Raw genomic sequence first — 230,686 nt, 5'->3', positions numbered from 1 at the left:
ATTTATGCCAAAAATAGTTAAAAGAAGCCACATTGTAAAAGTGTCAAAAAAACCTGAAACAAGACGAAATCCAACAAAATGGCTAGCTTCATAAATTGTTTCTTTTAATTGCTTCGGGGGAGTTTTAAAAACAAAACGCCGATTTGTATAGTAACCAAATAATACGGTTACGACCCAGACGATTCCATTTATAACCAAATAATGAATAGGCACTGTTAGGATGAGTAATTCATAGAGGCCTAAATTTATTCCTGTTGCAATCAGACCCCAAAAAAAATAACGAAGAAACTCTTGATACGTGCTAATTAATTTTTTTCCTTTTAGTTTCACGTAAATTCAGCTCCTTTCGTCTCATTGTAGATATGCAATATCCTTTATTATACGCTTTTTTTCAAATTTAACAATTATTTTCTCTGAATTTGCTAAAAAGTATTGTAATTATTTGAAAATACCATAAAATAGAATGGGTGTATTTTATTAAAATAAGACTGTTTTATAACTATTAAATGAGATTGAATAAAAATTAGGAGCGATATGATGGGGAAAGTTTGGCAACAGTATAAAGCGTCAGTTTTATTATTAGGTGGATTGATTATTGGCGGAATTGCTGGAGTTGTGTTTGGAGAGAAAGCGACTGTAGTTCAACCATTAGGTGATTTATTTTTAAATTTAATGTTTGTTATGTTAGTGCCGTTAGTTTTCTTTAGTATTTCATCGGCTATAGCGAATATGAATGGCATGAAACGATTAGGAAAAATTATGGGAAGTACTTTTTTTATTTTTTTTGCGACAGCTTTAGTAGCTGCAGTTGTAGGGTATATCGGGGTTGTATTATACAATCCAATTAAAGGGATTGATGTAGATAGTGTCAAAGCTTTAATGGGGACACCAGAGGCGAGTAGTACAGCAGACATGGGTTTGTTAGAGAGAATAGTGAATACGTTAACGGTTCCAGATTTTCATTTGTTACTGTCTAAATCAAATATGCTTCAACTAATTGTTTTTTCAATTTTAGTCGGTGTATCTACATCAATGGCTGATGAAGCAGGAAAACCAGTTGCTAAATTATTAGCATCAGGAAATGCTGTGATGATGAAGATGGTTTCAGTGATTATGTATTATGCACCAATTGGATTAGGCTGTTATTTTGCTAGTGTAATTGGGACATTAGGATCAAAAATTTTAGGTGGGTATGCTCGGAGTATGATTTTATATGTAGTCATTGCAGTTATCTACTATCTTCTATTCTTTTCTATGTATGCCTTTATTGCAGGTGGAAAGGCAGGTTTAAAGATTTATTGGCGCAATATCGCTCCGCCATCAATAACTGCAATTGCTACATGTTCTAGTGCAGCCTCTATCCCAGTAAATCTGGAGTATGCGAAGAAGATGGGAATTACACCTGATATTGCTGAAACAGTCATACCTTTAGGTGCGAATACACATAAAGATGGATCAGTTATTGGCGGTGTCATAAAAATTGCCTTTTTATTTGGTATTTTTGGTAAGGAAATGACAACACCTTCAGCTATGGTTACAGTTATTCTTGGGGCCTTTTTAGTTGGAGCCGTAATGGGTGCAATACCTGGTGGCGGCATGATTGCAGAAATGCTAATTGTAAATATTTTTGGTTTTCCGTTAGAAGCAGTTCCTGTTATTGTCATTATTAGTACGATTATTGATATGCCTGCAACATTGATAAATTCTTCCGGGAATTTGGCATCAGGAATGTTGGTTACTCGGATTGTTGAAGGCAAAAATTGGCTAAAAGATTTTTTAACAGATACACCGGCTTGAAGATAATTAAAAACCGATTTCTTCTTCTTATCTGCTAATTGCATAGGAAGAAATCGGTTTTTTAATGGTTAAATCATTTTAGTAGCATCTACCCATAAATCAAATTCAGCTTCTGTGACAAAATTTAAAGCAAGAGCAGATTCTCGTAAGGATAAATTTTCAGCTAACGCTTTTTTCGCAATCGTTGCACTTTTTTCATAACCAATATGTGGGCTTAAGGCAGTAACTAACATTAGTGAACGTTCAACTAATGTTCCCATAGCCGCTTCGTTTGCTTCTAAACCAACTAAACAATTCAGTCTAAAAGAGCGCATAGCATCACTTAATAAGTTCACAGACTGTAAAAAATTAAGAATAATAACCGGTTTATAAACATTTAATTCAAAATTCCCTTGGCTAGCAGCTACATTAATGGTCACATCATTTCCCATAACTTGAGCAACTACCATTGTGAGAGCCTCAGACTGAGTTGGATTGATTTTACCAGGCATAATCGAACTGCCAGGTTCGTTTGCTGGAATAGTGATTTCACCAATACCGCTACGGGGGCCACTGGCTAACCAGCGTACATCATTAGCGATTTTCATTAAATCACTAGCCAAACTACGAATGGCACCATGAGTATAGCTTAAATCAGAATGACTTGTTAAGGCGTAAAATTTATTTGGAGCACTTTTAAAGGGATGTCCCATAGCTAAGCTGAGTTCATTGGCAACAGCTTCACCGAAGCCAGCAGGAGCATTTAACCCAGTCCCAACAGCAGTTCCACCTATCGCTAACTCTAATATACTTTGACTACTCGTTTCAATAAAATGCAGACCACGTTCAATCATTGTTTTCCAACCACTAATTTCTTGGCCAAAGGTTAAAGGTGTTGCATCTTGCAGATGAGTGCGTCCAATTTTAACTAGGTTCTGATAAGCTTCTATTTTTTCTTCTAAAACCTCAATCATTTTTTTACATTCTGGAATTAATTCAGAAATAACCGCATCATAAGCCGCAATATTCATTGCTGTTGGAAACGTATCATTAGAACTTTGCGACATATTTACATGGTCATTAGGATGGATGGTCAATTTTGTGCCTTCAGATTGTTGATTTGCTAAATGAGCAATGACTTCATTCATATTCATATTACTTTGTGTACCACTGCCAGTTTGCCATGTGACAAGTGGGAAATGCTCCATATATTCCCCAGTCAAAATTGCGTCTGTTGCCGCAACAATCGCCTCTTTAATCTGTGGATCAAGAGTCTTATTTTGTTCGTTGACAATAGCAGTAGCGCGTTTTAATTGAGCAAAAGCTAAAATAACGGAAGCTGGTATCTTTTCAGTTCCAATTTTAAAATTAGCCAGACTGCGTTCGGTTTGAGCACCCCAGAATTTATCATTTGCGACTTTGATTTCTCCTAAAGAATCTTTTTCAATGCGGTATTGTTGGTGAGTATCGGGCATTTTATCTGTCACTCCATTTCTAATTTTGGATGTCACTCTATTTTAGCATGATAGAGACCTAGATGGGAGTTAGAAAATTAAAATACTTAGATAAATGATTCAGCTATCTTGCAACTGATGCAGATATTTGTTAGAATATAGACAATATCATGAAAAGACAGTGAAAAGGAATAGTAGTAAGGCATCTTTGATAGAGAGTACATGGTTGGTGGAAATGTACAAAGATAAATTATGAACTCGCCTTGTGAGTCGCTTTTTTGAACGTAATCATTGGTTGATTAGCAAATAGAAAAAGTCGTAGCGCCTGCGTTAAAGGTATGAGGAGTCTATAAGTCTAGTTTATTTACTTATAGAAAATATAGGTGGTACCACGAAATTGTCCAGTCAATTCGTCCTATGAACACTAAAAAAGAGTTATTTTTATTTGGTGTTCATAGGGCGAATTTTTTATGTTGTTAAATAGATTAAATTCGACCGTGACTGAGTAGTAATGTATCAAACTAAATAACGATGGAGAGAGGAACAAAGACAATGAGTTATAATCACAAAACGATTGAAAAAAAATGGCAAAAATATTGGGCAGCCCATAATAGCTTCAATACAACTGAAGATCCAAAAAAAGAGAATTTTTATGCACTAGATATGTTCCCTTACCCATCTGGCCAAGGCTTGCATGTCGGACATCCAGAAGGCTATACAGCGACGGATATTTTAGCAAGAATGAAACGTTCACAAGGCTATAATGTCTTACATCCAATGGGATGGGATGCTTTTGGCTTGCCAGCTGAGCAATATGCTTTAGATACAGGTAATGATCCAGCTGAATTTACAGAGCACAATATTGGAACGTTTCGTCGTCAAATTAATTCACTAGGATTTAGTTATGATTGGAATCGCGAAATCAATACAACAGATCCTCATTATTATAAATGGACTCAATGGATTTTTACTAAACTTTATGAAAAAGGTTTGGCTTATGAAGCTGAAGTTGCCGTTAACTGGTGTCCAGCATTGGGAACCGTTTTAGCAAATGAAGAAGTCATTGATGGCAAAAGTGAACGTGGAGGATTCCCAGTTTACCGTAAACCAATGAAACAATGGATGCTTAAAATTACGGCATACGCAGAACGCTTACTAGACGATTTAGAGACTGTAGATTGGCCTGAAAGCATTAAAGATATGCAACGAAATTGGATTGGTAAGTCAGTTGGTGCAAATGTAACCTTTAAAATTAAAGATAGATCTGAAGATTTTACTGTTTTTACAACACGCCCAGATACTTTGTTCGGAGCGACTTATGCTGTGCTAGCTCCAGAGTTAGATTTGGTTAAAGAAATCACAACTCCTGAACAAAAAGAAGCTGTTGAAGCGTATATTACTGAAGTTAGTTTAAAAACAGATTTGGATCGAACTGATTTAGCAAAATCGAAAACGGGTGTCTTTACAGGTGCTTATGCTGTAAATCCAGTTAATGGTCAAGAGATTCCAATTTGGATTGCAGACTATGTATTGGCGACCTATGGTACTGGTGCGATTATGGCCGTTCCAGCTCATGATGAACGCGATTATGAATTTGCAAAAACCTTCAATTTAACTATTATCCCTGTTTTAGAAGGTGGAAATGTTGCTGAAGAACCTTATACTGGTGATGGAGTCCATGTTAATTCTGGATTTTTAGATGGGTTAGATAAAGAAACAGCGATTGAAGTCATGAATAAATGGTTAGAAGAAAACGGTCATGGCAAGAAAGAAATCACGTATCGTCTACGCGATTGGCTGTTTTCTCGTCAACGTTATTGGGGTGAACCAATTCCAGTTATTCATTGGGAAGATGGTACAACAACGGCACTTCCAGAATCAGAATTGCCATTGTTATTGCCTAAAACAGATGAAATTAAACCTAGTGGTACAGGTGAGTCTCCGTTAGCGAACATTTCAGAATGGGTGAATGTAGTAGATCCTGAAACGGGAATGAAAGGGCGTCGTGAAACGAATACAATGCCACAATGGGCGGGTAGCTCATGGTATTTCTTACGCTTTATCGATCCTCACAATAAGAATGAAATTGCCAGTAAAGAAAAATTAGAAAAATGGTTGCCTGTTGATATTTATATTGGTGGAGCAGAACATGCGGTTCTTCATTTACTTTATGCACGTTTCTGGCATAAATTTTTGTATGATATCGGTGTAGTTCCAACCAAAGAACCATTCCAAAAATTATACAATCAAGGAATGATTCTTGGTGAAAATAATGAGAAGATGTCTAAATCAAAAGGCAATGTTGTGAACCCTGATGATGTTGTTGAAAAATTTGGTGCTGATACATTACGTATGTACGAAATGTTCATGGGACCTTTAGATTCAGCTATTGCTTGGAGCGAAAATGGGCTTGAAGGAAGTCGTAAATTCTTGGACCGTGTTTGGCGCTTGGTTGTTGATGAAGAAGGCAAACTACGTGATCGCATTACAACCATTAATAATGGTAAACTTGATCGAGTGTATCACCAAACTGTGAAAAAAGTGACGGAAGATTATCAAAGCTTACATTTTAATACGGCTATCTCTCAAATGATGGTATTTGTCAATGAAGCCTATAAAACAGATGCTTTGCCAATTGAGTATGTAGCTGGATTAGTTCAATTATTAGCTCCAATTGCGCCACATGTTTCTGAAGAACTATGGGAAAAATTAGGAAATGAAAGTAGCTTAACATATGTTAGCTGGCCAACTTATGATGAAAGTTTCCTAGTTGAATCTGAAGTTGAAGTTATTTTCCAAGTCAACGGCAAAGTAAAAGCCAAAGCAATGGTTCCAAAAGACATTGCAAAAGACGATATGGAAACATTAGCGACAGAAAATGAAGCGATAAAAGAAGCGCTTGTTGGTAAAACTGTTCGCAAAGTAATTGTAGTACCTGGAAAATTAGTTAATATTGTTGCAAATTAATTAAAAAAAGATGAAGTCAAAAATGACTTCATCTTTTTTGTTGCCTTTATTTGCGATCTGACCAACTTTTTTTCGCATGGTCTTCAACATTTTCTTGTGTTTCTTTAGCTAGTTCAATTTCTTTTTCAACATCTTCAACAGCCAAACGTGTAATTCGACCTTCTAATTTTTGGAAAACTAACTCATTAATAAAACGATTATCATCTTCTTCAGCGATTAAAATTAGCCCTGTGTCACCCTCATGAATGATATCTATTGTTTCTTCAAAGACGGACATAGCACCTTTAATTTCTTTTGCATCTTGAACAGATCCAATTAGACTACCTGTAAACCAACCTAATAAAACACCTAGTGGACCGGCTAAAACGCCAACTAGCATTCCAATTAAGCCACCTTTCATATTCTTATCAGGACCATTAAAATCGATAAATTCTTTTGGCTCTAGTTGATGATTTGGCTTATGCTCTAAAATAGCCATTTGTTCACCTTTAATTTGTTTTTCAACATGCATTTTTTTGATCTCAGAAAAGGCTTGATACGATTTACTTTCTGAATCAAAGTTCATAATAATAACATTATTACTCATTGATAGTCACGCTCCATTCGATTAATTTCAGTACATGTTAAGTATACTAGATTAAGAAAGCATCTGTCTAATTTAAAGAATAATTGATTGGAAAGTTTTGCTTAACATTAAAAACGTATGGAGTCATTCTTATAAAAGCTTGTGACTAATGTATAACCTAATACAATTTGCCAAAAAATCAAAAATGTTTGATTAGTAGACAAGAAATTTAAGCCAGGATTTAGATTCGCAATTTGCACGTTGAAAAAAGTAAATAAAATACTTGGAATGCCTAAAAAAGTTAATTTGGCTAAATTGATGCGCCATTTCCCTGATTTATTTATTTGTGAGACTAAAAATTCAATCCCAATTAAAACACCTAAGAAAATAGTGGTAATATATTTTGCAAAGAACATCCATAAAGACTCTTTATTTTGGACACTAAAAATCCCAATTCTGAAATTAACGTAGCAAATGAGAAAAACACCCAGTCCCATAATCAGGAAAAATAATAAATAATGTAGCCACTTGTTTTTATCTTTCATTGTAAATCCTCCTTAGAATAGTAGTTTATTGTCAGAAAAGTCTTTGATTTTAAGTCCTTTAAATCTGTTTGAAATAAAGGCTAATTAGTTTTGAATAGAAAATTTTTTATAAATTTGAAACACTTCTATTTTAACATATAGAAGATTAAATACTAGTGATATTTTTAAGTAGCTGAAATGGTAAATATATGTTATAAATTAAGAAGTGAAATTCATGCTTAGGACCGATAGCTTTTATTAAAATAAAATTTTAAAATAGAGTTAGATTCTTACTCTATTATAAAGTTTAATAAAAAAATAAGAAATTTTAAAGGATATAAAAAAATTAAATAGGTATTCTAATAAAGAGCTATAAAAGGAGGCGCTAAAGTGGAGGCAAAAGTACAACAAGTTGGATTAACAACAGAAGAAGTTGCCAGCCGATTAGCAAGAGGCGAAAATAATAAACCTTTAGAGCCTATGACCAAGAGTTTTAAGAGCATATTTTATGACAATATATGTACACTTTTTAACTTTATAAATATTGTCATTGCAGGTTTTATTATATATACAGGAAGTTACAAAAACTTAATTTTTTTGGGAGTTATTGTAGCGAATACTTGTATTGGTATTTTTCAAGAAATCCGAGCTAAGCGAAATGTGGATCAGTTGAGCTTGTTAAATCAAGCTAAGATAACGGTTATTAGAAATGGTAGTCACGTTCAGATTCAACAGCATGAGCTTGTGCAAGATGATCTGATGATAGTTCGTCGTGGAGAGCAATTGTGTGTCGATGGAATCGTGATTGAAACAGAAGGACTTGAATTAGATGAGTCGCAATTAACTGGTGAAGCAGATCCAGTCAATAAATGGACAGATTCAGAAGTTTTATCTGGTAGTTACGTGATTAGTGGAAATGCATTGGTTAAAGCGACCAAAGTAGGAGAGGAAAGTTATTCTTCTAAAATTGCTTTGGAAGCTAAAAAAGGAAAAGAAATATATAGCGAATTAGTTAAAACCTTAAAAAGAATTATTAAAATGCTGACATTTGCGATTATTCCTATTGGGGGTCTGTTATTCTTTTCAAATTACATGGGAAATATGATTACAATTGAACAGGCTATCTTAGGGACTGCTGCAGCGATTATTGGGATGATTCCAGAAGGGCTGATCTTGATTACGTCAATTGCATTAGCTGTGGGTGTGATCAATTTAACGAAACGTAAAGTCTTAGTTAAGACGATGGGTTCTATTGAAACACTAGCTCGAGTTGATTTATTATGTTTAGATAAGACTGGAACTATTACCGATGGGAACTTAAAAGTAATTAATCTTTTACCTTATCAAAAGACAACTAAAGAAGAGCTAGAGAAAATAATTAGTAACCTTGTTGAGGGATTACAAGATGACAATTCAACCAGTTTAGCTTTGCAAAAAGCAGTAGAAAAAAATTTTTCGTGGAATTTGACACGAGCAGTACCCTTTTCATCTATTCGTAAATGGAGTGGTGCCACATTTGAGGGGGAAGGAACCTATATTATGGGAGCTCCTGAGTACTTATTTGCGGAATTACCTGTAGAGATTCAACTTAAAATAAATGAAGCAATTGAAAGTGGGAACCGTGTATTAGCTTTTGCGGCTAGTCAAGAACCGTTAGCAAGTAATCATTTACCAGATGATTTAAACTTGATTGGTTTGGTCTTTATGGAAGATACTATTCGACCTGAGGCTCCGGCTACATTAGCTTATTTTGAGCAACAAGGAGTAGAAGTTAGAATGATTTCTGGGGATAATCCCAAAACAGTTTCGCAGATTGCGAAAAGAGCTGGCGTAGCAAATGGGGATCGATTTATTGACATGAGTAAAATAGAAGAGGACAGTGATTTAACCGAAATCGCTGAAGCCCACACTGTTTTTGGGCGTGTTAGCCCAACTCAAAAACGTGAATTGGTTAAAGCAATGAAAAAAGCTGGACACACCGTGGGTATGACAGGTGACGGCGTAAATGATATTTTAGCGTTAAAAGAAGCTGATTGTAGTATTGCGATGGCTGAAGGAAGTGACGCTGCAAAAGGTGTTTCTGATTTTGTTTTATTGGACTCTAATTTTGATTCGATGGTGGGAGTGGTTATGGAAGGTCGGCGAGTTGTGAATAATATCCAACGAGTTGCGTCTTTATACCTAACAAAAACAGTTTATTCGGCTGTTTTAGCTGTTATTTTCATTTTTTTACGGACAGCATATCCGTTTGAACCCATTCAATTAAGTCCAATTAACGCGTTAACCGTTGGTATTCCATCCTTCTTTTTGGCATTACGTCCTAATTATAGCCAAATCAAAGGTGGATTTCTGAAAAATGTATTAAAACCAGCGTTTTCTGCAGGCTTAACTGTTGTAATTTATATTTTAACGATTCTAGTAGTAGGAAAAATGTTAAATTTAAGTTTTTCTACAACGTCAACTTTAAGTGTTTTATTAACTGGGGCAGTTTGTTTTACCGCGTTAATTCATATTTCAAGACCGCTTGATCGAAAAATAATGGCTATGATTGCCAGCTTAATTGCGTTATTTTTAATTATTTTTATTTTCTTTGGTTCTGTTTTTTCACTTGTAAGTTTGTTCAATATACAATTGTTACTTTTTGCTGTTCCATTATTGGCAACAGTCGTTCCATTGTATCATTTAATGCGTCGTATAGTGACAAGAATAGCAGATGGAAAACCAGAAGCAATATAATCTGATGGAGTAAATAGTCAGGATTCTTTCTTTTAAGAATCGTGGCTATTTATTTTTTGTCGATGGATAATCTTGTTATTTAAAAAAAAGGCACCATGAAAAATTTCTGAAAGGTGGTATAATGTAAAAGGAAATTGAAAGGGGTAAGAAAGATGGGAAATGTGATTCAAAGTTATCAAATGGACCCAAAAGTCCAAAAAAATAGATGGTTAATCTTAGTTGCAGTCGGTTTATTTACATTTATGTCGACATTAGATGGAAGCATTGTTAACATAGCAATTCCAGTGATTTCAGAGCGATTAGGAGTACCTATGAATCAATCAGAATGGATTGTTTCAGTATACTTAATGACCGTTTGTATTCTCATTTTACTATTTGGTAAGATTGGGGATTTGATTGGCAAGATTAAAGTTTTTCGGTGGGGAACGTTTATTTTTGTTTTAGGTTCTTTACTGTGTGGGATTGAGATTAATTTAGGCTTTTTATTAGTGGCAAGAATCATTCAAGCGATTGGAGCGAGTATGACAATGTCAGCTAATTATGGGATTATTACAGAGATTTTCCCTATCAAGGAACGTGGCAAAGCGTTAGGATTAATGGGTTCATTTGTTTCGCTAGGTAGTATTGCTGGCCCTGGAATCGGTGGAATCTTATTAGCGCATTTTGACTGGTCATCCATTTTTTTAATTAATGTACCAGTAGGATTAATTACTATTTTTATGGGTATGAAAATATTGCCAAAAGATTTATTTTTAAAAGAGGAAAAAATTGATTATGCAGGATTTTTAGCATTTGCTTTATTTATTGGAACATTATTTATCGGTATTTTTATTGGTCAAGAAATCGGTTTTCTTCATGGTATAGTAATAGGGATGTTTAGTATCGCTGTGATTAGTTTTATTGCCTTTATCCGAATTGAAAATAAGGTAGAAAAGCCACTTGTTCATTTTGGTTTGTTTAAGAATAGTTTATTTTCAATTAGTCTACTGTGTGCTTTTTTAATTTTTGTCACCAATTTTTTCTTTAATGTTATGATGCCTTTTTATTTACAAGGAACCTTGAGTTTACCACCTAGCCAAGCTGGTTTATTATTGATGGTTTTCCCAATGGTTATGGTCATTGCAGCTCCAATTAGTGGGAGCTTATCAGATAAAATTGGAGCAGAAATTTTAACATTTATTGGTTTGGCAGTATTAACGCTCGTTCAATTAGCCTATATATTTATTGGAGTAGATACCAATCTCATTTGGTTTGCTGTCTTAACTGGCTTGATGGGCTTAGGAAGTGCCTTATTCCAATCACCAAACAATGCAATTGTGATGTCATCAGTCCCTAAAGATCAATTAGGGATTGCAGGGAGTATGAATTCATTAGCTCGTAATTTAGGGATGGTTTTTGGAATTTCCTTTGCTACAACAATTTTATATTGGGCAATGAGTTCAAAAGCTGGATTCAAGGTAACGACATACCTAGCAGATCAACCTCAGTTGTTCGTTTATGGTATGCACGTTACATTTACCGTATCGTTTGCTATTTGTTTATTTGCTACTTGTTTGACAGGTTATCGCTTATTAAAAAAATAAAGCCGATTTTTTGAGGGAGGATGAGTCTGTGAAGAAAATTAAAGTGGGACATTACCAAGCTTTTAGTCAGGTACCTAATGAGGGAAATCCGGCGGGAGTTGTTTTTGGAGCAGAGGAATTATCTGTTAAAGAGATGCAAAAAATTGCTCAGACTGTTGGATTTAATGAGACAGTATTTGTGTTGCCATCTGAAAAAGCAGATTATCGTTTGCGTTATTTTACTCCGGGTCATGAAATCGACTTATGTGGACACGGAACGATGGCAGCTACGTATGGAATTTGTCAAAACTACGGAGTACAAGAAGAATTCCATTTTGAAACAAACGTAGGTCAAATAAAAGTTGAGTATCATATAGCAACAGGAAAAATAAAAATGGAACAAGCAGATGCAAAATTTAAACCATTTACTGGAAATGTAAAAGCACTGTGTGGTGCTATAGGAATAGAGGTTACAGAGCTAGATGACCGGTATCCAATAGAATATGGGAATACCGGAATTTGGACATTGTTGCTACCCATAAAAAAATTAGATAGCTTTAAGAGGATGCAACCACAGAACCAACTATTTTCTAAAATATTAACAGAAATTCCGACAGCTTCCATTCATCCATTTTCATTGGAAGCATACGGTGAGCGGGTTAATTTACATGGTCGTCACTTTTCCAGCAGTTTTTCAGGTACTGTAGAAGATCCAGTGACAGGAACAGCCTCGGGAGTCATGGGAGCATACTATTTAAAGGAAATTGCAAAAGTACCTATAGTTGAGTTGGCGATTGAACAGGGCCATGAAATGAGCAGGCCAGGTGAGGTTTCTGTAATGGCAAAGCAGCTAGGGAATAAGATTGAAGTTGCAATTTCAGGAGTTGCTTGTTTTGTTGAAGAGTTGGAAGTCGAATATTAGAAGATACGGAAAAACAGAGTTGGACTAGAGTGCCTAGTCCAACTCTGTTTTTATCTATATTTGTATTCTTGGATATCATATTCCTTCATGTCTTTTTTTATTCCTTCAATAGCTTGTTGATTGTCATTAAGGTCAGCTATGACAAGTGCGTATAAATAATATTTTTCAGATTCTTTTAATTTATTGAGTTTCATTAAATTAAAGGCTTTTTCATATAAAAGATATTCTAAATAATAGGTAAGATTTTCATTCTTTAATAGTTGTATACCTAAACTACAAAGGTTAACGGCTTTGTTATGTTTCCCAATTTTAGAATAAAATAATGCAGTATTATAATAAATTTTGGAAATCTCTAAACTATCTTTCATTGTATCAATAAGTGATGAAAGTTCATCTAACTGTTCTATTGATTGCTCAAAGTAAGTGCTAGCTTTATCATTTTCATTATCTCTAAAATAAGCAATTCCAATACCATTAAGTGACAGAACATCTAAAAAATCAATACTATTTTGAGATTCAGCAGCTAGGGCTTGATTGAAATAATAAATTCCATCTGATATACGATTGAACCCAACAAGACTTGTAATACCCATATAATAATAGTATTGTTTGATGTCATAAATAGTTTCTAACATATCAAATTTAATCTCTTTTTCTATAAGGTTATAAGCTTCTTCATGTTTTCGTTTTCCACATAATTCCCGAACTTGCCTAAAAATTCTATTATAATCATTGGTATTCTCTAAAGTGTACTCATAAATATCATCAAATTCAATATTTAATTTGTCTGAAATCTGTAGTAAAATTGAAATAGTAGGTAAACTACTTTTACTTTCCAGATTACTAATAGTAGCTTGAGTGCAAATTCCTTCGGCTAAGTTAGATTGAGTTAACCCTTTGGCTGTTCTATTGAACTTAATTAGTTCCCCTAATGATGTAGTCATTTTTTTCCTCTTTTCATTTTAATTTTTATTCTATTGATTAATCATACAATATTTTGTATTATTATTATAGTATTAAATTAGCATTTCATTAAAAAATTGTAAAATCAACTCTGTGTATAGATGGAAGGAGGATTAGGTAAAAATGAATATAGATGAAAATGTAATAATAATTATAAATCAAGTACCGCAAATTACACCATTTGGAAATCTGGGATTTGGATAGTTAGTAATTAAATTGCTAAATTAAAAGATAGATGGATTGTATCATCAATCTATCTATCTTTTAATCATGAGTTAATCTAGCAACCCAAGTATTTATTATTTTATTAAAAATAAGCAAAATAAAAACTATTCCAATCTTTTCGTTATGTCAACATTTTGTATACCATATAATTTAATATCACTTATAATTACGCTCACTAGATACTTGTTTCTATGAATGTCAGCTAGTATGAAAGCATACAAATAGTATTTTTCTGCCTCATCTATTTTTTTTATTTTTAATAAATTGAAGCCCTTCTCATAAAATAAATAGTCTAAATAATAAGTGAGATTTTCATTTTGTAATAATTTGATTCCTGATGTACATAACTCTATTGCTTTAGAATAGTCCTCTATTTTAGAATAGAATTTAGCTGTATTGTAGTAAACTTTTGCAATTTCTATTTTATCTTTGATACTTTCGATTAATAAAGGCAAAGCCTCTAATTTTGTGAGAGATTGCTGATAATAATTTAAGGCTTTATCATCCTCATTCTTTATATCATAAGCAATTGCAAGTCCATTTAGTGCTGATATATCTAAGTAATCAATCTGTTCATTTTCTTTTTTAGATAAAGCTTGGTTAAAATAATAAATGCCATCTGAAATTTTTCCATAGCCAATAACCCCTGTGATACCTAAATAGTAATAATACCTTTTAATATCAGAATTAGTTTCCAATTGATCTAATTGAATAGTGGTTGTAATCAAATCATAGGCTTCTTGATGTTTTTGTATTCGACAAAGGTCACGAATCTTTTGGTAAATCTGAGTGTGGTTTGCTGATTTTCCTGAAGTATAGGCGTAGACTTCACTAAACTCCATATCTAGCCGATTGGTGATTTTTAATAGAACCGAAATGGTTGGCAACCGATCTTTATTTTCTAAGTTACTGATAGTAGCTTGCGTACAGATATCCGCAGCTAACTCTGCTTGTGTCAATTTCTTCGCTAAGCGCTTACTTTTTATCTTTGCCCCTATTTGTCCAGTCATACTATCCCTTCCTTTAGTTTATTTTAATCCTTATACTAAGGATACAACATTTGTCTCTATTAATATAGTAGTTATTTTTATACGATCAAATTATTTGAATAGATATGCGTTAAATAATTTTAAAGGAAATTGAATCAAGCAAATTAGTATGTAACAGATTTAGTCTTAAAAAATGTAAAAAAAGAAAAAATAACGATTATATTATGTGAAATGCGAAATTTAACGAATTAAAATATAACTTTACCAGAATATTAACCATTAATAATAACGCAATAATCTTGATATACTGTTAAATTTTTGTTAAATGTCTCACGAAATCTTTGAGAAGTGATTGCAACCCCATCAATTAACAAGTAAAATAGATAAAGACAATATAAGATGAGGGTAGGTTTAATATGATGCCAAATTCTCCAATTAATCTGGAAGAAGCAGCAGTAGAAGAGCAAAGTGCTCAAGAGAAAATGATTCGTGGATCAGCTTGGATGACAGGTGGTAGTATTTTTTCACGTGTCTTAGGTGCTATTTATATTATTCCTTGGATGGCATGGATGGGAAGTGCAGCAACAGGGAAGGCTGCTAATGGATTATACGCGTTAGGTTACACACCTTACGCTTTATTTTTAACAATCGCAACAGCCGGAGTTCCTTCAGCAATTGCTAAACAAGTCTCCTATTATAACGCGTTAGGGGAATACAATACAGGTAGGAAATTATTTAAAAAAGGCATGGGCTTAATGGTCGTTACCGGGGTCGTTTGCTTTTTGATTATGTATTTATTAGCGCCAGTCATTGGCGTGGGGGAGCCGGATCAGATTCAAGTTATCCGTTCTCTAAGTTGGGCGTTATTAATTATTCCTGGAATGAGTTTGATTCGTGGCTTCTTTCAAGGATATCAAGAAATGGCTCCATCAGCGATTTCTCAATTAATTGAACAAATTGCGCGTATTATTTTTATGCTAGCTTCTGTTTACTTAATTATGCAAGTGTTTAATGGTCAAATGGTGACGGCTGTCACGGCTTCAACTTTTGCCGCTTTTATTGGAGCACTCTTTAGTTTACTGGCTTTAGGCTATTATTGGTTAAAGCAAAAGCCCAGAATGGATGCCTTAGCTGCAACAAGTTTAGATAAAATTGATGTTTCAACAAATGAAATTTTAGTTGAAATGATTAAAGAAGCCATTCCATTTGTAATTATTGGTTCTGGAATTACCTTCTTTCAGTTGATTGATCAATATACTTTTGAACGAATTGTTATTGCTACAACGAACACAACGGCAGTTCTAGCCAGAGAGATGTTTGCGGTGTTTGCTTTTAACGCCAATAAATTGATTATGATTACTATTTCGATTGCTGTTTCAATGGCAGTGACGGCGATTCCTTTAATTACAGAAGCATTTACCAAAAACTTAATTAAAGAAGTTCGGAAACAAGTTTCAACAAATATTCAACTGTTCTGCTTTGTGATGTTTCCAGCAGCAATTGGGATGGCAGCAGTTGCAGAACCTTTATATACGGTATTTTACCAACATAGTGATTTAGGAACAACGATTCTACAAATTTCTTGTTATATGAGTATTATTTTAGGTTTGTATACAGTTTTATCGGCGATTCTTCAATCGATGAATCAAAATAAGTATGCTATTTTTTGTTTGGTAGTTGGAGTGCTTGTTAAGGCCGCTGTTCAATATCCATTAGTAAAAATGTTCCAAGCAGAAGGTGCTTTATATGCTACAATTTTTGGTTTTAGTGTTTCTTCCTTGATGCTGTTATGGACATTGCGTAGATTAACTCGCTTTAATGTTCGCTTTATTTTTAAGCGAATTTTATTGATTACTTTGATGACACTTTTGATGGCTGTTGTGACTATTTTAGTTCGAGAACTTTGCTATCTATTTGTTAGCCCAATGAGTCGTGAATGGGCTTTAGTGGTGACTATCGTTTCAGCAATTGCTGGTGGGTTTTCATATCTTTATCTTTCTTTGAAAACTCGTTTAGCCGATCGTTTATTAGGTGCTAAAGTTGCTGGCATACGTCGCCGTTTACGAATTAAATAAAAAACTACATTCTATAATCAAAACCCACTTATGAAACTCCAATTCGGATTTCAGTAAGTGGGTTTTTTATTAATATTTATTTCAAATAAACATAATGTCTAGCGTAGTGATAGGAATAATTGATTTAAAATGAATTCGTTAATCTTAAAAAATAAAAATTAAAGTTGACAAGATTAGAAAACTCTGTTAAATTTAATTCAAATCTAATTGAATTCTAATTTTAAAACAACTTTGAAGAGAAGAGTATGTTTGCGCAGAAGTTTTACAGAGAGTCCCGTTAGCTGAAAAAGGACAATGGATGCAGAACAGAAGATGGTCTCTGAGTGGATTGGGTGAGCTGATTGTTTACTATCAGTAAGGTCAAAACGGGAGCGCCCGTTATAGCGCCAGAGTATGCAAAATCTGTAGTGATTTTAAGTACTTGGTAAGGCGAAAATAGTGATATTTTCGTAAAACAAGGTGGTACCACGTTGGTTTATACAGATAAACTCCCGTCCTTGAATCATGCATAGTGCATGTATTCAAGGACGTTTTTTTGTTTATAAGAAAAATGTTTGTTCATTAAAATAAAAGGAGGGTCAAAATAATGAAAATAGAATCGTTAATTGTTCAAGGAATTCCAGCTAAAAATAATGAAAATGGAGCCATTGTTCCACCTATTTATTTAGCCTCTACTTATGTACAACCATCGATTGAAGAGCATCAAACTTATGCGTATGGACGTGGTGGGAATCCTACTAGAAATGCATTGGAGGAATTAATCAGCAAAATTGAAGGTGTCGATTATGGTTTTGCTTTTGCTTCTGGGATGGCAGCAACGACGACTGCGTTTAATTTATTCAAATCAGGAGATAAAATTTTAGTGAACAGCAATGTGTATGGGGGAACCTATCGCTACTTAGACACTGTTTTTCAGCAACAAGAATTAAGCTATGAATTAGTTGATGACTTTAATTTACTGTCAGAAGAGGATATAGATACAACGGTTAAAGCGTTATTTATTGAAACGCCGTCTAATCCTTTGTTGCAAGTGACAGATATTCAAAGGCTGGCAGCTATTGCCCATCAAAAAGGAATTTTAATTATTGTAGACAACACCTTTGCAACACCTTATTTACAGAAACCTTTTGAATTAGGAGCTGATATTGTTTTATACTCAGCAACGAAATATTTAAGTGGGCATGCTGATATTATTGCAGGTTTACTTACTGTCGCTGATAGTGGATTGGCAGCTAGAATCAAACATCTACAAAATACATTGGGAAATGTTTTAAGTCCTTTTGACTCTTATAGCCTAATTCGTGGAATTAAAACGTTAAGTGTGCGAATGGATCGTCAAGAAGCGAATACAGTTAAAATTCTAGCTTTTCTAAAAGAACATGAAGCTATTGCTAGATTAAATTATCCGGGATCAGCTTCTCCAGAAGAAGCTGCTATTCAGAAAAAACAAACACGTGGAAACGGTTCGGTCTTTTCAATTGAATTGACCGAGGAGTATAACCCGTTAAAATTTGTGGAGGAACTGGATGTGTTTGATTTAGCCGTTAGTTTAGGCGGAGTAGAAAGTTTAGTATGCCATCCTAGCACAATGACTCATGAATCCTACGCAATTGAATTACAAGAAAAAATTGGGATTAGCGTTGGATTGTTGCGTTTTGCAATTGGAATTGAGCATGTAGATGATTTAATTAATGACTTAGCACAAGCATTGGATCTGGCTAAGAAGTAGTTTGCAGAATGAATAAAATTGGGGGAAATGAAATGAAAAAAAATAAAATTGTGTGGTTAATCAGTTTTTTACTAGTGGGTATTTTTGTTTTAATTGGATGTGGCCAGTCAGAAAAAGCAGCAGATAATCAAGAAAATGTTGATAGTTTAGCCGCTATAAAAAAGGCGGGCACGTTAAAGGTAGGTATTGAAGGAACCTTTCCACCATTTAATTTTCATGATGAAAAAGATCAGTTAAAAGGGTTTGAAGTGGAATTAGCAGAAGCCGTTGCTAAAAAAATTGGGGTTAAGGCTGAGTTTGTTGAAACAAAATGGGACTCTTTGATTGCTGGGTTAGATGTAAATAAATATGATGTTGTCTTTAATAATGTTTCGGTTACAGAAGAACGACAGAAAAAATATGATTTTACGAATCCCTATGCACATTCACATGCTACTTTGGCTGTTAAGGAAGATTCAGAAATTAAGACATTAGCTGATTTGAAAGGGAAAAAAAGCGCTCAAACAGTTTCAAGTAACTATGCTCAAGATGCTGAAAAATTAGGTGCCGAAGTCGTACCAACTGATGGATTTGCTCAGTCAATTGAACTAGTTCTAGGGAATAGGGCGGATGGGACAGTGAATGATGATGTGACGTTCTTCTATTATCAGAAGGAAAAGCCAGAGAACAAGATTCGCTTGATTGATGAAGCTATTGCCACGAGTGAAATTGCTGCAATTACAAATAAAAATAATCCTGAATTAACCAAAGCTATCGATGGTGCTTTAGCTGAATTGAAAAAAGAAGGAATCACAAGTAAACTCTCAATTACCTACTTTGGGAAAGATATTACAGAAAAATAAGTAACTGAAAATAGAGGTTAGAATTCGAAGAACAGGAGGAACTTTTTGTGAGTGAGACGATTGAATTACTAGTAACTTCTTTTTGGCCAATTTTAAAAGCTGGATTACTGATTACAATTCCGCTGACTTTGATTGCATTTACATTAGGTCTACTTATTGCAGTTGTAACAGCATTAGTGCGATTATCAAAGTTACGTATATTAAAATTTTTCTTTGCAGGCTATGTTTGGATTTTTCGAGGCACACCACTTTTAGTTCAATTATTTATTGTCTTTTTCGGGTTACCAAAAGCGGGTATTGAATTTAGTGCATGGGCTGCGGCCATTATCACATTCTCTTTAAACGTGGGTGCATATAGCTCAGAATCTATTCGCTCGGCTATTTTAGCAATTCCGAGAGGCCAATGGGAAGCAGCGTATTCGATTGGCATGTCAAAAGGGATGGTACTTTGGCGAATTATTGCCCCGCAAGCTTTACGAATTAGTGTTCCACCTTTATCCAATACGTTTATTGGCTTAGTGAAAGATACCTCCTTAGCTTCTAGTATTACAATTGTTGAAATGTTTATGGTGGGGCAACAAATTGCCTCAAGAACGTACGAACCGTTATTGTTGTATTCTTTAGTTGCTGCTATCTATTTAGTTTTTTGTACATTTTTAACTGTTTTACAAGGGAAATTAGAGATTGCTACGTCAAAGCATATTCGGAAATAGGTGATAAAACATGTTGCAAGTAAAGCAAATCAGCAAAAAATTTAATGAACAGTTAGCGCTGAAGGAGATTAATTTAAGTTTTGAAACAGGAAGTACAACAGTAATTGTAGGTCCATCAGGTTCAGGAAAGTCGACTTTATTACGATGCCTTAATTTGCTAGAAATTCCTGAAAAGGGAACGTTATCTTTAGGTGCTAGTTATTTTGATTTTACAAAGGAATTAAAGCAAAAGGATATCTTAGCTTTGCGACGAAAAACTGGAATGGTCTTTCAAGGTTTCCATTTATTCCCGCATTTAACGATTTTAAAAAATGTAATGGAAGGGCCTGTCTATGTTCGAAAGGAGTCTAAAGTCACAGCTGAAAACAAAGCCAGAGCGTTATTAAAGAAAGTTGGTTTGGCAGAAAAAGTTGATCGTTATCCAGATGAATTGTCGGGAGGACAACAACAAAGAGCCGCGATTGCGAGAGCACTTGCAATGAATCCCGAATTTTTATTGTTTGATGAGCCGACTAGCGCGCTTGATCCAGAATTAGAAGCAGAAGTATTAAGTGTCTTACGTGGCTTAGTTGAGGAAGGAAATTCTTTGATTATTGTCACTCATAACTTAGCCTTTGCAAGGGAAGTTGCCGATCGAATTTTATTTTTAGAAAATGGAGAAATTCTTTTTGAAGGAACACCAGAACTATTTTTCCAAGGATCGGGATCGAAACGAATTGAGGGATTTATTTCAGCTATGCTACCTAATAAATAAAAATAGAAAAGGAATGGTGAAACAATGACTAAAGTAAAAAGTTCAAATTTAGGGTATCCACGTCTGGGAGAAAAGCGCGAGTGGAAACGTGCACTAGAAAAATTTTGGAATGGTCAATTAACTGAAGCGGAATTAGTAGCGACAACTAAAAAAATTCGTTTAGCGGCTTTAGAGAAGCAAAAAAAACAAGGGATTGATTTGATTCCTGTGGCTGATTTTTCTTTGTATGATCATATTTTAGATACAAGTATTGCTTTTAATGTGATTCCCCAACGTTTTCAAAAAGAAGCCGTAAATGAGAGCAAATTAACGACTTATTTTAAATTAGCTCGTGGGAGCAAAGCAGGTGTAGCATCAGAAATGACTAAATGGTTTAATACCAATTATCACTATATTGTTCCTGAATTGGAGCATGCACAGCCAGAATTAAAAGAGAACTTAGCTTTAACTTATTATTTAGAAGCTAAAGAGGAGTTAGGTATTGAAGGGAAACCTGTTATTGTAGGACCTATTACGTACTTGAAACTAGGTAAAGGCTATCGAGCAAAAGAATTTCCACTTTTATTAAAAAAATTCATTCCACTTTATCAGCAATTATTAAAAGAACTTGAAGCTGCCGGAGTAGAATGGGTGCAGATTGATGAGCCCTATTTAGCAACGGGAGAGGCTAAAGCTGATATTGAACTTTATCGAAAGACCTACCAAGATTTAAAAAAAGCCGCACCAAATTTGAAAATCGAGTTGCAAACTTATTTTGAAAGTGTAGATGCTTATGAAGCGGTTGTCACTCTTCCAGTAGAGGCTATTGGTTTAGATTTTATTCATGATCATGGCGAAACGTTAGCAGCGATTGAAAAAAATGGCTTCCCGGAAGATAAAATCTTAGCTGCCGGAATTATTGATGGACGTAATGTATGGGCAAGTAATTTAGCCGAGAAATTAGAGTTAATTAAGCAGCTGTTAAAACAAGTTGCACCAGAACGATTATGGCTCCAACCATCTAATAGTTTATTGCATGTCCCGATTACGAAAAAAAGTGAAAAAGAGTTAGATCCAGTTTTACTAGGTGGATTAGCTTTTGCAGATGAAAAATTAATCGAACTAACTTTATTAACCAAAGCTGTTAACAATGGTAGAGAAAGTATCTCAAAAGAATTAGCTGAAAATCAAAGGAATAACGAGGCTTTAAATCATTCTTCTCAGCGAAATAATCCAGCGGTTAAGGAGGCTATTCTTAATTTAGAAAAATTAAAGGTTGAGCGAAAAGCGCCATTTTCTGAACGAATTAAGGTACAAAAGGACTGGTTAAATTTACCGATTTTGCCAACGACGACAATTGGAAGTTTCCCTCAGTCACCTGAAGTTCGTAAAAAACGAGCAGAATGGTTGAGAGGGGATTTATCAAAAACTGATTATGAAGGCTATATTAATCAAGAGATAGCTCGTTGGATTAAAATTCAAGAGGAGCTAGACTTAGACGTTTTGGTTCATGGGGAATTTGAGCGCACTGATATGGTTGAATACTTTGGTCAAAAACTAGCTGGTTTTCAAGCGACAAAATTTGGATGGGTTCAATCTTATGGATCAAGAGCGGTTCGTCCACCATTAATTTATGGAGATGTTGCTTTTATTGAACCGATTACTGTTAAAGAAAGTGTTTATGCTCAATCTCTGACTAAACGTCCAGTTAAAGGGATGTTGACAGCTCCAGTAACGATTATTAATTGGTCTTTTGTACGAGATGATGTTCCAAAAGCCACAGTTGGAAATCAAATCGGGTTAGCTTTGCGAAAAGAAGTTGAAGCCCTTGAAGCAGCAGGAATTAAAATTATTCAAGTGGATGAACCGGCTTTAAGAGAAGGATTGCCATTGAAGCGTGAAAGATGGAAAGCTTATCTAGATGCAGCCGTATATTCTTTTAAATTAACGACTACTTCGGTAGCCAATGATACGCAAATTCATACACATATGTGTTATGCAGAATTTGATGATGTAATTGAAACGATTGATGCGCTAGATGCAGATGTGATTTCAATTGAAGCTTCGAGAAGTCATGGTGAAATTATTTCGACTTTTGAAAAAAATACCTATGACAAGGAAATCGGATTAGGTGTATATGATATTCATAGTCCGCGAGTTCCAAGTGTTGAAGAAATTCTAGTAAATATTAGACGTCCGTTAAAGGTAATTCCAATTGAACAATTTTGGATTAATCCTGATTGCGGTTTAAAAACGAGAAAAGAGCCAGAAACAATTGAAGCCTTGAAAAAAATGGTTGAGGCAACAAAAATTATTCGAGCAAGCTATTAGAAGGAATAGGTAGCTGAAAGGAGAAAGTAGGCGATTGGATTGGGATTAAAAGAAGTTTTAGGGACTAAATTATTGATTGCTGATGGAGCAATGGGCACATTACTTTATCAATATGGTATTGATCGCTCTCACGAAGAATTAAATTGTTCTCATCCAGAAGCTATTTTGAAAATTCATCAAGATTACCTTGCAGCTGGTGCAGATATTATTCAAACGAATACCTATGGAGCCAATTATATTAAATTGGCTCGGTATGGTTTAGAAGACCAAGTTCAGAAAATTAATCGAGCTGGAATCACCCTAGCCAAAGAAGCGCGAGGGGATAAAGAAGCGTTTATTTTAGGGACGATTGGTGGTATCTATGGAGCAGTTGATACAAAAATACATGATCCTGGTATGGAAGAAATTAGTCGTAGTTTTAAGGAGCAATTGTATTGTTTATTATTAGGTGGTGTTGATGGTATTTTATTAGAAACATATTATGATTTAAATGAGCTGAAAACTGTTCTAGCAATTGCAAGGGAAGCTACGGATATTCCCATTATTGCAAATGTATCCATTCACGAAGTTGGCATATTAGCAAATGGACAGTCATTAGCAACAGCTTTAGAGGAACTAGCTGATTTGGGTGCAAATGTTGTCGGGACGAATTGCTTATTAGGTCCACATTTTATGGCTCAATCTTTTGAATCAGTGCCTTTAATTCCTGGGAAAGTTTTAGCGGCTTATCCTAATGCTAGCTTTCCTACAATGGAGAATGGACGGATTGTTTATCAAAAAGAAACAGACTATTTTAAATTATTTGGTGAATTATTTCGAAAAGAGGGAGTGGGTTTAATTGGTGGCTGTTGCGGTACAACTCCAGAACACATTGCAGCTTATCGCAAAGGTTTAACTACGTTAGATTTAGTTACTCAAAAAAAGGTGAAAGCTTTAACCACATACAGGTTTCAAGCTAAACAAGAAACGGGAAAAGAGCGATTACTAGATAAAGTTCAAAGAGAGTTTACAGTATTGGTTGAATTAGATCCGCCGCGTACTTTTAATACAACTGCTTTTTTTAAAGGTGCTGCTCGTTTGAAAGAAGTTGGGGTTGATGCGATTACATTATCCGATAATTCTTTAGCTAGCGCACGTATTAGCAATATGGCTTTAAGTGCAATGTTAAAATATGAGTATGATATCCAGCCTTTGGTTCATTTGACAACTAGGGACCATAATTTAATCGGATTGAATTCGCAGATTATGGGTTTTCATAAGTTAGGTATTCATGACGTTCTGGCGGTAACGGGTGACCCAGCTAAAGTTGGTGATTTTCCTGGCGCATCTTCAGTATTTGATGTAAGTTCTTTTGAATTAATCAAGTTAATAAAAAATTTCAATCAAGGAATTGCTTATACAGGGAAGAATTTACGAGAGAAAACTAATTTTCAAGTAGCAGCCGCATTTAATCCAAATATTCCTCGGTTAGAAAGAGCTGGATGCCTTTTGAAAAAGAAACAAGAAGCTGGTGCAGATTATTTCATCACACAACCGATTTTTGATAGTGAAAAAGTCAAGATATTAAAAGAAGTGATGAAAACTGCAGGAGTTACTATTCCAATATTTATTGGGGTCATTCCCTTGGTTTCAAGTCGGAATGCTGAATTTCTACACAATGAAGTTCCAGGAATCCTATTGACTGATGAAACAAGAGAACGAATGAGGATGGCTGAAGAAGAAGGACGAGGTTTAGAGGTTGGTATGACAATTGCTAAAGAATTAATTGATGAAATTTGTCAGGAATTTAATGGAATTTATTTAATGACTCCATTTATGAATTATGAAATTTCAGCAGAATTATGTGAGTATATTCAAGCTAAAAAACAGCAAGAAAAAAGTATTTGTTCATGTGGTCAAGTTCATAGTCAGTGATTTATCTAACTTTTTGAACCAACTCTTCGAGAAAAAGATAAAAATTCGAGGTGGAAAAAAGCGCCACATCAATTTTCCCTATTTTCTTGCCAAGTCCAGCTTTTTTGAGTTAGCCTCTCGGAAGAAAGATGAAATTTCGAGGTGACAAAAAACGTCACATCGAATTTCCCTATTCTTCATTCGAGCCTGAGCGAACTCAACAAACTTTTGATAGAGTTACCCGGTTCAACAAGCTTTTTATTTAGGCTAGCTTTTTTGAACCAACTCTTCGAGAAAAAGATAAAAATTCGAGGTGGCAAAAAACGCCACATCAATTTTTCCTATTTTCTTGTCAGAGCTGAACGGTTCAACAAGCTTTTTATTGAATATTGAAATCTAGCTATTTTTTCTCTATACTAGTAGAGAAGAAAGAGTTGGAGGGGAAAACGTGCGTTTAGATAAGTTTTTAGCTCATACAGGTTTTGGTACGAGAAAGTCAGTTAAAAGTATCATTAAAGCGAAGCAAGTCAGGATAAATGATAAAATCGCTAAGGATGGAAAAGAGCAAGTTAAACCAGAAGTAGATCAGGTTTTTGTTTTAGATGAAAAGGTCCACTATCAAGAGTTTATTTATTTAATGCTCCATAAACCTCAGGGAGTTGTAAGTGCGACTATTGATAATGTTCATCCTACAGTGATTAGTTTACTGGGTCCTAATGAACAACTTTTCGACCCGTTTCCAGTCGGTCGTTTAGATAAAGATACTGAGGGTTTATTGTTGGTAACGAACGATGGTACTTTAGCCCACAACTTATTATCGCCTAAAAAGCATGTGGCAAAATGCTATCAGGCTACAATTCAGGGGATTGTGACAAAAGAAGACCAAGTTGAATTTGAAAAAGGACTAACATTAAATGATGGATTTCTCTGCCAGCCAGCGGAGTTGGACATTTTAGAAGTAGATGAAAGCCAGCAAATTTCTCAAATTCAAGTGACGATTCATGAAGGCAAATTCCATCAAGTCAAGCGTATGTTTGAGGCAGTGGATAAAAAAGTTACTTATTTAAAACGTCTGTCAATGGGCCCAATTCGATTAGATGAAAGGTTGGACTTAGGAGAATATCGAGCTTTGACAGAAGCTGAAATGGATTTGTTACAAGGGATACAAAAGGATAATTAAAAGAAGAGGAAAGAAATCAGATGTCTAATTTCTTTCCTCTTCTTTTTAAAAGTCAAATTTTGTAGCAAAATCTTTCATGGTTTTTGGAATTAGTTGAATAATTTGAGTAGGCAAGGTTACGTAGTGAGTTTTAGCCAATTGATCGGCAATATAGCTATGCAGAAAAACAGAAGCCAAGACTGCTGTTTTGTGATTTGGAAATTGTGCTAAAAATCCTGCTAACATTCCTGTTAAAGCGTCTCCCATTCCCCCCGTAGCCATTGCTGGATTTCCAGCAGTATTTTGCCAAACTTCATCTTCAAAATAAATTTCTGAATGGTGTTTTTTCAGAACCACTGTTGCATTCAATTGTTTTCTAAAGTGAGCATTTAAGTCTTTTGTTTGTTCTTCGGGTTTTAGTTTACTTAGTCTTTGCCATTCGCCCAAATGAGGAGTGTAGACAGTTTTAGCTTTTGGCGTTTTTAAGTTTTCTTGCGCCATTAAGGTAATAGCAGATCCATCAATCACAATTTGTTGGTGGCTAGAGACAGTTGCTAAGACTGTTTTCAAGATATCTAATGCTTCTTTTTCTAAGCCCAGTCCAGGTCCAATTACAATTACATCTGATTTTTTTATTTGATTGATCAATTTTTCAGAGTGATATGCATTTAGAACCATTGCTTCAGGCAATCGTCCATGAAGTGCTGCATGATTATTGGGATGAGTAGCTACAGTAACTAAACCTGCTCCGCTATAGACTGCCCCGCTGGCTGCAATCATAATTGCTCCGCCCATTTCTTCATTTCCACCAATCAAAAGGACACGACCATAATTTGTTTTGTAACTTTCATTTTTTCGTTTAGGTAAAATACCTTGTACAATGTTTTGATCTAATTTTTGCATAACTAACGCCTCCGATTGTAATAAAAAGCTCATTGAGCCGGGTAGCTCTATCAAAAGTTTGTTGAGTTGGCTTAAAAGAGCTAGCCTAATAGAGTGTTGAGAGTGTTTATTTCTCTTTTAAGTAGATTGAGAGAATTCTCTATACTGTATCTATTATAGAATGAAATAAACCAATTTGCACGAGGAGTTCGTTAAAATTGAAAATAAATTTATTTCTCAGACTAAAAATACAGATAAGCATGGTAAAATAGCCCGAAAATTGATATGATTAGGATGTTGAAATTCAGAAATAGAGGAGTGTTTGTAAATGGGAATCGATTGGAAAAAAGAAGTAGAAGCCCGCAAAGACGATATGTTTGCTGACTTATTTACACTGCTAAAAATTGATAGCGTCAGAGATGATAGCAAAGCGACAGAGGATGCTCCTGTAGGGCCAGGTCCTAAAGAAGCTTTATTGAAGTTCTTAGAAATTGGTGAACGTGATGGTTTTATTACTAAAAACGTTGGCAATTTAGCTGGACATATTGAATATGGAAGTGGTTCTGAGACGTTAGGTGTTTTTGCCCACGTTGACGTTGTTCCGGTTGGGACAGGTTGGACACATGACCCATTTGATCCAATTGTTAAAGATGGTCGAATTTATGCTCGCGGTTCAAGTGATGATAAAGGACCTGGCATGGCTGGGTATTATGCGCTTAAAATAATTAAAGAGTTGGGTTTACCTGTTTCTAAAAGAGTTCGCTTTATTATTGGAACAGATGAAGAGAGTGGCTGGAAGTGTATGGACCACTATTTAGCGGTTGAAGAAAAACCTGATTTTGGTTTCTCACCAGACGCTGAGTTTCCAATTATTAACGGTGAAAAAGGAATTCTATCTGTCTATTTAAATTTTAAAGGCGATAATAAAGGAGCAGCGAATGAACTAGTTCGTTTTGATGCTGGTTTACGTGAAAATATGGTTCCTCAAGATGCATCTGCTGTAGTAATCAGCGATGAAGCTGAAAAAATGAAGTCAGATTTCTTTGATTTTGTTGAACAACATCCTATTTCTGGAACGTGTGAAGTAGCTGATAATCAAGTGACGTTTACTGTTGTAGGTAAAGGCGCTCATGGAATGGAGCCGCGTGGTGGAATTAATGCAGCAACATTCTTAGCGACTTTCTTGACTCGTTATGCATTTGGTGGCGATGCTAAAAATTATTTAGCAGTGACTGCTAAGTATTTACATGATGATTCTCGTGCGCATAAATTAGCTTTAAACTACGTAGATGATGTGATGGGTGATTTGACAATGAATCCAGGAGTGTTTACATTTACTCCAGAAAAAGGAGGACAAATTGTCTTAAACTTCCGCTTCCCTCAAGGCGTAACTGTTGAAGGGATTGAGAGTTCACTAACCAACCAATTAGCAGACTATGGGATTACATTAAGCCGTGGAAAAGCCCAACTGCCTCACTATGTACCTGCGGATGATCCAATGGTAAAAGTTTTATTAGATGTTTATGAAAAACATACAGGCGAAAAAGGTGTAGAGAAAACAATTGGTGGAGGCACATATGGACGTTTATTAGAACGTGGTGTTGCCTATGGAGCAATGTTCCCTAACAGCATTGATACCATGCATCAAACAGACGAGTTTATGGCGATTGATGACTTAGTGAATGCAACAATTATTTACGCAGATGCTATGTACGAATTGATTAAATAGAGTAATAAATATTAAAAAGGAAGATGGAAGGATAATTATCCTTTCTCATCTTCCTTTTTTCTATTTTATAGAGCGTTTTGGTAAATTTTACGACTGATTTCTAATGTTTGGTCTTGTCTTTCTGAAAGTTTACTTAAACCGTGTTTATCTAATTGGTCAACTAAAATATCCACTACCTCAGCATCTAAATCATAGTCACTAAAATGAGTCGGAGCTCCTAAACTTTCGAAAAATTCACGTGTTTTATTGATAGCTAAAGTTGCTTTTTCCTCAGCTGTACCATCAGTAATCAACCAAACGCGTTCTGCATATTGAACAAGCTTATCTAGTTTTTCAGTTTTACGTATTTCTAATAAAGAAGGCAAGACAATTGCTAACGTCCGGGCATGATCAATATGGTAAAGTGCTGTAATCTCGTGGCCGAGACTGTGTGAAGCCCAGTCTTGTGGCACGCCAGGCGAAAGAATACCATTTAAAGCATTGGTTGCAGTCCACATAAAGTTTGCTCTTAGGTTGTAATCGTGATTGGTTTCATCAATTACTTTTGGTCCAATCTCAATTAAAGTTTGCAATAAGCCTTCCGCAAAACGGTCTTGAACCATTGCACCAACTGGATATGTCATATATTGCTCCATTATATGGACAAAAGAATCAATTACACCATTAGCAAGTTGACGTTTTGGAAGAGTGTAGGTTAACTCAGGATCTAAAATAGAGAATTGTGGGAATGTCACTGGACTTCCAAAGCCAAGCTTGGCTTTTTTTTCAACAAAAGTGACAACACCACCACTATTCATTTCTGAACCAGTTGCCGGTAAGGTTAAAATAGATCCAAAAGGTAGAGCTTTTGTGATTGGCAACTTGTCGCCAATACCTGCTCCAAAAATATGAATTGGATCACGATCAAATAAAGCACCAGCTGCGATAAACTTTGTGCCATCAATAACAGAACCGCCACCAACAGCTAAAAGATAATCATAACCATCACGTTTAACTAGTTCAACAGCTTTCATCAAAGTTTCATAGGTAGGGTTCGCTTCAATTCCACCAAATTCACCAATTTGATAGCCAGCTAAAGCTGCTTTGACTTTATCAAGAGTTCCAAAACGCACTACGCTTCCGCCGCCGTATAAAAGTAAAACTTTTTTATCTTTAGGTACCAAAGTGGCTAATTCTTCGATTCGATTTTTACCAAAGATTATTTTTGTGGGGTTGTAGTAATTAAAATTTGCAATTTCTGTATTCATTTGACACCATCCTTTTTATAAAAATAGTATACCATAAGAATCCTTAAAAGCTCATCGATAGAGCTTGACCATTCCCTACTAGTTTATTTTTTCTACAGTAATATGGGGAATTTCTTGCAGTGCTTCGACTAGCTCCATTTCTTCAGTAGAATTTTTAGTGCGAATGCTAAAATAAATATGATATACTTTGGTTTCTTCGAAAATTTCACGTTTTGATTCAAAATTTTGATAGACTTTTTGTTTTTCTTTTAATAATCCAGTAACTAAAGGAATAGATTCAGCTTTTGTTGTAGAAAGTGTTAGAGTTGTTGTATGATAGTCAATTTTTCGGAAAAAAATGGCAGAAAACTCAAAGCCAATAATAGTTAAAATAGTAGCACCAATGCTGACAATATACATCCCACCACCGACAGCCAAACCAATGCCAGATGTTGCCCAAATTCCAGCAGCACTTGTCAACCCAACGACGTTTTGTTTTTGAATAATAATCATACCGGCACCGATAAACCCGATTCCACTAACAACTTGTGCTGCGACGCGACTTACGTCTAAAGAAAAACCAGGTGTCCCAACAACGTCACTAAAACCATGTTGAGAGATAATCATTAAAAGAGCACTGCCTAAACAAACTAGAGAGTGCGTTCGGATGCCAGCTTCTTTCGCTCTAAACTCTCGATCAAAGCCAATAATACCACCTAATAGACCAGCTAAGGCTAAACGTGATAAAAATAAAATATTCATGTTATCCATAATTAATCATCCTTTATTTTTTTGTATAACTATAGTGTAACATAGATAGAGCTGTTTTTTCGACTAGTTTAATGGTGCATAGGGGAAGGATTAGTGCTAAAATATAGGATGAAAGTACTGGAGAAAGCTGATAAAATTAAAAAGCTAAAAAGGGTGTGAATGACGATGAAAAAGATTTTAGTTTTTGGTGGAAATCGCTTTTTTGGACAAAAGACTGTACAAGCTTTAATTCAAAAAGGCTATTTGGTAACGATAGCGAATCGTGGATTACGATCCGATGATTTTGGTGATAACGTTAATCGCATAAAGGTAGATCGCACAGATCCAATGAGTAGTGGCTGGCAAGAAATTAGTCAGAGCTATTGGGATGTGGTAATTGATAATATTTGCTATACAAAAGAAGAAGCGCAAATTGCGATTGATTATTTAACTGGGAAAGTTGGACAATATATTTTCACTTCCTCATTATCAGTATATGAAGGGGAACAAATTGGCTTTAGTGAGACTGATTTTAGACCAGACACCTTCATAATTGATCCTGCTAGTGAACTGAATTATTCTGAAGGGAAGCGTCAAGCTGAAGCTACCTTTGTAGCAGCAAGTGATTTTCCAGTGGCTATTTTACGAATTCCTATTGTGTTAGATGATGACGATTATACTGAACGACTGCATTATTATATTCGGAAAATAAGAAATGAAGAGACGATTTTAGTTCGTGATTTATCGGCACAAATGAGTTTTATCAAAGGAAGCGAAGTGGCTAAAGTGATGCTTTGGTTAATCGACATAAATTTCAAAGGGATTATTAATGCAAGTTCAAAAGAAATCATCTCTATGAATAATTTAATGAATTGGATTGAAGAAGTGGTTAAGGTTGAGCCATTAGTGATTGAATCAGACCAAGATGAAAATCAGTCGCCATTTAGTGTTGAAAAAGATTGGTATCTTGATTGCCAAAAAATGAGTGAATTAGGGTATCCATTACCAGATTTGAGTTCATGGCTAGTTCCTTTAATAAGAAGATTAAATGAAAAAATGGCAATGAATGCATAGAAAGAAGGCAGAATTTTGAAAAAAATTGATCAAGGAATTGATTTTTTAACAAATTGGAAACAGCTGTTTCAATGTCCAGTTTGTCAAAGTAGGTTTGATGAAATCAAAGGGACTAGTTTTAATTGTGAGAATGGTCATAGTTTTGATGTGTCAAAAAAGGGGACTCTTTATTTTTTAACAGGGAGTGCTAAAAATGAATATGATAAAGAGATGCTTAGTCCACGTTTTTCAATTGCGCAAGCAGGTTTATTTAATCCTCTATTGGAACAAATTTATCCGTTAATTAATACAGATTCAAAAGAAATTAAAACATTGTTAGATGTAGGATGTGGAGAAGGCTCACAATTAGATTATTTAACTCAATTGGGTCTAGAGGGGCCGAAAATAGGTTTTGATATTTCTAAAGATGCCATCCAATTGGCAAGTACACATTTTTCTAGTGCTTTTTGGTGTGTCGCAGATTTGGCTAAATCGCCTTTTGCATCTAAGCAATATGATACAATTCTAAATATTTTTTCTCCATCTAATTATCAAGAATTTAAACGCTTGTTAAAAAATGATGGAAAGGTTATTAAGGTTGTGCCAAATACAGACTATTTAATTGAGCTGAGAAAACTTTTTTATCAAGATCAAGAAGCAAAACAGAGCTACCAAAATGACGCAGTTGTGAACAAATTTAGCCAACATTTCTCAAAGGTTACTGTAGAACAGTGTCGTTATAGCTTTGATTTAACGCCAGAATTATTCTCGGATTTAATGAAAATGACTCCTTTAGCATGGGGAGCAAGTCAAGCAGCAAAGGATTTTGCCTTAAAAAATCCCTTGAAAAAAGTGACAGTTGATGTAAGTATTTTAATTGGTATGAGTGAGTAGTCAAATGTGAATGAAATGTGAACAAGAAATAGATGGATAACGCTTACAATAGGTTGATTGACCCTAATGGGTTGCAACAGTTCCATAGTGGTGTTATATTATCAGTAAGCTATTTAGTTCATTCGTTTTTATCAGAGATCCATCAGATTCTGATAAAAGTTAGTGAGTGAGAATGTGCTTCACTAACGTATCATTTCGCAGTGCTAGACACCGAAGTGATGCGTTTTTTTCTGCTTTTTTTTGGAAAGTCTAGATCGTGCATATAAATAAGCAAGACAAATTCTAATAATAAATTCGTCTTTGTTTGAATAAAGGAGTTGAGTGATCATGAGTGGAACGAGTCTTTCGTTAAAAGAGCGGATTATTCAAGAAAGCCAACGAATTGGTATTGATAAAATTGGTTTTGCTTCAGCAGAACCTTTTAGCAACTTAGAGAAAAAGCTTGAAGAACAACAAGAAAAAGGCCATCATTCGGGTTTTGAGCATCCGGTCATAAAGGAACGAATTTATCCAGAATTAATTTTTGATGAACCCCGTTCTATTATTTCGATTGCATTGGCCTATCCAACTAAGATGAACGAACCACCTGAGCGAGTCAAAGGCCAACGTCGAGGGCAATTTGCGAGGGCTTCGTGGGGGACTGATTATCATGATATTTTAAGAGAAAAACTTGCTAGGCTAATTGAATTTATTAAGCAAGAAGCCAAGGAAGAAGTCTTATTTAAGCCGATGGTAGATACTGGAGAATTAATTGATGTAGCAGTCGCACAACGAGCTGGCTTAGGCTTTATTGGAAAGAATGGCTTATTGATTACCGAGGAATTTGGCTCGTATGTCTATTTAGGTGAAATTATCACGAATTTAGAATTTGAATTTGATGAAGTGGTAGCAAATGGTTGTGGTGATTGTACACGGTGTATTACCGGGTGCCCGACGACGGCTTTGCTTGGTGATGGGCGAATGAATGCGAAGAAATGTCTATCTTTCCAAACCCAAACTAAAGGAATGATGCCTGTTGAGTATCGAAAAAAAATGGGTCATGTGATTTATGGCTGCGATATTTGTCAGATGGTTTGTCCTTATAATAAAGGGAAAAATTTTCATTTTCATGAAGAAATGGAACCTGTACCGGAGGATGTTGCGCCATTACTACAGCCTTTATTATCCATTAGCAACAAAGAGTTTAAACAACGTTTTGGTGTAATGGCTGGTTCTTGGCGGGGGAAAAAACCGATTCAACGTAATGCTATTATTGCATTAGCTAATTATCGGGATAAAACCGCATTGCCAGCATTGTTACGCTGTATTGAAGAAGATCCTAGACCAGTGATTCGAGGGACAGCTGCCTGGGCAATTGGTCAAATAGTTGCAAAACAAGATGTCACTGTGATTGAATTTTTAAGAACAGCGTACCAAAAAGAAGAAGATGAAGAAGCGCGTGTTGAGTTTAAACAAGCTCTTCAAACGTTAGAAGAAAAAAGTAGTTAATTTACGGGAAGTATTGTGTTTAAAGTCTAAATGCACCCTATTTTATTGGAGGAAAAATTATGCCAAATCATATTGTTTTATTCGAACCACAAATTCCAGCAAATACGGGAAATATTGCCCGTACTTGTGCTGCGACAAATAGTACGTTACATTTAATTGAACCACTAGGTTTTTCAACTGATGACAAACAACTAAAACGAGCGGGATTAGATTATTGGAATGATGTGGCGATTCGTTATCATTCAGATTTAGCCGCATTTTTGAAAGTTGCTGAATCTGGTCAACTTCACTTAATCACAAAATTCGGTCATGAAGTCTATAGCGATGTTGATTTAACAGATTCTAAATTAGATCATTATTTTATTTTCGGAAAAGAAACGACAGGATTACCAGAAGAATTTATGCGTCAATATGAGCAAGAGTGCTTACGGATTCCTATGAATGATGAGCATGTCCGATCGCTAAATTTATCAAATACAGCGGCTATTTTAGTTTATGAAGCATTGCGTCAACAGAATTTTGAGAATATGGAATTAACGCATAATTACGGTGAAATCGATAAATTAAGCTGATTTTGAATCGTTAATTCTAAATATAAATGAGAACCTGCTAGTTTAACTAGCAGGTTTTTTTTATTAAGCCTAGCTCTTATGAGCCAACTCCTAGAGAAAAAAATAAAAATTCGAGAGGACAAAAAGCGTCCTATCAATTTTTCCTATTTTCTTACCTGAGCTAACCGGCTCAATGAGCTTTTTATTTTTAAATGACAATAATGTAAGTTGATTTTCTTGATTTGTAAGATTTTTCATAGGACTTTTATTTGCTTATTTTTGTATACTAAAATAAGCAAATAAAGGAGTGTGTCAAAATGGAGATGGTAAAAAAAGGGTTAACAGGTTTTCAACTTAAAGTATTAGGACTTGTTCTAATGGTGTTTGATCATATAGCAGAGTTTTTCTTAGAGATGGGTGTACCATTTTGGTTTCATTGGTTAGGGCGTTTAGTCGCACCTATTTTTTTATTCACTAGTTCAGAAGGATATATTCATACGCGTAACAAGAAAAAATATCTGTTTCGCTTGTTAGTAGGTTTTTGGATTATGAGTATCGGAAATTATGTGGTCAATCGTTACGTGGCTGAAGGGATAGGCATTTTTAATAATATTTTTGGAACGATATTTTTAGGTGTTTTATATATGTATTTAATTGATTTATTTAAAGCAGCGTGGCAGAAGAAACAAGTTTTAAGTGTTTTAGGAGCAATTATTTTAATGGTTTTACCGATTGCAGCAGGTTTTCTTATTATGTGGTTACCAGAAGTTAATTTTTTAGCTTTTAATATTCTATTTTTATTTGTACCGACTGTTTTAACAACAGAAGGTGGCTTTTTACTAGTTGTTTTAGCTGTATTATTTTATTTGTTCCATGGGAAAAAAAGTTTACAAGTTGCAGCCTTATTGATTATTTCAGCACTGAGTTATTTTAGTGCAGGTGGGAATCCTTTTACAGAAAACTATCAATGGATGATGGGGTTAGCAAGTATTCCAATTATTTTATACAACGGGGAAAAAGGTCGTGGTATGCGTAATTTCTTTTATTACTTTTATCCAGCCCATATTTACGTGCTCTTTTTTATTGCCCACTGGTTGCAAAAATAGACGATTAAAAAAACTCCGACTAAACTAATTTAGTCGGAGTTTTTTTAATTTAGTATTTCAATTGATTAATGGCCGCCTAAGAAAAACATTTGGATAAAGAATAGAACTGCAAAAACATAAACGAGTGGATGAACATCTTTAAATTTGCCTGTTACAGCTTTAGTTATTGGGTAGGTAATAAACCCTAATGCTAAACCAGTTGCAATACTGTTTGTTAAAGGCATTGTGACAATGACGATAAAGGCTGGAAAAGCTTCGGATAAATCATCCCAATGAATTTCAGCAGCACTTGCCATCATCATTGAACCAACGATAACTAATGCTGGAGCGGTAATGGCACTGACACTTGAAATAGCACTGACAACTGGAAAGAAGAAGCTTGAAATTGCAAACATAACTGCAATTGTTAAAGCTGTTAAACCCGTTCTACCACCTGCAGCAACGCCAGTTCCAGATTCAATATAGGCACTAGTTGGACTTGTTCCAAAAACCGCACCAACTGTTGTTCCAACAGCGTCAGCTAGAAGTGCTTGTTTTGCATTTTCTAAATTACCATCTTTCATCAAACCAGCTTTTTTAGTAACAGCAATCATTGTGCCAGTTGTATCAAAAATAGTGATTAATAAGAATGAAAGAACAGCACCGTATAATCCATTTTCAATCACATCTTTAAAAGGAGTGATTGGGTTGGTAATCATTAAATCATGTCCAAAATTTGGTAAGGCCATAAAGCCATCAAATTTGATTTGACCCGTAAAGTAACTAATAACGGCAATAACGACCATACTAATGAATAACGCACCACGAACATTTAAAAGCATTAAAATGACACTTAATATAATTCCGATTAATGTTAAAATGACACCTAAACTGTGTAGATCACCTAATTTAACTAAGTTGGCTTCATCGGCTACAATCACACCAGATAAACGTAAACCAACAAAAGCAATAAATAGGCCAATACCGGCAGTAATAGCCGATTTCAACGTTTCTGGTATCGCGATAATTAATTTTTCACGTAAACTTGTAAAAGATAATAGTAAGAAGATTAATCCGGCAATAAAAACAGAAGCAAAAGCTGTTTTGTAATCAACACCACTCGCAACCACTGTTACAAAGTAGGCATTCATTCCTAAACCTGGTGCAATCCCAATCGGATAATTAGCAGCTAAGGCCATCCAACCGGTTCCGACTACAGCAGCTAGGATAGTTGCCATAAAAACTTGATTAAAAGGCACTCCAGCAGCACTTAAAATGACAGGGTTCACAACAATGATATAAGCCATTGTTAAAAAGGTCGTTAGTCCTGCGATAATTTCTGTTTGAATCGTGGTATTATTTTCTTTCAAGCGAAAGAAGTTTGACATGGTAAATCCTCCTAAAAACGAATATTTAATAAGAACAGATTTAATGATATTCGTTTTTAGGTGAAAAAGCAAGCCTTTTTTAGAAAAATATAAAGAAAAAACACGAATATTCGGGAAATAACCGTTTACACTTAATTGAGGTTAAAGTCTGTTAAGAAAGGAATCTTTGTTATGCAAGAAAAGACTAGGAAAATTTCCCTAGTCTTTTCTGACTTACTATTTTGTTTAATTATTTCCAGGAGGGCGTCCACCGCCGCCTCCCATACCGCCAGTAGTGATACTAGCACCTGTTTCTGAAATACTTGTGCTGACATCAGTAAGTGTTGCAGTTGTCAGCTGTGTTCCAATTGTGTAAGAACCATTTTGATATAATCCATCGGTAGTTGTTCCGGAATGGCTACCACCAGAGTATAATGTGTATTTACTACCTTGTAGCATATCAGGAGTACTGATAACAATGGATTGGAAATTCTTAGTTGGAGCAAAGGTTAGGACTTCATCCCCATTTTCATCTTCGATGTGAACTAATGTTCCGGCTTGTTGTGTGTTAGAAAAAATTAAATTTAAAGAGGCTTGAGTGGAAGATGTACTCGGTGTTTCAGCCATACCTGAGCTACCAGATGCAACTAGGGTCCCGCCATTTAAATTAAAGGTTCCATCAAAATCTATCGCACCATTTCCATTATCTGTTGGACCATTGACTAAAACAACTCCGCCACTCATATCAATGTCCCCATTTGAGTCTAAACCGTCTCCGCCTGCATCAACTACGATTCGGCCACCTGTAATAGTTAAACCGTAATCACCACCAGAACTGAAATTGTCTTTTTGTCCTCCTGGTCCAATCTCATCAGTTGTTCCATCACTACCACCAGCTGCATTAATTCCATCATCTGAACTAGTAACATGAATCGTTCCATCTTTAATTACAATGAAGGCTGCTTCAAGACCTTCATAAGATTTTTTTATATCAATCGTTCCAGCATTTATTGTTAAAGTATCATCTGCATGCATGCCATCATCACCAGTCGAAATAGAAAATTCACCACCATTGATTGTAATAATGCCATTAGTATGAAGAGCATCATCTTCGGCATTAAGTGTAAATGAGCCATCTTGAATGGTTAATTGTTCAGTTGCTTTGAGCGCTTTAAAGCTGTTAGAATTTTCTGCAGTTGTGCTTGTATTCGTAGTTACGGAAGTTTGACTATCACTTCCAGCACCTGTTTTAATAGTAAAATTCCCATTAGAAATTAAAAGGGAACTTTCGGCTTGAATGCCATCATGAGCTGCTGTGATTGTATAGGTCCCACCATCAATTCCGATCCAACCTTTCGTTGTATCCTCTGAATTATTGGTTTGAATTCCATCATTGCCAGCTTTAAGCACAAATGTTCCAGCTAAAATAGAAACGGAGTCTTTTCCGCGCAGAGCATGATTTTTAGCATCAACTGTAATCGTCCCATCCGTAATAACTAGGTCATCTTTACTTGCAATGCCATTATTATAATTTCCGGAAATGTTTAAAGCTCCAGAACCGTTAATTGTTAAATCATCTTTACTAAAAATTGCAGCATCAGGTTCGTCTGTCGTTGCATCTGGGTAACTATATTCAGTTGCATCACTAACTTTATTTTCAGTTTTATCAGCTAAGGTCAGAATCATTTTATCAGCTTGTTGAACATAAATAGGAGATGTTGTTGAACTAGTGATATCAACTCCATTTAGAATAATTCTCACAGTATCTTCTTTACTGGCATTAACCTTAATTTGCCCGTCTGTTAATGTACCAGAAACGATATAAGTTCCAGCTGCTGTAATTGTAACAATGCTATCTGTAGCAGAAGCTCCAGAACCGTCTACTTTAATAGAAGTTTTGTTTAATTGGATAGTCGTTCCACTCGTTTCATCCCAGTTACTGTCCTGATCTTCTGCTGTGTAGGTTCCAAATAGGCCATTATCATCTGTTGTTGTCGTGGCTATATTTGTAGAAGTAGAAGTAGTTTCCGTTGAACTAGATGATTTTGAGGTAGAGGTAGACGAATTCGTCGCTGTACCACAACTTGCTAAAGTCACTAGTAACGAGAGTACTAGCATTAATTTAATTGTCTTTTTTTTCATAGTTATACACCTCTTTGAATTAAATTTTAAAGTTCATCTTTATTCGTTGCTACTTTTCCGCAAATAATGGTTAGATTGCCATTGCGACGTCTAATTTCATCAATCATTGCTTTTTCTTCTCGGTTATCTTTTAACATAATTTGATACATTAGTTCATACAAACTGCCCATATTGGTTGTTTTTACACGATCTAAATGAGCTTCATACGTATACTTATCAAACAAGTCATCAAATAAACCTGTATAGTCTAAGTTTTCAGGAATCGTTATTTTTAAAGATTTTTCAGTCCGTTTACTTTGTCCAAAGTGGATGGTATTTAAAAAGAGGAGCATACATCCAATAATTAGCGAAAATAAGAAAACATAGACTAAGTAACCCATACCTGTAGCTAATCCAATTCCCATAGCCCAGAAAATACTACTTATTTCTCTTGCACCACCTGCAACAGAACGAAAACGAATCAGACTAAAGGCCCCTAAAACGGCAACCCCTGTGCCTAAGTTTCCATTAACTAACATAATAACGGTTTGAACTAAAACTGGTAGAATTGCTAATGTAACAACAAAACTTTTTGAGTAAACATTACGATACATATGGACACTTGCCGCTAAAACCCCCAAAAGTAAAGAGGAAATGGTACAAAATAAGATTTGTAAAATCGTAATATCTCCAGTTGTAGATGGTAAAATACTTGCTAACATAATTGATCGACCCTTTCTTGATATAAATAATTTTTATAACAGGTTCCGTATTTTGAAAATGAGACAGGATAAAGTTCATGATTGGCCAAAATTTGTGTCAGCCAAAATGGAATGGCTCCTAACGCTTTGATTTCCATTAAACATTCATCTTTTGGAATTAAATAGGCTCCATGATCTCCAGCACTTAAATCTAAGTTTGTAGCTCGCCAACGCACTTTGAAATCAAAGGTAATTCGAAAATCGAGATCTTCTTTGCCAAAAAGGGCAATTCGATCATAGGCAATTAAAACTTTTGGAGTTAGTTGATGACGTGAATAGAACCAATCAATTTCTTGCATAATCTGATTGTTTTCTAATGGAATATTAGTGGAAGATAAGTAAGTAGTTGCTTCCGCCAAACTTAATGATACGCGTCTTTTATAAACGACGCCTTCAAATTTTTTCTTCAGTTCTAAAAAAATCATATCTGTAGCTGTAGGAATTCCATAGCTGCGAATTCTAAATTTTTCACGGTAGATTGGTTTTTCAATTGATTTTTGAATCAACTGAAAATCATCAGTGTCGTAATAAAGAGACGAGATTGTCTGCATCCCACATTTATCTTGTTCCATATAGAAGAGTAACTCTTTAAACAAGTCTTCGAATTGATCTAAGGACAGCCTATATTTTTTTTCTTTACGTTGAAAAATGTTTTTATTTTTACTCATGTCTAAAACTCCTTTTTAATAAGTCTTGGTAGTTATGAACTTAGTTTACGTTGGGGAACTTAAAATAACCTTAAAAACTTAATCCTGTTATTTTATAATGAGAGTTAAATGTGAATACCATGTGAACAGAAAGTGTGACAGAATAGCGACTAATTTTTCCCAGGGATAAAAAAAGGAATTACAAATGCTATATTTAATGGAGTAACGTATACGATAACTCATTAGTGTAGTGGAGTCACAGTTTTCTAAATCTTTTTTTTACTGTATAAAAAAATGAAAATTTTTTGTGGAATTCTGTTATAGATTAAGAATAAAAAATAAATTAATTAAGTTTATGGAGGAATGTTTATGCAACTTAAAAAAATTATTTCAATCGGTCTAATTGCTAGTTTAGTATCACCAGTTTTGACTACGGGGAAGGTTATCGCTGAGGAAGCTCAAAAATAACTGATTTTACAGGCTTAGAGTATGCGATAAATGTCACAAATATACGTATAAATGGTCAAGCGCTGGATTCTTCTTTATTTCCTGATTTATCTAGCTTAAGTTTATTAACACATATTGATTTGGATCGGACAGAGAGTGATAATGTAATCATTGAGAAATTAGCAAATATAACTAGTTTACAGTCAATTAATATTCAAAGAAATCCCCAAATTACCGATGTCTCAGTTTTGGCAAATTTACCTAACTTACAAGCTCTGAATATTCAATTTAATGGGGTTTCTGATTTTAGATGGGTCAATGATGCTCCAAAATTAACGAGATTATCAGCGACAGGGCAAAACACAGGCAGAGATAATGCTGCTGTGAATTTGATGCGCTCTAAATTGATTTATGATAGTGAAAGAAAAACAATTACACTTCCTTTTGCTGAATTTCCTAAACAATTAACTAATTTTGACGGATATACCCCTTCATTTAGTACCGCTTTATCAGATACTTATTTCGTATTTGATGGAGTAGAAATGGGAGCAGATCGCCTAACAATTGATACAAATGGATTAACAATCAATCAAATTGAACCTGATGCATATGAAAATGCTACATCTTTTATTTATAATGCACGCTATAATAATCCATTTGGAACCTATGAAATTCCAGTAGGGTTCACTTTTTATGCTATTTCTGCGGGAACCTATTATCAAAGCTTTGCTATTGAGAATGATCCAATTGCAGGTGCTCCAGTAAATGTCCATTATGTAGACGAAGAAAATAATGAATTAGCACCTGTTGAGAAATTAAATGGAAATGTGAATGAAAGTTATCAGGCGCAAGAAAAAGATATACCTGATTGGGTTCTAAAAGAAGTTCCTGATAATGTCAGTGGACTATTTACAACAGATGTACAAACCGTTACCTATGTATATGAGAAAAAAGATGGGGAGCCAGTGACTGTTTATTATCAAGATGAAGCTGGAAACGAATTAGCTCCGGCTGAACAGTTAAGCGGAAAATTAGATTTTCCATATTCAACAAGTGAAAAAGAACTAGCAGGTTGGGTAGTAAAAGAAGTCCCAGCTAATGCAGAGGGTTTATTTACGGATAAAAATCAAACAGTTGTCTATATTTATGAAAAGGCAACGGCAGCGCCAATTACTGTTTACTTTCAAGACGAAGAAGGACATGATTTAATTCCTTCAGAACAATTGGATGGAAAACTAGATGCTCCTTACGAGGCAAGCATAAAAGAGATAGCTGGTTGGGTGTTGAAAACAAGTCCTGAAAATACCAAAGGCCTATTTACAGATAAAGCTCAGACTATTGTGTATATCTACGAGAAAGCCAATGGTGCTCCAGTTACAGTTGATTACCAAGATACCGAAGGCAGTAAACTTAGTCCATCTGAGCAATTAACTGGGCAACTAGATGCTACTTATGAAACGATGGCGAAATCCTTTATTGGTTGGGAATTAAAACAAGTACCAACCAACGCCAAAGGACTATTTACATCTGAAAATCAATCGGTTGTATATATTTATCAAAAGCAACAACCGGGTACTAGTATAAGCCAGATTCAACCACCTTTTAAGACAGCAAATCCATTACCAGCAACAGCTAAAGTAAGTAAAAATAGCTTGCCAGAAACTGGTGAAAAACAATCATTAAATTACAGTCTGGCTGGAGTTGGAATTATGGGGCTAGCTGTGTTAGCCATTTTAAGAAAAAGAACCAAAAATAAATAGAAAAAACCCTGAGAATCAATTGATTTCTCAGGGTTTTTGTTAATTTGAATTACATTTCGTCTGGTGCACCAACACCAAGCAAGCGTAAATCTTCTTTTAATATAATCGTTACAGCTTTAACTAAAGCTAAACGAGCAGGTTTTTGCGCATCATCATTCAAAACTTTAACTTGTGCATAATAACGGTTAAAGGCTTGAGCTAAATGAATCGCATGCTTCGCAATAACAGATGGTTCTAGTTTATCATAGGCACGTAAAACAGTTGTTGGATATTCTTGAATTAGTTTGATGACTTCCCAGCTGTATTCGTCATCCAATGCCAACGATGCTGAATCAAAAGAGACATCAGCAGCTTTGCGTAAAATACTCATAGCTCTGGCACGTGTATATTGAACATAAGGTCCAGTTTCACCTTCAAAACGAACAACTTCCTCTAAAACGAAGTCAAAATTATTTAAACGATCATTTTTCAAATCATGGAAAATAACAGCACCAATTCCAACTTGGCTAGCAGTAGTATCTTTATCTGCTAAATCAGGATTTTTCTCAGTAATTTGTTGATTCGCTAAATTAACAGCTTCATTTAAAACTTCCTCTAATAAGACAATCTTGCCTTTTCTAGTAGACAGTTTTTTACCACCTTGCGTAATTAAACCAAAAGGCACATGATGCATTTGATCAGCCCAATCAAAGCCTAATTCTTTTAAGACCGCTTTTAACTGTTTGAAATGGTTGCTTTGTTCATTTCCAACTACATATAAAGACTGAGCGAAATTATACGTACGATGACGGTAAAGTGCAGCTGCTAAATCACGAGTAATATATAAGGTTGCGCCATCTGATTTCCGGATCAACGCTGGATTTAAATTGTATTTCTCTAAATCAACAATAGTTGCACCATTATCGACAGTTAGAATGTGTTTTTCTTCTAATAAATCTAAAACTTCATCCATTTTGTCATTATAAAAAGCTTCACCATTATAAGAATCAAATTCAATCCCTAATAATTTGTAAATATGGTTGAATTCAGTTAAAGATTCTTCTCTGAACCATTTCCATAAAGCTACGGCTTCTTCGTCTCCATCTTCTAAACGTTTGAACCAAGCGCGTGCTTCGTCATCTAATTCAGGTTTTTCCTCTGCTTCAGCATGGAATTTCACGTAAAGTCGTAATAATTCATTAATTGGTTCAGCTTTAACACTTTCTTCATTGCCCCACAGTTTATAGGCTACGATTAATTTCCCAAATTGAGTTCCCCAATCGCCTAGGTGGTTGATCCGAATAGGTTTAAAGCCAAGTTTTTCAGCAATATTCGCAATAGAATTTCCAATAACAGTCGAACGCAAATGTCCCATTGAAATAGGTTTTGCTATATTTGGTGAAGATAAATCAATTGGAATAGTTTGACCTAAGCCAATTGATTGGTTGCCGTATGTTGTTCCAGCATCTAAAACTTCTTTAAGAACTGTAGAACTAACGCTTTCTTTATTTAAAAAGAAGTTTAAATAAGGACCTACAACATCAATTTTAGCGATAAGCGGATCTGTAATTTTAGTTCCTAAGTCAGTCGCAATTTGTTGTGGAGCTTTCCGAAAAGCCTTAGCTAAAGCAAAAGTTGGGAAAGCAATATCCCCGTGATCAGCTGATTTTGGTTTTTCTAATAAGTTGAAAATTTGTTCAGTTGTTAATGTTTCGCCAATTTCTTTTTGTAATAATTCAGCGACAAGTAATTTATAATCCATTAAAAATTCCTCCTATTTTGGTTTCTTCAGTCTCGTTTTGTTGACAAAAAGGCATAAAAAAAACGCCCAAATTTGAATGAATTCAAATAAGAGACGAGAATAGGCCCGCGGTACCACTCTTGTTGCTAAGGGTTATTCTCTTAGCCACTTGTTGATTGATAACGGATAACAAATCCGAATAATTCTACTATAATGTTCAAATTATTTTTTCCAAAGTGCGCTTCTTTTTTCAACTGTTATTGGCTTACACCGTCCCAATTCGCTTTAAACTTAGTTGGAAAAATACTCTCTTTGTCGACAAAATTTTGATATGAAATTAGATTTAGTATAACAAATCATGCTGCGAAATACCATCTTTATTTTTGATTTCTAATTTTTAGTAAAAAAGCAGAGGAAATAAAAGCAGAAATGGGTTTGATTTGGTATAATGTGAAGTAGGAACCAAAAACAAAGGGGGTTTTCTTAAATGAAGAAAACAAACAGGCAAATGGTGATTAAACAAATTATTAATAACCACGATGTGGCAACACAAGAAGAGCTGTTACAATTCCTTAAAGCAGAAGGTGTTGAGGCAACTCAAGCCACAATTTCACGAGATATTAAAGAAATGAACTTAGTAAAAACAACATCCTCAAAGGGCACTGTTAAATATATTTTATTCCAGCACAATAAAATGTCGGACAAAGAAAAATTGGAACAAACGATTGGCGAAGTGGTAATAAAACTTACGCGTGTTCAATTTATGACAATTATCATGACAATTCCAGGCAATGCCCATGTGGTCGCAGCTTTACTTGACTCAATCGATTTTCCAGAGATGGTTGGAACTGTCGGCGGAAATGATACGATTTTGGTTATTTCTCCAAGTGAGGAAGAAGCTATTCGCATGTACGATTATTTTAATAAGTGGACCAGTTTTTAAAAGCTAATTCTTTCTGAACTTATATGAATCAACGAGTTATTATTTATCCTAACAAAGGGGAGTAGAATAAATGAATGAATCAAGTATTCCAGTCTTAAATGCTTTACAAAATGGCTCAGATGTTAGAGGAATTGCACTTACAACTGAGGACAAAGTCATGAATTTAACAGATGACCGAGTTGAAAGGATAGCATATGGGTTTGCCTCATGGCTAAAAGAAATCAAGAAGTTAGCGGTTGACGATCCACATTATCCAATACGTGTGGCTGTAGGACATGATAGCCGCCTTTCTGCTGACAGAATTAAAAGCGCTTTAATTGAAGGATTGGTAAATGCTAACTTTGAAGTGTTTGATGTCGGACTAGCGACCACACCAGCTATGTTTATGGCTACTCAATATGTTGACTATGATTGTGATGCCGCTATTATGATTACTGCTAGCCACTTGCCATATGAATATAACGGTTTGAAATTTTTTACAAAAGATGGCGGAGCTGAAAAAGAGGACATTACCTATATCTTAGAACATGCTGATTGGGAATATGTTTTTTGGGGAAATATGAAAGGCTTTGTAACGCCACGTTTCTTACTAAAAGATTATGCAAATGATTTGGTTGATAAAATCCGAGTAGGCATTCAAGATGAAGAAAATTATCAGCAACCTTTATTGGGGCGCCACATTATTGTTGATGCAGGAAACGGCGCAGGAGGCTTCTTTGCGACTCAAGTTTTAGAAGTTTTGGGAGCAAACATTACAGGGAGTCGATTTTTAGAGCCAGATGGACATTTTCCTAACCATATTCCAAATCCAGATAATAAAGCTGCAATGGCAAGTATTCAATCTGCAGTTTTAGCACATAATGCTGATTTAGGAGTTATTTTTGACACTGATGTTGATCGCTCAGCATTAGTGGATAAGCAAGGAAAAACGTTAAATCGTAATAATTTAATTGGGATTATTTCAGCAATCGTTATTAAAGAAAATCCTGGAACAACAATCGTTACAAATTCAACAACCTCAGAACATTTAAAAAACTTTATTGAAAGTCTGGGTGGGAAACAAAATCGGTACATTACTGGATATCGGAATGTGATTAATCGTGCAATTCAGCTTAATAAAGATGGTATTCCAACTTCATTAGCGATTGAAACTAGTGGTCATGCAGCTTTAAAAGAAAATTATTTTTTAGATGATGGTGCTTATTTAGTTGCAAAAATTTTAATGACGGATGCAGTTTTAACAAAAGAAGGCAAAGAATTAAGTTCTTTAATTGCAAATTTAAAACAACCGGTTGAAACAGATGAAGTCCGTTTCAAGATTTTATCGGAAGATATTAGTCTTGTTGGAGCAGATGCAATGGAAGATTTCAGAGGATTTATTTATAAAACAGCTGATTTAGAAGTTGAACCACGCAACTTGGAGGGTGTTCGAGTAAATACTTCTGGGAAGTATGGAACTGGTTGGATGTTATTGCGTTTAAGCTTACATGAACCGTTGCTTGTATTAAATTTTGAAAGCGATCAAAAAGGTGCTATTGCTTTATTGAGAAAAGATTTGAAAAACTTCTTTGAAGAGAATGATGAATTGGATGCGTCTCTTTTGTAAGTTTTAAGAAAGTACATTACAATAAAAAGACGGACAAAAATAAAATATACAGTCTGAAATATAAAATTAGGAGTTGACTAGTGAATGGAATTAGCAATTACAAACAGTTTGAAAATGGCAAATGGTGTTGAGATTCCACAATTAGGATTAGGCGTCTTTTTAGTAAAAGAAGAAGATGAGCTAAACATGGCTGTGAAATCGGCTATTTATGATGGCTACCGTCACATTGATACGGCAATGATTTATAATAATGAAAAATTTGTTGGAAAAGCAATCAAAGAAACAGAAATTCCACGTGAAGAATTATTTATAACTTCAAAAGTTTGGAATTATGATCATGGATATGAAGAAACGAAAGCAGCTTTTGAAGCAACTTTAAAACGACTAGATACAGATTATTTAGACCTGTATTTAATTCATTGGGCTTCACCGAATTATATTGAAACTTGGCAAGCGATGGAAGAATTATATGAGGCGGGTAAAATTAAGGCAATCGGTGTCTCTAATTTCCAAATTCATCATTTAGAAGATTTAATGGCTCATACTAAAATTAAACCAATGATTAATCAAATTGAAACACACCCAGAGTTCCCACAAAATGAACTTCATGAATTTATGGAAAAACATGGTATCCTTCATGAAGCTTGGGGTCCATTAGGTCAAGGGAAACATGATTTATTAAGTCATCCAGTTTTAGTTAAAATTGGTGAAAAATACAATAAAACAGCTGCACAAATCGTATTACGGTGGCATGTAGAACGCGGAATTGTGGTTATTCCAAAATCAGTTACTCCGCATCGAATTAAAGAAAATAGCAAAATTTTTGATTTTAGTTTATCAAAAGAAGATATGGCAGAGATTGCTACCTTAAATACAGGTACTCGTTATGCCAAAGATCCTGACGATGAAGAATTTTTAAAAACGAGTGCTATTAGACCTGAATAAGAGTAAAGCCAACAGCTTGAGTTTTTTCCTCAAGCTGTTTTCATATTCTTAGATGGAAAATTTAGTAGAAGAGTAGTTAGTAAAAATAACTATTTAGAATGATTGAAAACTGAGGGATTTCCTTCAGTTTTTTTATTTTAACAAGATGGGGAAAAAAGCTGATTTGCTTTGTAGTCAAATTAAAAAGTAATAGTTTGCTTAAAATTTAGGGAATTTTAGAGTTAATTTATTTTCATTTTAATAAGATTGTGTAATAATATATTTTGGAAAGAGGTGAGAGCGATTAGAAAAAAAAGGAATACCCCTGGATTTAAAAATTTTTTAACCAATACTGTTTTTGGAAACATTGAAGGCAATCAAGCGGAAAAACAAAAAGATGAAAAAAAGAATAGTTCTTCACCAATTTATATTCCTAAAAATAGTAATACGGATAAACATAAAAAAAAATAAGCTTTGTAAAAAACAGATTAACTAGACGTTTCGAAGAATAAAAAAATAAGGCTAGGAAAAAAATCCCGGCCTTATCTTTCTATTCTTCGTCTTTATTTTTTTCATTTACTTCGTGTGTTTCAGCTTTATTGTCTGAAAGAGTAATCTCTATCCATTCAATTGTACTTTTTCCTGCTTTTTTAACCGTAAATGTATAATTCTTGAAAACAATATGATCCCCTTCAACAAGATCATACTTTTCATTCATCATCCATCCACCAATTGTATCAACATTTTCTTCATCAATGTCTAGTCCGAATAGCTCGTTGATATCGTCAATTAACATGCGTGCGCTAACTAGATAATGATGATCGTCTATTTTTGTCATTTCCGGCGCTTCAGTTGTGGCATAATCATCATTAATATCCCCAACGATTTCTTCAACGATATCTTCGATTGAAATCATACCGCTTGTACCACCATATTCATCAACTAAAATCGCCACTTGATTGCGTTCTTTTTGCATGCGAACTAAAATCTCTTTAATGGGTATCGTTTCAATAACAGAAATGACTGGTCGAACATACTTGGTGATCATAAATTCATCAGATAAGCCAGACTCGACATATGTTACATAAGCTGCAAAAATTTCTTTTGTATTAATGACTCCAACGATAGAATCTTTATCGCCATCTTGAATAACTGGGTAACGAGTATATCGTTCCGTTTGAACCAACTGGCTAATTTCTTTCAGGCTCATATCAGTTGAGACAGTCACCATTTCAGTACGAGGAACCATGATTTCGCGGCTCATACGATTATCAAAAGCGAAAACATTCTCGACAAATTGATACTCATCATGGTTAATTTCCCCACTTTTTAAACTTTCACTCATAATGATCCGCAGTTCTTCTTCTGAAACACTCTCATCAGATTCACCAACACTTTTCAATCCAAAAGAGCGGGAAATTCCATTTGCAATGCCATTGAGTAAATAGACGATTGGGAACATTAAAAGATACCAAATTTGTAAAGGTCGAGCAATTAATAAGCCGATTTTTTCTGTCTTATTAATGGCAAAGTTTTTAGGCACCAACTCCCCCACAATGACTTGGATAAAGGTAAGGACTGAAAATGAGATTACGATAGATAAAAGACTTGAAACTGAGCTTGGTAGGTTGAAATTTTCAAATAAATTATCAAACAAACGTTTAAAAGTCGGGTCACCTAACCAACCTAAAGCAAGAGAAGTAATAGTGACTCCTAGTTGTGTCGCAGATAGATAGGTATCTAAATGCTGTGTCATTTTTTTTAACAAAATAGCTTTCTTATTGCCATTTTCAATAAGAAAATCTAATCTTGAAGGGCGAATACGGACTAAGACAAATTCTGACATAACAAATAAGGCCGCAATACCTAAAATAATAAAAAATATAATCATACCGGTTCCGATTGACAAATGCACGCCTACGCCATAAGCGTAAGCCTCACCTCCATTTTAGTGAAACTTAGTTTAAATTTAAAAAACTCTTTACCTTTATTTTACTCTGTTCTTGTAGAATTATAAAGGAAAATGGATAAGACTACCAGTACCCTGAGTGGATTTAATCATATTTTAGAAGAAACATGGGGAATAAGGGGCGGAATCACTAATGTGACGGAGTCAAAAGACTTTTATTTCAACATCCACCTTGAGATGTATTTCATATCGAGGAATTGTTTGGTAGAATTAAAGAAGCACTTATTTTATAAGAGAGTAAAATATATATATTGAAGGATTGAGCTATCAATGGAAGAAAAAACTTTTTTTGCAAAATTTAAAGCCCAAATGATTATTTTTTGGCAATGGCTACGTCCTTATCTAGGTAAAGTTCATCGTTGGCGCAAACGTATTTGGAAAAAATATCATATAAATAAAATTATTTTATTGGCTACTTTGCTAGTTGTATTAGTAACGAGTATTTATTTGCTTTATCTAGCTAAAACAGCAGATGTCGCTTCGCTAAAAGCTGGCCTCGAGCAGACGACAACAATTTATGATGAAAATGGGGCAGAAGCGGGAACGCTATATGATCAAAAAGGGACTTTTGTTAGTATTGATCAAATCGCTCCAGCATTACAGGATGCAGTTGTTTCAACTGAAGATAAACGTTTTTATGAACATGGAGGATTTGATGTTAAAGGCATCTTACGAGCAGCAGTTGGGTATGTAGTTAATCGCGGAAACATTGTTGGCGGCGGAAGTACCTTGACGCAACAATTAGCTAAAAATGCCTTTTTATCACAAAATCAAACACTTTCGAGAAAAGCTGAAGAATTATTTTTAGCTATTGAAATTGAAAAAAAATATAGTAAAGCTGACATATTGGAAATGTATTTAAATAATGCCTACTTCGGAAATGGAGTGTGGGGTGTTGAAGATGCAACACAAAAATACTACGGAAAACATGCTTCAGAACTAACCGTGACAGAGGCAGCTTCAATTGCTGCAATTTTAAAATCACCAAGTTATTATAATCCAATTGACCATATGGACAATTCGATTGAACGTCGTAATTTAATCTTGGATTTAATGGTAGACAATCAAAAATTAACTCCAGAAGAGGCCAATGTAGCCAAGTCAGAACCCTTATTATTAGAAGATACCTATCACGCAACTAGTGGTTATCAATACCCTTATTATTTTGATGCACTAATTGATGAAGCCATTAATGATTACGGTTTGAAAGAGGAAGATATCTTAAACAAAGGCTATAAGATTTATACAGCTTTAAATCAGGATTATCAAAAACAAATGCAAGAAACCATTAACAATGATGCTTTATTCCAGTATTCAGAAGATGGAACCCTGGTTCAAACCGGTTCTGTAGCAATGAATCCTAAAACTGGTGGAGTTTATGCCTTAGTTGGTGGTCGAGGAGAGCATGTTTTTAGAGGCTTTAACCGTGCAACACAAATTAGAGTCCAACCAGGTTCAATTATGAAACCATTAGCTGTTTATACGCCAGCACTAGAATCAGGTTATAAAATCGATTCATTATTGAAAGATGAACAAAAAGCCTATGGATCAGATAATTATACACCAGAAAATTATAATGGCATTTATTTAGGTGAAGTACCGATGTATCAAGCTGTAGAAGATAGTATCAATGCTCCCGCAGTTTGGTTACTAGATCAAATTGGTGTGGATAAAGGTTTTGAAAAAGTCAAAAAATTTGGTATTCCTTTAAAAGAAGATGATCGCTATTTAGGTTTGGCTTTAGGAGGACTAACAAAGGGGGTTTCGCCCTTACAGATGGCTAGTGCTTATACAGCCTTTGCAAACGAAGGGAAACGCTCAGAAGGTCATTTAATTACAAAGATAGTAGATGCTACTGGAGCAGTTATTGTCGATAATACTGAAACAAAAACGAAAAAAGTGACAACACCAGAAGTCGCAAAAGATATGACGAGTATGCTAATGGGGGTATTCGATAACGGTACAGGACAGAGTGCATTACCAGAAGGCTATAAAATAGCAGGTAAAACAGGAAGTACAGAATTAACATTTGGTGAAAAAAATGGAACAAAAGACCAATGGATTGTCGGGTATACACCGGATGTTGTTTTATCTACTTGGATTGGATATGATCAAACGGATGAAAATCATTACCTAAATGGTTTAAGTTCAGAAGGAGTTGCTCCTGTCTTTAGATCTCAAATGGCAAATATATTACCTGCTACTCCAATGACGCCTTTTACAACAGAAAGTGCTTCAGAAATTGTGACTGAAGAAAATAAGGGAACAATGGATAAATGGAAGGATAGTTTTGATGAAGGAGCTAAATATTGGGGAGATAAGTTTAAGGAAGGTTCTTCCTATTTAAAAGATAAAACGGGTGAATTTTTCAATGGCTTGAAAGAAAAAATAAAATAAGTGTTTTTGTTTCTCACTATATGCAATGAAATTTACTTTTTTCATTAAAGGTATTGGATTAAATTAAGTAGAAATGTTATAGTTAATGAGTAAAACAACCAATTTAAATTAGAGGAGTGTTTCATTTTTATGAGTACAAATATTTATGATACAGCAAACCAACTTGAGAGAGATTTAAGAGAAACTGAAGCTTATGTTGCCTTGAAAGCAGCTTATGAAGCAGTTAAAGCAAATCCAGAATCAAATGATATGTTTAAAGAATTCCAAGGCATCCAAATTAAATTACAACAAAAACAAATGTCTGGTGAAGAGATTTTAGAAGAAGAAATTAAAGAAGCACAAGAAATGGCAATGAAAACTGGCGAAAATGAAACAATCAAAGTCTTGATGGAAGCTGAACAAAAATTAAGCCAACTGATTGATGATGTAAACCGTATCATTATGTCTCCAATTCAAGAGTTATACCAAGGTTAATTAAAAAATAATAAATGAGTTCACTATTGTAAAATAGGTAGTGAGCTCTTTTTTTTACTAGACAACGAACATATGTTTATTTTGATTGAATGAAGTGGGAGGAAAGTAAAATGGTTCAATTTATTCATGCGGCAGATTTACATTTAGATAGTCCTTTTATTGGATTAAAGAGTTTGCCACCTTTTTTATGGGAACAAATTTATCAATCAACCTTTAAGTCACTGGAAAAAATTGTTGATTTAGCAATTGATAAGCAAGTTGACTTTGTTTGCCTGGCGGGGGATATTTATGATAGTGATGATCGAAGTGTGAAAGCACAAGCTTACCTTCGTAATGAACTCATTCGATTAGAATCAGCTGAAATACCAGTGTTTATTTGTCATGGCAATCATGATTACATAGAGAACACAGGATTGCATTTAACGATGCCTAAAAATGTGACGATATTTAATGAGGAAGTGGAAACCCATTGGTTAACAACTAAAAAGAATGAACGCATTGCAATTACTAGTTTTAGTTACCCTAAGCGTTGGGTTCGTGAACGAATGATAGAAAGTTATCCTAAAAGGGAAGAAACAGCCGATTATCACATTGGCATGCTTCATGGTTCGGTTGATGGTGTGGAATCAGAGCACGGAACCTATGCTCCTTTTACACTAACAGAGCTTAAAAATAAAAATTATGATTACTGGGCATTGGGACATATTCATAAACGTCAAATTTTGTCTGAGAATCCATTGGTTATTTATTCTGGTAACACGCAAGGGCGCAGCAGTAAGGAATTAAATTCAAAGGGCTGTGAGTGGATCCAGCTAACGGCAGAAGCTAAAACGCACCAGTTTTATTCAACAGCAACTATTCAATGGGAAAAAGTTCAGTTGTCACTTAAAGGTATAGAGCGTTTAGGAGATGTGTATCAAACCATCCAAGAATTTATCCAAACTAAAAAAAATAATAAACAATCATTATTTATTGAGTTGCGTTTGACAGATAGCGAAAGTTTGGCATTAAATGTTCGCAAAAAAATTAATTCAGGTGAGTTATTAGAAGCGGTTCAGCAAGTTTCAGAAACAGATGATGTGATTATTTGGGTACATCGGATTGTTTTAGAAAAAGAGACGGTAGGAAATAACCAATTTAGTTTTATGACGAAAGAGTGGCAAGAAGCAATAAATCTTGTAGCAGAAGAAAGTTGGTTTAACGAAGCCACAAATTTTTTATTTGAAGAAGGTCAAATTGAAGACTATGTTGATTCTAGAGATCAGCGCTATCGAGAATTGATTATTACAGAGGCTAAAGAAAAAATTATTCAGCAACTAGGAATTGAAGGAAGTGAGAAGAATGAAAATTGAATCCATTGAAATTTATGGTTATGGAAAATGGGTAGATAAAAGTTTTACTGATATTCAAGATTTACAAGTTTTTTATGGAAAAAATGAAGCAGGTAAATCGACAGTTATGTCTTTTATTCATAGCATTCTTTTTGGATTTCCAACAAAACAAGGATCAGGCACGCGTTATGAACCTCGCAATAGTAGTCAGTATGGTGGTCGTTTGCGTATTTCAGAGACGGTTTATGGGAATGTTTTAATTGAACGTGTAAAGGGAAAAACTAGTGGGAACGTAACCGTTACTCTAGCAAACGGAGAAACAGGTTCAGAAGATTTATTAGAAAAAATTATTTTTGGTATTGATAAAAATACGTACCAAGCTTTGTTTTCATTTGATTTAGTTGGTTTACAAAAGGTTCAACAAATGAATCAAACAAAATTAAATCGTTATTTTCTTAGTGTTGGAACTTTAGGTAATGAGCGTTTATTGAGGATTGTCGATAAATTTCAACAAGAAGCAAATAAACTATACAAAGCCAGTGGGCGTGTTCCTGAAATTAATCAAAAAATTAGCCAATTAAAACAAAAAGAGCAACAATTAAAAAGTGTTAAAGCTCGAAACAATGAATACAATCAATTGCAAAATGAAAAATTAAAACTTTCAGAGCATTTAAAACAATTTGAAAGGCAACAAGAAGATTTAGAGCGAGAATTGGCGGGATTAAAACGACTGAGTTCCAATTGGGCTCATTTTAAAGAGGCTCAAGAAATCCAAAATCAAATTCAGAAAAAAGCCTTAATAAATTTACCTGAAGATGGGCTGTACCAGCTGAAACAATTGAACGACGAACTGACAAGAATTGTGACAACTCAAATTAAAGAAAAAGAACAAATCTTACAATTAAGTCGTAAGGCAGGTCAAGATGAACGGTTTAGTTTTTATTTAGAACACAAAGATCGTTTTAAAGAGGCTAATTTAAAAATAGAACAGATAAAAGAGTTGATGAAGAAAAAAGAAATAGTTGAAGCTAAACAGCTTCAAGATCAACGCTATTTAGAACAGTTATTGCACCAAAATGGTTTACCTATTTATGGTGAAATTCCCCAAGTTTTATCTACTGAATTAAAAGCCGAAGTGCAGAATTTAATTGATTTACAGGCTAGTATTCAAGAGAAAGAAGTTAACTTACAGCAAGATAAACAACGATTGAATTTTCAAATAGAGGTTCTAAATCAACAAATCGATCAATTAGAAAATCAATTGTGGGAAGCAAAAGATTTTCAAGAGTATCAAAAACCTGAAGTTGTCCCACAAAGACAAAAAAGAGCACGAAAAAAACAATCAAAAAGTTTCTATGCTGTTGCCTTTAGCAGTCTACTTAGTTTGGTTGCTGGTTATTTGATAGGAACTACTTTAGGAGTAATACTGTTGATTGTCGGTGGACTAGGTTTATTAATTACAGGTTATCAAGCATTCGGAACCAAAAGAGAAAAAGCTACTACTAAAACGAATGAAAAATATTCTTATGAAGAGTATATTAAACAAGTAGAAATTCGGAAACAGTGGCGAGAGAAATTAGCAGAAGCAGATGATGTCACTGATGCGTTAAATTATTTTACGGATCAAGAAAACCAATTCTATATAGAAAAACAACAATTTAATCGTCAACATCAACAGTTTAGTCAAAAAACAATGATCCCGAATGAGGTTTCTTTAGAAAAACTAGTAGTGGATGATCCTTTTTTTGAAATACGGCAACAAATAAGTGTGACGGAAAAACAAGAATTAGAGATAGATGCTTTAACAAAACAAATAAGTGAATGGTTTAGTGGCGTTGAATTTAGCCAGCAGATCATTGGAATTGGCATGGAGAACTTAGCAACATTTCTTTTTTCATTCCAACAATTCTATTTACAACAGGTAGAAATTGAAAATGCTCAGCAACATATCAGTCAACGAGTAGCGGAAATTAGACAAGAACTGCTTTCAGGAGAAGAAAATCAGAAAGTCATTGAAAAAAATAAAAAAAGCTTATTTGCTAGCGTAGATGTTTCTAGCGAAGAAGAGTTCCGAAAAAAATATGTGCTTTATCAAGAATTGCAACAAAAAAAAGCACGATTAGATTTGTTAGAGGATCAAATTGCGGAAGATTTAATTTTATTTACAAATTACCGTGATAAAGAAGAATTAATTGAAGCCTTACAAACTCAAGATGAAACATTGCAACTGTTAAAAAAGAAAATAAGCTCGCAGTTAAAACAAAAAGCTGAATGTGAAGTTGCCTTGAAAAACTTAGAAGAAGGTGGACAATATTCCGTCTTACTACAAGAATTTGCTAATTTAAAATCAGAGTTGCAAGAGCTAGTTCAATCATGGAGTAGTTTGCGAATTGCGGCAGAAATTATTGAAAAGATGTTAACTTTATCCCGTAAAGATCGTTTGCCAGAAATGATTGAAGATGCTTCTCATTATTTTAATCTTCTTACAAAAAAGAACTATCAGCGATTATTATTTAAAGATGAACGAATTCAAGTTCAGAGGCAAGATGGGTCTATATATGAAGTTAATGAGTTATCTCAGGGGACTGGCGAACAACTTTATGTGGCTTTACGATTTGCTTTCATAAAAAATGCAACGGATTTATTAAAATTACCTTTGTTGATTGATGATGGTTTTGTCAATTTTGATGCTGAACGAAGAAGTGAAATATTTCAGTTATTAAATGAAATTAGCCAAACAAGTCAGATCATTTATTTTACTTGTAGTAGCGAAAGTCAAAAGGAATTTTCCAAAGAGCAAGTGAAAGTGTTACAATAGAAAAGAGTAAATAAAAATATATAAACGAGAGTGGGAGTTTGATGGATAAAAAGATTTTTGATTACAATGTAGATGATACATTTGATTTATTTCTATTGGTAAAAAATGCAGATGTACGGGTAGCCAAAAATGGGAAAAAATTTATCGCCTTTACTTTTCAAGATGTCAGTGGTCAAATAGACGGAAAGTACTGGGATGCATCTGATTCTGATATTGAGGCATTTTTAGCTGGAAAAGTGGTACGTGTATCAGGTAAACGTGAACTTTATCAAGGAAATCCTCAAGTTAAATTATTTAAAATTAGACTGGCAAATGATAATGAACCCAATTCACCAGAGTTATTTATGGAACGCGCGCCAATCAAAAAAGAAGAAATTGTTGAAGAAATTAATCAAACTATTTTTGAAATTACAAATGCGAATATGAATCGTGTTGTTCGTCATTTAATGACTAAATATCAAAAAGAATTTTTCCAATTTCCGGCAGCTAAAAAGCACCATCATGCATATATGGGTGGCTTGTCATACCATACTATTTCAATGTTGCGCTTAGCTAAATTTATTGCAGAGCAATATCCAGAAATCAATAAGCCTTTGTTGTACTCAGGTGTGATTCTGCATGACTTAGGAAAAGTAATGGAACTTTCAGGTGCAATGTCAACTGAATACACATTAGAAGGTAATTTAATTGGCCATATTGTAATTGTAGATGAAGAAATTACAAAAGCTTGTTTAGCGTTGAAAATAGATGATAAATCAGAAGATATTATTTTATTGAAGCATATGATTTTAGCTCATCATGGTCAGTTGGAATATGGTTCACCTGTTCGTCCACGTTTGCGTGAAGCAGAAGTATTGCACCAAATTGATAATATTGATGCGTCAATTAACATGCTAAATGTTGCGCTTAATCGCACAGAACCCGGAACCTTCACTGAACGAATATTTGGAATGGACAATCGTGCATTTTATAAACCAAATATGACTAAAGTAACGAGTGAAGAACAACTTGAATTACTAGAATAAAAAAATTCCTTCTTAGCTAATTTTGCTAAGAAGGAATTTTTTTTGGTTAGATTTAGCTAGATATTATTTTTTTGAAGAATCTGTTGCTTTTGAACTTTCTTTTGAAGAATCATCTTGTTTTAAGAAAGTATCCATAGCACCTTTCAAATCTTTATCTTTGATTTCAATTTTTGCATCTTGCATAATTTTAGAAAGAATAGATTGAACATAAGCATCATCCGTTAAGCGTGCTTTAATCATTGTCGTTTCTAAATCTTTTTTATGATCTTCCATTTTACCTTTACCAGGGTTTTTAATCATTTTGATAATATGGTAGCCGTTCGATCCGTTAACCGGTTCTTGTGTCACTTCACCATCTTTTAGTTTAGCAGCTGCTTCAATAAACAAAGGATCGTATGGAGTGTTGTGGTCAAACTCAGGTAACTTTCCACCATCTTCTTTTGATCCAGTATCTAAAGAGTTTTCTTTAGCAAGAGTACTAAAATCTTCCCCCGCATTAATTTTTGCAATTAAATCTTTAGCAGTTGCTTCATCAGCTACTAGAATATGTTGAACAGTTAGTTTAGGAACGAAACTTTCCCAAGCTGTTTTGTAGTCTTCATCTGTAAATTTAGTATTTGCTTTAACCGCTGCTTCAATGAGTAAATTCATACGGATAACTTCTTTGTAACTTTCTTCTGTATAGTTTGAATTTTTAAGCAACTCAGCAAATTGATCACCATACTGTTCTTTTTGGGCGTTAAAATCTTTATCTACTTGTTTATCTGTTACTTTATCGCCAAACTTTTCTGTTAAAACATCAGAAATAATTAGCTGTTGTAGGGAAGAAGGGCCAGCAGTGGTTTTCATTGCTTCATATAAATCCTCTTTAGTAATATTTCCAGCTTTTGTTGTAGCTACATCATTATTAGTGGAACAACTTGCCAAAGTTAACGATGTTAAAATAATCGCACCAGCAGTTATTAATTTTTTCATTAAAACACATCCATTTCTTTTTTTATCGAACTTATAAGTATTAATATATCATATCTAGAGAAAGATTAAAATCTCTCTTTTTTTAGTCATAATAAAAGGAGGCTGAGGACTTTTGTCCCAGCCTCCTTAAGTGTGTTCTTATTTTTTAGATTCGCTAGAGCTAGAAGTTGCTGCTGGTTGTGTAAATGGTGCCATAGCATCTTTCAAGTCTTCATCTTTAATTTGAACGTTTGCTTTTTTGATTACTTTAGCTAAAATAGGTGTCAATTTAGCTTGATCATTTCTAATTTCAGTAACTAGAATTGTTTTCAACTCTTTTTTATGATCTTCCCATTTGCCTTTGCCAGGGTTTTTAACCATTTTAATGATGTGGTAACCACTTTGGCTTTGAACTGGCTCTTTGCTTACTTCGCCATCTTTCAATTTAGAAGCGGCTGTTGCAAATTCAGTTCCTAGAGAACTTGTATAGTCAAACTCAGGTAATTTTCCGCCATCTTCTTTAGTAGCAGTATCTGTTGAGTTTTCTTTTGCTAATTTATCAAAATCTTCACCAGCATTGATTTTAGCAATCAAATCTTTAGCAGTTGCTTCGTCAGCAACTAAGATATGTTGAGCTGTCATTTTTGGAGTCCAAGTTTCAAATGCACGTTTGTAGTCAGCATCTGTAAATTTAGAATTGTCAGCAATTGCAGCATCCATTAATAATTGTGAACGGATATTTTCTTTCAGTGCTTTAGAAGTTGTATTACTTTGTTTCAATACGTCTTCAAAGCTATCGCCATATTGTTCTTTAAGTGTATTGTACTCAGCTTCAACAGCTTTTTTATCAACTTTACTACCATATTGATCTTCTAATACATTTGATAAAAGCATTGTTTGTAAAACTGTTGTTCCGTATTGATCTTTCATCTTATCATATAATTGCTCTTGGGTAATTTTCCCAGAAGTAGTAGAGGCTACTGTTTTACCGCTGTTAGAACAACCAGCCATTGTTAACAATGCCGCTGCTACTGTAAATGATACTAAAAACTTTTTCATCATAACACGTCCATTTCTATTTTATTAAAACATTTTATCCACGTAAACAATATATCACAAAACAGATGTAAATAACTACTAAAATAGAATTTTTCATTATAAAGTCATAAAAAAATCATATTTTAGCAATAAGATAAACAGGTATATATTGAGTATTAAGAAGGAGTATTTTGTACTTGGATATTTTGATTCGATTCTTCAGCCATTTCAGGAAATATCTCTGCAATTTCTTCCAAATCTGTCGTTAGTTTTTGAGCTTTTTCTTCAATTCTGCGGAGACGCGGCTGATTTTGCATGGTAAATTCTTCCACAGTATCAGTCATGTCTTCGGAAAATTCATTAACTAATTCTAAACCTTCAGTGGTTAGTGTTTGGATTGCATCTTTTAAGGCGTTAACACTAGTTGAAACATCATCAACTAGAACGGTGGTATCATCGACATAACTTAATAGAATATCTCGATTTTCTTTTCCAGAGCGAGGTGTTGTTAATAAAGCTGTTATTCCACCTACAATTGAGCCTATAAATAATCCTTTTAAAAATGAGTGTCCCATAATTAATCCTCCAATTCGTTTTTAATTGATTGTGCCACAGTACTGAGTTGATCAGGTGTATAATCGGCCATATGATTTCCAAAACGCATAGAAAAGTCATCTTTTGTATCATAACGCGGAATTAAATGTACATGAGAATGGAAAACAGTTTGGTAGGCAACTTCACGATTATTATTAACAATGTTTAAGCCTTTAATTGCTGGATCCGATTTTTCAATCGCTCGAGCAACTTTTGGCAAACGAGAAAAAATCGTTGCTGCTAATTCTTGATTGTATTCAAAAATATCTGAGACATGAAGTTTTGGAATCAGAAGTGTATGACCTTTGGTGACTTGTGTGATGTCAAGGAAGGCTAGAACATCCTCATCTTCATAAACTACATGGCTAGGAATTTCTCGGTTAATAATTTTACAAAATATGCATTCTTCCATTTTTAAATTTACCTACTTTCGTTTATATTAATGAAATGACTAGGTTAAATGTATCATAAAAAGACCTGAAAGTGAAACGCTAACTAATGAAAAAAAGCATTCATTAAAAATTGTCTTTTTAATCAAAATGGCTTTCGTTTATTTCATTTCCAATATGTGCATAAAAGCAAGTTCGTCATTCTCACTTCATATGTTATACTATTAAAATAAAATGTATTTAAGGAGGCATAAAACACCATGAGTTTAAAAGTAACGAATTTAACAGGAGGCTATAGTCAAGTACCTGTTTTAAAAGATATCTCCTTTGAAGTTGAAAAAGGAAAATTAATTGGGTTAATTGGATTGAATGGTGCTGGTAAAAGTACAGCAATTAAACATATTATAGGGTTGATGAACCCGCAAAAAGGCTCAATTACAATTGATGAGTTAACATTGACAGCAGATACAGAAGGGTACCGCAAAAAATTTGCTTTTATCCCGGAAACTCCAGTTTTATATGAAGAATTAACGTTAAAAGAACATATTGAACTAACGGCAATGGCCTACGATGTGCCGCAAGATATTGCTTTTCAACGTGCTGAAAAATTATTAACCTCTTTTCGTCTAAGCAATAAACTAGACTGGTTTCCAGCTAACTTTTCAAAAGGAATGAAACAAAAAGTCATGATTTTATGTGCATTTTTAGTGGAGCCTAGTTTGTATATTATTGATGAACCTTTTTTAGGATTAGATCCATTGGGAATTAATGCGTTATTAGAATTGATGAATGAGATGAAAGAACAAGGGGCTTCAATTTTGATGTCTACTCATATTTTAGCGACGGCTGAGCGTCAGTGTGATGGATTTGTACTACTGCATAATGGCGAAATTAAAGCGCAAGGTACTTTGGAAGATTTACGGGCAAGCTTCCAAATGCCAGAAGCAACGTTAGATGAAATTTATATTCATTTAACTAAAGAAGAGGATCAATTAAATGATGATGCTTGAAATTTGGAAAAAAAGACTTAAGCTTCACGAGAAGAAGATGGCCCGCTATTTAAAATATGTGTTAAATGATCATTTTGTCATTGTTTGTTTCTTTATTTTTGGTGCATTAAGTTTAGGGTATTCAAATTTATTAAAAACATTAGATTCCAGTTTTATTTGGGGACGTTGGATTGCGTTACTTATTTTTGTGGCTTCTATTTTTATAGGTAAATTAGCGACCTTAATTGAGGCGCCTGATGCAGTTTTTTTACTACCTAAAGAAAAAGAGTTGCCTCGCTATTTAAAAGCAGCAAAAGCGTACAGTTTATTATTGCCAACTTTTTTAATTGTTTTATTAACGGCATTTGTTATGCCACTTTTAGTTGCAACAACAGAGTTTGATTTTTTTGATATGACTTATTTTGCTTTAATTTTACTTTTATTAAAAAATTGGGATTTAGATATTCAACTTTTATCTTTAAAGCTAAGTGGAAAAGAAGAACGATTAAAATGGCAATTAATTAAATTAGGAATAGCTATTTTTATTGTGGCTTTAGCAGTCTTCTTTTCACCAATTCTCGCGACATGTTTAGCGATTATTTTACAATTTGTTAGCGGACCAATTTTCAAAAAAATAGAAAATGAGACGATTTATCAATGGGAAATGATGGTACAAGATGAAGAACAAAGGATGCATCGTATCTATCAGTTTATTAATTTATTTACTGATATTCCTTCATTAAAGGGAAAAGTAAAACGTCGCCGTTATTTAGATGTGTTATTGCAACGAATTCAACCCGTTCACCAAAATACATTTAGTTTTTTATATGCGCGAACATTTTTAAGAGGGACGGAATACAGTGGATTATATCTGCGTTTATCGGTTATTGTGGTTCTTTTAATCATTTTCAGTCATAGTTTTATAATGGCGATTTTGTTAAGTATTTTATTTATTTATCTAACAGGCTTCCAGTTATTACCTCTATATTTCCATTATGATAATATGGCTCTAACTAGATTGTATCCGGTTAATGAGTTAGCTAAAGGTAAATCACTTAAAAAATTATTTTCAGTTGCGTTAGGTGGACAGGCTATTGCTATCTTTATAACGAGCTTATTCACGCTGACACTTGCAGAAAGTTTGTTAATTTTTATTGGCTGTTTGGCTTTTGTATTTATTTTCACTCAGGTGTATGTGCCAATTCGTCTTAAAAAAATGAAAAAATCACGAGCTTATTAATTCATATGAAGTTAGGTTCTCTACACTAAAGTAGAAAACCTAACTTTTTTAATGATTAAGATTTATTATAGATTTAGAATTTTCAGATAAATATAGTGCACCACTTAAAAAATTTTGATATGATAGCAACAGAAAAATAAAAAATTTAGAGGTTAAGAAATGAGGGGCTTAGAATGAAAGTAATTTGGAATGATAAAATCGTAGAACGATCAGACGTGGAAATTGATATGGAAGATCGTGGATACCAATTTGGGGATGGTTTATACGAAGTAATCCGTGCTTACAATGGAGTGTTTTTCACTGCAGATGAACATATTGACCGTTTATTTAAGGGAGCAGAAAAAATTGAACTCGTTCTACCTTTTACTAAAAATAAGTTAAAAGAATTATTAAATGAGCTGTTAGTTGCAAATGATATTGAAACAGGCAATGTTTACTTCCAAGTTACAAGAGGAATCGCTATTCCTAGAGACCATACTTACCCAGATCCAACTAAGGTGCCAGCGGTATTTACTGCTTCTGCAACTAAAGTGCCAAGAAACCAAGTTAAAATGGACACAGGTATTCCTGTGATTACGATACCAGACTGTCGTTGGTTACATTGTGATATTAAATCAATCAGTTTATTAGGAAACATTATGGCAAAACATGAAGCGCATAAAAAAGGTGCTGAAGAAGCAATCCAACATCGTGATGGAATCGTAACAGAGGGTTCTTCAACAAATATGTGGATAGTTAAAGATGGTACCATTTATACACATCCTGATGGGAATTTAATTCTAGCAGGGATTACAAAAATTGTTCTTTTAAAGGTCGCTAGAGAAGCGGGTATCCCAGTAAAAGAAGAAGCATTTACTTTAGAGCAGCTAAAAGCGGCAGATGAAGTGTTCTCATCAAGTACGACAATTGAGGCAATGCCTGTTGTAGAGATAGATGGAGTGAAGGTTGGCGACGGTAAACGTGGACCAATCGTTAAGCAGTTACAGGATTTGTATGTAGCAGCAGTGGAAGAAGTTTGTGGAAAAATTCGCTAAAAAAACAAAATAATTGCTGAATGAATTAATTTATGATACGATTATTTAGTTGTGAAGACGCTGTCCCATTATGGGGTCCAGCGTCTTTTGACGTGAGTTACAAAAGATATAGGGGGAAAATTTATGGAAACAAAATATCAAAATTCCCACATAGTAACGATACTCGGTGTTATTATTATGGGAACCTTCGTTACAATTTTGAATCAAACGTTATTAAGCACGGCCTTACCTAGCATTATGAATGATTTTTCAATCACGGCAACAAGTGGTCAATGGTTGACGACTTCTTATATGTTAATAAACGGTATTATGATCCCTATTACAGCATACTTAGTTGAGCGTTTTACAACAAGGCAATTGTATCTATTTGCGATGATTACCTTTTTTATTGGAACAGCTATAGCAGCAACTGCAGATGTTTACTGGGTTTTAATCATAGGACGTATGGTTCAAGCTGTAGGGGCTGGAGTTGTTTTGCCGCTCCAAACAATTGTCATTTTGTACATGTTTCCAATTGAAAAAAGAGGCGCAGCAATGGGATTAATTGGTTTAGGAATGAATTTCGCCCCAGCGATTGGCCCTACATTTTCTGGTTGGGTTGTCCAAAATTACCATTGGAGCATGTTGTTTTATTTTATTTTACCATTTGCTTTAATTGATATTATCATTGCCTTTTTTGTTTTGAAAAATGTCAGTGAGGTTGGAAAACCTAAGCTAGATTGGTTAAGTGTTATCTATTCAACACTTGGATTTGGCGGTTTGTTATTTGGATTTAGCAATGCCTCTTCTCATGATTTCCTTAGTATCAATGTTTTAGGTGCTATTTTAGTTGGGATTGTTTCCATGATTCTATTAGTTCTTCGTTGCAATCGTTCAGAACATCCATTACTGAATTTTAAGGTTTTTAAGATTCGCGGTTTCCGTTTAAATATGATTATTTCATTTATTATACTAGCTGGAATGTACGGAGGAATTATTTTATTTCCAATTTATTTTCAATCTATCCGCGGTTGGTCACCGATGAAATCCGGGATGATTTTATTACCAGGTTCGATTGTGATTGCTGTAATGAGTCCAATAACTGGGCGATTATTTGATAAATACGGTGGAAAAAAACTAGCTATTACTGGATTATTTTTAATTACAATTATGACTTTTTGTATTGGCTTTTTAGATTTGAATTCTAGTGTAACATTAATTGTTAGTATCCAGCTAATTCGTTCTTTAGGGATATCTTTAACTTTAATGCCACTTCAAACTGGAGCATTTAACGCAGTCCCTCTAGATATGGCCGCTCATGCTTCTGCCATGTTTAACACACAAAGACAATTATCTGGATCAATGGGGACAGCGCTTTTTGTTGTTATTATGACGATGGTTTCTAATAGCCAAAGCGCAGTTGCCTTAGGAAGTCCAATTCTAGCTTCTCTAAAAGGTTTTCAGTTTGTCTTTATGGTTGTTGGTTTATTTTCATTGGCAGGTTTTCTTTTGACCTTTTTAATCCGTGAAAAACGCAAAAATATTGAAGTTGATGTGTTAAGAAACTGAAAATTGCCTTGTTAGAATTAAATTGCAACCTATCAAGATAAGTTCTTTAGTTAAAATAAAATGAAAAACTGAATGAAAGTTTAAAACTTTTTGCAAAAAAAGACACTAAATAAAGCATTTAAAAAAAAAATTACAAATCGAACGTATATACGCTTGACGTATTCAGTGAAGCAACCTAAAATAGGGAGTGAATAGATGATAGACATCTTATCGGTGTCTATCATTTTTGACTCTACAAGTTTTGTTTTTCGTCACACTAAAACGAAAAATCTTATTTAAAAAGTTAATCAGCAGAGAATAAAAATAAACATTTAGTTTTTCTAACTATATAACAGGGAATGATTGCAATGGATTTTGAGATTGATACAGGATGGAAATTACTTCCTGTAGGCGGAGACACAGGTCAAGCTTACATGGGGATCAAGGCTGAAGAAAAGCTTTTTTTGAAGCGGAATTCTTCTCCTTTTTTAGCTGCACTTTCAGTTGAAGGCATTACCCCTCGTCTTGTATGGACAAAGCGCATTGGGAACGGGGATGTTTTGACTGCTCAAGAATGGTTAAATGGTCGGACATTAAAAAGCTCAGAAATGACACTACCCAGTGTAGCTAAATTACTCTATAAAATACATCACTCAGATACATTGCGAAAAATGCTATCTAGAGTTGGTGGTGAAGAAGTTTCACCAGAAAAGTTAATTCAATCGTACCAAATGGAGCTGCCGCATGATTTGAAAATTCATCCGATGCTAAATGAAATTTTAGCTAAATTAAAAGCTGAAATTAAATCAATGGAGTCTGTTCAACCACGAGTTTGCCATGGCGACATTTATCGTAAAAATTGGTTGCTTTCTGATGAAAATCGCTTGTATTTAGTTGATTGGGATATGGCAGTATTAGCTGATCCAGCATTAGATTTAAGTATGTTGTTGTGCCAATATGTTGAGAAAAAACAATGGCGTGCGTGGTTAGAAAATTATGGTGTAGTTGTGACAGATGAATTAATCAAACGAATTGAATGGTATGCATTAATTAATTTCTTACAACAAACAAAACGTCATCACTATCAATCTCGTTTTCATGAAATGAATCAAGATATACTCACTTTACAAAGTATCTACAAAAATACAAATGAAACTTATAATTAGAATCCTCTTGGTGGTTTCATAAAGAGGATTCTTTTTTTCAAGTAGTAAAAAGAGAAAAAGGAGAATGTAATTCATGCGTTTACGAAATAAACCGGGAGCACCCGCTAAAATTGCCAGCTATCCACAGTACATTGTTGATACACCCGAAACTTGGAAAGGGAAGTGGCACGAACGCTTTGGGAACAAAAATCCAATTCATATTGAAGTTGGAACAGGGAAAGGGCGTTTTGTAACTGAAATGGCCAAACTGCATCCAGAAATCAACTATATCGGGATTGAATTACAAATGAGCGTTGTTGTTGTTGCTTTAGACAAATTAATTGCCGAAGATTTACCAAATTTACAACTTTTACATGTAAATGGTGGAGCTTTGTCACAATATTTTGAAAAAGGTGAAGTCAACCAAGTTTATTTGAATTTCTCAGATCCATGGCCTAAAACAAGACATGAAAAACGCCGTCTAACGTCTGCTGATTTTATTGCTAACTATGAATCCATTTTGATTCCAGAAGGCGAAATACACTTTAAGACAGATAATCAAGGGCTATTTGAATATTCACTTCATAGTTTTTCCAAATACGGCATGATTTTAGAACAAGTTTGGTTAAATTTACATGAAAGTGATTTTGAAGGCAATGTAATGACTGAGTATGAAGAGAAATTTTCTAACCGTGGTCAACGAATTTATCGAGTGGTAGCGAAGTTCCGTAAAAAATAAAAAAACAGAGTGCGACTACGTATCTTAGGTACGCAGTCTCACTCTGTTTTTATGTTCAGTTAAATTCGATATAAATCCAAAATAGATCCAGTATGTGCATCTGCAATAAATTCATATTGCATTAGTTGGTCCTCTTCGATTCGGGAAACGCCACCATAATAAACTTCTGTTTTAAAAGCAAACTTACGTAAAGGGACACGTTTTAGTTCAATCCAAGAGCCTTCAATGGGTCCTTCTTCTAAGAATAAGTTTTTTACAGTGTCTAAAATTTCATCTCCATGGATAACTTTCTTTTTTTGTACTAGTTTTGCAATTTGGTAACCACAAGTTAGGCCGGCGCCAAAAATAAAACCACCTACAAGTGCATAAGTGCTATAATTCGAATCTCTATCAGTCATGATTCTATTCCTCCAGTCAATTTCATTACTAGAAATAGTATAACAAATTTCTAATAAAAAAGACAATTGAAGCGTTGCCTGTTAAAATAAAAGTGAAAGTGCGATATACTAGAGAAGTTAAATGAATTTAAAGGAGGATAGATCACAGAATAGTTCTATTTTGATAAACTATTTGTGAGTATAAAATGAATGAAGAGACTTTTTCGTTAGTAAAAAAAATGACAGAGCTACAAGGTACTAGTGGTTTTGAACACCCGATTCGTGAGGTAATGCGTAAAGAAATCACACCGCTTGTAGACGAAGTTGTCCAAGATGGATTAGGTGGTATATTTGGAATTCGCCGTAGTAAAGCTGAAAATGCTCCACGAATTATGTTAGCAGCTCATATGGATGAAGTTGGTTTTATGCTAGCAAGCATCACTGAACAAGGCTTATTTAGAGTTGTTCCCTTAGGTGGTTGGAATCCTTACGTTGTTTCAGCGCAACGATTTACACTTCAAACAGCCAAAGGCAATTATCCTTGTGTTTCTTCTTCCGTTCCACCTCATTTATTAAGAGGAACTAATGGTAAAGCAGGAGCTCCAGATATTGGTGATATCTTATTTGATGCTGGCTTTGATTCGAAAGAAGAAGCGATGGCATTTGGTGTTCGTCCAGGAGATTCGATCGTTCCAGATGTTGAAACGATTAAAACGGCTAATGGCAAAAAAATAATTAGTAAAGCTTGGGATAATCGTTATGGTTGTACGGTTGTTATTGAGGCCCTGAAAGAGCTTCAAGGAGAGGCTTTGCCTAATACTTTAATTGCTGGAGCAAATGTTCAAGAAGAAGTTGGTTTGCGCGGTACAAAAGGTGCTGTTCATCAATTTAAACCAGATTTATTTTTTGCCGTTGATTGTTCAGCAGCAGATGATTTGACTGGCGATAAATCAAAATATGGTCATTTAGGTGAAGGCTTCTTACTAAGAATATTTGACCCAGGCATGATTACCTTAAAAGGGATGCGTGAATTTTTATTAGATACAGCGGAAACAAATAATATACCTTATCAATATTTTGTATCTAAGGGTGGTACAGACGCAGGTGCAGCTCATATTTCAAATAATGGTGTACCAAGTGCTGTGATCGGTGTTTGTGCTCGTTATATCCATACACATCAAACAATGTTCCATATGGATGATTATGCAGCAGCTAAAGAAATGGTTCTGCAAGTGGCTAGAACTATGGATCGTAGCACATATGAAACGATTATGAAAAATAATTAAGTCAATGCAGAAAAGAGGAGTTTCGAATGAGAGAATTAAAATCAATTGAAGAGTTTCAAGTAGAGAAAAATAAAGGGAAAACTATTTTTTTCTTTACAGCAGACTGGTGTGGAGATTGTGTTTATATTAAACCAGTTATGCCAGAAATTGAAGCAGCGCATCCAGATTTTACCTTTATTCAAGTTGATCGCGACGAATTTATTGACTTATGTGGTGAACTTTCAATTATGGGAATTCCGAGTTTTGTCGCTTTTGAAAATGGCAAAGAAACCGGTCGTTTTGTAAATAAAGATCGCAAAACACAAGCAGAGATAGAGTCGTTTATTAAAAATCTTGCGTAATTGACTAAATTTTTGAAGAAAGAGGAGCTGAAGGTCATGACTTTAGGAATACAACAATATAAACACATAATGGTAGCAGTTGATGGTAGTGACGAATCGATTAGTGCGCTAAATAAAGCGATAGAAACAGCTAAAAGAAATGATGCAGATTTATTAATTGTTCATGTTGTTGATAATAGGGCGTATACAATGGGGGTTGCTAGTTTCGATATTGAGGCTAGTGAAGAAGAAACGAACGTCATGAATATTGCCTTAGAAACATATCAAAAACAAGCTGTTGATCAAGGTGTTAAAAAAGTGATGACAGAATTGGTCAGTGGTTCACCTAAAGAATTATTAGCTAAAACTTTGCCAGCAGACTATCAAATCGATTTGATTTTATGTGGTCAAAGTGGTATGAATAGAATGGAACGATTAATGATGGGAAGCGTGAGCCAATATATTATTCGCTTTGCCCCTTGCGATGTATTAATCATTCGCAGTCAAGAATCAGATATAAAAAATGACTAAATGAAGAAATGGAGAAATTAAATTGATGATTAGTTGCTACAATAAAGAAGGTATTGGTGATACATTAATTATTATGACTGGTAACAGTACATTTGCTGAACAAAAATTTGAAAGTAAAGGATCTGTTACGCGCATTTTTAAAAGTGAAACCAATGAAACAGTAGGCTTTAATTTTTTTAATGTATCAGACATTTTAAGTGTTACAGGGAACGGTCAAGTAAATCTAACGTCTAAAGAAGTTAGTCTTTTAAATGAAAAATTGAAAGAAGTTGGATTTGCAGATGTATTAGAAGCAGATGAAACGCCTAAATTTGTAGTTGGATTGGTTAAAGAATGCGTACCACATCCAGATTCAGATCATTTATCTATTACGCAAACTGAAATTGATAATGGCGAGATTGTTCAAATCGTATGTGGAGCACCTAACATTGATAAGGGACAAAAGGTAGTCGTAGCAAAAGTTGGTGCTATGATGCCAAATGGATTGTTGATTTGGGATGGAGAGTTACGTGGCGAACCTAGTCATGGTATGATTTGTTCTGGAAAAGAATTAAACTTACCGGACGCACCGCTTGAAAAAGGCATTTTAGTTTTACCAGCATCAGCTGTTGTTGGTGAAGCTTTTCCAGTTGGAGCCTAACCAATTTAGATGAATTAAAATAGAAACCCGTATGAAAATACCATTTGAAAAAATGGATTTCATACGGGTTTTATAGGCTTAAGAGCGAGGTGCACTGTATGGAAGCTCGGATACCTTAGTTATCTGTATAAAAGCTGTTAGCTATAACTACTGACTTTTCTGGATAATTTAAATACGAGTGTCGGTTTTTTCATTCTATTTCCATCTATAAAATAAGGTAGAACTGTGGTAAACTAGAGAAGAATTTAAGAGGAGAAAAGGAGGGTTATCATGTCAAATTATGATGGACCAAGCTATCAAAATGGACGCAATACTCCAAAAAAATTTAAGTTTCCTTTCTACTCTGATACGGATAAAGTTTCCCAGAAAGAAAAAAATGAGACGTTAAATGAAACCAAAAAAATAAAAGATAAACCAGTAAAACGTTCAAGAGAAGGTCATTATTCAGCACCAGAAGCCGTTTTTTCAGAGTTTCTAACTAGAAATGATGCCTACAGTAGAATGGAAACAAAAGCTGCTGAGAAAAAAGAACAAAGAGAATTTGAAGAACGAAAAAAAAGAATTGAACAGCGTATTCTTGATAAAGAAAATATCCGGAAATCAATTGAAAAGACACCGACTGCTTTAACTGATAGTCGCAGTTCAACACCTTTTAAAGTTCAAAAAGTACCTTCACCGGTTTATGGCTTTAAGCAAGAAAAAAAAGTTGATTCTTCAGGCATTGATTATCAAAAGATGGAAAAAGCGTTAAAAAAAGAATTTGATACCTTTATTTTATTGGCAACTGAAGCAGAAGTTCAGGAGAATGAATTTGAAAAACAAGACAATACAGCATTATTAACCTTTGATACAGAAGGGGATTTAGTCGAAGAAGAAAGCATCGAACTAATAGAGACTGATTCGAAAGAGTTGGATGAAGTACTTATCAATGAAGCTATCTTAGAGGAAATTGTTGATGAAGAGATCAAACTACCTGAGGAAGAGCTTGTTGAAGTAAGTTCAGAGGAAAAAGAGGATAAACACAGCAAACGATTGCAACGTTCTTTACAAGGCATGATTGAGGAAGAACAAGATATCCACTTAAACAGAGGAACCAACGTTGCGCGTTACTTTGGCGAGGCTGCAGAAAATTTACCAGAGGAAACTAATGATGAAATAGAAGAGACTGTTGTTGAGCCGATTGAAGTAGACGAATCAGACTCTGATTTAGAAATTCAAGCAGCGTTAAGTCGTTTTAATTATTTAAGCCAACAGCTACAAGAAGTTTCAACACCAATGCATGATGAAGGTTCAGAGACTTTAGATGAAGAAGAGCCTCCTCATGATGAAGAGTATTTGAAGAGTTTAGAAATAAGCGAAGAGGCATCAAATTCTGGCTGGGATGCTGAGGAAATTGAAGAAGAGTTTATAATAGAGCCTCAACTGAATGAAGTAGAACTCAGTGAAGAAGAGTCTCTACCAAATAGTGAAGAAGAGCCTATTTCAGAAGAACAAGCTAGTGAGGTATCTGAAATACCCCAAGCTATTAACCCAACAAAAATAGAATTACCAAGTATGAACTCTATTTCTGAAAAAGAAGAGCAAGACTTAAGACAATACCATTTACCACCTTTAAATCTATTGAATCCACCTGTTGAGTTTGAAAATAGCAGTGTTGATGACTGGGTTTTAGAGCAAGCTGAATTGTTAAATGAAACATTAGATGCCTTTGGTGTTGATGCACAAGTTATTGGATGGACAATTGGACCAGCTGTTACTCAATTTGAGTTACAGTTAGGCAGAGGAGTAAAGGTTAATAAAATCACAAATTTATCAGATGATTTGAAGTTGGCTTTAGCGGCGAAAGATATTCGTATTGAAGCGCCTATCCCTGGTAAAAGTTCAGTTGGAGTTGAAATTCCTAATTGTAATTCAAGACCTGTGATGCTTTCAGAAGTTATGAACAGTCAAGCTTTTAAAGAAAGTAAATCCCCATTAACAGTTGCTTTAGGTGTTAATTTGGCTGGAGAAGCGATGGTCACGACGATTGAGAAAATGCCTCATGGATTAATAGCAGGTGCAACGGGTTCTGGGAAAAGTGTCTTTATTAATTCACTCCTAATTAGTATTCTTTATAAAGCCAAACCTAGCGAAGTAAAATTAATTTTAATTGATCCAAAAGCAGTTGAATTGGCTCCATATAATGATATTCCGCATTTGCTATCCCCAGTTATATCAGAACCGAAAGCTGCGGCTGAAGCGTTGAAGTGGGCAGTAGATGAAATGGAAGAACGGTATCAAAAATTAGCGGCAGCAGGTGTCCGTAATATTGAGCGATTTAATGAAAAAGCCGAAGAAACAGGCGAATTTGGTTTGAAAATTCCTTATATTGTGATTATTATTGACGAGTTAGCTGATTTAATGATGGTAGCCAGTAGTGAAGTTCAAGATTATATTGCAAGAATTACTCAAAAGGCGCGAGCCGCTGGAATTCACTTGTTAGTAGCAACACAACGTCCAAGTGTCGATGTTATTACAGGAACAATAAAAAATAATATTCCAACGCGAGTTGCCTTTATGGTTTCAAGTCAAATTGACTCCCGTACAATTTTAGATATTGGCGGTGCTGAAAAGTTACTTGGAAGAGGCGATATGCTCTTTATGGAAAACGGCTCTGGCAGACCTATCCGTATCCAGGGAACCTATGTAGAAAATGAAATCGACACAATAGTGAAACATGTAAAAGAGCAACGTGGCCCTAATTATTTATTCGAGCCAGAAACACTACTAGCGAAATTAGAGCTAGTTGAGGGACAAGATGAACTATTCGAAACAATTTTAGCTTTTATTGCGAACGAAGAAACTGTTTCAGTCTCATTATTGCAACGTAAATTTAAGATTGGCTTTAATCGAGCTTCAAACTTAATAGAAGCTTTAGAATCACAAAATTTAATTTCAGGAAATAAAGGTTCTAAGCCTAGAGATGTTTTTCTAACTCAAGCAGAGTATGAAAAAAATTATTTATAAAACAGGAACAAATGGAATGGTAGGTGAGACTATCGTTCCTTTTTCCGTTCATTTAGAAGCGAAAGGTCCGTTATTGAATGAAAGCAGTAGGCTAAAAAATAAAATCGTGGTATACTATATTCATTGCTTTTTATTAGGCTAGTTCTTATGAGCCAACTCTTTGGAAAAAAGATAAAATTTCGAGGTGTCAAAAAACGCCACATCAAATTTTCCTATTTTTCTGCCAGAGTTAACCAGCTCAACGAACTTTTTATTCAGGCTAGTTCTTATGAGCCAACTCTTCGGAAAAAAGATAAAATTTCGAGGTGGCAAAAAAACGCCACATCAAATTTCCCTATTTTTCTGCCAGAGTTAATCAGCTCAACGAACTTTTTATTCAGGCTAGAATGGGAACAATTTATTTGTTCTTAAATTAAACTTAAAAAAATGGTTTTTACTTATAATTGTAAAAGAGCCATACTAACTAATTACTTAAACTAGATAAATTTTAAACAGTAGTCCTATTTAAGAAAAAACTTGGAGGCATTAAAATGAATAAACAAACAACGTATCATTTTGTCGGAATTAAAGGATCAGGTATGAGCGCACTAGCATTAGTTTTACATGACAAAGGATTTAAAGTCCAAGGGTCAGATGTAGATAATTACTATTTCACTCAAAAAGGAATAGAAGATGCGAAGATTACTATTTTACCTTTTTCAAAAGAAAACATTCACGATGGCTTAACAATCATAGCTGGAAATGCCTTTCCAGATACTCATGAAGAAATTAAAGCAGCACTAGATATGGGAATACCAGTTATTCGTTACCATAAGTTTATTGGAGATTTTTTAAATGACTATACAAGCGTTGCAATTACAGGTTCTCATGGTAAAACAAGTACAACAGGATTGCTTGCTCATGTTTTAAGTTCTATCGAGCCGACAAGTTACATCATTGGAGATGGTACAGGGCATGGAGTTCCTGATGCTGAATTTTTTGTTTTAGAAGCTTGCGAATACCGTCGTCATTTTTTAGCCTATTCACCAGACTATGCTATTATGACAAATATTGACTTTGATCATCCTGACTATTTCACTGGTATAGAAGATGTTTTTTCTGCGTTCCAAACAATGGCAAATCAAGTTAAAAAAGCTATTATTGCCTGTGGTGAAGATGAGGAATTAAAAAAATTAAAAGCAGATGTACCCGTTCTTTACTACGGTTTTTCTGATGATCATAATTACCAAGCAAAAAATATTGTTCGAACCACTAAAGGTTCTGGTTTTGATGTCTATGTAGAAAAAGAATTCTTTGGGCATTTCGAAATTCCAACATATGGCGCGCATAATGTTTTAAACGCCTTAGCTGTTATTGCTGTGTGTCAATTAGAAGGTATTTCAGCTGAATTAATCGCCAAGAACCTAACTACTTTCCAAGGGGTAAAACGTCGTTTTAGTGAAAAATCAATGGCAGATATGATTATTATTGATGATTATGCACATCATCCTCAAGAAATTCGTGCTACTTTAGATGCTGCACGTCAAAAATATCCAGATAAAGAGTTGATTGCTGTTTTTCAACCCCATACATTTACACGGACAATTGCTTTGCTAAGTGATTTTGCAGCAGCATTAAATTTAGCTGATCGTGTTTATTTATGTGATATTTTCGGTTCTGCTAGAGAAGAGCAAGGAAATGTAACGATTCAAGATTTAGCAGATAAAATTACCAATGGTGCATTAGTTTTACAAGAAGAAAATATGTCGCCATTATTAGATCATCATGATGCAGTTGTGATTTTCATGGGGGCAGGCGATGTTCAAAAATTTGAATATGCTTATGAAACTATTTTAAGTCGTACAATTTTACAAAATAATTAAACGGAAATAGACGAAACGACATTTTTTCTGTCGTTTTTTTTATAGGCTAGCTTTTATGAGCCAACTCCTCGAGAAAAAGATAAAAATTCGAGGTGGCAAAAAGCGCCACATCAATTTTTTCTATTTTCTTATCGGAGCTGAGCGGGCTCAACAAGCTTTTGATTAGGCTAGCTCTTATGAGCCAACTCCTCGAGAAAAAGATAAAAGTTCGAGGCGGAAAAAAGCGTCACATCAAATTTCCCTATTCTTCAGTCGAGCCTGAACGAACTCAACGAGCTTTTTTATAGATTAGATAATAGGTATTATGGTAAAATAAAAGTGCGAATAAAATGAGAGTAGGTGCGGAAGTTTATGATCGGAAAACCAAGAAAAATTGGAAAATTAATTAGTGAAATTTCTGAAGGTGACAATTTGAGTGTTACTGAAAATATTGAAGATAAAGATATCTTGCTTTATTTAGGCTTAACAAATGATGCCAATCCACTATTTATTCAACATGACTATGCAAGTCAAACAGCTTATGAAAAGCCATTAGTACCAACGGTTATGCTGATAGGGATTATGACAAGTGCGATTTCGAAGCATTTACCAGGTCCAGGTTCTTTAGTCGTCAATGTCTCTGTCAATTTATTAAATCCCGTTTTTCATTATGAAACAATTACGTTTGATTTTGAAGTCATTCGTGTTGATTTGATGAAAGAAGTTATTACAATCACAGTGGATGGGAAAAATATGAAGGATGAACGCGTAATAGATGCTGTCTTTATGGTTGAACCACCACGTTTGCTTGGTTTACCAGAAGAAATTGAGGAACAAAATGAAGTTGAAGAGACTACTAAATAAAGTTACTCTAAAAACCAGATGTTTGTCTGGTTTTTTTAGTGCCCTTTTTTATAAGAACTTTAAAATTTATTTTTCGCTATCTGTCTCTTTTTTTGGTAAACTGAATGAGGATACATTTATTAAAAAGGAGATACCAATGGAAACGTATCGTTTAAAAATTAGACCCTATCAAATGACTGACTTGGAATCCGCCGTTACAATTTTTTCTGATACTGAAATGATGACGTATTACCCAGCCCCTTTTTCGAAACAAAAAACAATGGAATGGCTTGAGTGGTCAATAGAGCACTATCAGAGAAATGGAATGGGGCTTTGGGCGGTCTGTTTAAAAGAAACAGGTCAATTGATTGGCGATTGTGGAATAGTTCAGCAAGTGATTGATGGAGAGCAAAAGTATGAGCTAGGCTATCACATTGCGAGAGAATATTGGCGCAAAGGATATGGCAGCGAAGCGACGGAGTTTATGCTAGACTATGGAAAATCGACGTTAGGTTTACAGGAGTTAGTCAGCATTATTGATCCAATGAATACCGCTTCTCTTAAATTAGCTGAAAAAAATCACTTTCATAAATTGAAAAATACAGTTATTTTTGATAAAGAGCATGTGATTTATCAAAAGTTTTTATAAAATAAAGTAAGATTATAAAGGAGTTTTATTATGACAAAAAAAAATAAATTACTATTAATTGATGGTAGTAGTATTGCGTTTCGAGCGTTTTATGCAATTCCAGGTTCATTAGATCGTTTTATGAATAAAAATGGTTTACACACAAATGCGCTGTTTAGTTTTCATCGTATGTTAGACAATGAAATGAAAAAAGAGCAACCTACTCATGTTCTAGTTGCTTTTGATGCTGGGAAAACAACTTTTCGTAATGCTTTTTACGATGCCTATAAAGATGGTCGCCAAAAAACGCCAGGTGAATTTAAAGAACAAATGCCTTATTTGCGTGACTTGTTAGAAGGTTTTGGGATTCCTCATTATGAGTTAGATAATTATGAAGCGGATGATATTATTGGGACATTAGCTACTGTTGTTGATCCAAATGAATTTGATGTTGTTGTAGTTTCAGGTGACCGAGATTTAACTCAGTTAGCGAAAGAAAATGTGCGAGTAGATATTACAATTAAAGGTGTTAGTGAAATTGAAGAGAATACACCTGCCTATCTAATGGAAAAATATGGCATTGAACCTCATCAAATTATTGACATGAAAGGTTTAGCTGGAGATTCTTCTGATAATATTCCAGGAGTAACAAATATTGGAGAAAAAACAGCTTTAAAACTGTTACATGAATTTGGTTCTGTTGAAGGTGTTTATGAAAATATAGATGGCATGAAGCCAAGTAAACGTAAAGAAAATCTGATTAACGATAAAGAACAAGCTTTGTTAAGTAAAAAATTAGCAACGATTGAGGTCGATGCTCCACTTGAAATAAAAGTAGATGAATTGCTTTACACTGGCAAAGATGTTGGTAAGCTAATAGAGTTTTATAAAGAAATGGATTTCAAGTCATTCCTAAAAGATTTGGATACAACAGAGTATGATGAAGAAAATAAAATTGAAAAAGCCGAAATTATTTTTGAATTTGTTACAGAATTAAAAGCGGATATGTTTGGGCCAATCGGCGGATTATATGTCGAAATGCTAACGGATAATTATCACACTGCGGAGATTGTTGGTTTAAGTTGGAGTAATGGTGAGAAGATTTATGTTGCAGAACCTGACGTAGCTTTGGCATCTCCTATTTTTCAAGAGTGGGCCAAAGATCCAGAAAATAAAAAACAAGTTTTTGATGCAAAACGTACAGTTGTGGCTTTACAACGTTACGATACAACCTTAGAAGGGGTTGATTTTGACGTCCTACTAGCATCTTACATTCTAAATACAAATGATAATAGTAAAGATTTAGCCGAAGTAGCTATGGAACATGATTATTATGAAGTTGCTGCAGATGAAAGCATTTATGGAAAAGGGGCTAAGCTTGCCATACCAGAAGATGCTTCTGTTTTGAATGAACATCTTGCTCGAAAAATTAAAGCAATAGAAGTCTTAAGTATCAAATTAAAGCAAGAGTTGATTGATAGCGAACAAACAGCTTTATTTTATGAGATGGAATTGCCTTTATCCATGGTGTTAGCTGAAATGGAAATGACTGGAATTAAAGTCAATGCGAATCGTTTACTAGAAATGAAAGCTGAGTTTGCCATTCGTTTAACAGATATTGAAAATCGCATTTACGAAGAAGCTGGAGAAACATTTAATATTAATTCTCCTAAGCAATTAGGTGTGATTTTATTTGAAAAAATGCAGTTACCAGTTATTAAGAAAACAAAAACGGGTTATTCAACGGCTGTTGATGTTTTAGAACAACTGCGCCCACAAGCACCGATTGTAGATGATATTTTACATTATCGTCAAATTGCTAAAATCCAATCAACCTATGTTGAAGGATTATTAAAAGTTATTAACGGGAATACAGGAAAAGTTCATACTAGATATGTTCAAACGTTAACTCAAACGGGCCGTCTAAGCTCTGTTGATCCTAATTTACAAAATATCCCGATTCGCTTAGAAGAAGGTCGCAAAATTCGTCAAGCTTTTGTACCAAGTCATGAGGGCTGGAAGATCTTTGCTAGTGATTATTCACAAATTGAATTGCGTGTTTTAGCGGATATTTCAAATGATCAGCATTTGAAAGAAGCCTTTTTAGAAGGTCAGGATATTCACTCAAGTACAGCAATGCGTGTTTTTGGCATTGAAAAAGCTGAAGATGTAACTGGGAATATGCGCCGTCAAGCAAAAGCCGTGAACTTTGGAATTGTCTATGGTATCAGTGATTATGGTTTATCGCAAAATCTTGGAATAACCAGAAAAGAAGCACAAACCTTCATAGATACTTATTTTGAAAAGTATCCTGGAGTAAAACAATATATGAGTGATATCGTTCGAGAAGCTAAGGATAAAGGCTATGTAGAAACTTTATTCCATCGCCGTCGTTTCTTAAAAGATATTAATTCACGCAACTTTAATCTACGCTCATTTGCTGAAAGAACAGCGATGAATACACCGATTCAAGGTAGTGCTGCCGATATTATTAAAGTTGCCATGATTCAAATGGATCGTCGCTTAAAAGCCGAGAATTTAAAAACAAAGATGTTGCTACAAGTACATGATGAATTGATTTTTGAGGCACCTGAGGAAGAAATTGCTATTTTAGAAAAATTAGTTCCTGAGGTTATGGAATCAGCAGTTAAATTAAATGTACCTTTAAAAGTCGATAGCAGCTATGGTGATAGTTGGTACGATGCAAAATAATATCTAAGTAGATAATGATTTAAGCTATGGCTACTAAATGACCATAGCTTAAATTTAGTAGAAAGAGGTTGAAGAAATGCCAGAATTACCAGAAGTTGAAACTGTTCGAAAAGGTTTGACTAATCTAGTTGAAGGAGCAACAATACAAGACGTTGATGTTTATTGGGATCGTATTATTACTGCACCTTTTTCAAGTGAAGCTTTTCGAAATGATTTATTAGGACAAACTATTCATAAAATTGAACGTCGTGGCAAATATTTAATTTTTTTAATGGACGATTGGGCAATGATTTCACATTTAAGAATGGAAGGAAAGTATGAAGTTGAAAAAACGGGAACTCCATTAAAAAAACATACTCATGTTGTCTTTCATTTGACTGACGGGAGGGATTTACGTTATTTAGATGTGAGGAAATTTGGTCGAATGACATTAGTTCCAATTGGAACAGAGCATGAAGCACCAGGAATCAAAGGCTTAGGTCCAGAACCAATTCCAGAGTTATTCAAATTAGAGCCATTTAGTGTAGCGATAGGAAGTAAATCAAGAGCGATAAAACCATTATTACTAGAACAAAAAATAGTTGTAGGATTAGGCAATATTTATGTTGATGAAGCTTTATTTGAAGCGAAAATTCATCCCTTAAGACCGGCTAATTCGTTAACGTCCATAGAGATTAAGAATTTGCATCACTCAATTATTGGTGTTCTTGGTAGAGCTGTTGAAGCTGGTGGAACGACGATTCGAACGTATCAAAATGCTTTAGGTGAGGCTGGAAGTTTCCAAGTGGATTTGTTGGTTTATGGAAAGACTGGGGAACCTTGTGTGAATTGTGGTCAACCAATTCAAAAAATAAAAGTGGCGCAACGAGGCACGCATTTCTGTAGTCATTGCCAAACTTTGACGGAAAGAAATAGTCGTCCACAGCACTAAATGGAATGAGGAATGAGTCATGACTTATATTCTAGGATTAACAGGCAGCATTGCGACAGGGAAATCAACAGTCAGTAATATATTTAAAGCTTTGGGATTCCCAGTGGTTGATGCAGATATTGGAGCACGTGAAGTTGTTGAGGTAGGTGCGCCAGGTTTACAAGCATTAGTGGATTATTTTGGTCAAGAGCTTTTAACACATGATGGACAATTAAACCGTGAAGCTTTAGGTGCGATCGTTTTTGCGAATGAAACCAAGCGGAAAAAGTTAAATGAGTTATTAAAGCCTTATATTCGTTCCTGGATTGACAGGGAAAAAAATAAAGTGATTGCTAGTGGTGCGCCATTGGTTATCATGGATATCCCTTTACTGTATGAAGCTGGAGGTTATCAGGAAATGATGGATTCAATTATGGTCGTCGCAATTCCTGATGAGCTTCAGATTACACGCTTAATGGCGCGAAACCAGTTAAGTAAATCAGAAGCATTACAAAGAATCGAGGCGCAGATTCCAATTGCTAAAAAAGTAGAGTGGGCAGATAGCGTCATTGATAATAGTGGGAGTTTAGTCGATACTCGCCAGCAAGTAGAAAAGTGGCTCCAAGAAAAAAACTTGTTTCCGGATCAATCATAATCCGAAAACAAGTTTTTTTCTTGGAGTCATCCTTAAAATACAGGTGGGAAATTATAGATATTCGGATAAAGACATTTGCCATAAGCCTTTTCAGGGGGTAGACGGCTATGTTATAATGATGTGAAACTAGAAATTTAAGATAGAAGTAGTCTGTCTTTTTATGAATAAATAGAGTAGAACATACGAATGAATTAAACCGATAAATAAATAGACCTATGAATGAAATGATAAAAAAAGGGTGATGAATATGCAATGTCCACGTTGTCAAAATAATGGTTCAAGAGTTGTAGATAGTCGTCCAGCAGATGACGGACGTGCTATTAGAAGAAGAAGAGAGTGTGAAGCCTGTAGCTTCCGCTTTACTACGTTTGAAAGAACAGAACAAACGCCATTGTTAGTTGTGAAAAAAAATGGTACAAGAGAAGAGTTCAACCGTGAAAAAATTCTTCGAGGGCTGATACGTTCTTGTGAGAAGCGTCCTGTTGCAATGGATCAAGTTGAACGAATGGTGGATGAAGTTGAAAATAAAATTCGTAGCCTAGGTGAAAATGAAGTTTCAACTACGCTAATTGGTGAATACATTATGGAACGTCTAGCAGAAGTGGATGAAGTTGCTTATATTCGATTTGCTAGTGTATACCGCGAATTTAAAGATATGGATTTCTTCCTAAAAGAATTACAAAAATTAAAAAATAAAGATAAATAAAAATGAGAAAGGTGTGAATCATTTTGAATTATCCTTTAAAGAATCTAAGTCCTAAAGATGGCTTTGAAGTGAGGCAAAATGCTTTGCTTTCAGATATGGATCAAAAAATTCTCACCTTTTTATACCAACCTTTAACGGGAGCGACAGCATACAGCTTGTATATGACCCTATGGTCTGAAATTGGTGAAGAAAGTTATTGGAGTGAGGGAATCTTACATTCTGAATTATTGACCATTTTAAATTGTGGTATTCCAGAATTGTATCGAGCGAGAGTTAAGTTAGAAGCTTTGGGGCTACTAAAAACCTATTTGAAGCAAGAGCCCGAAAAACAATTTATTTATGAATTGCAATCTCCCTTAACCGCAGCAGAATTTTTTAAAGATGATTTGTTGAGTTTGTTATTACTAGAAACGGTTGGAAAGCGCAAATACAAAAGTTTACGCCAACGTTATAGCATTAACAAAATTGACACAGAAAAATATGTTGAAGTCACAAAAGGTTTTTTAGATGTATTTAGTTTTGATAAAAATAAATTCTCAGAAAATCAAGAATTACTTAAAGATTCAACAGCTTTAATTGGCAATGAACGTCCAGTAGAAACGACTCAACTAGATAATAAAACCTTTGAATTTAAATTTTTCTATGAAGGTTTAGCAACGCAATATATTAACCGCTCCTCAATTACTAAAGAAATTGAGAACAGTATTTTAGTTTTGCATACAATGTATGGCATTGACGAATTGGAAATGCAAAAATTTGTTTTACAAGCCTGTGATATTGACTCAGGTAAAGTGGATGAAAAAAAACTTAAACAAGTTGTTTACTCAAATTACCACCAAACCAATCAACAGCCTGTTGAACTAAAAGAACGAATTGTTGAAGATCCAACTAGCAATCAAAATAAACAAAAGTTCAGAAAAAATGATTTAAGCCATCAGGGTTTCTCTAAAGAAGATATTGTCTTAATTGAAATCAGTGAAGAATTTACACCTTTTGATTTTATTGAAAATATAAAAAAACAAAAAGGTGGATATGTAGCCAGAACAGAGGAGTGGGCTGTTGAAAATCTAATTAAACAATCCAATTTACCTAAGTCTGTGATTAATATTTTGATTCATTATGTATTAGTTATTCGCGGTAACCCAACTTTAACTCAAAATTTAGCTGATAGTATTGCTAATGATTGGAGCCAATCAAAAGTAAAATCACCAGAAGAGGCCATTCGAAAAGTGCAGGAACTTTACCGAGAAAATGAAATAAAAAAACAAAAAAGAACCGAGCAACAAGCTTCATATTCAAAACCTCGTAATAATCAATACAATTCAGCGGCAGGGAATCAACGTAATCGCCAAGAGACATTGCCAGAATGGGCAAAAGAAAATCAGGCTGAAGTAGAAGAGAAACCGATGAGTGAGGCAGATCAAAAAGCCTTTATGGATCGAATCGCTCGTATTCAAAATTTAGGGAAAGAAGGTGACCAGTAATGGAAGATATGGGAAAAGGCCTAACGAAGATAATTAAAGATAGAAAACTTACTTCACAATATGAACAGCTGATTCAAGAAGTTTTAAAAGATCCAGATGTGGCTAAATTTATCGAAGAAAACCGTGAAAAATTAACGGATGAACGAATTGAAAAAAGCTATGCTAAACTATATGAATTTGTGCAAGAAAAGCGTAAGTTTGAGAAAAATCAAGGAATGTTAGCTCCTGGCTATCGCCCAACATTATTTATGAACTTTCATGTTATTGATGTTACCTATGTACCTACATCAGAATTAATTGCGAAACAAAAAGAATATGAAATTAGACGTCGTGTGAATTCAATGGATATGCCTAAAGATGTTCGAACAGCAACTCTCGATAAATTCCAATTAACGGATGATCGACGTGAAGCTTTATCAGAAGCGCTTGATTTTATTGATTCATTTTTAAAAGAACCAAAACAGTTCCACAAAGCCTTGTATTTACAAGGTTCATTCGGAGTCGGAAAAACCTATTTATTAGGTGCAATCGCTCATGATTTAGCTAAAAATGGCTATACAACAACATTGCTTCATTTTCCTTCATTTGCAGTGGAGATGAAACAATCCATTGGGAAAAATAATATGTCTGAAAAATTAGATACAATTAAAAAATCAGCTATTTTAATGTTGGACGATATTGGAGCTGATTCAATGTCAAGTTGGATTCGTGATGATGTTCTAGGTGTCATTTTACAATATCGGATGCAAGAACAATTACCGACTTTCTTCTCTTCTAATTTTGATATGAAACAGCTGGAAAATGAACATTTACGCACTAGTCAACGAGGCGAAGATGAGCCCTTAAAAGCGAAGCGAATTATGGAGAGAATTCGTTATTTAGCTAAGGAAATTAACATGACAGGTAAGAATCGACGCAACTATTAGTATCTCAGTTTTTTAGTAAAATTGAGAAGAACTTGATGATTTGATTGACTCTTACTTGAAATTTCCCTAAAAAAATGGTTTAATAGTATCAATAGATTAAATCAATGAGGAAGATAAAAAAATTAGAACTCTATTTTTAGAGAGGGATTGTTTGCTGAAAATATCCTAAGTAAGAGCTAGTTTTTACCACTTTCAAGTGCCACTGTGAACGAAGTAACTTTCTAACTAGCAGTTGGTCGTTTAGCTAGCGTTATTAAGCCTAAAGCAAGTTTAATCCTATTAAACTTGAAAGCTGGGTGGAACCACGAATTATTCGTCCCTTTTACAGGTTATTATTGACTTGTGAAAGGGACTTTTTTTTCGGAAAAATACCCCGCATTGATTAATCCGTAAATAATAACTACAAATGGAGGAATAAAACATGTCAGAAATAAAAATTACCTTTCCTGATGGAGCAGTAAAAGAGTATCCTGCTGGTTCTTCAACATTAGAAGTGGCAAAAGGCATTAGTAATAGCCTTGCTAAAAAAGCTTTAGCAGGTAAATTCAACGGAGAATTAGTTGATTTAGTTCGTCCTTTAGAAGTTGATGGTTCTCTAGAAATTATTACACCAGATCATGAAGATGCTTTGCAAATTTTACGTCATTCATCAGCACATTTGATGGCTAATGCGTTACGTCGTTTATACCCAGATATTCATTTTGGTGTAGGTCCAGCAATTGATAATGGCTTCTATTATGACACAGATACTGAGGCTCCAATTACAGAAGAAGACTTACCAAAAATAGAAGCTGAGATGATGAAAATCGTCAAAGAAAACAATCCGATTGTTCGAAAAGAAGTAACTCGTGAAGAAGCGTTAGAGTTATTTAAATCAGATCCTTATAAAGTAGAATTAATTACAGCCTTACCTGAAGACGAAGCGATTACCGTTTATGACCAAGGTGATTTTGTTGATTTATGTCGTGGCGTACATGTGCCAACAACTGGTCGTATTCAAGTCTTTAAATTACTATCTTTAGCTGGAGCCTATTGGCGTGGAAATTCAAATAATAAAATGATGCAAAGAATCTACGGAACAGCTTTCTTTGATAAAAAAGACTTAAAAGAATTTTTACAAATGCGAGAAGAAGCTAAATTACGTGACCATCGTAAACTAGGAAAAGAATTAGATTTATTTATGACTTCTTCAGATGTTGGATCAGGCTTACCTTTCTGGTTACCAAATGGAGCAACTATCCGTCGTGTGATTGAGCGCTATATTGTTGATCGTGAAGTTAGTTTAGGCTACCAACATGTGTACACACCAATTATGGCCAATGTTGAATTTTATAAAACTTCAGGACACTGGGATCATTATCATGAAGATATGTTCCCACCAATGGATATGGGAGACGGTGAAATGCTTGTCTTACGTCCAATGAATTGCCCACACCATATGATGGTTTATAAAAATGATATTCATAGTTATCGTGAATTACCAATTCGAATCGCTGAATTAGGTATGATGCATCGTTATGAAAAGAGTGGCGCACTATCGGGATTGCAACGTGTACGTGAAATGACATTAAATGATGGACATACTTTTGTTCGTCCAGATCAAATTCTAGATGAATTTAAACGTACAATGGAATTAATGTTAGCTGTTTATGATGATTTCGATATTACTGATTATCGTTTCCGCTTAAGTTATCGTGATCCAGAAAATACAGATAAATATTTTGATGATGATGCAATGTGGGAAAAAGCTGAAGCTATGTTGAAATCAGCAATGGACGAACTAGGACTTGATTATTTTGAAGCAACTGGTGAAGCAGCCTTTTACGGACCTAAAGTCGATGTTCAAGTGAAAACAGCATTAGGAATTGAAGAAACTTTATCAACTATTCAATTGGATTTCTTATTGCCAGAACGTTTTGATTTAACTTATGTAGGTGAAGATGGTGAAAATACTCATCGCCCAGTTGTTATTCATCGTGGTATTGTTTCGACTATGGAACGTTTTGTTGCATACTTGACTGAAGAATACAAAGGTGCATTTCCAACATGGTTAGCACCAATGCAAGCAACAATTATTCCTGTAAATATGGATTTACATGCAGACTATGCGTATCAATTGAAAGAGCGTATGACAGCTATGGGAATGCGTGTTGAAGTGGATGATCGCAATGAGAAAATGGGATATAAAATCCGTGCTTCTCAAATGCAAAAAATTCCTTATCAATTAGTTGTAGGGGATAATGAAGTTGAGGAAGCTTCTGTAACAATTCGTAAGTATGGTGAAAAAACAACAACAACAGAAGATTTTAGCATGTTCTTAGATTCAGTTGTTGCTGAAATTAAAAACTTTAGTAAATAAAATAAATAAGAAGAGCACTTGAGCATAAATAATTTGCTTGAGTGCTTCTTTGATTAAAATTATATAAAATCTTAATACTTTTATTAATAATTAGGTATATTAAAAAAGTTACATATATGTTACAATTATTTCTGTTGGAAGTCTATTATGAGTTGGAGTGGAACCATATGAAAATGAAAAATAGTTTAGCAAAGATAGCAGTTAGTTGTATTGTTGGAGGAGTTATTTTTTTAGGATTAATCAGTAATAGTACTGCAGTAGAAAAAAATAAATATAAAAAAATTACATACCCAGAAGTTGGGGCCTTTTTTTTGGAACCACAAACAACGGATACTACAGCTGAAAAACAACTAAATGATTATTTAAATAGACGATTAGTTGACTTGAAAAGTGAAACACGATTAAAAAATTATTTACCAAGAATGACTGCATTCTTATTGAATTATACAAAAGATACAACAAATACAGGAAGCATTACGTATAAAATCGAAGAAAAAAAGATTGTTAAGAGTTTAAAAGTCAATCAAGAACTTGAAACCGTACAACGAAAAGCAGATGTAACGACAATTTCTACCAAAACAGGAAATCCATTGATGCTTCATGAACTATTTAATGATGAAGAAACTGGATACCAAGAAATAAAAACGAAATTAACTAAAAAAGTAGAAGAATCTGTCGGATTATCTGATCAACAGAAGATGGAAATTATGAAACAAGTGAATGAGGTAGGATTTGAAAATACAACCCATTATGGATTATCAAATAATGAACTTATTTTTCAATTTCCAACTGAGCAAGGTATTGAAATAGTTGGTTTTGCTAAAAATCAATTGCGTCGACAATTAAAAGCTGAGTATATGACCGAGGCTTTAAATCAACAAGTAGCAGAAGAAGTCAAACAAGAAGAAGCCATTCGCGCTCAAAAAGAAGCTGAAAGAAAAGCAGCAGAAGAAAGACAAAGAATTATTGAGAGTCAACAAGCTAAACTTCCATCATCAGGAAAAGTCATCGCGCTGACTTTTGATGATGGTCCCGATCCTGCTGTAACGCCAAGAGTTTTAGATTTACTAGCAAAATATAATGCACGTGCAACCTTTTTTGTACTAGGGAAAAATGCAGCAGCTTATCCGAATTTGGTTGTACAAGAAATAAATGCAGGACACGAAATCGGAAATCATAGTTGGAGTCACCCTGATTTAACTGCATTACCTAAAGAGAAAGCATTAAATCAAGTCAATCAAACAAATCAAACGATTCAAGAGTTAACTGGTTATACGACAAACCTATTGCGTCCACCTTATGGAGCAATCACAAATGCTTTAGCCAGTGATGTTAAAATGCCAATTATTGAATGGTCAGTAGATACAATGGATTGGAAGAGTAAAAATGGTACGGCAGTTTATCAAGAAACAATGAAGAATGCCCAAAATGGCTCTATTGTTTTAATGCATGATATTCATCCAACGACAGCTGATGGACTTGAACGTATTTTGAAAGATTTAACGGCACAGGGATATAAATTTGTGACGATTAGTGAATTATTTGGAACCCCAATGCAACCAGGGTTACAGTATTATAGTCGCGGAAGTGTTCGTTAGAGAAAAATATAATAAAAAAGCATATGAAACAATTGACATGTTTACAAAATGATGGTATGATTTAAAAGTTGAGAAAACAAAGCAGAAGCACCCGCTTCTCGCCTAAGTTGACGTTAGAGTCGCTGGGCTAGATAATATAAACGAAGAATTCTTATGCTTTATGCATATGTTCGGATATTTATAGGCGGGTTCAGTCGAACTCGTCTATTTTTCTGCTGTACTTTCTCTCGAATTTAATGGAGGTGAATGACCATAGCAAAAGATATGATGGTAAATGACGGCATTCGTGCACGTGAGTTACGTTTAATTGGCAGCGATGGAGAACAACTTGGAGTGAAAACTAAAAGTGAAGCTCTACAAATTGCTGAAGCAGCTAACTTAGATTTAGTTTTAGTTGCACCAACTGCAAAACCACCAGTTGCTCGTGTCATGGATTACGGTAAATTCCGTTTTGAACAACAGAAAAAAGAACGCGAAGCCCGTAAAAACCAAAAGATCATTAATGTAAAAGAAGTACGTTTGAGTCCTACAATTGATGTAAATGACTTTAATACTAAATTACGTAATGCTCGTAAATTCCTTGAAAAGGGAGATAAAGTTAAAGCTTCGATCCGATTTAAAGGTCGTGCCATTACTCATAAAGAGATTGGACATAAAGTTTTAACTCGATTAGCTGATGAAACTGAAGATCTTGCAACAGTTGAATCAAAACCTAAAATGGATGGACGTAGTATGTTCATGCTTTTAGCACCAAAGAACGATAAGTAATATCGATGGATTTTTAAGGAGGAAATACAAATGCCAAAACAAAAAACACACCGTGGTTCTGCTAAACGTTTTAAAAGAACTGGTGGTGGCGGATTAAAACGTCATCATGCTTTCACAAGCCATATGTTTGCAAACAAATCACAAAAACAAAAACGTAAATTACGTAAAGCTGGTATGGTATCAAAAGGCGATTTCAAACGTATTCGTCAACAATTATCACAAATGAAATAAGCTATTATTGCTTAACTGAGCTAGATTAGGATTGGTTTCAATCAAACTAGCAACTAAAAAATTATTGGATAGACTTTCGATTAAATCGTTAGTTCTTATAAGGAGGAAATTACTATGCCACGTGTAAAAGGTGGAACAGTTACCCGCAAGCGCCGCAAGAAAGTTCTAAAATTATCGAAAGGTTATTATGGAGCTAAAAGTAAATTATTTAAAGTAGCAAATCAACAAGTGATGAAATCTTATCAATATGCTTACAGAGATCGTCGTCAAAAGAAACGTGATTTCCGTAAATTATGGATTGCACGTATCAACGCAGCAGCTCGTATGAATAACATGAGCTACAGTGTATTAATGCACGGTTTAAAATTAGCTGAGATTGATATCAACCGCAAAATGCTAGCTGATATCGCTGTTCATGATGCAGCTGCTTTCACAGCTCTTGCTGAACAAGCTAAAACAGCTTTAAATAAATAGTCTTAAAAACATTGATATAGCAACGTTTATCCCTACTCATTTGAGTGGGGATTTTTTTGACCCAGATTTTGACCCAGAGATTTACCTTGCTCCATAAAAGCTGCAAAGATGTCAGCTGTTTCCTCTTCATCTTCCTTTGTAACATGAGTATAAACGTTCATAGTAGTTTTAATAGTCGAATGTCCTAAATGACTTTGAGCTTGCTTCATCGTTGCTCCACCAGCAAATAAAAGTGAGGCATGAGTATGTCTAAATCCATGAGGAGAAATTCTAAACATATTAGGATTTTTAATGTAGAAGCTATCTAACCAAGATAGTGGTGTTCTAGGATACATCAAATGATTATCAAATTTTGTGAAGATAAGTTGAGTTGGTTCAATCGGTATATCAAGTAATTTCAGTTCTGGGCATTGAGCTGTTCGTCAATTCTTTAATAAATCAACTGTATGCTGATCGACACTAATAGTTCTATTGCTGGCTTTTGTTTTAGGAGTTTGGATAAGCAACTCTCCATGTTTTCCACTAGTTAGAGTTTTGTTGATAGTAATCTTCTTACCTACAAGATTTATATCTGCCCATTGAAGAGCTAATGCTTCGCCTTTTCGTAATCCGGTATATGCTAGTAGTGAAAAAATGTGTATCTTACAATAGGAAATTGATTTTCCATCCTATGTAGAAAATCAATGAGTTCATCGCGCTCATAATATTTTCGAAAAGAGCTATTGCTATTTTTAGAAATAGGAATATTAATTTTTTCCATCGGATTTTTTTAACTGATCAATAGAAATAGCATATTTAAAAATCATTCCCGCATAATTAATGTATCTATCATATCGTTTATTACTTTCAATCGCCCATTCATTTACAAATTTTTGACAATGATTAGTAGAGATATTTTGAATGAAAAAATTACCAAGTTTAGGTAGGATATGTTTTTTAAATATAAGTTTAGTATTCCAAAAAAAGTACTCTCTTTCACACGATGTTTGTAAACTTCATCAAACCACTCATCACAAACCTCTTTGTATTTTCTTTTTTTAGGTTTTGATTGTATTCCATTTTCTTGTATTTCAACTTCTAAGCGTGAGAGCGCAATTTTTGCTTCCTTTATTGTTTTGAAGCCACGACGAGTGGTTTCTTTTTGTTTACCAGTTAATGGATCTACTCCTAAATATTTTTTAAACATGTATGCAGTAGTACCATTTTTTTAGTATATTTTTTTATTGAATAGTTCATTAATTTATTCCCCTTTATGTGTGGGGCACATAGGAAAGGAAATTAAAGTAAATCTTGGTTGGTTTTAATATAATCAATTTTTTTGACTAAGGAATCAATTTCATCAAATGGAATGGATTCAAAGAAAGAAGGTTTTAAAACAGTATTCTCTTTTTCATTAAAATAAATACTAATGTGATGAGATTTGTCGTACTAAAAAAGTATATAATTTTGAATATGAATAAGATATAATAGTTATGCGTGGTTAACAGTTGATATAGTATTGTGTTTGTAACAAACCATTTATTTATAAGTGGTGTTTGAAAAAATACTTTAGCATGATTTGAAACTTATAGCTTATTAGGAAAATGTAAATGGATTTTTAGGGAATATAAAGGATTTGAGGTGAAAGTAATGACAGCTATCATTTTAGGTATTATTTTGTTAGTTTTTCCTATATCGAATGTTCCGTCAATGATAAAAAACAAAAAAAAGAATAATAGATACTTTTTAGATGACCCCAGAATTCTAGTATCTAAAAATTCAAACATGGGTAACAATTTGAATATGCAAAACAAATATGCTTTTTTTTTCAGCATTTTATTGTCAGTAGTATTAATTGTATTGGGAATATATTTAATTGTAGGCTAAACTAAGTAAAGAAAAAACTTTTTTAAGAACGATATTACATTTAGGAAAGTATAATTTTCTTTCTTATGTGCCCCACAAAGTAATATTTTTGAATGCCATTTGTTAAATAGTTGCTGAAATCTACTGATGTGAATTTTTTAACCCCCATTAAAATTCTTAGTTTGACAGTCATTTGTAGACGATGTCATTTATAATTTCTACTGGAGGGCTCGGTTGGATAATAATAAAAGAGAAGATAGGAATGCTTTTTTATAAGCATTCTTAGCTTTTTTTGATGTAATCTAGTAATAGTTAAAGATATAATGAGTAGATTCAAGTTACTGAAAATAATATGATGTTTAATTGAAATAGAAGGTTGGAAACTAAAAAAGTTACTAACATAATTATATTAAAAGCAAGAGAATTTATTGATGAATAGAGCATATTAAAAAGGAGACAGAAAATGGATAATTCAAAACTAAAATCTTATTTAAAAAAATTTGATTCAATATCTTTAGCTAAATCAATCTACTCAATAACATCATGGATTTCGAACAGAAATTATATTGGTATAGTAGATAACTTGAATAAAAGTTTTATTGAAATTGAAGATAAATGCGGAATTATTGAAATATTGACCTATGAAGACTTCAAAAAAATGTTTCAAGGTTTAATTCCCCACTTGAAAGGTTTTTATGGTTATCCTGAAGAATTTGCTAGTGACACAGGAGAAGTAAAGTTTTATTCGGAGGGTAGTTTCAAAAAAATTTTTATTGGTAACGGATCGGAAGATATTTATGAAGCATGCTTTTTTATAGAGAGTATAGTGCAAGATGATGAATATTTAAAATCAATGTGGCAAGAAATCTTGTCATATGAAGATTTTATTCTTTCTAAATTGTATGTTGGTGAGTTTTCTCATTCTTCAGAATTTGAATGTCCCCCGAAAGAGTATTTTGAAAACGTATTCGAGAGTTATGAGTCTTTAATGAACCCAAAATTAAAATTATTCTTTCAAGATTTTAAGAGTTCCAATCTTGAATTATATAATTTTTTTACAAAGAAGAATGGATATCCAATTTTTTTGCCGGTAATAAAAGAAAGTTTTTTAGAAAAAATTGAACAACTATTAAAGGCAGAACACTTAAAAGACTCAGCTTGGAGTGCTATAATTAATCAGGTGAGAGATAATTTTTTACCTATACCTTCCAGGGAAATACAAGCTATTTTTTCGATAATACTTATTGAAAAAGAAACAAATTTAGAGACTGTAATTAAAAATTCTTTTATGATTTGTGATGTAAGCGATGTTGTCATTTTTGTACCAGATGATTTAAATGAAGAGTTACTAGAGTTACTAAAACTTGGAATTAGAGATGAAAGCTATACTCTTGCAGGATTTTCTGCTAACGGAGATTTAATGGAAGTGAGTTTTGAATCAGAGATGAGCTTGATTATTCAGAAAGTTGAAGATGTTGATATCTCACCCAATGTATCTAAAATGATGATGTTTGCTGAAACTGATGAAGTCTATATTGATATGAGAGGGCTAATGGGCATAATTAATTTTGCATCTCACATAAATGAAATCGCTGAATTTATAAAATTCTCAAATGATAAAGCACGTTCAGAAAAAATTATGAATGCTTCAGGAATAACATCCTATTTTCAGATATGGCAGGATATGAATAAAGTAATTATTGAAGGATCATTAGATGCTATGATTGTAGTGCCACCTTATCAATCTGTCGACAAAACTATAGAATTTTTTAGCCACGATATGAAGTATTATCCTTATGATGCTGGAATTGGTTTTTCAAAAATTCATCATTGGAATTTTGTGACCGAAACAAAATCAGATTTATCATTAAATGCTAAAGATGGAACAGGATCAGCTGATATTTTTATGGCAAAGGATAAATCATTAGTATATCAAGAACTTTACTTTATTATAGAAGATATGGATGATAAAACTGTCGAAACAATTACATCTTTCCATGAAATTATTATAAATGAACTAGATGAAAATAAAGAATTGATTCTTTCCTTATATAGGAAAAATGTATTAGAGATTAAACTAGTTTCAGAAAGAGTCTTGAAGAAAAATGCGACAAAGTTACCAAATATAGAATCTAAATATTGTAAAAAGCTTATTATAAATTCAGATGATAATAGCCAAATATTATTAGTAAAACCAAATTGGGAGAAAATTGTAAATGATAATATTACTTCAAAAGAAAAATCTTTTGAAAATGAGTTAATATTCAGCTTTTTAGAGGGTGGAAATTTTAGTGATGAAAAGATTTTAGAAAAAGAGATTAAAAAAAGTAATAATGAGCAGAGAACATCATCGATTAGTCAAATTGAAATTCCTTATTATATTGAGCCACATTTAAATTTTGACTCACCTAAGGCATCTGCTTTTAAAAATGTTAGGAAAGTAATGTCTAAAATAATAGAAAAAATGGAGTTGGAGACTAAAGAGTACGAAGAGTCTGAAATTTTGGGAGTTATAAGACGTTTTAGAAATGAAATTCGTAATGATTTAATAAAAAAAATTGAGTTTTTTGATAAAATCGATTTGCATAAAGAACTGTTAAATATATATTCTACAATACTCTTCCAAATTAATATTCATCAGGAAAGAATTAAGGAGTTTCAGATGGTTGATTATTTGCGTGAAGATTCTTTAAATGAATTTAGGACGCAGGCAATTAAGTTAAGAGAGGAATCAAAAACATATAGGCAAGTCCTTGAGTATTTAATAGAAGAGAATTTGATCTGTGACCGAATAAAAACGAATCGAATTATAACCAACCAAGACCTGGACGAATTAATTGCATATTCGAAATGGATATTAGATTTTCAAACAATGTCTGATTCTGTAAGTTATGGAGCGAGTGGATGGAATAAATTAGAAATTAGAGAAGACCATGTCCTTGAAATCGAAGAGACTGATAAATATATGAAAGATGCAGAATTATTTAAAAAATTGAGATATGTCTATGGCGATTATTCATATAGAGATAATGAAATTGATAAAGAGATGCTTGAGTTAGTCGATAATGCATTTCAATTTGAAACTCAAATATCTTTTAAATCTTTATCTACGACGTTAACACTACTTTATTCTAATGGATACATCACTGATATTACACAGCAAGAAGAAGTTCAAGTTACAAATAGTATTGTTGAAACACCAATCAATATTATTGCCAATCTTTTTGTACTAGAAACAGAATTACCTATAGAAGAATTCTTTAAGGTACTCGCTTTTATAACAATAAATGTCAATCAAATTTCAGATAGTAGTGGTGCAATTCCAGTTTGGGAAAAGAAAAAAAGAAAAAACAAGTTATCAGCTCAACCAGTATTACTTATTGATAACAATTTAATTTTTTCGCCTATTTCTTTGTATGAACTAAAAAAAAGTTGGTTTCAGGGGATGATGAGTTTCATCTTACCTTACAATATAGGGTTAGAAAAGACAACAAAAGCCGTTGATAAGTGGAAAGAACATTACGAGCATAAAATAGTAATGGATTTAGCTGCATTATTTGAAGAACCTATTTATGATGTTTATCCCGATAAAGAATTATATAAATTGGATCCAAAAGGAAATCATCCACATGATCTTGGGGATTATGACCTTATTGTAATAAATAAAGAAAAAAAAGAAATCCTTCTATTTGAGGTTAAATATATGCGTTTAAGTCAGACAATGAAGGATTCGTTAGGAGATCAAGGAAAGTATTTTTTAAATAAAAAAGCTAAGGCAAAAAAATTTGTGAGAAGAGTACATTATTTCCAGGAACATGTTAATCAAATAATGAATAATTTAGGTTTTGAGGAAGATTTCGTAGTTAAAAAATATTTTTTATCTAATAAAAATATTCGTTCCTTTTTTAAAGAATACCCATTTGAAGTAATTGGTTTTAATGAATTTGAGCAGACTTACTTTAATTAAGGTAAGAAACTAAAAAAATCTAGTTTAGTTAATATAAATTGAGAGATTGGAGTTGATTTGTATGGTATGGGAAAACTTAAAAAAGCATATCTCTGAAATGAAATGGAGTGAGAGAACTTTCAGTGGATTTGAATTTAGATATAAAAACTTTGAATGTATTGGTATTTTGAGTATTGTCGAAAGTGATTTGAAGAAAAATAAGTATGCAATTGCAAAGATTTATGTGTATAAAAATCAGGATTTGGATAATTGTTTAGTTGTTTATCCAAGCTGGACAGATATGGGTATTTCTCCTAATATTTCGGCATTTTATAATTTTTTTGAGATTGAAACTTCCTATAGTGGGGATCATTTCATGGAGCTAAAAGCAGACTTCATATCGGACACAGATTCATTTGTTCCTCCAAATTTTCAACCTAATTTAGCCCCTGTCATTGAACGGGTATCTGTACACACACTGATTTCGAATGATCCTACTGATCCAAATAAAAGATATTGTATTGGTCTAAAATTGAACGGAATAAAAAAAGATGGAGATCGGAAAAAAAGAACAGATTATAACGATGAAAAATCAAGACAGTTAAAAGAGAAATTGTATGTTATTGTTGGGGAACATAAAGAAATTAGTTTTAACTATTCTAAAAATATTGAAGATGAAAAAGATGACTGGGAGATATTACGTCGCTTTATAGAGAATAACTCAGAATATGGCTTTCTTAATTATCAGAATAAATAGAATTGATAGTTCATTTAAATTGTATACGCATGTTATTTTATTTAACTCCATAGTTAACTATGATTAAACTTTCTCTATCAGATTACTAATGATTTACTCATTGTTGCGCATATTTACTTACATTTACCAATTCTTCCTAATGAAATCTTCGTTTGCTGGTTATAAGTTTAGTTGAAGTGGTGGAAGATATTGAGCTGATACGCCAACAGTTAGGAATTGAATCAATGTATGTTTTAGGACATTCAGGTCATGGGTTTATGGCAATGGCATATGCAGAATAATACGGTGAACATGTGGAAGGAATTATCCTATCTAACTTAGCGCCATCAAGTACACAAGAACGTCAAGATGCCAGTGTCGATTTTTTTGAAACTACGGCTGGTGTGAGTCGTAAAAACTACTTCTATGAAGAGATTGCCAAGTTAGCAAGTGATATCGAAGCAGATCCAAACAACCGTTTTAGTCATACGAACATACGCATGCAAACCTATAGTTTTTATGACTATCAATTTAATGGAGCCTATTTATGGGATGGTGTGGCAAATAACATGCCAGCTCTTGACCATTTATGGGGAGAAGCCTTTGCTATATTTGACACAGAAAGTTTCTTACGCAACTGGAAAAAGCCAGTAATCTTATTATTAAGTGATTACGATTACTTAGAGGCTCCAACAAATCTGTGGAATGATATAGCGAAAGAAAATGACATCAAGATAGTGAAGTTTGCTAAAAGTGGTCACAATCCAATGTTGGAAGAATCACAAGTATATTTTGAAGCATTAATTAAATTTGTGTATTAATAAAAAGCCTCCGCAACAGCAAAGACTTTTCGTTATGACAATTTCTGAAATAGATATTAAATACTAGTTGAATGAAAATGATTGTATATAAAAATTGTTGAGACGTTAGTTTCCTTTCCTATATGCCCCACAATTTTTTGACCCAGATGTTTATTTGGTGGATTTATAAATTGACCCAGAAAATGACCCAGTTTAATATGAAATTTATTGATGTTAGTTGAAGTGAGTATAGTTATATTTCTTATTAGAATACGATTTTTAAATCATATTATTAAAAATGATATCCTACATCTCAACTGAACAAGCTAAAACAGCTTTAGGTAAATAATTTAGTATTACTAATCCCTACTCATTTTTGAGTAGGGATTTTTTTATTCAACTATTTACTTTTTTTTCAATTTTATATAGCGGATAAATACTAGTTGAATGAAGATAAATGATTCTAACTAAGATGAAAATCGCTGAGTCTTTTTATTTTTTATAAAACAGCATAAATCATGCTACTTTATTATTAAATCTGAAAGAAAATGAAAACAAGCTATCTAAAGCTTTTCGTAGAAAAAGAGTATTGGTTACTTTGTGAAAAAATTAAAAAGCATTTAGAAGCGATTTAACATTTGTTTTTTAGTTTTAACGAGTTTTTACAGATCGAATGTAGAAACGAATAGGGCTCTTTATTTTAACGTAAATCAACAAAAAAAATTTATGAATAGAAAACATCATACCATATGTAGTTGTCAATAGTGGATAAACAATAAAATATCACTATATATAGTTTGTAAAATAAATGGAAATAGGATAGAATAATTAAGAGATAAGATAAAGGAGTGGAGTTTTAATGGTTGAGTTGACTAGTGATAAATTGGTTAGTGATGAAGATGCTAGTAAAGTATTGAACTTGTTGGTTGTTAAAAGGGATGGACGTTCCGTTCGTTTTGATGATAAAAAAATTTATGAAGCCTTAATGAAAGCAGAAAAAGAAGTGAATGTAGGTACGGCTATACAAACAGAAAATGAAATTAAAGAAATCATGGATAAAATTAACCAAGAAATTCTTGCTCGTTTTACAACAGATATCAAAATTTATGAAATTCAAAATATTGTCGAACATATTCTTTTAAGTGAAAAGAAAGTGGAGCTTGCAGATCGCTATATTAATTATCGAGCTACTCGCGATTTTGAACGCGCTCAGTCAACAGATATCAACTTCACAATTGAAAAATTAATTAATAAAGATCGCTCAGTTGTTAATGAAAATGCCAATAAAGATAGCGAAGTTTTTAATACTCAACGTGATTTGACAGCAGGAATTGTTGGGAAATCAATGGGGTTGAAAATGTTGCCTCCTCATGTTGCCAATGCACATCAAAAAGGTGAGATTCATTATCATGACTTAGATTATCAGCCCTATTCACCGATGACAAATTGTTGTTTAATTGATTTTAAAACGATGTTAACCGAAGGCTTTAAAATTGGAAATGCAGAAGTAGAAAGCCCTAAATCTATTCAAACAGCTGCCGCTCAAATGGCACAAATTATTGCCAATGTAGCTTCAAGCCAATATGGTGGTTGCAGTGCAGATCGAATTGATGAAGTTTTAGCGCCATTTGCAGAGTTAAATTATAAAAAACATTTAGCAACTGCAAAAGAATGGATTGACGGCGAAGAACGCCAATTGGCTTTTGCTAAAGAAAAAACAGATAAAGACATTTATGATGCGATGCAAAGTCTAGAGTATGAAATAAACACACTTTATTCTTCGCAAGGACAAACACCTTTTACATCATTAGGATTTGGTTTGGGAACGAGCTGGATTGAGCGTGAAATTCAACAAGCGATTTTAAAAGTACGCATAAAAGGAATTGGAAAAGAACAACGGACTGCTATTTTTCCTAAGCTTATTTTCACATTGAAGCGCGGAGTGAATTTAAACGAAACTGATCCAAATTATGATTTGAAAAAATTAGCACTAGAATGTGCAACAAAAAGAATGTATCCAGATGTATTAATGTATGACAAACTTGTTGAGTTGACAGGAAGTTTTAAAACGCCGATGGGTTGTCGTTCATTTTTACAAGGATGGCAAGATGAAAATGGTGTTGATGTCAGTTCTGGTCGAATGAATTTAGGTGTTTTAACATTGAATTTACCTAGAATAGCCATGGAAGCTAATGGAGATAAAGAACGCTTTTGGAGCCTATTAAACGAGCGTTTAGACATCTGTAAAGATGGACTAGTTTATCGTGTAGAACGGGTTAAAGAAGCGACGCCAAGTAATGCCCCTATTTTATATATGCATGGTGCTTTTGGTAAACGATTAAATAAAACAGAGTCAGTTAATGAACTCTTTAAAAACCGCAGAGCGACCGTTTCATTAGGCTATATCGGTCTGTATGAAGTTGCAACAGCTTTTTACGGTGATACATGGGAGCAGAATCAAGAAGCGAAAGAATTTACCTTAGCGATTCTCGAAACTATGAAAAAGCAAACAGATGCTTGGTCAAATAAATATGATTATCATTTTAGTGTCTATGGGACACCAAGTGAAAGTTTAACTGATCGTTTTTGTCGCTTAGATACAGAAAAATTTGGATTAGTTAAAGACATTACAGATAAAGAGTACTATACGAATAGTTACCATTATGATGTTCGAAAAAATCCGACACCTTTTGAGAAACTTGAGTTTGAAAAAGACTATCCGCAATTTGCTAGTGGTGGATTTATTCATTACTGTGAGTATCCTAATATGCGTCAAAATCCAAAAGCTTTGGAATCAGTTTGGGATTTCGCTTATGATAAAATTGGCTATTTAGGAACGAATACACCAATTGATCATTGTTATAAATGTGATTTTGATGGAGATTTCGAGCCTACAGAACGTGGCTTTGAGTGTCCTCAGTGTGGCAATCATGATCCTAAAACTTGTGACGTTGTAAAACGTACGTGCGGCTATTTAGGTAATCCACAAGCTAGACCAATGGTACATGGTCGTCATAAAGAAATATCGTCTCGTGTCAAACATATGAAATAGATAGGTGAGATCAGCTATGCGTAATCCAAAACCGCAAGAATGGCAGTCAGAAAAGCTTTCAAAACAAAAAATTGCCGATTACAAGCCATTTAATTTTGTTGATGGTGAAGGGGTGAGATGTAGTCTCTATGTTAGTGGCTGTTTGTTTGCTTGTGAGGGCTGCTACAATAAAGTCGCTCAGTCTTTTAACTATGGAATTGAGTATACAGTAGAATTAGAAAACCAGATTATTGAAGATTTAAGCCATTCTTATGTGCAAGGCCTAACTTTACTGGGTGGAGAACCTTTTTTAAATACAGAAGTCACAATCGGTTTAGCCAAAAGGATTCGTCAAGAATATGGAAATACGAAAGATATTTGGTCATGGACAGGCTACCTTTGGGAAGAGTTGATGGTAGAAACACCAGATAAATTAGAATTACTTGGGCTAATTGATATTGTGGTAGATGGGCGTTTTGAGCTTGCAAAGAAGGACTTAACTTTGCAATTTAGAGGAAGCTCTAATCAGAGAATTATTGATGTCCAAAAATCATTAGCAACTGAAAAAGTTGTTTTATGGAATCCTGCTCTTTAATAGCGATGTTTAAAAAAAGATATGAAGCTAGATTTTACTCAGCTTCATATCTTTTTTTATTTATGGTTTAGTTGGAATAAATTGACTTTCTTCAGACTCATCATTGAAGTAAGTTAGAAATGGGAATAGAATTTTGAACGTTGTTCCTTCTCCAACAGTTGATTCAACAAAGAGACGATGACCTAATTTTTCACTTAAATTTTTAGCTAGATAAAGCCCTAATCCAGTAGAATGATGGCTTGTATCAACCCGACCATTATAGCCAGTGAAACCTTTATCAAAAATTCTTCGTTGATCTTCCAAAGGAATTCCAATACCCGTATCGGTAATAGTTAACCAGGCACCTAAGTTGTTTTTAGAAAGACCAATTGTGATTGTTCCACCAACAGGGGTGTATTTAATACTATTTGAAAGAATTTGTTCAACGATAAAAATCAGCCATTTTTCATCGGTTAAGACTTTTTGATCTTCCGCATCAAATTCTAAGGTTAAATGGTTTTGAATGAAATATAAAGCATTATCACGAATAACGGTATTAATTATTTTTTCCAAACTATATTCTTGTAGCAAATAGTCGCGTGAAAAGCTATCAATTCGCGAAAAATAGAGTACTTGTTCAACGTAATGATTCATTTTTTTTAATTCATTTTCCAGTTGATACAATTTTCTTTCTGGAATATCGTCCTCTAAGCTTTCAATAATTAGTTTTGTTCCAGCTAGCGGAACCTTGATTTCATGAACCCAACTATCTACAAAATCTTTTTGATCTTGCTGAGCTTTATTGAGACGGTTGATTTCTTTTTGATGTAGGACAAGAATATCATTAATATAATCTTGAATAAAATGCTGTTCCTCATTCATCGCTCCATCTAAGAATGAAAGTAATCCATCTTCTCCAGTGTCGCGTTTTTCTTCAATTTCACGGTACCATTTAGAATAATAAACATAGAGTCCAGCTAATAAAAATAAAAAGAAAACAGTTAATAGAAGTGAAACGTAAATAAGATTATCTATATTGAATGTTTGATTTGGATCCAGGATTAAAACTAAATTTAAAATACCTAAGCCGATAAACCAAAAGACAATTAAAATCCACTGATCCTTTAAAAACTTAAATCCATTCATTATGTTTCCCTCTCTTTGTATTAAAAGTTTGTGGAGCCGTTTAGGCCTGGCAGAAAAATAGGAAATGGGAGGAATGACGCTTTTTGTCATTTTTACCATTTATCTTTTTTCCGAAGGACTGGTTCATAAGAACTAGCCAAATTAAAAGTTTGTGGAGCCGTTTAGGCCTGGCAGAAAAATAGGAAATGGGAGGAATGACGCTTTTTGTCATTTTTACCATTTATCTTTTTTCCGAAGGACTGGTTCATAAGAACTAGCCAAATTAAAAGTTTGTGGAGCCGTTTAGGCCTGGCAGAAAAATAGGAAATGGGAGGAATGACGCTTTTTGTCATTTTTACCATTTATCTTTTTTCCGAAGGACTAGCTTAATTAAGGAATGATATAGCCTTGGCCAATTTTTGTTTCTATATAACCAACTGCTCCAGCTTGATCAATTTTTTTACGCAATCGATTAATATTAACCGTTAACGTATTATCATCCACATAGCGTTCGTCATCCCATAAACCGCGTAAAAGCTTTTCACGACTAATAATTTTTCCATGATTTTTCATTAATAAGTGTAATAATTTATATTCATTTTTACTCAAGTCGATATGTGTATCGTTAACAGTTGCTGAGCCATCTTGTAAGTTTAAAATAACGTTGTTGTGTTGGATAGCATCTGTTGCTTGGTCAGCATAATTATACGTTCTACGCAAAACGGCATTGATTTTAGCAATCAAAACTTCGATTGAAAAGGGTTTATTAATAAAGTCATCGCCACCCATATTCATGGCCATAACCATATCCATATTTGTACTACGACTGGAAATAAATAAAATTGGTACATTTGAAATCTCTCTAATTTTTTGACACCAATAAAACCCATCAAAAACAGGTAAATTTATATCTAGTAGAACCAAATGGGGTTTTTCTTCGATGAAGTCAGTTAAAGTATTGGCAAAATTGGTCGTAGAAAAACAATCAAAATCCCATTTTAGCAAGCTATCAGAAACACTTTCGCGAATCGTTTCATCATCTTCCACAATCATTATTTTAAACATGTCTATTCCCCGTTTCTTTCTATCTCTATCTATCAAATAAGTTCTCTTACTACTATGTTAAACAAAGGAGCGAAAAGATGCAACTATCTCCTTTAAATTTTAGATAATCCTAATTAAGTTTTCTTTCATGACAAAAGTGTAAGAATTTTTAAAGAAATGTAAGGGAATTAACTTTTAGGATTTGAATTTTATTGGTACACTGATAGCATAAGACTCTTAAAGAAAAAGGAGTGAAATGATGAAAAAAATTGTCGAAGTGAACCAACTTAAAAAAACATATGGCAAAAAAGGAAATGTGTATATCGCTTTAGAAAATATTAGTTTTGATATTGAAAAAGGTGAATTTATAGGGATTATGGGCCCAAGTGGGGCAGGTAAATCGACTTTATTAAATATTATGTCGACAATTGATCGTCCAACAACGGGGCATGTGAAAATTGATGGGACAGATGTTACACTGATGAAAGAGAGTCGTTTGAGTCAGTTTAGACGTCATGAATTAGGCTTTATTTTCCAGGATTTTAATTTGATGGATTCCCTGACAGTTAAAGAAAATATCTTACTGCCACTGGCATTAGATAAACAAAAGGTCACTATTATGGAAGAACAAGTCGTGAAAGTTGCAAAAATTTTGGGGATTGAGGAATTGCTAGAGAAATATCCAGCTGAAATATCTATTGGGCAAAAACAACGGGTAGCAGCGGGAAGAGCAATTATTACACAACCTAAGTTAATTTTTGCTGATGAGCCTACAGGAGCACTAGATTCAAAAGCTGCCACAGAATTATTACAGTACTTATCAGAGATTAATCGTTTGGAAGAGACAACTATTTTAATGGTTACACACGATGCTTTTTCAGCAAGTTACTGTAGTCGGATTTTATTTATTAAGGATGGTCTTTTATTTGCTGAAATTGTCCGTAATGGAACTAGAAAGCAATTCTTCCAAAAAATAATTGAAATGCAGGCAACTATTGGTGGAGGCATTAGCCATGACCTTATCTAAGCTAGCTTTTAAAAATATGAAAACACAATTCCGAGATTATTTTGTGTACTTTGTCTCGATGTCTTTTTCAATAATGGTGTATTTTACATTTATTTTGATGGCTTACAGTCCAATTTTAAAAAAAGTTGCAGAGAATAGTATTAAAGTTGATACATTGTTACAAGTCAGCAGTGTGATGATTCTGATATTTGTGGTTTTATTTATGTTTTATTCCAATGCTTTTTTTATTAAAAAACGTAAAAAAGAGATTGGCTTGTATAATTTATTAGGTATGAGAAAGTGGCAAATAGCCCAACTATTTTTTTTAGAAAACCTAATTCTGGGTGCTGGAGCTTTATTGATAGGGATTTTATTAGGTAGTTTATTATCGAAACTATTTGCTATGATTCTATTAGCTGTGATGCGTTTAAAAATCGATTTTCATTTTAATTTCTCGTCTGCAGCCATTAGTCAAACCTGTCTTGTTTTTCTCTTTATTTTTGTTATTGTTGCAATTCAAAACGCTAGCTTGGTTTATCGCTATAAGATCATTGACTTGTTTAAAGCAAGCGGTGTTGGAAATCAAATTCCTAAAGCGACTGTTTTTACACTAATAAGAGGCTTATTAGGTATTTTTTTAATTGGTTTAGGTTATTGGACGGCACTAAATTTAATTTCAATACTAGGATTTTCTAGTTCGTATATTTTTTTAGGCATTGTTTTAAGTATTGTCATTAATACTGTAGTTGGAACTTATTTATTTTTTAATGCTTTTTTAGTTATTTTAATCAAATTTAGCCAACGACAAAAAAAGTTATACTATAGAGGTTTAAATTTATTAATGGTTAGTAGCCTTTTGTTTCGCTTAAAAAGAAATGCTAACACACTTGCAACTATCGCTGTTCTAAGTGCTACAACCTTATGTGCAGTTGGCGGGGCAGCAGCTCTTTATACATTTACGGAAGGAACAATTGATTTAACGACATCCTTTGATATTCATTATGAAGCAAGTAATACAAAAGTAAAAAAAATAATAGAAGATACATTAAATGAGTTTCCGAAGTTTAAAATTAGTGAGGAAGCAACGGGTGAATTTAAAGTAATTAGTGGCAAATTTGAACAATCAAAAAAAGAAACTGCTAATTTTTATAGCGTTATTAGCGAATCTGACTATAATAAAATAGTTGGAGTCTCAAATTATGGAAAAAAAATCAACTTAAAGGATTCATCCTCGGGATTTTTAATTAGCCAATATTTTCTTTCAACTATTTTTGATAATCCTATTCAAAAAAAAATTCAGCTAAAGAATCAATCCATAGATGTGACGATTCAAGGTTTTGATGATCATATTCCTTTTGGTACTAGGGCTGTCAATGGAGACGTTCTGGTTGTTACAGATGAATTGTATAAAAAGATAAAAAATCCTGTTGCAACTTTTACTAGACGTGGCATAATGCTGAGCAATTATGCAGACAGCCAAGCTCTTAATAAAACACTTGCCGATAGATTAGAGTCCTACAATAAAAGTGTCTTTCTTGACTCGAAAGAGGAGGATGTTTTCTTTACCCCACGAGATCTTTTCGTTTTGAGACAGCCTTATGAAGCAACGGTCTATTCGTCAGTGGGTTCAATTATGTATGTTGCTATTTTCTTAGGATTGGTATTTATGTTTGCGACTGGCAGTATTATTATGTTAAAACAACTATCCGAAGCTGAAGAAGAGTTGCACCATTATCGTATCTTAAAGAAAATTGGAGTCAGTTCCAAAGAAATTCAAAAATCAATCTATCGACAAACGGCTTTTGTTTTTGCATTTCCAATTATAATAGGATCATTGCATACTTATGTGGCAATCCATGCAATGTCTAAAGTCTTACTCAATACAGATCTATGGTTAGGGTACGTTGCTAGTGCCTGTTTCATATTGATTTATAGTATATTTTATTTGTTTACAGCCAGAGCCTATATAAGAATTGTTAATCGCAAAGTGTAATGTTTGTAATAAAGGGAGCTTTTCCAAAAAAGTTCCCTTTATTTTTTTGTATTTGTTAAATAATAGTGTTAAATTTTCTAGGATTATTTAATAAGTAGTTTAATTTTCTTCTTAGTTTATCATTTAATTTTATAATTGTGACAAAAAAAATAAAATTAGTAAATCGCTATTTAATAACATTTACACCAAAAAGAACTACGGTATTTTATTATTCGTGTTAAAAAAAGATTAAAAAAATAAACTTATATGTTGAAATTATTAAAATTAGGTGATAATATGTTAAAAAGAAGTTGTGAAAAGGCAACTACTTAGTTTAAAAAAAAGTGAACCTTTTAAGAAGGTTATGAAGTCGGAGGAATGAAAATGAAAAAAGGTAAATTAGTTAGTTTATTAGGAATTGCTTTAACTTCAACGATAGTTCTTGCAGCTTGTGGAGGCGGTAGTGGCTCTGATAAGGCAAGTGACTCAGCTTCAAAAGACAGCTCAGGTAAAATGGCAAAAAAACAAGAGCTAAACTTAATTGAAAGTGCGGAAATTCCAACAATGGATTCAGTTATGAATACAGATACTGTTGGTTCAATTGTTATGAATAACGTTTTTGAAGGTTTATACCGTCAAGACTTAGATAACAATCCTGTTTTAGGAATGGCAGCAGAAGAGCCAAAAATTAGTGATGATAAATTAACTTATACTTTCAAAATCCGCGATGATGCAAAATGGTCAAACGGAGATCCTGTTACTGCCGGTGATTTTGTTTTCTCTTGGCGTCGTTTAGTAGACCCAACAACAGCAGCACCATATAGCTACATGATGGATGGTGTTATTGCAAATGCTTCTGCTGTAATTGCAGGAGAAAAACAACCTGATGAATTAGGTGTTAAAGCTGTTGATGATAAAACACTAGAAATTCAATTAGAACGTGCAGTTCCATACTTTAAAGGACTATTATCATTAGCAATGTATTACCCACAAAATGAAAAATTTGTAACTGAACAAGGCGAAAAATATGCATCAAATAGTGATGCATTGGTTTATAACGGACCATTTAAATTAGCTGCTTGGGACGGAACTGGTTTATCTTGGGAATATGATAAAAATGATACGTACTGGGATAAAGACACTGTAAAATTAGATAAAATCAATGTCGATGTAGTTAAAGAAACATCAACTGCATTAAACTTATATGATGATGGTCAAATTGACCGTATGGTTTTAACTGGTGAATATGTTCAAACAAGACAAGATGATCCAGATTTGAAAAAATTCCCAACTTCTTCAGTATTCTTCTTGAAATTTAACCAAGAGCGTAACGGAAAAGCAACACCATTAGCAAACGAAAATATTCGTAAAGCTCTTTCAATGGCGTTTGATAAGCAAGCATACGCAGATACTGTTTTACAAAACGGTTCTGTACCGGCTAATGGTTTAGTACCAGCTGGACTTGCAAAAGATCCTAAAAACGATAAAGACTTCCGTAAAGAAAATGGCGATTTATCAAAATATGATGCTAAAAAAGCACAAGAATTTTGGAAAAAAGGTCTGAAAGAACTAGGTGTAGATAAATTAGATTTAGAATTCCTTTCAGATGATACAGAAAATGCAAAACGTTCTTCTGAATTTATGCAAGGTCAATTAGAAGAAAACTTAGATGGACTGAAAATTACTCTTAGAAACGTACCATTTAAAGTTCGTATTGATAACAATGATAAACAAGATTACGATATTCAATTATCTGGTTGGGGTGCAGATTTCTCTGATCCAATTAACTTCTTAGAATTGTTTGAAACTGGAAATGGAAACAATAAATCAGGTTTCTCTAATGAGAAATATGATAGTTTATTAAAAGAAATTTCAACAACAAGTTTAACTGATCCAGAAAAACGTTGGGAACAAATGTTAGAAGCTGAAAAAGTTCTCTTTGATAACGGAGCAATTGCACCAATCTATCAACGTTATTGGGCAGTTTTAGAAAAACCAACTGTTAAAGATATCGGTTACCACTTAGTTGGAGCAGATTACTCTTACAAATGGACCTATTTAGAAGATAAATAAAGAACTAAACTAGGAAAGGCCTAACCGGCTTTTCCTAGTTTTTTTGTCATGGTTCTAGTTGCTTTAGCAACTTAAAAACATGATACACATCCATCTAAGATGGACTGTGTTCCTTTTCTAGAAGCACAGTATACATCGACCGGAATAATCCCAAACTATTGGTCTATTATGGTTCTTTTTGCTTTAGCAACTTAGAAAATAGAAACACATAGCTGTATTTCTTTTTTCTAACAGATTTTAACACTCAACGAACTTTTTTCTGTTTTAAAATAACTTGAATTCACAAAAAAGAGAATCCCATTAAAAAATTTAGAGACATATGAGACATAGATTAGAAAATGATAGAATCAAATTGATAGCTTTTAAATTCAATGATAAACTTCAATTAATTAGTTTGGTAAAAACTATTTAAAAAAGAGCATACAGAATCAACTATGGGAGGTTTTTTTTTGAAAAAAAGTAAAGTAATTGGATTAGCTAGTTTAGCATTGTTTTCAACGATTGTTTTAGCTGCTTGTGGAGGAAACAAAGATAACTCAAGCACAGATTCGGGCTCTAAAACAGCTAATAGTGGTGAGTTAGCAGAAAAACAAGAATTAAATTTAATTGAATCAGCTGAAATTCCAACAATGGACTCAGTTTTAAACACAGATGCGGTAGGTTCAATTGTTATGAATAATGTTTTTGAAGGTTTATACCGTAAAGGGTTAGACGGAGAAAATGTTTTAGGAATGGCGAAAGAAGAACCAACAGTTAGTGAAGATGGTTTAACTTATACATTTAAGCTTAGAGAAGATGCAACATGGTCAAATGGAGATGCTGTAACAGCCAACGATTTTGTGTTCGCTTGGCAAAGAGTAGTTAATCCAGAAACAGCAGCTCAATACTCATACATGATGTCTGGTATTATTGAAAATGCAAGTGAAATTTCAAAAGGGGAAAAACCTGTCACTGATTTAGGGATTAAAGCAATTGATGCTACGACCTTAGAAGTGAAATTAGCTGCAGCAGTTCCTTATTTTAAAGATTTATTAAGTTTAACAATGTATATGCCACAAAATGAAAAATATGTAACTGAAAAAGGCGAAGATTTTGCTAAAAATAGTGAAAACTTAGTTTATAATGGTCCATTTGAGTTAACAGACTGGGATGGAACAGGCTTAAGCTGGTCTTATAAAAAGAATGACAGTTATTGGGATAAAAAAGCAGTTAAGTTAGACCGAATTAATGTTGACGTTGTAAAAGAAACCGGAACAGCCTTAAACTTGTATGATTCAGGAGATATTGATCAAATGAAGCTTTCAGGAGAGTATGTTCAAACGCGTGATGGCGATCCAGATTTAATTAGTATTCCAACGTCATCTGTTTTCTACTTGAAATACAACCAAAAACGTGGCGATAAAGATACAGCTTTAGCAAATGAAAATATCCGTAAAGCTATCTCAATGGCATTTGATAAACAAGCTTATTCAGATACTGTTTTACAAAATGGCTCTATCCCAGCAGATGGGTTAGTACCAGAAGGCCTAGCTAAAGACCCAGAAAATGGGGAAGATTTCCGTAAAGAAAATGGAAACTTATTATCATATAATCAAAAAGAAGCGAAAAAACTTTGGGAAAAAGGTTTGAAAGAAATTGGTACCGACAAAGTTACTTTAGAGATGTTATCGGATGATACAGAAAATGCAAAACGTTCGTTAGAATTTATGCAAAACCAACTTCAAGAAAACTTACCTGGTTTAACGATTAAATTGAAAAATGTACCATTTAAAGTTCGTGTTCAATTAAATAACCAAATGGATTACGATATCCAAGTTGCTGGTTGGGGTGCAGATTATCCAGATCCAATTAATTATTTAGAATTATTTGGAACAGATAACAGTAATAATCGTTCACATTATTCTAATGCTGAATATGATCAATTATTAACTGAAATTGGAACTACTAGTTTAGCCGATCCAGAAAAACGTTGGGATCAAATGTTAGAAGCTGAAAAAATCTTGATGAAAACAGCTGGTATTGGTCCAATGTATCAACGCTACAATGCTGTGTTACAAAAACCGTATATTAAAGACCTTGCTCGCCAAATTGTTGGACCTGAGTATTCGTACAAATGGGCTTATGTTGAAAAACATTAAACTCTAAAATAAAAAAGCTTCAGGAAAATGAAACTCATTTTTCTGAAGCTTTTTCTTTTATTTCATTAATACGCTCATCAGGTAAATGGCTATAAATAAATTGTTTTAATTCCTCATAGTCAGTGTTGGATAAGTTCATTGAAGGACAGTAAAGTAAGTTAGCTTGACTATCATTGATAAAATATAAAATAAAATCAGGCTTAATAATCACTTTTTGAACCATTGACCATTGGGCAGTTGTCGGTGGATTTGTACCCATACGTGTTTTAATTTGTTTATTTCCTAATTCGATTTTTCGTGTTAAAGTAAATAATTCTGGATGCATGTCTCCATTATTCTCTAACTTGCGTAAAACCATTTTTTTAGTCATTTTCTTTAAGAAAAATAAACTGACGAAAAGAGCAAGAGCTAAAATCGTTAAAAAAGTTGTAACCCAAGTCAATTGCCAACCTGATTTTGCAGTTAGCTGAAGTAAAAGGGCCAAGGTAATAAAAAAAATGCCAAGAATCAAATTTCGTTGCATCCGAAGCTGTTTTTTAAACTGTTTGGAGTAGTCAAGTATAAATTCTTGTGTAGCCAGATAATCGTTTTTAGAAAGTGTATAAGTTATTTTCATAAAATGCCTCTTTTCTTGTGTCAAAGTTAGTATACCAAAATTAAAAAAAAGAGGCAAAATAGATGTGGTTAAATGAATCTTTTCTGTTTTCATTTAAGCTATGTTGTATAATACTTATATAAACTAAAAAAGGACTGAGTGAGATGAAAGCCATAGAGAGAAGAGAAGCCATAGTGGTTTCTTTAACTAAAAGTAGTCAAGCAATAAGCGCGTCTCAATTAGCTAAAGAATTAAATGTGAGTCGTCAAATTATTGTTGGAGATGTCGCTTTGTTAAGAGCAGAAGGAATGGATATCCTTGCCACACCTCGTGGATATATTATTCCTAAAGCGAGTATTGAAGAGCGGTTTATCGGGCAAATTGCTTGCCAACATACTGAAAAAGAAATGAGAGAAGAACTTTATACGATTGTAGATTATGGTGGAGAGATTGTGAATGTTATTGTCGAGCATGCCTTATATGGTGAATTGATTGGACAATTAACAATCAGATCTCGAAGTGAAGTGGATGATTTTTTTGTTAAAATGTCAGAGAATCAAGCTTTACCACTATCTCATTTAACAAATGGAATTCATTTGCATACAATTGCTTGTAAAGACAAAAAAACATTTTTAAAAATAAAAGCAGAGTTGACTAAATTGGGTATTTTATATCAAAACGAATAAGGTGTCTTGACATCTGAATGGATAACGCTATAATGAATTTATATATGTGTCAAGACATGTGTAAATTCATTTATGTGGAGTGGTTATTTGAAGACAGGGAAAGTTCAGCGCCTGACGATTTCGGCGTTATTAATTGCAGTAGGGATTCTAATCCCGATGTTTAGTCCGGTGAGATTTATGATGGAGCCTGTTTCCTTTACACTAGGAAGTCATGTTGCTATTTTTATTGCCATGTTTATCTCACCTTCAGTTGCGGTGGCAGTTGCATTAGGAACTACTTTTGGATTTTTTATTGGTGGTTTTCCAATTATTATTGTAATGCGAGCGTTGTCTCATGTGCTATTTGCTTTAGTAGGTGCATTAATTTTAAAGAAATACCCAACTATTTTGAAATCGCCTGTTAAATCTCAAATTTTTTCACTTGGAATAGGTATTATTCATGGAGCAGCAGAAGTCGCTGTTGTAGCTGTATTTTATTTTACGGGAAATGCGGCCGGCACATTCTATAGTCAAGGGTTTATGCAATCGATAATCCTGCTTGTCGGAGTGGGTTCGGTTGTTCATAGCATGATTGATTTTGCTTTAAGTTACATTATTTGGCGAGGATTAACCGCAAGAAGAAGTCCATTAACAAATAAATAATTAAGAATTTACTAAATTAATGTATTTTTAACAAGGATAGAAATAGAACTAAACTTAAAACAGACTATATAAACACTGCCATATAGGGAATAGTTAATTTATGGAATCAAAATATATCCACTTTTTTCAACTAACTAAGCAAAAATAAAAAATAATAAAGCTATCTCCTTACGATTAATTTGGTATAATAATTTTGTCAGTATGATTTTAATTTAAAGGGGTTTAGTTAGTTATGAGCAAAAAAATGAATGGGAAATCAAATTCTCGAGGATTTATAAGAGAGCTTTTTAGTACTCTGATAACTTTAGCTGTGGCATTAACAGTGGTTTTATTATTACGAACATTCATTTTTTCACCGGTTATTGTTAAAGGAGAGTCAATGAGTCCGACGTTAGCTAACAGTGACAGAATTTTGCTCTTGAAAATGGAAAAGGTCAAACGATTTTCGATTGTTACTTTCCCTGCTCCAGATGATCCGAGTCAGAATTATGTGAAACGGGTAATTGGTTTACCTGGAGACAGTATTTCTTATAAAAATGATGTCCTAGAAATCAACGGTAAAGCCTATGAAGAACCCTATCTTGATGAGTATAAAGCTCAGTTACCTGAAAGAACTCTTTTAACAAATGATTTTACTTTAGAACAAATCACGGGTGATGAAGTTGTTCCTGAAGGAGAATACCTTGTGTTAGGTGATAACCGACAAAATTCAAAAGATAGCCGAATGATTGGCTACATTAAAGCTGATGATATTCAAGGTGTGGCTGATTATCGCATCTGGCCTATCAAAACATTTGGTCGAATTGATCAATAACTAAAAATTAGATTGTTATTCAAATAGAATAGCACTCTAATTTTTTTGATTTAAAAAAGAAAAAAACCAACTGAATAATCAAGCCGCTTTTCATCATACACAACTTGATTTGGAAATTTTATCGTAGACTTCTGTAACTTATTCCATCTTTTTTCATTAAAAATAGTTTGACAAATCATAGGAAATAAATTAAATAGGTGAAATTTCCTTGAAAGTAGCGTATAATAAAGCGAATAAGAAAAGCGGTGGAGTGCTGATTGATTAGTGCTCCTATTTTAATGTTAAGGAGAGCTTATGTTTACTAAATTCAAACCAACGTGGATGGTCGAAGCCATTTATCAAATTACACCAGAACAATTAAAAAAACGCAATTTTAAAGCTGTATTAACAGATTTAGATAATACGCTAATTGCTTGGAACAACCCTGACGGTACAGAAGAATTGTTACTTTGGATTGAAGAAATGAAAAATGCTGGGATCCCAGTTGTCGTGATTTCAAATAACAAAGCAGTACGAATTGAGCGAGTTGTAAATCAATTAGGTTTAAAATATGTACAAAGAGCAATGAAGCCATTAACAAAAGGTTTTAAAGAAGCTCAAAAATTAGTTGATTTGCCTAAAGACCAAATTTTAATGGTTGGTGATCAAATTATGACAGATATTCGTGGGGCAAATGCAGCTGGAATTCAAAATGTTTTAGTCAAGCCAGTTGTAGAATCAGATGCTTGGAATACAAAATTTAATCGTGCAATGGAACGTCGTATTATGAAATATCTATGGAAAAAACATCCTGAAATGAGTTGGAGGAAAACAATCGATGACAACGAATGAAGTTGATTTAAATGAAGAAATCCGCTGTATCGGCTGTGGAGCAGTTATTCAAACAAATGCTCCAGGGGAACTAGGTTATACACCTGTTTCAGCACTTGAAAAAGGATTAGAAAATGGTGAAGTGTACTGTCAACGTTGCTTTAGATTGCGCCATTACAATGAGATTCAAGATGTACAACTAACCGATGATGATTTTTTGAGATTATTAAATGAAATCGGAGCAGAGGACGCCTTGATTGTAAATGTCATTGATATTTTTGATTTCAATGGAAGTTTGATTCCAGGTTTGCATCGCTTTGTTGGCAATAACCCTGTGTTGTTAGTCGGAAATAAAGTTGATTTGCTGCCACATTCATTAAAACGTGGCAAAATGACTCAATGGTTGCGAGAGCGTGCACATGAAGAAGGTTTACGACCTAAAGATGTTATTTTAACCAGTGCAATGAAACCTAAAGAAATGGATGATTTGCTAAAAACCATTGAAAAATATCGTGAAGGTCGTGATGTATTTGTTGTGGGTGTAACAAATGTTGGGAAATCAACATTAATCAACCAAATCATAAAAAATACAGCAGGAGTTGCAGATGTTATTACGACTTCTCAATTTCCAGGGACAACCTTAGATCGAATTGAAATCCCGTTAGATGATGGAAAAAGCTTGATTGATACACCAGGGATCATTCATCGCCATCAAATGGCGCATGTACTAGGTGATAAAGATTTGAAATTAATTGCTCCTAAAAAAGAGATTAAGCCAATGGTCTATCAATTAAACGAAGGTCAAACATTATTTTTTGGTGGTGTGGCTCGTTTTGATTATATTCAAGGTGGCAGACGTTCATTTACATGTTATACTTCTAATGACTTGAAAATTCACCGTACGAAGTTAGAAAAAGCGGATGAACTATACGCAAATCATGTTGGTGAAATGTTGCAACCACCTCGTAAAGATGAGGTTGATAATTTCCCAGAACTTGTCCGTTTTGAATTCTCAGTTAAAGAACGTAGCGATATTGTTTTTGCTGGTCTAGGGTGGGTAACAGTCAATGAACCAGGAGCTGTTGTAGCTGGATGGGCACCAAAAGGTGTGGACGTAGTCATTCGTAAATCATTAATTTAAAAGAAAATAACTACTTGGTTTGAGCTAAGTGGATGGAGTGAAGTATTAAATGAAGTTAACAGGAAAACAAAAAAGATTTTTACGTAGCCAAGCGCACCATTTAACCCCTATTTTTCAAGTTGGTAAAGGTGGATTAAATGACGATATGGTGAAACAAATTGGCGAAGCTGTTGAAAAAAGAGAGCTGATTAAAGTTAGTTTATTACAAAACACAGATGAAGAAGTAGATGATGTTGCCCTTGCTTTAGAAAAAGCCTTAAAAGTTAATGCTGTGCAAGTGATTGGTCGTGTTATTGTCTTATTCAAACCTTCATCACAAGAAAAATATCAACGAATTTCAACGGAATTGCCTCGAGCAAGCCGTTAAATAGTAGTAAAGAGGTTAGGTGATTAATGTGCAAAGTCAAACGAATGTGTTAACTGAAGTAGAATCATTACCAGAAGAGCGAATTCGAGTAGGCATTATTGGTGGAACATTTAACCCACCTCATATTGGTCATTTAGTGATTGCAGACCAAGTTTGCCAACAACTAGGCTTAGATAAAGTTTATTTTATGCCAGATGCTAATCCGCCTCACATTGATAAAAAAGAAGCTATTGCAGCTGAACATCGAGTTGCAATGGTCGAAAAAGCGATTGAAGACAATCCCTTATTTGGATTAGAAAGTTGTGAAATCCAACGTGGTGGTATTAGTTATACTTTTGATACAATGCTAGAATTAACAAAAGCTCATCCCGAAATTGACTATTATTTTATTATTGGTGGTGACATGGTTGATTATTTGCCAAAATGGTATCGAATTGACGAGTTGATTCAAATGGTACAATTTGTAGCAGTAAAAAGACCTAATTACGCCGATAGTAGTCCGTATCCACTTATCTGGGTAGATGTTCCAGCCATGGAAATCAGCTCAACAGGATTACGAAAAAAAATTAAAAATGGCTGTTCAGTTCAGTATTTAATTCCTGATAAAACCTTAGCTTATATTAAGGAAAAGGAGTTGTATCAAAATGACTAAGTCCGATATTGTTTATGGAAATCAGTACTTTCGTTTAGATCGAATTTCATTATTAGAACGTGTTCAGATGCAAATGAGTGAACGCCGTTTTAAACACGTTTTAGGTGTAGAAGAAATGGCCATTGCTTTAGCTGGTCGCTACGGAGCTAGTCTAGAAGCGGCGAGTATTGCTGCCTTGACTCACGACTATGCAAAAGAGCGTGATTCAGATGAGATGCGTGAAATTATTCAGCGTGAAGGGTTTCCTTTAGAGCTTCTAGAGTATGGCAATGAAATTTGGCATGGGCCAGTGGGAGCCTATCTTGTTCAGAAGGAACTTGGGATTGATGATGAAGATATTTTGAATGCCATTCGTCATCATACTGTAGGAGCAAGCGAGATGTCACTTTTAGAAAAAATTATTTATGTAGCAGATTATATTGAGCCAGGAAGAGATTTTCCAGGTGTTGCTGAAGCTAGAAAATTGGCTATCACTGATCTCGATGCTGCTGTTGCTTTTGAAACGAAGCATACGCTACTGTATCTAATTGAAAAAAATGCAAAGATTTGCCCATTAACCATTGCAACCTACAATAGCTGGGTTGTTAAATCATAGGAGGAACTAATTTGACATTATCAAGCGAAGAAGTATTAAAAATTGCCGTAAAGGCAGGAGACGACAAGCGTGCTGAGGATATTATGGCCTTAGATGTACGTACAATTTCAATCTTGGCAGACTATTTTGTCGTTATGCACGGAAATAGTGAAAAACAAGTTGAAGCAATTATGAATGAAGTGATTGACAATGCAGAAGCAGCTCATGTTGAAGTGAAACGAGTTGAAGGACGCGATTCAGCGAAATGGATTTTAATTGATTTAGGTGATGTAGTTGTTCATGTCTTCCATTATTCAGAACGTGCTTTTTACAACTTAGAAAAATTATGGAGTGACGCTCCACTAGTTGATATTAGTGAAATGGTCAGCTAATTATGAGTTATCAAACTTTTGCTCAAGTTTATGATGCAATTATGGATGATTCATTATATGAAGACTGGCTATCCTTCGTTCAACAAGAAATCAAGAACGAGGGACAAAGTCTTCTTGAATTAGCTTGCGGAACAGGTGCTTTAGCTGTGACATTGAAAGAAGCTGGATTTGATGTAACGGGTTTAGACTTATCAGAGAACATGTTAAGTTTAGCGAATGAACGCGCGCTGAAAAAAGGGCTAAAGCTACCTTTATTGGAAGGCAACATGCTTGATTTATCTGAGATAGGTCACTATAAAGTGGTGACTTGTTTTTCCGATTCAATTTGCTATATGCCAGATGACGAAGCTGTTTTAAAAGTTTTCCAAGAAGTTTTTTCAATTTTAGAAAATGGTGGAATATTCCTATTTGATGTCCATTCAACGTACCAAATTGACGAAATTTTTCCAGGTTATATGTATAATGACCAATCCGAAGAAATCAGTTTTTTATGGACGAGCTACGAAGGTGAAAACCCACATAGCATTGAACATGACTTAACCTTTTACGTTTTAAATGCAGAAACATCTTTGTATGAGCGCTTTGATGAACGCCATTACGAGCGAACATACCCAATTGAAGACTTTCTAACCATGTTAAAAGTAGCAGGTTTCAGTCGTGTAAAAGTAACCACAGATTTTGGGAGAGCAGCTGTTACAAAAGAAAGCACAAGATGGTTCTTCACCTGTGAAAAAGATTAAAGATAAAAAGCTCGTTGAGTCGTTTAGGCTCGGGAGAAAAATAGGGGAATTTGATGTGGCGCTTTTTGCCACCTCGAACTTCCATCTTTTTTTCGAAGGTTTGGTCCAAAGAAGCTGGATTAAAAAATTAAATAGTGTTAGTAAGGTTGAAATTAAAAGGCTATGGACTTTGTCCCAGCCTCTTTTTCTTCATTAAAAAATAATACGATTACATACATAAGAAGGAGGGACCTTTTTGGAAGAACAAGCAGTCAAGTTGTTAAATGAAATTTATGGATATTCTGATTTTAGAAATGGTCAAAAAGAAATTATTTCTAAAGTTTTACATGGTCAAGATGCATTAGCGATTATGCCAACAGGTGGAGGTAAATCAATTTGCTATCAAATTCCAGCACTGGTTTTTTCAGGCTTGACTATTGTGATTTCGCCATTGATTTCTTTAATGAAAGATCAAGTTGATGCTTTATTAGAATTAGGAATCCCAGCAGCATATGTCAACAGTACGCTGTCTACAAAAGAAATGAATCAACGTTTACGAGATGCAGCAGACGGAGCATATAAACTATTGTATGTAGCACCAGAACGTTTTCAAACGGAAGAGATCCATTATTTAATGCAATCTGTTCAAGTTGATTTGATTGCCATTGATGAAGCGCATTGTATTTCTCAGTGGGGACATGATTTTAGACCAAGCTACTTAGCTTTGTGCGAAACACTTGCGGGGATGGTTCAACGTCCAACCGTTCTAGCATTAACTGCTACTGCAACACCAGTTGTTTCCGAAGATATTATCAAATTGCTTGGAATATCTGAAGAAAATTGTGTCAAAACAGGATTTTCAAGAAAAAATTTAGCTTTTCAAGTTGTCAAAGGTCAAGATCGAAATCGTTATCTCTTAGATTATTTAAAGCTAAACGATGGACAATCTGGAATTGTTTATGCAAGTACGAGAAAAGAAGTTGAACGAATTCACCAATTGCTCCTGTCTAAAGGAATCCAATCAGGTATGTATCACGGTGGTATGGGTGAGCAAGCTCGTAATGTAGCCCAAGAAGCTTTTCTATACGATAAAACGACTGTGATGGTGGCGACAAATGCATTTGGGATGGGGATTGATAAAAGTAATGTGCGCTTTGTTATTCACTATCAGATTCCAAAGAATATAGAAGCTTATTATCAAGAAGCCGGTCGTGCGGGTCGGGATGGACTAGATAGTGATGCTATTCTGCTATTTTCTCCCCAAGATATGATGATTCAACAATTTTTTATTGATCAGTCAGAAATGAATGAAGAATTAAAAAAATATGAATATGCCAAATTACGTGAAATGGCTCAGTATGGTTCGACTCAAATGTGTTTACAACGATTTATTGTACGTTATTTTGGAGAAGATTGTCCTGATTGTGGAAGATGTAGCAACTGCTTAGACGATCGTGAAGCAGCAATTATTACTTTAGAAGCTCAAAAAGTGTTATCTTGTGTTAAACGCATGGGAGAAACATTTGGAAAATCGATGATAATGAAGGTTTTAACTGGTTCAAAAGACCAAAAAATTAAGCAGTGGAACTTTGAAGAACTTTCAACTTATGGTTTAATGAAAGGTGTACCTCAAAAAGAGGTCACACAATTAATTGATTATTTGACAGCTGAAAAATATTTGAGCCCTACAGATGGACAATTCCCCATTTTAAAAGTAACAACTAAAGGCGTTGCAGTTTTAAAAGGTGAAGAAGAAGTAACTAGAAAGCAAGCGAAAGTTGCTGAAAAAGTTGCGGTTGATGATGTTTTATTTGATCAATTACGTGAAGTTCGAAGTCAGTTGGCTAGTGAACACAAAGTTCCCCCTTATATTATTTTTTCAGATGAAACGTTGCGTGAAATGTGCCAAAAATTACCAACAAATGATGAAGAAATGTTAACAGTTAAGGGGATTGGTGAAAATAAGCTTGAAAAATACGGCAATTATTTCTTAGAAATATTGTTGACAGCCAAAACAGTTAAATAAATAGTGTAGCTGAGATAAAAAGATCAAATAGATGAAAGGGTGTATAATTATGAAGAGTTGTGGAGTTATTGTTGAATATAATCCTTTTCATAATGGCCACCGCTACCATATTCAGCAAGCTCGCTTAAAAAGTGGAGCTGATGTTGTCATTGCTGTGATGAGTGGCAATTTTTTGCAACGAGGAGAACCCGCATTGCTAGATAAATGGGCAAGAGCTGAAATGGCTTTAGCAGCTGGAATAGATATTGTAGTTGAATTACCAGTTTATTCAAGTGTGCAAGCGGCTGATTACTTTGCAGAAGGGGGAATCGCCTTACTTCATGCTCTTCAGTGTGATAGTTTCTGCTTTGGTTCTGAAAATGGGAAAGAAAAAGATTTTCAACAAGTGGCTAAATGGTTGATTGATGAAAAAGAAGCCTTTGATCAAGCATTCCAAATGGTTAAGAATTCAGGTTCTTCCTATGCTGCTCAAGTTGAAGCTTTATTAAAAGAAGTGTATCCTACTTTAAGTTTAAATCTTAGTGAACCAAATAATGCGTTGGGTTTAAGTTATGCTAAAGCCAATTTAGCCTACCCAAAACCAATGGAGATGTATACAATTAAGCGCGAAAAAGCCGGTTATCATGAGACAACTATCCAAGATCTAGAATTCGCTAGCGCAACCGCTATTCGTAAAAGTTTAATTAAAAAAGAGAGTACGGTTGAATCGGTTATGCCGGCCAGTAGCTTGGAGTTAGTTAATCAGGAAAAATTTGTTAGTTGGGAAAATTATTGGCTGCTGTTACGGTATCAAATTATGGTTAGCACAGTTGATGATTTGCAACAAATTTACCAAATGAATGAAGGTATTGAATTTCGTTTGAAAGAAAAAGTGAAAGAAGCTGAGACTTTTACAGAATTCATAGGGTTAGTTAAAAATAAGCGTTATACCTGGACAAGGATTCAGAGACTGTGTATCTATATTTTGTTACAATTGAAAAAAACGGATGTTGAAGCTTCTGTAGAGGGGTTAAAAGCTATTCGAGTCTTAGGGTTCACGGAACAAGGTAGAAGCTATTTAAAAGCCAAAAAAACAAAGATTGAGTTGCCAATTGTAACGAACTTGAATGCAGCCAATAAAAACTTTTTTGACTTAGATATTCGTGCAGGATTTATCTATCAATTAGGAAATCCGCACATTTTACCACAAGATTATCGCAGAAAACCTATTTATCAAATAAAAAGTTAAATTAGATAGGCAACTGAGTAATTAAAAAGATAACGTTTGATTTAAATATAGTAGATAGAAAATTTATAGAAAAAAGAAACAATCTAAAAATAAGTTTTTTTTAATAATTCGCAAGAATGGTGAAAAAGTCTATGAAAGCCATAGATGACTGAGTTTCCCTGTAAGGTAAAATACATTGACAAAGGGGCTTACAACTAGTATAATTACCATTGTTGCTTTAGGAGTGATGGAAAATGAAATGGTCATTAATAGAATTGCAAAAATATCGCAATGAACCGCTACTTTTTTCTGAGACTGTTGAGTTGAAAAAATCATTAATGGAACGTGATTCTGAAATTTTAGACGTTAGCCCTATCAAAATTGATGGAACACTAATCGTTGAAAAAGAAGAAGTTATCGCCCACTTGGTTATTTCACTTGGTTTAACTATGCCCTCAGCAAGATCGTTAAAACCGGTGTTGGTTCCGATGTTAATTGAAGCAAATGAAATTTATGTTCCAAAAAACGTAACAGACTTTGCCGCTAATGAAAGAGAAGAAACGGTTATTTATTTAGATAAAGACCTGATTGACTTGACAGAAGCAGTTGAAGATACGATTCTTTTAAACCTTCCTTTACAGGTTTTTACACCTGAAGAAGAAGCTGAAGATGATATGCCAAGCGGAAACGGTTGGGAAGTTGTTTCAGAAGAAGAATACGTTATGCGTTTGGAAGAGCAAAAATCACAAAGTGTGGATCCTCGTTTTGCTGGTCTAGCTGATTTGTTTTCGGACAACACTGACAACGACCAATAGCAAAATTGGAATAAATCGCTTCTACTCTAACCCTAGGCATAAAGAGAAGCAATTATTATAAGGAGGTGTAGATCATGGCAGTACCAGCTAGAAGAACATCAAAAGCGAAAAAAAATAGACGTCGTACGCATTATAAATTGGAAGTTCCAGGCATGAACCCATGTCCTAACTGTGGCGAACTGAAAAAGAGCCACCACGTATGTCCAGCATGTGGACAATATGACGGTAAAGAAGTAATAAGTAAAGAAGCTTAATACTTAGGAAAAACACCTTTTGAGACCATGGCTCAAAGGTGTTTTTTTGTTCTTTATTTTGATTGAATAATATCGTTAGTGTTTTCTTATTTTTCATTTCATAGTACAATAAGAGTCGAATATGCAAAAAATAATGTTAGAAAGGGTGGTAGTTGTTGAAAATTCCATTTACAATTGCGGAAATCGCTTTTTATATTGCTCCAGTTTTATTCTTACTTATACTTAAAAGCTTAATTCGTAAACGGTTAATTATCCGACATGTTGCTATTAAGCCACCAGATGTTTTAGTGCCATTTTTATTGATTGGTATTCATATTTTAAGCGAGATGACACTCAAGTTTAGTTTGCTGCCTTATTTTGCTATTTTTATGCTAAGTTTAGGGATTGTGATTGTCTGTTTAATGGCGTATAAAAAAGGCGAAATTTTATTTAGCCGCTTTTTTAAAACATTTTGGCGTTTCTTGTTCTTATTTTCTTTCTTAATGTATTATATTTTAGTCGGATTAAATATTGCGCATCACTTTATTTAGGTAAAAATGAATTAAATAACGGAATTTCAAATAGATTTAGCTAAAAAATGTACTATTTTTAGCTAAATCTATTTTTTTTTGGAATTTTATCTCATTTATAAATATGTATCAAGTTTAAAAAGGGAGCATTGGTATTCTTTTTCATGCTGTTTTTGGGAAAATCCCCCACTTTTATTTATCAAATTTTCTTAATGAAATCCTTGATTTTAATAGAGTTTCTAAGAATTTTATTATTTTTGTCTAAATTTTAGGTTTATAGTGGTGGAAAGTGGGGGGATGTGGTAGACTAAAAATAGTTCTTATAATATGGGGGTGAGTGTAGACATGTTGATGGGTGAATTTAAACATAACATCGATGCTAAAGGTCGATTGATTATGCCAGCAAAATTCCGAGAGGATTTAGGCGAGAAATTTATCATTACTAGAGGGATGGATGGTTGTTTGTTTGGTTACCCACAAAACGAATGGTCTGCACTGGAAGAAAAACTGAAACAACTACCCTTAGCTAAGAAAGACGCTCGTGCTTTTACACGTTTTTTTTACTCAGCTGCTACAGAATGTGAACTTGATAAACAAGGAAGAATAAATATTCCACAAACACTCAGAGAACACGCTGACTTAGAAAAGGTTTGTCATGTTATTGGTGTTTCAGATCGTATTGAGATTTGGAGCCAAGAGCGTTGGACGAAATTTTCTGATGAAGCTGAAGAAAGCTTTGATGATATTGCTGAAAATATGATTGATTTTGGATTTTAAAAAAGGTGGAAATAATATGACAACATTTAATCACGAAACCGTATTGTTACATGAAACAGTTGACGGTTTAGCTCTAAAACCAGATGGCGTATATGTAGATTGTACTCTTGGTGGAGCAGGACATAGTGAATATTTACTTTCACAACTAAGCGAAGAGGGTCATCTTTATGCCTTTGATCAAGATGAACGAGCTTTAGAAAATGCTAAAATACGTTTGGCACCTTTTGTTGAAAAAGGTATGGTTACATTTATCAAATCAAATTTTAGATTTATTAAAGAAGAATTAAATCAAATCGGTATCTTTGAAGTAGACGGTATTCTTTATGATTTAGGTGTTTCTTCCCCACAACTAGATGAGGCTGAACGTGGCTTTAGTTACCATCAAGACGCTCCTTTAGATATGCGAATGGATACACAGGCACCGTTGACAGCCAAAGAAATTGTGAACACATGGAGTTACCATGAGTTGATTCGGATTTTTTATCGGTATGGAGAAGAAAAATTTTCCAAACAAATTGCTCGAAAAATAGAAGCAGCTCGTGAAGTTGCACCAATCGAAACAACTGGTGAACTAGTTGAATTGATTAAAGAGGGAATTCCAGCCCCAGCTAGAAGAAAAGGCGGACACCCTGCTAAGCGTGTTTTCCAAGCAATCCGAATTGCGGTCAATGATGAGTTGTCAGCCGTAGAAGACTCGTTAGAAGCGGCTATTTCATTAATTAAAGTCGGAGGACGAGTGAGTGTGATAACTTTTCATTCATTAGAAGATCGAATTGTAAAATCAATATTTAAAGAACATTCTGCGTTGCCAGAATTGCCACCAGGTTTGCCTGTGATGCCAACTGAATTTCAACCAGAATTGAAATTAGTTAATCGTAAACCAATTATACCGACTGAAGAAGAGTTAGAACAAAACAATCGAGCGCGTAGTGCAAAACTAAGAATTGCAGAAAAACAAAAGGAAAAATAAGGACAAAAATCAAACTGTCAATGAAAGGATGTAAAATAGTATGGTATTAACAAATAATTTAGCTAGAGAACTTGAAATAGATGTCCCTTTGCGTTCCCCAGAAATCCCAAAAGAGTCGCCGGTACATATGCCAGCACCTCGAAAAGCTGGCGTAACCAAACTTGAGAAGTTAATGCTGATTGTAGTCGGTGTGACTGCATTCATGTTAATGGCAGTCTGCATCTCTCAAGAAATCAGTATCTCATCTAAAAATAGAGGGATCCAAGATACGACAGTTGCTATTTCAGATACAAAAAATGTCAACGACAATTTAGCTCAAGAAATTCAAGAGTTGTCACGTTATGACCGTGTTTATGATATTGCGTTAAAAGCTGATTTAAAAATGAATCAAAACAATGTTAGGAATGTAACAAAATGAAAAAAAATAAAAGCCCTCAAAAAAATAGAAAACAAATAGCTATGATATTATTCTTTTTGACCATTTTTCTATTTGTTGTATTTATTAGCCGTTTTTCCTATGTGATGGTTAAGGGGCAAATTAATGGGGAAGACTTAGCTGAAAAAGTTAATAATCTCTATACAAGAAGTAGTGTACTCAAAGCAAATAGAGGAACCATCTATGATATAGATGGAAAACCCATTGCGATGTATGCTGCTTCTTATTCTTTAGTTGCCGTTTTGACGGATAAGTGGTCGACAAAAGAGAATCCTAACTATGTTAAAGATAAAGAAAAAACGGCGGAAGTGATTTCTCAGAACATCCCTTTAAGTAAAGAAGCCGTACTAGAGATTCTGAATCGAAAAGGTGAAGATGGGAAACCTCTGGCTCAAGTAGAATTTGGTAATGAAGGTAAAGATTTAAGCTATGAAACGAAAGTAACGATTGAAAAAACAAAATTACCAGGCTTAGTATTTACAGAAACGCCTAAACGTTTGTATCCTAATGGTGTTTTTGCTTCTAATTTAGTTGGAATTGCGTCACTTCCTACTAAAACAGATGAAGATACTGCTGATTTTGTACCTGGAACAGAACTTGTAGGTGAAATGGGAATTGAACAAGCTTACAATAAATTGTTAACAGGAACACCAGGTAAATATGAATTCAAAACAGATAATTTTGGTTATGCTTTGCCAAATTCAAAAGTGAAAGAAGTTAAAGCGAAAGACGGATCTGATATGTATTTAACATTGAATAATCGTCTTCAAGTTTATATGGAAAGTACTGTAGCGGAAGTAGCAGCTAAGTATCAACCAAAAACCATGACAGCAACATTAATGAATGCTAAGACAGGTGCTATTATTGCAACGACCCAAAGCCAGACTTTTAATGCAACTACGAAAGAAAATATTGATAAAAGTTGGCGTAATATGCTTGTTGAAGATAGTTTTGAGCCAGGTTCAACAATGAAAGTCTTGACTTTAGGGGCAGCAATTAATGAAGGTGTCTTTAATCCAAATGAAACGTTTCTTTCTGGAACAAAAACGATTGAAGGAGGCCAAATTCGCGACCATAATGGTGGAGTCGGTTGGGGTCATATTTCTTATTTAGAAGGATTACAACGTTCTAGTAACGTGGCTTTCTCTAATTTAGTTGAAAAGATGGGGAATGATACGTGGAAAAAATATATGACGGACTTTGGTCTTGAAAAATCAACAGATTCTGGCTTACCTAATGAAGCTATTGGGAAAATAGGTTTTGATTATCCTTTAGAAAAAGCCAATACTGCCTTTGGACAAGGATTAACAGTAACTGATTTCCAAATGCTTCAAGCCTTTTCAGCAGTGGCAAACAAAGGCAAGATGATGAAACCTTATTTTGTCGATCGAACTGTGAATCCGAATACTGGTGAAGAAAAAGTAACCCAGCCAACAGTTGTAGGACAACCGATTACAGCTGAAACGGCACAAAAAGAGTTGGAATATCTACAAGAAGTCGTTTATGGAGAAAATGGTACTGGACAAGCCTACAAAATTGATGGTTATAAAATTGCTGCTAAAACAGGAACAGCAGAAATTGTTGACCCTACAACTGGTTTGTATGCAACTGGAGATAACAATTATGTCTTTTCAGTAGTAGGAATGGCACCTGCTGAAGACCCAGAATTAATTATGTACATTACGATGAAGCAACCACAAGTCTATGATGGAACGATAACTGGTGGTGGGATGATTGCAGAAGTCTTTAACCCTGTAATGAAGCGTGCTTTACAATATCAAGAATTAGGAAAACAAGCTGAAATAGAAGAAAATAATCAAGTTGTGATGCCTCGTGTGATGGGGAGTTTGAAAGAAGAAGCCCGCCAAAAATTAGAAGAAAACAAATTGAATGTGACGATTATTGGAAATGGTGATACAATAGTACAGCAAATGCCTTTACCAGATGAACCTGTTTTAGAAGGACAAAGAGCAATGCTGTTAACCAACGGTGCAATGACAATGCCAAATATGACCGGTTGGTCTAAGAATGATGTGTTAAAAGTGTCTGAAATGACCGGACAAAAATTTAAAATTGTGGGAGACGGATTTGTAACAACTCAAAGCTTAGCTGAAAATTCTAGCATGGAAGGCGTTGCAGAGATTGAAGTTACATTAGTTGCCCCATAAGAATAAGAAAAGGTGAAATCAATGAAAGCCAGTAATTTGATTGCAAGTATTCAGTTTAAACGATTATCAAAAGAATTACCAAAAGACTTGGAGATTAATAGCATCACACAAGATACAAGAGAGATTACGGAAGGTTCGTTATTTGTTTGTATTACAGGAGCCTTGTTTGATGGCCATCAATTTGCGCAAGATGCTGTTGAAAAAGGTGCCGTTTTATTAATAGCAGAAAAACCAATAGATGTTTCTGTTCCAGTTATTTATGTGGCCAATGCCAACCGTGCAATGGCTATAGTGGCTGATGCCTTTTATGACCACCCAAGTCAGGATTTTAGAATTATAGGCGTTACAGGTACAAATGGGAAGACAACGATTACTCATTTGATTGATCAAATATTTAGAGATCATCAAGAAGTAACTGGTGTGATTGGTACAATGTATCGTCGTATTGGAAATACAACTTTTGAAACTAAAAATACAACACCAGATAGTTTAACGTTGCAAAAAACATTTGCAGAGATGCGGCAAAAAAATGTAACGACATGCGCTATGGAGGTTTCTTCCCATTCATTAGTCCAAGGACGTGTTTGGGGAACAGATTTCGACATCGCTGTATTTACAAATTTAAGTCAAGACCATTTAGAATATCATCATACAATGGAAGAGTACGCTCATGCCAAGAGTTTATTGTTCTCTCAACTAGGGAATATTTACAATCCTGAAAAACCTAAATATGCTATCTTGAATATGGACGATCCAGTGGGGCGTGATTTTAGAAAAATGACTGCTGCCGAAGTTTTAACTTATGGAATAGAAGAAGCTGCTGATTTTAGAGCTAACTCAATTGAAATAACCAATCATGGAACTCGTTTTTTACTAGAATTTAATGGGAAAGAATACCCTGTTCATTTACAATTAGCAGGAAAGTTCAATATTTTGAATGCTTTAGGAGCTATTGGTGCAGCTTATGCAGCTGGGCTTGAATTAGAAACGATCATTTCTTCATTAGAAGGGATTAGTGGTGTTCGTGGCCGTTTTGAACTAGTCAAAGGACCACAAGATTTTGCTGTAGTAGTAGACTATGCTCATACACCAGATGGTTTGTTAAATGTACTAACGACAATCAATGAGTTTAAAACTGGCGATGTATACTGTGTAGTTGGTTGTGGCGGAGATAGAGATAAGACCAAACGTCCAAAAATGGCTCGAATTGCGATGGATTATGCGGATCATGTTATTTTTACTTCCGATAATCCTAGAACTGAAGACCCTAATGAAATTTTAAAAGATGTTGTAGCTGAGCTAGGTAGCGATGAAAGCTATCTACTTGAAGTCGACCGTCGTAAGGCAATTGAGTTAGCGGTGAAAAAAGCGCAGGCAAATGATATTATTTTGATTGCCGGAAAAGGTCACGAGGATTACCAAATTATCGGTACAACAAAACATCATTTTGATGACGTGGAAGAAGCTAAAAAAGCTATTGAAACATTTTATAAGTAAAATTAAAATCAATTAATTTATTTTTAAGAAATCCTTCATAAGAGGAGAACGGCTTAATAAGTATGATATAATTTTTAATTAGGACAAAAAGTTTAATACGTTTATAAAAGCTTAGAAAACCTAGTTATTCAGTATAAAAAGCTAGCAATTTTGTTGCTAGCTTTATTAAAACAATAGGAGCGGTTAAAATGCACTGGACAGAAATGTTAATGCCATTTGTAAGTAGTTTTGCACTTACAATTATGGTTATGCCAATGTTTATTGGCTATTTTAGGATGAAACAAATTGGACAAGTGACTAGAGATGAAGGGCCAAAATGGCATGAAGTGAAAACAGGTACACCAACAATGGGTGGAGTTGTTTTTATTATTGCCACATTGATTACTGCAGTTTGGGTTGGTATTTGGCAAGGAGCATTGACCTTATCTTTAGGATTACTTCTATTTATTCTGGCTTTATACGGAGTGCTAGGCTTTTTAGATGATTTTATCAAAGTATTTAAAAAAAGAAATTTAGGTTTGACATCTAAACAAAAACTAATCGGTCAAATCATAGGTGGTATTATCTTTTTTATTGTTTTTAAATATGAAGGTTTAGCCACTAAAATTGCTTTCCCGTTTATTGGTTCAATTGATATTGGCTGGTTATATGGTATATTTGTTATTTTTTGGTTAGTCGGATTTTCTAATGCAGTTAATTTAACAGATGGTTTAGATGGATTAGTTGCTGGGACGGCAAGCATTGCGTATGGTACTTATGCAGTAATAGCATGGCATCAACAACAAACAGATATCTTAATTTTTTGTGTAACAATTGTTGGTGGTTTAGTTGGATTCTTTTTCTTCAATAAAAAGCCAGCTAAAATATTTATGGGAGATGTTGGTTCTTTAGCTTTAGGCGGTGGTTTAGCGGCCGTTTCTATTTTATTGCACCAAGAATGGTCTCTACTTTTAATTGGTTTAATTTTTGTGATTGAAACCGCCAGTGTGATGATTCAAGTAACATCATTTAAATTGACGGGTAAACGAGTCTTTAAAATGAGCCCTATTCACCATCACTTTGAAATGAGTGGTTGGAGCGAATGGCGCGTTGTTTTAACATTCTGGTCAGTTGGTTTACTTGCAGCAATTGTTGCATTACTAGTCATTCTTTAAGAAGAGGGGTAGAGACGTTGAAAAAAATTACTACGTATGAAAATAAAAAAGTTTTAGTTGTTGGTTTAGCTTTAAGTGGGGTAAATGCAGCAAAATTATTACACGAATTAGGTGCATTGGTTACAGTAAATGATTATAAAAGTTTTGAAGAAAATCCTGAAGCACAAGAATTGTTGGAATCAGGAATTCGCGTTGTAACAGGAGGTCATCCCGTTGAATTACTGGATGAAGACTTTGAATTGGTTGTGAAGAATCCAGGAATTATGTACAACAATCCAATTGTCCAAAGAGCGGTTGAAAAAGGAATTCCAGTCATTACTGAGGTAGAGTTAGCCTATGAAGTTTCTGAAAGCCAAATGATTGGAATTACTGGTACAAATGGAAAAACAACGACAACAACAATGATTGCTGAAATTTTAAATTTTAATCGTAAAAAAGGTCATGCTTATGTTGCTGGAAATATAGGAATGCCAGCTAGTTTAGTGGCGCAAACAACAACACCAGAAGATGAAATCATTATTGAACTTTCAAGCTTTCAACTAATGGGTATTACAAAAATGAAGCCAAGTATTGCGGTGATTACAAATGTTTTTGAAGCGCATATTGACTACCATGGAACGCGTGAAGAATACGTGGCTGCTAAATGGCGGATCACTGAAAATCAAACTGAAGAAGACTATTTAATTTTAAATTGGGATCAAGAAGAGTTAAGAGAGTTGGCAAAAACTAGTAAAGCGAAAATTATTCCATTTTCTAGAAAAGAAGTCTTAGCTAATGGTGCCTATTTAAAAGGCGATATGATTTATTATCAGGATGAAGAAATTATGGATAAAAAAGCGATTCTGATTCCTGGTGAGCATAATGTTGAGAATGCTCTTGCAGCAATTGCGGTAGCAAAACTACTAGGTCAAAGTAATGAGAATATCGTTGGTCTATTGACTACATTTGCTGGAGTAAAACATAGAACTCAATTCGTAACAGAGTACAAAACACGAAAATTCTATAATGATTCTAAAGCAACAAATATTTTAGCTACAGAAAATGCGTTAAAAGGTTTTACAGACCCAGTCATTTTATTAGCAGGCGGATTGGACCGTGGAAATGGATTTGATGAGTTGATCCCTGCCTTACGTAACGTTCAAGCGTTAATTGTATTTGGTGAGACAGCGGCTAAATTAGAAGAAGCTGGAAAAGCTGCAGGCGTAAAAGAAATTCATGTCGTACAAAATGTTGAAGCAGCAGTTCCGGTTGCTTATGAGTTGAGTACAGAAAAATCTGTTATTTTACTTTCACCTGCTTGTGCAAGTTGGGATCAATACCGTAGCTTTGAAGTTCGTGGAGATGTATATATCAAAGCAATTGAGCAATTGATTAGTGATTTAAAAGAACAGGAGGAGTAGTTTTTTTATAAAAACTACGGCTAAATTATGAAAATTATTTTATCAGGTGGTGGAACTGGTGGACACATTTATCCAGCACTTGCCTTAATTAGACGATTAAAAGAAGTCAATCCTAGTGTTGAAATTATGTACATTGGAACTGAAAAAGGCTTAGAAAAAAAATTGGTTGAAAAAGCTGGTATTGCATTTAAATCAGTTGAAATTCAAGGTTTTAAACGTTCGCTTTCATGGTCAAATGTTAAAACGATTCAACTTTTTTTCAAAAGTGTCGCTGATTCAAAAAAACTTGTAAAAGAGTTTAAACCAGATGTTGTAATTGGTACAGGTGGCTATGTTTGTGGTCCAGTAGTTTATGCAGCAGCTAAACTAGGTGTTCCAACTATTATCCATGAGCAAAACAGTGTTGCAGGAGTAACCAATAAATTTTTAAGTAAATTTGTGTCAAAAATCGCACTATGTTTTGAAGAAGCGCGTGGAGAATTTCCTAAAGTACCAGAAAAAGTTGTTTTGACAGGGAATCCTAGAGGCCAAGAAATGTTGGCTGTCGTTAAGTCTGACATTTTAGCTGAATACGATTTAAATCCTGAGCTACCTACATTGTTGATTTTTGGTGGAAGCCGAGGTGCGCGACGAATTAATGAAGCTTTTATTGAAGCCTTGCCACAACTAGTTGGAAAAGATTTTCAGATTCTATTTGCAACTGGTGAAGTTCACTATCAAAAAATTAGTAATGAACTGACTATATTAGATGTTAAAAATAACAATATATCTGTGGTGCCGTATATTTATAATATGCCTGAAGTTTTTGCCAATGTGTCATTAGTGATGGCCCGTAGCGGAGCGACTAGTTTAGCCGAATTAACTGCGCTAGGATTACCAAGTATCTTGATCCCTAGTCCGTATGTTACAAATGATCACCAAACTAGAAATGCAGAAAGTTTAACTCATAATGGAGCAGCTGTTATGGTACCAGATGCTGAGTTAACAGGAGATCGATTGATTAAAGAAGTCGATCGACTGATGACAGATACTCTTGCTAGAAATAAAATGGCAGAAGCGGCTAAAAAAATGGGTATAACAGATGCAAGTGACCGAATAATTGCGTTGATTAACGAAGTAGTATAAACTATAAAAATAACATTGATTGGAGTGAGGCTGAATGGCAAATTGGAATAAAAGACGTCCGTATCAAAAAGAGTCAAAACAGTCTCCTCAGTCGATGACACCTTGGGAAAAAATGCAACAAGCGTCAAACGGGAATAGTGTGGAGCAAGAAGTTCAACCCAAAAATCAACCTAAAAAGAAAAAACGTGAGAAAAAAGTTGTTTCGATGGAAGATAAACTGCCTCGTTTAAAAGAGTTAAGACGAAAAAAAATGTATCGACGTTTATACACGTTAATTTTTTTATTTTCTTTTGCAATTTTTTTGATTGTGTATTTTATTTCTCCCTTCAGCCGAATTGAAACAATCTCGGTTGTTGGAGCAAATGAAGTCACAGATCAAGCCGTTATTGATGCGAGTCGATTGAAGTCAGGCGATTCATTATGGTCCAATTTTTTTGAGCGAAAAAAAATTGCTCAAAAAATTGAAAATCAGTTGGAGCAAGTCAAATCAGCAACCCTCCAATTTGATGGATTAAATAGTTTTAAAATTGCCGTTAAGGAATACAAAACGGTGGCTTATTTAGCTAAAGATAATGAGTATCATAATATTTTAGAAAATGGCAAAATTGTAAAGGAAAGTCGAAAAGTATCAATTGGAAATCCACCGATTTTTGTCGACTTTAAAGAAGGTCCAGCATTGGATGAAATGATTTTACAATATAGTCAATTAAGTACAAATATCAAAAATAGCATTTCAGAAATTCAATTTACCCAAAGTGATTCAGATGATTATTTAATTACATTGAATATGAATGATGGAAATCAAGTTGTTGCAAGTATTCCAAGTTTTGCAGAACAAATGGCCTATTACCCAGATGCTGTTAAAAAAACTGATGGACAGAAGGGTATTATTAACATGGAAGTTGGAATTTTTTTCAAGGCTTTTGAAGAAAAAGCGAAATAAAATCGTTGTAAATGAAAAAACAAGGGGAACAAAGAAAAAAAACGGTTAAATGCTTCGTAAAATAGCCGTAGATATGGTAAAATTAAAATTATCTATAAAGAATTTATAACTTAAACATTTAAATACGTGAATGGAGGTTTCAATGAATGGGAAATACAGGGATTTATGTGAGTCTAGATATTGGAACCACTTCAATAAAAGTAGTTGTAGCTGAATTTGTGAATGGTCAAATGAATATTATTGGTGTTGGAAATGAAAAATCTGAAGGCTTAAGCCGCGGGATTATTGTTGATATTGATCAAACAGTTGATTCAATCAAAAAAGCGATTAAACAGGCGGAAGAAAAAGCCAATATTGATATCAGAAATGTCATCGTAGGTATTCCAGCAAATAATGTCAAAATTGAGCCTTGTCACGGTATGATTGCTGTATCTGGTGATAATCGTGAAATTACTGAAATTGATGTGGAAAATGTTATGGCTGCAGCGATGGTTAAATCTGTTCCACCTGAAAGAGAAATTATTGCTGTTATTCCAGAAGAATTTGTCGTAGATGGTTTTTCTGAAATACGTGACCCAAGAGGCATGATTGGCGTGCGACTAGAAATGCATGCAACGATGATAACTGGACCTAAAACTATTTTACATAACACTAAACGTTGTGTCGAAAAAGCAGGTTTACAAATCGAAGAAGTTGTTTTACAACCACTAGCAATTAGCAGTGCAGCAATGACGAAGGAAGAAGCAAAATTTGGTACTATTTTAATCGATCTAGGTGGTGGTCAATCGACTGCTGCAGTTATGCATGATAATCAATTGAAATTTACCTTTGTTGATCCTGAAGGTGGCGAGTATGTATCGAAAGATATTTCAGTTATTTTGAATACATCATTCGATAGTGCTGAACGAATTAAACGCGAGTATGGTTTTGCTTTACCAGAAGAAACTTCGCCAGACGAATATTTCCCAGTAGATGTTATTGGTAAAAATGAACCAGTGCGCATTGATGAGCAATATTTATCTGAGATTATTGAAGCTCGTCAACTGCAAATATTTGATAAAATTAAAGCTGAATTAGATGCAGTTGGAGCAAGAGAATTACCAGGTGGTATTGTGATTACCGGAGGGGCGGCAGCTTTACCAGGTTTAATAGAATTAGCAAAAGATGTTTTTGAAATCAATGTTAATTTATACGTACCTGATCAAATGGGAATGAGGTTTCCAACATTTTCAACTGGGATTGGTTTGATTGAGTATGTAGCCAATCTAGATGAAATTCATGCGATTGCTAAAGGTCGTGGGAAAGGAAGCACATACACCTCGGCTCAACCGCAAAAGCAAACTAGTCATGTTGAATATGAAACAGAAGAGGTAGTAAAAGAAAAACCTGTTAAGAAGCCTAAGAATGAAGAAGATAAATTTACAAATAAAGCAAAAAATTTCTTTACAAACTTTTTTGATTAATTTAAAAAATAAATAATTTAAATAAAAAAGCAGGACTTGCCCCGTTAGAAATAAACGGCCAATGAGCTTTTAAATTAAGCTAGTTCTGAGGAGCTAGCTTCTAGGAGGAAATAGGATGGAATTAGAATTTGATTCAAACTTAAATGGAGCTGTAATTAAAGTTATTGGTGTCGGTGGAGCTGGTAATAATGCAGTTAACCGTATGATTGATGAAGGCGTTAAAGGGGTAGAATTTATCGTAGCCAACACAGATATTCAAGCTCTACAAAGCTCAAATGCAGAAATTAAAATTCAATTAGGACCTAAATTAACAAGAGGATTAGGTGCTGGTTCAAATCCTGATATTGGTCGTAAAGCCGCTGAAGAAAGTGAAGAGCAAATTGCAGAAGCGTTACGTGGAGCAGATATGATCTTTGTTACAGCTGGTATGGGTGGTGGAACGGGTACTGGAGCTGCTCCAGTAGTTGCTCGAATTGCTAAAGAACAAAGTGCTTTAACAGTTGGAGTTATTACACGTCCATTTACCTTTGAAGGACCTAAACGTGGTCGTTTTGCTGCAGAGGGTGTTTCTGAAATGAAGGATCATGTTGATACATTAGTGATCATTTCAAACAATCGTTTGTTAGAAATCGTTGATAAGAAAACACCAATGCTAGAAGCATTCCATGAAGCTGATAATGTTTTGCGTCAAGGGGTTCAAGGAATCTCAGATTTAATTACAGCACCAGGCTATGTAAACTTAGATTTTGCAGATGTTAAAACAGTAATGGAAAATCAAGGTTCAGCTCTAATGGGTATTGGGATGGCAAGTGGTGAAAATCGTACGGCTGAAGCAACTAAAAAAGCTATTTCTTCTCCATTATTAGAAGTATCAATTGATGGCGCAGAACAAGTCTTGTTAAATATCACAGGTGGACCAGATTTAACTTTATTCGAAGCACAAGATGCATCTGATATTGTTTCAGCTGCTTCAACAACTGAAGTAAATATTATTTTTGGAACATCTATCAACGAAAATCTTGGCGATGAAGTGATTGTAACAGTTATTGCAACAGGTATTGATGCTCGTAAAGGTCAACAAGCGCAAGGTGGAACGAATCGTAGTCGTGGCTTTGCTAATAGCGAAGATACAGCTTTTAGTCGTCAAACAGAAGCTCCAGCAACGAATCAACAAGCACCACAAGCTAAAACAGAAAAAGATCCATTTGGCGATTGGGATATTCGTAGAGAACCTAATGTACGTGAAAATTCGAACTTCCAGCGTGAAGATACATCATCTGAAAAAGCTGAATTTGATGTTTTCAAACGTGACTCAGCAGCAGAAAAAGGGCATAGCAATGATGAGGACAGTTTGGATACACCGCCATTCTTTAGAAGACGCCGTAAATAAATGACGATTAAAGAAAACTTACAACAAGTTGAAGAAACGCTTAATCTTTCTTTAACTCATGCCCAACGTCAACCAGAAGCGGCAACATTAATTGCTGTTACTAAAGCTGTAAGTAATGAAGAAACAGCTGAAATCTATCATTTAGGGATAAAGAATTTAGCTGAGAATCGGCCAGAAGGTTTGATTGCGAAACAAGATTTTTTACCTGAAAAAGATATTATTTGGCATTATATTGGTAATTTACAATCTAGAAAAGTCAAGCAAGTGATTAATCGAATTGACTATTTTCATAGCTTAGATCGTCTGACTTTAGCTAGTGAGATTGAAAAGCGAGCAGATCATCAAATTGCGTGTTTTGTGCAAGTTAATGTTAGTAAAGAAGAGTCAAAGCATGGGATTTCGCCAGTAGAATTAACAGAATTTATTGCTGAACTAGCGAATTACTCAAAGATTCAAGTGATTGGATTAATGACGATGGCGCCATTAGGAGCCAATGAAGCTGAAATCAGACATTATTTTTCAGAGTTGCGCATTTTACAAGCAGAAATAGCCAGTAAAAAAATTCCCTATGCTCCTTGTACTGAGTTGAGTATGGGAATGAGTAACGATTATCAATTGGCAGTAGAAGAAGGGGCCACTTTTATCCGAGTCGGTTCACTATTGTTTAAATAAAAATTTGAAGGAGGGTTATTATGAGTATGTTAAGTAATGTATCCAAGTTTTTTGGATTAGATGAAGAAGATGATTACGATTATGAAGAATACGAAGTTCCAGAGGAAGCTCCCAAAGCAGTAAATACTCAGCCTAAAGCTCAAGTGAAAACATTTAACGAAGCAAGGCAAGCAGCGCCAACAACTAATCGTGTTCCGAATCAAAAAAATAGTAAGGTGGTTGCTATGAATCAATCTACTATTCCGCAACAATCAAAAATCGTTGTTTTTGAACCTAGAGTCTATTCAGAAGTACAAGAAGTCGCTGATTTGTTAATTAGTAACCAATCGGTTGTTTTAAACTTTAATAGAATTGAAGAAGATCAAGCTAAACGTATCGTTGATTTCTTAACGGGCACGATCTATGCAATTAATGGGGATATTCAACGAATCGGTGACGAAATTTTCCTATGTACTCCAAACAATGTAGAAATTGATGGTATGCTAACAGAAATGATGCGCGACAAAGAGTTTTATTAGAAACGAGGTGTTTGGATTACATGTTTGAATTATATCTTATATTGGCACGTTTAATTAATATCTATCAAGGTGTCATGGTTGTCTATATTTTATTATCTTGGTTACCAGGAGCTTATGATTCCAAATTAGGTGTAGTGCTAGCTAAAATTTGTGAACCATATTTATCAGTGTTCCGTAGAATCATTCCTTCTTTAGGAGGAATTGATTTTTCACCTATCTTAGCATTTTTCGTATTAGGTCTTGCACAACAAGGATTAAGAGTTATTTTATTAGGAATGTAGTCCAATAAGTAAAAAAAATAAGTTAGTAAAGGGGTAAGCAGGATGATTGAAAATGTCTATCAACATTTTAGAAAAGAAGAGCGCCCCTTTATTGACGCTTTGAGCGAATGGATTACAGAGGTTGAGGATCAGTATACTCCCTATCTAACTGATTTTTTAGATCCAAGACAGATGTATATTGTTGAATCATTAGTAGGAAAACGTGATTTAAAACTTTATTATTTTGGTGGGTATGAAGCAGCAGAGAGAAAACGTGTTTTCATCTGTCCCGATTACTATACACCAACCCAAGAAGAGTTTAAAATTGATATTTGTGAAATACGTTATCCTACGAAGTTTGCCAAATTATCTCATAGTAAAATTCTAGGGACGTTGATGTCTGTTGGAGTGAAGCGTGAATACTTTGGTGATATTGTCTTTGATGGAGAGCGTTGGCAATTTTTTGTGGATGTAGGAATGAAAAATTATGTTGAAAACCAAGTCGACAAAATCGGAAATGTCAGTGTTCGAATTGAAACAAGAGATTATACAGAGATTATCACACCAATTGATGATTGGACATTGGTTCAAGATACGGTTTCATCAATGAGATTAGATGCAATTATTGCAAGTATTTTTAAAATTTCAAGACAGCGTGCAAAACAGTTGATTGAAGCTGGAAAAGTTAAGTTGAATTGGGCAGAACAATTGCGTCCTGATTTTGAATTAGGACTACTAGATATAGTGTCTGTTCGAGGATATGGTCGAATTCAGATTAAAGAAATAGAAGGCAAGACAAAAAAAGATAAATGGCGAATTCAATTTGGTGTGCTCTTCAAATAAAATTAAAGGACTTTCCTTGTAGAATTCGGCTTAGTGCTTTATAATAAAGGAACAAACAACAAAAAATTGATGTGTGGAGGTGTCTTATATGGTATTAACTCCGTTAGATATACATAACAAGGAGTTCCCTGTCAAGATGCGCGGTTATGATCAAGACGAAGTCAATGATTATTTAGATCAAATCATTAAAGACTACGAAATGGTTTTAAAAGATAAACGTGAATTGGAAAAGAAATTGAAGTTCAGTGAAGAGAAAGTTGAGCATTTTAACAATTTACAAGATGCTTTAAACAAATCAATCATTGTAGCTCAAGAAGCAGCGGACCGTGTTAGAGAAAATGCAAACAAAGAGTCACGTATGATTATTATGGAAGCTGAGAAAAATGCTGATCGTTTACTTGATGAAGCAGTAACCAAAGCCCGTAAAATCACATTAGAAACTGATACATTGAAAAAAGAAAGTCGCGTCTTCAAACAAAGATTGCAACTTTTAATTGAATCTCAGTTAGAAATGGTAAAAAATAAAGAGTGGGATGAGTTATTACAAGCTACTTCTTTAGAAACCATTGAAATTCCAACATTAAAAGATGTCTTATCAGGTTTACCAAGTAACACTGAAGACGATTTAGTGATTGAAGATGAGATCAATGAATTATCAAGTATCGACAGTTATGATGATGAAAAAGAAGACGAAGACGATAAATTTCATTTAGAAGGTACATTAGCAGCAATAGAATTACCTGAAGATAAAGACTAAAAAAATAACTTAAAGCAATGATTAGAACAGAAAAACGATTAAATACTATCAAGCGAGCCGGTACCTAGTGAAAGACTGGTTAGTCCCTTTAATTTGTTAGATCCTCTATGAGTGTTGAATTGAAATCAGTAAATTTAACCGTTTAATTGGCGTTAACAATTACTTGAGAAAAAGAAGCAATTCTTTTGAAACTTGGGTGGTACCACGAAGACTTCGTCCCTATACTTATAGGGGCGGAGTCTTTTTGCTATGGCTCTATGCGCTTTGCCATGTTTCTCAGCGCTTCAGCGCATAGAGCCATGCTGTGCATCGGTCTGTAAAGACCGATGGAATCCTTTAATTGTTCTTAAACTTTATAGGCTAGCACAGTATTTTCTGTAAGGCCTAAATAAGTATTAAATTAGAAATAAATGCTTTTGAGATAAGGTCGGGTACAAAGGATCAAAGTCGTCCTGACGGCCGCTTTGTACCATTTCGCTAAAGGGTGAAACCCTTAAGCTCAATGGCAACCTCAATGGCACTGACAAGATTTAAAAACTATAATAAAAATAAGACATTTGATATAAGGGTGGGAACAAATGAATCAAAGTCGCCTTAGCAGTCGCTTTGTACAAATTCGCTAAAGGGTAAACCCTTAACCTCATTAGCAACAAAGGAGTTTTATCCCTATGAAAATGAAAGAAACGTTACAATTGGGTCAAACAGAGTTCCCAATGCGTGGTAATTTACCAGTTAGAGAAGAACAATGGCAAGCAGATTGGAAGACTGTTGATATGTATGGTCAACGTCAAAAATTAAATGAAGGCAAACCAACTTTTGTTTTACATGATGGACCTCCGTTTGCAAATGGAAATATCCATATGGGTCATGCCCTAAATAAAATTAGTAAAGATATTATCGTTCGTTATAAATCAATGTCAGGTTACCGTTCTCCTTATGTACCAGGATGGGATACTCACGGACTACCAATTGAACAGGTTTTAACGAATAAAGGAATTAAACGTAAGGAAATGTCTTTAGCTGATTATCGTCGTTTATGTGAAGAATATGCACTTGAGCAAGTAAATATTCAACGTGAAGACTTTAAACGCTTAGGCGTTGCTGGAGAGTGGGATAATCCTTATATTACTCTTAATCCAGATTATGAAGCAGCACAAATTCGTGTTTTTGGAAAAATGGCAGAAAAAGGGTATATTTATAAAGGCTTAAAACCTATCTATTGGTCTCCATCTAGTGAATCATCATTAGCTGAAGCTGAAATTGAATACAAAGATGTAAAATCTGCTTCTATTTATGTAGCATTTAAAGTTGTTGATGGCAAAGGCTTATTAGATAATGATACGTCATTCGTGATTTGGACAACGACACCTTGGACGATTCCAGCTAACTTAGGTATCACGGTCAATGCAGATTACAGTTATGTTGTTATTGAAGCAGACGGTGCCAAATTCGTAGTAGCTAAAGATTTGTTAGAAAAGGTTTCAAGTGAAATCGGTTGGGAAAATGTGACTGTTTTAAATGAATTAAAAGGGTCTGAATTAGAATATATGACTGCACAACATCCTCTTTATGAACGCACATCATTACTAATGGTTGGCGATCATGTAACCTTGGATGCCGGAACTGGACTTGTTCATACGGCTCCTGGACATGGAGACGATGATTTTATTGTTGGACAAAAATATAAATTAAATGTATTGTCTCCAGTTGATTCAAAAGGGGTCTTTACAGATGAAGCACCAGGATTTGAAGGTGTATTTTATGATAAAGGGAACAAATTAATTACAGAAGCTTTAAATGAAAAAGGCGCATTGTTAAAACTTGATTTCTTTACTCATAGCTATCCACATGACTGGCGTTCTAAAAAACCTGTTATTTTCCGTGCGACTCCACAATGGTTTGCTTCGATTCAAGATTTCCGTGGTGAAATTTTAGAAGCTGTTGAAGGCGTTGAATGGGTTCAAAAATGGGGGAAAACACGTCTTTATAACATGGTTCGTGATCGCGGAGATTGGGTCATTTCAAGACAAAGAGCTTGGGGAGTTCCATTGCCAATTTTTTATGGTGAAAATGGCGAGCCAATCATTACACCAGAAACAATTGAACATGTCGCTAATTTATTTGCTGAATTTGGTTCAACAGTTTGGTTTGAAAGAGAAGCTAAGGATTTATTACCAGAAGGCTTCACTCATGAGTTTAGCCCAAATGGAATCTTTACAAAAGAAATGGATATTATGGATGTCTGGTTTGATTCAGGATCTTCTCATCAAGCTGTATTAGCTGCTAGAGAAAACCTAACTTACCCAGCTGATATGTATTTAGAAGGTTCTGACCAATATCGTGGCTGGTTTAACTCAAGTATTACAACAAGTGTTGCGATTAATGGGATTGCACCATACAAAACAGTTCTGTCACAAGGAATGGTTTTAGATGGTGAAGGACGTAAAATGAGTAAATCATTAGGTAATACTATTTTGCCAAGTAAAGTAATTAAGCAAATGGGTGCAGATATTATTCGCCTTTGGGTATCAAGCGTTGATGCTCAATCAGATGTCCGTGTCAGTGATGAAATTTTGAAACAAGTTTCAGAAGTTTATCGTAAAATTCGTAATACGATGCGTTTCTTATTAGCAAACACATCAGACTTTAAACCAGCAGAACATGGAATTAAATATGATGACTTACGTTCTGTCGATAAATATTTATTGATCCGTTTAAACCAGCTTGTTGGTGCTGTTGAAGAAAATTATGAAAACTATGATTTCTCTTCAAACTATCAATTAATCAATAATTTCTGTACAGTTGACCTGTCTCAATTTTATCTAGATTTTGCTAAGGATGTTGTTTACATTGAAGCTGAGAATGCTTATGAACGTCGTGCTATGCAAACTGTATTCTATGAAGTTTTAAAAAAAATGACGAAATTATTAACACCAATCTTACCGCACACAGCTGAGGAAATCTGGAACTTCTTAGATGAAGAAGAAGATTATGTTCAGTTAGCTGAAATGCCAGCAGCAATTGAGTATCCAAATCAAGGCGAATTATTAGACATGTGGGATGCCTTTATGACTTTCCGCGACCATGTTCAAAAAGCCTTAGAAGAAGCTCGTAATGAGAAGAAAATTGGTAAATCGTTTGAAGCTAAATTAGTACTTTATCCAACTGAACAAACAAAAGTATTATTTACTGCTTTAGACAGCAATTTAGCACAATTATTAATTGTCTCAGACTTAGAAATTGCTGGCGATAAAGCAGCAGCGCCAAGCGAAGCCTTACAATTTGATGATGTGGCAATTGTTGTTGAAAAAGCACATGGTGAAACATGTGAAAGATGTCGTGGCGTCAAAGAAGATGTTGGAAGCCATGCAGATGCTCCAACTTTATGTGATCGTTGTGCAACAATTGTAGAAGAATTTTATCCTGCAGCTTTGGAAGTAGAAGCAGAGTAATGCATTGAGGTTGCCATTGAGCTTAAGGGTTTTACCCTTTAGCGAAATGGTACGAAGCGGCTGCAAAGCCGACTTTGATCCATTATTCATTTCTCACCTTTAGCAAATCAGTATATAAAAGTCACTAATTTCTCATGAGTGGGAATCAATCTAATAATAAACAGTATGAAATCAACATTTATAAAAATGGATTTCATACTGTTTTTTGTTGTTTTAAAAAAGTTTACTCATTCTATTGCGAAGTGCTACAAAAATAGTTTGATTTTTGGTTGTAAGTTACGTTACTGATTTTGTAACTTATAGTTAATCGACTGTTTTTTTATTAAAAGTATCCTATACTGTAAATATGGAGGTGTTAAAATGCGAATTAGAATTGAAGAGGATGTAAGCAATGATGAGGAACTAGAGGTTACCATTCATTGCCAATCTATAAACGAAGAAGTAGAAGCACTTATTCAGTTATTAGAAACGCAAGAAGAATCAATTCCAGTTTTTAAAGAAAAAAAAATAAAGCAATTATCTTTAAAGGATATCTTCTATTTTGAAACAGTTGATAATAAAACGTTTGTTTATTCTGCAACTGAGGTTTACCAAACAAATTTAAAATTATATGAACTTGAAGTGCGTTTAACCAATAGCTATTTTATTCGAACATCAAAATCTCTGATTTTAAATATACTTAAAATTGAGCATGTAACGCCAGCATTTAATAGCCGCTTTGAAGCAAAATTAGAAAATAATGAGACGATTATTATTTCAAGAAAATTTGCTCCGTTGCTCAAAAAAAAATTAGAAATCTAAGGATAGGAGGAAAAAAAGTGGAAAATGCTAGAGATAAATTTTTAGGTTTTATTCAAAGATATTGTATTATTTTTACAGGAAGTACCTTGTCTATGTTGGCATATTTAAGTATTTACAAAGAACCATTTGTTTCTATAGACGTGCTGCTTGTTCTTATGTTCATTTCAGCAATTATTAGTTTTTTTCAACAACTGTTATTTAGTAGTGAAGAAAACTATAGTAAAAAAGCTGTACTTATTCGTTCTTTTCTACATTTTTTAATCATAATGACGAGTGTATTGCTAAGTGCTATCCTCTTCAATTGGGTTGAAACTACACAACAATTTTGGGTTCTGACTTTGCTTATCATTGGCACATATAGCATACTATGGCTTGTGTTTTACTTTAAAGATCATTTAACTTCTCAGAAAATTAATCAGAATTTAAATCTATATAAAGAAAGGATGAAGAAACATGACGAATCTAATTAACATTCAAGGATTAACTAAAAAATATCAGCAAAAAGAAGTTGTTAGTTCTCTTGATTTGAAGGTTGAAAAAGGCAGTTTATTTGCTTTCTTAGGGCCTAATGGTGCTGGAAAGTCAACGACAATCAATATGATTTCAACGGCAATTAAGCCTACATCTGGTTCTATTTTTGTAGATGGTTTAGAGGTAGGCAAAGAAAACAGCAAAATTCGACAAAAAATCGGGATTGTTTTTCAAGATAATGTGCTAGATGGTTTATTAACAGTTGAAGAGAATTTGTTATTCTGGGGTAAAATTTATAGCTTATCCAAAAATGAGTTAAACAAACAACTTGATTTTTTAGAGAATTTACTTCACTTAACAGATATATTAAAGCAACGTTTTGGAACTTTATCTGGCGGACAAAAGCGTCGTGCAGAAATTGCTAGAGCAATTATTCATCGTCCGTTACTCTTAATTTTAGACGAGCCCACAACAGGGCTTGATCCTAAAACACGAGTTCAAGTTTGGCAAACAATTACTTATTTAAGAGAAAAATTAGGTATGACAGTTTTTTTAACAACACATTACATGGAAGAAGCGGCGGAAGCAGATAAAATTGCGGTTATTAATCATGGAGAATTAATTGCTTTAGGAACTCCCAACCAGCTACGAAATAAGTATTCTAGGGATTCATTAAACTTGTATAAGACTTCTTTAGAAGATTTGAAAATAGAATGTGAAAAACGAAAGCTAGGATACACTGAAGGAATTGATTTCATTCGAATCCAGGTTAGAGATACAGATGAAGCCTTGCATTTATTAAATGAACTAAATGATCTGTATCAATCTTTTGAAGTCCGTAAAGGCAATTTAGATGATGTCTTTTTAGCATTAATCAAAGGAGGGACAAATAATGATTAGACGTGGGATGAAAATTTATTTTCGAGATCCAATTGGCGTACTAACATCCATGTTAACTGTGATTATAATTATTGTTCTGTATGCTGTTTTTTTGGGAAATAACTTAACTAAAGCCATTGAAGCAGACACAGCAGGAATCGAAAAAATCGATTTATTTGTAAAAGCATGGGTGTTAGCTGGAATCATAACGGTTATGCCAGTTACACTCTCTATGGGAATCTTTAGTATCAAAATTGATGATGATTTAACTGGGACAACAAAAGGTTTGATGGTCGCACCTATTTCACGGTTTAAAATTGTTTTAAGCTATTTAATGACCGCTTTAATTATCACGATTAGTTTCACTATTCTAGCTTTTATTATTGGTTATTTTTACTTGGCTCAATTAGGTTTGAAAATAGTTAGTTGGGAAGTGGTAGTGCCAATTTTAGGTGTGATTGTAGTGAATGCTTTTTGTTCAATTGCGATGATGTTTTTTGTCATCAGTTTTATAAAATCAAGAACGAGTTATAGTTCAATTTCTGCAATTGTTGGAACCTTAGTTGGTTTTTTAGCTGGAATTTATTTGCCAATCGGACAATTACCTGGAATTGTTCAAACAGTTATGAAATTTTTCCCGATGACGTATAGTGCCGGGCTATTAAGAAATAATATACTAGATAGTAGCTTTAAGACTATTTTTGCTGATGCTCCAAGTAGTATGGTTGACTCTTTAAAAGAAAATTTAGGTGTGAACTTATTTATTGGGAATCAGTTGGTAACAAGCCGTTTAGCTTTTTTCATTTTAATTAGTACGGGATGCCTATTTTTGTTATTGACTGTATTAAGAAAGAAGAAAAGTTCCTGATGCTTTGCCATTGCCATTTCGCTTAAGGGTGTACCCTTTAGCGAAATGGTACAAAGCGGCCGTCAGGACGACTTTGATCCTTACAATCACTTAGGTCTTCCAGACATACTGTGCTAGCCTAAAAATTTTAATACCAATTATGCCATTGAGGTTAAGGGTTTTACCCTTTAGCGAAATGGTACAAAGCGGCCGTCAGGACGACTTTGATCCTTACAATCACTTAAGTCTTCCAGACATACTGTGCTAGCTTAAAAATTTTAATACCAATTATAGGATTCCATCGGTCTTTCCAGACCGATGGATACCATGCCTCTAAGGTGCTACGCACCAAGAGGCATGGCAAATAGAAAAATTCCCTGATTTATGCTATGATAGGTAGGAGAAAATAGTAAAGGGGCTACGATATACGATGCAAATACAGCTAACAAAGGTTCATGGTTCAGAAAACGATTTTTTTATTTTAGATGAAACACTTTTAGATCGTACTTTAACTGAAAAAGAGTTGGTCCAATTAACTAAAATCGTAACGAATCGTCAAACTGGATTGTTACATGGCGCAGATGGTGTCCTTTTAGTTAGTAAATCCAGTCATCATCACTCGGATGTTCGAGCTAAGATGCGGGTTATTAATAATGATGGAAGCGAAGCTAGTATGTGTGGCAATGGTCTAAGAACGGTTGCTCGCTATGTAGCTGAAAAGGAACAAATGGATTATTTTAAAATTGAAACCCTACATGCTGATTTACTCGTTCAAAAAGCTAAAGAAATTGGCAAGGATGTAGCTACGTATCAAGTCGAGATTTCACCAGTTTCATTCCATACGTCAACTTTACCATTAAATACTGAGGAAGACACGTTTATTAATCAACCATTCCCTGAGCTAGCAGAGGGCTTATTATTTTCGGCAGTCGCAGTGCCTAATCCACATTTGATTGCTTTTGTTGATCACGAAACGTTAAATGGACCCTTGTTAGAAAAAATAGCGACCTATGTAAATGGCGCTAATCCTTATTTTCCTGACGGAGTTAATGTCAGCTTTGTAGAAGTTTTAGGTGAAAATCAGATTTTTGTTAAAACCTATGAAAGAGGAGTAGGTTTTACAAATGCTTGTGGAACAGCTATGTCGGCTAGTAGTTTAATGTATGTACTCTTAAAATCTGGAGAATTTAATGAAAAAATTTCCGTTTATAATCCCGGCGGTATGGTTCAAACCTTAGTTCACCAGGATCAAGAGGATGATTATTGGATGGAATTAATTGGCAATGCTACATTTGTTCAAAAAATTGAACTGTCGTTAGAGGATTTATTAAACCAACGTTTTGATAATGTTGATATCAAGATGTTAAATGAAAATGATGCCTATCAAGAATTTGTAAAAGAGGCTCAAATGAAACTTGTAAATAAATGATTTTATCATGAAAGACTGCTATAGAGGTATAGGAACCCCTTGCATAACAATTTTAGTTAGGCTATAATATAGGCGTAATAGTTTCATATAACCTAAATTTGGTTATTGAATCTCTTATAAAAAGAATTATTGGAGGTAGACAGCAATATGGAAAAAGGTACAGTAAAATGGTTTAATGGTGAAAAAGGCTTTGGCTTTATTGAAGTTGAAGGCGGAGAAGATGTATTCGTACACTTTAGCGCAATCCAAGGTGACGGATTTAAAACATTAGACGAAGGTCAACCTGTTGAATTCGAAATCGTTGAAGGCAATCGTGGTGCTCAAGCAGCTAACGTTGTAAAACTATAATTAACTAAAATACGATTTTCCAGGAGCAGTCATTTATGGCTGTTCTTTTTTTCTGTGGTTCTTGTTGCTTTATCAACTTAGAAACACAGTATGCATCGACCAAAAGGGGACGATGTAATCCGAAAATTTTGGTTTGCTGAAAAATACAAAATTGTATAGAAAAATAAAGTTAAAATGAGGAAATTTTAATATTACTAGAAAAGTACTACAAACCAAAAATGAGACAGGTTAAATAAGAAAGCGTTCTACTTTATATCCTTGTTAATTTATCTGTTTTTTCACATTCTTTCTAAATTTTAATGTAAGTTGTAAATACTTGTTATGCTTATAAATTATGGTATCATTAGTTTTGTGTAATAAACGAAATAGGTGGGAAACGAATGAAATCAGAAAATAAGTATGGCGCAGATGCCGTTGTAGAAAGTTTAGAAAATCTGGAAGTCGAGTACGTTTTTGGTATTCCAGGTGCTAAAATTGATCGTGTATTTGATCGTTTAGTGGATGGAGGACCGGAATTAATTGTTGCGAGACATGAACAGAATGCCGCTTTTATGGCAGCTGGAATTGGTCGAATTACAGGAAAACCAGGAGTAGTGATTGCAACAAGTGGGCCAGGTGCTAGTAACTTAGCAACAGGTTTAGTCACTGCTACGGCAGAGGGCGATCCTGTTTTAGCAATTGGAGGTCAAGTTAAGCGTGCTGATTTATTAAAATTGACTCATCAAAGTATGGATAATGCGGCTTTATTTGAGCCGATTACAAAATATAGTGCTGAAATACAAGAACCAGAGAATATTTCTGAAGTTTTAGCTAATGCCTATCGCGCTGCAGAAGGAGCAAAACAGGGCGCTAGTTTTGTCAGTATTCCGCAAGATGTGATTGATTCTCCAATTAAAAATAAAGTGATAGCACCTTTACAGATACCTAAGTTGGGTCCAGCAAGCCCAGTTGAGATTACATTATTGTCGCAAAGAATTAAAGCCGCGAAGTTGCCTGTCTTTTTATTAGGCATGCGTGCTTCTAGCCCAGAAATCACAGAAGCTATCCGCAACATTGTTCGTGTATCCGATATTCCGGTAGTAGAAACCTTTCAAGGGGCGGGAATTATTTCTAGAGAATTGGAAAAAAGTTTCTTTGGTCGAGTGGGTTTATTCCGTAATCAACCAGGTGATATGTTATTGAAACGCAGTGATTTAGTGATTACAATTGGTTATGATCCGATTGAATACGAAGCACGTAATTGGAATGCTGAATCAGATGCAGATATTATCGTCATTGATAGTACACCTGCTGAGATTGACCAGTATTTTCAACCAGAAAAAGAATTAGTTGGGGATATTGCCCAAACGTTAGACTTTTTATTGCCTTATTTAAAAGGGTACAAGTTAGACGATGATTCTACTCTTTATTTAAACAGTCTCCAAGAAAAATTAGCTCAAAGAGATATTCCGCCGGTTGATGAAAATGCACTTTATACTCATCCACTTGCTGTTATTTCAACGCTACAAAAATTAGTGACTGACGAGATGACTGTTACAGTTGATATTGGGAGTCATTATATTTGGATGGCACGTCACTTTAGAAGTTATGAACCGCGTCATTTGCTTTTTAGTAATGGGATGCAAACACTTGGTGTCGCATTGCCGTGGGCGATAGCTGCAGCTTTGGTTCGACCAACAACACAAATTATTTCAGTATCTGGAGATGGAGGATTTTTATTTTCTGCTCAAGAGTTGGAAACAGCAGTTAGACGTAAGCTTAATATTGTGCATTTAATTTGGAATGATGGGCGCTATAATATGGTTGAATTTCAAGAAGAAATGAAGTATGGTCGTTCTTCAGGAGTTGATTTTGGTCCAGTTGATTTTGTTAAATACGCAGATGCCTTTGGTGCAAAAGGGTTAAGAGTGACAAAACCAAGTGAATTGGAAAAGGTATTAAAAGAGGCTTTTGCAACAAAAGGACCTGTTATTGTTGATATTCCAATTGACTATAAAGACAATCAAGCGCTGGGTAAAACTATTTTACCAGATCAGTTTTATTAATCTTATGGGTATCGAAATAGGAAAGGAAGACGAAAAAATGTCAGAAAATAAAACGTTATTTCAACAGGGAACTCTAGGAGCTTTGATGGCAGGCTTGTACGATGGAACCTTAACCATTCGTGAGCTTCTAGAGCATGGAAATACCGGAATCGGCACAATGGATGCTTTAGATGGGGAATTAATTATTATTGATGGAGAAGCTTACCAAGCGAAATCTGATGGCTCCTTTAAAAAATTAAGCGGTCTTGAAAAAGTACCTTATGCGGCTGTTACGTATTTTGATGCTGAAAGGGATTATGAAATAAATAAAACAATGACTGCCAGTCAAGTTAAAGAATTGATTGAGTTTGAACTAAGTAGTCTTAATTCGTTTTCGGCTGTTAAAATAAAAGGGCATTTTAAACAGATTCATGTCCGAAATGTACCAAAACAAAATAAGCCTTATCCGCGACTAATTGATGTATCTAAAAATCAACCTGAGTACCAAGAAACAGAAATGGACGGAACCATTATTGGCTTTTATACACCAGCACTTTTTCAAGGAGCTGCAGCAGCAGGTTTTCATTTACATTTTATCAATGACCAAAAAACATTTGGTGGCCATGTTTTAGATTTTGTTATCGAAAGAGGTCAAGTTGAAATTGAAACGATTGAGACGTTAGAGCAACACTTTCAAATTCATGATGCAACTTTTATGGAAACTGAATTTGATGATTCCAATCTTCATAAAGAAATTGAGCTTGCTGAAAGCTGATTTTTCAACTAAATAGAATATTAAAGCTTTTGAATATGGCGTACTCTAAACGAGTACCATGTTCAAAAGCTTTTTTGACTAAAATTCTACAAAAGCAGATTAAATTTTTCTAAAAGCTTTAATTTGCTTGCCAATAGTCAAAATCTTATATAAACTGATAAAGACTAGCGTTACGCTAGATATGAATTTTAGTTCTTTAAATAAAAAAAATAGGCATATTTTTAAGTAGGAGGTACAAGTTAGACGATGAAGAAAAAAATTATTATTGGATTATCAAGCTTAGCTACTATTACCGTTTTAGGTTTAGCTGGGGCTGGTTTATATTTCTATGACGTTGCTGTAGCTATTAATAAGAAAGATTTTTTAGAAAGTAACGACAAAAAAGTTGATAAAAAAGATCCTTGGGCAGCTGAAAAAAAATGGTACACGGAGGCAGACCGTGAAGAAATTAAGTTAACCTCAAATGATGATTTAGTCCTGTCGAGCATCTACATTGCTGCTGAAAAGCCAAGTAATAAGGTTGTGATCTTAGCTCATGGATACAGTGGGAATTTGGAAGAGATGGCACCGTATGCTAAATTGTATCATGATATGGGCTTTAATATTTTAGCTCCAGATGCACGCGGTCACGGCTCAAGCGAAGGCAATTATATTGGTTTTGGTTGGCCAGAGCGTAAAGATTACCAACAATGGATTCAATTGATGATTGATAAAGTTGGGTCTGATACTGAAATTGCTTTGCATGGCGTTAGTATGGGTGCTGCAACTGTTATGATGACAAGTGGAGAAAAGCTACCTAAGAATGTTAAAGTCATTGTTGAGGACTGTGGGTATAGTTCTGTTACCGATGAATTAAATGTTCAATTAAAAGAGCTATATAATTTACCAAGTTTTCCTTTAGTCCCAATTACAAGTGTGGTTACGAAGATCCGTGCTGGTTATAGTTTTGAAGAGGCTAGTGCTGTAGAACAAGTCAAGAAAAATAAAGTGCCAATGCTCTTTATTCATGGGGATCAAGATTCTTTTGTGCCAACTGAAATGGTTTATAAAGTTTACGAAGCAAATGCTTCAGAAAAAGAGTTATATATTGCGCCCAATTCTGAACATGCTAAAGCCTATGAAAAAAATAAAGTCGAATATAGTCAAAAAATTCAAGACTTTGTTGGGAAGTATATATCAAATTAAAAAAACGGCTGGTGTGTAACTCACCAGTCGTTTTTTGTTTATAGGCTAGCTCTTATCGTAGCTGAACGGGCTCAACGAGCTTTTTATTTGTCAAGCGCAGAAGCGGCTTCTTGATCTAAAATAACGGTTAAATTAGGATGTAATTTTAAAATGGAAGACGGAATATTTGGGTCAACAGGTCCTTCTAAGGCTTTTTTTAGAATGTCGGCTTTATGTTTTCCATTGGCAATCAGAACTAAATGCTTCACTTTCATAATACTAGCTGCTCCCATTGTATAAAAAGCATCTGGCATTTTGTCACCAGCATCTGCTTTAAGGCCGTCATACCAAGGATATTCTGGTAAAATATCAACTTTATGAGTCATAGCATCGAAGCGAGTTGAATCTGGCATGTTGGCACAAAAATGACCATCCCCACCAATTCCGATGAGCATCACATCAAGTCCACCAGCATTGGCAATTTCAGCATCGAACTTTTGGTAGTTATCGGGTGATAATAAATGAATGTTGCTTTCAGCGATTTCTGCAGGTCCAAAATATTCAGCTCGTAACAAGCCTTCAGTCATACCGACAGCTTCACCTTTAAATGGAACTTCATCAAAACTATAGTAGTGAACATTTGCTAAATGTGTTTTATTTTTTACTAGTGGGGTGATGATTTCATAAAAACGTTTTGGGCTATTTCCAGCAGTCACTGAAACATTAACCCGTTTGTCTTGGTGCATATGACCTAATAAAATTTGAGCAGTGGTTTGACTTAATTGTTCATAGTTTTCTTCAATAATTATTTTCATAAAAAAACCTCCAATTTTCTGATTTGTATTAAAACGTTTACAATTTTAGTATAGCAGATGTAATGCATTACATAGCAAGAATTATTTTTAGTTTTCTGATTCATTTAAAAGAAGAGCAAGTTTGTTTAAGGTTTCTTGGCTCCAAGAGGTTTTTAAGGAAGTTAAGGCAGGTTTAAAAAGTAGACCTGTTTTACCGCTTAATTTGACTTCAATAGCTAAGGTCAAATTTGTTGTCGTTGTTGTTGGTGCATCGGCTTTTAAAAAACCATATCCTGTTACTTTTCCAGTTGTTGAATGAAAAGTAAAATCAACAGAATGAGTTTGTTTATTTAGTTGGATATTAAATTCAAGTTGAACTTCGCGATCAATAGGTCCTAGCTTAAGATAAAGAAAGACGTGATAAGTTGTTAGACTTAGTTGGTTAAGACGGATGAAATCTGGTAATAAGGGTAACCAGTTTTCTGGAATTGAAATAAAATCCCAGACTGTCATGAGAGGGGTGTTTAATTGAAGTTTGTATTGTTCGATGGCCATTGAAATTCCTTCTTTCTTTAGTCGTGCTATCTTAATAAGTATAACAAAGGTGAAAGTGAGAAGAAAGTTTTTAAGCAAATAAAAAAGGCTGAGACTATTAATCTCAGCCTAATTATTGACTATCTTTTATTGCGGTTTCCAACAATAAGAGAGTAGATGAAAATCAGAATGATTGCACCAATCAGAGCTGGTAAAATAGCAAAACCACCTATTACAGGACCCCAAGTACCGAATAAACTAGATCCAATCCAAGAGCCTAGGAAACCAACGATAATATTGCCAATCATTCCACCAGGAACGTCTTTTCCAAGAATCATCCCACCGATTGCGCCTAAAACGCCACCTACGATTAATGACCAAATAAAACCTAACATATTATCTTCCTCCATTTCTTTACACTATTTATTATAAACAACATTTAGTTGCAAATCAAAAGATATGACTTATAAATTGTTATATTAAAAAATGTAGAGTGAGTATTTTTTTAAATTTTTATTCAAATAAAAGAACCTAGGAGAATTAAAAATCCTAGGTTCTTCCTTATTTTTTAGTAGCGTTTTCCGCTATTATCATCAGTTGTTAGCGCTAAAAGCTTGTCGCGTAAATCTGTTTCCATAACAGCAAGTTCTTTTTCTGCATCTTTACGTTTGATTCGACCTTCTTGTTGTATTTTTAAAGTTTCTTGTAATGTTTCAACTAAATCATTTTGAGTTTGTTGAAGTGTTTCGATATCAATTACACCTCGTTCATTTTCTTTAGCTGTTTCAATTGCTGAAATTTTCAACATAGCTGAATTTTTCTTCAACAAGTCATTCGTGGTTTCAGAAACTTGGCGTTGAGCAGTAACAGCATCTTTTTGACGTAAAAGTGTTAAAGCAATCGCAATCTGATTTTTCCAAAGAGGAATGGCTGTATTGATTGATGATTGAATCTTTTCAGCTAACGCTTGATTGGTATTTTGAATTAAACGAATTTGCGGAGCTTGTTGAATCGTCATTTGTCTAGCTAGACGTAAATCATGAGTCCGTTTTTCTAAACGATCTAAAAATTGATTTAAATCATTGACAATTTGAACATCCATTTGATCGTTAGAAGCTTCAGCTTTTTTTACAGCTTCCGGAATTAAAGTCGTTTGTAATTCTTCCATTTTTAATTCGCCAGCAGCAATATAAATATTTAATGCATCGAAATAATCTTTATTTTTTTGATAAAGTTGCTCAAGCATCATATTATCATTTAATAGTCCGCTTTTTTCTTTATCCAGTTTTATGGCGATTTTATCAATTTGCGCACCAATTTTTTGGTACTTAGACGTCATTTCATAAACAGAACGTTTTACTTTACCAAATATTTTCTTAAAGACATTGTTGTCTTCTGCACGTAGTTCATCAGGATTTGCTTCGTTTAAGCGATACATTAAATCATTTAAAGAATCCCCGATTTCACCGGTATCTTGATTTTGAACATGGTTTAGCATACTATGCGAAAATTCACCTAATTTTTGTTGCGCAGCAGCCCCGTAACTCATAATTGCTTGGGCATTTCCAACATCAATTTGTTCTGCTAAAGCCTGAGCTTGGACTTGACGCTCTTTGGGTAAACGATCAACTAATCTTGGTGCTACAGCTTCTTTACTGCTTTCTTGTAAAGGAGCTTGCGGTGTAGAACTCAACGGTGCTGTAGCGTCAGAAAAAGGATTCGCTAATAAATCTTCTAACTCGCTATTAACTTCCTTCACGCTGGATTCTGGTATATTTTTATCAAATTCAGTCATACGATTCTCTCCTTAGTGGTTCTTTTGTGTAGTAGAAACTCATTGTTCTTCTTGTTCTTCATTATCTCGTTCAATGGCCTGTTTGGCAAGCTCAATCTCTAAATCCATTTCTGCTAAGTCATCTGCTTTAAAAGCTGCGTAATCAACAGCAATCAGCTGACACATTTCATCAATAGTACTGGCACTTTTTTCTAATGTTTCGAAAGTTGTTTTATTTTTAATCTCATGGTTGTTGATTTCATTGTATTTTCCAGTTAAATCAACTAGAGAAGGCAAATGTACGTATAAAAATTTATCCACTTCATGTAAACGGCGCGGTTCATTAGTAATATCTTTAAATAGAGCCTGAGTTAAGTGAATCGTATTATTACGTGCTTCAATTGCTTTTAGTTTTGAGACTTGTTTAAGATTTTGTTCTAAAACTAGAATTTGATTTTTAGCAGTATTCATTGTTTCACGGAAAAACTGAGTTTCCTCTTTCGACATGCCTGCTTCTTTATAAAAGGTTTCTTTGTCTTCTGTTAAGCGATGAAGAGACTCATCAATTGTAGCTTTTTTGTCAGTAGATTTACTTTGTTTTTTAAGGCCTGTAACACTAAATAAAAGACCGCCTAGAATAAAAGTGGCTAAAACAGCCGGTCCAAAACTAACCTTGAAAAACAAGATAAAGACAAGGAACGCCAAAACACAAAAGACGCTAGTCAACGTATAACGGAGAATACCAAAGATATTCTTGAATAAATGGTTCATTTTAATCACTCCAATTGTTAAATTTTATACAGTAGTCAATTTTTTATGGGTCATTTGCTGTACCCTTATTCTAGCATAAAATAGCCCGAAACTCATATGAGACTAAAGAAGGATTTATTTCTACAACTATTGGGAGAAAGATGATGAACTTCTAATGCAAATTTGCTTGAAATATGGGATAATGAATAGAAAAAGTTGGATTGTTTAGTAAAACTACTAACTTAAGAAGAGGCGGGATAAAATGGATTTTGAAGAAAAAACAATCAAACGTGAACATATTTATCAAGGAGCGATTATTGATCTTTTTTTAGATGACGTTTTGTTACCCAATGGAAAAGAAGCAAAACGTGAGATTATTAAACATCCTGGCGCAGTCGCAATTGCAGCTTTTACCAACGATGATAAAATGATTTTTGTTAAACAATACCGCAAAGCACTAGAAAAAGTCATTATGGAGATTCCTGCCGGTAAAATTGATGGGACAGATACAGAACCTATGGATGCTGCAAAGCGTGAATTGGAAGAAGAAACAGGCTATCGAGCACAAAGTTTTTCTCATGAAACGTCTTTCTACACAGCGCCAGGGTTTGCTGACGAAATCATCCATCTTTATCGTGCAGAAGGATTAACCCAAGTCGAGAATCCATTGCCACAAGATGAGGATGAATTTTTAGAATTAGTGGAATTAAGTTTTGAAGAAGCTTGGGCAGCCTATGAAAATCAAGAAATGTGTGATGCTAAAACAACTTGTGCATTACTGTTGTGGAAATTACGACGTGTTGCTGAAAGTGGGGCCAATAACTAGTGTCAAAACCAGAAATGACGCGTACGGAACTTAAACGTGCGAAAGAACAAGAAGAAAAAGAACGTAAAAAACGAGATAAAGAACGTTTAAGAGTAGAAAAAGAGTATCAAAAACAGTTAGAAAAAGAAGGACATATCACGAAAAGTCGTATGATTGAAAATGAGAAAAGCCGTGAAACAGGTCGCTTTTTAACCAAAGCAATTGTGATTGTGACACTTTTATTAGCTGTTGTCTTAGCGATTGTCTTTTTAATTTAATCCTATTGGATTAGTTCATATGAAATAAACTAGCTGAATGGAGTCGAACGAACATGAAAATTGGAATTATTGGAGCAATGGAGGAAGAAATTCTATTGCTGAAAAGTAAAATGAGCAACAAAAAAGAATGGACTGAAGCAAAGGCCGATTTTATTGAGGGACAGATTGGCGAGGTAGAGGTTGTTTTAGTTCGTTGTGGGATTGGTAAAGTCAATGCGGCATTAACAACAACTTTACTATTAGCGAAACATGATATTGATTTAATTGTAAATACTGGATCAGCCGGTGGTATTGGAGCGGGATTGCATGTTGGAGATGTCGTGATTGCCTCAGAAATGGCTTATCATGACGTTGATGCTACTGTTTTTGGATATAGCATTGGACAAGTGCCACAAATGCCAGCTCGTTACATTGCTAATCGAGGTACAATTGAAAAAACAATAACAGCAGCTAAAAAAACGGGTTTAACACCAGTCAAAGGATTAATTGTAACTAGTGATTCATTTATTGCTAGTCAGGCTCAAACCGATGTAATTCTAAGTAATTTTCCAGATGCACTAGCTTCTGAAATGGAAGGAGCGGCAATTGCTCAAGTTTGTTATCAATTTGATGTACCTTTTGTGATTATTCGTGCGATGTCAGATGTTGCGGATGAAGAAGCGGGAGTAAGTTTTGATGAATTCATCATTGAAGCAGGGAAAAAATCAGCTGAAATGGTTTTAGAGCTAGTTGCGAGTTTAGCTTAATCTGAATAAATTATTTTAGATAGGGGGAGTTTTAAATGAAGGCATTACTTTCGATTGATTACACGAATGATTTTGTGGCAACGGATGGGGCACTAACAACAGGAGTTGCTGGTCAGAACATTGAATCTGATTTAGTTTCTTTAACAGAAAAATTTATTGAGGCTGGAGATCTTGTTGTTTTTGCAATTGATGCACATGATAGCAAAGATAATTATCATCCTGAAAATAAATTATTCCCACCACACAATTTAATTGGTACAACAGGCCGATTGTTATATGGAGAATTGGCTTCTTTATATGAAAGAAAACAACGAGAAAAGAATGTCTATTGGATTGACAAGCGTCATTATTCAGCTTTTAGCGGGACTGATTTAGATATTCGTCTTCGTGAACGTGGAATCACGGAACTTTATTTAAGTGGTGTCTGTACAGATATTTGTGTCCTCCACACGGCAGTTGATGCCTATAATTTAGGTTACAGTATTGTGATTTCGGAAAAGACAGTGGCTAGTTTTGATGAAGTTGGACATAAATGGGCACTAAACCATTTTAAAAATACATTAGGTGCAACAATCATATAATAGAAAAATAGATTTCTAGTGTAAACGAGTTATGAAGATTAAAAACTACCAGATAGATAATTAGTTGAAAAACTATCTATTGGTAGTTTTTTTATTTTTTATCAAATTTTAATTAATCTAGTTTCTACTTTCATATTTATTAATTTCATATGAAGTACATCCTGTTTTTTTATTTATTAAAAAACAACAAAATTTCTTGAAACATATTATTCTCTAGTTGTATTTACCGAATAATAACATCAGTATAAAAATGAAATAATTGATAGAATTATATGGTTATTTCGACCTGAAATGCAAGACTTTTTTTTTAGACGTTTTTGAATAAAAAAAGAACGATGTTTTTATTCTATTTGAAAACACACTTAAATAAAGGTTTTAAAAGTTTTTTGAAGTTATATATAAAGTTTAAATAAATTTTTTTAACATTATTTAGTTAATATAGTGTATAATTATAATTGATAGTTACTGATGTTGTGTAATTGACGTTATTAACTAATTATTTATAAAAGAAAGAAGGAATAGTAAAATGGTACAAATTAAATTAACTCCAGATGAGTTAGAAGCATCAGCAACAAAATACACAGCAGGGGCATCAGATGTACGCGAAGTTTTAGGTCGATTGACTGCAGAACAAGATAACATCAGCCAAAATTGGGATGGTACAGCTTTCGAGAAATTTGAGCAACAGTTTATTGAATTAAGTGGTAAAGTGAACGAATTTGCTGACTTATTAGATCAAATCAATACTCAGTTAAATCAAGTTGCTACAACTATCAGAGATACAGATGCTGAGATTGCAAGCAAATTAGGTTTCCAAGGGTAATACTCCCTTATAAAAGGCGAAGGAGTTTCAACTCTTTCGCCTGTTTTTTTCATCAAGGTGTGAAAAAAACTGTTCTGCTTAGTAGATGAAAGATTAAAGATAGATGTAACCGATAAGGATGCTGCTATGGAGCTGGGCACCTTGTTGTGGAAGCGAAATAGAAAAGCATTTAAATAGGAGATCAGAATATGAGGAAAAAATTAATAATTGGAACACTTTTTTTGTGTTAGTTATTGCCCTAGGTTTTTCACTAACGTATATGGGATTGTTTACAAATTCTAAAGCAGATAAAGAGTATGAAGAGCAAGTTGCTAAAATGCGGATTGCTTTAGTCAATGAGGATGTCGGAACTGAATTTGAAGGAATGACTTATTCATTAGGCGAAAATTATGTGAAAAAAATAGAAAAAGACGCGAATCAAAATTGGTATGTTGTCAGCCGTAGTATAGCTGAAAGTGGTTTAGCCAATGATACTTATAATTTGATGATTGTCGTTCCGAGCAATTTTTCTAGTAATACCTTTAGCTTAAATGAGACCGCACCGGAAAAAGCAGAGATTAGCTATAAGATTAATGCGAACGGTAACAAAGATGTTGAAAATGAAGCGGTCAAAATAGCTAAAAATACAATTGCGGAGCTAAATAAATCTTTAGTAGACGTTTACGTGTCATCAATTTTAGAAAATTTATACACAGCACAAAAAAATGTTGGAACAGTGATTGGCAACCAAATTGAAAAAATTGATATTTATGGAAATACAGTCTATACGCCATTAGAAGGCTATACGAGTCAGTTTTCAACGATTCAAAGTGCTGGAGATCAATCGATTAAAGGCATTGATCAGCACAAATCTGTTTTAACTAATTATTTAGAGTCAGTAGTCGCTTATGGCACAAATCAAAGTGACTTCGATAAAAATTTACAAGCCTTGATTACAGACCAAGAAAAAAATCAAATTGATTATTTACATTTTACTGAGTCGGTAGCAAAACACAACACTGAGCTTGGTAGTGAAGAAACACAAGCTTTATATGACCAATTGGTCTTGCAAAATTCACTTATAGGTGCCGAATTTGTTAAAAGTGAAGATACTTTAGTGAGCCAAATTAATGGTGCTGAAAGCTATATCTCTGATGTGAAATCCAATATCTTAGCACAAAAAGCTGAGGTGGAACGTCAATTTGCAGAAGATAAATTAGTCTTAACAAGAAAAATTGAAAGACAACTAAAAGACCAATTTGGCATTGGTAATGACAAGATAAGTATTCAGCAATTATTAGACCTTGATTCAAATGGTCAAAAATTAAGAGATGATTTACGTACAATAAAAAAACAAGAACGAGATCGTATCAATTTAGTATCCAATAAAATTTCTTCGTTAATCTATTTAAATGAAGCATCGATTGTGAATAGTTCTTTATTGGATGAAAATACTAGAGGCCCTATGGAAGAGAATCTGAAAAAGATTAAAGGCTATATAGGGTATAGATTAAATTCTAATTTTACACGAGTGATTGGTTCAGATGAGGAACGATTAGAAAATGATCCGGAAATTTATCCTTATGCTGAAGGGAATACAGTTAAGCAAGGGAATTACCAAGACCTTTCCAATCAGAAAGTAGAAATTAATGCAATTGAAAAGAATGCTAGGTATGAACAAATAATTTTTGAAACAAGTGGGACTATTTCAGATTATAGTATTCTATCTAGTTTAACTGGAAGTTTAACCATTCCTGTTGAAATTAAGGTAACAAGTGCAACCATTCAAACATCTAGTGGAGATGTTCCAATTCCAGAAGATAAGTTAGAAAGTCTATTTAATCCAGAACAACCTTTAAAAATTGAAGAGGTTCTTGATTTAAACAGGATAGGAAATATTTTTGCACTTCAAATTGGGTATCAGCTGAAAGATAAAGATCCGATTGCTGGACTTGATCTACCATTTGATTTAGTAAAATTAGCCAATCAAGAAATTTCGTTAACGTTAACGCCATACATTGAAGTTTGGGGTGGTCCAATTATTATTGATCCACCAAATTCACAACAACCAAATACCTCAATTCCAGGCACACCCATCATAAATACAATTAAAATTGGTTTTCCAGATAAGAGCTTAACAGAGGATTTTGATAAAACGACCTATATTAACTTGCTAAATCAATATAATACCAGCACTTATCAAAACGGCCTTTTAACCGGTGAATATGCTCAGGAATACGTGGCTATTTTAACCGAATTAAACGATTTATTTGGACCCTTAAATGACGAAAACAAGTTAGATAACCTAGATAAACCTCGTCAAGCTTCACGTTTATATAATGAGTTAATCAATGATACAAATAGCTTTAATATTTTTGATATTTTAGTTCGCTTAATGATTGTTGAGCCGATTGAAATTTATGAAAGCTATTTAACAGACTTCACAGAATATGAAGCTTCTGCTGATGATATGGAATTAAAAGTGGCTACATTAGATGAAAAAATTGTGACGACAACTGAAACAGCTGGCAAGCTCAATGAAGAAGTTGAAAATCAATTGAAAAATCTAAGCGCTTGGCAAAAAACAATGAATGAATTGGAACGCGAAGAGGGAACGACAGATAGTCTAACCAAAGGCGAACACTCAACTACGAAGCAAATTCAATCTGAACTACAAAGTTTAATGACAATCAGTGAGGGATTGAAGAAAAATTCAGAGTCTAATATTGAAGATTTGAAATCAGTTAATGCTGTTTTTGATGCGTTTAATGAGGACGCTTTGGCAATTCAAAATAGTGGCTTGAAAGTGACTAAAAATACCAAAGACCTGATGAATGCTTTCCAAACGCAAGTTGATGATACGGACAATTTCTCTAAGACATTTAACCAAGTCTTAAAGAACGGTCAACAAAATGGCGTGATTAATAATCAGTTTGTCGACTTTTTAGCCGCTCCAGTCAAGGAGAAGGACAATGGGCGTATTTCAAGTGGTGATGCATATTATCCGTACTTGATTATTGTAGCGTTGTTTATCACCGCCGTTTTTACTGCCTATGTTCTAGATTTAAAAGTCTGGCAAGCAAAACAAGTCAATAATTTTGAGACAGAGGACAATCTCTTTATTCGAAATTTACCAATTGTATTATTTGGTTTAATAGCCGCAATAATTGAAGGTATTGTGATTGCACTGATTAGTTTCAATATGCAGCAAATGAGTCCTGATGTGCAATTAAATTGGATTTTAGTTGTAGTTCTTGTACAAATTGTCTTTGTGCTATTGGCGAGTTATTTATTGCGTCAATTTAAGATGCTGGGCATGTTTGCGAACTTATTCTTGTTCGCAGCTTATCTACTGTTAACCGAAGCAGTCGGGAAAGCCTTAGATACTGAAGCTGCGCTTTATCAAATTCGGAACTACTCTCCACTAAACTCAGCAGAATCATTGCTAGGCAATATTGCCAACCAAGTACCGAATACTTTTTCAAATTTATTTGGCTTTATTATTTTGATACCAATTGTACTGATTTTAAACTTAGTTGTTTGGTTTCCCAAAAAAGCCGAAGTGACAGAGGAAACACCACCAGATGAAAATTAGTTTAGGAAAAGAGGAAAAATGATGCTAAAAAAATCAATCAGATTTTTTATTCTAGGAAGTTTTTTCCTAGTACCAAGCTGTTTCGTTTTTGCTGAAACAAAACTTGAACCAAATGGCTTAGAAATTAAAGCCGATCGTTTGGAACAAGAAAATACGAGTAATAATACAGAATCAACTGCAACAGATGCATTCTTTAATGAAGCGACAATGGAGCGTTACAACGAGATTAAAACACGTAAAGAAGAGAAAATAAAGCAAGAAAAAGAGGAATTCTTTCTAACGCCCTCTAAAAAAGTTGAGCTGTATTCAGCAACTGATTTTTTTACTGAGCCAGAAGAAGAAAGTTTGATGCAGCATGAATCAACTGCAGTCGCAAAAAATGAAACAAGTACAACAAATGAAACGAAATCGGCATTACTGCTTTCAGGTAGTGGTTTAGGCATCTTATTAACAGGTGCGGCTGTTTCGGTTTCAAATTACCGTAAAGGGGTCTAGTGAGAAATGGATCAAAAATACCATATTAATATTACTGTTAGTTACCAAGATTTACCTGGGAAAGACCTCGATTTAAGAGTGTCTACTCATCAAACAGTCAAAAGCTTTATTATGGATTTGGATCAGACACTCCATATTCAACGAGCACAAGCCGATATTTATCAGCTGAAAGTGGTCAATAAAGGACTATTATTAGCTGACAATCAAAAACTTTACCGTTATCCAGTTACGACTGGCGATCATATTATTATCTATTAAAAGAGACGAGGGAATCCAGTGAGTGAGATTAGCATAATTAAATTTGATGATAAAACCTATACAATTACGAAAGAAAAGACCGATTGGACACTGCATTTAAAAAAATCAGACGCACAGTTGCGCAATGAAGAAGAAATTACTTTACTATTAGAAGCGAAAAAAGAGTTTTTACCTTTAAGTGTGCAAGTTGAAGAAGATGCTTTTATTTTCCATTTTGAACCATTAGCCTTAGGGTTAGATTACAGTGAAGTGATGCTGAAGAGCCAAGCTGAAAAAATTCGCGCAGCTTTAAATTTAGCTGTTTTTGAGAAATATGTTGGGAGCTATTATACCTTCTTCTTAGATCCAGAAAACCTACAGTTTGATGTGAATTTAGTGCCTTATATTGCCTATCGTGGCTTGAAAAGTGGTTTGCCACCAGCTGAATTAACGGCAGAAAATTTTCTACGTCAGTATAAATCAATTGTGATTGCTTTGTTTTCTAAAAAGCAAACCTTTAGTAGTTTATATGGTGGAAATTTAGAACGCGCAAAGGAATCTAATTTTATTAAAACAATTGCGAATGCAAAGTCTGTCAAAGAAATTACGGACTATCTAGAAAAAGAATATCAAGGAACGATTGCAGCAGACGAGAAAAATTTACGCGTGGTTTCAAAGCGTAAATTTATGACATACAAACAACTAACTATTTGGTTTAGTGTGGCGATTATTATTTTGCTGATTCCATTAGTTTATTTAGTTGGGTTTAATAATCCTCATCAAGCAAAACTTTTAAAGGCAGATACGGCTTTCTTGAAAAATGATTATGAACAAGTGATTCAAACGCTACAACCGATTGCGACAGATAAAATTGATGCGACTCAAAAATATGAATTAGCTTATGCTTATGTGCAAGGAAAAGATTTATCAGACAAGCAAAAAGCCATCATTATGAAGAGTATCAGTTTGAAATCAGCGCCAACATATTTAGATTATTGGATTGAAAATGGTCGTGGAAATCTAGATAAAGCGTTAGAGCACGGGAAAAGATTAGAAGATAATACCTTGATTTTATATGGCTTACAACAAAAAATTGAGCAAATTAAAAACAATCCAGATTTAAGTGGAGCAGAACGTGAGAAACAACTAGGGGATGCGGAAGCGGACTATCAAAAATATCAAGAAGCGGTTCAAAAAGCCGATGAAGAGTTACAAAAAGAAGATGCTGAAAAAGCCAATGAATTTTTAGACTCATCTGCAACCGATGAAGTGGCAGCAGAACCTACAAAAACAGGTGATAAGTAAGGAGGAATCAGCAAATGAACAAAGTGAAATTAATCATTAGCAATCGCCAATTCTTACATCAGCTTTTGTTAGATTCAAAAGAACAATACAAAATTGGGAGTAATCCTCACGATGATCTTTATTTCAAAGATGCTGGTGATTTTGAATTAGAGTTAGCATTTGACGCAGAAAAAGCCAAATGGATTTTAATACAAGGCACAGAAGAAGTGATTTTAGAGGTAAACCAGCCGCAAAAAATTAAAGTGGGCGAAGAAGAGTTAAGCTATAATCTGATTGAAGCTAGACTACCAGTGGCGTATCAATTAGCTATTGAGAAAAATTGGCATATTGGATCAGATCAAGATGCAGTAGTGCAATTACCAAAAGCTTTTTCAGATAAAATCAGCTTGACTAAAACAGCAGAAGGCTGGGAACTACAACCTTTAGGCTGTGCTTTATTTGTAAACTATCGCTTTACAGCAGAGAAAGTCTTAGTAAAAGCTGGCGATGTGCTGTATTTAGCCGGCAGCTTTGTCACTATTTTCCAAGATGAGTTACATGTTGAAGGCGATGGGGCTTTAGAAGTTCATTTACCTAAATTAGCCACATCAAGCTATGGATTTTATGATGAATATCCAGACTATCATCGTTCACCGCGAATTATTTATCGTGATCCAGAAGAAAAAGTTTCGATTGGGACGCCTGATAGTGAACCAACTAAACCAAATGAACAGTTATTAAAATTAATTGTACCGCCATTGATGATGTTAGGTGCGACAATTGCGATGAGTTTCTTAATGCCACGTGGTCCGTATGTCTTAATTACGGCAGGAACGACAATTGTTACAACTATTTTCTCCATTTCTTCTTACATTAAAAGTCGTAAGCAATACAAGATTGACTCTGCGGAGCGGGTTCACATTTACAATCAGTATTTAGTGACGAAAAGTGAAGAGTTGTATCGTTTAAATCAAGAACAACGTGTCGGTAAATTGTATCATTATCCAGATATTGTGACGTTAACTCAACAAGTAGCGCAATACAATCATCGGATTTATGAAAAAACACCGTTGCATTTTGATTTCTTAACCTATCGTTTAGGCTTAGGTCGGGTGCCGTCAAGTAGTGATATTAGCTACAAAGGCAGTGATGGACAAAAGAAATTAAATGACTTAGAACAAGAAGGACGGAACTTATGGACGGAGAGCCGCCATGTTGAAGGCGTTCCTGTGACAACGGAGTTAACCTTAGGACCGATTGGCTATATTGGACCGCGTCCATTAGTTTTAGAACAATTGCAATTACTCGTCAATCAATTGGCCTTTTTCCATAGTTACCATGATTTACAGTTTATTACGATTTTCCCAGAAGAGGAATTAGAGCAGTGGAACTGGTTGCGTTGGTTGCCTCATGCGACATTGCAAGATATGAATGTTCGTGGGTTTGTTTATCATCAACGAAGTCGCGATCAAGTCTTAAATAGCTTGACGCAAATTCTGAAAAACCGCCAAAATGCTAAGTCAGAAGGCGGACGTGATGCGGATAGTACGATTTTTACGCCTCATTACGTAGTTTTAATTACGGATGTGAAGTTAATCCTGGATCATACAATTATGGAATTCTTTAATGAAGATCCAACAGAATTAGGCTGTAGTATTATTTTTGTGCAAGATGTTATGAGTAGTTTGTCAGAGAACGTTAAGACGGTTATTGATATTCGTGACCGAAATACTGGTGTGATGGTGCTTGAAAATGGCGATTTAAAAAATACAAGCTTCGCCTTAGATCATTTCCCAGTAGACTTTGACAAAGAACGTTTGCCTAGAACCTTGGCGCCGTTAAATCATTTACAAAACTTGAAAAACAGTATTCCTGAAAGTGTGACGTTTTTAGAAATGTACGAAGTCGAGCGCTTTGAAGAATTAAATGTCCAAGATCGTTGGGCTGCGCATTCGCCACATAAGAGTTTAGCTGTACCACTTGGCTTACGAGGCAAAGAAGATGTTGTGATGCTGAACCTTCATGAAAAAGCACATGGACCTCATGGTTTAGTAGCGGGAACAACGGGTTCAGGTAAATCAGAAATTGTCCAAAGTTATATTTTAAGTTTAGCAGTGAATTTCCATCCTTATGATGTAGCGTTCTTACTAATCGATTATAAAGGTGGGGGAATGGCGAACTTATTCCGTAACTTGCCGCATTTATTGGGAAGTATTACCAACTTAGATGGCGCACAAAGTATGCGCGCACTGATTTCGATTAATGCCGAGTTAAAGCGCCGTCAACGTTTGTTTTCTGAGAATAATGTCAACCATATTAATCAATACCAAAAGCTTTATAAGGATGGCGATGTTAGTGATCCAATGCCGCATTTATTCTTAATTAGTGATGAGTTTGCGGAGTTAAAAGCGGAACAACCTGAGTTTATGTCCGAGTTGGTTTCTACAGCACGGATTGGGCGTTCGTTAGGGATTCATTTAATTCTAGCTACCCAAAAACCATCGGGTGTCGTGAATGATCAAATTTGGAGTAACTCGAAATTTAAATTGGCCTTAAAAGTAGCGGATCGTGCCGATTCAATGGAAATGTTGAAAACGCCAGATGCAGCAGAAATTACCCAAGCAGGTCGAGCTTATTTACAAGTTGGGAATAATGAAATTTATGAATTGTTCCAAAGTGCGTGGAGTGGTGCGGATTATCAACCAGATAAAGACGAATCCACAGCCGAAGATTTAACCGTTTATGCGATTAATGATTTAGGTCAGTATGATATTTTAAGTGAAGATTTAAGTGGCTTGGAAAATGCGGATGAAGTGAAGACTGTGCCGACAGAATTAGATGCGATTATTGATGGGATTCAAGCGATTACGGAAAAAGCGGGGATTGAAGCCTTGCCAAGACCGTGGTTGCCACCGTTGGCTGCCCGGAATTACTTGCCATTATTAGACCCAGTCAGTTATCAAGAAGCTTGGGCAACGGAAAATAAAGGTGAATTGGTGCCTGTGATTGGGATTGCCGATATTCCAACGATGCAAGCACAAGAAACCTTAAGTTTGAATTTATCCAAAGAAGGCCATATGGCTGTTTATTCAAGTCCTGCCTTTGGTAAATCGACCTTCTTACAAACGATTATGATGGGCTTAGCTCGAAAACACAATCCAGAAAGACTTCATGCGTATTTGTTAGACTTTGGGACGAACGGTTTGTTACCATTACGGAGCTTGCCACATATTGCGGATACCATGAATAGTGATGAAGATGAGAAGATTGGCAAATTCATTCGTCGGATGGCGACAGAGATTAAACGTCGTAAGAAGATGTTGAGTCAATATGCCGTAGCTAATTTAGCCATGTACGAGAAGGCCAGTGGCAATGAAGAGCCAAGTATTCTGATTTTAGTGGATGGCTATGAAGGCTTTAAGGGCATGAAATATGAAGATCCATTGGAAAAAATATTAACACAAATTTCTCGTGAAGGTGCGGGGATTGGGTTACATTTGATTATTTCAGCAGGTCGAACAGCCAGCATGCGCGCGAATCTGCAAAGTAACATTAAGTTGCAGTTAGCCTTGAAGATGATTGATGATGCGGAACCGAGAAATATTGTGGGACGTACAAGTTTAGCGATTGATGATTTACCAGGCCGTGGCTTGATTAAGTTAGAAGATCCAGCCTTGTTCCAAGCGGCATTGCCGACTGAAGGAGAAGAGACACTGGATATCATTGACGCGATTCAATCAGAAGCGAAAGAAATGGATGCTTATTGGACTGGGGAACGGCCAGAGGAGATTCCGATGATTCCAGAAGTGCTTGATTTTGAAGAATTTGTGGCGAAAAAAGCCACGAGAAACATGCTACAAACGAGTGGAATTCCAATTGGCTTAGACTTTGAAAATGTATTGCCTATTGGACTTGACTATAAAAAAGAAAAAAGTACTTTGATTTTAGGTGACACAGTTGAAACGGTTAGTACGATGACAAATGTATTAATGAAAGCCGTAGATAGTGCAGCCGAAATAGACTTCGCACTATTAGATAACAATGAACGTGCCTTTAAAAAAGAATACAGCACTAAGGAATATTATGGAAGTTTAGCTAATGAAGAGAGCTACCGAGAATTTTTTGCTAAGCTGCAAGTGTTTTATGAAGATAGAGAAGATGAATATGAAGACTTGCTAGATGAAAATGAAGATTTAACCCTAGCCGAGTATGCTGGACGAGTAAAACCATTTATTATTTTTGTTCCAGATATGCCTAGTTTGTTAGAAATGTTACCAAAAGAAAAAGATTTTGAAAAATCAGTTGCAACATTGATTCAAAATAGTTGGAAAATGGGAATGCATTTTGTATTGGGTGGAATTAGCAATAAAACTGGTAAGGCTTATGATGCAATATCTGATGTATTTAAACAACAAAAATCAGGAATTGTTTTAACGAAGCTAAATGAGCAACATATCTTAGAAGCAAGTAATAAGAACTATAATGAACCAAGCTTATTGCCATATGAAGCTTATTATACGCGGAATAATTTTGGTCAAAAATTAAAATTGCCAAAAGTTTAACTTAATTTAATTAGTGAGGTGAAAACGATGTTTGATTTTTTTAAAACACCAACAGAACAAAAAAGAGATAAGTACTACTCTCTCTATCAAAATTTAAAAGATTGTGAAACGTATCATCAGAAAAAAGTAAGTGAAGCCCAATCTACATTTGACAGTTATAAAAATTCTGTTCCTAACTTTTCAAATTCGAAAATACCATCAAAAGATTTTGATCAAAAAAGAGAGTCCTTAACTACTGACATTGCAACGTATTTAGCAGAGGAAGAAAAGAAAAAAGCAGGATTGAAATCAGCTAAGCAACAAGCGAAAGCACAATATGAGATGTATAAAGCTTTAGCCATATCTGAAGCACAAGAAAAGCAACGAAAAAAAGAAGAGAAAGCAAAAAAGGATAAGGAAGCTTTAGAGGAAGCACGTCGCGCTTAGAAAAAATTTGTGAAAAGAAAAGAGGGAGAACTCGTGGCTAAAATAGAAATTTTAGGAGAATCTTTGGAACAAGCAAGTAAAGGTGCTGATGATTTGAAAAATTCAGTAAAAACAAGCTTAGATTTAACAAAAAAATTAAAAAACTATGTTGGTGGTGCAAAATGGAGTGGTGAAACACGCGATGCATTTGAGGCCTATTTGGATATTATTGTACAGTATCATGAAGATTTATATGCTGCAACAAAATTACAGACAACGGCTTTCAATCATTTAAAAGAAAATATTGCTGCTTTTGACAGTCAACCTGAAGCTGCGAAAGTGAGGAGTCTGTGATGCAAACTGAAGAAAAAATAATAAATGAAAATAGTTTTAGTGTTTCAGAATTGTTTCTTTTAGCAGAAGCTTGTGGCACAAGTTCCGTTTTTGGCTTGCCTGATAAAAAAGTACAATTATTGTTAAATTCAACAATGATGCAAGATGCAGGGGAGACATTACAAGAAAAAGGAATACTGAGTGAAGATGAAACGTTAACAGAAGGTGGATACTATGTTTTATCAGCTTTAAACAGCTATATTAACAGTAGCCAATATACTCGGATTAATAATTGTATGGTTGGTTTTTTACCAGATGATCAAGAAAACTTAGTTTTATTAGTAGAAGTGGAAGCCAATAAGAAGTATCAGCTAAAAATTATAGATAAGTTGGTCTTATTAAAAAATTTATTTGACGAATCTCCCTTGTTACAGAGGGAGCCATTAGAAGATGAAACTGAGTTTATTTTGAAAAAAATGCGAAACTCTCAGAGAAGAATTGCTGAAAAGTTAGAGTTGAAAACGAATTTACTAAATATTGAAATCTTTAAAGGTGAGTTGTATAAAGAAGAAGTCGATTCTGCAGAATATCATGAACAATGGTTGATGTATCAAGACCAAGGTGAATTATATGCCGTTGATTTTAATGAACCTAAATACTATCGAGCAAGCCAATATTGGTTGATGAAGTTTGTTTTTGATAGTTTAGCTATTCCATATGGAGCAGCAGCTAGCGAACAACAAGTAGCTGAATAGAGATGAATTTATTCTAGTAAGTGATGTCTAGTTCTTATGAATCAGCTCTACTCGGTTCGACAAAATTTTAGTACAAGGAGAGAATAAAATGGGAAAAGAAAAATTCTTTGTCAATCCAACTGAAATGGAAAAAATAGCTAGCTATTTAGATCAGATCAATAAAGAATTTGAAGGCAACGCGAAAGCGGCAGCCAAAAAAATTATATCTAGCTCTTTTTATAAAGAAGGTAAAGCTAAAGAAGTCTTTTCAAGCTATCAAGATATTACGAATAAGTCGTTTGAAGTCACTCAACATTATAATCGAGCGTTCCAACTGGTTGTGATGGCGATGGAAGAAGCAATGGCTTTAGATCAAGCATTAGCAGCTAAAATAACAGGTGAACAAGAATTAACATAGGAATGAGGTGAACTAGGTGGATGTAAAAACAAGTAGTGGTGGTTGGGAAACCATGCGTTCAAGTGTTGGAAATGTAGTTGGAAAAGGCGCTTGGGGCAAAGGTGTGATTGATGATCTTAAAGACATTACTAAAAATTTAGAAAAAGCTGAAGAAAAAATCAGTGCTAAAGATGAGGATGGAGTCGTTAGTTTCCATCATTTAGATCGGACAACAACTTATCAAGAAATTTATGAAAAAATGGAAGTATTGTACGGTTTTACAAATAAAGCCCATGATTTAGTCGATGAAACCATTGATGAAAAATTCTATCAAGAAATCGATAAATACGCAGTAGCTATGCGTGATTTGACTATCAATAAGTATTCAACAAAAAATATTACGGGTGCAACAAAGCAGGAGCTGGTTTTTACTAGTTCAAGTATGCAAGAAATGCAAACTGTCTCAAAAGATAAAATTACAGTAGATGATTTATTTTCCGACTCTAGTCCATTAGGGAAAAAGATGAAGGCAGATTTTGATCAGTATAGACTGAGCCAGGGTGATAAAGAGATAAAGTATGAAGATTTTAAACAATCGATGTTAAATACAGGTGCATTTGAATACACCTCTATAAAAGATAAGCAAATGAAAAAAGAAATGTGGGTGAATTTAGGGATAGCTGCAGTGATTGTCATTGCTTCTATCGCTTTTCCACCAGCAGGAATGGCATTAGGTCTTGTAGTGAGTAGTTTAGAGGTAGGAAGTGCAATTACAGGAAAAGACTGGGTTAGTGGAAGAGAATTAGGAACAGGTGAACGAGTGTTCCGAGGAGTCTTAGGCGGAGTTGGGTTAGGTACAGAACTCTATGCGCTGAATTCATTTAGTAAAAATGTTCGATTAGCCAGCCAAATTAAATATGGAGGAGAAGGTGCGACCTCCGTTCAGCATTTAGGAGATATGGTAGCCAATTCTGGGAAAAGCTCTTATGGTCGAGTGACAGAATTTGGAAATTCTGTTAAACTTAACAGTACAGATATTAGAGGAGTCCAGCCAGTTAGCAGTAAATATGGTACAAAAATAGACTCTAAGGTTATAGAAGTTGAAAAAGCAAATCTACCAGATTGGATACAAGCAACTTTTACAGACGGTCAGTACAGGACTGTTGAAACTTTGGAAGATGTAAAAGTTTATAGAACATATGGAGGGAAAGCAAAACAAACTGGTGGATACGCAACAACTTCCCCAGCAAAAACAAGAATAGATGCCAAAATCGATACGGCTTTATTACCAGAATGGGGTAACAGCAGAAAATATGAAATTGAAATTACAATACCGAAAGGCCAGCAGCTTAATATAGGGAAAGTTGTGGACAGATGTCAATAAAGTAGACACAAAAATAGATACAATTTAGATAGACCCAAAATAGATTTTTTCTTTTTCATTCGGGGTCATCATATTGTTTGCTGAATGGGGGCGTTTTGAATTGTAAAAACCCTCTATATATTCAAATGAAGATTGTTCAACTTCTTGGATTGTTCTAAATGTTCTGCGGTTCAGTTCTTCTTTTTTCATATATTTAAAAAAAGACTCGTTTACGGCATTATCCCATGGGTAAGCTGCTTTGGAATAAGATGGAACGAGGTTATGTGTGTCTAAAAATTGACGAACACTAGTCGCACAGTATTGGCTTCCACGATCTGTATGGAATAGAACAGGCTCTTTGGGATTTCTTTGATTCACAGCTGTTTCAAGTGTCTCAAGGACTAAAGAAGCTTCCATAGTTGGACGAACGCGCCATCCTATAATTTTCCTGGAAAATAAATCTAAAATGACACAGAGATAAACAAACCCTTTATTAACAGGAATGTAAGAAATATCGCTCGTCCAAACTCGATTCGGTTCAGTCGGATTGAATTGTTGGTTTAAGTGATTTGAGTAAGCTAAAGAAACCTTTGGTTTCGCATATAAAAATTTCGGCTTAGCTGTAGACATTTTTGGCAAATCCATTGATTTCATTAATCGGTACACTCGCCCAACACTAATGAAAATTCCAAAATCACGCTCAAGAACAACTTTTATTTTCGCAGCACCTAATCGTTTTTTAGAATCCATATAGATAGAAAAAATGGTTTGTCGAAGCTGTTGATTTTCAACAGTTCTAGGAGCAGGAGTTGGGTCAAAGTGTTTATAATAGGTACTTCTATTTACGTTTAAGACTCTACAAAGGCGCACAATAGAATGATCAAAACGTAATAAATGAACCGCATCTAATCGTTGTTTGAGTGTGGCGTGAAGATGGCAATCGCTTTTTTTAAGATGAGGTTTTCCTCTTCTAATAAAGCATTTTTCTTCTGTAAGTCTTTAATCTGTTTAGCAGTAAGGATAGAACCATCTTCAATTTGAACTTCAGAATATTGTTTTACCCAGCGGGATAACGCTGTAAAGGAAACGCCATAGTCTTTACACAACGAAGTTTGTGTTTTACCTCCATGGTAAAGATTAACAAGGCTTTTCTTAAATTCTTCATCATATTTTTTGTAATTGGACATTTGAATCATTCCTTTCGTTTTAGTGTCTACTTATAAACAGTATACCATTAAAAATACTGTCTACTTTATTAGTATATATCCATTGCGCCACAAACAATTGAAAGTACAGGAACTATACTTTCTGGTGGTGTAGATCAAATTTTATTACCACAGGGATGGTCTTCTGAATGGATAACTAATACAAAAATTGTTCCAAGTAAATAGGGGGGGTGCTATATGGATGAAATAGTAAATCAATGTCATGAAATATTAAATTTAATAGAAGAAAGTAAATTTAAAGAGGAGAATAATTATAGTATTGTTCGAATTAAAAATGCAATTAAACAGATATTAAATGCGATTAATGATAATAATATAAAAAAAATAAAAATTAATATTCAAAGTTTGTCAAGAAATTTTGTGGATGATACAGGGGATTATTCTAATGTTATTTTAAAGGAGTTAGAAACGTTATCAAAGTATATTGAGAATACAGTTTAGTAGGGAGATAGTAGTATGCATAAACAAAACTTGATAGAAAATAACAAATTATTGGAGATAGTAAAGAGTTTAAAAGAAAAACATTCAAACCAAGTAGAAACAGATTTTCACAAGTACATGCAGAAAAGCAATTTTTTACTGCCTGCTATTATAAAAGAAAATAATAAAATATCAATCGTAAAAATAATAGATGAGAAAGGAATAGAATACTTACCAGCATTTACGGATTGGAAAAATTTTCAATTGAACGTTGATAATACAAAAGAAGTACAATCAGTTATTTTTAGCTTTAAAGAATTTTTTAATATACTTGAGTCTGATTTAAGTTTATTCGGAATAGTTATTAATCCATATAGTGATAATTTAGTGTTATCCAGAGAAAATCTGAATTTTTCAGAAGAACCTCAAGATGATATTCGGAAAGGCGATCAAGTTTCTTTAGGTGTACCTAAAGATTATCCGTATTTATTCGTTGAGAAGTGTATAGATTTCTTTAAAAAAGATAATTCTGTAAGAAGTGCTTTTTTACTTCAAATGGTGAAAAAAAATCAAATAAGTTTACTGCTAGTTATTGAAACAGAGAATATCGAAGCAGTATTTTCTCAACTTAGTAAACATATAGTGAAATTTTTAGATGATGAGAAAATTCTTGATATAATACCCTTAGATACTCCATTAGGTCGAAATATTACAGAGCAATACGCCCCGTTTTTTGAATGTGAAAAATAGAGTCTTAAGTTTATAAAAAAGATAATTTAAAAATAAAAAATATATTACTGTTAATAATCGGTTGTAATCGAATAATAAGAACTACGTTAGTAAGATAGGATATCACTAATCTAGTTTCCAATAAATAACTTGTATTTATTGGAAAGAACTTCTTCTAGTAGTGAAAAATTATGGCAAATAGAAAAAAGACCCATTGGAGATGATGATGTTTATACTTTTATTAACATAGAAGAAGAGGTTCTATATGCTACAGATTTTAATGGAAGAAAGTATAAGGTTTGTAAAAAAATGGAATCCCTGAAAAAATGGAAATTGTAAAATAATTATATCTAATGTACAACAATCGTGAGACAAAAAAGTTGCCATTAGCTAACAAAAGATAGCTGTATTTATTGGATGAAGTCTTAACATTGAAAAAGAAGCGATTCAGTTTTGTCGTTTCTTTTTCTATTTTTAGTGTTTAAGCTACAGCCTATAGAAAGCTAGCGGAATATGCTCAAAATGCAAAAATAATAAATTGAAAGAGGTGAATAAGATACCATGCAACAGGGACCTGTGTATGCAGAAAATATTATTGTAGGAGTAAAATATAAATGCTCATTTAATTGGTATATTACCGATACAGAATTATGGTATTTAGATTATAATCAAGCTGGATACTCAACGGAGCAATATCCAGAAGAAAGGAGGAATATAAGCGTTTTAAATAAAAATATGGCAAGTGCTTTTTTTTAGAAATATAGAAAACTATAGAAGCTCGACAAACTCTATAAAACTAAACTTTTTTAAAGAGCTTAGTAAAAATAAGGCAGAAGCTAGATATAATTATAACCCTAGCCTGTTAATAGATTTTGATAATCAGATTTTTTATTCTAATTATCCTGAGTCTATATTTTTTGAAGAATATATTCCTGATAATTGGACTGGATATAGGTATTGGGAAGAAAAAGGTACAAATTATTTAATTAGAAAGGATTAAATCATGCAAAAAGATAAATTGACTATGATAAAAGAGACATTTAAAAATGAAAAGACTGGGGAACTGACACCGGGGGTTACAATAATTCTTGATGGTAATGTGGCCCAAGTATTGGATATAATTATGAAAAAGAAAGGTTATACTGATTATCCCGAAGCGCTAAGAGATGTTATCTTCGAGGGAATTCAAAGCTTTATAAAACAAAATGATTAAATAGAAAGGCACTCTATCACGAGACTGGTAATCAAGTCATTGTATAGTAATGAAATATTTGAAGAAGAAGCGATTTTGCTTTATCATTTCTTTTTTAATTTTATGATAGCTAGCCTTATTAGATATTAATAAAACTGGATGGAATAAGAATTTCCACAGGAAATGAATCTAGAACTTGGCAATACATATGGAGCAGTGATGGCCATTAGAAGGGGAATGCCAGAAAATAATATTGTTTTTAAAGAGGTGAAAAACAGTAGTATACCTTATGGATTCAAATATAAAATAGAAAAATAATTAACAAGGGAAGACTATATGTGGTGAAGCTAAAAGTTAAGCTATGTGTTTGCAATTAAAAAGTTAGGAGATGTTTGGAATGTCATTAGATAAACAAGAATTTATTAACAATAAGTTTATGGAATACACTAAAGAAATATTTAGCAATGTATTTTATGATGAAATACATTTGAATGAAGAAAAATATTCTAATGATGTTGCAGGGATGGGAGCTTTCAAGTTATTTTATTATCTTCCTAGTAAAGACTATCAGATAGTTTTTGAATATGAACGCCTTTTGTTTACAATAAAAATAAAAAATAATGAGAATTTTTCTAATTTTTTATGAACCATAAAGATATTAAGAATAGTCTAGAGATAAGTAATATAAAAACGGCAGTCTTGGTTTTAAAGGAAGATATTTTGAATGATAATTTTGATTTTTTTAAAATAACAAAAAACGGAAAATTAAAAACAGTGAAGAAAAATAATGAATCATAAAATAGCATACAATGATTTACGAAATCAAGCCTTAAATGTTGCGCCAGAAGAACTAAACTTAAATTTAGAAAGCGAAAACCAAGTATATGCTTCATTAATTGATTTCAAAATTAAGGATAAATCTATGAGTTTATTTTGTTCATTTGATGGAACAGTAAGCCTTTATTTTGAAGATAGAGAACCTATAGTTGGCTTAGGAATGATTGAAGGTATAAAAACGGCAGCTACTTCTCTATTAATTAGTTCAGGACAAACCCTAGGAAAGTTAGAATTATTTGACGAAAGTAAAATTGATAACTCTTTTGAGAAAGAAAGAGTAGTTTTGATGGCTAGCCAAAGATATGTAGCATTTGTAAATAATCAAAATAATAGTCGTGAAATTCAATTTTTAGATTTTTTAATACAAAACGTTATTTCTGAAATTAGGAAATCAGATGTGATATAGTAACTTTAATAGAACGACTGTCACCTAGATTTAAATAATTGAAGCATTTAAATTTGGGTGATAGTTGTTCATTTAATTATACATAATTTATAAGCTTAAGTATTTCATTTTTCTGTTTAAATTATTTAGAAAATTTGAAAAACAGAAGGTAATTTAGGTGGAGTGCCAGTAAACTTTATTAAGAAAAATGTAACCAGTCTTATAGTGTTGAATAAAACTTTAAACGAGTTGAAAATGTAAAAGTCTTTGAGTTTATGACTTTAGGAAAGAGATTGAGTTTTATTTATCTAAATCTATCAATCGGATTAGAATTGAAAGAGACCTTTTTAAATATAATAATGGATTTAAATAAGTAGGAAGGGTGAAAATTAATTATGCAATTTGAAGTATTAAAAGATTTTAGAGAAGAGAAAGTTATATCCAAAGAAACAAAAGAAAGATATCTAGGAAAGATATCAGAGGAAATGATGGGATTTTGGGGAAATTATGGTTTAGGGAATTTTTGCAATGGTTTTTTTAAGTCCGTAAATCCAGATGAATATAAAGAATTATTTGAAACTACTAGCTTAAGATATACTGAAAATGGAGTGGTAGTATTTGCTACCGGATTAGCTGATTTAATTATTGAAAATAATAAACGATTATACTTCTTACAATATAGAAAAGGAATAATAAGTCTATTGCCTGTAAAAATGAAGTTTTTTCTACAAGCTTTATCGGAAGAAAATTCTGTTTTTTTATCCGATTATTTAAATTCTGATCAATACTTTCTAGCACTTGAAAAATATGGTGAGGTTCAATATGAAGAAGCATTTGGCTATGTTCCTTTGTTAGGACTAGGAGGTTCAGAAAAAATTGAAAATTTAGATAAAGTTAAAATAAAAAAGTACATATTTTTAATCTCACAATTAGTTGGACCTGTTGATTTATAATAAAAAAAGAATATTTCTAGTTATTTGCTAAACTGTAACAGATAATTAGGTACTAATTTTATTTAAAAATTTCAAAAAGCAAGAACAATTTAAGTAGAATACTGGTATGAATAATTTTACAGATATACTTGAATAAAGAAAGGTGGATGATTAAGGTAGAAATAATTCGAGGAAATGGTTTTGCAATTGTTAAAAAAAATGATGAGTATACAATCGACTGGCTTCAAGGGCCTTTTGATCAAGAGGTATCATATCCAATACAAACTTTGAGAGAAGATGGAGATTATATATATTAATAGATATGCCAGTTAAGCAAAAATATACTTTCGATGACTATCATAATGTCTATGACTTTTCTTCAAGTGGTAAAAATTATGGCAAATAGGAAAAATACCCACTGGAGATGATGGTGTTTATACTTTGATCAACATAAAATAAGAGGTTCTGTATGCTACAGATTTTAGTGGAAGAAAGTATAAAGTTTGTGAAAAAATGGAATCCCTGAAAAATGGAAATTGTAAAATAATCCTATCCAATGTACAACAATCGTGAGACGAAAAAGTTGGTGTGAGTATCAAATCTTAGACAACTTTTTGTAGAGACGGAAATATATTAAACTTATCTATGAGAGGATGAATTTTTATGACGCGATATGAAGAAAATTTAAAAAAATGATTGTTGAACTTAATCAAACTGGACGTTCCGTCAGTTAAAGTAAGGAGAAAAATGTGGATCAGCATAAAAGAACTTCAGAAGAGTTAAACGAATTATTAAAAAAGCAAATAATGAATTTCATATGCACTATAGAAAAACAAATGAAATAACGATGGATTTTTTATTGCAACCTGAAGAAGCAATACAAATTGCGAAAGAGTATCATAAGCGAGAAAAAATGGAAGGGGTAGTAAATATAAATTTAGATAGTATTTTATTTGATGAGGCTTATACTTTTAAAATTAATAATAACGAAGATGATATCAGATCGGTGTGGAGAATTCAAGTTGATTTACCACCAAATGATTTTCTCATGGAAGATTATACACTGATTGTATCAGATAAAGATAAAAAAGTGCTGGGAGTTATAGATCCAAACGGTCATCCAATATTTGAAGGAAATGACTTTACAGATGAAGATATTAAGTATATTACAAATGATGGAAGTGTATAGTTTTTAACTTTTATATAAATTTATTATAAAGTAAACCCAATATTTTAGTCTAGTGTTGGGTTTCTTTATAGTAAGCAGTTTACTATAAAGAGATTAGTTATTTAAAAATACATAGACCAAGGTGAATTATGCACTGTTGATTTTAACTGGAGAAATATCAATAAATTAGGCACAAAAGCAGATCCAATTTAGGCAGAGCCAAAATAAATTTTTTCTTTTTCATTTGGAATAATTATAGTGTTCGCTGAATGAGGCCATCTTGAATTGTAAAAATCCTAACTACAGGGTGGTTGGCTCATGAAAGCTGAAGATATCAAAGGACTTATGCCAGATCAAATTAAAGATAAATTTGCATTACCTAATTTGCCAGAATGTGTTGGAGAGGTGACTCTTCCTAAAGGGAGTAACTTCAGAATAGGAGAAGTAAGTCCTCTCTTTAGCAGCAGTTGTGATGGTATCCAGTTTGATTTGAAAGTGAAATTTCAGAATTGAAAGAAAACGATAATTATTTACTTGTAAGAGTGTCTGTTACACCTAATTTAGAATTAAATGATAATATTTCAAGTAATATATATGCTATAAATAAACTTGGTGAGATTCAATGGCAAGTAAAAAATAGTATTCCTAAAGGAAATGCAGAATATATTTGCGCTCCTTTAGTTGGTATTGATATAAAAAAGATGGTTCATTATTTGTAACTGATTTTATGGGTAGAAGATTTGAAGTAAATCAAAAAAATGGAGTATTAGAACAGATGGAAATAGTTAAATAAAATGATATGAATTTTTGCAAGTAATTTTATTTGTAATGCTATTAATGATTATGGCAACTATTCTTCTAATGTTTTAAATTAAATATGAGAAATATTAAGAGGAATAAATATTAAGTGTGGAAAGAGGGTGGGACAAAATAACAAAAATAGGGTGAAATCCATTTTTGTAAATGTTTATTTCATCCTGTTTATTATTTTGCAATAATCTAATTTTTGATCAAAAATGGACTTTTTCCTAACCATTATTTCCTTTTAAATATAAGTCTTGATTCTGGTTATTTGGGTGATACTCATATTTTAGTGGATATTAATAAAGTAGATGGATTAAAGGTTCCTACTGGAAATGAATCTGGTGCATGGCAAGGACTTTGGGAGTCAGGAGTCTTTACAAATAAGTGATGAATATATTGTTAAAAATATATTTAAATAATAGGAGGACGAATTTTAATGGAAAAAATTCATAAAGGAAATGGATTTGCAGTAATAGAAAGAAATGGAGAATATCAAATAACTTTTCCTAAAGGAATAACTGGTGAACCTGCATTCTTTCCCATTACAAAAGAGTTGATGGAAAAAGCATTCAAGTCATCAGATGATGCATACGAAGTAATGATATATTCTGAAACTGGATTATGTCCAAAGAAAACAACTGAAGAAGAAGAGAATGAGAGAGTACGAGAATTTATAAAAAAATTCCCAGAGTTATTGATAAAAGTTCCTAATAATCAAGATTTATTTACGAAAGAGGAATTGAAAGAATTACTTCCTTTAGGAGAGCAAAATTTATCAGAAGAAGAATAATTTAATAAAATAAAAAGGCACTTCATTACGAGACTGATAATCAAGTAATAAAGCCTTGACTAGTAAGCATGTACTTATTAATCAAGTTGCCAATAGCTAACAAAAGCTAGCTGTATTTATTAGATAAAAATTTAATATTGAAAAAGAAGCGATTCAGTTTTGTCGTTTCTTTTTCTATTTTTAGTGTTTAAGCCGCAGCCTAAAGAAAGCTAGCGGAGCTATTAATAAATATAAACCTAAAAAAGTAACTCTAAAAAATGGAAAATAGCTTATAAGTAAAGAGGTAGGTACTGCTATATAGTTCATTGGCAAAAGCAATAGAGCAAGGGAAAGAAGTTACGGTAGATATTATTGTCAATTATGATTCTAGTTCTTTACGGTCAATTTCTTTTGAAGTAAACTATACTATAGATGGGGTAGACTTTTATGAGTTTATTCATAATTAGGAGGGGAAAAATGACTAAAATCTTTGAAGATGAATTTATGGAGGTACAATCAGATATGGTTTCATTATGTCTGGAGTATATTGAATCGAAGGCTGATAATATATATATTTATGCTTCAAATGAAAATAATTCTTTGACTTTCAATGTTTTTTTTGAAATAAAAGGACAAATAGCTACTACAAATGAAGTTAATAAAATATTATCAAGTCTGAATATGAAAGTAGACGATAGTATTGAAAGAAGAAGAGCTATTTTGAAAATAGGGGTGCAAGATTTACAGAAGATTATATCTATATGTACCAAATATAATCAGCCAGTACCAACAGAGATGAAATTAGTTTATAATGTTAATTCCAACTCATTAGATGCTCACTATCAATATGAAAATATTTATTCTAATACTGATAAAGCCTCTTATGACATATTTAGTGAATGGATGCAACAAATTAAAAATAAATAAGTTGAAAAATAAAATCCTTATATAATGAAATTAACTTATCATAGTAATGAACAAAGTCTTAAGGAGAAATATAAATATCAATCTAAGAGGGCTAGAGCCAGAAGAACATGTATTCGAAAAAAAGTGATAAGCAATCAAAATTCATTTTCAAAGCTACTGTGACAAAATTCTCTTTTACAAAAAAAGTACCTTTGGAAAATTCAGAGTTATTGAATTTTTCCAAGGTTTTTTTATTGTTTTTTTCTTCCACTTTACCGCTAATTTCTTTATATTTTCTGCATTATGGCTAATTCAACTTCATTGGGAATATTGCAAGTAATGTTAAATACTCTGGAGATTTCATGGATCCAATTGAAGCTGCGAGATATGACGAATATTGGAGAAATGCTGGTATCGGATCTAATACGACCTGGGAAGATTTTGTGAAAGCTAATCCCAAGTCTACTATTGATGATTACTTTAGATTAATTAAAGAGCAATCACCCTGGCCAGATGGCTATGTTCCTAATGAAGCAACTTTAAAATCGGGTGGGAAATTTGAAATGGCTTTATCAAGTAATCAACCAGCAAGTTCGCCAGGAAGATTTGGTACAACCCCAAATACTATTGAAGATATTGAATACGTTAGAAATAATCTTGCTGTAAAACAAGAATGGAAGCCTGATGTTGGTAAAGTTGTGCTGTACGAAGTAAAAGAAGGAGCAGAAATTCCTATTTTAAAAGGTCCAGTAGGGCCGCAAGTTGATTTGACTACTAATACGTATTTAAATGGCGGAGCAGATCAAGTACAAATTTTGTTTGACAGAGAAAAAAATATGATGGATTACTTAAATATAATAAATGTAAAACCATTAAAATGATGGAGGGATATAATGTTAAATGGATTTTGTTTTGATAGCAATAAAGTAGAATGGTTCATTAATGAAAAAAAAGTGAAAAAAAAATTAGATAATATTATTTTTTGTTCAATTGACAAAATTAATAATCAGGTTTTTGTTCAAACTGGGAATGATTTTGTAACGGAAAATGTTTATTATTTTGATTTTTTAGGGAATTTATCATTAGAATTCCACAAAAAAAATGGAAAAATACGATGGAATTACAATAATAAAATGTATGAAGAAAATGTTACTAATTTAGAAAATGTTGGGTTTTATTTGTCCAAAGGAATCATACTAATCATGTATAAAGCAAATGAAAATGAAGCATTTTTTGTTGATTTAAAAAATGAATTCTTACATGAAGTAAATAAACCAAAAGGGTTTCAGCTCGCATATTTTGAAGAAACAAAAAATAATATATTAATTGTTTGTAATGGAGACGCAGAAAACACTGATAAATTTGGTCGTGATCAGAAAAATTTTATTTTAGATATTTCAACTGGTGAGTTACAAGAAAATAGAATAGCATATTAAAAGTAATAGCAACAAATCTATCTTTTAAAAGAAATCTATATAGATAAATTATCCACTTAAGTAAAGATAATAAGGAGCAAATAAAAATGAGTATTTCAATTAAAAGAGCAACAGGAGTTATGGGAGGCACATCAAAAATTGATGTCCTTGTCAACGATAAGAAAGTCAATAAACTAAAAAATAATGAAGAAATAGTAATTTCAACAGAAACAGAAGATTCAAAAATAAGAGTAAAAAAATGGTTTTTTGGTAGCCAAGATACAGTAGTTAAACCCAATTCAAAAATCGAGGTTAAAATCAATCAGACAGCTTTATATCTCTATATTGGAGCTTTACTATTAGTTTTTGCAGGGCTTGCTAGCCAATTGATCCTATTCAGTTTCGCAGGGTTAATAGCTTGTATCGCAGTAATGGTCTATTCAAATAAAAATTGGTTTAAACTTGAAATAAATGAGTGATAAATAAAATCTACCTCCTCTAACTTTTACTAAAAAATTAGAGGAGGTATTTTAATAAAGGTCATTAACAAATTACCACAAAACCGATAAAAAAGAATATAAATAAAAATATAGTCCATGTTATAATTAAAAGAGATAAAAAGGAAAGTAGGGAATAACATGGCAACAATTGGTATTGATTTAGGAACTTCTAATAGTTTAGTTGGCTATTGGAATGGAGAATCAGCTGTTTTAATTGAAAATGAATTTGGCGAAGTATTAACGCCATCGATTATCAGCGTTGATGATAATCAAGAAATATTAGTGGGACAAATTGCGAAAGAGCGTCTGATGACTCATCCACAATTGACAGCAGCAACGTTTAAACGTTTTATGGGAACGGAAAAAATTTATAAAATGGGTACATATTCATTTACACCTGTAGAACTCTCAACTCTTTTACTGAAAAAATTAAAACAAAATGCTGAACGTACGTTAAATGAAGAATGTCATCATGCGATTATTAGTGTTCCAGCCTATTTTAACAATGTTCAACGAGCAGTGACGATTGAGGCGGCGAATTTAGCAGGTTTGGAGGTTAATCATTTAATTAGCGAGCCAACTGCAGCAGCGATGGCTTATGGTATTCATCGACTAGAAGAAGATAGTCGAATTTTGGTCATTGATTTAGGTGGAGGAACATTTGATGTTTCTTTGTTAGAGATGTTTGAAGGCATCATGCAAGTAGAAGCGATAGCTGGTGATAATCGTTTAGGCGGGGAAGATTTTACTTATGCTATCTTAAAAGATTGCTTAGCTGAAAATAAATTGGATCAACAAGTATTGCCAGCTGAAATAGAAGCGAGTCTTTATAAAAAAATAGAAATGATTAAGAAAGAGCTATCCCCAACGACACCGCAACAATTTGAGTTTGTTTTAGATGAAAAAGAATATACCTATCAACTGACAGAAGAGCGATTTAGGAGTATTTGTCAGCCATTATTAGCTAAATTACGCGCGCCGATTATTCGCGTTTTAAATGACTCAGGAATCAAGTTAGACGAAATTGATCGCATTATTTTAATTGGTGGTGCGACGAAATCAACGACAATTCGTAGTTTTGTCAGTAAGCTTCTAGGCAAGCTACCCTTTACACAAATTAATCCAGATGAAGCAGTTGGTGTTGGAGCAACGATTCAAAGTGCCTTAAAGGAAAATAAAGAGATGCTGGAAGAAATGATTTTAACAGATGTTTGTGGACACACACTAGGTGTCAATACGTCTCGGTTTATGGAGAATGATTATCGAGATGGTTATTTTTCACCTATTATTGAACGGAATACTACAGTTCCCGTTAGTAAAATACAAACATTTTGTACGGTTTATGATAACCAACAAGCTATTGTATTTGATATTTATCAGGGTGAAAATCGACTAGTGAAAGATAATTTGAAAATTGGATCAGTGGAAATCAAGATGCCAAAGGTACCTAAAGGAGAGCCAGTAGATGTTCGATTTACATACGATCATGATGGCATACTAGAAGTAATCGTTACGGTACCACGTACGAAAAAAACAAATCGTATTGTGATTGAAAATACACCAGGTCAGTTAAGTCAAATAGAGATTGAAAATCGACTGAAAAAATTGGAAAGTTTAAAAATTCATCCTTTGGATCGAGCAGAAACAAGATTGCTGTTGGCAAGAGCCGAACGGTTATATGCCGAATCAATTGGTGAAAAACGAGAGTACATTCAGTACTTAATCGGTAATTTTGAAGCAGTCTTGCGTAAACAAGATGAAAAAGAAACGCGCAAAGCGAGTAGTGAATTGAATAAGTTGCTAAATAAACTAGAAGAGAATTTTCAATTATGAGCATTTGGGAGCAGTTAGAAATAGAGCGAACAACTGATTTAAAACAAATAAAAAAAGCGTATGCTAAAAAAATGAAAATAGTTTTAAAAGCTGGAAACGATGCAGAATTTCAAGCTTTAAAAGAGGCCTACGACTTAGCCGTTAAATGGGCTAAGTCTGGAAATGCAGAATCACAAGAAAGTAGGCATGTGGTTCTGCCTAAAGTTGAAGCTACTCAGGAATTTCATGCAGAAAAAGAAGGAAATCACTCTCAATTGCCAACTTTTATTGAAGCAGTAGTAAGTTTAATTAAAACAAATGAACGTAGGCAGAAAATTACTGAATGGGAGTTGCTTCTGAAAGATAAGGAAAATTGGACCATTCCTGAATATGTTCAGTATCGTGAATTTATGATGCGCTTTTTAATTGATTGGTACATTTTTATCCCTAAAAAAATCATTCGGTTCTTAATTAATAATTTTGAGTTGATCACTGAGACGGAAGAGGTTGCTAGTGATTCGTTAACTAGTTATTTTAGAGTAGTAAGCCATCAGATTATCAATGTACCTAATTTTTCTTTTGCTACTTTTTCTGGAATGACAGAAGAATCGATTTTTGAATTTTGCCGTTTACGCTACACAATTTATCAAAAATTGACTACAGACCTAAAAGATGAAAATATAACAGAATTATATTCTGTCGCTATCAAATTAAATGAAAAGGATACCGATTTAATCAATTTATATATACCTGAATAATTCATAGATCTAATTTTTTTGGGAAAATAACGTTTATACATCGATTTGAGTTGAATTTTCTTTTTTCAACCGGTTTGTACTTGCGAAAACAGATTTCCTTTTGTTTTTTTAACGAAGATAGGGAATCTGGAGCTGTTTTTGGGCGCACGAATCCCTTAGTGATTCCATGTCTTTTTAAAAGCTGATTGCTATTTTACGCTTGCCAACTGAGTTGCTGGATTTTATCCAGTAACTGATAAAACAAGTCTTGATAGACATGATAGGAGCTCATCCGTAAAAGCAATCTTCGGCCACTGTGGACTAATTTACCCGACACCTTGAACAGGCGGAGCCGCAATGTGTCGACTTGGAATGTCGCTTCCTTTTCAGGTAGACAGATGGTCTTCATGAAGTTGACCAGGTTGTAAGCCAACAGGCTTACCATCATCCGCGCATGATTTTCCAAGAAGCTTGAGCTATCCGTCTTGTCGAAATAGAACCCATTTTTCGCTTCCTTGATGAAGTTCTCCATGGTGCCACGTTTATGGTAAATCTGGAAGATGGTTTTCGCGGATAATTCCTCGTGAAAATTAGTGACCACGTACTCGTGACTGAACACCAGCTGATTCGCTTCCCGAGTCGATTTGATACAGATTCGACGTTTTTGGGGCCAGCTATTGGCTTGATAGAACGCGGAATAGTGGTGGACTTCCCTTTCATCCCAGGAATGGTTGTCCCCAACCAGGACATAGGATTCCGCTAGTTTTTCCACGACTTTATTTGATTTCAGGCGGATGACATAGAAACTTCCGTTGGATTCACATGTATCATAGACCTCGGGCGTCGCAAAGCCGCTGTCTCCCCGGACCAAAATATCAGTGCAGGGAAGGACTTGACAGTAATGTGCGAGCATCGGTGCCAGAAAATCTTTTACACCTTTTGACGTATACACATTGCCAGAACGAAGTTCTGCTTTCAGAAAGTCTCCCGTGAGGCCATCGAAGGCCACCAACGGATGATAGCCCTGTGTGCCGTAATGGGCATTGTACTCAGTCTTTTCTTGGTTCCCGAACGTATCCGAATGTGTGGAATCTAAATCGATGATCATTTGGGTATTGTTCCGTTCCATGCGGACCTTGTCCAGCATGGCTTGGTTCAGTTCCTGAAACTGTGCAATGTTCTCCTCGCTGATCCGGTCCCAGAAGCGGGATAGTGAGGCCTGGGAGGCGATGGCTTCCTTATCCAAAACCAACCGAAAAATGGGATCTTCCTTCAAGAGATTGGCGGATGAATCCGCGGAATATCCGGCAATCAACTGGAAGAGCAGCTGTTCGAGCAGGGAGATGTTGTCATGAGTCCAATAAATACGGTCCTCATTGAAGTGGAGGAATTGCTTCGCGAACGAATAAAATCCAAGCGAATCCATGAATTCCTTCACCAAGATGAGACCGGCATCCGACGAAAGATTACCACCGGTGTTTGACACCACCATTTTAGAGTTGAATTTTACGTGTTTTTCCTGTAATGTAGCCATTGAGAGAACCCCTTTCTTGGTTTAGTTTAGTCACTTTAACCATAGCAGATTGGGGTTCTTTTTGTACACCCAAAGGGTGCGGAAAAAGAAAAGAAGAACCGCGCGTTAATAGGCTTTTAATAGAGTATCAGAAATTCTATGAATTATTCAGGATATATTGTATCTAGTTAAAAAAGAATTGAATCCAAAATGGCAGCCAGAAGAATATATTCATGAACTGGATAGTTACCTAATTAGAGCGAAAGAGAATCAATCTGACAATGAAGTGACCATTTTTATTGATATGTATTATCAAGCGATTACGACTAAAAGCGGTTTGGATCAAAAATTTTTAAATGCATGGCATGATTACTATATTCCAACTGAATTAGCTTACTTAATGACAGGTTATATTTATGATTACAATGGTGACCAAAATACAGCAGTACAAATTTGGAAAAATTTGCCAAATGTGTATTCTGTGATTGTTCAGAAAAAAATATTTGCCGTTAAAAAAACTGTTGATGTTGAAGTGAAAGAAAAAAAAGAGAAGAAACAGAGTTATAATGTGGTTATTTGGTTGGCTGTATTTGTGGTTACCGGAATTTTTATTGCGGGTATTACGCAAACTAAAAAACAAGAACCAGATCCTGATTTTGTAAAGTATCTACAAAGTAGAAATGATTTTTCTAGTATTCATAAAGAATATAGAGAAAAATTTCAAGAAAATAGTGGGGGAACAGAAGAGGAAACTAACAACGAATCTGAACCAGTAGATGAAGCAACATTATTAGATGACCAAAAGTTTATCTATTATTTTTTAATGACGAATGATGCTGAAAAACGTCAAATGTTTATTGATCAATCGGTTGCTGAGGTTGCTAAAGCCTTTTTCCTAGAACATATCAATGATGCTCCAGCGTTTCCAAGAGCCGACTTTACAGAGTTCAGAATACAGAGCGATTATATAGTCGATTTTGGTAAAGCTCAACTCATTACCTATTCTTTTGAGCAAAGTTATCTTTTACAAATAGATGAGAATGATAAAATTATGAATGTTCTAGCAAAGGGTTGGACAGAGACGTCAACTGCAGAATTTCAAGCATTAGTTGAAGATATTCATGTGCGTCCAGAAACAAGCACAAACTTTTTTGTGATGGATTATTTACTTTCCGAAAATCAAAAAGAAAGTTTACAAGTGAATTCAGAGTATGTAACGAAAGAGCTATATGGAGTATTAGAAAAAAATGCTTCAGGAGCAACTAATGGTTATGATGAAGCCTCGTGGCAACTATCTAAATTTAGTGACGGGCGTGTGGCAATTGTTGTCAACGATAATAATGGTGAACATAGGTATATTTTAAGTTTTGATAGGGACGGACGATTAGAGCATATTTATTCTGGTGGTTGGGAGCAGTTAGATTTAGCTGAACGACAATTTGTTTATGATAATTGTGAGGAAAAAGAAAATTTTTATACATTTTAAAAACGGGAAATAATGAAATTTATTAATAATTAGCAAAAGAATTTTGAATCTGATTGTTACGGATAGAGTAAATCATTGTTCTTTTATATTCCTAAAATCAATATATTTTAAGTAACGGATGTTCCTTCTATAAAAGTCCTCTTATTTTAATAGTTTATAGTTTAAAGACATGGATATATATATTTGTATAATTTATTACGAATGGTAATTATAATATTTTTTAGCGTTTTTCTTAAGAATGTTTTGTACCCCTTTTAATATAAAAAAGTTACATGTATAGTTAATTATATCGAAAAACAGTTAAAACTAATTGTTTCTATTCGATAAAAATAATATGCATAGGGGATGAGATACAATGAAAAAATTAGGATTAGCGTCATTAGGATTTTTAACAATGATAACATTAGCGGGGTGTAGCCCAGAAGCAACGACTCAAAATGAGGCGGAAAATCAAGTATCTCAAACATCTGAAACAGACACAAAAGCAGAAACAAAAATCACAGAAGAAATGGTTAATGAGGCTCAACAAAAGTGGGCAGATGGATTAGTGGCAATTGGAAAAGCGTATCAAGAGGGAAATGATTACGAAGAAGAAGCTTCTAAGATGATTGATGATCGTTATGGCTTTCAAGATGGGGTTGTTCTTTTTAAACCCACGAAAACCAGTGAAGAGAATTTTAGATTAACTAAAGAAGATGCGTTGTCATACTTTGTTGGTGGTGCGCATGAAGAAGATGAAGGCTTTGCCTTAGCACCTTGGTCTAACGTACGATTTGAAAATGAAGCAACAATTATAGATTCTGATTCAGCACTTGCATCTGGTTTATATTACTTTACTTCTGCAGAAACTGGTGAAGAAACAGAAGTAGAATACACATTTGGATACTATTTAGATTCAGATGGCGTGTTGAAAATACAATTGCAACATTCAAGTCTTCCGTTTGAGGCTAAATAAAAATTAAGATAGTAAACTAATAGAACAAACTAAAAAATGATAGACAAGTTGAACGTAAAAATTCATCTAGTCTATCATTTTTCTATTTAAATTCGTTTCTGTGCAATTTCAGTATAAACTTCATAGCCATATTTTTGATACGTGTGCTTAGCTATACCGTTATTTGGCCAATAATGCAATTCAACATGTTGGATGTCATGTTCTTTTGCATAAGTGTCAGCAAATTTCAGCAATTCTTGACTTAAGCCTTGTCCTTGGTAGCTAGGCATAATTAAAATATGATGTAAATATAAACGTGTATAGCCATAGCGATAAACGTTTTCTGGCATTTGTTCTTCTTCTAGCCAAAGGTAGGCTGCAATCGCATCTTGATTGTTCTCATCTTGCCACAAATAGACCCGTTGTTTAGGATTCTTAAAATAGTCAATAAAGCTTTTTGTTACGGCTTCAGCATCATAGGGTTTAAAAAAATCAGGATAAAGCTCAATGTGTTTATCTTGCATGGTTTTGCCAAGTAAACCCATCAATTTGGCATCTCTTGTTTCATTAATTTTCATTGGATTCACCTTCCTTAACTAAATTGTGCATCTTAGTTTAACATAAATCATTGAAAGGGGCTATTTAAAAACAGAGGATCGAAGTAAAAAAGAAACAGCATTTTGTTTCAATTTATGCGATAATAGAAGTTCCTTTATAATAGAAGGAGAAAGTGGTGCAAGCATGATGATAGAAACGGACCATCTCCTATTAGTACCTTATAAAATAGCTTTTCTGGAAGCTACATTAATAGGCGATGATAAACTTACAGAAGTGTCTGGTTTTCAAGTTGCCAAGCAGTGGCCTGGAGTAGAATTCTTTTTTTATTTGCCATTTGTTTTGGATGAATTGAAGGCGAATCCAGAAATGGAAGAATGGACTTACTTAGTTGTATTAAAAGAAAATCAAACCATCATAGGGGAATTAAGTGCCCAAGGAAATCCTGGGAAAACTGGGATTGCCGAAATTGGCTATGGAATTGTTGATGAGTACAGTGGAAATGGATATGCTACTGAAGCAAGTCAGTCTTTTATTCAGTGGTTGGTAAATTATCCTATTTTAAAAATTGTGGCTAAGACCTATCAAAATCATCGGAAATCGCAACATATTTTGCAAAAATTAGGCTTTCATAAGACTGGGGAAGAGCTTTTAGGTGGCGATGAAGTCGTTTATCATTTTGAGTATGATTCTCAATTAAAGTCATAAAACTCTTGCTAAATGAGTAAGGAAAAGCTATGATAGTATGGTGTCTAGCTTTTTGAAATCAGTTAGTTAAGCTAGTCAGTTTATAATTACTATTAATTAAGTAGAGAGGAATGAAACAATGAAACAATCATCTAAATTAACAGTTCGTGATCTAGTTACAATCGGTATTATGAGTATTTTAATTATTTTCTTTGGTCTAATTGTCTCAATGGTTGGTCGTTTGGCGACTGGCGGATTGTCTATTATAATATCTGGAGCTTTAAGTGCATTCTTTTGTGCACCAATCTATATGCTTTTATCTTTTCGCGTAGCTAAACGCGGCGTAGCTTTCTTAAATGCCATTTTACGTTCATTAATGTATGTAGTGATGGGGGTTCCCCACGTATTATTAATTTTTATTCCGGCCGCTTTATTAGCTGAGTTGGCTATGACGCCTGCAGATACAAGTTACCGTAGTTTAGGAAGAACAACATTATCTTGGTCAATCTTCTCAACATTTAATGCCTTACATGGTCCATTATTGTTTGTGATGTTAGGTGCGAAGTATATGATGGAAAAAGCACCACATAGTCCAAGTGCTGAGCGTTTAGCCTTGATGTTAGAGTATTATTATAGCCCAATGTGGTTAGTAGTTATTGGCGGTTTAGCCTTTATTGGTGCAGCAGCCGGTTGTTTAGTTGGTTGGAAATTATTGCATAAGCATTTTGTTCCAGCTGGCACAGTGAAACTTTAAAATGAAATTAGTAGAACCAGGGGAGACGATGAGGATGGAATCGATTAAGTTAGACGCACGAACCAAAACCTTAGTCGTTCTAGTCTCTGGTTTTTTTATTTTTTTTATCTCAGATTTTGGTTTAATCCTATTATTTCTCTTTTTACTTGGCTATAGCTATCTAGCTGGAGAAAGAAAAGTATTACCTTATATCACAATTGCATTTATTTTTACAAATTTCTTTCAACGCTTTGCTTTTGGTTATGAAGATTCTGTCATTATGGCAACTTTTGCTTTTTTTGCGTACTTTGTCGTACGAACGATTCCTTTATTGCTTGGTGGAATTGTTTTATCTAAGACTCCACCAGGTGAGTTGATTGCGACACTGCAAAAATGTTATATGCCACGAGCGATTTTAATCCCATTAGCCGTTGGATTGCGGTTTTTGCCGACGATAAGACAAGAAACGGGAGCTATTTTAGATGTGATGCGTTTACGGGGAATTTCTCCGACTGTCTGGAATATTTGGCGTCACCCATTATTGACTTTTGAATACTTATTGGTTCCTTTAGTAATACGAAGTTTAACGATTGCCGATGATATTTCAATGGCGGCTGTTACAAGAGGAATTGAAAATCCTGCGGCAAGAAGTTCTTTACGAGAAATTAAATTTAGTATAGCAGATAGATTTGTTTGTCTGGCGTTAGTGATAGTTGTTGTTGTGTTACTATATGTAGGCTGAAAAAGAAAAAAGCCAGTTCTTATGAGCCAGCCCTTCGGAAAAAAGATAAATTCCCAAAAAAGTAAAGAGCTACTTTTCTTGGAATTTTCTATTTTTCTGCCAGGCCTAAACGGCTCAACAAACTTTTTATTCAGGAGGTGTCGAGATGATAAAATTAGAGCAAGTTGATTTTGCTTATAAAGCCGAGGAACCGCTATTAAATCAAGTTGATTTAGCCATAAAAAAAGGTGAGTTTATTTTATTAACGGGTCCGAGTGGCGGAGGAAAAACAACGTTGACTAGAATTATCAATGGCTTGATTCCTTATTTTTTTGGTGGTGTCCGGACGGGAACTGTTGAAGTTGCAGGGAAAGAAATATCAGATTTGAATTCTTGGGAATTAGCTAAGGAATTGGGCAGTGTCTTTCAAGATCCTCGTAGTCAGTTTTTTGCGCCAATTGTCAAAGATGAGATTGCTTTTTTTTGTGAGAACTATGGTTTGCCTACAGCTGAAATTAAAGAGCGAGTTACTCGTGCTAGCTTAGAGGTGGGAATTGAACATTTGCTGGAGCACCAGGTGATTCAATTATCTAGTGGTGAAAAGCAAAAAGTGGCAATTGCTTCTATTCGAGTTGCGGATCAGCAAATCTATTTATTAGATGAACCTTCTGCCAATCTTGATAGTAAAGCCACACTTGAATTGCAAGATATTTTAACGCAATGGAAAGCAAAGGGACATACGATTGTTATCGCAGAGCACAGATTGTATTACTTAAATGAATTAATTGACCGAGCCGTCTATTTGCGAGAGGGAAAAATGGAACGGATTTTTTCTCAGGCTGACTGGCGAAATCTTACAGAGGAAGAGTTAGTTGATTATGGTTTACGTAGTCCTGTATTGGCTTGGAAAGATGTCCCAGAAATACCAAAAAAAGTAATGGATTTATCTTCAGGCTTTGAATTAGAAAGCTTAAGTGTTGGTTTTCCTAAAGTGAAGCAGCCGGTATTAGAAAATTTAACGACTCATATTGGTGCTGGTGAAATTGTGGCCATCATTGGAAAAAATGGAGCGGGGAAAAGTACGCTAGCGAAAACTTTAACAGGATTATTAAAAGAAAAACAAGGTCAATTTAAATATAAAGGGCAAGCTATCCCAGTTAAAAAACGCAGTAAAGTAGCCTGGTATGTCATGCAAGAAGCTGATTTTCAATTGTTCTCAGCTAGTGTTTTGGAAGAGTTAACGATTGGCCAAAAAAAGAGTGAATTAATTCAAGAACGGGCGAAAGAATTATTAACTTCCTTAGGTCTATGGGAATACCGCCATCGTCATCCCGCTTCTTTATCTGGTGGGCAAAAGCAACGTTTAACGATTGCAGTAGCCTTAATGCAAGAAACACCATTGATTATTCTAGATGAACCAACAGCTGGATTAGATGGGTCTAACTTAAAGCGAATTGTCTCAGTTATTAAGCAAACCGCTGCTAAAGGTACAAGTTTTTTAATCATTACTCATGATTTTGAATTTTTAAATCAAGCTGTTGAACGCGTACTGTATTTTTCTAATGGTGGTTTACAGGCTGATTATCCTTTAAATAAGCTGACAGCCACGGAAGTTCAAGAAAATATGTTGGGGATAACCCACAGTTAAAAACCAAAAATAAAGGGAATTTTCCTCTTGTTTTTGGTTTTTTTATTGTCATAAAGTAGTCACAAATAACCGATAAATCAATGAGTTTTCCATAAAGACTAAGTTTTCATTCTTGCTTTTAGAAATAGAAATCGTTAGAATAGTAAAAAGGTTTGATTAGAAAAAAATGAGAAAGAGGTGATGCACATGATTGGCATTTCTAGTAATTTACTTACCACACCTTTGCCAGATACCATCACCAACCAACGCTATCATTTAAGTACGGATTATATTCGTTCTGTAGTAGAAGCGGGCGGCTTACCGATGATATTGCCACAATTAAATAAAAAAGCAGCCAAAGAAATTGTGCAGAAAATCGATGGCTTGATTTTATCTGGTGGATTGGATGTTCATCCAAGTACGTATCAACAACAAATACAGGATGAATCTTACTCTTATTCAGTGGAGAGGGATCAATATGAGTTAGCCTTGTTAAAGGAAGCTTTAAAGCAGAATAAACCAGTCCTGGGAATTTGTCGTGGAGCCCAGCTGATAAATAGTGCTTTTGGAGGTAATTTAGTCGCAGATATTGAAGCGAAATTGCCAAAGTCAAAGACGAAGCATATACAAGAATTGGAACCTGAAAAAGGGACACACGGGATTACTATCTGCCAAAATTCAATTCTCTATCGGATTCTTAAAGAGCCTTCTTTGGTCGTTAATTCTTTCCATCATCAAGCAGTAAATCAAGTTGGAAAAGGATTAAAGGCTTCGTCTTGGACTGAGGATGGTTTGATTGAAAGTATCGAAGGAACAGAGTTTAAATTTTTGGTAGGTGTACAATGGCATCCTGAAATTATGAGTGGGAATGACTTAGCTAGTCAATTATTATTTCAACGTTTTGTTGAAGCAACAAAGTAAAAAGAATGGGGGATTGAAATGAAAAATAGAACAAAAGTTAGTTTGTTTGCTATGTTAGCAATTATTTTAGTTATTGGAGCTTGCGGGAACGATAAAAAAGAATCAACAGCAGAAACAAGTAGTGAAAAAGTGGAGAAGGTTGCAGATAAGCAAGAGATTACGGTTACTACAACAGCAGAGTTAGCAACTTTAGATAGTGCCTTATACACTGATGTAGTCAGTTCTGATGCAATTGGTCAAATTTTTGAAGGGCTTTATCGGATTGATAAAAATAATGATGCTGAGTTAGGAATCGCTAAAGCAGAACCAAAAATCAATGAAGCGAAAACTGTCTACACGTATCAAATTAGAGATGAAGCTAAATGGTCTAATGGTGATCCGGTAACAGCTGATGATTTTGTCTATGCGTATCAAAAAGTTGTGAATCCAGCAACTGGCTCCCAAAGCTCCAATCAAATGGATATCTTTGAAAATGCTGAAGCAATCCGAAATGGAGAGCGCCCAATCACGGATTTGGGAGTCAAAGCGCTAGATGAAAAAACCTTAGAAATTACTTTAACTAGTCCCGTTCCTTATTTGGCAAAATTATTGACAGGAACACCATTCTACCCACAAAATAAAAAAGTGGCCACTGATTTGGCAGACAAATATGGAACTAATAGTGAAAATGTGATTGGAAATGGACCATTTACAATTTCTAAATGGGATGGAACAAATTTGAGTTGGGCTTATACAAAAAATAAAAATTACTGGGATGCTAAGAATGTAAAATTAGAGCATATTGATGTTGAAGTAGCTAAGGAAACAGCTACAGGAGCAAATTTATTTGATGGTGGCGAAGTTCAGTACACTGGATTAACGGATGAATTTATTCAAAAATACCAAGGTAGTGAAAATTACCATGAACAACCTAAGGCGTTAATTGGGTATCTCGGCTTTAATACAGAGCGAGAAAACACAGGGAATGTTCATTTGCGTAAGGCCTTAGCTTTAGCCTTTGATAAAAAAAGTTACACTGAAGGAGTTTTAATTGATGGTTCTAAACCTTTAGATGGTTTTATTCCAACTGATTTTGCTAAAGATCCAAAAAATGGTAAAGATTTTCGTAAGGAGAATGGCAATTTAATGGCTTTTGATGCAAAAGAAGCAAAAGCAGAGTGGGAGCTAGCTAAAAAAGACTTAGGTATTTCTGAATTAACTTTGGAAGTTTTGTCATCAGATGCAGGCTCAGCTAAGAAAACAGTGGAATATTTACAGGCGCAATTTGAAGAAAATTTACCTGGTTTAACGATTCAATTGAAAAGTGTTCCGTTAAAAAACCGTCTAGATTTAACACGAGCAGGAGACTATGATGTTTTCTTTGGAACTTGGACGCCAGATTATGCAGATCCAGTTAACTTTTTAGAAATTTATCAATCAAATGGTGGGATTAATTTTTCTAAATATTCAAATCCAACCTACGATGCTGGTATTACGGAAGTGAAAACAAGTTTAGCAACAGAACCTGAGAAACGTTGGGATAAAATGTTAGAACTTGAAAAACAACTGATTCAAGAAGATGCTGCAATCGCAACTGTCTACCAAGGAGCGCAAGCTTATTTATTGGCCCCAGAAGTTACTGGGTTGCAAGTTTTACCTTTTGGTAGAACTGTTTCGTATCGTTTAGCACAAGTAAATTAGAAAAAAGAAGTCTTAAGTATCTGGTAAAAGATACTTAGGACTTCTTTTTTTAATCCATTAGAATGGTTTGTTTGGTGTGTTCAACGACTAAACTTGTTTTTAATTCCCACCATTTAATCATATCGCTTGAATAAGTTTTTGGAAATCCTTCTAAAATTTCAATAAGTAACTTTGTGTGAATTCGAGCATGAGGGTAACTCATTTTGACATTATGTTTTAATTCTTCCAGCAAGCTGTAGTATTGAAACATCGCATAATAAACATCTTCATCATTATCTCGTAATAAAAGACAAGGTGTCTTTTCCAACATAAAGCCCAGTGATCGCATGACAAATGCCAACCCATCAATTTGTTCAGGTTCAATTTGATCAACATTTTTTAGGATATCAACATGTGCTGCAAGCGCTTTAGCTAAATCCATTTTTAAATCATCTATACATAACTCTTTTTCTTCTGTCATCATAAACACTCCTTGTAATAAAAGTTTGTTGAGCCGTTTAGCTCCGGCAAGAAAATAGGAAAAATTGATAGGACGCTTTTTGTCCTCTCGAATTTTTATCTTTTTCTCGAGGAGTTGGGTCAAAAAAACTAGCCATATAAAAGTTTGTTGAGCCGTTTAGCTCATTAAAAAGCTTGTTGAGTTGTTCAGGCTTGAATGAAGAATAGAGAAATTTGATGTGACGCTTTTTGTCACCTCGAAATTTCATCTTTCTTCCGAGAGGCTAACTCATAAGAGCTGGCCTAGGCAAGAAAATAGGAAATTTATCTTTTTTCCGAAGGTGTGGGTCAAAAAAACTAGCCATAATAAAAGTTTGTTCACCTCACAATCTTAGGCTTGCGATGTGAAAGGTACTATACAAAAAAAGCCAACTAGCTGATAAAGACTAGTTGACTTAGGTTGTCAAAGAATAATATTATGAAAAAAATCGTTTTAATAAAGATTTTTTTTCAGTTGGAACAGACTCTTCTTTTTTAGGCGTCGGATCGGCCAGAGGGTATTTTTCGCTGACAGCGACGACTTCTTGATTGACAGCATTAGCAGCAACAAAAAGTAAACCAGTGTCACTTTTCTTAGCAAACTGATTGGTAACAATAGTAAATTGAACTGACTCTTGTCCGCATAGTTTTAAGTAAGGTCCTAAAGCACGACTGTTGACTTCGCCATTTAATAGAACTTGCCCATCAGGATGTAATTCCAGTTCCTCTTTAAGAGCATCAATATATAATAGAGAACTCAATTCTTCAATTGACATAGAGAGGTAGACGCGTTCTCTGAGACTACCTAAATACCGGTTACGTTCTTCAGGTTTTGTTTGAGGTGTCCCATAGATTCCACTCGTTAAGTAATCATTAACATCTTTTTCACCCATAATGATAGAAATCCTCCTCAGTGTATAATAAAAAGTTTGTTGAGCCGGTTAGGCCTGGCAGAAAAATAGGGAAATTTGATGTGGCGCTTTTTGCCACATCGAAATTTCATCTTTTTTCCGAAGGCCTGGTTCAAAAAAACTAGCCTTAATAAAAAGTTTGTTGAGCCGTTTAGCTCCGAAAAGAAAATAGGAAAAATTGATAGGACGTTTTTTTGTCCTCTCGAATTTTTATCTTTTTCCGAAGGCCTGGTTCAAAAGAACTAGCCTATACAGATTTAATTATACCACAGTAGGAACTGGATTTGAAATGAGTCAACTTAAAATCCAGTTTATTTTGTGAAAAGCATTGCAATTTAAATCAAAATTGAGTAAACTAAATTAATGGGAATGAAAATCATTCTCAATTAGAATCGTTGTAAACTAGCGGTATTTAAGCTAGTTGAAATAAGAAAGGAAGCATTTATGAGAAAGGGGATTTGGATTGTATTACTTAGCGTTATTGCATTTGTTTCATTGTTTATTGGTGTACAAGATATTGAACTTAGTCATGTGCTTCAGTTCAACTTCACTAAAAATGAGCAACTTATTTTGCAAAGCACAAGAATTCCGCGAACCGTTAGCTTGATTATTGCCGGAGCTACACTGAGTATTTGTGGCTTAATCATGCAACATTTAACGCAAAATAAATTTGTTTCTCCAACAACAGCTGGAACAATGGATAGTGCACGAATCGGAATTTTAGTTGCGATGCTTTTTTTCACAGATGCAAGTATTTTTCAAAGAACAGTGATTGCTTTTCTATTTGCTTTTGCTGGAACAGTCGCCTTTATTTTTATGGTCAACCACCTGCAGATTAAAAATGCAGTGATGGTACCACTTATTGGTTTAATGTTCGGAAGTATTTTAGGGTCAATTGCGACGTTTTTAGCGTATCAAAATAACTTGGTTCAAAATATGGCGTCATGGCTACAGGGGAATTTTTCATTAGTTTCTAGGGGGAATTATGAATTAATGTACTTAGCTATACCGTTAATGATAATCGCCTATCTCTATGCAGATTATTTTACATTAGCTGGTTTAGGGAAGGAAGTTGCCATAAATGCTGGGGTATCCTACCAATTTGTACAATTCGGCGGAATTTTAATTGTTGCATTAGCTTCTTCCATTGTGATTTTAACCGTTGGAAGTTTACCTTTCTTAGGTGTAGTGGTGCCTAATTTAATCGCCATTGCTCGAGGAGATCATTTGCGCAAAACACTTTTTGAAACTGCTGTATTTGGATCGATATTTTTATTAATTTGCGATATTATCAGTCGCATTGTGATTGCACCCTATGAAGTTTCGGTCAGTTTAGTAGTGGGCATTATTGGCAGTGTGTTGTTTATTTACCTATTATTGCGAGGTGAAAAACAATGATGCAGCGTATCAAGAAAGAACAGTGGGTATATGGATTACTACTACTGGTTATTCTAGTGTTAATTGGACTGTATCTAGTTCTAGAGAATAATGGCAATTGGGATTATATTTTACCTTTGCGAAGTAAAAAACTAATCGCCTTTATAATTGTAGGAATTAGTACAACCGTTGCTACCATTAGTTTTCAAACCTTAGCTCAAAACAATATTTTAACGCCTAGTATTTTAGGCTTGGATTCTTTATATGTTTTATTTCAGACAATGATTCTTTTCTTCTATGGAAGCAATCATCTAGTTGTACGTGACAAACAGATAAATTTCTTAATCAGTGTCGTTTTAATGGTAGGAATTAGCTTTGTGTTGTATCAAATTGTTTTCAGAAAATATAGTAGCAATTTGTATTTATTGATGATGGTTGGGATGATTGCTGGAACCTTTTTTAGAAGTGTTAGCACATTTCTGCAAGTATTGATGGATCCCAATGAGTTTGATAAGATTCAAGGCAAATTATTTGCTAGTTTTAATAATATTGATGTGGCGTTACTAGGGATTACTTTGTTGATTGGTGTGGCTGCTTTAATGTTCTTATTTAGCCAAAGAAAAGTTTTAGATGTCTTGCATTTAGGTCGTGACCAAGCGGTGAATTTAGGCGTAAATGTTGAAGGAACAATGTTGAAAGTCTTAGTTTTAGTCGCTATTTTGACCTCGATTTCAACAGCTTTAGTGGGACCAATTACCTTTTTAGGCTTTATGGTTGCCAATTTGACTTATCGAATCTTTAAAACCTATCAACATGGAATTTTATTTATCGGTGGGAGTTTTCTTAGCATCATTGTTTTATTAGTAGGACAATTAGTTGTCGAGCGAGTATTTCATTTAACAACGACATTAAGCGTCGTAATTGAATTTTTAGGTGGATGTTATTTCATTTATTTATTAATTAAGGAAAGGAAGCGTGAGTAAGGTATGCAAATTAAAAATGTTTCAAAATCATATGGAAATAAAAAAGTGATTAGTGAAATTACTTTGCCGATTAAAGAAGGAGCAATCACAGCTTTTATTGGACCTAATGGCGCAGGTAAAAGTACGTTACTCTCGATGATGAGTCGCTTGATTCCAAAAGATACAGGCTCAATTTATATTGATGGTGGGGAAGTGAAATCTTGGAAACAAGACGAACTAGCAAAAAAATTGTCTGTGTTAAAGCAGTCAAATGCCTTCAATTTAAAATTAACTGTTCGAGAATTAGTTGCCTTTGGACGCTTTCCTTATTCTAAAGGACGCTTGAAAGAAGAAGACCAACTTAAAATAGAAGAAGCTTTAAGCTATTTAGGACTAGTGGATCTGGCTGAAGAGTATGTAGATACGCTTTCCGGTGGTCAACTACAACGTGCCTATATTGCTATGGTTCTGGCTCAAGATACAGATTATATTTTGCTAGATGAACCGCTAAATAATTTAGATATGAATTATGGAGTTCAAATGATGAAAACTTTACGTCGCTTAGTAGACGAATTGGGTAAGACGATTGTTCTCGTCATTCATGATATTAATTTTGCAGCAAGCTATGCTGATGAGATTGTCGCGATGAAAAATGGACAATTATTTGCAACGGGTACAACGAGTGAGATGATGACAAAAGAAGTTTTAGATCCACTATATGAAATGGATATTCGTATTTGTGAAGTAGAAGGAAAACGGTTTTGTCTCTATTTTAGTGAGTAAAAAATAGAAATCAAGAAAAGGACGTGGAAAAATGAAAAAGATTAAATTAAGCGTATGTTTGGTCGCTTTAGGGTTTGTTTTAGCAGCTTGTGGGTCAGGAAATGAATCTGCTAAGAAAGAAAGCAGTAGCGCATCAAAAAATACAGAAGAAACAATGATTACAGTGAAGGATGTTAATGGTGATGTTGAAGTGCCAAAAAATCCAGAAAGAGTTGTTGTTTTTGATATGGGTATGCTAGATACTATTGATGCTCTTGGTGAAAGTGACGCTGTTGTTGGCGTAGCAAAAGATAGTCTACCTAAATATTTAAGCAAATTTGATTCAGATAAAGTTGAATCAGCCGGTGGAATTAAAGAACCCGACTTTGAGAAAATTAATGCCCTAAAACCTGATTTAATTATTATCTCAGGACGTCAGTCTGATTCATTAGACGAGCTGAAAAAAATTGCTCCAACACTTTCTTTAGAAATAGACAGTAAAGATTTATGGGAATCAATCAATAAGAATGTTTCAACAATTGGAACAATCTTTGATAAATCAGATGAAGCTAAAAAGAAATTAGATGCTCTATCAGAGAAAATTGATGTATTAAACAAAAAAAATACAGGTTCAGATATGAAAACATTAACTGTATTACTAAATGAAGGTAGCTTGTCTGCATACGGAAAAGGTTCACGTTTTGCTATACTAAATGATGTTTTTGGTTTCCCATTAGTAGATGATAAAATTGAAGCATCTACTCATGGTCAATCCGTTAGCTTTGAGTACGTGTTAGAGAAGAATCCAGATATATTATTCGTTATTGATCGTACAAAAGCAATTGGTGGCGACACAAGTAAAAATAATTTAACTGAGAATGAATTGATCAAGCAAACAAATGCCGCTAAAAATGACAAGATTGTAATGCTTGATCCAGAAGTATGGTATTTATCTGGTGGAGGGTTAATTTCAACAGAGATGATGCTAGAAGAAGTGAGTAACGTAGCAAAATAATAGGATAAGAAGCAAGTTCAACTGGATTTATTCGTTGAATTTGCTTTTTTTATTGAAAAGATGAGTGTCTAGTTAAGAATTATGCTAAAATAGAAGGGTAGAAATGAGACGGGAGCGAGAACTAAATGAACGAAGTAACCTTTACACAAGAAGATTTTGATGTATTTAAATTAGAGGGATTAGATACTAGAATGACAGCGATTCGTAGTCAAATCCAACCAAAATTTAAAGCCTTGGCAACAAAATTTGCGCAGGAATTAGCTAGTGACTTACAGGAAGAAGAACCATTGCATGTGCATATTGCACAACATATTCGTCGTACTAAAAATGCTCCAAATGATACATGGTGTGCGATTGGAGGAGATAAACGAGGCTATAAAAAGTACCCACATTTCCAATTAGGTATTTATGCAGATCATTTATTTATTTGGTTGGCGATGATCGACAATCCTCAAGCTGAAAAAGAAATTGCTACAAGTTTATTAACTCAATTAGATTTTTTCGCTAACTTGCCAAAAGGCTATGTCGTGTCACTAGACCATCATTTTCCAAAAACGACCCCGGTATCTGAAATAGACTTAAAGAAGGGACTAGAACGCTTTAGGGATGTGAAAAAAGGGGAGTTTTTAATTGGACGCGAAATTTGGTCAGATGATACGTTATTAGAAGATCCTGCAGCAACACAAGCTTTCATCTTAGAAACGTATCGAACCTTGCTACCGATTTATCAAACCGCAATGAAAGCTCAAAAACATGCCAAATAAAAATAGTTTTAAAATTCCTTACGCCTTTAGTGCATAAGGAATTTTTTGCTAGAATCCAATGAAATTTCTTTGGGCCGCATAAATAGTATGACAAATTAAAGAATGTGTTATTGTTTGACGAATAGTATGTAGTAGTTATATACTATGAAATGTAATAATTAGTGTTTTTTATAGGAAGAGGAGTTGGGTAGGTTGAAGAAAGAAAAAGTTAAGTTGCTCGTACAAGGAATTATTTTACTAATTTTAGGAGTATTATTTATGATGAATCCTGTTCGTCAAGGCGTATTATTTTTATTAATATTAGGAAGTGTTTTTGCTTTTTCAGGAGTTGTGATTATTTTAGATGGTATTTTCATTACAAAAGGTGTGAAGTATAAAGTTTTTAGAATTTTGGAAGGAATTCTTTTAGGCGGATTTGGACTCGTTTTCTTTTTAAGAAACCCTGAAAGTGGGGCAGTTATTATTATTTATTCATTAGTGTGGTTAATGATTCTAATGTCTATTTTTAATACAATTGCTATTTTTAAAGTTAAAAGTGGAATTAAGTGGTTGTCTATTGCATTAAATATCATTGTAATTTGGATTGGTATTCAATCTTTATTTGACCCTCAATTAGCACTGGCTATTTTTTATTGGACAGTTGCTTTCCAATTGATTTTTATGGGAATCAATCACATTACGTTGTACTTTGTGCTACCAAATGAAGAAGAAGGTATTCGTTAAAGTCTTATTTTCTGAATAAAAAAGAAGCTCCTTGAAGAAGGGGCTTTTTTTTATAAAAATGAAGTAATTAGCGGAAAATTTTTTTTAAATTTTTGACTACTATGATAGAAATTTTTGATAAGATAAAACTGGAAGCTATTATAGAAAAGATAACTACAGATACTTTTAATAAATTATTTTGCCATTCCTCATTTAAAATAGAATAATGAATTAAAATTTTGTAGATTACTATTGAAAAAAAGACTCCTACTAAGTAAAAAATAACTGTTTCAAAAAGACTTTGAGTAGTTTTATTTGCTTCGTATTCAGAATACCCACTTTGAAATGGTATCGGAGTACCATTTTGTGAAGGATCAGCTTTCATTGTATTTCTAGCTAGAGTAGCATTATCTATTTTAGTAGCATCTTTAAACTTGTTTTGAGACATAAATTCCCTCCTCTTTTTAATACAATATTTTTATTAAAATTTAGAGCATTCGCAATCACTATAGTTAAGTGAGTCTGTGTTTTACTTATTATACAATAGAAGATTCATAGTGACAATGAATAGTCGTTTCCTACAAATTTACTAAAGCTATATAAAATATTATTGAGTAATCTAATGCAATATACTGCCCGGTATATTATTTTAACTCCGCAAATTCATTTAAAACTGATTTTAGCTTAAATAACTCCGCATAAAGCTCCGCGAGTTAGCATATTTTATTACATTTCAACATATTTCGATAAATAAGAAAAAACCGCAAAACCTTGTTTACACAAGATTTTACGGTTTTTAATGTGAGAATAATCTTAACGGTTGTAGAACTCAACGATGAATGCTTCATCGATTTCAGCGTACAACTCTTCACGTTCTGGTAAACGAGATAGAGAACCTTCAAGTTTTTCAGTATCGAAAGTAATAAAGTCAGGACGACCAAATAATCCTTCAACAGCTGCCTTGATAGTTACCATGTTTTTAGATTTTTCACGAACAGAAATTACTTGACCAACTTCAACGTGGTATGATGGAATATCAACACGTTTGCCATCAACTAAAATATGACCATGGTTTACTAATTGACGTGCTTGACGACGAGTGCTAGCAAGACCTAGACGGTAAACAACATTATCTAAACGTTGTTCTAAAAGAATCATGAAGTTAACACCATGTTTACCTTCTTTAAGTTTACCAGCTTTAACGAACAAGTTTTTAAACTGACGTTCGTTCATGCCGTACATGTTACGTAATTTTTGTTTTTCTTGTAATTGCATACCATATTCAGAGATTTTCTTACGGCTGTTTGGACCGTGAGGACCTGGAGCGTAAGGGCGACGTTCGATTTCTTTACCTGTTCCTAAAAGTGAAATACCTAGACGGCGTGACACTTTCCAACTTGGGCCTGTATAACGTGACATAATAAAATTCCTCCAATAAATAAATGTTTTTTGGAGTAAAATAATAAGTTGAGAGTTCAGTATTTCGTGCAGTTTATTATTTCAATCTTCACCTTTGCAGCCGCAGGTTACGCAATTGAACCAATCGAGTTGGCAATAAACTGTTGACGTGAATACCACTTTCACGCTGCATTATTTTACACAATGATTAGTATAACCTAAATGACTAGCTAGAGTCAAACAAATCTTACGATTAATAAGGATTTAAAGCGAAGTAAGTTTAGGATTTATATTTATAACGAACTATTTTTTAATAATAGTTGCACAAAAGTTTCTAAATGTTCTTGATCTTCTTGGTCAAATCGAGCTTTGATAGGTGCATCTATATCTAAAACGCCTATGATTTTTCCATTCTTTTCAAGAGGGATAACAATTTCAGATTGGCTTCGAGCATCACAAGCAATATGGCCTGGGAATTCATGGACATCATTGACAAACAAAGACTCTTTTTTTTGAAAAGCTGTTCCGCAAACTCCACGTCCAACGGGAATCCGAATACAAGCAACTTTACCTTGGAAAGGGCCTAAAACAAGTTCTCCACTAGCTTCTTCAAATAAATAAAAACCAGACCAGTTAATGTCTTTTAAATTTTCAAATAGTAAAGCTGCAGCGTTGCTAAGATTAGCAATTAAATTGGTTTCATCGCCAATAATTGCTTCTAGTTGAGCGTTGGTTAAACGATAGTCTTGTGCTTTTGTCATTCGATATATTCCTCATTTCAGTTTATTTTAGTTCTTTATTATAATCAAACCCAACTTTATCTTTCTTGAGTCCAACTTGTTTTTCGCCTTCGTTAGTCCAAGCAATTTTTCCATTGGCAATAAATTTACCGATTTCTCCACCATTATCCACGTTGAATCGAACGAATAAAGAATCAACACCCTTTTTTTTCTCTTTTTTTTCAAGAGTATCAAAAATGGCTTCAAGATCTTTTTTATTTTTACTAAAGACAAGAACACGTAAAAATGTTTGGCTACCTTCTAGGGTTGACTTACTAGAAATCGTGTAAGTTTCACGCTGAACAGCGGCTTGTTTTGATAATTTAAACTGACTAAAGCTAAAAAGAGCGAGACTAACAAAAAAAATCAGTCCAATTTTTTTTTGGAATTTTTTTGATCCTACTTTTTTAATTTTTAAAGCGAATCCTACTAGCACTAGGCAAAAGATAAAACCTAAAATTCCACATATTTTTAATAATAATAGCATACTATCGCTCCTGATTTGAAAAATTCCAACAATGAAATAGAAAAATAACGTGAATTGAATGATTTCTAGTGTTAGTTTTTTCTCACTGTGGTATAATCTACAATAGGTGTTTTTAATAAAAAAATCAAGTCAATTGTTTATTAAAAATTAGTTATATTTTCCTTAATTAAGTTCAAAGAAATTTAACAATCTATTCGTATTGTTACATAAACTGTAATTATAGAATCAATTTTAATCGGAGGTTTTCAAATGAATGTTATTGTTATTTTAATTGTGATTATTGTATTAGCCCTGGTCCTTTACGGAGCCAGCTATTTTCTTAAGAAAAAGCACTACCATAAAATTGATGAATTAGAAAATCGTAAGTTAAGCTTAACTGAAATTCCAGTAATTGATGAGATTAATAAATTGAAAAAATTACAGCTAACGGGTCAAACTGAAAAATCATTTAAAGAATGGGAGAAAGTTTGGCGTAATATCGCCACTGTTCATTTTCCAGATATTGAAAACTATTTATTTGATGCGGAGCAAGCAACTGACCGTATGAAATTAGTTAAGGCCCAGCAAGCAGAAGATGCTGCAACGAAATTAATGGACGATACTCAAGTCAGCATTGATAAAGTTCAAGCAGCTTTAAAAAAATTAATTCAAAGTGAAGAAGAAAATCGTTTAGAAATTAAAAAAACACAAGAAATATACCAAAACATTCGTAAAAAACTATTAACTCAAAGCTTTTCATTTGGTGGTGCCTTAGAAAATTTAGAACGTCGTTTAACTTATTTAGAACTAGATTTTACTAAATTTTCAGAATTAACCACTTCTGGTGATCATATTGAAGCAAGAGAAGTTTTAGAGCGTGTCGCCACTGATACTGCGGAATTAGATCGAGTAGTGGGATTAGTCCCTACCTTATTAAAAACGCTAACGGTTGACGTAGTTGATCAAGTTACTGAGTTGAAAGAAGGACATGCCCAATTACTTGCTGAAAATTTTGTGTTTTTAGATAGCGATATTCAAGCAGAAATTAAAACGATTGAAGAAAATAGTGAAGCAGCTAAGAGCTTAACTGAGACTTGTGAAGTTGATGAAGCTCAAAAAATGGTGCAAGATATTGAAACGAATATTGATAAGCTTTACGATCTTATGCAAGATGAAATTGATGCTAAAGCATTTGTTAATGATCAACAAAAAATGTTTGAGGATTATTTGACACATGTGATTGGCAACAATCGTAAGTTATTAATTGAAATTGATCGAGTGGCTCAAAGCTATACTTTGAATCATGATGAATTAGAAGCAGCTAAAGGAATCGAAACGGAATTGGATACTCTTAAAACCAGTTTTGATAACTTTATGGAAAATAGTAAGAACAATCAAGTTGTTTATTCTGTTTTGGCTGATTTTTTTGAAGAAACAGGCGATAAAATAACTGAAATTGAAGAAAAACAACAAAGTATTAATTCAGGTCTTTTGCATTTACGCAAAGATGAGATGGAAGCTCGTAAAAAACTTGATGAATATGAATTTGAAATGCGTGCTATGAAACGCTATGTTGAAAAACAGCATTTACCAGGTTTACCAGAAGAATACTTAGACTTATTTTTCTCAACAACCAAACGCATCGAAGAGTTGGCTCAACAGTTAAATAAGTTAAAAGTAGATATGAAAGAAATTTCACGCTTATGCTTCATGTGCCAAGATGATGTAACGTTAGCTAAAGAAAAGACGGAAGAAATTGTTGATAGTGCATTGTTAACTGAATATATGATGCAATACGCTAATCGTTACCGTCACTCTAATGAATCGATTGCAGATGCAATTGACAGTACTTTACGTTTGTTTAATAAAGATTATCGCTATCAAGAAGCACTTGAAACCATTTCAACAGCATTAGAGTTGGTGGAAGCTGGTGCATATAAAAAAGTCGAAGACAATTATTATGCAGATAAAAAAATAAATCAATAACGTGCTGAAGAATAACGAGACGAAGGAAAAATCCTAGGCTCGTTATTTTTTTTGAGTAATTTGTAAATACGCGTATTTAGTAGGTAGAAACCTTGTGATTCTGAGGAAGTCTGTTATAATAAATAATGGTTTTTAAGATAATAAGAAACCTTAATTAAGTTAGGGTTTTATAAATAGAAAGTGTGAACTAAATGATTTATTTTGATAATAGTGCAACAACACAAACAGATCCTTCTGTAGTAGCAACTTATGTGAAGGTAACGGAAGAAGTCTTCGGAAATCCTTCAAGTTTACATCATCTAGGCGATCATGCGGATGGTTTATTGCAGCAGTCCAGAAAACAAGTGGCATCAATTATGGGAGTAGAGCCAAAAGAAATCTTCTTTACTAGTGGTGGAACAGAGGGTGACAATTGGGCAATTAAAGGGACAGCAATTGAGAAGGGTAAATATGGGAAACATTTGATTACTAGCTCTGTTGAACATCCAGCCGTCAAAGAATCAATGGCTCAACTGGAAAAACAGGGCTTTGAAGTGACGTATCTTTCTGTAAATCGTGAGGGTATTATTTCTTTGGAGGAGTTAAAAGAAGCGTTACGTTCGGATACGATTTTGGTCTCAATTATGGCAGTAAATAATGAAGTTGGCAGTATTCAACCCATTGCGGAAATTGGAGAAATCTTAAAAGCATATCCAAAGGTTCATTTTCATGTGGATGCTGTTCAAGCAATTGGAAAAATTAAGTTAGATTTATCTGCGAGTTCTCGAGTAGATTTAGCAACATTTTCAGCTCATAAATTTCATGGACCAAAAGGCATTGGTTTTATGTATATTAGACAAGGGAAAAAAATTGCGCCACTATTAAGTGGTGGGGGACAAGAATTTGGTCGTAGAAGTGGAACCGAAAACCTGGCTGGTATTGTGGCCATGTCAAAAGCACTGCGTTTACTTTATACTGATGCACTAGTAAAACAGCAAAAGCAACGCGAGATAAAAGAGTATCTAAGTGCGGGTTTGGAAAAATATTCTAAAGTAAGTGTTTTTTCTTCGCCAACAGGTGCTCCGCATATTCTTTGTTTTGCTTTACGCGGCATTCGTGGCGAGGTATTTGTTCATGCGATGGAAAAAGTTGGGATTTATATTTCAACCACAAGTGCTTGTTCAAGTCGAAGTCAAACGAGTTCGAGTACTTTATCCGCGATGCATGTACCCGAAAATTTAGCAACAAGCGCTGTTCGAGTTAGCTTAACAGATACCAACACATTAGCAGAAGCCAAGCAATTTTTAGTTGAATTTGCTAAGTTAGAGGAACAATTTAGAGACATTCACTAATAGGAAGGAAACAAATTATGAACTATACAGAAATTATGGTTCGCTACGGCGAATTATCAACAAAAGGAAAAAATAAACGTACATTTATCAATCGATTATCTCAAAATGTGAGACGGGCGTTACATGATTTTCCAGAGATTAAAATTCTTGGTGAACGTGATCATATGTATTTAGAATTAAATGGAGCAGATAGTCACATTGTAATGAAACGTTTAGAGCCTATTTTTGGGATTCAAAATTATTCACCAGTTGTTCGCTTGCCTCGTGATATGGACGTTGTCAAAAAAGTTGCTGTTGAAATGGTGCAATCTGTTTTTAAAGAAGGGCAAACCTTTAAAATTACAACAAAACGTGCAGATCACCTTTTTGAATTAGATACAAATGATATCAATCAATTACTTGGTGCAGAAGTTTTGCGTAATGTTGAAGGAATTAAGGTTCAAGTTAAGAAGCCAGATATTGAAGTCAAAGTGGAAGTCCGTTTAGAGGGTATCTTCCTATCTTGTCAACGAATAGCTGGAGCAGGAGGTTTACCTGTTGGTTCAGGTGGACGAGCAATGCTAATGCTTTCTGGAGGAATAGATTCTCCAGTTGCCGGATATTTAGCAATGAAGCGTGGTGTTGAAGTTCAAGCGGTTCATTTCCATAGTCCGCCTTATACAAGCCCTCGTGCGCTACAAAAAGCGAAAGACTTAACCGTTAAATTAACTGCTTATGTTGGAAGTATTCAATTTATTGAAGTTCCATTTACTGAAATTCAAGAAGAAATCAAACGTGTTGTACCAGAAGGTTATTTAATGACCGTTACTCGTCGGATGATGATGCGTTTAACGGATAAAATACGTGAACAGCAAAGTGGCTTAGCAATTGTAAATGGGGAATCCCTTGGGCAAGTTGCTTCTCAAACGCTCCAAAGTATGGTATCCATTAATGAGGTTACGAATACTCCAATTATTCGCCCAGTTGTTTCAATGGATAAAAATGAGATTATTGAAATTGCACAAAAAATCGATACATTAGAACTATCGATTCAACCTTTTGAAGATTGTTGTACAATTTTTGCTCCACCAGCACCAAAAACAAAGCCTAAATTAGAAAAAGCGCAAAAATTCGAAGCTCGCTTAGATGTGGATGGTTTAATCGAACGCGCAATGGCAGGCTTAGTCATTTCAGAAATTAAAACAGGTGATTCATTGGAAGAGCAACAAGAAGAAGCCTTTTCAGAATTTTTATAAAGTGCGATGAAAGATGTTCTGCTCCGATTATACTGGAAACAAATGCAAGCAATTGCGGTCTTCAATTGTGCACAGTTGTAGAAGTATAAGAAAGAGTAAGCTTTAAGAGCCGGATTATAAAGTACGATGAAAGTTGTTCTACTCTGATTAAAATCAAGTTCATCTCGGATAAATTGAGAGGCTGAGATAAAATTCTCAGCCTCTTTTTAGTATTTTTCAACAACAGAAATGAGGAATAAAAATGAAATTATGGAAAAATGGTCTTTTTTATACGATGTCAAACGAGGGTGAGACAGTTGAAGCCGTTTTAACAAATAATGGAGAAATCATTGGAGTCGGTACGGAAGAGTCATTAAAAGAATGTTATCCAGAAGTATTAGAAGAAATAGACCTAGCAGGAAGTACTGTATTTCCAGGTTTTGTTGATAGCCACTTGCATTTGCTTTGGTATGGTCAAAGTTTAGCTCGTTTAAATTTAAATCAGTGTACATCTAAAAAAACGGCCTTACGAATGATTAAAGAGAAAGTAGCAAAACTTAGAGAAAAAGAGTGGCTTTTTGTCGAAGGATACAATGAGAATAAATGGCAAGATAGTACAGAAGCATTTAAAAAATCTGATTTAGATGCTCTTTCAATGACTCATCCAATCCTTGTTAGACGAATTGATTATCATAATGTAGTTATCAATGAAGCTTTTACTCAGGAAATTGGAATTAAAAAATGGCAGAAATTTGAAGGTGGGGGAGAAATTGTACTAGATGAGAAGGGTGATTTTACTGGAGTTTTAAAAGATGAGGCGACTAATTTAGCTATCGATGCTTTTCCACCAGCAACACCAAGTGAGATGGAAGATTATCTTACTCTGGCTGTTAAAGATTTGTGGACTAAAGGGATTACAGGCGGTCATACAGAAGATTTGCACTATTTCAATGGATTTGAAGGAACTTTGGCCACTTTTAAAGCGTGTCTCGGTGTAGATAAGTTACCTTTTAGGAGTCATTTACTAATTCATAATGGTGAATTAGCAGCTTTTAATCAGTCTAATCAACAATTTTTAGATGGTAATCCATTTATTGAATTAGGTGCAATGAAAATTTTTTATGATGGGACGGTTGGATCAAGAACGGCCTTAATGAAAAATGGCTATGCATCAGATTCTGAACATCATGGTTTACAAATTCAAACAGATGACGTTTTTGAAAAGATGGTCCAATCGGCAAGAAATGCTGGTTTACCAGTTGCCATTCATATATTAGGTGATTTAGCATTTGAAAAAGTGATTCAGACCTTAAAAGCTTATCCACCCAAAAAAGGACAACGAGATCGGATGATTCATACGCCGTGGTTGAATCCAGGATTGTTAGCAAAAGCTAAAAATATGCCTTTATTATTCGATGTTCAACCTCAGTTTATGAGCAGCGATTTGCCATGGGCCTTAGAGGTTTTAGGAACCAATCATCCTCCTTTGGCCTTTGCTTGGCGCAGTATTGCCGAGGCGGGTTTTCCTACAGCTGGCGGAAGTGATGCTCCAGTTGAGACTCCAAATCCATTTCTAGGGATTCATGCTGCTGTTACACGGACTGTCAGCTCAGATAAAAATGGAAAAGCTTATTTTCCTGATGAAGGATTATCTGTATTTGAAGCGATTAGCCTTTATACAACAGGAAGTGCTTTGGCAGGTTATCAAGAAAAAACACGCGGACAAATTAAAGTCGGATTTGTAGCAGATTTCACTGTTTTAGAAGAAAATCCATTTATGATTGAAAAAGAAAACTTAGCAGATATCCATGTTTTGAAAACCATTATTTCAGAGCAAATTGTTTTTGGCTGAATAGATTAAATAAATACCGAAAAGAGCGCCTTATTTTAAAAAGTAAGGTGCTCTTTTCAGTTCTAAGGGATTAAGCAGAGTAAGATTTTGATTAAAATAATGTGAATCATGTCACAAATAAATTGAATTCACTGTTTTACAATGGTAATATAAGATTATATGAAGTAAATTAGGAAGGTGAGTTGTATGGAGAAAGTAGAGAAAAATAAAAATGTTCCTAAAGCAACAGCCAAGCGTTTACCGTTGTATTATCGCTATTTAAAATCGTTAGAAGAATCTGGGATTCATCGGATTAAGTCTAAAGATTTCAGTACGTTAACGCAAGTTCCTTCCACTACAATTCGTCGTGATTTTTCACATTTTGGAGAATTGGGTCGAAGTGGTTATGGCTATGAAGTTGGTCATGTTTTAAATGTTTTTGATCAAATATTAAATGTGAATAGAGTAACAAAAGTAGCTTTAGTTGGAGTTGGGAATTTAGGGCGCGCTTTGATGTCCAATAATTTTAGACGAGATGACAATTTGAAAATCACTTGTGGTTTTGAAACAAATGAAGAATTGTGTAATCAAAAAATTGGTGGAATCCCTGTTTACCATATTAGTCAGATGGAAGAAATTATTCAGCATGAATCAATAACCACAGCCATTTCAACAGTTCCTAGTCAACATTCGCAAGAAGCAATTAATCAATTAGTGGCTGCAGGTGTTACAGCAGTTCTTAACTTTGCACCGGGTCGAGTTAAAGTATCTAATGAGATAGACGTTCGTTATATTGACTTAACAACAGAGTTACTAACACTTATCTACTTTAATGAAAAATTCGCAAACAAACGCAATTGAGCTAAGGAAATCGGTCGTTATAATAATCAAGGGACTAAGAATTAATTTGACAGTCTCTTGAGATTTTGTAAGCAGAATAATTGCCTATCCCTAAGGAGAAACTGTATACTTAATTAGAAAGAGTGTAAAAGCACATAGAGATGTAGTTCTTATGAGCCAACTCAAAAAACTTTTTTATAAATAAGGGAGCGATAGATAATGGAAATTACCAAAAGAGGAACAGTCATCAAAGTTGAGGGAACTCAGCCAAAAACAGGTGAAAAAGCACCTCATTTTACATTGAACAATTTATCAGATAAAAAAATTAATTTAGCTGATTATCAAGGAAAAGTTGTTTTGGTTAGTGTTGTACCAAACATCGATACATCAGTTTGTGCGATTCAAACAAAACATTTTAATCAAGAAGCGGGACAATTAGAAAATGTTCAATTGATTACGATTTCTAACAATACCAAAGAAGAGCAAGCGGACTGGTGTGCAGGAAATGGTGTTGAAATGGAAATGCTACATGATACAGATTTAGAATTTGCTAAAGCATATGGGGTATATATGCCAGAACTAGGCTTATTAGCTCGTTCGGTTTTTGTAATCGATCAAGACGGTGTTTTAGTATATGAAGAAATTGTGCCAGAAATGAGCCATGAGCCAGACTATACAGCTGCATTGGCAGCAACAAAAGCCTTAATTTAAATTATTCAATCAACTAGAAATCGATTTTTCTGTTGAGTTTCCTATCATTCAATGCTAAAATAAAGTCAATGAAAAGCATTGATCAAGAGGAGTAGTTTTAGATACTAATTTTAAGAGAAAAGAACAAATGCTGAGAGTTCTTTATTAGTCTAAAATGAATGTAGCTTAGGAGCTGATAGAGGGAAGTTAGAGTAACTCTATCCGGAGGTAGCGATCCGTTAACAGCGTTTAGAGTGGTGTGTTGTTTTCAACATGCAAAATAGGTGGTACCGCGAATTCAAAGCATTCGTCCTAATTAATTTTAGGCGGATGCTTTTTGTCATGGTTCTTGTTGCTTTAGCAACTTAGAACCATGATACACATCCATCAAAGATGGACTGTGATCCTTAAATGTTGGTTTGTCGTATTTTAAGTAAAAATACAAATGAAATTGCATAAACCTAAAATAACTTTGCTTAGTTTATAAAACTTAAAATCAAATGAAAAATAGGGAGGAAGATAGTATGTCAGAAGAACTAAAAATGCCAACTAAGTATCAACCCCAAGAAGTAGAAGCTGGACGCTACGAAGAGTGGCTAAAAAAAGATTTATTTAAGCCAAGTGAGGATCAAACTAAAGAACCATATTCGATTGTGATTCCACCTCCAAACGTGACTGGAAAATTACATTTAGGCCATGCTTGGGATACCACATTACAAGACATTATTATTCGTCAAAAACGCATGCAAGGCTACGATACATTATGGTTGCCAGGGATGGATCATGCGGGAATTGCGACTCAAGCAAAAGTCGAAGAAAAATTAGCCCAAGAAGGTATTTCACGCTATGATTTAGGCCGTGAAAAATTTATTGAAACAGTTTGGGATTGGAAAGAAGAGTATGCTAGCGTGATTCGTGCGCAATGGGCAAAAGTTGGAATTTCAGTTGATTATAGTCGTGAGCGTTTTACTTTAGACTCAGGTTTGTCAGATGCAGTTCGTAAAGTTTTTGTATCCATGTATGAAAAAGACCTTATTTATCGTGGAGAATATATTATCAATTGGGATCCTAAAGCTAAAACAGCCTTATCGGATATTGAAGTCATTCATAAAGATGTTGAGGGTGCTTTTTACCATATGAGTTATCCGTTAGCAGATGGTAGTGGGACTGTTGAGTTAGCTACAACTCGTCCAGAAACAATGTTAGGTGATACTGCAATTGCTGTTCATCCAGAAGATTCACGTTACAAACACTTAATTGGGAAAATGGTTATCCTACCTTTAGTTAATAAAGAAATTCCAATTATTGCAGATGACTATGTTGAAATGGATTTTGGTACAGGAGTCGTTAAAATTACACCGGCTCATGACCCTAATGATTTCGAAGTTGGAAATCGCCACGATTTACCTAGAATCAATGTAATGGATGAATCTGGTGTCATGAATGAATTAGCTGGAAAATATCAAAATATGGATCGCTTTGCTGCAAGAAAAGCGGTTGTAGCTGATTTGAAAGAATTAGGTCATTTAATCAAAATTGAAACAATGGTTCATAGTGTTGGTCATTCTGAACGTACTGGAGTTGTTGTTGAACCGCGTTTATCAACACAATGGTTTGTGAAAATGGCGCCTTTAGCAAAAGAAGCGATGGACAATCAAGCAACGGATCAAGCGATTGAGTTTGTACCTGAGCGTTTCGAAACGAACTACATGCGTTGGATGGAAAATATTCATGACTGGGTTATTTCTAGACAACTATGGTGGGGACATCAAATTCCAGCTTGGTATCATAAAACAACTGGCGAACTTTATGTTGGCATGGAAGCCCCAGTAGATAGTGAAAATTGGGTACAAGATCCAGATGTATTAGATACTTGGTTTAGTTCAGCTTTATGGCCATTTTCAACAATGGGATGGCCTGATACAGAAGCGCCAGATTTTAAACGTTACTTCCCAACTAATACACTTGTAACAGGCTATGATATTATTGCCTTTTGGGTAAGTCGTATGATTTTCCAAAGCTTAGAATTCACCGGCAAACGTCCTTTCCAAAAAGCGTTGATCCATGGCTTAATTCGCGATGAAGATGGACGTAAAATGAGTAAATCTTTAGGTAATGGGATTGATCCGATGGAAGTTATTGATAAGTATGGTGCAGATGCTTTGCGCTGGTTCCTATCAAATGGTTCAGCTCCAGGGCAAGATGTTCGTTTTAGTTATGATAAAATGGATGCAGCATGGAACTTTATCAACAAAATTTGGAATGCTAGTCGTTTTGCGATTATGAATATGAACGGTTTAAGCTATGAAGAAATTGATTTTAGTGGCGAAAAAACTATTGCAGATCGTTGGATTCTAACGCGCTTGAACCAAACAGTTGAAAAAGTAACGGATTTATTTGAAAAATTTGAATTTGGTGAAGCTGGTCGTCACTTATATAACTTTATTTGGGATGATTTTTGTGATTGGTATATTGAAATGAGTAAAGGGGTACTAAATGGTGAAAACGAAGCATCTAAGCAAACAACTAGAAGTATTTTAGCTTATGTTCTTGACCAAACATTGCGCTTACTGCATCCAATTATGCCTTTCGTGACAGAGAAAATTTGGGAAAGTGTTCCTCATGAAGGGGAATCTCTAGTTATAGCTGAATATCCGGTAGTTCACCCAGAGCTAAACGATGAGGCTGCTGCAAAAGGTATGGATGTGTTAATGGAACTTATTCGCTCAGTTCGCACGATTCGTTCAGAAGTGAATACTCCTCTTTCTAAGAAAATTGAATTGCTAATCAAGACGAATGATGCTTCAATTGAAACCTTCTTAAAAGAAAATGAAACTTATATTGAGCGTTTTTGTAACCCAGAAAATCTAGTGATTTCTAGTCAAATTGAAGCTCCAGAGTCGGCTATGAGCGCGGTTATTACAGGCGCAGAAATTTATCTACCATTAGCAGGTTTAATTAATATTGACGAAGAAATTATCCGTCTAGAAAAAGAAATGGCTAAATGGGAAAGTGAAGTTAAACGCGTGCAAGGTAAGCTTTCAAATGAACGCTTTGTATCTAGTGCACCTGAAGCAGTTGTGCAAGTTGAGCGCGAAAAAGAAAAAGATTATTTAGAAAAACGTGAAGCTGTTGCTGAACGTATCGCCTCACTAAAAGCGCAACAATAAAATCAGATAGAATGGGTTAAAAGGGCTGAAAAGAACTTTTAACTCATTCTGTTTTTTGTTTTTACGCTAGTCATTTTTAAACAAGAGCGGTATAATAGAGAAACAAAAAAGAACGTAATAACTAGTATAAATGACGAATGTGAAGAATTGGTGGGATGTAAGTTGTTTAAGACGTATGAAGAAGCACTAGAATGGATTCATGGAAGATTAGTGATGGGAATGAAGCCAGGATTGAAAAGAATGGAATGGATGATGAAGCGTCTAGGGCATCCCGAAAGACGATTTAAATCTATTCATGTAGCAGGCACAAACGGAAAAGGATCGACAGTTACGTACTTACGAGAGATGTTAGAGGCTGCTGGTCAAGTAGTAGGGACATTTACGTCGCCTTATATTACCACTTTTAATGAACGTATCAGTGTCAACGGAGAACCTATTTCAAATGAAGAAATTTTACGTTTAGCAAACTTAGTTTACCCGCTAGTGATGGAGTTAGAAGAAACTTCATTGGGCGGTCCTAGTGAGTTTGAAGTTGTAAATACAATGATGTTTATTTATTTTGGTGAAGGACATGCGGATGTTGTTCTAATCGAAGTAGGCTTAGGAGGATTAGTTGATTCAACCAACGTTGTGACGCCAGTCGTTTCGGCTATTACAACTATTGGTTTTGATCATATGCACATTCTAGGTGGTACAATTTCTGAAATTGCAGAACAAAAAGCAGGTATTATCAAACCAGGTATCCCAGTTGTTGTTGGAAATGTTGATTCAGAAGCTTTAAAAGTCATTGGTAAAGTTGCAGAAGAAAATGCGAGCCCGCTGCTGTGTTTTAACAAAGATTATTTTATCTCAAAATGGAAAACATTACCGACATGGGGTGAGACGTTTACTTTTGAAGACGACTTTATTTGCTTAAGACAAGTCGTTTTGTCAATGCTAGGGAAACACCAAGTTGAAAATGCAGCATTAGCATTAGAAGTTTTACGAGTATACAGTCATGAAACAGGTTTAGCTATTGGTCATGAACAGATGTTGCGTGGATTAAAAGCGGCTTTCTGGCCAGGTAGATTGGAAAAAATAAATGAAGATCCATTAATTATTTTAGACGGCGCTCATAATGAGCCGGCGATGAATAGGCTGGTTGAGACGCTAAAAAATGATTTTGAGCAACAAGAAATATACGTACTATTCGCGGCTTTGGGGGATAAGGCAGTTGATAAAATGTTAGGTCAGCTACAAGTTCTGCCAAATGTTCATCTTATTTTAACGAGTTTTGATTATCCAAGAGCGGCATCAGCAAATCAGTTAACAACTAATTTGACTGGTAATTATGATGTTGAAGAAGTTTGGCAAGAAGGTTTAGTAAAAACTGTAAATGAAATGGATAGTAATAGTGTTTTGATTATAACAGGGTCACTGTATTTTATTTCTGAAGTTCGACACTATTTTTTAGATGAAACAAACAACTAAGGGGGACAAGTAACGTGGGTAAAGTAAAAGCAGTAATTTTTGATATGGATGGATTAATTTTTGATACAGAAACGCTTTATTATCGCTCAATGCAAGAGGTGGCGGATCGATTAGGTATAAATATTATCTTAAATTTGTTGGGACATCAGACGAAGAGTTGCACGAAAATTTATATCGCGATTTTAAAAATGATGAAAAAGTTGCGACTCTCATTACAGATAGCCGTACTCGTTTAGATGAAATTGTTGAAGATGAAGGTTTAATGGTGAAAGCTGGTTTCATTGAATTGCTTGATTTCTTGGAAGCAGAAGGAATTAAAAAAGTAGTGGCTTCAAGTAATTTAAAAGAAATGGTGGCTAATTTTCTAAAACGTGAAAATATTCAGCATCGTTTTGATTATTTTGTTTCTGGTGATGAAGTTAAACGTGCAAAGCCAGATCCTGAAATTTTTGAAAAAGCTTGGTCTGGTTTGGCTGTGCCAAAAGCTGAGACGTTAATCCTTGAAGATTCAATTAACGGAATTAGAGCTGGATTTGATGCAGGTATACGTGTAATTATGGTGCCCGATTTAATTCCACCTTCGCCTGAAGCTGAAGAAAAAACTAGCGCTATTTATGAGGATTTATCTTATGTTAAAGACTTCATTAAAAATCAAAATAAATAAAACTTACGACCTCTTTTTACATATTATATTGTAAAAGGGGGTCTTTTTCATGCAAGAAAGAAGTTTAGTTTTAGATGTTCCCAAATATAGTCGGCCTAGAGAACGTTTAGAGGAATATGGAGAGAAGGCCTTAGGAACACATGAATTATTGGCTATTTTATTACGAACAGGTTCAAAAGATAACAATGTTTTGGCTGTAGCAATGGAGTTGCTGAACAATTTTGGCGATTTACACCAACTTAAGCTAGCCTCTTTAGAGGAGCTCAGGGAAATAAAGGGAATTGGTCATGCTAAGTCAATCGAGATTAGGGCTGCAATTGAGTTTGGTGTTCGGATAGCAAGTGCCTCGCAATTAAAAATTGGGCATATTACATCTAGCCAGATGGTAGGGGATTTACTATTTACAGAGATGAAGGATTTGCCACAAGAACATGTTGTTGCCTTATATTTGAATACCAAAAATCATTTAATCAAAAAAGAAACTATTTTTGTTGGCGGATTAAATTCTTCGATAGCACATCCGCGAGAGATTTTCCGTGGTGCTGTGCGAATTTCGGCAGCAAGGATTATTCTAGGTCATAACCATCCTTCAGGCAATCCAGAGCCATCGCAAGCAGATATTAGTTTTACAAAACGAATTATCGAATGTGGTGAATTAATGGGGATTGATTTATTGGATCATATTGTAGTTGGAGAAAAGGGGTATATTAGTTTAAAAGAAACTGGAATTATTTAAGTAGGAAATCCAATCAATTATCATAAAAATAGAACTAAAAAAAGAAATTCATAACTGATATATTTAATTACAAGTTATTTATTAGAAAATAATTTTAAACTTAAATTAAGAATTGGTCAGAAAATAACCATGTAGCCAAGGAAAGGGGTTACACTGAGAAGAAAGAAATCGGAACCATTTAATAAAAAAGTGAATGAATTAATAGGAAAACTCTTGTCGAAAAAAGAAATTTATGGTATACTAACTTTAGTGTTTTTGTTAGGTAAAGAAAAGATTGTTTCAGAACATTCCAATTCGTACCGTAAAGCAAGAATATCAAATATTATGTGCTAAAGGCACGAGGAGGAATTTTAACTATGGAACAAGGTACAGTAAAATGGTTTAACTCAGAAAAAGGATTTGGATTTATCGAACGCGAAAACGGAGACGATGTATTCGTACATTTCTCAGCTATCCAAGGCGACGGATTCAAAACTTTAGAAGAAGGACAAGCAGTTACTTTCGACGTTGAAGATGGTAACCGTGGACCTCAAGCAGCTAACGTAGAAAAAGCGTAAGCTCATTCACTTATAACCTTTAAAGACTAAGTATGTATGTACTTAGTCTTTTTTTATTTTTATTGTCTTATTTAATGATTAAATAAAGTATGATTATACTAATTAGACCCAACTATTATCTTGAATATCCCTCCTAATTTTCAAGATAACTTTAATTGAGCTACGGTTCATTTTCATTGGGGAAATTAAATTTGACGTTATTTTATTTTTGGGTTGAATTTAATAACAATATCTTATAAAATAAGAGTTGTCATTTGATTTGATGAATTAATAAAATTTTAAATTGAAAAGTAGAGTAGAATAGTCTACAACTAGAAGAAATATAAGCTTAAAAGGCATTTTGGTATGTCAAAAAGTTTACAAAAATAATAAATGTTTAAAATTATATTAAAATACGGTCGAAATTAATGTTTTCTTTGGTAATATGAAGTATGATTATTCCTGTTACAGTATAGAGCGTATATTTAATAGATTATTTTGGTAGGTCTAAAAAATAATTGAAATTTTGTGATGGATGACCATTTATGATAGAGCTGAGAGGATGAAGTTGTGTGTTTGGATTTGGAAGCAAGGATATTGGAATTGATTTAGGTACTGCGAATACAATGGTCTATTTGGATGGTAAAGGAATTGTATTAAGAGAACCATCAGTAGTAGCAAAAAATACAAATAATGGTGATATAGTAGCAGTTGGTGAAGAAGCAAGAAATATGATTGGTAGAACCCCAGGAAGCATTGTAGCAATTCGCCCAATGAAAGATGGAGTTATTGCTGATTATGAAACAACTGCAGCTATGATGAAATATTATATTCAAAAAACAATTGGAAAATCGAGTTCAAAACCTTATGTGATGGTATGTGTACCTAGCGGAGTAACTGAAGTTGAAAAACGTGCAGTTATCGATGCTACACGCACAGCTGGTGCAAAAGATGCCTTTATTATCGAAGAACCGTTTGCTGCTGCTATTGGTGCAGGTCTTCCAGTAATGGACCCAACAGGTAGTATGGTTGTTGATATTGGTGGTGGAACAACGGATGTTGCAACGATTTCTTTAGGTGGAATCGTGAGTAGCCGTTCAATTCGTATGGCTGGAGATCGTCTAGATGATGCGATTATTCATTATGTACGTAAGAAATTCAATTTATTAATTGGTGAAAGAACAGCTGAAGCCGTGAAGATGGAAATAGGTTGTGCTTCTGTTGAAAAATCAAAAGAATATGGCGATATGAGTGTTAGAGGTCGTGATTTACTAACTGGCCTACCGAAAACAATTGAAATTTCAGCAGTCGATGTATCTCAATCACTACAAGAAGTTGTCGAAGCAATTATAGTTGCTGTTAAAGAAACTCTTGAAGAAACATCACCAGAAATTTCAGCAGATGTTATTGATCACGGAATTGTATTAACAGGTGGCGGAGCATTATTGAAAAATATTGCTGAAGTCATTGCAGACGAAACACAAGTACCAGTATTTGTAGCAAATGAGCCACTTGATTGTGTTGCCATTGGGACTGGTGAATCATTGAAACATATTGATTTATTTAAGAAAAACGCAAACCGTTAGAATCTATTCTTTCAAGTACACCTAGTTGTAGATGATGAAATATCCGTTCTTTTAATTAAGTGAGCTATCTGAATAGTTTGACGTTGCGAGGAGTTTTTAACTTCTCGCTTTTTTTAAGGGCTAAAAAGCATAACTGAGCAGTGATTAAATGTCGAAAAATAGCTTGAAAATAGAAAAAACAACACAAAAAAACTATTTTTCTTAAAAAATTACAAAGAGTTTAGTTTTTCTTAATAAAATTAGTTTATTATTACAGAGATATGGTAAAATAGAGAAGGCCATTAAGGCAAAGTGGGGTGACGAATTGCATCAATTTTTTTCAAATAAGAAGTTAATTATTTTGTTAGTAAGTGTAATTGCTTGTATGGGTTTAATTGCATACTCTATCAAAGAACGAGCAAAACTGCCAATTGTTCAACAATTTACCAATGATATTACGGCAATCACTGGTCGTGTTTTTGCTAAACCCGCTAATGCGGTCGTTAGTTTTATTGACTCTATTGATGACTTGAAAAATACTTATGAAGAAAATCAATTGTTAAAATCTAAAATTGATAAACTTTACGAGCAACAGGTTCAGCTTGCTGATTTAAAAGAAGCCAATAAAAAAATGCAAGAACAGTTAGACTTGCAAAGTGATATTTCTGATTTTAATAAAATCAACGGAACCGTTATTGGGAGAAATCCAGATACTTGGATAGATCAAATTATTGTTGATCGAGGCAGTCAAAATGGAATCGAAAAAGGCATGGCTGTAATGTCTGGTCCAGGACTTGTGGGGCGTGTTAGTGAAGTTAGCCCAACTAGTTCAAAAGTTCAATTAATTACAACAGCAGACACTAAAAACAATCGAGTTGCAGCAGAAGTTCAAGGTGGAGCAGCTCCAGTTTTTGGGATTATTAATGGGTACGATAAAGAAACGAAACGTTTAATTATGAAACAAATTACAGCAGACGCAGTTCCAGAGAAAGGCACGCAAGTTGTGACATCAGGATTAGGTGGAAAAACCCCTAGAACACTTCCAATCGGTGAAGTAGATGAAGTCAAGCTAGATTCTTTTGGATTATCAAAAGAAGTTTATGTGAAACCTTATGCGGATACAAATGATATTCGTTACGTGACGTTTATTCAACGTAGCGCTGAGAGTGGTGAATAACTAAATGAACATGAATTTAAAGAAAAGTTTTTTACCACCGCTAATTATTTTTTGTTTTTTTCTGATTGATGGAGTTTTAGCTGCTTTATTTTCTAAAACGTTTTATGATGGAAACTTTGTTTTAGTTCCTCGTCTTATAGTCATTAGTTTTGTGATGATGTCCTTTTATCTTCCTAGAAATAAAATGTTGCTTTATGCAATTATTTTTGGTTTACTGTATGATAGTTACTACAGTGGAGTTTTAGGTGTATATGTAGCCCTATTTCCAATAATTGTTTATATTACCGAAAAGTTAAAAAAAGTATTAAACCCGAATGTTTTAGTCGTGGGAATGATGTTAATTATCAATCTTAGTATGGTTGAGGGAGCGCTTTACCTTTTCTATCAAGTCTTAGGTCAAAATACGATGGACGTTAATAGTTTCTTGGCGGAACGTCTGGGACCTACGTTGCTTCTAAATAGTGCGATTTTTATTTTTCTATATTTTCCGTTGAAAAAAACTATTTTAAAGCTTACTGAGAGCTAGAGCAGAAAATATAAGCTTGAGTGTGAAAAGTAACAAATGGTGTTGGAGGTTATGAAAATGAAACAAAGTGTGACGTTAAAAGGGACGAAAGACGGTTTTGTTTTGACTTTAGATGAAAGTGTTGCTTTTGAAACAGTACTAAGTGATTTAGATCAATTACTTGAAAAGTTACATTCTGAAAATAAAGAACAAAAAGAAGTCCAAAAAGGAATCAGTCTAGAAGTAAAAACAGGGATGCGACTTTTTTCAGAAGATGAAAAAGCTGAGATTACTGAAAAGATTAGTAGCAAAAGTCAATTTCAGTTAAAGAAAATTAGCGCTGAAGTATTGACCTATCAACAGGCCACAGAATGGCACGAAAGCAACAGCTTGCAGATGGAGATTCAAACGATTCGAAGTGGACAAGTTTTGCAAGCACCAGGTGATATTTTATTAATTGGAAAGATTCATCCAGGTGGCACGATTCGGGCTAGCGGAAGTATCTTTATACTGGGAGAGCTTTTAGGTCTAGCTCATGCTGGGTTTGATGGAGACAATGAAGCTATTGTTGTGGCTGATTTTCAAACAGATGCACAAATTCGAATTGCTGAAAGTGTACAAATCATTGAAAATAAAGCTAAAAATCAAGCTGGCACGGACGAAAAACAATTTGCATATATTAATGACTTGCATATTTTAGATTTTGAAGGATTAGATAAATTAAGAACGATACGACCTAAGATGGGCAAAGTGACAGGAGGATTATTTTAATGGGGACAGCAATTGTCATTACATCTGGTAAAGGTGGAGTTGGTAAAACAACATCAACAGCCAATATTGGAACAGCTTTAGCATTGCAAGGGAAAAAGGTATGTTTGATCGACATGGATATTGGACTTCGTAATTTAGATGTTATTCTAGGTTTAGAAAATCGAATTATCTATGATATTGTGGATGTTGTTGAAGAGCGAGCAAAACTGCATCAAGCGATTATTAAAGATAAACGATTTAATGATAATCTTTATTTATTACCAGCTGCACAAAATGCAGATAAAAGTTCTGTTAGTGGGGAACAAATGATTGAAATCGTGGATCAATTACGACCAGACTATGATTATATTTTAATTGATTGTCCAGCTGGAATTGAACAAGGCTTTAAAAATTCAATTGCAGCAGCAGATAGTGCGATTGTTATTACAACACCAGAAATATCAGCTGTGCGTGATGCAGATCGAATTATTGGATTATTAGAACAAACGGAAATGGAATCACCTCGTTTGATTATTAATCGTATTCGTCAACGTATGATGCAAGAGGGTGAAGTATTGGATATCGATGAAATTACGAAGCATTTATCGATTGATTTATTAGGTATCGTTTTTGATGATGATAGTGTTATTCGTTCATCTAATAAGGGAGACCCAATTGTTTTAGATCCTAAAAATCCAGCTTCATTAGGGTATCGCAATATAGCGCGTCGTATTTTAGGTGAAACAGTTCCTTTAATGTCCTTTAAAAAAGAGAAAAAAAACTTTTTTCAAAAAATATTTGGCAAATAATTAAGAGTGTGCTATACTATTAAAAAATGATTAGAAAAAAGCTTTGAAGAGAAAAAGTAAGACTAGTGAATTTTTAGAGAGATTGCGGTTGGTGGGAAGCAATCAAGGAACTAGATTCTGAACACACATCTCTGAGCTGGCAGTTGAACCTCCATATGTGAGCAGTAAACTATCCCGGGAGTTCCCGTTATAGGACTAGCGTTTAGAAGCTTGAACGTGAAGAGGTAGCTTTTGTGAAGAAGCTACGAATAAAGGTGGAACCACGATACTTAAACATCGTCCTTTGATTCTCAATTATGAGAGTCAAAGGACTTTTTTTGTTTTACAAGCTAAAACAAGCACTAAAAAAAAGAAAAAGGGGAGTAAAAAAATATGAAAAAATTACAAATGATCTTAGTCATAGCAGGGGTATTTATCTTAGTTGCAGCGTGTGGCAAATCAGGAGCAGGAAATAAAAAAGAAGCAAAAGAACAAGACTCATATAGTCAAATTGAAAAAAATGGAAAACTTGTTGTTGGGTTAGATGATACATTTGCACCGATGAGTTATCGTGATAATAATGGTGATATTGTAGGTTTTGATGTTGATTTAGCTAAAGCTGTAGGTGAAAAATTAGACTTAAAACTTGAATTTCAAGCAATTGATTGGGCGATGAAAGAAACAGAACTAAATGCAGGTAATATTGATTTAATCTGGAATGGTTATACAATTACACCAGAAAGAAAAGAAAAAGTTGCCTTTTCAACTCCGTATCTAGACAATAGTCAAGCGATTATTGTTTTAAAAGATAGTGAAATTCAGAAGAAATCAGATTTAAAAGGTAAGACAGTGACCGCTCAACAGTCTTCTAGTGCCGTTGATGCAGTGAAAAACGATTCCGAGGTTACTTTGACGGACTTAAAAACAGGTGATTTAGTTCAATATCCATCTAACAATGATGTATTTAATGATCTTGAAGCTAAACGTAGTGAGGCAGCAGTTGCCGATGAGGTATTAGCTAGATACTATATTAGTTTGAAAGGTGCTGAAAAATATCGTATTTTGACTGAAAATTTTGGTAAGGAAGAATACGGTGTTGGTATGCGTAAAGCTGATAAGCAGTTAAAAGAAAAAATTGATCAAGCTTTAGCCGAGTTAAAAACAGATGGCACCTACGATAAGATTTATGCAACATGGTTTGGCAAAGAAAAATAAATAAGTTGAAAATGGGGGAATAAAGATGAAAAAGAAATTAATTTTAGTTAGTCTGCTGTGTTTAGCTTTTGTAATCGGGGGATGCAAAAGTGAAACAAAGGCAAATACAAATGAAAAGAATAAAATTATTGTTGGTTTAGATGATACATTTGTACCGATGGGTTATCGAGATAAGGCTGGTAAAATTGTAGGTTTAGATGTGGATTTAGCTAAGGAATTTGGTAAACGTGCAAATGTTGACATTGAATTTCAGCCGATTGATTGGGCGATGAAAGAAACAGAGTTAAATTCTGGTAATATTGATTTAATTTGGAATGGGTATGCGATGAATCCTGAACGTAGTGAAAAAGTTAATTTTAGTACACCTTATTTAGAAATTGGTCAAGCGATTATTGTTTTAAAAGATAGTCCAATTGAAACGAAAAATGATTTAGCAGGCAAGACAGTCGCTGCGCAACAATCTTCTAGCGCTGTTACGATTTTAAGCCAAGATGCACCAGAGTTGTTAAAATCATTTAAAGGAGGCGAAATGGTTACGTACGCTTCGAATAATGATGTGTTTAACGATTTGGATAGCAAGAGAAGCGAGGCGATCATAGTAGGAGAAACATATGGCCGCTATACAATTAAGCAAAAAGGTGAAGACAACTATCGCATTTTAAAAGAAAATTTTGGTGTTGAAAACATTGCGGTAGGGGTTCGTAAAGCAGATAAAGAATTATTAAAACAAGTGAATCAAGCTTTGAAAGAAATGGAAGAAGATGGAACGAAAGAAAAAATAGTCAATAAATGGTTTAGTGAGTAGATAAATCAACTAGATTATTAAAGAAAATTATGAGGTGAAGTAAATGATAACGGAGATAATTCCCGCTTTATTAGATGGATTGAAAATGACATTGTTACTCTTTTTTATTATATTAATTATTTGTATTCCTTTAGGGTTTTTGGTAGCATTAGCTAGGGTTTATGCACCGAAATTTATCTCCTTTTTTATTCAAGTTTATATTTATATTATGCGTGGGTCACCCTTGTTGCTCCAATTAATGATTGTTTTCTTCGGGTTGCCATTAGTTGGGATTACATTAGACCGTTTTTCCGCAGCAATCATTGCTTTTAGTTTAAATTACGTTGCTTACTACGCCGAAATTTTTCGCGGCGGAATCATAGCCGTTCCAGTTGGTCAATTTGAAGCCATTCAAGTTTTAGGAATTGGGAAAATTCGTGGTTTCCAAAGAATCATTCTGCCACAAGTTTTCCGGGTGGTCTTGCCATCTGTTGGAAATGAAGTGATTTCATTGGTTAAAGATACCTCATTAATTTATGTAATCGGCTTAGGTGAGTTACTTCGAGCAGGGCAAATAGCTGCTAATACTTATGCATCATTAATTCCATTTGTAGCTGTCGGATTGGTTTATTTAGCGATTACGGGTATTGTTACGCTTGGTTTAAATCAAATTGAAAAAAAAGTTCGTTTTTAATTTTATCTGGATAGAAAAGTATTAGTTAGATAGAATCTCAGACGAAAAAAGCTCGTGTTAATTTTTGAATAAAAGGAGTGAAGATAGATGATTTTAGAAGTAAAAAATGTAACAAAAAAATTTAATGGGCTACCAGTTATTCAAAACTTTGATTTTAGTATCGCTGCTGGCGAAATTGTTACCCTAGTTGGAAAGTCAGGTACTGGGAAAACAACCCTTATGCGCTTGATCAATAATTTAGAAAAAGCGGATAGCGGAACAATTAAAATTGGCAATCAATTGTTATGTGAAACGAAAAATGAACAGAGTGTTTATGCATCAAAAAAAGATATTCGTGCCTATCATAATTCAATCGGGATGGTCTTTCAAGATTATCAACTATTTCCTAATCTAACGGTACTAGAAAATTGCTTAGAGGCCCCGATTGCTCAAAAATTAGATACAAAATCAAATTTAATAAAAAAGGCAGAAGAGTTATTAGGACAAGTTGGATTAAGCGATAAAATTCAAGTTATGCCTAGTACATTATCCGGTGGCCAAAAACAAAGAGTTGCTATTGCACGAGCGATGATGCTCAATCCTAAAATCTTATGTTTTGATGAACCTACATCGGCTTTGGATCGTGAATCTACAGCCGAAATTGGAAAAATGATTCAAAAAATCGCAACAGATCAAACGGGAATTCTAATTGTTACTCATGATTTAGAATTTGCTGAAGATATAGGAACTCGAGTTGTTAGTTCAGAAGAATTCATCAATAAATGAGTTTTCATGGATTCATTTCAATAAAAACATTGACGGAGCAGGGTATATTTGTTATGATGTTAATGTTGTAAATGTGTAGCACCACAACTACAACCGCGCGGGAATGAGTCTTAAGTTCATCTAGGTGACGCTCACGACGGCGAGTCTAAGTCTAATAAGGAGGTGCGAATAAATGTACGCAATTATCAAAACAGGTGGAAAACAAGTTAAAGTTGAGGTAGGCCAAGCAATTTACGTTGAAAAATTAAACGTTGAAGCTGGTGAAACTGTTAGCTTTGATGAAGTAATCTTAGTAGGTGGCGAAGAAACAAAAGTTGGAGCGCCAACAATCGCAGGAGCTACTGTTGAGGGTACTGTAGAAAAACATGGTAAACAAAAGAAAGTTACTACGTTCAAATACAAACCTAAAAAACATACTCACCGTAAACAAGGTCATCGTCAACCTTATACAAAAGTTGTTATTAACGCAATTAACGCATAAGAAAAGTGGTGTTCAAAATGATTCAAGCACTATTCAAGCGTGATGAAGATGGAAACCTAGTTTCTTTCGAAATTACTGGACATGCAGAGTCAGGACCCGATGGCAGTGACATTGTGTGTGCCGCTGTATCAGCTTTGACTTTTGGAGCAACAAATAGTATCGAAGCCTTAGCCGGATTCCAACCACTAGTTGAGATGGATGAAGAAAATGGTGGACATCTTTATGTTGAAGTTATCCAAGATATTAATCGTGAGCAGTCACACATAGCTCAGATTCTTTTAGAGAGTCTTCTGTTGTCAATAGGGACTATCGTAGAAGAGTATCCTGAGTATGTCAAAATAATAAAATAAATACAAAAAAGAAAACATTCAGGAGGTGCAACTCATATGTTGAAAATGAATTTACAATTCTTCGCCCACAAAAAAGGTGGCGGATCTACAACTAACGGACGTGACTCAAACTCTAAACGCTTAGGCGCTAAAAGAGCAGATGGTCAAACTGTTACAGGTGGTTCAATTTTATACCGTCAACGCGGAACTAAAATTTACCCAGGTGTAAACGTTGGAATTGGTGGAGACGATACACTTTTTGCTAAAGTAGATGGTGTAGTTCGCTTCGAACGTAAAGGTCGCGACAAAAAACAAGTATCTGTATACCCTGCAGTTGCTCAATAAGTCTAACCAATTAAAAGAAGGAAAGAGAAGTTGATTCTCTTTCCTTCTTTTTTATTTACTGAAAAGCTTTGACTTCAATAAGAACATATGTTAAATTAAAAACAGTAAGCGTTTTCTTTTTGTGTAGAATGAAACGTTTCATTTTAAAAGGCTAGTTTTTATGAGCCAACTCCTCGAGAAAAAGATGAAAATACGAAGTGACAAAAAGCGTCACATCAATTTTCCCCTATTTTCTTACTGGAGCTAAGCGGCTCAACAAACTTTTTATCAAGGCTAGTTCTTATGAACCAGTCTCTCGGAAAAAAGATGGAATTTCGAGGCGACAAAAAGTGTCACATCAAATTCCCCTATTTTTCTGCCGAGCTAACCGGCTCAACAAAATTTTTATTCAGGAGGTGATAAAATGGCGACAACGATAAAAGATATCGTCGAAAGAACGGGTTTATCTTTAGGAACAGTTTCAAAATATTTAAATGGTGTATCTGTAAAACCAAAAAATAAAGTATTAATTGATGAGGCAGTTGAATTTTTAGATTTTAAAGTAAATTTATTTGCACGAGGTTTAAGAACAAAAGAGTCAAAATCAATTGGAATCATTATTCCTTCTTTAGAGCTAACGTTTTCAACAAAAATCGTGGCCATTACAGAAAAATACTTAGCTCAAAATGGATATGTTGTGATGATTTGTGTGGTTACAGGCGATGAAGAAATTGATTCAGAAAAATTACAAAATCTAGTTAATCAAAGTGTGGATGGTTTGTTGGTGATTCCGCCAGCTAAAAACCGCTTTTTAACTACATGGCTAGAAAAAATGAAAGGATTCATTCCAGTTATTGTCTTAGATCGCTATCTAGAATCAAATGTAGTGTTTGACCATGTAGTTGTAGATAATCGTCAGGCGGCTAAAAAGGCAGTTACAAGGC

The 230,686-nt window shown here is 34.2% G+C and carries 219 protein-coding genes and 7 other annotated features (2 of these 226 cut by a window edge); of the genes, 179 read left to right on the top strand and 40 right to left on the bottom strand.

Annotated features, from left to right (window positions below):
* A protein-coding gene (locus tag BR77_RS05695; RefSeq protein WP_015075888.1) for a GtrA family protein crosses the window boundary here: on the bottom strand, positions 1-330 show its 5' portion. Its footprint begins 162 nt before the window's first position; only the first 330 of its 492 coding nucleotides appear in the window; its start codon is at positions 328-330; its stop codon lies off the left edge, out of view.
* A 207-nt stretch (positions 331-537) separates the two neighbouring features.
* Here BR77_RS05695 and BR77_RS05690 point away from each other — a divergent pair, with 207 nt between their 5' ends.
* Positions 538-1,797 (top strand): dicarboxylate/amino acid:cation symporter, encoded by a 1,260-nt coding sequence (locus BR77_RS05690; protein ID WP_016356364.1) that lies wholly within the window; start codon positions 538-540, stop codon positions 1,795-1,797.
* A gap of 68 nt (positions 1,798-1,865) precedes the next feature.
* Here BR77_RS05690 and fumC read toward each other — a convergent pair whose 3' ends face one another.
* Entirely contained in the window at positions 1,866-3,251 is a 1,386-nt protein-coding gene (fumC, locus tag BR77_RS05685) for a class II fumarate hydratase (RefSeq protein ID WP_035064189.1), read from the bottom strand.
* Between the two features lie 151 nt (positions 3,252-3,402).
* Positions 3,403-3,651 (top strand) — a binding site (T-box leader).
* A gap of 131 nt (positions 3,652-3,782) precedes the next feature.
* On the opposite strand from fumC, the gene leuS reads away from it, so the two are divergent.
* Positions 3,783-6,197, top strand: a complete 2,415-nt coding sequence (leuS, locus tag BR77_RS05680; RefSeq protein WP_015075892.1) for a leucine--tRNA ligase — start codon at positions 3,783-3,785, stop codon at positions 6,195-6,197.
* Positions 6,198-6,243: 46 nt separating this feature from the next.
* On the opposite strand, the gene BR77_RS05675 is transcribed toward leuS, so the two are convergent.
* Both BR77_RS05675 and BR77_RS05670 read right to left on the bottom strand, forming a co-directional pair.
* On the bottom strand, positions 6,244-6,783 hold the full coding sequence (locus BR77_RS05675; protein ID WP_015075893.1) for a DUF1269 domain-containing protein: 540 nt from the start codon (positions 6,781-6,783) through the stop codon (positions 6,244-6,246).
* A gap of 107 nt (positions 6,784-6,890) precedes the next feature.
* The gene (locus tag BR77_RS05670) at positions 6,891-7,307 is read right to left on the bottom strand and encodes a hypothetical protein (protein WP_015075894.1); all 417 of its coding nucleotides are present in this window, start codon (positions 7,305-7,307) and stop codon (positions 6,891-6,893) included.
* Between the two features lie 369 nt (positions 7,308-7,676).
* On the opposite strand from BR77_RS05670, the gene BR77_RS05665 reads away from it, so the two are divergent.
* The 3 genes from BR77_RS05665 (at position 7,677) to BR77_RS05655 (ending at position 12,506) form a co-directional block, all read left to right on the top strand.
* Complete coding sequence (locus BR77_RS05665; protein ID WP_015075895.1) at positions 7,677-10,022, top strand: cation-translocating P-type ATPase; 2,346 nt, start codon at positions 7,677-7,679, stop codon at positions 10,020-10,022.
* 152 nt (positions 10,023-10,174) lie between these two features.
* Positions 10,175-11,605, top strand: a complete 1,431-nt coding sequence (locus BR77_RS05660) for an MFS transporter (RefSeq protein ID WP_010050252.1) — start codon at positions 10,175-10,177, stop codon at positions 11,603-11,605.
* 28 nt (positions 11,606-11,633) lie between these two features.
* The gene (locus BR77_RS05655) at positions 11,634-12,506 is read left to right on the top strand and encodes a PhzF family phenazine biosynthesis protein (RefSeq protein WP_035064187.1); all 873 of its coding nucleotides are present in this window, start codon (positions 11,634-11,636) and stop codon (positions 12,504-12,506) included.
* Positions 12,507-12,556: 50 nt separating this feature from the next.
* Here the strand turns inward: BR77_RS05655 and BR77_RS05650 are convergent, their stop codons facing one another.
* Positions 12,557-13,450: a helix-turn-helix domain-containing protein gene (locus BR77_RS05650; protein ID WP_015075897.1), complete on the bottom strand. Its 894-nt coding sequence runs from the start codon at positions 13,448-13,450 to the stop codon at positions 12,557-12,559.
* A gap of 348 nt (positions 13,451-13,798) precedes the next feature.
* Entirely contained in the window at positions 13,799-14,704 is a 906-nt protein-coding gene (locus BR77_RS05645) for a helix-turn-helix domain-containing protein (RefSeq protein WP_035064184.1), read from the bottom strand.
* Between the two features lie 395 nt (positions 14,705-15,099).
* Here BR77_RS05645 and BR77_RS05640 point away from each other — a divergent pair, with 395 nt between their 5' ends.
* From BR77_RS05640 to BR77_RS05605, 8 genes are all read left to right on the top strand, one after another.
* A complete protein-coding gene (locus tag BR77_RS05640) occupies positions 15,100-16,758 on the top strand; it encodes a putative polysaccharide biosynthesis protein (protein WP_010050257.1) in 1,659 nt (552 codons plus the stop codon).
* Between the two features lie 586 nt (positions 16,759-17,344).
* A complete protein-coding gene (locus tag BR77_RS05635) occupies positions 17,345-18,487 on the top strand; it encodes a trans-sulfuration enzyme family protein (protein ID WP_015075899.1) in 1,143 nt (380 codons plus the stop codon).
* 32 nt (positions 18,488-18,519) lie between these two features.
* The gene (locus tag BR77_RS05630) at positions 18,520-19,329 is read left to right on the top strand and encodes a transporter substrate-binding domain-containing protein (RefSeq protein ID WP_035065996.1); all 810 of its coding nucleotides are present in this window, start codon (positions 18,520-18,522) and stop codon (positions 19,327-19,329) included.
* Positions 19,330-19,376: 47 nt separating this feature from the next.
* Positions 19,377-20,042, top strand: a complete 666-nt coding sequence (locus BR77_RS05625; protein WP_010054089.1) for an amino acid ABC transporter permease — start codon at positions 19,377-19,379, stop codon at positions 20,040-20,042.
* A 10-nt stretch (positions 20,043-20,052) separates the two neighbouring features.
* Complete coding sequence (locus tag BR77_RS05620; protein ID WP_015075901.1) at positions 20,053-20,796, top strand: amino acid ABC transporter ATP-binding protein; 744 nt, start codon at positions 20,053-20,055, stop codon at positions 20,794-20,796.
* Between the two features lie 24 nt (positions 20,797-20,820).
* Positions 20,821-23,106 (top strand): 5-methyltetrahydropteroyltriglutamate--homocysteine S-methyltransferase, encoded by a 2,286-nt coding sequence (gene metE / locus BR77_RS05615; protein ID WP_035064180.1) that lies wholly within the window; start codon positions 20,821-20,823, stop codon positions 23,104-23,106.
* A 39-nt stretch (positions 23,107-23,145) separates the two neighbouring features.
* On the top strand, positions 23,146-25,020 hold the full coding sequence (locus tag BR77_RS05610) for a bifunctional homocysteine S-methyltransferase/methylenetetrahydrofolate reductase (RefSeq protein ID WP_015075904.1): 1,875 nt from the start codon (positions 23,146-23,148) through the stop codon (positions 25,018-25,020).
* A gap of 427 nt (positions 25,021-25,447) precedes the next feature.
* Positions 25,448-26,179, top strand: a complete 732-nt coding sequence (locus BR77_RS05605; RefSeq protein WP_015075906.1) for a pseudouridine synthase — start codon at positions 25,448-25,450, stop codon at positions 26,177-26,179.
* Between the two features lie 45 nt (positions 26,180-26,224).
* Here the strand turns inward: BR77_RS05605 and BR77_RS05600 are convergent, their stop codons facing one another.
* Complete coding sequence (locus BR77_RS05600) at positions 26,225-27,061, bottom strand: NAD(P)H-hydrate dehydratase (RefSeq protein WP_015075907.1); 837 nt, start codon at positions 27,059-27,061, stop codon at positions 26,225-26,227.
* Between the two features lie 307 nt (positions 27,062-27,368).
* Between BR77_RS05600 and pepV the strand changes: the two genes are divergently transcribed.
* The gene (gene pepV, locus BR77_RS05595) at positions 27,369-28,769 is read left to right on the top strand and encodes a dipeptidase PepV (RefSeq protein ID WP_015075908.1); all 1,401 of its coding nucleotides are present in this window, start codon (positions 27,369-27,371) and stop codon (positions 28,767-28,769) included.
* A gap of 65 nt (positions 28,770-28,834) precedes the next feature.
* Here the strand turns inward: pepV and BR77_RS05590 are convergent, their stop codons facing one another.
* Positions 28,835-30,016: an iron-containing alcohol dehydrogenase gene (locus tag BR77_RS05590; protein WP_035064176.1), complete on the bottom strand. Its 1,182-nt coding sequence runs from the start codon at positions 30,014-30,016 to the stop codon at positions 28,835-28,837.
* 78 nt (positions 30,017-30,094) lie between these two features.
* A complete protein-coding gene (locus BR77_RS05585) occupies positions 30,095-30,766 on the bottom strand; it encodes an MgtC/SapB family protein (RefSeq protein ID WP_010054099.1) in 672 nt (223 codons plus the stop codon).
* A gap of 165 nt (positions 30,767-30,931) precedes the next feature.
* Between BR77_RS05585 and BR77_RS05580 the strand changes: the two genes are divergently transcribed.
* The 5 genes from BR77_RS05580 (at position 30,932) to BR77_RS05560 (ending at position 35,837) form a co-directional block, all read left to right on the top strand.
* Entirely contained in the window at positions 30,932-31,819 is an 888-nt protein-coding gene (locus BR77_RS05580) for an NAD-dependent epimerase/dehydratase family protein (RefSeq protein WP_035065993.1), read from the top strand.
* A 15-nt stretch (positions 31,820-31,834) separates the two neighbouring features.
* The gene (locus BR77_RS05575) at positions 31,835-32,692 is read left to right on the top strand and encodes a methyltransferase domain-containing protein (RefSeq protein WP_010054102.1); all 858 of its coding nucleotides are present in this window, start codon (positions 31,835-31,837) and stop codon (positions 32,690-32,692) included.
* A 327-nt stretch (positions 32,693-33,019) separates the two neighbouring features.
* Positions 33,020-34,180, top strand: a complete 1,161-nt coding sequence (queG, locus tag BR77_RS05570; RefSeq protein WP_035064173.1) for a tRNA epoxyqueuosine(34) reductase QueG — start codon at positions 33,020-33,022, stop codon at positions 34,178-34,180.
* Positions 34,181-34,239: 59 nt separating this feature from the next.
* Positions 34,240-34,752 (top strand): tRNA (uridine(34)/cytosine(34)/5-carboxymethylaminomethyluridine(34)-2'-O)-methyltransferase TrmL, encoded by a 513-nt coding sequence (gene trmL / locus BR77_RS05565; protein WP_010054105.1) that lies wholly within the window; start codon positions 34,240-34,242, stop codon positions 34,750-34,752.
* Positions 34,753-35,048: 296 nt separating this feature from the next.
* Entirely contained in the window at positions 35,049-35,837 is a 789-nt protein-coding gene (locus BR77_RS05560) for a TraX family protein (RefSeq protein ID WP_015075914.1), read from the top strand.
* Between the two features lie 65 nt (positions 35,838-35,902).
* Here BR77_RS05560 and BR77_RS05555 read toward each other — a convergent pair whose 3' ends face one another.
* The 4 genes from BR77_RS05555 to BR77_RS05540 form a co-directional block, all read right to left on the bottom strand.
* Positions 35,903-37,204, bottom strand: coding sequence for an NCS2 family permease (locus tag BR77_RS05555; RefSeq protein ID WP_010051803.1), 1,302 nt, complete (start codon positions 37,202-37,204; stop codon positions 35,903-35,905).
* 225 nt (positions 37,205-37,429) lie between these two features.
* Entirely contained in the window at positions 37,430-39,325 is a 1,896-nt protein-coding gene (locus BR77_RS05550; protein ID WP_015075915.1) for a carbohydrate-binding domain-containing protein, read from the bottom strand.
* A 26-nt stretch (positions 39,326-39,351) separates the two neighbouring features.
* The gene (locus BR77_RS05545; protein ID WP_015075916.1) at positions 39,352-40,026 is read right to left on the bottom strand and encodes a DUF4956 domain-containing protein; all 675 of its coding nucleotides are present in this window, start codon (positions 40,024-40,026) and stop codon (positions 39,352-39,354) included.
* Positions 40,020-40,733, bottom strand: coding sequence for a polyphosphate polymerase domain-containing protein (locus BR77_RS05540; RefSeq protein WP_010051809.1), 714 nt, complete (start codon positions 40,731-40,733; stop codon positions 40,020-40,022). Before BR77_RS05540 ends, BR77_RS05545 begins: the two co-directional genes overlap by 7 nt.
* A 566-nt stretch (positions 40,734-41,299) precedes the next feature.
* Between BR77_RS05540 and BR77_RS05535 the strand changes: the two genes are divergently transcribed.
* Positions 41,300-42,919 (top strand): MucBP domain-containing protein, encoded by a 1,620-nt coding sequence (locus BR77_RS05535; RefSeq protein ID WP_236700900.1) that lies wholly within the window; start codon positions 41,300-41,302, stop codon positions 42,917-42,919.
* Positions 42,920-42,968: 49 nt separating this feature from the next.
* Here BR77_RS05535 and argS read toward each other — a convergent pair whose 3' ends face one another.
* Positions 42,969-44,660, bottom strand: a complete 1,692-nt coding sequence (gene argS, locus BR77_RS05530) for an arginine--tRNA ligase (protein ID WP_015075919.1) — start codon at positions 44,658-44,660, stop codon at positions 42,969-42,971.
* A gap of 86 nt (positions 44,661-44,746) precedes the next feature.
* Positions 44,747-44,967, bottom strand: a binding site (T-box leader).
* A gap of 159 nt (positions 44,968-45,126) precedes the next feature.
* Here argS and argR point away from each other — a divergent pair.
* The 3 genes from argR to BR77_RS05515 all read left to right on the top strand — a co-directional run bounded on the left by argR (position 45,127) and on the right by BR77_RS05515 (position 48,133).
* On the top strand, positions 45,127-45,582 hold the full coding sequence (gene argR, locus BR77_RS05525; protein WP_010051814.1) for an arginine repressor: 456 nt from the start codon (positions 45,127-45,129) through the stop codon (positions 45,580-45,582).
* Positions 45,583-45,652: 70 nt separating this feature from the next.
* Positions 45,653-47,188, top strand: coding sequence for a phosphohexomutase domain-containing protein (locus BR77_RS05520; RefSeq protein ID WP_035064170.1), 1,536 nt, complete (start codon positions 45,653-45,655; stop codon positions 47,186-47,188).
* Positions 47,189-47,272: 84 nt separating this feature from the next.
* Positions 47,273-48,133: an aldo/keto reductase gene (locus BR77_RS05515; RefSeq protein WP_015075921.1), complete on the top strand. Its 861-nt coding sequence runs from the start codon at positions 47,273-47,275 to the stop codon at positions 48,131-48,133.
* Positions 48,134-48,662: 529 nt separating this feature from the next.
* On the opposite strand, the gene BR77_RS05510 is transcribed toward BR77_RS05515, so the two are convergent.
* Positions 48,663-50,027 (bottom strand): hemolysin family protein, encoded by a 1,365-nt coding sequence (locus BR77_RS05510; protein ID WP_233638696.1) that lies wholly within the window; start codon positions 50,025-50,027, stop codon positions 48,663-48,665.
* Positions 50,028-50,351: 324 nt separating this feature from the next.
* On the opposite strand from BR77_RS05510, the gene BR77_RS05505 reads away from it, so the two are divergent.
* The 5 genes from BR77_RS05505 (at position 50,352) to BR77_RS05485 (ending at position 58,126) form a co-directional block, all read left to right on the top strand.
* Positions 50,352-52,478, top strand: coding sequence for a PBP1A family penicillin-binding protein (locus BR77_RS05505; RefSeq protein ID WP_010051818.1), 2,127 nt, complete (start codon positions 50,352-50,354; stop codon positions 52,476-52,478).
* Between the two features lie 129 nt (positions 52,479-52,607).
* Entirely contained in the window at positions 52,608-52,952 is a 345-nt protein-coding gene (locus BR77_RS05500) for a YlbF/YmcA family competence regulator (RefSeq protein ID WP_010051820.1), read from the top strand.
* A 110-nt stretch (positions 52,953-53,062) separates the two neighbouring features.
* Complete coding sequence (locus BR77_RS05495) at positions 53,063-54,304, top strand: metallophosphoesterase family protein (protein WP_016356369.1); 1,242 nt, start codon at positions 53,063-53,065, stop codon at positions 54,302-54,304.
* On the top strand, positions 54,294-57,101 hold the full coding sequence (locus BR77_RS05490; RefSeq protein WP_035064164.1) for an ATP-binding protein: 2,808 nt from the start codon (positions 54,294-54,296) through the stop codon (positions 57,099-57,101). The genes BR77_RS05495 and BR77_RS05490 overlap by 11 nt, the downstream gene beginning before the upstream one ends.
* Before the next feature lie 41 nt (positions 57,102-57,142).
* Positions 57,143-58,126 (top strand): 3'-5' exoribonuclease YhaM family protein, encoded by a 984-nt coding sequence (locus BR77_RS05485; RefSeq protein WP_015075929.1) that lies wholly within the window; start codon positions 57,143-57,145, stop codon positions 58,124-58,126.
* A gap of 63 nt (positions 58,127-58,189) precedes the next feature.
* On the opposite strand, the gene BR77_RS05480 is transcribed toward BR77_RS05485, so the two are convergent.
* From BR77_RS05480 to BR77_RS05465, 4 genes are all read right to left on the bottom strand, one after another.
* On the bottom strand, positions 58,190-59,101 hold the full coding sequence (locus BR77_RS05480) for a peptidylprolyl isomerase (RefSeq protein WP_035064159.1): 912 nt from the start codon (positions 59,099-59,101) through the stop codon (positions 58,190-58,192).
* A gap of 138 nt (positions 59,102-59,239) precedes the next feature.
* Entirely contained in the window at positions 59,240-60,139 is a 900-nt protein-coding gene (locus BR77_RS05475; protein ID WP_051120421.1) for a peptidylprolyl isomerase, read from the bottom strand.
* Between the two features lie 155 nt (positions 60,140-60,294).
* A complete protein-coding gene (locus BR77_RS05470; protein WP_010053577.1) occupies positions 60,295-60,693 on the bottom strand; it encodes a YtxH domain-containing protein in 399 nt (132 codons plus the stop codon).
* A 2-nt stretch (positions 60,694-60,695) separates the two neighbouring features.
* A complete protein-coding gene (locus tag BR77_RS05465; RefSeq protein WP_010053578.1) occupies positions 60,696-61,124 on the bottom strand; it encodes an HIT family protein in 429 nt (142 codons plus the stop codon).
* Between the two features lie 237 nt (positions 61,125-61,361).
* Between BR77_RS05465 and BR77_RS05460 the strand changes: the two genes are divergently transcribed.
* From BR77_RS05460 to trmB, 6 genes are all read left to right on the top strand, one after another.
* The gene (locus tag BR77_RS05460; protein WP_015075932.1) at positions 61,362-62,111 is read left to right on the top strand and encodes an ABC transporter ATP-binding protein; all 750 of its coding nucleotides are present in this window, start codon (positions 61,362-61,364) and stop codon (positions 62,109-62,111) included.
* Positions 62,098-63,330 (top strand): ABC transporter permease, encoded by a 1,233-nt coding sequence (locus tag BR77_RS05455; RefSeq protein WP_015075933.1) that lies wholly within the window; start codon positions 62,098-62,100, stop codon positions 63,328-63,330. The genes BR77_RS05460 and BR77_RS05455 overlap by 14 nt, the downstream gene beginning before the upstream one ends.
* Positions 63,331-63,503: 173 nt before the next feature.
* Positions 63,504-64,364, top strand: coding sequence for a D-amino-acid transaminase (dat, locus tag BR77_RS05450; RefSeq protein ID WP_010053582.1), 861 nt, complete (start codon positions 63,504-63,506; stop codon positions 64,362-64,364).
* A 123-nt stretch (positions 64,365-64,487) separates the two neighbouring features.
* Complete coding sequence (locus BR77_RS05445) at positions 64,488-65,912, top strand: MDR family MFS transporter (RefSeq protein WP_010053583.1); 1,425 nt, start codon at positions 64,488-64,490, stop codon at positions 65,910-65,912.
* A gap of 347 nt (positions 65,913-66,259) precedes the next feature.
* Entirely contained in the window at positions 66,260-67,057 is a 798-nt protein-coding gene (locus BR77_RS05440) for a phosphotransferase family protein (RefSeq protein WP_010053584.1), read from the top strand.
* Positions 67,058-67,130: 73 nt separating this feature from the next.
* Positions 67,131-67,775 (top strand): tRNA (guanosine(46)-N7)-methyltransferase TrmB, encoded by a 645-nt coding sequence (trmB, locus tag BR77_RS05435; RefSeq protein WP_015075934.1) that lies wholly within the window; start codon positions 67,131-67,133, stop codon positions 67,773-67,775.
* Between the two features lie 59 nt (positions 67,776-67,834).
* Here trmB and BR77_RS05430 read toward each other — a convergent pair whose 3' ends face one another.
* Positions 67,835-68,173: a membrane protein gene (locus BR77_RS05430; RefSeq protein WP_010053586.1), complete on the bottom strand. Its 339-nt coding sequence runs from the start codon at positions 68,171-68,173 to the stop codon at positions 67,835-67,837.
* A gap of 185 nt (positions 68,174-68,358) precedes the next feature.
* On the opposite strand from BR77_RS05430, the gene pepA reads away from it, so the two are divergent.
* The 19 genes from pepA (at position 68,359) to rplT (ending at position 90,070) form a co-directional block, all read left to right on the top strand.
* The gene (gene pepA / locus BR77_RS05425) at positions 68,359-69,438 is read left to right on the top strand and encodes a glutamyl aminopeptidase (RefSeq protein WP_010053588.1); all 1,080 of its coding nucleotides are present in this window, start codon (positions 68,359-68,361) and stop codon (positions 69,436-69,438) included.
* A 26-nt stretch (positions 69,439-69,464) separates the two neighbouring features.
* Complete coding sequence (locus BR77_RS05420) at positions 69,465-69,779, top strand: thioredoxin family protein (protein ID WP_010053590.1); 315 nt, start codon at positions 69,465-69,467, stop codon at positions 69,777-69,779.
* Between the two features lie 36 nt (positions 69,780-69,815).
* The gene (locus BR77_RS05415; RefSeq protein WP_015075936.1) at positions 69,816-70,289 is read left to right on the top strand and encodes a universal stress protein; all 474 of its coding nucleotides are present in this window, start codon (positions 69,816-69,818) and stop codon (positions 70,287-70,289) included.
* Positions 70,290-70,314: 25 nt separating this feature from the next.
* A complete protein-coding gene (gene ytpR / locus BR77_RS05410) occupies positions 70,315-70,929 on the top strand; it encodes a YtpR family tRNA-binding protein (RefSeq protein WP_015075937.1) in 615 nt (204 codons plus the stop codon).
* 270 nt (positions 70,930-71,199) lie between these two features.
* Positions 71,200-73,935, top strand: coding sequence for a DNA translocase FtsK (locus BR77_RS05405; RefSeq protein WP_016356370.1), 2,736 nt, complete (start codon positions 71,200-71,202; stop codon positions 73,933-73,935).
* A 530-nt stretch (positions 73,936-74,465) separates the two neighbouring features.
* The gene (gene murC / locus BR77_RS05400; RefSeq protein WP_015075942.1) at positions 74,466-75,797 is read left to right on the top strand and encodes a UDP-N-acetylmuramate--L-alanine ligase; all 1,332 of its coding nucleotides are present in this window, start codon (positions 74,466-74,468) and stop codon (positions 75,795-75,797) included.
* 351 nt (positions 75,798-76,148) lie between these two features.
* The gene (locus BR77_RS05395) at positions 76,149-76,640 is read left to right on the top strand and encodes a MaoC/PaaZ C-terminal domain-containing protein (protein ID WP_010053597.1); all 492 of its coding nucleotides are present in this window, start codon (positions 76,149-76,151) and stop codon (positions 76,638-76,640) included.
* Positions 76,641-76,776: 136 nt separating this feature from the next.
* The gene (locus BR77_RS05390; RefSeq protein WP_015075944.1) at positions 76,777-77,268 is read left to right on the top strand and encodes a GNAT family N-acetyltransferase; all 492 of its coding nucleotides are present in this window, start codon (positions 76,777-76,779) and stop codon (positions 77,266-77,268) included.
* Between the two features lie 30 nt (positions 77,269-77,298).
* A complete protein-coding gene (polA, locus tag BR77_RS05385) occupies positions 77,299-79,959 on the top strand; it encodes a DNA polymerase I (protein WP_016356372.1) in 2,661 nt (886 codons plus the stop codon).
* Positions 79,960-80,035: 76 nt separating this feature from the next.
* Entirely contained in the window at positions 80,036-80,890 is an 855-nt protein-coding gene (gene mutM, locus BR77_RS05380; RefSeq protein ID WP_015075946.1) for a DNA-formamidopyrimidine glycosylase, read from the top strand.
* A 19-nt stretch (positions 80,891-80,909) separates the two neighbouring features.
* Positions 80,910-81,524, top strand: a complete 615-nt coding sequence (gene coaE, locus BR77_RS05375) for a dephospho-CoA kinase (protein ID WP_016356373.1) — start codon at positions 80,910-80,912, stop codon at positions 81,522-81,524.
* Between the two features lie 247 nt (positions 81,525-81,771).
* Complete coding sequence (nrdR, locus tag BR77_RS05370; protein WP_010051851.1) at positions 81,772-82,230, top strand: transcriptional regulator NrdR; 459 nt, start codon at positions 81,772-81,774, stop codon at positions 82,228-82,230.
* A gap of 23 nt (positions 82,231-82,253) precedes the next feature.
* Positions 82,254-83,714 (top strand): replication initiation and membrane attachment family protein, encoded by a 1,461-nt coding sequence (locus tag BR77_RS05365; protein WP_016356374.1) that lies wholly within the window; start codon positions 82,254-82,256, stop codon positions 83,712-83,714.
* Entirely contained in the window at positions 83,714-84,640 is a 927-nt protein-coding gene (gene dnaI, locus BR77_RS05360; RefSeq protein WP_015075951.1) for a primosomal protein DnaI, read from the top strand. The genes BR77_RS05365 and dnaI overlap by 1 nt, the downstream gene beginning before the upstream one ends.
* A gap of 95 nt (positions 84,641-84,735) precedes the next feature.
* Positions 84,736-84,964, top strand: a binding site (T-box leader).
* Positions 84,965-85,061: 97 nt separating this feature from the next.
* The gene (gene thrS, locus BR77_RS05355) at positions 85,062-86,999 is read left to right on the top strand and encodes a threonine--tRNA ligase (RefSeq protein ID WP_015075952.1); all 1,938 of its coding nucleotides are present in this window, start codon (positions 85,062-85,064) and stop codon (positions 86,997-86,999) included.
* A 167-nt stretch (positions 87,000-87,166) separates the two neighbouring features.
* On the top strand, positions 87,167-88,597 hold the full coding sequence (locus tag BR77_RS05350) for a polysaccharide deacetylase family protein (RefSeq protein ID WP_016356375.1): 1,431 nt from the start codon (positions 87,167-87,169) through the stop codon (positions 88,595-88,597).
* Positions 88,598-88,843: 246 nt separating this feature from the next.
* Positions 88,844-89,365, top strand: a complete 522-nt coding sequence (gene infC, locus BR77_RS05345) for a translation initiation factor IF-3 (protein WP_029451331.1) — start codon at positions 88,844-88,846, stop codon at positions 89,363-89,365.
* A gap of 30 nt (positions 89,366-89,395) precedes the next feature.
* The gene (gene rpmI, locus BR77_RS05340) at positions 89,396-89,596 is read left to right on the top strand and encodes a 50S ribosomal protein L35 (RefSeq protein ID WP_010051858.1); all 201 of its coding nucleotides are present in this window, start codon (positions 89,396-89,398) and stop codon (positions 89,594-89,596) included.
* Positions 89,597-89,710: 114 nt separating this feature from the next.
* Positions 89,711-90,070 (top strand): 50S ribosomal protein L20, encoded by a 360-nt coding sequence (rplT, locus tag BR77_RS05335; RefSeq protein WP_015075957.1) that lies wholly within the window; start codon positions 89,711-89,713, stop codon positions 90,068-90,070.
* A gap of 32 nt (positions 90,071-90,102) precedes the next feature.
* Here rplT and BR77_RS19400 read toward each other — a convergent pair whose 3' ends face one another.
* From BR77_RS19400 to BR77_RS19390, 3 genes are all read right to left on the bottom strand, one after another.
* Positions 90,103-90,405 (bottom strand): tyrosine-type recombinase/integrase, encoded by a 303-nt coding sequence (locus BR77_RS19400; protein WP_015075958.1) that lies wholly within the window; start codon positions 90,403-90,405, stop codon positions 90,103-90,105.
* Positions 90,406-90,816: 411 nt separating this feature from the next.
* Positions 90,817-90,999, bottom strand: coding sequence for a tyrosine-type recombinase/integrase (locus BR77_RS19395; RefSeq protein ID WP_231857798.1), 183 nt, complete (start codon positions 90,997-90,999; stop codon positions 90,817-90,819).
* On the bottom strand, positions 90,933-91,256 hold the full coding sequence (locus BR77_RS19390; protein ID WP_015075960.1) for an Arm DNA-binding domain-containing protein: 324 nt from the start codon (positions 91,254-91,256) through the stop codon (positions 90,933-90,935). Before BR77_RS19390 ends, BR77_RS19395 begins: the two co-directional genes overlap by 67 nt.
* Positions 91,257-92,378: 1,122 nt before the next feature.
* On the opposite strand from BR77_RS19390, the gene BR77_RS05315 reads away from it, so the two are divergent.
* From BR77_RS05315 to nrdG, 6 genes are all read left to right on the top strand, one after another.
* Positions 92,379-95,882 carry a hypothetical protein gene (locus BR77_RS05315; RefSeq protein WP_035064148.1) on the top strand — a complete coding sequence of 1,168 codons (3,504 nt, stop codon included), beginning with the start codon at positions 92,379-92,381 and terminating at the stop codon, positions 95,880-95,882.
* A 61-nt stretch (positions 95,883-95,943) separates the two neighbouring features.
* Positions 95,944-96,618, top strand: a complete 675-nt coding sequence (locus tag BR77_RS05310) for a DUF6037 family protein (protein ID WP_015075965.1) — start codon at positions 95,944-95,946, stop codon at positions 96,616-96,618.
* A 152-nt stretch (positions 96,619-96,770) separates the two neighbouring features.
* Complete coding sequence (locus tag BR77_RS19315; protein WP_015075966.1) at positions 96,771-96,899, top strand: hypothetical protein; 129 nt, start codon at positions 96,771-96,773, stop codon at positions 96,897-96,899.
* 12 nt (positions 96,900-96,911) lie between these two features.
* Complete coding sequence (locus BR77_RS05305; RefSeq protein WP_015075967.1) at positions 96,912-97,418, top strand: alpha/beta fold hydrolase; 507 nt, start codon at positions 96,912-96,914, stop codon at positions 97,416-97,418.
* Between the two features lie 838 nt (positions 97,419-98,256).
* Positions 98,257-100,449, top strand: coding sequence for an anaerobic ribonucleoside-triphosphate reductase (nrdD, locus tag BR77_RS05300; RefSeq protein WP_035064145.1), 2,193 nt, complete (start codon positions 98,257-98,259; stop codon positions 100,447-100,449).
* A gap of 16 nt (positions 100,450-100,465) precedes the next feature.
* Complete coding sequence (gene nrdG / locus BR77_RS05295) at positions 100,466-101,023, top strand: anaerobic ribonucleoside-triphosphate reductase activating protein (RefSeq protein ID WP_010051861.1); 558 nt, start codon at positions 100,466-100,468, stop codon at positions 101,021-101,023.
* A 60-nt stretch (positions 101,024-101,083) separates the two neighbouring features.
* On the opposite strand, the gene BR77_RS05290 is transcribed toward nrdG, so the two are convergent.
* Together BR77_RS05290 and BR77_RS05285 are read right to left on the bottom strand one after the other, a co-directional pair.
* The gene (locus tag BR77_RS05290; protein WP_016356380.1) at positions 101,084-102,148 is read right to left on the bottom strand and encodes a sensor histidine kinase; all 1,065 of its coding nucleotides are present in this window, start codon (positions 102,146-102,148) and stop codon (positions 101,084-101,086) included.
* Positions 102,149-102,517: 369 nt separating this feature from the next.
* A complete protein-coding gene (locus tag BR77_RS05285) occupies positions 102,518-103,192 on the bottom strand; it encodes a response regulator transcription factor (protein WP_015075972.1) in 675 nt (224 codons plus the stop codon).
* Positions 103,193-103,430: 238 nt separating this feature from the next.
* Between BR77_RS05285 and BR77_RS05280 the strand changes: the two genes are divergently transcribed.
* The 4 genes from BR77_RS05280 (at position 103,431) to BR77_RS05265 (ending at position 110,360) form a co-directional block, all read left to right on the top strand.
* Positions 103,431-104,198 (top strand): ABC transporter ATP-binding protein, encoded by a 768-nt coding sequence (locus BR77_RS05280; protein ID WP_010051865.1) that lies wholly within the window; start codon positions 103,431-103,433, stop codon positions 104,196-104,198.
* Positions 104,185-106,170 (top strand): ABC transporter permease, encoded by a 1,986-nt coding sequence (locus BR77_RS05275; protein WP_016356381.1) that lies wholly within the window; start codon positions 104,185-104,187, stop codon positions 106,168-106,170. Before BR77_RS05280 ends, BR77_RS05275 begins: the two co-directional genes overlap by 14 nt.
* 363 nt (positions 106,171-106,533) lie before the next feature.
* The gene (locus BR77_RS05270) at positions 106,534-108,222 is read left to right on the top strand and encodes a peptide ABC transporter substrate-binding protein (protein ID WP_010051868.1); all 1,689 of its coding nucleotides are present in this window, start codon (positions 106,534-106,536) and stop codon (positions 108,220-108,222) included.
* A 449-nt stretch (positions 108,223-108,671) separates the two neighbouring features.
* Complete coding sequence (locus tag BR77_RS05265; RefSeq protein ID WP_010051870.1) at positions 108,672-110,360, top strand: peptide ABC transporter substrate-binding protein; 1,689 nt, start codon at positions 108,672-108,674, stop codon at positions 110,358-110,360.
* Between the two features lie 34 nt (positions 110,361-110,394).
* On the opposite strand, the gene BR77_RS05260 is transcribed toward BR77_RS05265, so the two are convergent.
* The gene (locus BR77_RS05260; protein ID WP_015075976.1) at positions 110,395-110,976 is read right to left on the bottom strand and encodes a hypothetical protein; all 582 of its coding nucleotides are present in this window, start codon (positions 110,974-110,976) and stop codon (positions 110,395-110,397) included.
* A 143-nt stretch (positions 110,977-111,119) separates the two neighbouring features.
* Between BR77_RS05260 and BR77_RS05255 the strand changes: the two genes are divergently transcribed.
* The 42 genes from BR77_RS05255 (at position 111,120) to BR77_RS05050 (ending at position 151,147) form a co-directional block, all read left to right on the top strand.
* Positions 111,120-111,641 carry a transcription repressor NadR gene (locus BR77_RS05255; protein WP_015075977.1) on the top strand — a complete coding sequence of 174 codons (522 nt, stop codon included), beginning with the start codon at positions 111,120-111,122 and terminating at the stop codon, positions 111,639-111,641.
* An 87-nt stretch (positions 111,642-111,728) separates the two neighbouring features.
* Positions 111,729-112,283 (top strand): hypothetical protein, encoded by a 555-nt coding sequence (locus BR77_RS05250; protein ID WP_010053386.1) that lies wholly within the window; start codon positions 111,729-111,731, stop codon positions 112,281-112,283.
* A 232-nt stretch (positions 112,284-112,515) separates the two neighbouring features.
* The gene (gene lepB, locus BR77_RS05245) at positions 112,516-113,097 is read left to right on the top strand and encodes a signal peptidase I (RefSeq protein WP_010053387.1); all 582 of its coding nucleotides are present in this window, start codon (positions 112,516-112,518) and stop codon (positions 113,095-113,097) included.
* 294 nt (positions 113,098-113,391) lie between these two features.
* Positions 113,392-113,928, top strand: a complete 537-nt coding sequence (locus BR77_RS05240; RefSeq protein ID WP_010053390.1) for a YqeG family HAD IIIA-type phosphatase — start codon at positions 113,392-113,394, stop codon at positions 113,926-113,928.
* Entirely contained in the window at positions 113,915-115,048 is a 1,134-nt protein-coding gene (gene yqeH / locus BR77_RS05235; RefSeq protein WP_015075979.1) for a ribosome biogenesis GTPase YqeH, read from the top strand. The genes BR77_RS05240 and yqeH overlap by 14 nt, the downstream gene beginning before the upstream one ends.
* Before the next feature lie 49 nt (positions 115,049-115,097).
* A complete protein-coding gene (gene yhbY / locus BR77_RS05230; RefSeq protein ID WP_010053393.1) occupies positions 115,098-115,415 on the top strand; it encodes a ribosome assembly RNA-binding protein YhbY in 318 nt (105 codons plus the stop codon).
* Between the two features lie 19 nt (positions 115,416-115,434).
* Positions 115,435-116,067, top strand: a complete 633-nt coding sequence (locus BR77_RS05225) for a nicotinate-nucleotide adenylyltransferase (protein ID WP_016356382.1) — start codon at positions 115,435-115,437, stop codon at positions 116,065-116,067.
* Between the two features lie 67 nt (positions 116,068-116,134).
* The gene (yqeK, locus tag BR77_RS05220; protein WP_404815125.1) at positions 116,135-116,662 is read left to right on the top strand and encodes a bis(5'-nucleosyl)-tetraphosphatase (symmetrical) YqeK; all 528 of its coding nucleotides are present in this window, start codon (positions 116,135-116,137) and stop codon (positions 116,660-116,662) included.
* An 11-nt stretch (positions 116,663-116,673) separates the two neighbouring features.
* On the top strand, positions 116,674-117,033 hold the full coding sequence (gene rsfS / locus BR77_RS05215; RefSeq protein WP_015075982.1) for a ribosome silencing factor: 360 nt from the start codon (positions 116,674-116,676) through the stop codon (positions 117,031-117,033).
* A gap of 2 nt (positions 117,034-117,035) precedes the next feature.
* A complete protein-coding gene (locus tag BR77_RS05210) occupies positions 117,036-117,773 on the top strand; it encodes a class I SAM-dependent DNA methyltransferase (RefSeq protein WP_015075983.1) in 738 nt (245 codons plus the stop codon).
* Positions 117,760-117,969: a hypothetical protein gene (locus BR77_RS18995; protein ID WP_010053401.1), complete on the top strand. Its 210-nt coding sequence runs from the start codon at positions 117,760-117,762 to the stop codon at positions 117,967-117,969. Before BR77_RS05210 ends, BR77_RS18995 begins: the two co-directional genes overlap by 14 nt.
* A 39-nt stretch (positions 117,970-118,008) precedes the next feature.
* A complete protein-coding gene (gene recQ / locus BR77_RS05200) occupies positions 118,009-119,778 on the top strand; it encodes a DNA helicase RecQ (protein ID WP_010053402.1) in 1,770 nt (589 codons plus the stop codon).
* A gap of 49 nt (positions 119,779-119,827) precedes the next feature.
* Positions 119,828-121,006, top strand: coding sequence for a nucleotidyltransferase (locus BR77_RS05195; protein ID WP_015075984.1), 1,179 nt, complete (start codon positions 119,828-119,830; stop codon positions 121,004-121,006).
* A 233-nt stretch (positions 121,007-121,239) separates the two neighbouring features.
* Positions 121,240-121,800 (top strand): YceD family protein, encoded by a 561-nt coding sequence (locus BR77_RS05190; protein WP_010053404.1) that lies wholly within the window; start codon positions 121,240-121,242, stop codon positions 121,798-121,800.
* A gap of 74 nt (positions 121,801-121,874) precedes the next feature.
* On the top strand, positions 121,875-122,054 hold the full coding sequence (gene rpmF, locus BR77_RS05185) for a 50S ribosomal protein L32 (protein ID WP_010053406.1): 180 nt from the start codon (positions 121,875-121,877) through the stop codon (positions 122,052-122,054).
* A 155-nt stretch (positions 122,055-122,209) separates the two neighbouring features.
* A complete protein-coding gene (locus BR77_RS05180) occupies positions 122,210-122,584 on the top strand; it encodes a DUF3397 domain-containing protein (protein ID WP_010053407.1) in 375 nt (124 codons plus the stop codon).
* Positions 122,585-122,908: 324 nt separating this feature from the next.
* Positions 122,909-123,340: a division/cell wall cluster transcriptional repressor MraZ gene (gene mraZ / locus BR77_RS05175; protein ID WP_010053408.1), complete on the top strand. Its 432-nt coding sequence runs from the start codon at positions 122,909-122,911 to the stop codon at positions 123,338-123,340.
* A 16-nt stretch (positions 123,341-123,356) separates the two neighbouring features.
* Entirely contained in the window at positions 123,357-124,310 is a 954-nt protein-coding gene (rsmH, locus tag BR77_RS05170; RefSeq protein WP_010053409.1) for a 16S rRNA (cytosine(1402)-N(4))-methyltransferase RsmH, read from the top strand.
* Positions 124,311-124,350: 40 nt separating this feature from the next.
* Complete coding sequence (gene ftsL2, locus BR77_RS05165; RefSeq protein WP_015075985.1) at positions 124,351-124,728, top strand: cell division protein FtsL; 378 nt, start codon at positions 124,351-124,353, stop codon at positions 124,726-124,728.
* Positions 124,725-126,914 carry a penicillin-binding transpeptidase domain-containing protein gene (locus BR77_RS05160; protein ID WP_035064138.1) on the top strand — a complete coding sequence of 730 codons (2,190 nt, stop codon included), beginning with the start codon at positions 124,725-124,727 and terminating at the stop codon, positions 126,912-126,914. The genes ftsL2 and BR77_RS05160 overlap by 4 nt, the downstream gene beginning before the upstream one ends.
* Before the next feature lie 21 nt (positions 126,915-126,935).
* The gene (locus BR77_RS05155; protein WP_015075987.1) at positions 126,936-128,411 is read left to right on the top strand and encodes a UDP-N-acetylmuramoyl-L-alanyl-D-glutamate--2,6-diaminopimelate ligase; all 1,476 of its coding nucleotides are present in this window, start codon (positions 126,936-126,938) and stop codon (positions 128,409-128,411) included.
* Positions 128,412-128,599: 188 nt separating this feature from the next.
* Positions 128,600-129,565, top strand: a complete 966-nt coding sequence (gene mraY / locus BR77_RS05150) for a phospho-N-acetylmuramoyl-pentapeptide-transferase (RefSeq protein WP_010053414.1) — start codon at positions 128,600-128,602, stop codon at positions 129,563-129,565.
* A 17-nt stretch (positions 129,566-129,582) separates the two neighbouring features.
* Positions 129,583-130,965, top strand: coding sequence for a UDP-N-acetylmuramoyl-L-alanine--D-glutamate ligase (gene murD / locus BR77_RS05145; RefSeq protein ID WP_015075988.1), 1,383 nt, complete (start codon positions 129,583-129,585; stop codon positions 130,963-130,965).
* Between the two features lie 27 nt (positions 130,966-130,992).
* Positions 130,993-132,090 carry an undecaprenyldiphospho-muramoylpentapeptide beta-N-acetylglucosaminyltransferase gene (gene murG / locus BR77_RS05140; protein WP_015075989.1) on the top strand — a complete coding sequence of 366 codons (1,098 nt, stop codon included), beginning with the start codon at positions 130,993-130,995 and terminating at the stop codon, positions 132,088-132,090.
* 34 nt (positions 132,091-132,124) lie between these two features.
* The gene (locus tag BR77_RS05135; protein ID WP_016356385.1) at positions 132,125-133,033 is read left to right on the top strand and encodes a cell division protein FtsQ/DivIB; all 909 of its coding nucleotides are present in this window, start codon (positions 132,125-132,127) and stop codon (positions 133,031-133,033) included.
* A 146-nt stretch (positions 133,034-133,179) separates the two neighbouring features.
* The gene (gene ftsA / locus BR77_RS05130; protein ID WP_015075992.1) at positions 133,180-134,496 is read left to right on the top strand and encodes a cell division protein FtsA; all 1,317 of its coding nucleotides are present in this window, start codon (positions 133,180-133,182) and stop codon (positions 134,494-134,496) included.
* Positions 134,497-134,611: 115 nt separating this feature from the next.
* Positions 134,612-135,886 (top strand): cell division protein FtsZ, encoded by a 1,275-nt coding sequence (ftsZ, locus tag BR77_RS05125; protein ID WP_010053421.1) that lies wholly within the window; start codon positions 134,612-134,614, stop codon positions 135,884-135,886.
* Entirely contained in the window at positions 135,887-136,558 is a 672-nt protein-coding gene (locus BR77_RS05120; RefSeq protein ID WP_015075993.1) for a YggS family pyridoxal phosphate-dependent enzyme, read from the top strand. It abuts the gene before it with no gap.
* Between the two features lie 20 nt (positions 136,559-136,578).
* Positions 136,579-137,076 carry a cell division protein SepF gene (locus BR77_RS05115; protein WP_010053425.1) on the top strand — a complete coding sequence of 166 codons (498 nt, stop codon included), beginning with the start codon at positions 136,579-136,581 and terminating at the stop codon, positions 137,074-137,076.
* 20 nt (positions 137,077-137,096) lie between these two features.
* Positions 137,097-137,357 (top strand): YggT family protein, encoded by a 261-nt coding sequence (locus BR77_RS05110; RefSeq protein ID WP_010053427.1) that lies wholly within the window; start codon positions 137,097-137,099, stop codon positions 137,355-137,357.
* 42 nt (positions 137,358-137,399) lie between these two features.
* The gene (locus BR77_RS05105; protein ID WP_015075994.1) at positions 137,400-138,179 is read left to right on the top strand and encodes a YlmH family RNA-binding protein; all 780 of its coding nucleotides are present in this window, start codon (positions 137,400-137,402) and stop codon (positions 138,177-138,179) included.
* Between the two features lie 136 nt (positions 138,180-138,315).
* Positions 138,316-138,936, top strand: a complete 621-nt coding sequence (locus BR77_RS05100; protein ID WP_015075995.1) for a DivIVA domain-containing protein — start codon at positions 138,316-138,318, stop codon at positions 138,934-138,936.
* Positions 138,937-138,944: 8 nt separating this feature from the next.
* Positions 138,945-139,160 (top strand) — a binding site (T-box leader).
* A 444-nt stretch (positions 139,161-139,604) separates the two neighbouring features.
* Complete coding sequence (gene ileS / locus BR77_RS05095) at positions 139,605-142,388, top strand: isoleucine--tRNA ligase (RefSeq protein ID WP_035064134.1); 2,784 nt, start codon at positions 139,605-139,607, stop codon at positions 142,386-142,388.
* Between the two features lie 360 nt (positions 142,389-142,748).
* Entirely contained in the window at positions 142,749-143,189 is a 441-nt protein-coding gene (locus BR77_RS05090; protein ID WP_016356386.1) for a LytTR family DNA-binding domain-containing protein, read from the top strand.
* Between the two features lie 17 nt (positions 143,190-143,206).
* Positions 143,207-143,659, top strand: coding sequence for a DUF3021 family protein (locus BR77_RS05085; RefSeq protein ID WP_015076000.1), 453 nt, complete (start codon positions 143,207-143,209; stop codon positions 143,657-143,659).
* The gene (locus BR77_RS05080; RefSeq protein ID WP_015076001.1) at positions 143,643-144,560 is read left to right on the top strand and encodes an ABC transporter ATP-binding protein; all 918 of its coding nucleotides are present in this window, start codon (positions 143,643-143,645) and stop codon (positions 144,558-144,560) included. The genes BR77_RS05085 and BR77_RS05080 overlap by 17 nt, the downstream gene beginning before the upstream one ends.
* A complete protein-coding gene (locus tag BR77_RS05075) occupies positions 144,553-145,407 on the top strand; it encodes an ABC transporter permease (RefSeq protein ID WP_015076002.1) in 855 nt (284 codons plus the stop codon). The genes BR77_RS05080 and BR77_RS05075 overlap by 8 nt, the downstream gene beginning before the upstream one ends.
* A 409-nt stretch (positions 145,408-145,816) precedes the next feature.
* A complete protein-coding gene (dapF, locus tag BR77_RS05070; protein ID WP_015076003.1) occupies positions 145,817-146,815 on the top strand; it encodes a diaminopimelate epimerase in 999 nt (332 codons plus the stop codon).
* Between the two features lie 147 nt (positions 146,816-146,962).
* Positions 146,963-147,163, top strand: a complete 201-nt coding sequence (locus BR77_RS05065; protein ID WP_010050334.1) for a cold-shock protein — start codon at positions 146,963-146,965, stop codon at positions 147,161-147,163.
* A gap of 380 nt (positions 147,164-147,543) precedes the next feature.
* A complete protein-coding gene (gene alsS, locus BR77_RS05060) occupies positions 147,544-149,208 on the top strand; it encodes an acetolactate synthase AlsS (RefSeq protein WP_015076004.1) in 1,665 nt (554 codons plus the stop codon).
* Positions 149,209-149,245: 37 nt separating this feature from the next.
* Positions 149,246-149,962, top strand: a complete 717-nt coding sequence (budA, locus tag BR77_RS05055) for an acetolactate decarboxylase (protein ID WP_015076005.1) — start codon at positions 149,246-149,248, stop codon at positions 149,960-149,962.
* Positions 149,963-150,208: 246 nt separating this feature from the next.
* Positions 150,209-151,147: an alpha/beta hydrolase gene (locus BR77_RS05050; protein ID WP_015076007.1), complete on the top strand. Its 939-nt coding sequence runs from the start codon at positions 150,209-150,211 to the stop codon at positions 151,145-151,147.
* Between the two features lie 83 nt (positions 151,148-151,230).
* On the opposite strand, the gene BR77_RS05045 is transcribed toward BR77_RS05050, so the two are convergent.
* The 5 genes from BR77_RS05045 to BR77_RS05025 all read right to left on the bottom strand — a co-directional run bounded on the left by BR77_RS05045 (position 151,231) and on the right by BR77_RS05025 (position 154,999).
* Positions 151,231-151,941 carry a glucosamine-6-phosphate deaminase gene (locus tag BR77_RS05045; RefSeq protein WP_015076008.1) on the bottom strand — a complete coding sequence of 237 codons (711 nt, stop codon included), beginning with the start codon at positions 151,939-151,941 and terminating at the stop codon, positions 151,231-151,233.
* Positions 151,942-152,028: 87 nt separating this feature from the next.
* Complete coding sequence (locus tag BR77_RS05040; RefSeq protein WP_010050347.1) at positions 152,029-152,475, bottom strand: hypothetical protein; 447 nt, start codon at positions 152,473-152,475, stop codon at positions 152,029-152,031.
* A 119-nt stretch (positions 152,476-152,594) separates the two neighbouring features.
* Positions 152,595-152,849, bottom strand: a complete 255-nt coding sequence (locus BR77_RS05035) for a GlsB/YeaQ/YmgE family stress response membrane protein (RefSeq protein ID WP_010050349.1) — start codon at positions 152,847-152,849, stop codon at positions 152,595-152,597.
* A 173-nt stretch (positions 152,850-153,022) separates the two neighbouring features.
* On the bottom strand, positions 153,023-154,249 hold the full coding sequence (locus BR77_RS05030; RefSeq protein WP_010050351.1) for a toxic anion resistance protein: 1,227 nt from the start codon (positions 154,247-154,249) through the stop codon (positions 153,023-153,025).
* Positions 154,250-154,288: 39 nt separating this feature from the next.
* Entirely contained in the window at positions 154,289-154,999 is a 711-nt protein-coding gene (locus tag BR77_RS05025) for a 5-bromo-4-chloroindolyl phosphate hydrolysis family protein (RefSeq protein WP_051120422.1), read from the bottom strand.
* A gap of 241 nt (positions 155,000-155,240) precedes the next feature.
* Here BR77_RS05025 and BR77_RS05020 point away from each other — a divergent pair, with 241 nt between their 5' ends.
* From BR77_RS05020 to BR77_RS04950, 15 genes are all read left to right on the top strand, one after another.
* The gene (locus BR77_RS05020; RefSeq protein WP_010050355.1) at positions 155,241-155,804 is read left to right on the top strand and encodes an NUDIX hydrolase; all 564 of its coding nucleotides are present in this window, start codon (positions 155,241-155,243) and stop codon (positions 155,802-155,804) included.
* Positions 155,805-155,818: 14 nt separating this feature from the next.
* Positions 155,819-156,061, top strand: a complete 243-nt coding sequence (gene macP, locus BR77_RS05015) for a cell wall synthase accessory phosphoprotein MacP (RefSeq protein WP_202883511.1) — start codon at positions 155,819-155,821, stop codon at positions 156,059-156,061.
* A 53-nt stretch (positions 156,062-156,114) separates the two neighbouring features.
* A complete protein-coding gene (locus BR77_RS05010; protein ID WP_015076012.1) occupies positions 156,115-156,807 on the top strand; it encodes a 5'-methylthioadenosine/adenosylhomocysteine nucleosidase in 693 nt (230 codons plus the stop codon).
* A 35-nt stretch (positions 156,808-156,842) separates the two neighbouring features.
* Complete coding sequence (locus tag BR77_RS05005) at positions 156,843-157,388, top strand: cysteine hydrolase family protein (RefSeq protein ID WP_010050360.1); 546 nt, start codon at positions 156,843-156,845, stop codon at positions 157,386-157,388.
* 526 nt (positions 157,389-157,914) lie between these two features.
* Positions 157,915-158,211: a WXG100 family type VII secretion target gene (locus BR77_RS05000; RefSeq protein WP_015076013.1), complete on the top strand. Its 297-nt coding sequence runs from the start codon at positions 157,915-157,917 to the stop codon at positions 158,209-158,211.
* Between the two features lie 223 nt (positions 158,212-158,434).
* A complete protein-coding gene (gene esaA, locus BR77_RS04995; protein WP_236700901.1) occupies positions 158,435-161,785 on the top strand; it encodes a type VII secretion protein EsaA in 3,351 nt (1,116 codons plus the stop codon).
* 18 nt (positions 161,786-161,803) lie between these two features.
* Complete coding sequence (locus BR77_RS04990; protein WP_035064129.1) at positions 161,804-162,280, top strand: hypothetical protein; 477 nt, start codon at positions 161,804-161,806, stop codon at positions 162,278-162,280.
* A 6-nt stretch (positions 162,281-162,286) separates the two neighbouring features.
* Positions 162,287-162,538: an EsaB/YukD family protein gene (locus tag BR77_RS04985; RefSeq protein WP_015076016.1), complete on the top strand. Its 252-nt coding sequence runs from the start codon at positions 162,287-162,289 to the stop codon at positions 162,536-162,538.
* An 18-nt stretch (positions 162,539-162,556) separates the two neighbouring features.
* Positions 162,557-163,822: a type VII secretion protein EssB gene (gene essB, locus BR77_RS04980; protein WP_010050368.1), complete on the top strand. Its 1,266-nt coding sequence runs from the start codon at positions 162,557-162,559 to the stop codon at positions 163,820-163,822.
* Between the two features lie 14 nt (positions 163,823-163,836).
* Positions 163,837-168,363 carry a type VII secretion protein EssC gene (gene essC / locus BR77_RS04975; protein ID WP_016356388.1) on the top strand — a complete coding sequence of 1,509 codons (4,527 nt, stop codon included), beginning with the start codon at positions 163,837-163,839 and terminating at the stop codon, positions 168,361-168,363.
* A gap of 27 nt (positions 168,364-168,390) precedes the next feature.
* A complete protein-coding gene (locus BR77_RS04970) occupies positions 168,391-168,789 on the top strand; it encodes a hypothetical protein (RefSeq protein WP_015076019.1) in 399 nt (132 codons plus the stop codon).
* 33 nt (positions 168,790-168,822) lie between these two features.
* Positions 168,823-169,122, top strand: a complete 300-nt coding sequence (locus BR77_RS04965; RefSeq protein ID WP_010050372.1) for a WXG100 family type VII secretion target — start codon at positions 168,823-168,825, stop codon at positions 169,120-169,122.
* On the top strand, positions 169,122-169,856 hold the full coding sequence (locus BR77_RS04960) for a DUF5081 family protein (RefSeq protein ID WP_015076020.1): 735 nt from the start codon (positions 169,122-169,124) through the stop codon (positions 169,854-169,856). Before BR77_RS04965 ends, BR77_RS04960 begins: the two co-directional genes overlap by 1 nt.
* Positions 169,857-169,944: 88 nt before the next feature.
* On the top strand, positions 169,945-170,253 hold the full coding sequence (locus BR77_RS04955; protein ID WP_015076021.1) for a hypothetical protein: 309 nt from the start codon (positions 169,945-169,947) through the stop codon (positions 170,251-170,253).
* A 16-nt stretch (positions 170,254-170,269) separates the two neighbouring features.
* Positions 170,270-171,616 (top strand): hypothetical protein, encoded by a 1,347-nt coding sequence (locus BR77_RS04950; protein WP_236700902.1) that lies wholly within the window; start codon positions 170,270-170,272, stop codon positions 171,614-171,616.
* Positions 171,617-171,640: 24 nt separating this feature from the next.
* On the opposite strand, the gene BR77_RS18620 is transcribed toward BR77_RS04950, so the two are convergent.
* Positions 171,641-172,782, bottom strand: a protein-coding gene (locus BR77_RS18620; RefSeq protein WP_233463432.1) for an IS3 family transposase whose coding sequence is annotated in 2 segments (ribosomal slippage) — positions 171,641-172,536 and positions 172,536-172,782 — 1,143 coding nt in all. Because the reading frame shifts where the segments join, the coding sequence is not laid out codon by codon here.
* A 216-nt stretch (positions 172,783-172,998) separates the two neighbouring features.
* On the opposite strand from BR77_RS18620, the gene BR77_RS04935 reads away from it, so the two are divergent.
* The 21 genes from BR77_RS04935 (at position 172,999) to BR77_RS04845 (ending at position 185,448) form a co-directional block, all read left to right on the top strand.
* Positions 172,999-173,262 (top strand): hypothetical protein, encoded by a 264-nt coding sequence (locus BR77_RS04935; RefSeq protein ID WP_016356389.1) that lies wholly within the window; start codon positions 172,999-173,001, stop codon positions 173,260-173,262.
* 15 nt (positions 173,263-173,277) lie between these two features.
* Positions 173,278-173,991, top strand: a complete 714-nt coding sequence (locus BR77_RS04930) for an enhanced serine sensitivity protein SseB (RefSeq protein WP_015076024.1) — start codon at positions 173,278-173,280, stop codon at positions 173,989-173,991.
* 129 nt (positions 173,992-174,120) lie between these two features.
* The gene (locus tag BR77_RS18990; RefSeq protein ID WP_035064119.1) at positions 174,121-174,309 is read left to right on the top strand and encodes a hypothetical protein; all 189 of its coding nucleotides are present in this window, start codon (positions 174,121-174,123) and stop codon (positions 174,307-174,309) included.
* Positions 174,310-174,531: 222 nt separating this feature from the next.
* Positions 174,532-174,726, top strand: coding sequence for a hypothetical protein (locus tag BR77_RS19310; protein ID WP_015076025.1), 195 nt, complete (start codon positions 174,532-174,534; stop codon positions 174,724-174,726).
* Between the two features lie 247 nt (positions 174,727-174,973).
* Positions 174,974-175,183: a hypothetical protein gene (locus tag BR77_RS04915; protein WP_015076026.1), complete on the top strand. Its 210-nt coding sequence runs from the start codon at positions 174,974-174,976 to the stop codon at positions 175,181-175,183.
* Between the two features lie 376 nt (positions 175,184-175,559).
* A complete protein-coding gene (locus tag BR77_RS04910) occupies positions 175,560-175,808 on the top strand; it encodes a hypothetical protein (RefSeq protein ID WP_015076028.1) in 249 nt (82 codons plus the stop codon).
* Positions 175,805-175,960, top strand: a complete 156-nt coding sequence (locus BR77_RS18985) for a hypothetical protein (RefSeq protein WP_015076029.1) — start codon at positions 175,805-175,807, stop codon at positions 175,958-175,960. The genes BR77_RS04910 and BR77_RS18985 overlap by 4 nt, the downstream gene beginning before the upstream one ends.
* Positions 175,950-176,405, top strand: a complete 456-nt coding sequence (locus BR77_RS04905; protein WP_015076030.1) for a hypothetical protein — start codon at positions 175,950-175,952, stop codon at positions 176,403-176,405. The genes BR77_RS18985 and BR77_RS04905 overlap by 11 nt, the downstream gene beginning before the upstream one ends.
* Positions 176,406-176,779: 374 nt before the next feature.
* Positions 176,780-177,337, top strand: coding sequence for a T6SS immunity protein Tdi1 domain-containing protein (locus tag BR77_RS04900; RefSeq protein ID WP_015076031.1), 558 nt, complete (start codon positions 176,780-176,782; stop codon positions 177,335-177,337).
* Between the two features lie 146 nt (positions 177,338-177,483).
* A complete protein-coding gene (locus BR77_RS19305) occupies positions 177,484-177,633 on the top strand; it encodes a hypothetical protein (RefSeq protein ID WP_015076032.1) in 150 nt (49 codons plus the stop codon).
* A gap of 500 nt (positions 177,634-178,133) precedes the next feature.
* Entirely contained in the window at positions 178,134-178,505 is a 372-nt protein-coding gene (locus BR77_RS04895) for a hypothetical protein (RefSeq protein WP_080639137.1), read from the top strand.
* Between the two features lie 297 nt (positions 178,506-178,802).
* Positions 178,803-178,997, top strand: a complete 195-nt coding sequence (locus tag BR77_RS04890) for a hypothetical protein (protein WP_015076034.1) — start codon at positions 178,803-178,805, stop codon at positions 178,995-178,997.
* Positions 178,994-179,203 (top strand): hypothetical protein, encoded by a 210-nt coding sequence (locus BR77_RS18975; RefSeq protein ID WP_185751402.1) that lies wholly within the window; start codon positions 178,994-178,996, stop codon positions 179,201-179,203. The genes BR77_RS04890 and BR77_RS18975 overlap by 4 nt, the downstream gene beginning before the upstream one ends.
* 287 nt (positions 179,204-179,490) lie before the next feature.
* On the top strand, positions 179,491-179,676 hold the full coding sequence (locus BR77_RS04880) for a hypothetical protein (protein ID WP_035064115.1): 186 nt from the start codon (positions 179,491-179,493) through the stop codon (positions 179,674-179,676).
* 48 nt (positions 179,677-179,724) lie between these two features.
* Positions 179,725-180,078, top strand: a complete 354-nt coding sequence (locus BR77_RS04875; protein ID WP_015076037.1) for a hypothetical protein — start codon at positions 179,725-179,727, stop codon at positions 180,076-180,078.
* A 456-nt stretch (positions 180,079-180,534) separates the two neighbouring features.
* Positions 180,535-180,984 carry a hypothetical protein gene (locus BR77_RS04870; protein WP_015076039.1) on the top strand — a complete coding sequence of 150 codons (450 nt, stop codon included), beginning with the start codon at positions 180,535-180,537 and terminating at the stop codon, positions 180,982-180,984.
* 341 nt (positions 180,985-181,325) lie between these two features.
* Positions 181,326-181,844: a hypothetical protein gene (locus BR77_RS04865; protein WP_015076040.1), complete on the top strand. Its 519-nt coding sequence runs from the start codon at positions 181,326-181,328 to the stop codon at positions 181,842-181,844.
* 12 nt (positions 181,845-181,856) lie between these two features.
* Positions 181,857-182,399, top strand: coding sequence for a hypothetical protein (locus tag BR77_RS04860; RefSeq protein WP_035064110.1), 543 nt, complete (start codon positions 181,857-181,859; stop codon positions 182,397-182,399).
* An 86-nt stretch (positions 182,400-182,485) separates the two neighbouring features.
* On the top strand, positions 182,486-182,857 hold the full coding sequence (locus BR77_RS04855) for a hypothetical protein (RefSeq protein WP_035064107.1): 372 nt from the start codon (positions 182,486-182,488) through the stop codon (positions 182,855-182,857).
* 159 nt (positions 182,858-183,016) lie between these two features.
* Positions 183,017-184,711 (top strand): Hsp70 family protein, encoded by a 1,695-nt coding sequence (locus BR77_RS04850; protein WP_015076043.1) that lies wholly within the window; start codon positions 183,017-183,019, stop codon positions 184,709-184,711.
* Complete coding sequence (locus BR77_RS04845; protein ID WP_236700866.1) at positions 184,708-185,448, top strand: J domain-containing protein; 741 nt, start codon at positions 184,708-184,710, stop codon at positions 185,446-185,448. The genes BR77_RS04850 and BR77_RS04845 overlap by 4 nt, the downstream gene beginning before the upstream one ends.
* A 193-nt stretch (positions 185,449-185,641) precedes the next feature.
* Here BR77_RS04845 and BR77_RS04840 read toward each other — a convergent pair whose 3' ends face one another.
* The gene (locus tag BR77_RS04840; RefSeq protein WP_015076361.1) at positions 185,642-186,961 is read right to left on the bottom strand and encodes an IS1380 family transposase; all 1,320 of its coding nucleotides are present in this window, start codon (positions 186,959-186,961) and stop codon (positions 185,642-185,644) included.
* A 157-nt stretch (positions 186,962-187,118) separates the two neighbouring features.
* Here BR77_RS04840 and BR77_RS04835 point away from each other — a divergent pair, with 157 nt between their 5' ends.
* Positions 187,119-188,426, top strand: a complete 1,308-nt coding sequence (locus BR77_RS04835; protein WP_236700879.1) for a hypothetical protein — start codon at positions 187,119-187,121, stop codon at positions 188,424-188,426.
* A gap of 355 nt (positions 188,427-188,781) precedes the next feature.
* Positions 188,782-189,381 (top strand): hypothetical protein, encoded by a 600-nt coding sequence (locus BR77_RS04830; RefSeq protein ID WP_010050385.1) that lies wholly within the window; start codon positions 188,782-188,784, stop codon positions 189,379-189,381.
* Between the two features lie 86 nt (positions 189,382-189,467).
* On the opposite strand, the gene BR77_RS04825 is transcribed toward BR77_RS04830, so the two are convergent.
* On the bottom strand, positions 189,468-189,938 hold the full coding sequence (locus BR77_RS04825; protein ID WP_010050386.1) for a GNAT family N-acetyltransferase: 471 nt from the start codon (positions 189,936-189,938) through the stop codon (positions 189,468-189,470).
* Between the two features lie 163 nt (positions 189,939-190,101).
* Here BR77_RS04825 and BR77_RS04820 point away from each other — a divergent pair, with 163 nt between their 5' ends.
* From BR77_RS04820 to BR77_RS04795, 6 genes are all read left to right on the top strand, one after another.
* Positions 190,102-190,623 carry a GNAT family N-acetyltransferase gene (locus tag BR77_RS04820; protein WP_035064105.1) on the top strand — a complete coding sequence of 174 codons (522 nt, stop codon included), beginning with the start codon at positions 190,102-190,104 and terminating at the stop codon, positions 190,621-190,623.
* Positions 190,624-190,741: 118 nt separating this feature from the next.
* A complete protein-coding gene (locus BR77_RS04815) occupies positions 190,742-191,356 on the top strand; it encodes an MptD family putative ECF transporter S component (protein WP_010050391.1) in 615 nt (204 codons plus the stop codon).
* Between the two features lie 34 nt (positions 191,357-191,390).
* A complete protein-coding gene (locus BR77_RS18260; protein WP_051926663.1) occupies positions 191,391-192,077 on the top strand; it encodes an energy-coupling factor transporter transmembrane component T family protein in 687 nt (228 codons plus the stop codon).
* Positions 192,078-192,222: 145 nt separating this feature from the next.
* A complete protein-coding gene (locus tag BR77_RS04805; RefSeq protein ID WP_015076051.1) occupies positions 192,223-193,704 on the top strand; it encodes an ABC transporter ATP-binding protein in 1,482 nt (493 codons plus the stop codon).
* A 180-nt stretch (positions 193,705-193,884) separates the two neighbouring features.
* Positions 193,885-194,604, top strand: coding sequence for a gamma-glutamyl-gamma-aminobutyrate hydrolase family protein (locus tag BR77_RS04800; protein WP_257613193.1), 720 nt, complete (start codon positions 193,885-193,887; stop codon positions 194,602-194,604).
* An 18-nt stretch (positions 194,605-194,622) separates the two neighbouring features.
* Complete coding sequence (locus tag BR77_RS04795; RefSeq protein ID WP_015076053.1) at positions 194,623-196,284, top strand: peptide ABC transporter substrate-binding protein; 1,662 nt, start codon at positions 194,623-194,625, stop codon at positions 196,282-196,284.
* Between the two features lie 49 nt (positions 196,285-196,333).
* Here the strand turns inward: BR77_RS04795 and BR77_RS04790 are convergent, their stop codons facing one another.
* On the bottom strand, positions 196,334-196,744 hold the full coding sequence (locus tag BR77_RS04790; protein ID WP_035064103.1) for a hypothetical protein: 411 nt from the start codon (positions 196,742-196,744) through the stop codon (positions 196,334-196,336).
* Between the two features lie 454 nt (positions 196,745-197,198).
* A complete protein-coding gene (locus tag BR77_RS04785; RefSeq protein ID WP_015076056.1) occupies positions 197,199-197,654 on the bottom strand; it encodes a YueI family protein in 456 nt (151 codons plus the stop codon).
* 462 nt (positions 197,655-198,116) lie between these two features.
* Between BR77_RS04785 and BR77_RS04780 the strand changes: the two genes are divergently transcribed.
* The 6 genes from BR77_RS04780 to BR77_RS04755 all read left to right on the top strand — a co-directional run bounded on the left by BR77_RS04780 (position 198,117) and on the right by BR77_RS04755 (position 203,275).
* Complete coding sequence (locus tag BR77_RS04780; RefSeq protein WP_015076057.1) at positions 198,117-199,070, top strand: ABC transporter permease; 954 nt, start codon at positions 198,117-198,119, stop codon at positions 199,068-199,070.
* Complete coding sequence (locus BR77_RS04775; RefSeq protein ID WP_015076058.1) at positions 199,067-200,032, top strand: iron chelate uptake ABC transporter family permease subunit; 966 nt, start codon at positions 199,067-199,069, stop codon at positions 200,030-200,032. Before BR77_RS04780 ends, BR77_RS04775 begins: the two co-directional genes overlap by 4 nt.
* Positions 200,033-200,035: 3 nt before the next feature.
* Positions 200,036-200,794, top strand: coding sequence for an iron ABC transporter ATP-binding protein (locus BR77_RS04770; RefSeq protein WP_015076059.1), 759 nt, complete (start codon positions 200,036-200,038; stop codon positions 200,792-200,794).
* 31 nt (positions 200,795-200,825) lie between these two features.
* Entirely contained in the window at positions 200,826-201,788 is a 963-nt protein-coding gene (locus BR77_RS04765) for a siderophore ABC transporter substrate-binding protein (RefSeq protein WP_035064101.1), read from the top strand.
* Between the two features lie 125 nt (positions 201,789-201,913).
* Positions 201,914-202,552, top strand: a complete 639-nt coding sequence (locus BR77_RS04760) for a YktB family protein (RefSeq protein WP_015076062.1) — start codon at positions 201,914-201,916, stop codon at positions 202,550-202,552.
* 192 nt (positions 202,553-202,744) lie between these two features.
* A complete protein-coding gene (locus tag BR77_RS04755) occupies positions 202,745-203,275 on the top strand; it encodes a DUF308 domain-containing protein (protein WP_015076063.1) in 531 nt (176 codons plus the stop codon).
* A gap of 67 nt (positions 203,276-203,342) precedes the next feature.
* Here the strand turns inward: BR77_RS04755 and BR77_RS04750 are convergent, their stop codons facing one another.
* From BR77_RS04750 to BR77_RS04735, 4 genes are all read right to left on the bottom strand, one after another.
* On the bottom strand, positions 203,343-203,702 hold the full coding sequence (locus BR77_RS04750; RefSeq protein WP_016356394.1) for a hypothetical protein: 360 nt from the start codon (positions 203,700-203,702) through the stop codon (positions 203,343-203,345).
* Between the two features lie 365 nt (positions 203,703-204,067).
* Positions 204,068-204,673, bottom strand: coding sequence for a 30S ribosomal protein S4 (gene rpsD, locus BR77_RS04745; RefSeq protein WP_010050416.1), 606 nt, complete (start codon positions 204,671-204,673; stop codon positions 204,068-204,070).
* Between the two features lie 272 nt (positions 204,674-204,945).
* Positions 204,946-205,413 carry a GAF domain-containing protein gene (locus tag BR77_RS04740; protein ID WP_016356395.1) on the bottom strand — a complete coding sequence of 156 codons (468 nt, stop codon included), beginning with the start codon at positions 205,411-205,413 and terminating at the stop codon, positions 204,946-204,948.
* 22 nt (positions 205,414-205,435) lie between these two features.
* Positions 205,436-205,918: a hypothetical protein gene (locus tag BR77_RS04735; RefSeq protein WP_016356396.1), complete on the bottom strand. Its 483-nt coding sequence runs from the start codon at positions 205,916-205,918 to the stop codon at positions 205,436-205,438.
* 249 nt (positions 205,919-206,167) lie between these two features.
* Here BR77_RS04735 and BR77_RS04730 point away from each other — a divergent pair, with 249 nt between their 5' ends.
* The 24 genes from BR77_RS04730 to BR77_RS04615 all read left to right on the top strand — a co-directional run.
* A complete protein-coding gene (locus BR77_RS04730) occupies positions 206,168-207,883 on the top strand; it encodes a septation ring formation regulator EzrA (protein WP_035064098.1) in 1,716 nt (571 codons plus the stop codon).
* Positions 207,884-208,074: 191 nt separating this feature from the next.
* Positions 208,075-209,214 carry a cysteine desulfurase family protein gene (locus BR77_RS04725; protein ID WP_010050422.1) on the top strand — a complete coding sequence of 380 codons (1,140 nt, stop codon included), beginning with the start codon at positions 208,075-208,077 and terminating at the stop codon, positions 209,212-209,214.
* A gap of 17 nt (positions 209,215-209,231) precedes the next feature.
* Positions 209,232-210,449 (top strand): tRNA uracil 4-sulfurtransferase ThiI, encoded by a 1,218-nt coding sequence (thiI, locus tag BR77_RS04720; protein ID WP_015076073.1) that lies wholly within the window; start codon positions 209,232-209,234, stop codon positions 210,447-210,449.
* A 241-nt stretch (positions 210,450-210,690) separates the two neighbouring features.
* Positions 210,691-212,280 carry an amidohydrolase gene (locus BR77_RS04715; protein WP_035064095.1) on the top strand — a complete coding sequence of 530 codons (1,590 nt, stop codon included), beginning with the start codon at positions 210,691-210,693 and terminating at the stop codon, positions 212,278-212,280.
* A 186-nt stretch (positions 212,281-212,466) separates the two neighbouring features.
* The gene (locus tag BR77_RS04710) at positions 212,467-213,120 is read left to right on the top strand and encodes a redox-sensing transcriptional repressor Rex (RefSeq protein ID WP_035064092.1); all 654 of its coding nucleotides are present in this window, start codon (positions 212,467-212,469) and stop codon (positions 213,118-213,120) included.
* Positions 213,121-213,318: 198 nt separating this feature from the next.
* Positions 213,319-213,810, top strand: a complete 492-nt coding sequence (gene tpx / locus BR77_RS04705; protein WP_010050427.1) for a thiol peroxidase — start codon at positions 213,319-213,321, stop codon at positions 213,808-213,810.
* Positions 213,811-213,879: 69 nt separating this feature from the next.
* Positions 213,880-214,107, top strand: a binding site (T-box leader).
* A 206-nt stretch (positions 214,108-214,313) separates the two neighbouring features.
* Positions 214,314-216,959 carry a valine--tRNA ligase gene (locus BR77_RS04700; protein WP_035064090.1) on the top strand — a complete coding sequence of 882 codons (2,646 nt, stop codon included), beginning with the start codon at positions 214,314-214,316 and terminating at the stop codon, positions 216,957-216,959.
* Positions 216,960-217,121: 162 nt separating this feature from the next.
* The gene (locus tag BR77_RS04695; protein ID WP_015076078.1) at positions 217,122-218,429 is read left to right on the top strand and encodes a bifunctional folylpolyglutamate synthase/dihydrofolate synthase; all 1,308 of its coding nucleotides are present in this window, start codon (positions 217,122-217,124) and stop codon (positions 218,427-218,429) included.
* Between the two features lie 109 nt (positions 218,430-218,538).
* On the top strand, positions 218,539-219,093 hold the full coding sequence (locus tag BR77_RS04690) for an HAD family hydrolase (RefSeq protein WP_479683919.1): 555 nt from the start codon (positions 218,539-218,541) through the stop codon (positions 219,091-219,093).
* Positions 219,094-219,142: 49 nt separating this feature from the next.
* Positions 219,143-219,829 carry a RadC family protein gene (radC, locus tag BR77_RS04685; RefSeq protein ID WP_015076079.1) on the top strand — a complete coding sequence of 229 codons (687 nt, stop codon included), beginning with the start codon at positions 219,143-219,145 and terminating at the stop codon, positions 219,827-219,829.
* 356 nt (positions 219,830-220,185) lie between these two features.
* A complete protein-coding gene (locus BR77_RS04680; RefSeq protein WP_010050435.1) occupies positions 220,186-220,386 on the top strand; it encodes a cold-shock protein in 201 nt (66 codons plus the stop codon).
* A gap of 551 nt (positions 220,387-220,937) precedes the next feature.
* Positions 220,938-221,951, top strand: a complete 1,014-nt coding sequence (locus BR77_RS04675) for a rod shape-determining protein (protein WP_010050438.1) — start codon at positions 220,938-220,940, stop codon at positions 221,949-221,951.
* 304 nt (positions 221,952-222,255) lie between these two features.
* A complete protein-coding gene (gene mreC / locus BR77_RS04670) occupies positions 222,256-223,107 on the top strand; it encodes a rod shape-determining protein MreC (protein ID WP_010050442.1) in 852 nt (283 codons plus the stop codon).
* 4 nt (positions 223,108-223,111) lie between these two features.
* A complete protein-coding gene (gene mreD / locus BR77_RS04665) occupies positions 223,112-223,633 on the top strand; it encodes a rod shape-determining protein MreD (protein WP_010050443.1) in 522 nt (173 codons plus the stop codon).
* Positions 223,634-223,690: 57 nt separating this feature from the next.
* Positions 223,691-224,383: a septum site-determining protein MinC gene (locus tag BR77_RS04660; protein WP_015076082.1), complete on the top strand. Its 693-nt coding sequence runs from the start codon at positions 223,691-223,693 to the stop codon at positions 224,381-224,383.
* The gene (minD, locus tag BR77_RS04655; RefSeq protein WP_010050445.1) at positions 224,383-225,171 is read left to right on the top strand and encodes a septum site-determining protein MinD; all 789 of its coding nucleotides are present in this window, start codon (positions 224,383-224,385) and stop codon (positions 225,169-225,171) included. The genes BR77_RS04660 and minD overlap by 1 nt, the downstream gene beginning before the upstream one ends.
* A 34-nt stretch (positions 225,172-225,205) precedes the next feature.
* Positions 225,206-225,458: a binding site (T-box leader), on the top strand.
* Positions 225,459-225,543: 85 nt separating this feature from the next.
* A complete protein-coding gene (locus tag BR77_RS04650) occupies positions 225,544-226,365 on the top strand; it encodes an amino acid ABC transporter substrate-binding protein (RefSeq protein WP_015076084.1) in 822 nt (273 codons plus the stop codon).
* A 25-nt stretch (positions 226,366-226,390) separates the two neighbouring features.
* Positions 226,391-227,170, top strand: coding sequence for an amino acid ABC transporter substrate-binding protein (locus tag BR77_RS04645; RefSeq protein ID WP_010050447.1), 780 nt, complete (start codon positions 226,391-226,393; stop codon positions 227,168-227,170).
* 43 nt (positions 227,171-227,213) lie between these two features.
* Entirely contained in the window at positions 227,214-227,843 is a 630-nt protein-coding gene (locus BR77_RS04640; RefSeq protein WP_035064084.1) for an amino acid ABC transporter permease, read from the top strand.
* 87 nt (positions 227,844-227,930) lie between these two features.
* Positions 227,931-228,608, top strand: a complete 678-nt coding sequence (locus tag BR77_RS04635; RefSeq protein WP_015076085.1) for an amino acid ABC transporter ATP-binding protein — start codon at positions 227,931-227,933, stop codon at positions 228,606-228,608.
* An 81-nt stretch (positions 228,609-228,689) separates the two neighbouring features.
* Positions 228,690-228,765 (top strand) — a sequence feature (ribosomal protein L21 leader region).
* A 15-nt stretch (positions 228,766-228,780) separates the two neighbouring features.
* On the top strand, positions 228,781-229,089 hold the full coding sequence (gene rplU, locus BR77_RS04630) for a 50S ribosomal protein L21 (protein WP_010050453.1): 309 nt from the start codon (positions 228,781-228,783) through the stop codon (positions 229,087-229,089).
* Between the two features lie 17 nt (positions 229,090-229,106).
* A complete protein-coding gene (locus BR77_RS04625) occupies positions 229,107-229,439 on the top strand; it encodes a ribosomal-processing cysteine protease Prp (protein WP_010050454.1) in 333 nt (110 codons plus the stop codon).
* A gap of 36 nt (positions 229,440-229,475) precedes the next feature.
* Positions 229,476-229,763: a 50S ribosomal protein L27 gene (rpmA, locus tag BR77_RS04620; RefSeq protein ID WP_015076086.1), complete on the top strand. Its 288-nt coding sequence runs from the start codon at positions 229,476-229,478 to the stop codon at positions 229,761-229,763.
* Positions 229,764-230,166: 403 nt separating this feature from the next.
* On the top strand, positions 230,167-230,686 hold the 5' portion of the coding sequence (locus BR77_RS04615) for a LacI family DNA-binding transcriptional regulator (RefSeq protein WP_015076087.1). Its footprint extends 494 nt past the window's final position; 520 of the gene's 1,014 nt are visible here — the first part of the coding sequence; the start codon lies at positions 230,167-230,169; the stop codon falls past the right edge of the window.

Origin of the sequence: Carnobacterium maltaromaticum DSM 20342, assembly GCF_000744945.1 — a bacterium.
Lineage (GTDB): Bacteria > Bacillota > Bacilli > Lactobacillales > Carnobacteriaceae > Carnobacterium > Carnobacterium maltaromaticum.
This window is presented reverse-complemented; position numbering and strand designations above follow the sequence as displayed.

What these genes read in the sequence shown, in the direction of transcription:
- BR77_RS05690 (WP_016356364.1), top strand. Translation starts at nt 538, where the DNA reads ATGGGGAAAGTTTGGCAACAGTATAAAGCGTCAGTTTTATTATTAGGT.
- fumC (WP_035064189.1), bottom strand. Translation starts at nt 3,251, where the DNA reads ATGCCCGATACTCACCAACAATACCGCATTGAAAAAGATTCTTTAGGA.
- leuS (WP_015075892.1), top strand. Translation starts at nt 3,783, where the DNA reads ATGAGTTATAATCACAAAACGATTGAAAAAAAATGGCAAAAATATTGG.
- BR77_RS05675 (WP_015075893.1), bottom strand. Translation starts at nt 6,783, where the DNA reads ATGAGTAATAATGTTATTATTATGAACTTTGATTCAGAAAGTAAATCG.
- BR77_RS05670 (WP_015075894.1), bottom strand. Translation starts at nt 7,307, where the DNA reads ATGAAAGATAAAAACAAGTGGCTACATTATTTATTATTTTTCCTGATT.
- BR77_RS05660 (WP_010050252.1), top strand. Translation starts at nt 10,175, where the DNA reads ATGGGAAATGTGATTCAAAGTTATCAAATGGACCCAAAAGTCCAAAAA.
- BR77_RS05650 (WP_015075897.1), bottom strand. Translation starts at nt 13,450, where the DNA reads ATGACTACATCATTAGGGGAACTAATTAAGTTCAATAGAACAGCCAAA.
- BR77_RS05645 (WP_035064184.1), bottom strand. Translation starts at nt 14,704, where the DNA reads ATGACTGGACAAATAGGGGCAAAGATAAAAAGTAAGCGCTTAGCGAAG.
- BR77_RS05640 (WP_010050257.1), top strand. Translation starts at nt 15,100, where the DNA reads ATGATGCCAAATTCTCCAATTAATCTGGAAGAAGCAGCAGTAGAAGAG.
- BR77_RS05635 (WP_015075899.1), top strand. Translation starts at nt 17,345, where the DNA reads ATGAAAATAGAATCGTTAATTGTTCAAGGAATTCCAGCTAAAAATAAT.
- BR77_RS05630 (WP_035065996.1), top strand. Translation starts at nt 18,520, where the DNA reads ATGAAAAAAAATAAAATTGTGTGGTTAATCAGTTTTTTACTAGTGGGT.
- BR77_RS05620 (WP_015075901.1), top strand. Translation starts at nt 20,053, where the DNA reads ATGTTGCAAGTAAAGCAAATCAGCAAAAAATTTAATGAACAGTTAGCG.
- metE (WP_035064180.1), top strand. Translation starts at nt 20,821, where the DNA reads ATGACTAAAGTAAAAAGTTCAAATTTAGGGTATCCACGTCTGGGAGAA.
- BR77_RS05600 (WP_015075907.1), bottom strand. Translation starts at nt 27,061, where the DNA reads ATGCAAAAATTAGATCAAAACATTGTACAAGGTATTTTACCTAAACGA.
- pepV (WP_015075908.1), top strand. Translation starts at nt 27,369, where the DNA reads ATGGGAATCGATTGGAAAAAAGAAGTAGAAGCCCGCAAAGACGATATG.
- BR77_RS05590 (WP_035064176.1), bottom strand. Translation starts at nt 30,016, where the DNA reads ATGAATACAGAAATTGCAAATTTTAATTACTACAACCCCACAAAAATA.
- BR77_RS05585 (WP_010054099.1), bottom strand. Translation starts at nt 30,766, where the DNA reads ATGGATAACATGAATATTTTATTTTTATCACGTTTAGCCTTAGCTGGT.
- BR77_RS05580 (WP_035065993.1), top strand. Translation starts at nt 30,932, where the DNA reads ATGAAAAAGATTTTAGTTTTTGGTGGAAATCGCTTTTTTGGACAAAAG.
- queG (WP_035064173.1), top strand. Translation starts at nt 33,020, where the DNA reads ATGAGTGGAACGAGTCTTTCGTTAAAAGAGCGGATTATTCAAGAAAGC.
- trmL (WP_010054105.1), top strand. Translation starts at nt 34,240, where the DNA reads ATGCCAAATCATATTGTTTTATTCGAACCACAAATTCCAGCAAATACG.
- BR77_RS05560 (WP_015075914.1), top strand. Translation starts at nt 35,049, where the DNA reads ATGGAGATGGTAAAAAAAGGGTTAACAGGTTTTCAACTTAAAGTATTA.
- BR77_RS05555 (WP_010051803.1), bottom strand. Translation starts at nt 37,204, where the DNA reads ATGTCAAACTTCTTTCGCTTGAAAGAAAATAATACCACGATTCAAACA.
- BR77_RS05550 (WP_015075915.1), bottom strand. Translation starts at nt 39,325, where the DNA reads ATGAAAAAAAAGACAATTAAATTAATGCTAGTACTCTCGTTACTAGTG.
- BR77_RS05545 (WP_015075916.1), bottom strand. Translation starts at nt 40,026, where the DNA reads ATGTTAGCAAGTATTTTACCATCTACAACTGGAGATATTACGATTTTA.
- BR77_RS05540 (WP_010051809.1), bottom strand. Translation starts at nt 40,733, where the DNA reads ATGAGTAAAAATAAAAACATTTTTCAACGTAAAGAAAAAAAATATAGG.
- argS (WP_015075919.1), bottom strand. Translation starts at nt 44,660, where the DNA reads ATGGATTATAAATTACTTGTCGCTGAATTATTACAAAAAGAAATTGGC.
- argR (WP_010051814.1), top strand. Translation starts at nt 45,127, where the DNA reads ATGAAGAAAACAAACAGGCAAATGGTGATTAAACAAATTATTAATAAC.
- BR77_RS05520 (WP_035064170.1), top strand. Translation starts at nt 45,653, where the DNA reads ATGAATGAATCAAGTATTCCAGTCTTAAATGCTTTACAAAATGGCTCA.
- BR77_RS05515 (WP_015075921.1), top strand. Translation starts at nt 47,273, where the DNA reads ATGGAATTAGCAATTACAAACAGTTTGAAAATGGCAAATGGTGTTGAG.
- BR77_RS05505 (WP_010051818.1), top strand. Translation starts at nt 50,352, where the DNA reads ATGGAAGAAAAAACTTTTTTTGCAAAATTTAAAGCCCAAATGATTATT.
- BR77_RS05500 (WP_010051820.1), top strand. Translation starts at nt 52,608, where the DNA reads ATGAGTACAAATATTTATGATACAGCAAACCAACTTGAGAGAGATTTA.
- BR77_RS05495 (WP_016356369.1), top strand. Translation starts at nt 53,063, where the DNA reads ATGGTTCAATTTATTCATGCGGCAGATTTACATTTAGATAGTCCTTTT.
- BR77_RS05490 (WP_035064164.1), top strand. Translation starts at nt 54,294, where the DNA reads ATGAAAATTGAATCCATTGAAATTTATGGTTATGGAAAATGGGTAGAT.
- BR77_RS05485 (WP_015075929.1), top strand. Translation starts at nt 57,143, where the DNA reads ATGGATAAAAAGATTTTTGATTACAATGTAGATGATACATTTGATTTA.
- BR77_RS05480 (WP_035064159.1), bottom strand. Translation starts at nt 59,101, where the DNA reads ATGAAAAAATTAATAACTGCTGGTGCGATTATTTTAACATCGTTAACT.
- BR77_RS05475 (WP_051120421.1), bottom strand. Translation starts at nt 60,139, where the DNA reads ATGAAAAAGTTTTTAGTATCATTTACAGTAGCAGCGGCATTGTTAACA.
- BR77_RS05470 (WP_010053577.1), bottom strand. Translation starts at nt 60,693, where the DNA reads ATGGGACACTCATTTTTAAAAGGATTATTTATAGGCTCAATTGTAGGT.
- BR77_RS05465 (WP_010053578.1), bottom strand. Translation starts at nt 61,124, where the DNA reads ATGGAAGAATGCATATTTTGTAAAATTATTAACCGAGAAATTCCTAGC.
- BR77_RS05460 (WP_015075932.1), top strand. Translation starts at nt 61,362, where the DNA reads ATGAGTTTAAAAGTAACGAATTTAACAGGAGGCTATAGTCAAGTACCT.
- BR77_RS05455 (WP_015075933.1), top strand. Translation starts at nt 62,098, where the DNA reads ATGATGATGCTTGAAATTTGGAAAAAAAGACTTAAGCTTCACGAGAAG.
- dat (WP_010053582.1), top strand. Translation starts at nt 63,504, where the DNA reads ATGAAAGTAATTTGGAATGATAAAATCGTAGAACGATCAGACGTGGAA.
- BR77_RS05445 (WP_010053583.1), top strand. Translation starts at nt 64,488, where the DNA reads ATGGAAACAAAATATCAAAATTCCCACATAGTAACGATACTCGGTGTT.
- BR77_RS05440 (WP_010053584.1), top strand. Translation starts at nt 66,260, where the DNA reads ATGGATTTTGAGATTGATACAGGATGGAAATTACTTCCTGTAGGCGGA.
- trmB (WP_015075934.1), top strand. Translation starts at nt 67,131, where the DNA reads ATGCGTTTACGAAATAAACCGGGAGCACCCGCTAAAATTGCCAGCTAT.
- BR77_RS05430 (WP_010053586.1), bottom strand. Translation starts at nt 68,173, where the DNA reads ATGACTGATAGAGATTCGAATTATAGCACTTATGCACTTGTAGGTGGT.
- pepA (WP_010053588.1), top strand. Translation starts at nt 68,359, where the DNA reads ATGAATGAAGAGACTTTTTCGTTAGTAAAAAAAATGACAGAGCTACAA.
- BR77_RS05420 (WP_010053590.1), top strand. Translation starts at nt 69,465, where the DNA reads ATGAGAGAATTAAAATCAATTGAAGAGTTTCAAGTAGAGAAAAATAAA.
- BR77_RS05415 (WP_015075936.1), top strand. Translation starts at nt 69,816, where the DNA reads ATGACTTTAGGAATACAACAATATAAACACATAATGGTAGCAGTTGAT.
- ytpR (WP_015075937.1), top strand. Translation starts at nt 70,315, where the DNA reads ATGATTAGTTGCTACAATAAAGAAGGTATTGGTGATACATTAATTATT.
- BR77_RS05405 (WP_016356370.1), top strand. Translation starts at nt 71,200, where the DNA reads ATGTCAAATTATGATGGACCAAGCTATCAAAATGGACGCAATACTCCA.
- murC (WP_015075942.1), top strand. Translation starts at nt 74,466, where the DNA reads ATGAATAAACAAACAACGTATCATTTTGTCGGAATTAAAGGATCAGGT.
- BR77_RS05395 (WP_010053597.1), top strand. Translation starts at nt 76,149, where the DNA reads ATGATCGGAAAACCAAGAAAAATTGGAAAATTAATTAGTGAAATTTCT.
- BR77_RS05390 (WP_015075944.1), top strand. Translation starts at nt 76,777, where the DNA reads ATGGAAACGTATCGTTTAAAAATTAGACCCTATCAAATGACTGACTTG.
- polA (WP_016356372.1), top strand. Translation starts at nt 77,299, where the DNA reads ATGACAAAAAAAAATAAATTACTATTAATTGATGGTAGTAGTATTGCG.
- mutM (WP_015075946.1), top strand. Translation starts at nt 80,036, where the DNA reads ATGCCAGAATTACCAGAAGTTGAAACTGTTCGAAAAGGTTTGACTAAT.
- coaE (WP_016356373.1), top strand. Translation starts at nt 80,910, where the DNA reads ATGACTTATATTCTAGGATTAACAGGCAGCATTGCGACAGGGAAATCA.
- nrdR (WP_010051851.1), top strand. Translation starts at nt 81,772, where the DNA reads ATGCAATGTCCACGTTGTCAAAATAATGGTTCAAGAGTTGTAGATAGT.
- dnaI (WP_015075951.1), top strand. Translation starts at nt 83,714, where the DNA reads ATGGAAGATATGGGAAAAGGCCTAACGAAGATAATTAAAGATAGAAAA.
- thrS (WP_015075952.1), top strand. Translation starts at nt 85,062, where the DNA reads ATGTCAGAAATAAAAATTACCTTTCCTGATGGAGCAGTAAAAGAGTAT.
- BR77_RS05350 (WP_016356375.1), top strand. Translation starts at nt 87,167, where the DNA reads ATGAAAATGAAAAATAGTTTAGCAAAGATAGCAGTTAGTTGTATTGTT.
- infC (WP_029451331.1), top strand. Translation starts at nt 88,844, where the DNA reads ATGACCATAGCAAAAGATATGATGGTAAATGACGGCATTCGTGCACGT.
- rpmI (WP_010051858.1), top strand. Translation starts at nt 89,396, where the DNA reads ATGCCAAAACAAAAAACACACCGTGGTTCTGCTAAACGTTTTAAAAGA.
- rplT (WP_015075957.1), top strand. Translation starts at nt 89,711, where the DNA reads ATGCCACGTGTAAAAGGTGGAACAGTTACCCGCAAGCGCCGCAAGAAA.
- BR77_RS19400 (WP_015075958.1), bottom strand. Translation starts at nt 90,405, where the DNA reads ATGTATCCTAGAACACCACTATCTTGGTTAGATAGCTTCTACATTAAA.
- BR77_RS19390 (WP_015075960.1), bottom strand. Translation starts at nt 91,256, where the DNA reads ATGTTTAAAAAATATTTAGGAGTAGATCCATTAACTGGTAAACAAAAA.
- BR77_RS05315 (WP_035064148.1), top strand. Translation starts at nt 92,379, where the DNA reads ATGGATAATTCAAAACTAAAATCTTATTTAAAAAAATTTGATTCAATA.
- BR77_RS05310 (WP_015075965.1), top strand. Translation starts at nt 95,944, where the DNA reads ATGGTATGGGAAAACTTAAAAAAGCATATCTCTGAAATGAAATGGAGT.
- nrdD (WP_035064145.1), top strand. Translation starts at nt 98,257, where the DNA reads ATGGTTGAGTTGACTAGTGATAAATTGGTTAGTGATGAAGATGCTAGT.
- nrdG (WP_010051861.1), top strand. Translation starts at nt 100,466, where the DNA reads ATGCGTAATCCAAAACCGCAAGAATGGCAGTCAGAAAAGCTTTCAAAA.
- BR77_RS05290 (WP_016356380.1), bottom strand. Translation starts at nt 102,148, where the DNA reads ATGAATGGATTTAAGTTTTTAAAGGATCAGTGGATTTTAATTGTCTTT.
- BR77_RS05285 (WP_015075972.1), bottom strand. Translation starts at nt 103,192, where the DNA reads ATGTTTAAAATAATGATTGTGGAAGATGATGAAACGATTCGCGAAAGT.
- BR77_RS05280 (WP_010051865.1), top strand. Translation starts at nt 103,431, where the DNA reads ATGAAAAAAATTGTCGAAGTGAACCAACTTAAAAAAACATATGGCAAA.
- BR77_RS05275 (WP_016356381.1), top strand. Translation starts at nt 104,185, where the DNA reads ATGACCTTATCTAAGCTAGCTTTTAAAAATATGAAAACACAATTCCGA.
- BR77_RS05270 (WP_010051868.1), top strand. Translation starts at nt 106,534, where the DNA reads ATGAAAAAAGGTAAATTAGTTAGTTTATTAGGAATTGCTTTAACTTCA.
- BR77_RS05260 (WP_015075976.1), bottom strand. Translation starts at nt 110,976, where the DNA reads ATGAAAATAACTTATACACTTTCTAAAAACGATTATCTGGCTACACAA.
- BR77_RS05255 (WP_015075977.1), top strand. Translation starts at nt 111,120, where the DNA reads ATGAAAGCCATAGAGAGAAGAGAAGCCATAGTGGTTTCTTTAACTAAA.
- lepB (WP_010053387.1), top strand. Translation starts at nt 112,516, where the DNA reads ATGAGCAAAAAAATGAATGGGAAATCAAATTCTCGAGGATTTATAAGA.
- BR77_RS05240 (WP_010053390.1), top strand. Translation starts at nt 113,392, where the DNA reads ATGTTTACTAAATTCAAACCAACGTGGATGGTCGAAGCCATTTATCAA.
- yqeH (WP_015075979.1), top strand. Translation starts at nt 113,915, where the DNA reads ATGACAACGAATGAAGTTGATTTAAATGAAGAAATCCGCTGTATCGGC.
- yhbY (WP_010053393.1), top strand. Translation starts at nt 115,098, where the DNA reads ATGAAGTTAACAGGAAAACAAAAAAGATTTTTACGTAGCCAAGCGCAC.
- yqeK (WP_404815125.1), top strand. Translation starts at nt 116,135, where the DNA reads ATGCAAATGAGTGAACGCCGTTTTAAACACGTTTTAGGTGTAGAAGAA.
- BR77_RS05210 (WP_015075983.1), top strand. Translation starts at nt 117,036, where the DNA reads ATGAGTTATCAAACTTTTGCTCAAGTTTATGATGCAATTATGGATGAT.
- BR77_RS05195 (WP_015075984.1), top strand. Translation starts at nt 119,828, where the DNA reads ATGAAGAGTTGTGGAGTTATTGTTGAATATAATCCTTTTCATAATGGC.
- BR77_RS05190 (WP_010053404.1), top strand. Translation starts at nt 121,240, where the DNA reads ATGAAATGGTCATTAATAGAATTGCAAAAATATCGCAATGAACCGCTA.
- rpmF (WP_010053406.1), top strand. Translation starts at nt 121,875, where the DNA reads ATGGCAGTACCAGCTAGAAGAACATCAAAAGCGAAAAAAAATAGACGT.
- mraZ (WP_010053408.1), top strand. Translation starts at nt 122,909, where the DNA reads ATGTTGATGGGTGAATTTAAACATAACATCGATGCTAAAGGTCGATTG.
- rsmH (WP_010053409.1), top strand. Translation starts at nt 123,357, where the DNA reads ATGACAACATTTAATCACGAAACCGTATTGTTACATGAAACAGTTGAC.
- ftsL2 (WP_015075985.1), top strand. Translation starts at nt 124,351, where the DNA reads ATGGTATTAACAAATAATTTAGCTAGAGAACTTGAAATAGATGTCCCT.
- BR77_RS05160 (WP_035064138.1), top strand. Translation starts at nt 124,725, where the DNA reads ATGAAAAAAAATAAAAGCCCTCAAAAAAATAGAAAACAAATAGCTATG.
- BR77_RS05155 (WP_015075987.1), top strand. Translation starts at nt 126,936, where the DNA reads ATGAAAGCCAGTAATTTGATTGCAAGTATTCAGTTTAAACGATTATCA.
- mraY (WP_010053414.1), top strand. Translation starts at nt 128,600, where the DNA reads ATGCACTGGACAGAAATGTTAATGCCATTTGTAAGTAGTTTTGCACTT.
- murG (WP_015075989.1), top strand. Translation starts at nt 130,993, where the DNA reads ATGAAAATTATTTTATCAGGTGGTGGAACTGGTGGACACATTTATCCA.
- BR77_RS05135 (WP_016356385.1), top strand. Translation starts at nt 132,125, where the DNA reads ATGGCAAATTGGAATAAAAGACGTCCGTATCAAAAAGAGTCAAAACAG.
- ftsA (WP_015075992.1), top strand. Translation starts at nt 133,180, where the DNA reads ATGGGAAATACAGGGATTTATGTGAGTCTAGATATTGGAACCACTTCA.
- ftsZ (WP_010053421.1), top strand. Translation starts at nt 134,612, where the DNA reads ATGGAATTAGAATTTGATTCAAACTTAAATGGAGCTGTAATTAAAGTT.
- BR77_RS05120 (WP_015075993.1), top strand. Translation starts at nt 135,887, where the DNA reads ATGACGATTAAAGAAAACTTACAACAAGTTGAAGAAACGCTTAATCTT.
- BR77_RS05115 (WP_010053425.1), top strand. Translation starts at nt 136,579, where the DNA reads ATGAGTATGTTAAGTAATGTATCCAAGTTTTTTGGATTAGATGAAGAA.
- BR77_RS05110 (WP_010053427.1), top strand. Translation starts at nt 137,097, where the DNA reads ATGTTTGAATTATATCTTATATTGGCACGTTTAATTAATATCTATCAA.
- BR77_RS05105 (WP_015075994.1), top strand. Translation starts at nt 137,400, where the DNA reads ATGATTGAAAATGTCTATCAACATTTTAGAAAAGAAGAGCGCCCCTTT.
- BR77_RS05100 (WP_015075995.1), top strand. Translation starts at nt 138,316, where the DNA reads ATGCGCGGTTATGATCAAGACGAAGTCAATGATTATTTAGATCAAATC.
- ileS (WP_035064134.1), top strand. Translation starts at nt 139,605, where the DNA reads ATGAAAATGAAAGAAACGTTACAATTGGGTCAAACAGAGTTCCCAATG.
- BR77_RS05090 (WP_016356386.1), top strand. Translation starts at nt 142,749, where the DNA reads ATGCGAATTAGAATTGAAGAGGATGTAAGCAATGATGAGGAACTAGAG.
- BR77_RS05080 (WP_015076001.1), top strand. Translation starts at nt 143,643, where the DNA reads ATGACGAATCTAATTAACATTCAAGGATTAACTAAAAAATATCAGCAA.
- BR77_RS05075 (WP_015076002.1), top strand. Translation starts at nt 144,553, where the DNA reads ATGATTAGACGTGGGATGAAAATTTATTTTCGAGATCCAATTGGCGTA.
- dapF (WP_015076003.1), top strand. Translation starts at nt 145,817, where the DNA reads ATGCAAATACAGCTAACAAAGGTTCATGGTTCAGAAAACGATTTTTTT.
- BR77_RS05065 (WP_010050334.1), top strand. Translation starts at nt 146,963, where the DNA reads ATGGAAAAAGGTACAGTAAAATGGTTTAATGGTGAAAAAGGCTTTGGC.
- alsS (WP_015076004.1), top strand. Translation starts at nt 147,544, where the DNA reads ATGAAATCAGAAAATAAGTATGGCGCAGATGCCGTTGTAGAAAGTTTA.
- budA (WP_015076005.1), top strand. Translation starts at nt 149,246, where the DNA reads ATGTCAGAAAATAAAACGTTATTTCAACAGGGAACTCTAGGAGCTTTG.
- BR77_RS05050 (WP_015076007.1), top strand. Translation starts at nt 150,209, where the DNA reads ATGAAGAAAAAAATTATTATTGGATTATCAAGCTTAGCTACTATTACC.
- BR77_RS05045 (WP_015076008.1), bottom strand. Translation starts at nt 151,941, where the DNA reads ATGAAAATAATTATTGAAGAAAACTATGAACAATTAAGTCAAACCACT.
- BR77_RS05040 (WP_010050347.1), bottom strand. Translation starts at nt 152,475, where the DNA reads ATGGCCATCGAACAATACAAACTTCAATTAAACACCCCTCTCATGACA.
- BR77_RS05035 (WP_010050349.1), bottom strand. Translation starts at nt 152,849, where the DNA reads ATGTTAGGTTTTATTTGGTCATTAATCGTAGGTGGCGTTTTAGGCGCA.
- BR77_RS05030 (WP_010050351.1), bottom strand. Translation starts at nt 154,249, where the DNA reads ATGACTGAATTTGATAAAAATATACCAGAATCCAGCGTGAAGGAAGTT.
- BR77_RS05025 (WP_051120422.1), bottom strand. Translation starts at nt 154,999, where the DNA reads ATGAACCATTTATTCAAGAATATCTTTGGTATTCTCCGTTATACGTTG.
- BR77_RS05020 (WP_010050355.1), top strand. Translation starts at nt 155,241, where the DNA reads ATGGATTTTGAAGAAAAAACAATCAAACGTGAACATATTTATCAAGGA.
- macP (WP_202883511.1), top strand. Translation starts at nt 155,819, where the DNA reads ATGACGCGTACGGAACTTAAACGTGCGAAAGAACAAGAAGAAAAAGAA.
- BR77_RS05010 (WP_015076012.1), top strand. Translation starts at nt 156,115, where the DNA reads ATGAAAATTGGAATTATTGGAGCAATGGAGGAAGAAATTCTATTGCTG.
- BR77_RS05005 (WP_010050360.1), top strand. Translation starts at nt 156,843, where the DNA reads ATGAAGGCATTACTTTCGATTGATTACACGAATGATTTTGTGGCAACG.
- BR77_RS05000 (WP_015076013.1), top strand. Translation starts at nt 157,915, where the DNA reads ATGGTACAAATTAAATTAACTCCAGATGAGTTAGAAGCATCAGCAACA.
- BR77_RS04990 (WP_035064129.1), top strand. Translation starts at nt 161,804, where the DNA reads ATGATGCTAAAAAAATCAATCAGATTTTTTATTCTAGGAAGTTTTTTC.
- BR77_RS04985 (WP_015076016.1), top strand. Translation starts at nt 162,287, where the DNA reads ATGGATCAAAAATACCATATTAATATTACTGTTAGTTACCAAGATTTA.
- essC (WP_016356388.1), top strand. Translation starts at nt 163,837, where the DNA reads ATGAACAAAGTGAAATTAATCATTAGCAATCGCCAATTCTTACATCAG.
- BR77_RS04970 (WP_015076019.1), top strand. Translation starts at nt 168,391, where the DNA reads ATGTTTGATTTTTTTAAAACACCAACAGAACAAAAAAGAGATAAGTAC.
- BR77_RS04960 (WP_015076020.1), top strand. Translation starts at nt 169,122, where the DNA reads ATGCAAACTGAAGAAAAAATAATAAATGAAAATAGTTTTAGTGTTTCA.
- BR77_RS04955 (WP_015076021.1), top strand. Translation starts at nt 169,945, where the DNA reads ATGGGAAAAGAAAAATTCTTTGTCAATCCAACTGAAATGGAAAAAATA.
- BR77_RS04935 (WP_016356389.1), top strand. Translation starts at nt 172,999, where the DNA reads ATGGATGAAATAGTAAATCAATGTCATGAAATATTAAATTTAATAGAA.
- BR77_RS04930 (WP_015076024.1), top strand. Translation starts at nt 173,278, where the DNA reads ATGCATAAACAAAACTTGATAGAAAATAACAAATTATTGGAGATAGTA.
- BR77_RS19310 (WP_015076025.1), top strand. Translation starts at nt 174,532, where the DNA reads ATGCAACAGGGACCTGTGTATGCAGAAAATATTATTGTAGGAGTAAAA.
- BR77_RS04915 (WP_015076026.1), top strand. Translation starts at nt 174,974, where the DNA reads ATGCAAAAAGATAAATTGACTATGATAAAAGAGACATTTAAAAATGAA.
- BR77_RS04910 (WP_015076028.1), top strand. Translation starts at nt 175,560, where the DNA reads ATGTCATTAGATAAACAAGAATTTATTAACAATAAGTTTATGGAATAC.
- BR77_RS18985 (WP_015076029.1), top strand. Translation starts at nt 175,805, where the DNA reads ATGAACCATAAAGATATTAAGAATAGTCTAGAGATAAGTAATATAAAA.
- BR77_RS04905 (WP_015076030.1), top strand. Translation starts at nt 175,950, where the DNA reads ATGAATCATAAAATAGCATACAATGATTTACGAAATCAAGCCTTAAAT.
- BR77_RS04900 (WP_015076031.1), top strand. Translation starts at nt 176,780, where the DNA reads ATGCAATTTGAAGTATTAAAAGATTTTAGAGAAGAGAAAGTTATATCC.
- BR77_RS19305 (WP_015076032.1), top strand. Translation starts at nt 177,484, where the DNA reads ATGATTAAGGTAGAAATAATTCGAGGAAATGGTTTTGCAATTGTTAAA.
- BR77_RS04895 (WP_080639137.1), top strand. Translation starts at nt 178,134, where the DNA reads ATGCACTATAGAAAAACAAATGAAATAACGATGGATTTTTTATTGCAA.
- BR77_RS04890 (WP_015076034.1), top strand. Translation starts at nt 178,803, where the DNA reads ATGAAAGCTGAAGATATCAAAGGACTTATGCCAGATCAAATTAAAGAT.
- BR77_RS04875 (WP_015076037.1), top strand. Translation starts at nt 179,725, where the DNA reads ATGGAAAAAATTCATAAAGGAAATGGATTTGCAGTAATAGAAAGAAAT.
- BR77_RS04870 (WP_015076039.1), top strand. Translation starts at nt 180,535, where the DNA reads ATGACTAAAATCTTTGAAGATGAATTTATGGAGGTACAATCAGATATG.
- BR77_RS04865 (WP_015076040.1), top strand. Translation starts at nt 181,326, where the DNA reads ATGGATCCAATTGAAGCTGCGAGATATGACGAATATTGGAGAAATGCT.
- BR77_RS04860 (WP_035064110.1), top strand. Translation starts at nt 181,857, where the DNA reads ATGTTAAATGGATTTTGTTTTGATAGCAATAAAGTAGAATGGTTCATT.
- BR77_RS04855 (WP_035064107.1), top strand. Translation starts at nt 182,486, where the DNA reads ATGAGTATTTCAATTAAAAGAGCAACAGGAGTTATGGGAGGCACATCA.
- BR77_RS04850 (WP_015076043.1), top strand. Translation starts at nt 183,017, where the DNA reads ATGGCAACAATTGGTATTGATTTAGGAACTTCTAATAGTTTAGTTGGC.
- BR77_RS04845 (WP_236700866.1), top strand. Translation starts at nt 184,708, where the DNA reads ATGAGCATTTGGGAGCAGTTAGAAATAGAGCGAACAACTGATTTAAAA.
- BR77_RS04840 (WP_015076361.1), bottom strand. Translation starts at nt 186,961, where the DNA reads ATGGCTACATTACAGGAAAAACACGTAAAATTCAACTCTAAAATGGTG.
- BR77_RS04830 (WP_010050385.1), top strand. Translation starts at nt 188,782, where the DNA reads ATGAAAAAATTAGGATTAGCGTCATTAGGATTTTTAACAATGATAACA.
- BR77_RS04825 (WP_010050386.1), bottom strand. Translation starts at nt 189,938, where the DNA reads ATGAAAATTAATGAAACAAGAGATGCCAAATTGATGGGTTTACTTGGC.
- BR77_RS04820 (WP_035064105.1), top strand. Translation starts at nt 190,102, where the DNA reads ATGATGATAGAAACGGACCATCTCCTATTAGTACCTTATAAAATAGCT.
- BR77_RS04815 (WP_010050391.1), top strand. Translation starts at nt 190,742, where the DNA reads ATGAAACAATCATCTAAATTAACAGTTCGTGATCTAGTTACAATCGGT.
- BR77_RS18260 (WP_051926663.1), top strand. Translation starts at nt 191,391, where the DNA reads ATGGAATCGATTAAGTTAGACGCACGAACCAAAACCTTAGTCGTTCTA.
- BR77_RS04805 (WP_015076051.1), top strand. Translation starts at nt 192,223, where the DNA reads ATGATAAAATTAGAGCAAGTTGATTTTGCTTATAAAGCCGAGGAACCG.
- BR77_RS04800 (WP_257613193.1), top strand. Translation starts at nt 193,885, where the DNA reads ATGCACATGATTGGCATTTCTAGTAATTTACTTACCACACCTTTGCCA.
- BR77_RS04795 (WP_015076053.1), top strand. Translation starts at nt 194,623, where the DNA reads ATGAAAAATAGAACAAAAGTTAGTTTGTTTGCTATGTTAGCAATTATT.
- BR77_RS04790 (WP_035064103.1), bottom strand. Translation starts at nt 196,744, where the DNA reads ATGACAGAAGAAAAAGAGTTATGTATAGATGATTTAAAAATGGATTTA.
- BR77_RS04785 (WP_015076056.1), bottom strand. Translation starts at nt 197,654, where the DNA reads ATGGGTGAAAAAGATGTTAATGATTACTTAACGAGTGGAATCTATGGG.
- BR77_RS04780 (WP_015076057.1), top strand. Translation starts at nt 198,117, where the DNA reads ATGAGAAAGGGGATTTGGATTGTATTACTTAGCGTTATTGCATTTGTT.
- BR77_RS04775 (WP_015076058.1), top strand. Translation starts at nt 199,067, where the DNA reads ATGATGCAGCGTATCAAGAAAGAACAGTGGGTATATGGATTACTACTA.
- BR77_RS04770 (WP_015076059.1), top strand. Translation starts at nt 200,036, where the DNA reads ATGCAAATTAAAAATGTTTCAAAATCATATGGAAATAAAAAAGTGATT.
- BR77_RS04765 (WP_035064101.1), top strand. Translation starts at nt 200,826, where the DNA reads ATGAAAAAGATTAAATTAAGCGTATGTTTGGTCGCTTTAGGGTTTGTT.
- BR77_RS04760 (WP_015076062.1), top strand. Translation starts at nt 201,914, where the DNA reads ATGAACGAAGTAACCTTTACACAAGAAGATTTTGATGTATTTAAATTA.
- BR77_RS04750 (WP_016356394.1), bottom strand. Translation starts at nt 203,702, where the DNA reads ATGTCTCAAAACAAGTTTAAAGATGCTACTAAAATAGATAATGCTACT.
- rpsD (WP_010050416.1), bottom strand. Translation starts at nt 204,673, where the DNA reads ATGTCACGTTATACAGGCCCAAGTTGGAAAGTGTCACGCCGTCTAGGT.
- BR77_RS04740 (WP_016356395.1), bottom strand. Translation starts at nt 205,413, where the DNA reads ATGACAAAAGCACAAGACTATCGTTTAACCAACGCTCAACTAGAAGCA.
- BR77_RS04735 (WP_016356396.1), bottom strand. Translation starts at nt 205,918, where the DNA reads ATGCTATTATTATTAAAAATATGTGGAATTTTAGGTTTTATCTTTTGC.
- BR77_RS04730 (WP_035064098.1), top strand. Translation starts at nt 206,168, where the DNA reads ATGAATGTTATTGTTATTTTAATTGTGATTATTGTATTAGCCCTGGTC.
- BR77_RS04725 (WP_010050422.1), top strand. Translation starts at nt 208,075, where the DNA reads ATGATTTATTTTGATAATAGTGCAACAACACAAACAGATCCTTCTGTA.
- thiI (WP_015076073.1), top strand. Translation starts at nt 209,232, where the DNA reads ATGAACTATACAGAAATTATGGTTCGCTACGGCGAATTATCAACAAAA.
- BR77_RS04715 (WP_035064095.1), top strand. Translation starts at nt 210,691, where the DNA reads ATGAAATTATGGAAAAATGGTCTTTTTTATACGATGTCAAACGAGGGT.
- BR77_RS04710 (WP_035064092.1), top strand. Translation starts at nt 212,467, where the DNA reads ATGGAGAAAGTAGAGAAAAATAAAAATGTTCCTAAAGCAACAGCCAAG.
- tpx (WP_010050427.1), top strand. Translation starts at nt 213,319, where the DNA reads ATGGAAATTACCAAAAGAGGAACAGTCATCAAAGTTGAGGGAACTCAG.
- BR77_RS04700 (WP_035064090.1), top strand. Translation starts at nt 214,314, where the DNA reads ATGTCAGAAGAACTAAAAATGCCAACTAAGTATCAACCCCAAGAAGTA.
- radC (WP_015076079.1), top strand. Translation starts at nt 219,143, where the DNA reads ATGCAAGAAAGAAGTTTAGTTTTAGATGTTCCCAAATATAGTCGGCCT.
- BR77_RS04680 (WP_010050435.1), top strand. Translation starts at nt 220,186, where the DNA reads ATGGAACAAGGTACAGTAAAATGGTTTAACTCAGAAAAAGGATTTGGA.
- mreD (WP_010050443.1), top strand. Translation starts at nt 223,112, where the DNA reads ATGAACATGAATTTAAAGAAAAGTTTTTTACCACCGCTAATTATTTTT.
- BR77_RS04660 (WP_015076082.1), top strand. Translation starts at nt 223,691, where the DNA reads ATGAAACAAAGTGTGACGTTAAAAGGGACGAAAGACGGTTTTGTTTTG.
- minD (WP_010050445.1), top strand. Translation starts at nt 224,383, where the DNA reads ATGGGGACAGCAATTGTCATTACATCTGGTAAAGGTGGAGTTGGTAAA.
- BR77_RS04650 (WP_015076084.1), top strand. Translation starts at nt 225,544, where the DNA reads ATGAAAAAATTACAAATGATCTTAGTCATAGCAGGGGTATTTATCTTA.
- BR77_RS04645 (WP_010050447.1), top strand. Translation starts at nt 226,391, where the DNA reads ATGAAAAAGAAATTAATTTTAGTTAGTCTGCTGTGTTTAGCTTTTGTA.
- BR77_RS04640 (WP_035064084.1), top strand. Translation starts at nt 227,214, where the DNA reads ATGATAACGGAGATAATTCCCGCTTTATTAGATGGATTGAAAATGACA.
- BR77_RS04635 (WP_015076085.1), top strand. Translation starts at nt 227,931, where the DNA reads ATGATTTTAGAAGTAAAAAATGTAACAAAAAAATTTAATGGGCTACCA.
- rplU (WP_010050453.1), top strand. Translation starts at nt 228,781, where the DNA reads ATGTACGCAATTATCAAAACAGGTGGAAAACAAGTTAAAGTTGAGGTA.
- BR77_RS04625 (WP_010050454.1), top strand. Translation starts at nt 229,107, where the DNA reads ATGATTCAAGCACTATTCAAGCGTGATGAAGATGGAAACCTAGTTTCT.
- rpmA (WP_015076086.1), top strand. Translation starts at nt 229,476, where the DNA reads ATGTTGAAAATGAATTTACAATTCTTCGCCCACAAAAAAGGTGGCGGA.